This is a genomic window from Shewanella khirikhana (genome assembly GCF_003957745.1).
In the GTDB taxonomy this organism is placed as follows: domain Bacteria; phylum Pseudomonadota; class Gammaproteobacteria; order Enterobacterales; family Shewanellaceae; genus Shewanella; species Shewanella khirikhana.
Genome location: NZ_CP020373.1, coordinates 2651204 through 2832500, shown reverse-complemented (window position 1 = coordinate 2832500; position 181297 = coordinate 2651204). Strand labels below are relative to the sequence as shown.

General features: G+C 51.2%; 139 protein-coding genes, 9 tRNA genes, 2 rRNA genes and 24 pseudogenes (2 of these 174 cut by a window edge). 114 read left to right on the top strand and 60 right to left on the bottom strand.

The window, feature by feature from the left end:
• The 4 genes from STH12_RS12355 to STH12_RS12340 all read left to right on the top strand — a co-directional run.
• Positions 1-1082 (top strand): 23S ribosomal RNA (locus STH12_RS12355) (it extends 1812 nt beyond the left edge of the window).
• 85 nt (positions 1083-1167) lie between these two features.
• Positions 1168-1243: transfer RNA gene (locus STH12_RS12350), tRNA-Val, on the top strand.
• Between the two features lie 66 nt (positions 1244-1309).
• A 5S ribosomal RNA gene (gene rrf, locus STH12_RS12345) occupies positions 1310-1425 on the top strand.
• A gap of 23 nt (positions 1426-1448) precedes the next feature.
• Positions 1449-1525: transfer RNA gene (locus STH12_RS12340), tRNA-Asp, on the top strand.
• 200 nt (positions 1526-1725) lie between these two features.
• Here the strand turns inward: STH12_RS12340 and STH12_RS12335 are convergent.
• Both STH12_RS12335 and STH12_RS12330 read right to left on the bottom strand, forming a co-directional pair.
• Positions 1726-2937 carry an IS256 family transposase gene (locus tag STH12_RS12335; protein WP_126167808.1) on the bottom strand — a complete coding sequence of 404 codons (1212 nt, stop codon included), beginning with the start codon at positions 2935-2937 and terminating at the stop codon, positions 1726-1728.
• A 52-nt stretch (positions 2938-2989) separates the two neighbouring features.
• A pseudogene (locus STH12_RS12330) lies at positions 2990-3168 on the bottom strand (transposase); the annotation flags it as partial.
• 721 nt (positions 3169-3889) lie between these two features.
• On the opposite strand from STH12_RS12330, the gene STH12_RS12325 reads away from it, so the two are divergent.
• The 4 genes and pseudogenes from STH12_RS12325 to STH12_RS12310 form a co-directional block, all read left to right on the top strand.
• Positions 3890-5755, top strand: a complete 1866-nt coding sequence (locus STH12_RS12325) for a methyl-accepting chemotaxis protein (RefSeq protein ID WP_126167807.1) — start codon at positions 3890-3892, stop codon at positions 5753-5755.
• 283 nt (positions 5756-6038) lie between these two features.
• On the top strand, positions 6039-7886 hold the full coding sequence (locus STH12_RS12320) for a cation:proton antiporter (protein WP_126167806.1): 1848 nt from the start codon (positions 6039-6041) through the stop codon (positions 7884-7886).
• A 163-nt stretch (positions 7887-8049) separates the two neighbouring features.
• A pseudogene (locus tag STH12_RS12315) lies at positions 8050-8287 on the top strand (IS4 family transposase); the annotation flags it as partial.
• Between the two features lie 76 nt (positions 8288-8363).
• A pseudogene (locus tag STH12_RS12310) lies at positions 8364-8477 on the top strand (transposase); the annotation flags it as partial.
• Between the two features lie 226 nt (positions 8478-8703).
• Here STH12_RS12310 and STH12_RS12305 read toward each other — a convergent pair.
• Positions 8704-9725, bottom strand: a pseudogene (locus STH12_RS12305) (IS110 family RNA-guided transposase).
• Positions 9726-9785: 60 nt separating this feature from the next.
• Here STH12_RS12305 and STH12_RS12300 point away from each other — a divergent pair.
• The 6 genes and pseudogenes from STH12_RS12300 to STH12_RS12275 form a co-directional block, all read left to right on the top strand.
• Positions 9786-10697: pseudogene (locus tag STH12_RS12300) on the top strand (IS3 family transposase); the annotation flags it as partial.
• 47 nt (positions 10698-10744) lie between these two features.
• Positions 10745-11248: pseudogene (locus STH12_RS21645) on the top strand (transposase); the annotation flags it as partial.
• 676 nt (positions 11249-11924) lie between these two features.
• Entirely contained in the window at positions 11925-13079 is a 1155-nt protein-coding gene (locus STH12_RS12290; protein ID WP_126167805.1) for a hypothetical protein, read from the top strand.
• Between the two features lie 200 nt (positions 13080-13279).
• A complete protein-coding gene (locus STH12_RS12285; RefSeq protein WP_126167804.1) occupies positions 13280-13789 on the top strand; it encodes a CS1 type fimbrial major subunit in 510 nt (169 codons plus the stop codon).
• Positions 13790-13854: 65 nt separating this feature from the next.
• Positions 13855-16503: a fimbria/pilus outer membrane usher protein gene (locus tag STH12_RS12280; protein WP_126167803.1), complete on the top strand. Its 2649-nt coding sequence runs from the start codon at positions 13855-13857 to the stop codon at positions 16501-16503.
• Positions 16490-17152, top strand: coding sequence for a hypothetical protein (locus STH12_RS12275; RefSeq protein WP_126167802.1), 663 nt, complete (start codon positions 16490-16492; stop codon positions 17150-17152). Before STH12_RS12280 ends, STH12_RS12275 begins: the two co-directional genes overlap by 14 nt.
• A 75-nt stretch (positions 17153-17227) precedes the next feature.
• Here STH12_RS12275 and STH12_RS12270 read toward each other — a convergent pair whose 3' ends face one another.
• Positions 17228-17551: a hypothetical protein gene (locus STH12_RS12270; RefSeq protein ID WP_126167801.1), complete on the bottom strand. Its 324-nt coding sequence runs from the start codon at positions 17549-17551 to the stop codon at positions 17228-17230.
• A 460-nt stretch (positions 17552-18011) separates the two neighbouring features.
• Between STH12_RS12270 and STH12_RS12265 the strand changes: the two genes are divergently transcribed.
• The 3 genes and pseudogenes from STH12_RS12265 (at position 18012) to STH12_RS12255 (ending at position 21330) form a co-directional block, all read left to right on the top strand.
• Positions 18012-18929 carry an IS5 family transposase gene (locus STH12_RS12265; RefSeq protein WP_126167800.1) on the top strand — a complete coding sequence of 306 codons (918 nt, stop codon included), beginning with the start codon at positions 18012-18014 and terminating at the stop codon, positions 18927-18929.
• 137 nt (positions 18930-19066) lie between these two features.
• Positions 19067-19986, top strand: a pseudogene (locus STH12_RS12260) (IS5 family transposase).
• A 213-nt stretch (positions 19987-20199) separates the two neighbouring features.
• The gene (locus STH12_RS12255; protein ID WP_126167799.1) at positions 20200-21330 is read left to right on the top strand and encodes a hypothetical protein; all 1131 of its coding nucleotides are present in this window, start codon (positions 20200-20202) and stop codon (positions 21328-21330) included.
• A 104-nt stretch (positions 21331-21434) separates the two neighbouring features.
• Here STH12_RS12255 and STH12_RS12250 read toward each other — a convergent pair.
• Both STH12_RS12250 and STH12_RS12245 read right to left on the bottom strand, forming a co-directional pair.
• Positions 21435-21597, bottom strand: a pseudogene (locus STH12_RS12250) (IS256 family transposase); the annotation flags it as partial.
• A 70-nt stretch (positions 21598-21667) separates the two neighbouring features.
• A pseudogene (locus STH12_RS12245) lies at positions 21668-22595 on the bottom strand (IS5 family transposase).
• A gap of 241 nt (positions 22596-22836) precedes the next feature.
• On the opposite strand from STH12_RS12245, the gene STH12_RS12240 reads away from it, so the two are divergent.
• The 3 genes and pseudogenes from STH12_RS12240 to STH12_RS12230 form a co-directional block, all read left to right on the top strand.
• Positions 22837-23220, top strand: coding sequence for a hypothetical protein (locus STH12_RS12240; RefSeq protein WP_126167798.1), 384 nt, complete (start codon positions 22837-22839; stop codon positions 23218-23220).
• Positions 23221-24241: 1021 nt separating this feature from the next.
• Positions 24242-25447: pseudogene (locus STH12_RS12235) on the top strand (IS256 family transposase).
• A 34-nt stretch (positions 25448-25481) separates the two neighbouring features.
• Positions 25482-25610: pseudogene (locus tag STH12_RS12230) on the top strand (IS630 family transposase); the annotation flags it as partial.
• Positions 25611-25907: 297 nt separating this feature from the next.
• Here STH12_RS12230 and STH12_RS12225 read toward each other — a convergent pair.
• From STH12_RS12225 to STH12_RS12215, 3 genes are read right to left on the bottom strand one after another with little or no spacing between them, the layout of a single operon-like run.
• The gene (locus tag STH12_RS12225; protein ID WP_126167797.1) at positions 25908-26936 is read right to left on the bottom strand and encodes an IS110 family RNA-guided transposase; all 1029 of its coding nucleotides are present in this window, start codon (positions 26934-26936) and stop codon (positions 25908-25910) included.
• Between the two features lie 57 nt (positions 26937-26993).
• On the bottom strand, positions 26994-27731 hold the full coding sequence (locus tag STH12_RS12220; RefSeq protein ID WP_126167796.1) for an EAL domain-containing protein: 738 nt from the start codon (positions 27729-27731) through the stop codon (positions 26994-26996).
• A 2-nt stretch (positions 27732-27733) separates the two neighbouring features.
• Positions 27734-28114 carry a winged helix-turn-helix domain-containing protein gene (locus STH12_RS12215; protein WP_126167795.1) on the bottom strand — a complete coding sequence of 127 codons (381 nt, stop codon included), beginning with the start codon at positions 28112-28114 and terminating at the stop codon, positions 27734-27736.
• Between the two features lie 1142 nt (positions 28115-29256).
• Between STH12_RS12215 and STH12_RS12210 the strand changes: the two genes are divergently transcribed.
• The 3 genes and pseudogenes from STH12_RS12210 to STH12_RS12200 all read left to right on the top strand — a co-directional run.
• Entirely contained in the window at positions 29257-30165 is a 909-nt protein-coding gene (locus tag STH12_RS12210; RefSeq protein WP_126167794.1) for a LysR family transcriptional regulator, read from the top strand.
• 2 nt (positions 30166-30167) lie between these two features.
• On the top strand, positions 30168-31106 hold the full coding sequence (locus STH12_RS12205; RefSeq protein ID WP_126167793.1) for a LysR family transcriptional regulator: 939 nt from the start codon (positions 30168-30170) through the stop codon (positions 31104-31106).
• A gap of 628 nt (positions 31107-31734) precedes the next feature.
• Positions 31735-32411 (top strand): annotated as a pseudogene (locus STH12_RS12200) (IS5 family transposase); the annotation flags it as partial.
• 62 nt (positions 32412-32473) lie between these two features.
• On the opposite strand, the pseudogene STH12_RS12195 reads toward STH12_RS12200, so the two are convergent.
• Positions 32474-33506, bottom strand: a pseudogene (locus tag STH12_RS12195) (IS630 family transposase).
• Between the two features lie 103 nt (positions 33507-33609).
• Here STH12_RS12195 and STH12_RS12190 point away from each other — a divergent pair.
• The 3 genes and pseudogenes from STH12_RS12190 to STH12_RS21795 form a co-directional block, all read left to right on the top strand.
• A pseudogene (locus STH12_RS12190) lies at positions 33610-33762 on the top strand (IS5/IS1182 family transposase); the annotation flags it as partial.
• A gap of 577 nt (positions 33763-34339) precedes the next feature.
• A pseudogene (locus tag STH12_RS21820) lies at positions 34340-36358 on the top strand (InlB B-repeat-containing protein); the annotation flags it as partial.
• A 24-nt stretch (positions 36359-36382) separates the two neighbouring features.
• Complete coding sequence (locus STH12_RS21795; protein WP_126169513.1) at positions 36383-39748, top strand: ImpA family metalloprotease; 3366 nt, start codon at positions 36383-36385, stop codon at positions 39746-39748.
• Positions 39749-40150: 402 nt separating this feature from the next.
• Here the strand turns inward: STH12_RS21795 and STH12_RS12180 are convergent.
• Positions 40151-40474, bottom strand: a pseudogene (locus STH12_RS12180) (transposase); the annotation flags it as partial.
• 83 nt (positions 40475-40557) lie between these two features.
• Here STH12_RS12180 and STH12_RS12175 point away from each other — a divergent pair.
• The 28 genes and pseudogenes from STH12_RS12175 to STH12_RS12040 form a co-directional block, all read left to right on the top strand.
• Positions 40558-40940: pseudogene (locus STH12_RS12175) on the top strand (transposase); the annotation flags it as partial.
• Positions 40941-41460: 520 nt separating this feature from the next.
• Complete coding sequence (gene tssB, locus STH12_RS12170) at positions 41461-41955, top strand: type VI secretion system contractile sheath small subunit (RefSeq protein ID WP_126167792.1); 495 nt, start codon at positions 41461-41463, stop codon at positions 41953-41955.
• A 51-nt stretch (positions 41956-42006) separates the two neighbouring features.
• Positions 42007-43482: a type VI secretion system contractile sheath large subunit gene (gene tssC, locus STH12_RS12165; RefSeq protein ID WP_126167791.1), complete on the top strand. Its 1476-nt coding sequence runs from the start codon at positions 42007-42009 to the stop codon at positions 43480-43482.
• Positions 43483-43571: 89 nt separating this feature from the next.
• Entirely contained in the window at positions 43572-43916 is a 345-nt protein-coding gene (tssE, locus tag STH12_RS21790; RefSeq protein ID WP_418856617.1) for a type VI secretion system baseplate subunit TssE, read from the top strand.
• A 3-nt stretch (positions 43917-43919) separates the two neighbouring features.
• Positions 43920-45686, top strand: a complete 1767-nt coding sequence (gene tssF / locus STH12_RS12155) for a type VI secretion system baseplate subunit TssF (RefSeq protein WP_126167790.1) — start codon at positions 43920-43922, stop codon at positions 45684-45686.
• On the top strand, positions 45683-46651 hold the full coding sequence (gene tssG, locus STH12_RS12150; RefSeq protein ID WP_126167789.1) for a type VI secretion system baseplate subunit TssG: 969 nt from the start codon (positions 45683-45685) through the stop codon (positions 46649-46651). Before tssF ends, tssG begins: the two co-directional genes overlap by 4 nt.
• A 10-nt stretch (positions 46652-46661) precedes the next feature.
• Entirely contained in the window at positions 46662-48008 is a 1347-nt protein-coding gene (gene tagH / locus STH12_RS12145; protein WP_164551204.1) for a type VI secretion system-associated FHA domain protein TagH, read from the top strand.
• Positions 48008-48541 (top strand): type VI secretion system lipoprotein TssJ, encoded by a 534-nt coding sequence (tssJ, locus tag STH12_RS12140; RefSeq protein ID WP_174234583.1) that lies wholly within the window; start codon positions 48008-48010, stop codon positions 48539-48541. Before tagH ends, tssJ begins: the two co-directional genes overlap by 1 nt.
• Before the next feature lie 2 nt (positions 48542-48543).
• Positions 48544-49875 carry a type VI secretion system baseplate subunit TssK gene (tssK, locus tag STH12_RS12135; protein WP_126167786.1) on the top strand — a complete coding sequence of 444 codons (1332 nt, stop codon included), beginning with the start codon at positions 48544-48546 and terminating at the stop codon, positions 49873-49875.
• 3 nt (positions 49876-49878) lie between these two features.
• Positions 49879-50670 (top strand): type IVB secretion system protein IcmH/DotU, encoded by a 792-nt coding sequence (gene icmH / locus STH12_RS12130; protein ID WP_164551203.1) that lies wholly within the window; start codon positions 49879-49881, stop codon positions 50668-50670.
• Positions 50671-50679: 9 nt separating this feature from the next.
• The gene (gene tssH, locus STH12_RS12125; RefSeq protein ID WP_126167785.1) at positions 50680-53268 is read left to right on the top strand and encodes a type VI secretion system ATPase TssH; all 2589 of its coding nucleotides are present in this window, start codon (positions 50680-50682) and stop codon (positions 53266-53268) included.
• On the top strand, positions 53268-54815 hold the full coding sequence (locus STH12_RS12120; RefSeq protein WP_126167784.1) for a sigma 54-interacting transcriptional regulator: 1548 nt from the start codon (positions 53268-53270) through the stop codon (positions 54813-54815). The genes tssH and STH12_RS12120 overlap by 1 nt, the downstream gene beginning before the upstream one ends.
• On the top strand, positions 54812-55453 hold the full coding sequence (gene vasI / locus STH12_RS12115) for a type VI secretion system-associated protein VasI (RefSeq protein ID WP_126167783.1): 642 nt from the start codon (positions 54812-54814) through the stop codon (positions 55451-55453). Before STH12_RS12120 ends, vasI begins: the two co-directional genes overlap by 4 nt.
• Positions 55447-56841 carry a type VI secretion system protein TssA gene (tssA, locus tag STH12_RS12110; RefSeq protein WP_237158601.1) on the top strand — a complete coding sequence of 465 codons (1395 nt, stop codon included), beginning with the start codon at positions 55447-55449 and terminating at the stop codon, positions 56839-56841. The genes vasI and tssA overlap by 7 nt, the downstream gene beginning before the upstream one ends.
• 16 nt (positions 56842-56857) lie before the next feature.
• The gene (gene tssM / locus STH12_RS12105; protein ID WP_126167782.1) at positions 56858-60412 is read left to right on the top strand and encodes a type VI secretion system membrane subunit TssM; all 3555 of its coding nucleotides are present in this window, start codon (positions 56858-56860) and stop codon (positions 60410-60412) included.
• A gap of 167 nt (positions 60413-60579) precedes the next feature.
• Entirely contained in the window at positions 60580-61692 is a 1113-nt protein-coding gene (locus tag STH12_RS12100) for a type VI secretion system ImpA family N-terminal domain-containing protein (protein ID WP_164551202.1), read from the top strand.
• A 154-nt stretch (positions 61693-61846) separates the two neighbouring features.
• The gene (locus STH12_RS12095) at positions 61847-62365 is read left to right on the top strand and encodes an Hcp family type VI secretion system effector (protein WP_126167780.1); all 519 of its coding nucleotides are present in this window, start codon (positions 61847-61849) and stop codon (positions 62363-62365) included.
• 67 nt (positions 62366-62432) lie between these two features.
• On the top strand, positions 62433-62651 hold the full coding sequence (locus STH12_RS12090; RefSeq protein ID WP_126167779.1) for a hypothetical protein: 219 nt from the start codon (positions 62433-62435) through the stop codon (positions 62649-62651).
• 160 nt (positions 62652-62811) lie between these two features.
• Positions 62812-64872, top strand: a complete 2061-nt coding sequence (locus STH12_RS12085; RefSeq protein WP_126167778.1) for a type VI secretion system Vgr family protein — start codon at positions 62812-62814, stop codon at positions 64870-64872.
• A 9-nt stretch (positions 64873-64881) separates the two neighbouring features.
• Positions 64882-66255, top strand: coding sequence for a PAAR domain-containing protein (locus STH12_RS12080; protein WP_126167777.1), 1374 nt, complete (start codon positions 64882-64884; stop codon positions 66253-66255).
• Positions 66256-66271: 16 nt separating this feature from the next.
• Positions 66272-67081 carry an ankyrin repeat domain-containing protein gene (locus STH12_RS12075; RefSeq protein ID WP_174234569.1) on the top strand — a complete coding sequence of 270 codons (810 nt, stop codon included), beginning with the start codon at positions 66272-66274 and terminating at the stop codon, positions 67079-67081.
• Positions 67082-67214: 133 nt separating this feature from the next.
• The gene (locus STH12_RS12070; RefSeq protein ID WP_218567742.1) at positions 67215-68039 is read left to right on the top strand and encodes an ankyrin repeat domain-containing protein; all 825 of its coding nucleotides are present in this window, start codon (positions 67215-67217) and stop codon (positions 68037-68039) included.
• 36 nt (positions 68040-68075) lie between these two features.
• On the top strand, positions 68076-69020 hold the full coding sequence (locus STH12_RS12065; RefSeq protein ID WP_126167776.1) for a hypothetical protein: 945 nt from the start codon (positions 68076-68078) through the stop codon (positions 69018-69020).
• A 42-nt stretch (positions 69021-69062) separates the two neighbouring features.
• On the top strand, positions 69063-70019 hold the full coding sequence (locus tag STH12_RS12060; RefSeq protein WP_126167775.1) for a DUF4123 domain-containing protein: 957 nt from the start codon (positions 69063-69065) through the stop codon (positions 70017-70019).
• Complete coding sequence (locus tag STH12_RS12055) at positions 70012-74958, top strand: RHS repeat-associated core domain-containing protein (RefSeq protein ID WP_126167774.1); 4947 nt, start codon at positions 70012-70014, stop codon at positions 74956-74958. Before STH12_RS12060 ends, STH12_RS12055 begins: the two co-directional genes overlap by 8 nt.
• A 10-nt stretch (positions 74959-74968) precedes the next feature.
• Positions 74969-75400 (top strand): hypothetical protein, encoded by a 432-nt coding sequence (locus STH12_RS12050; protein WP_126169507.1) that lies wholly within the window; start codon positions 74969-74971, stop codon positions 75398-75400.
• Between the two features lie 583 nt (positions 75401-75983).
• Positions 75984-76319 (top strand): annotated as a pseudogene (locus STH12_RS12045) (transposase); the annotation flags it as partial.
• 106 nt (positions 76320-76425) lie between these two features.
• Positions 76426-77400 carry a transposase gene (locus tag STH12_RS12040; protein WP_126167772.1) on the top strand — a complete coding sequence of 325 codons (975 nt, stop codon included), beginning with the start codon at positions 76426-76428 and terminating at the stop codon, positions 77398-77400.
• Between the two features lie 231 nt (positions 77401-77631).
• Here the strand turns inward: STH12_RS12040 and STH12_RS12035 are convergent.
• Positions 77632-77736, bottom strand: a pseudogene (locus STH12_RS12035) (alpha-amylase family glycosyl hydrolase); the annotation flags it as partial.
• Between the two features lie 295 nt (positions 77737-78031).
• On the opposite strand from STH12_RS12035, the pseudogene STH12_RS12030 reads away from it, so the two are divergent.
• Both STH12_RS12030 and STH12_RS12025 read left to right on the top strand, forming a co-directional pair.
• Positions 78032-78301 (top strand): annotated as a pseudogene (locus STH12_RS12030) (transposase); the annotation flags it as partial.
• A gap of 19 nt (positions 78302-78320) precedes the next feature.
• Positions 78321-79388 carry a toxin-antitoxin system YwqK family antitoxin gene (locus tag STH12_RS12025; RefSeq protein WP_126167771.1) on the top strand — a complete coding sequence of 356 codons (1068 nt, stop codon included), beginning with the start codon at positions 78321-78323 and terminating at the stop codon, positions 79386-79388.
• Positions 79389-79464: 76 nt separating this feature from the next.
• On the opposite strand, the gene STH12_RS12020 is transcribed toward STH12_RS12025, so the two are convergent.
• A protein-coding gene (locus STH12_RS12020) for an IS3 family transposase (RefSeq protein WP_126167770.1) occupies positions 79465-80627 on the bottom strand; the annotation gives its coding sequence in 2 pieces (ribosomal slippage) (positions 79465-80357 and positions 80357-80627; 1164 coding nt in all).
• Between the two features lie 63 nt (positions 80628-80690).
• On the opposite strand from STH12_RS12020, the pseudogene STH12_RS21635 reads away from it, so the two are divergent.
• Positions 80691-80924, top strand: a pseudogene (locus tag STH12_RS21635) (transposase); the annotation flags it as partial.
• Positions 80925-81171: 247 nt separating this feature from the next.
• Positions 81172-82269 carry an ISAs1 family transposase gene (locus tag STH12_RS12015; RefSeq protein WP_126166131.1) on the top strand — a complete coding sequence of 366 codons (1098 nt, stop codon included), beginning with the start codon at positions 81172-81174 and terminating at the stop codon, positions 82267-82269.
• A 183-nt stretch (positions 82270-82452) separates the two neighbouring features.
• Here STH12_RS12015 and STH12_RS12010 read toward each other — a convergent pair whose 3' ends face one another.
• From STH12_RS12010 to STH12_RS12000, 3 genes and pseudogenes are all read right to left on the bottom strand, one after another.
• Entirely contained in the window at positions 82453-82914 is a 462-nt protein-coding gene (locus STH12_RS12010; RefSeq protein WP_237158599.1) for a hypothetical protein, read from the bottom strand.
• Between the two features lie 10 nt (positions 82915-82924).
• Complete coding sequence (locus tag STH12_RS12005) at positions 82925-85039, bottom strand: S8 family serine peptidase (protein WP_126167769.1); 2115 nt, start codon at positions 85037-85039, stop codon at positions 82925-82927.
• A gap of 325 nt (positions 85040-85364) precedes the next feature.
• A pseudogene (locus STH12_RS12000) lies at positions 85365-85496 on the bottom strand (IS630 family transposase); the annotation flags it as partial.
• Positions 85497-85542: 46 nt separating this feature from the next.
• Here STH12_RS12000 and STH12_RS11995 point away from each other — a divergent pair.
• Positions 85543-86115 (top strand): annotated as a pseudogene (locus STH12_RS11995) (IS630 family transposase); the annotation flags it as partial.
• A 580-nt stretch (positions 86116-86695) separates the two neighbouring features.
• Here the strand turns inward: STH12_RS11995 and STH12_RS21630 are convergent.
• From STH12_RS21630 to STH12_RS11985, 3 genes and pseudogenes are all read right to left on the bottom strand, one after another.
• A pseudogene (locus STH12_RS21630) lies at positions 86696-86961 on the bottom strand (IS3 family transposase); the annotation flags it as partial.
• Positions 86962-87078: 117 nt separating this feature from the next.
• The gene (locus tag STH12_RS11990) at positions 87079-88290 is read right to left on the bottom strand and encodes an IS256 family transposase (protein ID WP_126167768.1); all 1212 of its coding nucleotides are present in this window, start codon (positions 88288-88290) and stop codon (positions 87079-87081) included.
• A gap of 324 nt (positions 88291-88614) precedes the next feature.
• On the bottom strand, positions 88615-88854 hold the full coding sequence (locus STH12_RS11985; protein WP_126167767.1) for a helix-turn-helix domain-containing protein: 240 nt from the start codon (positions 88852-88854) through the stop codon (positions 88615-88617).
• A 145-nt stretch (positions 88855-88999) separates the two neighbouring features.
• On the opposite strand from STH12_RS11985, the gene STH12_RS11980 reads away from it, so the two are divergent.
• Genes STH12_RS11980 through STH12_RS11970 form a run of 3 tightly spaced genes read left to right on the top strand, consistent with a single transcriptional unit; the run spans position 89000 to position 91272 of the window.
• A complete protein-coding gene (locus STH12_RS11980; RefSeq protein WP_126167766.1) occupies positions 89000-89212 on the top strand; it encodes a hypothetical protein in 213 nt (70 codons plus the stop codon).
• Positions 89213-89221: 9 nt separating this feature from the next.
• A complete protein-coding gene (locus tag STH12_RS11975) occupies positions 89222-90406 on the top strand; it encodes a site-specific integrase (RefSeq protein WP_126167765.1) in 1185 nt (394 codons plus the stop codon).
• Entirely contained in the window at positions 90403-91272 is an 870-nt protein-coding gene (locus tag STH12_RS11970; RefSeq protein WP_126167764.1) for an HD domain-containing protein, read from the top strand. The genes STH12_RS11975 and STH12_RS11970 overlap by 4 nt, the downstream gene beginning before the upstream one ends.
• Before the next feature lie 12 nt (positions 91273-91284).
• Here the strand turns inward: STH12_RS11970 and STH12_RS11965 are convergent, their stop codons facing one another.
• The 3 genes from STH12_RS11965 to STH12_RS11955 are packed head-to-tail and all read right to left on the bottom strand — an operon-like array spanning position 91285 to position 97249.
• The gene (locus STH12_RS11965) at positions 91285-94377 is read right to left on the bottom strand and encodes a site-specific integrase (RefSeq protein ID WP_126167763.1); all 3093 of its coding nucleotides are present in this window, start codon (positions 94375-94377) and stop codon (positions 91285-91287) included.
• Positions 94362-96635: a hypothetical protein gene (locus tag STH12_RS11960; protein ID WP_126167762.1), complete on the bottom strand. Its 2274-nt coding sequence runs from the start codon at positions 96633-96635 to the stop codon at positions 94362-94364. Before STH12_RS11960 ends, STH12_RS11965 begins: the two co-directional genes overlap by 16 nt.
• On the bottom strand, positions 96632-97249 hold the full coding sequence (locus STH12_RS11955; RefSeq protein WP_126167761.1) for a hypothetical protein: 618 nt from the start codon (positions 97247-97249) through the stop codon (positions 96632-96634). Before STH12_RS11955 ends, STH12_RS11960 begins: the two co-directional genes overlap by 4 nt.
• Before the next feature lie 1056 nt (positions 97250-98305).
• Between STH12_RS11955 and STH12_RS11950 the strand changes: the two genes are divergently transcribed.
• A tRNA-Trp gene (locus STH12_RS11950) sits at positions 98306-98382 on the top strand.
• Between the two features lie 96 nt (positions 98383-98478).
• On the opposite strand, the gene STH12_RS11945 is transcribed toward STH12_RS11950, so the two are convergent.
• Complete coding sequence (locus STH12_RS11945; RefSeq protein ID WP_126167760.1) at positions 98479-98946, bottom strand: Dps family protein; 468 nt, start codon at positions 98944-98946, stop codon at positions 98479-98481.
• A gap of 105 nt (positions 98947-99051) precedes the next feature.
• Between STH12_RS11945 and STH12_RS11940 the strand changes: the two genes are divergently transcribed.
• Together STH12_RS11940 and rimI are read left to right on the top strand one after the other, a co-directional pair.
• The gene (locus tag STH12_RS11940) at positions 99052-99336 is read left to right on the top strand and encodes a hypothetical protein (protein ID WP_126167759.1); all 285 of its coding nucleotides are present in this window, start codon (positions 99052-99054) and stop codon (positions 99334-99336) included.
• A complete protein-coding gene (gene rimI / locus STH12_RS11935) occupies positions 99336-99782 on the top strand; it encodes a ribosomal protein S18-alanine N-acetyltransferase (RefSeq protein WP_126167758.1) in 447 nt (148 codons plus the stop codon). Before STH12_RS11940 ends, rimI begins: the two co-directional genes overlap by 1 nt.
• Positions 99783-99866: 84 nt before the next feature.
• Here the strand turns inward: rimI and lipA are convergent, their stop codons facing one another.
• The 14 genes from lipA to leuS all read right to left on the bottom strand — a co-directional run bounded on the left by lipA (position 99867) and on the right by leuS (position 113764).
• On the bottom strand, positions 99867-100832 hold the full coding sequence (lipA, locus tag STH12_RS11930; RefSeq protein ID WP_011760704.1) for a lipoyl synthase: 966 nt from the start codon (positions 100830-100832) through the stop codon (positions 99867-99869).
• Between the two features lies 1 nt (position 100833).
• The gene (gene lipB / locus STH12_RS11925; RefSeq protein WP_126167757.1) at positions 100834-101484 is read right to left on the bottom strand and encodes a lipoyl(octanoyl) transferase LipB; all 651 of its coding nucleotides are present in this window, start codon (positions 101482-101484) and stop codon (positions 100834-100836) included.
• A 96-nt stretch (positions 101485-101580) separates the two neighbouring features.
• Positions 101581-101847, bottom strand: a complete 267-nt coding sequence (ybeD, locus tag STH12_RS11920) for a DUF493 family protein YbeD (protein WP_126167756.1) — start codon at positions 101845-101847, stop codon at positions 101581-101583.
• A gap of 110 nt (positions 101848-101957) precedes the next feature.
• On the bottom strand, positions 101958-103133 hold the full coding sequence (locus STH12_RS11915) for a serine hydrolase (RefSeq protein ID WP_126169505.1): 1176 nt from the start codon (positions 103131-103133) through the stop codon (positions 101958-101960).
• A gap of 99 nt (positions 103134-103232) precedes the next feature.
• A complete protein-coding gene (locus STH12_RS11910) occupies positions 103233-104078 on the bottom strand; it encodes a septal ring lytic transglycosylase RlpA family protein (protein ID WP_126167755.1) in 846 nt (281 codons plus the stop codon).
• Positions 104059-105054, bottom strand: a complete 996-nt coding sequence (mltB, locus tag STH12_RS11905) for a lytic murein transglycosylase B (RefSeq protein ID WP_126167754.1) — start codon at positions 105052-105054, stop codon at positions 104059-104061. Before mltB ends, STH12_RS11910 begins: the two co-directional genes overlap by 20 nt.
• Positions 105055-105063: 9 nt before the next feature.
• Complete coding sequence (rodA, locus tag STH12_RS11900; RefSeq protein ID WP_126169504.1) at positions 105064-106170, bottom strand: rod shape-determining protein RodA; 1107 nt, start codon at positions 106168-106170, stop codon at positions 105064-105066.
• Positions 106171-106178: 8 nt separating this feature from the next.
• Positions 106179-108035, bottom strand: coding sequence for a penicillin-binding protein 2 (mrdA, locus tag STH12_RS11895; protein WP_126167753.1), 1857 nt, complete (start codon positions 108033-108035; stop codon positions 106179-106181).
• Between the two features lie 37 nt (positions 108036-108072).
• Positions 108073-108543: a 23S rRNA (pseudouridine(1915)-N(3))-methyltransferase RlmH gene (rlmH, locus tag STH12_RS11890; RefSeq protein WP_126167752.1), complete on the bottom strand. Its 471-nt coding sequence runs from the start codon at positions 108541-108543 to the stop codon at positions 108073-108075.
• Positions 108543-108869, bottom strand: a complete 327-nt coding sequence (rsfS, locus tag STH12_RS11885) for a ribosome silencing factor (RefSeq protein ID WP_126167751.1) — start codon at positions 108867-108869, stop codon at positions 108543-108545. The genes rlmH and rsfS overlap by 1 nt, the downstream gene beginning before the upstream one ends.
• Before the next feature lie 72 nt (positions 108870-108941).
• Positions 108942-109583, bottom strand: a complete 642-nt coding sequence (gene nadD, locus STH12_RS11880) for a nicotinate-nucleotide adenylyltransferase (RefSeq protein ID WP_126167750.1) — start codon at positions 109581-109583, stop codon at positions 108942-108944.
• Positions 109576-110604: a DNA polymerase III subunit delta gene (gene holA, locus STH12_RS11875; RefSeq protein WP_126167749.1), complete on the bottom strand. Its 1029-nt coding sequence runs from the start codon at positions 110602-110604 to the stop codon at positions 109576-109578. The genes nadD and holA overlap by 8 nt, the downstream gene beginning before the upstream one ends.
• Positions 110604-111098 (bottom strand): LPS-assembly lipoprotein LptE, encoded by a 495-nt coding sequence (locus STH12_RS11870; protein ID WP_126167748.1) that lies wholly within the window; start codon positions 111096-111098, stop codon positions 110604-110606. The genes holA and STH12_RS11870 overlap by 1 nt, the downstream gene beginning before the upstream one ends.
• Positions 111099-111184: 86 nt before the next feature.
• The gene (gene leuS / locus STH12_RS11865) at positions 111185-113764 is read right to left on the bottom strand and encodes a leucine--tRNA ligase (RefSeq protein ID WP_126167747.1); all 2580 of its coding nucleotides are present in this window, start codon (positions 113762-113764) and stop codon (positions 111185-111187) included.
• A gap of 119 nt (positions 113765-113883) precedes the next feature.
• Here leuS and STH12_RS11860 point away from each other — a divergent pair, with 119 nt between their 5' ends.
• Positions 113884-114384, top strand: a complete 501-nt coding sequence (locus tag STH12_RS11860) for a zinc ribbon-containing protein (protein ID WP_126167746.1) — start codon at positions 113884-113886, stop codon at positions 114382-114384.
• A 64-nt stretch (positions 114385-114448) separates the two neighbouring features.
• Here STH12_RS11860 and STH12_RS11855 read toward each other — a convergent pair whose 3' ends face one another.
• The 7 genes from STH12_RS11855 to STH12_RS11825 all read right to left on the bottom strand — a co-directional run bounded on the left by STH12_RS11855 (position 114449) and on the right by STH12_RS11825 (position 122053).
• A complete protein-coding gene (locus tag STH12_RS11855; protein ID WP_126167745.1) occupies positions 114449-115681 on the bottom strand; it encodes an EAL domain-containing response regulator in 1233 nt (410 codons plus the stop codon).
• A 137-nt stretch (positions 115682-115818) separates the two neighbouring features.
• A complete protein-coding gene (gene lnt, locus STH12_RS11850) occupies positions 115819-117366 on the bottom strand; it encodes an apolipoprotein N-acyltransferase (RefSeq protein WP_126167744.1) in 1548 nt (515 codons plus the stop codon).
• A 73-nt stretch (positions 117367-117439) separates the two neighbouring features.
• Positions 117440-118318 carry a CNNM family magnesium/cobalt transport protein CorC gene (gene corC / locus STH12_RS11845; RefSeq protein WP_126167743.1) on the bottom strand — a complete coding sequence of 293 codons (879 nt, stop codon included), beginning with the start codon at positions 118316-118318 and terminating at the stop codon, positions 117440-117442.
• A gap of 28 nt (positions 118319-118346) precedes the next feature.
• Complete coding sequence (gene ybeY, locus STH12_RS11840; RefSeq protein ID WP_126167742.1) at positions 118347-118808, bottom strand: rRNA maturation RNase YbeY; 462 nt, start codon at positions 118806-118808, stop codon at positions 118347-118349.
• On the bottom strand, positions 118798-119874 hold the full coding sequence (locus STH12_RS11835; protein WP_126167741.1) for a PhoH family protein: 1077 nt from the start codon (positions 119872-119874) through the stop codon (positions 118798-118800). Before STH12_RS11835 ends, ybeY begins: the two co-directional genes overlap by 11 nt.
• 147 nt (positions 119875-120021) lie before the next feature.
• Positions 120022-121446 carry a tRNA (N6-isopentenyl adenosine(37)-C2)-methylthiotransferase MiaB gene (miaB, locus tag STH12_RS11830; protein ID WP_126167740.1) on the bottom strand — a complete coding sequence of 475 codons (1425 nt, stop codon included), beginning with the start codon at positions 121444-121446 and terminating at the stop codon, positions 120022-120024.
• Between the two features lie 295 nt (positions 121447-121741).
• Complete coding sequence (locus STH12_RS11825) at positions 121742-122053, bottom strand: hypothetical protein (RefSeq protein ID WP_126167739.1); 312 nt, start codon at positions 122051-122053, stop codon at positions 121742-121744.
• 221 nt (positions 122054-122274) lie between these two features.
• On the opposite strand from STH12_RS11825, the gene STH12_RS11820 reads away from it, so the two are divergent.
• From STH12_RS11820 to STH12_RS11775, 10 genes are all read left to right on the top strand, one after another.
• On the top strand, positions 122275-123432 hold the full coding sequence (locus STH12_RS11820; RefSeq protein ID WP_126169503.1) for an FAD-dependent monooxygenase: 1158 nt from the start codon (positions 122275-122277) through the stop codon (positions 123430-123432).
• A gap of 194 nt (positions 123433-123626) precedes the next feature.
• Entirely contained in the window at positions 123627-124214 is a 588-nt protein-coding gene (gene pth / locus STH12_RS11815; RefSeq protein WP_126167738.1) for an aminoacyl-tRNA hydrolase, read from the top strand.
• 39 nt (positions 124215-124253) lie between these two features.
• Positions 124254-125345, top strand: a complete 1092-nt coding sequence (gene ychF / locus STH12_RS11810) for a redox-regulated ATPase YchF (protein WP_126167737.1) — start codon at positions 124254-124256, stop codon at positions 125343-125345.
• 174 nt (positions 125346-125519) lie between these two features.
• Positions 125520-125596, top strand: a tRNA-Met gene (locus STH12_RS11805).
• Positions 125597-125625: 29 nt separating this feature from the next.
• A tRNA-Leu gene (locus tag STH12_RS11800) sits at positions 125626-125710 on the top strand.
• A 39-nt stretch (positions 125711-125749) separates the two neighbouring features.
• A tRNA-Gln gene (locus STH12_RS11795) sits at positions 125750-125824 on the top strand.
• A 17-nt stretch (positions 125825-125841) separates the two neighbouring features.
• Positions 125842-125916: transfer RNA gene (locus STH12_RS11790), tRNA-Gln, on the top strand.
• Position 125917: 1 nt separating this feature from the next.
• Positions 125918-125994, top strand: a tRNA-Met gene (locus tag STH12_RS11785).
• A 44-nt stretch (positions 125995-126038) separates the two neighbouring features.
• Positions 126039-126113: transfer RNA gene (locus STH12_RS11780), tRNA-Gln, on the top strand.
• Positions 126114-126220: 107 nt separating this feature from the next.
• Complete coding sequence (locus tag STH12_RS11775; RefSeq protein WP_126167736.1) at positions 126221-128020, top strand: putative bifunctional diguanylate cyclase/phosphodiesterase; 1800 nt, start codon at positions 126221-126223, stop codon at positions 128018-128020.
• 85 nt (positions 128021-128105) lie between these two features.
• On the opposite strand, the gene STH12_RS11770 is transcribed toward STH12_RS11775, so the two are convergent.
• From STH12_RS11770 to lolB, 3 genes are all read right to left on the bottom strand, one after another.
• Positions 128106-129053, bottom strand: a complete 948-nt coding sequence (locus STH12_RS11770; RefSeq protein ID WP_011760679.1) for a ribose-phosphate pyrophosphokinase — start codon at positions 129051-129053, stop codon at positions 128106-128108.
• A 79-nt stretch (positions 129054-129132) separates the two neighbouring features.
• Positions 129133-129984, bottom strand: coding sequence for a 4-(cytidine 5'-diphospho)-2-C-methyl-D-erythritol kinase (gene ispE / locus STH12_RS11765; protein WP_126167735.1), 852 nt, complete (start codon positions 129982-129984; stop codon positions 129133-129135).
• Entirely contained in the window at positions 129981-130604 is a 624-nt protein-coding gene (gene lolB / locus STH12_RS11760) for a lipoprotein insertase outer membrane protein LolB (protein WP_126167734.1), read from the bottom strand. Before lolB ends, ispE begins: the two co-directional genes overlap by 4 nt.
• Positions 130605-130833: 229 nt before the next feature.
• Here lolB and hemA point away from each other — a divergent pair, with 229 nt between their 5' ends.
• From hemA to STH12_RS11715, 9 genes are all read left to right on the top strand, one after another.
• Positions 130834-132084, top strand: a complete 1251-nt coding sequence (gene hemA, locus STH12_RS11755) for a glutamyl-tRNA reductase (protein WP_126167733.1) — start codon at positions 130834-130836, stop codon at positions 132082-132084.
• A 17-nt stretch (positions 132085-132101) separates the two neighbouring features.
• A complete protein-coding gene (gene prfA / locus STH12_RS11750) occupies positions 132102-133193 on the top strand; it encodes a peptide chain release factor 1 (RefSeq protein ID WP_126167732.1) in 1092 nt (363 codons plus the stop codon).
• 3 nt (positions 133194-133196) lie between these two features.
• Positions 133197-134048, top strand: a complete 852-nt coding sequence (gene prmC, locus STH12_RS11745) for a peptide chain release factor N(5)-glutamine methyltransferase (protein WP_126167731.1) — start codon at positions 133197-133199, stop codon at positions 134046-134048.
• Between the two features lie 87 nt (positions 134049-134135).
• Positions 134136-134534: a SirB2 family protein gene (locus tag STH12_RS11740; protein WP_126167730.1), complete on the top strand. Its 399-nt coding sequence runs from the start codon at positions 134136-134138 to the stop codon at positions 134532-134534.
• Positions 134531-135319 carry a transglutaminase family protein gene (locus STH12_RS11735; protein ID WP_126167729.1) on the top strand — a complete coding sequence of 263 codons (789 nt, stop codon included), beginning with the start codon at positions 134531-134533 and terminating at the stop codon, positions 135317-135319. Before STH12_RS11740 ends, STH12_RS11735 begins: the two co-directional genes overlap by 4 nt.
• A gap of 45 nt (positions 135320-135364) precedes the next feature.
• Entirely contained in the window at positions 135365-136603 is a 1239-nt protein-coding gene (locus tag STH12_RS11730) for a DUF819 family protein (protein ID WP_126167728.1), read from the top strand.
• 125 nt (positions 136604-136728) lie between these two features.
• Entirely contained in the window at positions 136729-137802 is a 1074-nt protein-coding gene (locus STH12_RS11725; RefSeq protein ID WP_218567741.1) for a DUF1176 domain-containing protein, read from the top strand.
• 187 nt (positions 137803-137989) lie between these two features.
• Complete coding sequence (gene kdsA, locus STH12_RS11720) at positions 137990-138838, top strand: 3-deoxy-8-phosphooctulonate synthase (RefSeq protein WP_126167727.1); 849 nt, start codon at positions 137990-137992, stop codon at positions 138836-138838.
• Between the two features lie 83 nt (positions 138839-138921).
• Positions 138922-139797 carry a DMT family transporter gene (locus STH12_RS11715; protein ID WP_126167726.1) on the top strand — a complete coding sequence of 292 codons (876 nt, stop codon included), beginning with the start codon at positions 138922-138924 and terminating at the stop codon, positions 139795-139797.
• A 41-nt stretch (positions 139798-139838) separates the two neighbouring features.
• On the opposite strand, the gene STH12_RS11710 is transcribed toward STH12_RS11715, so the two are convergent.
• Together STH12_RS11710 and STH12_RS11705 are read right to left on the bottom strand one after the other, a co-directional pair.
• Positions 139839-140831 (bottom strand): ketopantoate reductase family protein, encoded by a 993-nt coding sequence (locus tag STH12_RS11710; protein WP_126167725.1) that lies wholly within the window; start codon positions 140829-140831, stop codon positions 139839-139841.
• A complete protein-coding gene (locus tag STH12_RS11705; RefSeq protein ID WP_126167724.1) occupies positions 140828-141190 on the bottom strand; it encodes a VanZ family protein in 363 nt (120 codons plus the stop codon). The genes STH12_RS11710 and STH12_RS11705 overlap by 4 nt, the downstream gene beginning before the upstream one ends.
• Before the next feature lie 177 nt (positions 141191-141367).
• On the opposite strand from STH12_RS11705, the gene STH12_RS11700 reads away from it, so the two are divergent.
• Positions 141368-141853, top strand: coding sequence for a YajQ family cyclic di-GMP-binding protein (locus STH12_RS11700; RefSeq protein WP_126167723.1), 486 nt, complete (start codon positions 141368-141370; stop codon positions 141851-141853).
• Between the two features lie 90 nt (positions 141854-141943).
• Here the strand turns inward: STH12_RS11700 and STH12_RS11695 are convergent, their stop codons facing one another.
• The 4 genes from STH12_RS11695 to STH12_RS11680 all read right to left on the bottom strand — a co-directional run bounded on the left by STH12_RS11695 (position 141944) and on the right by STH12_RS11680 (position 145085).
• Positions 141944-143353 (bottom strand): AmpG family muropeptide MFS transporter, encoded by a 1410-nt coding sequence (locus tag STH12_RS11695; RefSeq protein ID WP_126167722.1) that lies wholly within the window; start codon positions 143351-143353, stop codon positions 141944-141946.
• 174 nt (positions 143354-143527) lie between these two features.
• Positions 143528-143854, bottom strand: a complete 327-nt coding sequence (locus tag STH12_RS11690) for a hypothetical protein (protein ID WP_126167721.1) — start codon at positions 143852-143854, stop codon at positions 143528-143530.
• A gap of 66 nt (positions 143855-143920) precedes the next feature.
• Positions 143921-144508: a peptidylprolyl isomerase gene (locus STH12_RS11685; protein WP_126167720.1), complete on the bottom strand. Its 588-nt coding sequence runs from the start codon at positions 144506-144508 to the stop codon at positions 143921-143923.
• A 16-nt stretch (positions 144509-144524) separates the two neighbouring features.
• Positions 144525-145085 (bottom strand): YajG family lipoprotein, encoded by a 561-nt coding sequence (locus STH12_RS11680; RefSeq protein ID WP_164551201.1) that lies wholly within the window; start codon positions 145083-145085, stop codon positions 144525-144527.
• Positions 145086-145222: 137 nt separating this feature from the next.
• Here STH12_RS11680 and STH12_RS11675 point away from each other — a divergent pair, with 137 nt between their 5' ends.
• The 5 genes from STH12_RS11675 to STH12_RS11655 all read left to right on the top strand — a co-directional run bounded on the left by STH12_RS11675 (position 145223) and on the right by STH12_RS11655 (position 149259).
• Positions 145223-145771: a porin family protein gene (locus STH12_RS11675; RefSeq protein WP_126167718.1), complete on the top strand. Its 549-nt coding sequence runs from the start codon at positions 145223-145225 to the stop codon at positions 145769-145771.
• 328 nt (positions 145772-146099) lie between these two features.
• On the top strand, positions 146100-147083 hold the full coding sequence (locus STH12_RS11670) for a DUF2804 domain-containing protein (RefSeq protein ID WP_126169501.1): 984 nt from the start codon (positions 146100-146102) through the stop codon (positions 147081-147083).
• A 38-nt stretch (positions 147084-147121) separates the two neighbouring features.
• Entirely contained in the window at positions 147122-147985 is an 864-nt protein-coding gene (locus STH12_RS11665; RefSeq protein ID WP_126167717.1) for a sterol desaturase family protein, read from the top strand.
• A gap of 61 nt (positions 147986-148046) precedes the next feature.
• Positions 148047-148697 (top strand): glutaredoxin 2, encoded by a 651-nt coding sequence (gene grxB / locus STH12_RS11660; RefSeq protein ID WP_126167716.1) that lies wholly within the window; start codon positions 148047-148049, stop codon positions 148695-148697.
• 244 nt (positions 148698-148941) lie between these two features.
• Complete coding sequence (locus STH12_RS11655) at positions 148942-149259, top strand: hypothetical protein (RefSeq protein ID WP_126167715.1); 318 nt, start codon at positions 148942-148944, stop codon at positions 149257-149259.
• A gap of 24 nt (positions 149260-149283) precedes the next feature.
• Here STH12_RS11655 and STH12_RS11650 read toward each other — a convergent pair whose 3' ends face one another.
• Positions 149284-150432, bottom strand: coding sequence for a methyltransferase (locus STH12_RS11650; RefSeq protein WP_126167714.1), 1149 nt, complete (start codon positions 150430-150432; stop codon positions 149284-149286).
• 111 nt (positions 150433-150543) lie between these two features.
• Here STH12_RS11650 and STH12_RS11645 point away from each other — a divergent pair, with 111 nt between their 5' ends.
• From STH12_RS11645 to dinB, 21 genes are all read left to right on the top strand, one after another.
• A complete protein-coding gene (locus tag STH12_RS11645) occupies positions 150544-151167 on the top strand; it encodes an alpha-ketoglutarate-dependent dioxygenase AlkB family protein (RefSeq protein WP_126167713.1) in 624 nt (207 codons plus the stop codon).
• Between the two features lie 192 nt (positions 151168-151359).
• Positions 151360-151872 carry a glycine cleavage system transcriptional repressor gene (locus STH12_RS11640; protein ID WP_164551200.1) on the top strand — a complete coding sequence of 171 codons (513 nt, stop codon included), beginning with the start codon at positions 151360-151362 and terminating at the stop codon, positions 151870-151872.
• 55 nt (positions 151873-151927) lie between these two features.
• Complete coding sequence (locus STH12_RS11635) at positions 151928-152227, top strand: BolA family protein (protein WP_126167711.1); 300 nt, start codon at positions 151928-151930, stop codon at positions 152225-152227.
• Between the two features lie 167 nt (positions 152228-152394).
• Positions 152395-152901: a TRAP transporter small permease subunit gene (locus STH12_RS11630; protein WP_126167710.1), complete on the top strand. Its 507-nt coding sequence runs from the start codon at positions 152395-152397 to the stop codon at positions 152899-152901.
• Entirely contained in the window at positions 152901-154265 is a 1365-nt protein-coding gene (locus STH12_RS11625) for a TRAP transporter large permease (protein ID WP_126167709.1), read from the top strand. Before STH12_RS11630 ends, STH12_RS11625 begins: the two co-directional genes overlap by 1 nt.
• Before the next feature lie 34 nt (positions 154266-154299).
• Positions 154300-155388: a TRAP transporter substrate-binding protein gene (locus tag STH12_RS11620; protein WP_126169500.1), complete on the top strand. Its 1089-nt coding sequence runs from the start codon at positions 154300-154302 to the stop codon at positions 155386-155388.
• A gap of 85 nt (positions 155389-155473) precedes the next feature.
• Entirely contained in the window at positions 155474-155983 is a 510-nt protein-coding gene (gene luxS, locus STH12_RS11615) for an S-ribosylhomocysteine lyase (protein WP_126167708.1), read from the top strand.
• A 300-nt stretch (positions 155984-156283) separates the two neighbouring features.
• On the top strand, positions 156284-158131 hold the full coding sequence (locus STH12_RS11610) for a hypothetical protein (RefSeq protein WP_126167707.1): 1848 nt from the start codon (positions 156284-156286) through the stop codon (positions 158129-158131).
• Positions 158132-158516: 385 nt separating this feature from the next.
• Positions 158517-159851, top strand: coding sequence for a Na(+)-translocating NADH-quinone reductase subunit A (locus STH12_RS11605; RefSeq protein WP_126167706.1), 1335 nt, complete (start codon positions 158517-158519; stop codon positions 159849-159851).
• Positions 159851-161050, top strand: a complete 1200-nt coding sequence (locus STH12_RS11600) for an NADH:ubiquinone reductase (Na(+)-transporting) subunit B (protein ID WP_126167705.1) — start codon at positions 159851-159853, stop codon at positions 161048-161050. Before STH12_RS11605 ends, STH12_RS11600 begins: the two co-directional genes overlap by 1 nt.
• Positions 161043-161840 carry a Na(+)-translocating NADH-quinone reductase subunit C gene (locus tag STH12_RS11595; protein WP_126167704.1) on the top strand — a complete coding sequence of 266 codons (798 nt, stop codon included), beginning with the start codon at positions 161043-161045 and terminating at the stop codon, positions 161838-161840. Before STH12_RS11600 ends, STH12_RS11595 begins: the two co-directional genes overlap by 8 nt.
• Complete coding sequence (locus tag STH12_RS11590) at positions 161840-162466, top strand: NADH:ubiquinone reductase (Na(+)-transporting) subunit D (protein ID WP_126167703.1); 627 nt, start codon at positions 161840-161842, stop codon at positions 162464-162466. Before STH12_RS11595 ends, STH12_RS11590 begins: the two co-directional genes overlap by 1 nt.
• A 5-nt stretch (positions 162467-162471) precedes the next feature.
• A complete protein-coding gene (nqrE, locus tag STH12_RS11585) occupies positions 162472-163080 on the top strand; it encodes an NADH:ubiquinone reductase (Na(+)-transporting) subunit E (protein WP_126167702.1) in 609 nt (202 codons plus the stop codon).
• A 48-nt stretch (positions 163081-163128) separates the two neighbouring features.
• Positions 163129-164361 (top strand): NADH:ubiquinone reductase (Na(+)-transporting) subunit F, encoded by a 1233-nt coding sequence (gene nqrF, locus STH12_RS11580; protein WP_126167701.1) that lies wholly within the window; start codon positions 163129-163131, stop codon positions 164359-164361.
• 63 nt (positions 164362-164424) lie between these two features.
• Complete coding sequence (locus tag STH12_RS11575; protein ID WP_164551199.1) at positions 164425-165450, top strand: FAD:protein FMN transferase; 1026 nt, start codon at positions 164425-164427, stop codon at positions 165448-165450.
• 3 nt (positions 165451-165453) lie between these two features.
• On the top strand, positions 165454-165678 hold the full coding sequence (gene nqrM / locus STH12_RS11570; RefSeq protein WP_126167699.1) for a (Na+)-NQR maturation NqrM: 225 nt from the start codon (positions 165454-165456) through the stop codon (positions 165676-165678).
• A 153-nt stretch (positions 165679-165831) separates the two neighbouring features.
• Positions 165832-166791 (top strand): GGDEF domain-containing protein, encoded by a 960-nt coding sequence (locus STH12_RS11565; protein ID WP_126167698.1) that lies wholly within the window; start codon positions 165832-165834, stop codon positions 166789-166791.
• A 144-nt stretch (positions 166792-166935) separates the two neighbouring features.
• Positions 166936-167406, top strand: coding sequence for a bacterioferritin (gene bfr, locus STH12_RS11560; RefSeq protein WP_126167697.1), 471 nt, complete (start codon positions 166936-166938; stop codon positions 167404-167406).
• A gap of 11 nt (positions 167407-167417) precedes the next feature.
• A complete protein-coding gene (bfr, locus tag STH12_RS11555) occupies positions 167418-167885 on the top strand; it encodes a bacterioferritin (protein WP_126167696.1) in 468 nt (155 codons plus the stop codon).
• 348 nt (positions 167886-168233) lie between these two features.
• On the top strand, positions 168234-170231 hold the full coding sequence (locus tag STH12_RS11550; protein ID WP_126167695.1) for a methyl-accepting chemotaxis protein: 1998 nt from the start codon (positions 168234-168236) through the stop codon (positions 170229-170231).
• 97 nt (positions 170232-170328) lie between these two features.
• Entirely contained in the window at positions 170329-171393 is a 1065-nt protein-coding gene (dinB, locus tag STH12_RS11545; protein ID WP_126167694.1) for a DNA polymerase IV, read from the top strand.
• A gap of 2 nt (positions 171394-171395) precedes the next feature.
• Here dinB and STH12_RS11540 read toward each other — a convergent pair whose 3' ends face one another.
• The 5 genes from STH12_RS11540 to aguA form a co-directional block, all read right to left on the bottom strand.
• Positions 171396-171767, bottom strand: a complete 372-nt coding sequence (locus tag STH12_RS11540) for a hypothetical protein (protein WP_126167693.1) — start codon at positions 171765-171767, stop codon at positions 171396-171398.
• A 60-nt stretch (positions 171768-171827) separates the two neighbouring features.
• Positions 171828-173285: a helicase HerA-like domain-containing protein gene (locus tag STH12_RS11535; RefSeq protein WP_126167692.1), complete on the bottom strand. Its 1458-nt coding sequence runs from the start codon at positions 173283-173285 to the stop codon at positions 171828-171830.
• Positions 173286-173310: 25 nt separating this feature from the next.
• Positions 173311-173556 carry a hypothetical protein gene (locus STH12_RS11530; protein ID WP_126167691.1) on the bottom strand — a complete coding sequence of 82 codons (246 nt, stop codon included), beginning with the start codon at positions 173554-173556 and terminating at the stop codon, positions 173311-173313.
• A 464-nt stretch (positions 173557-174020) separates the two neighbouring features.
• On the bottom strand, positions 174021-175733 hold the full coding sequence (locus tag STH12_RS11520) for an amidase (RefSeq protein WP_126167690.1): 1713 nt from the start codon (positions 175731-175733) through the stop codon (positions 174021-174023).
• 35 nt (positions 175734-175768) lie between these two features.
• Positions 175769-176866: an agmatine deiminase gene (gene aguA, locus STH12_RS11515; protein WP_126167689.1), complete on the bottom strand. Its 1098-nt coding sequence runs from the start codon at positions 176864-176866 to the stop codon at positions 175769-175771.
• Between the two features lie 307 nt (positions 176867-177173).
• Here aguA and STH12_RS11510 point away from each other — a divergent pair, with 307 nt between their 5' ends.
• On the top strand, positions 177174-178082 hold the full coding sequence (locus STH12_RS11510) for a LysR family transcriptional regulator (RefSeq protein WP_126167688.1): 909 nt from the start codon (positions 177174-177176) through the stop codon (positions 178080-178082).
• A gap of 71 nt (positions 178083-178153) precedes the next feature.
• Here STH12_RS11510 and STH12_RS11505 read toward each other — a convergent pair whose 3' ends face one another.
• A complete protein-coding gene (locus tag STH12_RS11505) occupies positions 178154-179614 on the bottom strand; it encodes an aminoacyl-histidine dipeptidase (protein WP_126167687.1) in 1461 nt (486 codons plus the stop codon).
• 212 nt (positions 179615-179826) lie between these two features.
• Here STH12_RS11505 and STH12_RS11500 point away from each other — a divergent pair, with 212 nt between their 5' ends.
• On the top strand, positions 179827-181297 hold the 5' portion of the coding sequence (locus tag STH12_RS11500) for a M17 family metallopeptidase (protein WP_126167686.1). The gene runs 59 nt beyond the window's last position; 1471 of the gene's 1530 nt are visible here — the first part of the coding sequence; its start codon is at positions 179827-179829; its stop codon lies off the right edge, out of view.

The following is a 181297-nucleotide window of genomic DNA, read 5'->3' as shown; positions in this document are numbered from 1 at the left end:
GTGTGACGCCTGCCCGGTGCCGGAAGGTTAATTGATTGGGTTATCGCAAGAGAAGCTCATGATCGAAGCCCCGGTAAACGGCGGCCGTAACTATAACGGTCCTAAGGTAGCGAAATTCCTTGTCGGGTAAGTTCCGACCTGCACGAATGGCGTAATGATGGCCACGCTGTCTCCAGCCGAGACTCAGTGAAGTTGAAATTGCGGTGAAGATGCCGTATACCCGCGGCTAGACGGAAAGACCCCGTGAACCTTTACTATAGCTTGGCACTGAACATTGACCCTACATGTGTAGGATAGGTGGGAGACTTTGAAGCGGGAACGCCAGTTCTCGTGGAGTCAATCTTGAAATACCACCCTTGTAGTGTTGGTGTTCTAACCTCGGTCCATGAATCTGGACTAGGGACAGTGCCTGGTGGGTAGTTTGACTGGGGCGGTCTCCTCCCAAAGAGTAACGGAGGAGCACGAAGGTTGGCTAAACACGGTCGGACATCGTGTGGTTAGTGTAATGGCACAAGCCAGCTTAACTGCGAGACAGACACGTCGAGCAGGTACGAAAGTAGGTCATAGTGATCCGGTGGTTCTGTATGGAAGGGCCATCGCTCAACGGATAAAAGGTACTCCGGGGATAACAGGCTGATACCGCCCAAGAGTTCATATCGACGGCGGTGTTTGGCACCTCGATGTCGGCTCATCACATCCTGGGGCTGAAGTCGGTCCCAAGGGTATGGCTGTTCGCCATTTAAAGTGGTACGCGAGCTGGGTTCAGAACGTCGTGAGACAGTTCGGTCCCTATCTGCCGTGGGCGTTGGAAGATTGAGGGGGGTTGCTCCTAGTACGAGAGGACCGGAGTGAACGAACCGCTGGTGTTCGGGTTGTCATGCCAATGGCATTGCCCGGTAGCTACGTTCGGAATCGATAACCGCTGAAAGCATCTAAGCGGGAAGCGAGCCCCAAGATGAGTCTTCCCTTGGACCTTGAGTCCACTGAAGAGCCGTCCGAGACCAGGACGTTGATAGGCAGGGTGTGTAAGCGTTGTGAGGCGTTGAGCTAACCTGTACTAATGACTCGTGCGGCTTAACCATACAACCCAGATGGGTTTCAGATGGTGTAGATAGTCTTGAAGAAACCAGACTTGATTGAAGTGATAACTCAATAGCACAGAATACCGGTCGCTTAGCTCAGCCGGGAGAGCACCTCCCTTACAAGGAGGGGGTCACTGGTTCGATCCCAGTAGCGACCACCATATTTACTGCAAAGCAGCTTTCCGAATTGCATGTTCTTGCCAAAAAGCGAGGGCATAACGAATTTGCTTGGTGACAATAGCGCTCTGGTCCCACCTGATCCCATTCCGAACTCAGTAGTGAAACGGAGCAGCGCCGATGGTAGTGTGGGGTCTCCCCATGTGAGAGTAGGTCATTGCCAAGCGCCTAATTTGGGCCTAGCCCAAAGGAGCGGTAGTTCAGTTGGTTAGAATACCGGCCTGTCACGCCGGGGGTCGCGGGTTCGAGTCCCGTCCGCTCCGCCAACATATAAGAAGTCCAAGCTTTTAAATAGCTTGGACTTTTTAGTTTTTGTGCTTCCTATTTTTTCATATCGCGGTTTGTGACTGTGACCAATCCGTGACCATTCAGTGACCCCTCCCCCCGTTTTGTCCGAGAGTCATTCCTAAGCGCTTGCCACCTTCAATATCGAGACTGTAAATTTTTCTGTGTAAATGGCGGTTTATCACTGTGATATTCGGTCACCGAACAGGATCGTAAATTGGCTCATTGCCTGCTTCCAATCCCGTATCGGCATCGTCCACTTCTTCGCTATCTGATGCAAGGCCAAGTACAGCACTTTCATCACCGATTTGTCGTTCGGGAATGAACGCCGTGTTTTGGTTACCTTCCGCAGCGAAGCATTCAGTGACTCTATCGCATTGGTCGTGTAGATGACTTTGCGGATTTGCGGCGGATAGTCGAAGAACACACTCAGACGCTCCCAGTTAGCCCGCCACGAACGACTGGTGGTGCGGTGTTCATGGTCCCATTTCTGTGCAAAGGCATCCAGCGCCCGCTCGGCCTCAGCCAATGTCGAGGCGGCATAGATGGTGCGAAGATCGGCTGCGACTTCCTTGCGCTGTTTCCAACTGACATACCGCAGTGAGTAGCGCACCTGATGAACAATGCAAAGCTGGGTTTGAGTCTGCGGATAAATGGCTTCTATCGCTTCCGGGAATCCCTTCAGACCGTCAACACAGGCTATCTGAATATCCTGTAAGCCTCTGTTTTTAAGCTCTGTTACCACTGAGAGCCAGAATTTGGCGCCTTCTGTCTGAGCCATCCATAAGCCCAGCAGTTCTTTCTCTCTATCGAGGTTTATCCCGAGCGCAAGATAGACGTGTTTGTTCTCTAGCGGGCCGCTATCGCGGCTACGCACCACCAGGGCATCGAGATAGACAATCGGGTAAACACTATCCAGCGGGCGGCTTTGCCAGGCAGCCACCTCATCCATGACGGCATTGGTCACCTGTGATATGAAAGCTGGCGAAACTTCAACACCATAGGCTTCCTGGAAGTGCGCCTGGATGTCACGGGTCGTCATCCCTCGGGCGTAAAGCGAGATGATGCGCTCATCGAACCCATTGAGTTGCTTCTCGCCTTTACGAACCAGCATGGGCTCAAAGGTGCCGTTGCGGTCGCGGGGGACCTCAAGCTCCATTTCGCCATGGAGACTGCGAACAGACTTGCGGGTTTTCCCGTTACGCGAGTTGCCAGAATTTTTGCCTGATGGCTCATGTTTGGCATAGCCGAGATGCGCATCCATCTCGACTTCCAACGCACGCTCGGCCACCTTTTTGGTGAGCTGTTTCAGAAGACCATCCTCACCGAGGATGTCGTCAGGGCTTGAATAGCCCTCAAGGAGTTGAGCAATAAGCTCGTCTGATATTGGCATTCTGTTGTCCTTTCAATAAGGGGAAAGAATGCCACTTACACAGATTTTTTTACACTCTCTCTATTGCTTCCGGAAAGCCCTTCAGACCGTCAACACTGGCGGTCAGAATATCCTGTAAGCCTCTGTTTTTAAACTCTGTTACCTTTGAGAGCCGGAGTTTTGTGCCTTCTGTTTTAGCCATCCATAGCCCAGCAGTTCTTTCTCTCCATCGAGGTTTATCCTGAGCGCAAGATTCAGTCGTTATCAACATTGTTTTTAATGGTTACGATTTAATGCAATTTCTTTGCAATATTAACCAACATAATTAAATATAAATAAATAACTAATAATGGGCGTTATTTATTTATTTTGCTAATAATAGATTAAAGCGCTGGTGTAAAAATTGAAGTTTTATTTCAAACCGTTCTATTAGATAGAACCATGGTTATCTTGTTAAATTGACTTAGGTTGTAGGTACCCAATAAGTCTTTGATGGGTTATGACTTTATTAGCAGGGTGGCTGGAGCTTCATAACTTGGCTCAGTGTATCTGTTAAATTCTCAAGTAAATTCAGAGGCTGTGTTTATAGGATTTTGTAGCACCACTATGCAGTGGTACTTGCGATGTTTTATCATGTTCTTGTACCTTATGTATGGATTCGTTTATGATTTTTCAAAACTTGGCGATTTCGAGTTCGTCCTATCCCCTAGTAGTACTCATCACTACTTGAAGTAACTCTGAATTTTTCGCTCGCTTTATTTTATATGTTGTTAAGGCGAAATTGGTAAATTGGTCGCTCTAAGAGTGAGATGAGAGAGAAGAAACACCAAATGAAAATGATGGTTAAATATACTGTGCTTGCTGTGAGTTCGAAATAAGTCAGAGGTTCTTGTCTCGTTCTTGAGTGTGATTTTTTGAATTATATTAATTTTAATTTTCACTGTCTGGACTATTGTAATAACTGGGAGTGTGTATGAGCTTGTTTCTTACTTTGAAGTCTCAAATTGCTTTGGTAATGACATCTGTTTTGATTGCTATTATCTTATTGTCAATATTCGTGGTTGACATGATGAGAGATAAAGCAAAAGGGATTAAAATAGTAACTGAGATGGGGGATGTTCAAGAGTTGATCTATTCCGCTCGCTTAAATGCTCTTGATTATCAATTGGTTGGCGATGATGGTTTTGTGGATGACTTTGAGCGAAATTATGAATCAGCGGTTTCAAAGTTAGTATATTTGAACGATAAGTTTAAGGATAGGATTAGTGATTCTGAGCTAAGCAAAGTAGATGAGCATTTGGATCAGTTTTATAATTTTTTTTCTGAATATCAACAGGTATCATTAGCTCTAATAAACGTTGAGCGTGAATTGAACAGTCAAGCAGAACTCTTAATGCTTAAAGTTGAGCAGGTGTTGGAGAGTGAGTTTGTTTCTATGTCAGCGATTCATAGAAAAAATCTCATTAAATTTATGAATGAATTAGATAGGCTGGCGAAATATTCTAAAGATGGTAAAAGTGTTGATGAAAGACTTTCTTTGAATATTGATGTAGATTACATTAGTCATTTGGGTGAGGGATTATCTGTCGACGTCTTTGAAGAAATTAGTCTGATAGAAGATATTTTATCCAACTCACTTGAATTAAATGAAAATAAGTTAAAAATACAGAGGCTTGCGATTGATAAGGCGATCGATGCCTCTGGTTTACTTCAAGGTATATCAGAAGAAGAAGAAGATAGGTTAAGTCAAATTTTAACTCAGACTGAGATGGTGATATATGTAGGAATATCTGCATTGGTAATGTATGTAATAATTGTTGCTATTTTTTTAAGTAATCGAATTTACAAGCCAATAGGTGGTGAACCGTCAGAAATAGAAAAGGTTGTTGAAAGTGTAGCTCGGGGTAACCTAACTCTTGGTGATGAAGTTAACTTGGCACAGAATACAGGCATATATGGCTCCGTTTTGAAGATGTCAGTAAACTTAAAATCAGTAGTTAAAGGTATAATAAGTTCGTCGGATAAAAGTACGGAAATTGCAAAAGGTGTGCGTTCAAACTCTCTTAAAACAATGGATGCATCAAACAAGCAGAGCGAACAGTTAGAGAGTCTTGTTGCCGCAATGACAGAAATGTCAGTCACTGTAGCAGAAATTGCTCGAAATGCACAAGTAACAGCTAATTCTACAAATGAATCTGATAAGAATGTAAAGGATGTTGTGAGCTTGGCGGAAACTTCTAACGAGCTTATTGATGTACTTGTTTCATACGTTGCAACAGCTAAAGATAAGATGTCAGATTTAGTAGGTGAGTCTCAGGGAGTTTCAACTATTCTCGATGTAATAAAAGGCATAGCAGATCAAACTAATTTGCTGGCGTTGAATGCTGCGATTGAAGCAGCAAGGGCCGGTGATGCTGGCTTGGGTTTTGCTGTAGTTGCTGATGAGGTTAGGTTGTTAGCAATGAAGACACAAGAAAGCACAGAGCAGATTAATCAACTGATAGTTTGTCTACAAGATAAGGCGTTAGAAACTAGTGAGTTAATAACTTCTGCGGAGGAAAAGGCTGAACTATGTATTTTTAGAGCCGCAGATAGCTTGAAAGCTATTCAATATATAGCATCTTCGGTTAGTACAATAAATGATATGAACACTCAAATAGCAACTTCAGCCGAGCAGCAAAATGTAGTTATGGGAGAAGTTCATAGTAATATTCATAAAATACATGAACTTTCTAAAGAAACATTGTCGTATTCTGAGGTAACCCATGAGCTTTCAGAGTGTTTAGATGAAAGTTCTGCTAATCTACATTTATTGGTGCGCAATTTCAAAATAACTTGAAGGTTGTAGCATCCATTTAAATTTCTTTGTTGAGTTTTGGGATGAATCGGTTTATTTAATTTAGGCAATACTATGGGTTTATGATAAATATCCAAAATTCTGAGTTATCTTGAAATTATAAATTTGTCTTTACGCAGCGCAATGACTTTTGAGTTCGACTCAAGAGGTTTTACTAGGCAGGAATTAGGATTGATGATAGAGCTGCATATATCTTTAGACTGGTAAGTAACGCTTTACACTGACAATCTTTTCTCAATTTTCTTGGCTCTTTTAAGGACTAAAAATGGTTGAACATATCACCGGCATTTTGGCACTCATTGGGGTGCTTTCGTTGTTTTGCCAGTGGCTGGGTTGGAAGCTGAGACTTCCGGCTATTTTGCCTTTGTTGCTCTGTGGTCTGCTGCTCGGGCCAGGGCTTGGTTTTTTAAAACCGGACGCTATTTTTGGCGATCTGCTGTTTCCGATGATTTCACTCGGGGTGGCCATTATTCTGTTTGAAGGCTCGCTCACACTTAACTTTAAAGAAATCAAAGACTATGGCCGGATGGTTACCCATTTGGTGACCATAGGTATGGCCGTGACCTGGGTGGCGATTTCCCTGGCAACCCATTACTTTATGGGCTTTGATTGGGCGCTGGCGTGGCTTTTTGGGGCGCTTGTGGTGGTGACAGGCCCTACTGTGATTGTGCCTATGCTGCGCAGTGTGCGGCCCAAGTCGCAGCTTGCCAGCATTCTGCGCTGGGAAGGCATAGTGATTGACCCCATAGGCGCTGTGCTGGCGGTGTTGGTGTTTGAGTACATAGCCGCCTCAAAGGATGCCACCAGTCATATGCTGATGTCGTTTGGCTCTATTCTGGCGCTGGGTTTTGGTTTTGGCGCCGCCATGGGCTATCTGGTGGGCTGGGTGCTTCGCAGGGATCTCTTACCTCATTATCTGAAAAACACTGCGGTGCTCACCGTGATGCTCGGCACCTTTGTTGGCTCGAACCTGCTGCAGGAAGAGTCGGGGCTGCTGACAGTTACCGTGATGGGCATTTGGCTTGCCAATATGCGCGGAGTTGATATTGCCGATATCCTTGAATTTAAAGAAACCCTGACGGTGCTGATGATTTCGGCGCTGTTTATTCTGCTTGCGGCCAGGCTTGACTCATCCGCCATGATGGATCTTGGCTGGGGTGGCATTGGCGTGCTGGTGATAGCTATGTTGGTGGCTCGGCCGCTCAGTGTGTGGCTGTCGGGGATAGGTACCAATCTTACCAGCCCTGAAAAGTGGTTTTTAAGCTGGGTGGCGCCGCGGGGGATTGTGGCGGCGGCGGTATCGTCATTGTTTGCCATCAAGCTTGAAGAGCAGGGTGTAGCCGGCGCCGAGAAGATAGTGCCGCTGGTGTTTCTGATTATTATCGGCACTGTGGTGGTGCAAAGCCTGTCGGCTGGCACCTGGGCACGCATTCTGAAAGTAAAAGCCGATTCTGCCCAGGGCATTTTGTTTTTCGGGGCGTCTGCTTTTTCCCGCGAGCTTGCCAAGCTATTGAAAGGTAAAAACATCAAGGTGATGCTGGCCGACACTAACTGGGACAACATTCGCCTGGCGCGGATGGACAATATTCCGGTGTACTTTGGTAATCCCGCATCTGAACACGCAGAGACCTACCTCGATTTAACCGGCATCGGTCTGGTGCTGGTGTTGTCGCCATACCGCCAGCTCAACCCCTTGGTGAGCTTCCATTTCCAAGACTATTTTGGCGCCGAGAAGGTGTATGGTCTGAATAACATGGAAGGCTCCAGCGCCCGTAATTTGGCGTCTGAGGCCTACATGAAGCGTCTTTGCCTGTTCGGCGAGGGCGTCTCATACGCCAAAATAGCCAGCCAAATGGCAAAGGGTGGCATTTTAAAGAGCACAACGCTGCGGGAAAACTTTACCTTGGTTGAGTTCACCCGTCGCTATGGCGAAAGTGCTTTACCGCTGGTGTACCTGCAGGATGAAAAGCTGCGTATTGTCACCGCTGGCAGTGAAATTCCGGCCACCGGCATTGAGCTTATCAGCCTTATTCCGGTTGAGGCGCAGCAATACGCCAAAGAGCAGCAGGAAAAAGAAGCGCTTGAAAAGGCTCAGGCAGAGTATGAAGACTAACAACTTTAACAAACCTGAATGTCAAATTTAATTAAAATAAACGGAAACAATTTGGCCACTGGCTAGGCAATCCCCAGATAATTCGATTTTTATTCAATTCAGTAGACACGCATGGTGTTGGTTGATCTAATTGATGTGGCCAAAAAACTACCAGTCCAACACCATACGTTATATACGCATACTACACGATTTACTCAAAGAGCAATGTCCACAAATACATCAAAAATGACTAATTCTCTGATGGTTACAACAGAAGCACTGCTTGATGTCAATCAGCTGTTGCTGACTAAGCTTGCCGCAACATCTCTGGCGCTGTGGTGCCAAAGCACAACATCAAACGGGTCGATAGGTTACTAGGTAATCCACATCTCCACACAGATAAAATCACGATTTATCAGTGGTGTGACCTCTCCCCAAAATTTAAGACCATGACATTGATGAGATTTCCAATACACTGGAGCCAATGGAGACCTCAACATGAAGAAACGCTACACCGAAGAACAAATCATTAAGGCCATCAAACAGCATGAGGCAGGGGCAAAGGTCGATGACATTTGCCGAGAGATGGGCATATCCACGGGCACATTCTACATATATGGACTACCTCCGTTTTGCAAGTACTGGATCTGGTTCGGGGTTGTTGCTTACATCTATCCGGCATCAGGGGAAACCTGTGCCCAAATGGGTAATCCGCACACAATGGCCTCAACAACTGGACGGCCTCTGAGGCCAGTATAAAAATCAGGTTCCGATTGTGCAGGTGCAACCTGTCACCATTTCTCAGTACGCTGCAACTTTGGCTGGCGGGGTATTAATTTCACGCTATCTGATACTCGGTCTCATTTCTTAGCATCGACCAGATTATTCTCGCGTTTTTGTTAGCAATCGCCACAGTCGTTTTATTAAATCAGCGCCGTTCCTTTAACCGATTAACCCACGGATTCATATAGTCACCATTGTTATTCGTGGCAACCCTGACGACAGCACGGGCACCATGAATAAAAGTGTCCGTAGATGCTTGTTGCCTTTTTTCGTTATATTCATCAGCACCTGCCTGTCGCCACTCGAGTGCTGGCGAGGAACCAGACCAAGCCATACAGCAAAGTGACGGCCATTCTTAAATTCAGTTCCTTTGCCAATAGCAGCAACAACGGCCGAGGCCGCTTTAGGGCCAATACCTTTAACTTTGGCGATACGCTGACAGGCTTCTGATTGCCTGAATACTGTTTCAATTTCCTTATCAAAAAAATGGATCCGACGCTCGAGATCGTTAAAGAGATCATAGAGTTCCGCAATTGTTCTGCGCATGCGGGAACTTAGACCATTTTCTGCATCTTCAAGGATAAGAAGAATAGCCCGGCGAGCTCTGGAGACAGCGCAGCCAATTGGGACCCCACGGCCAAGTAAAAGCCCACTTATTTGACAAACTGTTGCAATGCGGTGATTAACAATACGCTGCCTTGCCCGGTTTAAAGCCTGGATATCCTGTTGTTCCGGGCTTTGGGGTGGCACGAACTGCATCGTCGGTTGCATCAGAGCCACTGCGATGGCCAGTGCATCATTACCGTCATTTTTTTGCCCGCGGACAAAGGGTTTTACATACTGAGGACTGATGACCTTTTCTTTGTGCCCCAGTTTCTCAAACTCACGCTGCCAGTAAAATGCCCCGGTGGACGCTTCGAGCCCAATCAGACAGGCTGGAATATTTGCCAGCGTCTGGAGTAATTTTTTTCGGCCAGTGCGTTTCGTATAAACCTGTTTGCCGGTCTGATTTAATCCGCATAGCTGAAAAACATTTTTAGCCAGATCAATACCCAGAAATACGGTATTTTGGGCGATTCTCCTGGTGAGCGCATTTCGTAAAGTTAACCGCAGCGGGAGGAGGTAGTCCATCCCATTAACTGGCGCAGTAAGTACGCAGGGTTGGAAGTGAATGAGGCTAAGCAGCTGAGAGAGCTGGAAGCCGAGAACAGCAAGCTCAAAAAGATGCTGGCCGACAAGATGTTAGAAGCCGAAGCCATGAAGGATGTGCTGTCAAAAAAGTGGTAGCGCCAGCGGCAAAAAAGCCTGTTGCTCAACACTTTATTGAAGGTTTCAGTCTTAGTGAGCGTGTGGCCTGCAAGCTGGCTGGGTTGAGCCGGACCGCATTTCGCTATCAGCCCAGGGCAAAGGCTGACAACGGGCTCAGACAGCGGCTGAAGGCGCTGGCGACGCAATATCCTCGCTATGGGTATTTGATGCTGCATGGTTTGCTCAAAGGCGAAGGTTGGGTCAAAAACCGCAAACGAACCTATCGGCTCTACACAGAGGAAGGCTTGCAGGTCAGAACGAAGAAGCGCAAGAAGCTAACTCGGCCAAGGCAGCCTGTAGAGGTGCCGACAGCACCGAATCAACGCTGGTCTATGGACTTTGTGTCAGACCAACTCAGCAATGGTCGACGCTTTCGGGTTCTGAATGTTATGGATGATTATTCGCGGGAAATGGTCGGTCAATTAGTCTCTGTAGCCATCAGTGGCAGGCAGGTCGCCAGATCCCTGAACCAGTTGATGGAAGAGCAAGGCAATGTTCTTCTGGAGTAAGGAAACGGGCGTCACACTGAGCTTTATTCAGCCAGGAAAGCCGACGCAAAATGCCTTTGTGGAGAGCCTGAATGGCAAATTCCGGAACGAATGTCTGAACCAGCACTGGTTCAGAACCTTGGACGAAGCCAGATACGAAATCGAGCTATGGCGCGAACACTACAACCAAGTTCGCCCACATAGCTCACTGGACTACATGCCGCCTGTTGAGTATGCCAAGCAGGCAGCATAAGCTGGAAAATCTCATCAAGCGATTGGTACTAATCTCGGGGAAAGGTCAAGGTCAGTTTTGAAAGTGTTGGTGACAACGAAGTGATGGGCACCTCACTCAATCCGCAGCATCGAGCAAGTCTCTGCCGATGGCGCCTATGACACCAAAGCCTGCCACAAGCTGCTTAACAATAAAGGGATAAAAGCAGTGATACCGCCTAGGTCGAATGCGGGTTACTGGTCCAAAGGGCATATTCGCAATGAGGCTGTGGATGCGCTCAAAGTAGGCAGTCTTTCAGACTGGAAGCAGCAACATGACTATGGAAAAAGGTCGCTAGCGGAAACCGCGATGTACCGATACAAACAACTGATTAGCCCGTCCCTGACGCTGCAAGACTACAATGCCAGGTTGGCGAAGCCTTAGCCGGAGTTAAGGCGATGAACAAAATGCTGAGCTTGGTCATGCCTTTACGGGGCGCTGGTAGTCAAACCAGGCAAGCCCTTGGGGTAGTTGCGATACGTACAACGATTTTATCAACAACGCCCATAACTCTTCTAAATGAATTCTATTAATCATGAAATGATTTATTGCAGTAATTGCAAACTTTTGACTGCGGATAGTACTTCTTGGCTTCAATAAGAGCCAAATCGCAATCATCGAAAACCCCTAGAAAAAGGTGATCTAGTTCGGGAGAGAAAAACTTGCAATGGTAGGTATGGATTTTGTGGTCATCATTTGCATTTATATAAAAGTAGTATGCCATTCTACACCTCCTATCTCGTATTTATTTTTCCTTTTAGCTCTAGTGTTCAACATCGTCTGTCATGCTGAAATTTTATCAATTACAATTAAGTAAGCGGAAACAGCTAACTCCTTTACACAAAATGATGTTTGTGTTTCTAGCTCGGTAACAATTTTTAGCTTTGCTATACGACCACTGCCACACACAAAGTAATACACCCAAATTTTCTATGCAAGTGACTAATTTTAAATAATATTGCAAATAACATTTTTATAATATGTTTAATGCTGTTTAAGTTGATTGTTGGTGAATTTGCTTTTTTATAAAGCAAGTTAAAATGTTTAAAGTAAGTAATACGGATATCGTAAATACATTTGTTATCCTATTCTCTACTGCTGGGTCAGTATCTATAATCAAGATTAATGACGCATAATGAAAAATAACTGGATATGCCTTGCTGTCTCGCTATGATGCCTGATTGAAATTTTGGTGGCGGGGATTGTTCAATGCTTAAAAAGTTTAATTCGCTTTGTAGATTTTCTATATTTACGCTTTTTATTTTGAGTTTTTTATTTCTTATTAACTCTTCAGTTGTTTATGCTCAAACGGTTTACCGGGCGAGTACAGTGAGTTTTGGTGGAACTTTTGACATAGAGCCTAGTGCAAGTGCGTTCACGTTTAATGTCGATGATGTGGACGTGATATGTAGTGTTGAAGATGAAGCTCATCCAGTTATTGGGCCAGAGTGTCAGAACACTGGAGGGCTATTGTCTTCTGTCATTAGCCCTCAATACTTGATTCATGGTTCAAACCCCCAAAGACCATTTTATGGAGGTCCAGACACCCTCAAACAAGAGTTGAAAATACCTATAGTAAATGTTAACAACCCATCTGAGATTTATATGGTAAGCATATTTTGCCAGCAAAGAGCGGGGAGTTTTTATAGGTGTAATAACGCAGGTCATGACAGTAATAGTCCCGAAGAATCTAGAAAGTACATCATAACAATCGATCCGAAGAATTTTGAAAGTGTACCGGATGGTGTCTATTCGGCTAGTTTCTCTACAACAACAATGTCATGGCGTACTGGTCTTGCAGTTGTAAATTTTTCGTTCAACTTTACATTTAGAGTAAACAACCCTGGCTCAATAGCTGATATAACTACACTTTACGCACTTCAGGGAAACACTTTGCCACTATTTTTCTCTAGATATGGTGAAGATACTGAATTTGGTAAGGGTGGGTTGGATTTTTGCCTTCAAACAACGGATTATGCAAATGTATCACTAACTATTGTCTCTCCAGATCCTGCATTGAACGTTCAATTAAAGCCCGATCAATTTGTACTAACTAACGTCTCGGCATTAGATGGAGACGCGGATCGCTTTAGTCTTATATATCGAGTGAAGTCCTTATCCCTAGGGAAGGTAGACCATGCATCCACAAACCTTCCTTCAAACTGTGGTGACCAGAGTTTTGCATTTTGTCGTGGATTTTTGGTTCAAATAGATTTGTCCCAGTTTCCCGACACCTTAGCTCCAGATGGAGGTTCGTGCAAAAGATTTGACATAACAGTGGAAACTATACCATTCAGGAGGTTAGATAAAGCTTCAGGACAATACTACGGATCTTTCTATATTGATGTTGCTCAAGAACCATAGAGTTTCGCTATATTTCATTTCAATTAATGCGATGCTTTATGTCATTTAATGAATTGTTATGGTTTATAATTGGATTAATTTTTAGTGTTTGCTATTCTGTTTGCGACTAAGGCGTTAAGTGCTGTTATTTGACATGAGTTGTTAGATTCAGCAAGCCTTTACTCAAAAAATTGAAATTATCCAAAAGGGGAAATTAGTATATGTTGATGAACAAAAAGTCATTATTGGGTCTTGGTGCTGCACTCGTAATCGGTGGTGGTATGATCAGTGCTCACGCAGCGACTCAGGTTGTTCAAGTGCGTGCGTCTGTGGATACGTCGTTGTCAGTTGTAGATCTTACTGGCGCATGGTCTTCTCCAATTGTCATGGCAGCTAACACTGCTGGAGATGCTCTGGAGAAAAAGGACTTGGTACTTCAGTTTCATGCGAACGATTATAAGGATGTGGTCGTAACTTTGCAGAGTACTCCAGTTCTTACTGACACAGTTAAAAATAAGTCTATTCCGCTTTCATTCAAAGTAGGTGGGACTGCACTGGCAAAAGATACCCCAGTGACGCTTGTAAAAACGTCTTTGTATGAAGTAGATGCTCAGCAGGCTATTACTGGCTTTAAAGATGTTAACTTCTCAATTGAGAGTGCAAATGTCGGTAACCTCGAAAGTGGTAACTATAGTGGTACCTTTACTTTTGACTTCTCTTTGGCGCCTTAAGTCTAAAGTGTATTAGAAATGATAGCGCGCTGAGGCGCGCTTTTTTTATTTTAAGGGGGTTAGTTTTGGATATTATGGACCTATCAATTTATGAGCAGTGTATTGGTAGTCATAGAACTTACTATTCTATAATGAGATGTTCTTTAACTTCTTCTCCTTCAAAGAATGAAGAGCAACATCGAAGGAATTTGCAAGCTCTATATCCAAACCTAATACTAAAGGATAATCAAATTCGAAAGGATAAATTAAAACAATATAGGGAATCTAAAAATAATGTAGAGAATGAAACTGTTTATTTAAATGGGAATGAAAAAAGTAAAGCGACTAAAGAAGTCTCGATAAATAGTAATGAAAAAGATATAAAACCTGAGTCTTATTCAGTTATTGCTCCTGATTGGTTTGAAGAAAGTGATGTTGACAAGTTCGAGCCTTATCATATGTATGTTAATGGTCGTAATGGGCTTGTTGTTTACGCTTTTTTGAGTCAGGATAACATTCTAACCTTTAAATCCGTGCCTGATTTGTCTGGTTACGTCGATTTAAATGAATCACAACTTAAAATGGTGGCGTCAGTTCTTTCTGAAGGTCTTAGCGTAAACAAAACTTTAAATTTTGATGGTGACCTTCTTACCGGTGTTACAATTTCAAATGGAATCATTTCCCTTATGGTTGAAGATAAGGCTAGGGAAATAAACTATTCCTACGGGTTAGAGACAGGAGTGACACATTGGCAACATCTAAGTTTTGATCTTGATAGCAATGATGAGTATCAGCTGTTTTTGAAAGGTAAGGACTCTTACAAGTCAAAGTTTGGGATGGTGAATGCTGAGTATAGACTAGAAGGGGCTAATGGTTTTGAACTAGATAATTTCTCATACTACTTCAAACCATTTGAGAACTCGATTCAAGCTGTTGTTAGTAGTTCCTCAAACATAGGACTAAATGATCCTTTGGGAACTATTCAAACCCCAAATTTTGTTAGGCAGTCTAAATTTAGCGGTTTACAGGTATATAACATGAGCTTGTTTGATCATGATTATATTGTAAATACATCTGGTGATGGTTTTCAGGTGTATTCTAAGGATTACGCATATGCCACGGTGTACTCTAATGGCGTGTTTGTGAATAAAACACAGCTGCTTCCAGGCTTTAACAAGCTTGATGATAGACTACTTAATAGCGGTAATAATAATTTGCGTATCGAGAAGGAGTTTGTAGATGGTACCATTGAGGTTGAGAATATTGATTACTTCAAAGCCACTAATACTAGCCCAGCACAATCTGGTGGATATTTTAAGCTGTTTGTCGGTGAATCAGATATTAATTTAGACTCAACAATTCTTGTCGGTATGAGAGGTACTTACATTTCAGAGGATATTGGCAATTTCACAGTAGGAGCGAACTACTATACTTATACCAATGACTTCTCCATAGAAGCAGAATATGGCATTTCTAACACAAACTCGAACTTATCAGTTTTCGGAGCGTATGCATCTAACGGAGAAAAAGCGTTTGGTTCAAGATTTATGTGGAAACCCTTCAGTAGGGTTACAACTTATGGTTCATACTATGATATAAGTAACGATGACTGTACTGTTGAATCTTTATACTTAAACAGGAATTGTAGTAAGGATGGAAATCTTGCCCTTTCCTTATCCTTGCCGTTTGGTGCGAATTTTAACTATTCCTTTAGAAAGCTAATGTCTGAATCTTGGCATAGTTTTGATAATCAAAGTAATCGGTTTACATTAAATAAGTCATGGTCTAAACGTGGCTTTGTATTAAACTCTTATGTATCATACGAAGATTCGCTTTTGAAATTTAAGGGTGCTGTTAATGAAGATAGTAGAACTAAAGATTTATCAGTTGGCATAAATGTTAGTTATTTTTTTGGTAAGCACTCCGTTAGTAGTGATAATAGTTTTACTAACTCAGTTATAGGAAACAGTTCCTCTCATTCTATCGGATATGGATTTAATGATGGGCGCAAAAATATAAACGCAAGGGCGGGTTTTTCCTCTTCTAGTTTTAACAATAAGGACTATAACGCTAGTGCCTCAGGAAGTGTTTATGGAGACTATGGTTCAATATATATGAATGGTTTCTATGCCGGTAATAATGTTAGAGCTAATGTGTCACATGAATTTATAGCTGCTGTTAATGATAAATCTTATTCGTTAAGATCTGTCAAATCTTTTTCGTCGGACACAGGCGCAATAATCGATGCCAGGCATATACCAGATGGAACGCAGTTAGAGGTTTCATTTGAGGGCGGGCGAGGGATATCTCGTTATGAGGTTACCTCAGGTAGGACGAAATTTGTTCCGCTAGATCCTGGTCGATACAATATAACTACGCAGAAAGGGCGTGGGGATGATTTGCAAGGGTTAAGTGCTATTTATGCTAATGAAAAGTCTATCAATATCTTTAAAGGGGATGTAAAAACTGTAGACTTCTCCTATATCAGGAAGATATTAGTCAGTTTTGAATATAATGGAATAGATTCGGAAGAATTTGAAATAGACGGCTGTAACATGAACTATAAGAGTAGTTCTGCATTCGAATTTACTTGTAGCAATGATAGATTTTTGGATGATAAGTATTTTAACTCTGTTGTAAATGGGCAAAGCTTAAGATGTAAATTTTCAGATGTTGAATCTTATAAAGGTATATATTACGTTTTGAAAGAGGTGGACTGCAATGAGATTGAGTAAGTGTTTTTTGAGTTATAAATATTTCATTGGTATTGTTTGTAGCACTTTAATGATTTTGACTCCCTTCAAAAGTAGTGCTATAAGCGTAACTCCAATGGAGCTTTATGGCCAAGCAGAGGAGGTCGTACTTAACAATATTACTGTAACTAATGACTCCAAGGTTGAAGAGTATGTTAGTGTTAAGTTCTATGAAATCCTAAATCCAGGTACTCCATTACAAAAAGAAACTCCTGTTTCAAACTCTCAACAACTTAATTTTTCAGTATTCCCAAGTAGGTTTAGACTTGAGCCTGGTGAGTCAGAGGCTATTCGGATAATAATGCCAGTAGATGATGTTAATGTGGAGAAACTATATAGAGTAAGGTTTATCCCCGGTGGTGGCTTTGATAGAGATGTTACAGTTAAGGTTTCTTACGGTGTGTTAGTGAGAGTTCTTCCGAAGAGCTATATCTATAAACTAGGTTTTGATAATAACACTTTCCGAAACGAAGGTAATGTTAGATTACATGTGGAGACCAGTTGTAGTAGCCATAAAAATCCAGAGTTTCGCATATATCCGAACATGGAAATTAACATACTTGAAGGCTGTGACAAAAAGGACTATAGCTTCAAAAATGATAGCGGAAAAGAAATCTTTCCTACAGAGTAGAGTATTTGTAATAGCCGGCCAGATTAATGGTCGGCTATTCCATTTCTAATCTTTGCCAAAATTTTTAGAGTGTACCTAAGGAATAACAGATATGTCCATATGTCTATTTTTCCTTAATATCGAATCAGAATCTCCTGAAATTATCGTTGCTTCATATTCATTATTACTTTTAAGTGGTATTCTTTTTTGCCATCCACTGTAAGTAACCAAAATATCATTATCACTATTAGAAGCGACTTTTAGTCTAATGTTGTTGCTAGCCTCCCTATTGTATTCAATTGTTGAAGTTTTTATAGTGCAGGGGATTTTCGCATAGATAGTGATTTTCTTGCTAAATGCTTCCGCACTGATGGTTACAAACATTAACACAGTTATTAATAAGCAATATTTGGTTTTCATAGTAAATCCTTTTTTAGCTAATTGGAACGTTCCAGTTTTTGATTGCAAAGTCACAAAAGGTAACAGTTTGGTCTAAGCTTTTTGGCCACACCTAGCTTCAGGTGAACCCAATTGGAACGTTCCAGTCTTTGATTGCAAAGTTACACAAGGTAACGCTTTAGTCTGAGCTTTTTGGCTACATCTGGCTTTAGATGAGTCAAGTTGGAACGTTCCAATAATTAGTCGAAACGAGGCTTTAACCAAGTAAAATTAAATAAAGAATTATAATGCTTGTAATAACAAGGTGATGGTGAGGGGGGACGTAGTCGCTCTTAGTTGTTGTGACCAACTTGTTGCCGCACTTAAGGGTACTTATTTTTGCCTAAAGTACGGCGTTGTTGGGCGTTGTTGACTAAATCCTTTTGAACCATTTCAGCCCGCGGTGATCAGATCTTTCAGCACAGACTGACAGAGCGACATCATGGGCAAAGCTAAGCACAAAATCATCAACTGGCCTGAGTACAACCAGAGTTTACGCAATCGCGGCTCATTGACCTTTTGGATGGATGACGCAGCCATTAAAGGCTGGTTATGTCATCAGCATCATGGTGGTCGGGGGCGCGGTTTTCAGTTTACTGACCAGGCGATTGAAGTCGCTCTGATGCTGAAAAGCGTTTTTGGCTTATCGTTGCGCGCCACTGAAGGATTCATTAATTCCTTGTTTAAGCTGATGGATGTTCCCTTAGCCTCACCGGACTATAGCTGTCTCAGCAAGCGGGCTAAAACCGTGGAAATTGCCTACCGAGCGTCGAGTCATGGCCCGATTGCCCATGTCGTTATCGATGCCACTGGCTTGAAAATCTTTGGCGAAGGCGAATGGAAAATCCGTAAGCATGGCAAAGAAAAGCGCCGCGTCTGGCGTAAGCTGCATTTGGCAGTCGATGCCCAAACTCATGCGATTATTGCGGCTGAGGTCAGTCTTGAAAGTGTCGGCGACAACGAAGTGATGGGCACCTTACTCAATCCGCTGCGTCGTCGCATCGAGCAAGTCTCTGCCGATGGCGCCTATGACACCAAAGCCTGCCATAAGCTGCTTAACAATAAAGGGATAAAAGCAGTGATACCGCCGAGGTCGAATGCGGGTTACTGGTCCCAAGGGCATATTCGCAATGAGGCTGTGGATGCGCTCAAAGCAGGCAGTCTATCAGACTGGAAGCAGCTACATGACTACGGAAAAAGGTCGCTAGCGGAAACCGCGATGTACCGATACAAACAACTGATAAGCCCGACCCTGACACTGCGAGGCTACAATGCCCAAGTTGGCGAAGCCTTAGCCGGAGTTAAGGCCATGAACAAAATGCTGAGCTTGGGCATGCCTTCAAGGGGCGCAGGTCGTTAAACCGAGCAAGACCTTGGGGCAGTTGCTATCCGCGCAATGATTTGATCAACAACGCCGCGTTGTTGAGTAAATCCTTTTTGAACCATTTCAGCCAGCGGTGATCAGATCTTTCAGCACAGACTGACAGAGTCTTAATCATGGACAAAGCCAAGCACAAAATCATCAACTGCCCTGAGTATACAACCAGAGTTTACGCAATCGCGGCTCATTGACTTTTTGGATGGATGACGCAGCCATTAAAGGCTGGTTATGTCATCAGCATCATGGTGGTCGGGGGCGCGGTTTTCAGTTTACTGACCAGGCGATTGAAGTCGCTCTGATGCTGAAAAGCGTTTTTGGCTTATCGTTGCGCGCCACTGAAGGATTCATTAATTCCTTGTTTAAGCTGATGGATGTTCCCTTAGCCTCACCGGACTATAGCTGTCTCAGCAAGCGGGCTAAAACCGTGGAAATTGCCTACCGAGCGTCGAGTCATGGCCCGATTGCCCATGTCGTTATCGATGCCACTGGCTTGAAAATCTTTGGCGAAGGCGAATGGAAAATCCGTAAGCATGGCAAAGAAAAGCGCCGCGTCTGGCGTAAGCTGCATTTGGCAGTCGATGCCCAAACTCATGCGATTATTGCGGCTGAGGTCAGTCTTGAAAGTGTCGGCGACAACGAAGTGATGGGCACCTTACTCAATCCGCTGCGTCGTCGCATCGAGCAAGTCTCTGCCGATGGCGCCTATGACACCAAAGCCTGCCACAAGCTGCTTAACAATAAAGGGATAAAAGCAGTGATACCGCCGAGGCCGAATGCGGGTTACTGGCCTGAAGGGCATATTCGCAATGAGGCTGTGGATGCGCTCAAAGCAGGGAGTCTATCAGACTGGAAGCAGCAACATCACTACGGTAAAAGGTCGCTAGCGGAAACCGCGATGTACCGATACAAACAACTGATAAGCCCGACCCTGACGCTGCGAGACTATAATGCCCAGGTTGGCGAAGCCTTAGCCGGAGTTAAGGCCATGAATAAAATGCTGAGCTTGGGCATGCCTTCAAGGGGCGCAGGTCGTTAAACCGAGCAAGACCTTGGGGCAGTTGCTATCCGCGCAATGATAACAACGCCTATAACTGGAGCCGTGTGTGCTCGCAAAAAAAACCTTTAATTTATTTAATGATGCGTGAGTTAATATAATGCCCAATTATCAGCATTGATTTGCTGGAGGTGCGGAGGCCGCTATACTGTATGATTACTGTTGAATCACGAGATTTTTACCAGAGGCAGGGATATGCACAGAATGGTTTTGTTATCTGCAGTGTTGATATTTTTCTTAGCTGCAGGAGGTGATGTATTTGCTCAAACGGTTTACCGCGCAAGCACTGTTAATCTTGGGGGAACTTATAATATAGAAGAAAACTCACCTTCATTCGAGTATATAGTAGATGTTAAAGTAATGTGCGGACCCGAGGATGAGCGGAACCCTTTAATTGCTACTCAATGTGAAAGAACCAATGGGTTATTATCTTCAGTTATCAATCCACAATATTTGATCCATGGGTCTAATCCCGAGAGACCGTTTTGGGGGGATTTCGATTGGTCTACAGAAAAACAAGTACTAAAAATACCGATTGTTGATGTTAATGATTCGTCAAAAGTATATGTAGTAAACTTATTTTGCCAACAGAGAGCGGGTAGGCGTTTTAGATGTAATAATGCAGGCTATGACATTCATGATGTCGCAGTATCAAGGCAATATATAATAACTATTGAACCAGATAGTTTTAAAGATGTTCCTAATGGCGTATATTCGGCTAGTTTTTCGACCACAACGATGTCGTGGCATTCACATCAAGTGATTGTTAACTTTTCATTTAATTTCACCTTTAGAATCAATAGGTCAGGTTCGAGTGTTAGCCCAACATCTCTCTATGCTTTACAGGGGAATACTCTTCCGTTATTTTTCAGTCGATACGGTGAAGATCTTGAGTTTGGAAAGGGCGGTTTAGACTTTTGTTTACAAACTACGGATTATTCCAATGTGTCCTTGACAATTGTATCACCAGATCCGGCTTTAATAAGAGGCGGAATGCCTGACCAGTTTGTATTGACCAACACCGCTGCACTTGAAGGTCAACCTGACAGGTTTAGTCTTATGTATCGAGTGAAGTCGTTAACTTTGGGAAGAGTAGATCATGCTACAACTGATCTTCCTCATAACTGCGGAGATCCTGGCTATGCATTCTGTCGTGGTTATTCTGTGCCAATTGATTTTTCTCGGTATCCCAATTCTCAAGCTCCTGACGGTGGTGTCTGTAAAAGGTTTGACATAACAGTCGAAGGTGTTCCATTCAGAAGGCTAGATAAAGCTTCTGGTCAATATTATGGGACCTTTTATGTGGATGTGGCTGAAGTTCCATAAATAAGTATGTATTTACATGAAGTGAATTTTCACTGATTTACTAGACACCTCTAGGTTAGATAAAACTACTAACAAGAGAGGTGCTTCTGAGCGGTAAACACAGCTCAGAATAGTTCACAATGGATGGCCAGCTGAGATAGCGTTAAATTATAGTTTTGGATAGGGTGTGACCACCGCTCCTGAGCTTTCAATATACCGGTGTAGAGCAGTTTGAGTAAACTGTTCTCGTTGGCAAAGCACCCTCTTGGTTTTCGTCATTTTACGAAACTAACGATGTACTGGGCGTTGTTGATCAAATCATTGCGCGGATAGCAACTGCCCCAAGGTCTTGCTCGGTTTAACGACCTGCGCCCCTTGAAGGCATGCCCAAGCTCAGCATTTTATTCATGGCCTTAACTCCGGCTAAGGCTTCGCCAACCTGGGCATTATAGTCTCGCAGCGTCAGGGTCGGGCTTATCAGTTGTTTGTATCGGTACATCGCGGTTTCCGCTAGCGACCTTTTACCGTAGTGATGTTGCTGCTTCCAGTCTGATAGACTCCCTGCTTTGAGCGCATCCACAGCCTCATTGCGAATATGCCCTTCAGGCCAGTAACCCGCATTCGGCCTCGGCGGTATCACTGCTTTTATCCCTTTATTTTTAAGCAGCTTGTGGCAGGCTTTGGTGTCATAGGCGCCATCGGCAGAGACTTGCTCGATGCGACGACGCAGCGGATTGAGTAAGGTGCCCATCACTTCGTTGTTGCCGACACTTTCAAGACTGACCTCAGCCGCAATAATCGCATGGGTTTGGGCATCGACTGCCAAATGCAGCTTACGCCAGACGCGGCGTTTTTCTTTACCATGCTTACGGATTTTCCATTCGCCTTCGCCAAAGCTTTTCAAGCCAGTGGTATCGATAACGACATGGGCAATCGGGCCATGACTCGGCGTTTGGTAGGCAATTTTGACGGTTTTAGCCCGCTTGCTGAGGCTGCTATAGTCCGGTGAGGTAAGGGAATATCCATCAGCTTAAACAAGGAATTAATGAACCCTTCTGTGGCGCGCAACGACAAGCCAAAAACGCTTTTCAGCATCAGAGCGACTTCAATCGCCTGGTCAGTAAACTGAAAACCGCGCCCCCGACCACCATGATGCTTGAATCGCCACTGATGGCATAACCAGCCTTTAATGGCTACGTCTCCATCTAAAAGGTCAATGAGCCGCGATTGCGTAAACTCTGGTTGTACTCAGGCCAGTTAATGATTTTGTGCTTGGCTTTGCCCATGATTTCGCCCTGTCCGTCATGATTTAAAGATCAAAACGTCATCCGCGAAAATGGTTCAAAAGGAATTAGTCGACAACTCGGTATGACGTCCAAAATTGCTTTTTGGACGTCAGTATATGTAGCAATGGTGAAACCAAATATACAGATCTGATGCTGCTACAAAATGATACTCAGAAGATAGATCTCTCTGCCCTACTTGATCATATTCTACATTTGATTTGTATGCAGTATGGGATAAAAAATGAATGACTGTGGCTGTAAACACTTTCACTGTCCTTCTTGTGTAAAGCAAGGTGGTGGTTTTAAAATGGAATACGTATCTTATAAATTCAAAATCGATAATTTGCAGCACGTGGAAAAGGCAGTTTTATATTTTGAAAGTCAAAACAAAATAGCTATATGCAGTGCGCACGTATTTAGAGCAGTCTGTCTTATGATGCATAATGTTGATGTGGTTATATCAAAGGAGTTTTTTATTGGATTTGTATGGAAAGAGCGATGCGTAGCAGAAGGAAGTATTCCAGTTCTGATGCACTTAGTTCGAGGTATTTTTTATGGGACTGATTATCAGATAGTTACAGTAAGATGTTGCGGATATATGCTCTCTACAAAAAGTAAACTATGAAAATAATTATTCAGCTATTAGTGTCTGTAAGGCGTCAATAGCTTATTCTTGATATTTTTATTATTAATGTTGATTAACAATAAATAACGGTGCAAAACTAAAAAAAAGGACTAGAATAAGAAGTGGATATAGCAAATTATTAAGGCTTAATTAAGTTCGAGGCCTTTTTCATTTGACACCCTTTGGCCAATGCCACGTATTTGTGTGCATTGGTCTTTTTTATGCGTGAAATTATTAAGCAAGAAATGGGTTGCAATCAAATCTGAATTACATACTTAATGGAAAGAGGTGCGACCTGCACCAGTAATTTTAGACACAGTGCTAAGCTAGTAAAATTACTTGGAGAAGTGTCAAAAATTACCAGGGCACTTGTGAGGAACACGCTAATGAATGACTGCTCTAGCAGCGGCTGCGGACTTGTTCTCTGTTTTGGCTTTCCGTCGGAAATAGAACGTTTTTAACACGCTCTACCACTAGATATTCAGGGTGAAGGAAAAAGGGTTTGTGATGGTGGACTTGAAAGGGATCTCAAACCCTAGTTCCTTCAAGATGGATAATGCCACATCGTAGAGACTCTGTCTGATTATTTGGTGTAAAACTTGATTATCCTGCAATATCAAGTGACTAAATGCAGCTAAAATTACATTTAGTGTTAATCAATATGTTGTTTAACTAATGTAAAATTTATGCTGATTGTTTCTCTGAATCGCAAGCAATAAACCAGACACTTTCCAGCCGTTCTTGGTATCGGATCTCGTAGTCTACGGTGAGGCGTTGTTGCCTAAATGGTTGAACCTTCAGTTCCCGCCGTGATCATATCCTGTAAACGGCGTTATTGACTAAATCCTTTTGAACCATTTTCGCGGATGACGATTTGATTGACCTCTCCCCAAAAATTCAGATTACTGTTTCAACCGGTATACTCGCCGTGAGTCAACAAGATAGAATGCTCGTGGGTCCACGGCGGTAGTGTTCATAAATCTGTGTCATTTGAATAATATACACCAAAAAGGATATTCAAATGACCAAACCTACATTCGACATGGAAGCCGCCATTGAAGCACTGCGTGCAGGTAAAGACCTGACCGGCAAAGATGGCATTCTCACCCCGCTCATTAAACAGCTCACTGAAGCGGCACTCAATGTTGAGCTCGACCAACATCTTGAAGATAAGCAGCCTGGTAATCGCAGAAACGGCAAGACCAGTAAGACACTGAAAACCGCTACCGGTAGCTTTGAGCTGCACACTCCCCGTGACCGAGATGGCACCTTCGAGCCTCAGATTGTCAAAAAGAATCAGACCTATCTTACCGATGAGATGGAGCGGAAAATCATTGCGCTATTTTCACTGGGAACCAGCTATCAGGACATCCGTGCCCATATCGCCGATTTATATGGCATTGAGGTCCCCAATGGCACCATCAGCGCCATTACCTACAAGTTACTCCCTGAGCTTCAGGCTTGGCGCAAACGTGATTTAGAAGCCCTGTATCCCATCCTCTGGCTAGATGCTATCCACTATAAAATCAAAGAGAATGGCCGCTTTGTCAGCAAAGCTGTGTACACGATACTGGCACTCAATGTGGAAGGCAAAAAGGAGCTGTTGGGCCTGTATATCTCTCACACTGAAGGCGCACATCAGTGGCTGAGCATACTGACCGATCTTCATAATCGCGGTATTAAAGACATCCTGATTGCCTGTGTCGATGGCCTTAAAGGCTTCCCAGAAGCCATTGAAACTATTTACCCGCATACAGAGGTGTAATCATGCATCATTCACCAAATTCGTAACTAAATGAAGTACATAGCGTCTAAAAACCAGAAGGCGTTTATGGCGGATTTAAAGTGTGTCTATAAAGCCACAACCCTCAATGCCGCTGAGATAGCGCTGGACGAGCTGGAAGCCAAATGGGGCGACAAATATCCAGTGGTCATCAAGTCCTAGCGCAACAAGTGGGCGCTGTTATCGACCTATTTTAAGTACCCGGAATACGTGCGTAAGGCTATCTACACCACAAACGCGGTTGAGGCAGTACATCGTCAGTTTCGTAAACTGACGAAAACCAAGGGGGGCTTTGCCAACGAGAACAGTTTACTCAAACTGCTCTACGCCGGTATATTGAAAGCTCAGGAGCGGTGGTCACACCCGATCCAAAACTGGAATTTAACGCTGTCTCAGTTGTCCATCCATTTTGAAGGACGACTGGATGCTCATATCGATCTGTGATTTTTAACGTGACACAGAATTTTGAACACCCTCCGCACGGCATAAAACGGTAACCCGCAATCACGCTTGCAGTAACATGCGGGAACTGTTTTGCATAGTATGGCATTTTATGGAAACCGTTTCGCCATTTTCTGGTTACGGACGCGGCACCGTGAAAATGTAGCAGTATTCGGATCAGCTATTTAGTAGGGGCATTTCAAAGCTTAGCATTTCTCGAAATCCTCCTAACATCTATGGACGCTCCCAATTGTGCAAGCAGATTGAGCCTAAAGAACTGTAGGTTTTGCAGCCATCTATTCGGATTTTGTGAGGAACAAGCCTCGATCCCTGATGAATTCCGCTGGCTTACGACTAATCATTTGGACGTACTTATTTGTACGATGTTAGGAACAGTCTCTGTAAGCCACGGTGCAACCTGTCTGTCTTCAGTTAACTTGCCTGCGCAAAACGTTGCATCTGATTAATTTACAATGTGAGCAAAATCCTCACGGTAATCCGTGCGGTTAGCCAATAACGACCAGGCTATCCGCGCAAGTTTGTTGGCTAAGGCCACTATCACCACATTTTTATGCGCTCTGCCGCTTAATGATCTCAACCATTCAGTGACCCGCCTGTCTGGATTCATATGTCGTAACACTGCACGTGCTCCATGGATAAATAGTCGTCTCAGATAACCATCTCCACGTTTGCTGATACCCAATAGCCGTGTTTTACCGCCACTTGAACATTGCTTTGGTACTAACCCTAACCAAGCTGAAAGTTGCCTTCCAGATTTAAACTCATGACCTGAGCCAACCGTGGCGACCAGGGCTGAAGCGGTAAGTCTGCCGATCCCAGGTACTTGCTCAAGCCTTCTACACTGCTCATTATCCCTACTCGCCATGTCAATCTCTCTGTCATAGAGAGCCAAATCTGTTTCGAGTTGGTTTAGCCGTGCCTTCATTCGATGGATATGCCTTAGCAGCGCTTCCGGCAGGGTCTCTTGTGTTTGAAGTTCCTGCGCAAACCATGCAGATAACTTTCTCGGGCCTACCGCCACAACAATACCAAACTCAGCCAGGGTTGCTCTAATACGGTTAATTAAGGCGGTACGCTCTTTAATAATCCCGTCCCGCTCTCGATGTACCAGCAATAGAGCCTGCTGTTCTTCTGATTTCAGTGCAACAAAACGCATGTTCGGGCGCGAAACAGCTTCACAAATCCCTTCAGCATCATTCACATCGTTCTTGTTGCTTTTTACATAGGGTTTAACGAACTGAGGAGCCATCAGTTTTACTGTATGACCTTGCTTGGTAAGCTCTCTTGCCCAAAAATGAGCGCTGGCACAAGCTTCCATTCCGATAAGACAAGGCGGTAAATTGGCAAAAAACTTCAAAACAGAGACCCGTTTAAGCGCCCTCTTAATCACCACCACACCGTAGCCATTAACGGCATGGATTTGAAAGATATTTTTCGCTAGGTCAATCCCAACAACAGTAATGTTTTCCATGACGGACTCCTACTCAAATTAGTACTGTGACTATTTAGGATAGGAGCGTCCATTTCATTATTTCCGGCTAAGCTTTACAAAAGCTGAACGAAAATAAAAGCCTTGAAAAAGCGCATTGCTTAACCTTAGTTCTAAAATCAAATCCAACTGCTCTTTCTTTTCAATTCTTTCAAAAACTACAAATTTAAAACAACTAGACATGAGCTTTGAGCTTTCAATAAAATCATCCAAAAAACCTGAACTTAAACTTGGAACTTCGAGTTTAACAAAGTCAAAGTGATAATTTAAAAACTTGTTTCTATAATCACTTTTAAACATGTTATAATCATCTGCAGCTAATGAAATACGATTTTCATATAGGTACTTCAGACCTAAGCCAAAGTTTTTACATGGAAAACAATGGTCTCTCTCTGTCAACTCTATGACCAATTTAATGCCACATGCATCTAGTACCAAATTGAGCTCAACTATTTTCTTTAATATATGAAAATTACAAAGCTCATAGTTTTCTATATTAACATACAAAGTCTTTCCAAGCATGAATTTCAACTCGGACGTGTGAACTGCCTTAATATAAATAAGCTCCAAAACGTCATCGCAACTGAAAAACCTAATGCCGGATGTCAATACACTATCGGTTAGGATCTCATAACCTACTATCTTACCTTTGCTATCATGCACCTCTTGAAGTTTATAGCATATTTCACCTTTATCTTTGATGTTTTTGTTTATGAAAATAATATCGCTAGATAACGGGGAGTTTAAATACTTGCAACTTTTAATTATAGTATCCATTTTTAGCCCTCCACACACATATACCCAACACCACGAATAGTCACGATCATAAATTTACTTCTAGTGACTTTAAGTATTTTGCGAATTTCATTTATTAAAACTGGCAAACTATTTTCCCCAACAATCCTACCTTGCCAAATAAAGTCACACATTATATCCTTTTCTAAAACAGTACCTTTATTGTTCAGCATAAGGCAAAGAGCTCTTGCCACAAAGTTACTACAAACAACTTTTTTATTCTCTTCTGGCATAGTTAACTCTGCGGTCTCTAGAGCCTCCCTTGACTTAGAAAACTCATATTTAACATTGTTATCACGAAGCCCGCAATTACTAGCGCCATCACAAACTCCACAATGAAAAGTCTGACAAAAGCTATTAGTCACATAAACCTCCAGAAATAGTTATTTTTAAGTCATAAAGTTGGCAGAAAACAATCAAGGTGAAATATCATGTGATGTTATTTAATGTAATATTAGCAAAAACAATTGCACTAAACTGTTATTTGTAATTATTTATCATTATTCATGGTAATTGGTTGTTATTAGAGTATTGGCTCCACCTTCGGGGCCAACCATTAGCTACCCAGCCCAACACGTTGAAAACATTTTATCTCTTTATAAAAACATGTGAATAACACACCTGTTATAATGATCATAATCAACGTAAATACCCTTGTGTAGGGCGTTGTTTTATAATGCTTTATTGGGTTTTGGTGTTGGCAGTGGAACTTCGCTAACTCATTCTGAAAACGACTTTGCTGCTTGCTATTAACAATATAAGATAGATTTTTGAATTGAATTATCGCCGATTTCCTAGACACGATTCGATTAGATAAAATAACGGAAAAAGTGAGGTGCTTATGAGCGGTTAACGCTCCACTGAAGAGTTAATACGGTTTAACAGCTAGTTGACCACGGCTATTCCATCCAGATGTTGCACACTGGCTAGATACCCAATACCTATAGCCTGTATGCCTAAATACCAGATCCGATTATTGCTACATTTTCGTGGTGCCGTGTCCGTTACCAGGACATGGCGGAATGGTTTCCACAAAATTCCCTACCATGCAAAGCAATTTGATCCGTACCAGTAATTTTGGACACTGTGCTAAGTGAGTAAAATTGCTTTATTCGGTGAACTATGGCATCAAAGAACAAATGCAAGTCCTATACCGCTCAATTTTGGGCTGAAGCACTGAAGTTAGCGCAAATAAAAGGTGTCGTTGAGGCAGCCAAGGGGAATTGTCGATCAAATCATTGCGCGGATAGCAACTGCCCCAAGGCCTTGCTCGGCTTAACGACCAGCGACCCTTGAAGGCATACCCAAGCTCAGTATTTTGTTCATTGCCTTAACTCCGGCTAAGGCTTCGCCAACCTGGGCATTGTATGTAGTGGTCTAATGAATCCGTCAGCCACCTAAGATATAACCCGTGTGAAAGGTTTCCAGAATAAATAGCAAGAATGATTCAAGGCGTCCGATTTTACGATAAACTAGTATTCGTTGGATCATACCGTTGAGAGACCCGATGAGCCTTTCTGAGAAAAACCTTGAGATACTTAGGAGCAGTAACCTTAACTTACTTCTTACGCTGTTTATGCTTTTAGAGTATGCCAATGTTTCTAGAGCTGCCCAGGTAATGGGGATGTCTCAGGCAGCAATGAGCCAAGCATTGAATCGCTTAAGAGTGCAGTTTGAGGACCCGTTGTTGATCAAAAGTTACAACGGTATGACTTTGTCCAGTAAGGCTGAAGCGATAATGTCAGAGCTTCAGAACTGCCTGACAATGGCTTCAGCGTTGTTGGGAGACCAGAACTTCGATCCTACAAAGGTTCAGGATGAGATACGCTTTGCCATGAATGATGTCGCAGCTCAGCTACTTATTCCTAATCTTATTAAACACTTTGCTAAGCTATCGCCTGGGTTGAAGCTAGAGTATCAATCCCAGCATAAAGAGTGTTTTCAGCTGTTGCTTCGAGATAGGTTAGATCTGGTCGCTGGGTTTTATGAAACCTTCCCCAAGGGGGTTCAGCATACCAGCATCGGAAAAGCTTGTTGGCAATATGTCACACTAGATAACAAATCTGGTCCAAAGCGACTAATCAGCTATCAGTTTCAGGAGTACGGCCAGCTGAAACAGTTGCAAACCTTGCAGGCTATGGGTAAAGCTAATCAAGGTTTTTTGTTAAAATCTGAATCGTTAAGTGTGCTTGTCAATGGTTTGCGTCAGGCCGGGACTGCCACCTTTTTGCCTCGTCATGCAGTTCTGGTATTACCGGAAGTGATTCGGCAGAGGTTGGTCTGGTTCGGTGAACCCCAATACCTCGATTTGCACTTATGCTGGGTAGACCGTCCAAGACAAAGAGAACTGCATCAGTATTTTAGAAATGAACTGACTTCACTGATAAAATCCAGTCTGTTATCTAGGGAGCTTTAAATATGTTAAGTCAGGCTGACATTGCTCGTATCCGTAGTTGTGATCTCAATCTGCTCGTGTGTCTCGTGGTCTTAATTGAAGAGCAGAGTGTCTCACGTAGTGCTGAGCGGCTCGGATTGTCGCAACCTACGATGAGCCAGAAAGTGAAAAAAATACAGACATTATTTGGAGAGCCATTATTCATTAAACAAGGGCTAGGAATTATTGCCACAGACAAGGCTCTTAAACTACATCAGCCACTAGAACAGTGGTTGCTGTTATCTAGCCAATTATTACAAAAGAAGCCATTTTTCCCTGAAGAAGCTAAAGGAAAAATAAGTCTAGGATTGTTGGATGATGTTGCAGAAACTTTAATCCCAAGACTGCTGGAACAGTTAATCGTTGATGCTCCTAATGTTGAGTTAGAATTTGTCAATAAAACATCGAATATATTTTCTATGTTAGAGTCTGGCAAATTAGACCTCGCTGTAGGAGGAGTGGATGTTCCGCCTCCTAATATCCATGGTCGACGTACTGTAAGCGAGAATTATCTAGTATTTTTCAGTCAGAACCATCCTTTAGCTAAACTAGCTAATCCCTCAATACAGGATGTGTTCCATTGGGAGCATGCTCGCTTCAGCGGGTCCAATTTGATTGAGCAGGAAATTGATTTATTGGCTCAGGAGTTAGGACTCACTCGAAAATGTAGCTTTAGTTGCTCATCAAATTTGGTTTTACTACAATCTCTTAAGGCCAACAGGCACTTGGCATTTTTACCTGAGCGTTTTTTGAAACATAGCGATAGTCTTTTACATTTGGCTTTACCAGAAATACCATCTATTGATAGCATGATATATTGGCATGCAAAAGTACACAAAGAGCCTCTAATACAATGGTTTAAAGATTTATGCATAGAGCTGACAAAAAATATGATCAAAGAGGGGCATTTTCCACAAGCTTAACTCTTCATCATCTACTACTGGGGCTTTTTTGTATCAAAGTGAATCACCACGCCGCTTTTAGAGTGCAATAAAAAAAAGCCCCAACGGAGAGAGTTTGGGGCAAAAAGTTAACACTAGGAGGTGAGTCCCTTTTTAGCAGGTAGCTGGAGGAACTCAGCTACAAAGTCTCATGAATTATCTAATCACGAAACTAAAATGCTGACAATTAAGCTAAAATAACATAAAGCCATGTCGGGTTTGGGATACCTTCCTACATGGGAAGGGGGAAAACCAAATAAATACTGGATTGATGACAGTTTGCTATGGCACGAAAAATAAAAGGCATTGTTAAGTCTAAGGAAGGTGCGAATAAGCCCCGTGCTTGCTCAGCGTGAGTTTACAAGGGATAGATGCAGGCGCAGTTAATTCTTGAAAATGGCCTTAGTACTTCGTAAGAAAGAACTATAACGCAGCAGATACCGCTGTAAGCCACACCTTACAGGGCTTTTTTATCAACACCATATCTGCGTTATTCTTCACAATGCCTTCAGTTGAATGCCTTGAACTGGGCGTTGTTGACTAAATCCTTTTGAAACATTTCAGCCAGCGATGATCAGATCTTTCAGCACAGACTGACAGAGTCATAATCATGGACAAAGCCAAGCACAAAATCATCAACTGCCCTGAGTATACAACCAGAGTTTACGCAATCGCGGCTCATTGACTTTTTGGATGGATGACGCAGCCATTAAAGGCTGGTTTTGCCATCAGCATCATGGTAGTCGGGAGGGCGGTTTTATATTTACAGACCAAGTGATTGAAGTCGCTTTGATGCTGAAAAGCGTTTTTGTTTTGTCGCTGCGCGCCACTGAAGGGTTCATTAATTCCTTGTTTAAGCTGATGGATATTCTCTTAATCTCACCGGACTATAGCTGCCTCAGCAAGCGGGCTAAAACCGTCAAAATTGCCTACCGAGCGCCGAGTCATAGCCCGATTGCCCATGTCGTTATCGATGCCACAGGCTTGAAAATCTTTGGCGAAGGCGAATGGGAAATCCGTAAGCATGTCAAAGAAAAACGCCGCGTCTGGCGTAAGCTGCATTTGGCAGTCGATGCCCTAACTCATGCGATTATTGCGGCAGAGGTCAGTCTTGAAAGTGTCATCGAGCAAGTCTCTGCCGATGGCGCTTATGACACCAGAGCCTGCCATAAGCTGCTTAACAATAAAGGGATAAAAGCAGTGATACCGCCTAGGTCGAATGCGGGTTACTGGTCCAAAGGACATATTCGCAATGAGGCTGTGGATGCGCTCAAAGCAGGCATTCTATCAGACTGAAAGCAGCAACATGACTACGGTAAAAGGTCGCTAAATAGCTGATCCGAATACTGCTACATTTTCGCGGTGCCGTGTCTGTTGCCAGGAAATGGCGAAACGGTTTCCATAAAATGCCATACCTTGCCAAGAAGTTCCCGCATGTTTCGGCAACTGTGATTGCGGGTTACAGTTTCATGTAGTGCCAGCCATAAGCGCTCTATCTTGTTGACCCACGGTGAGTATACCGGTTGAAACAACAACCTAAACTTGGGGTTGCTCTTGAGCCAGGCCAGAGTTTTACGGCTCTTGTGAATGATGTAATTATCCAGAATTAGCGTGATAGTTTTGGCTTTGCAGTAATGTCGTTTGAGCTTTTCCAGCACTGCAATAAACAGCTCCGACCGCCTTGCTGGCGCTGCTTACATAAAGCACTTTTCCTGTTTTGGCATGCAGCGCTCCAGCCAAGTAGTGCTTGCGATTGTTACCTGTGGTGACCACGCGTTTTTGTTGCCCTTTGGGCATCCAGTTCGCACCGATTTTGGGGTTAAGGTCGATGTCTACTTCATCTTCATAGAATACCGGGTGCTCAGCACTGCACTGTTCAAGTGCCTGATTTATGGCGGCCATTTTCTCTGCTTTGCATGGGTCCTTAATGCGCAATGTCGGGGCTGAGCGGCGCCAAACTATGCCTGCTTCGGGTAACAGACGGCGAATGGTTGATGCAGCGACGCATAGCTTAAGCTGTGCATTAATCACCTTGGCAAGCAGCTCACTGCTCCAGCGGCTACGCTGGTAACCAAAGTCTTCCGGACAAAGCTGGATCAGCAGTGACAGGCAGAGCAAGATCGGGTTAATAGGCAAGACAGCAGGCCGCCCCGGTTTCTCTGATTTCAGCCCTTCAATGCCGCACTGGGTGTACCAGCCCAACCATCGACCGATGCTGGAGCGGGCCGCGCCAGTGGTGTGCTGAACTTGGGTAAACGGCTGCCCTTGATGCAACATCAACATCGCAATAAGACGCCTGGCAAAGTGCTTATCGTTGGTTTTTTGAATCAATTTTTGCATGCGCTTGCGCTCAGCGCGGCATAGTGGTGCTAAGATGGCCATTCTCAGTCCTTGGGCGAGTGGTGGGTTTGTTTGGCGATAGATCTGATCGCTCAAACAGGACTGAGTTCCCTTCCTGTGATCTACTATTTGGAACAGCTATTTTGCGGAAACCGCGATGTACCGATACAAACAACTGATAAGCCCGACCCTGACGCTGCGAGACTACAATGCCCAGGTTGGCGAAGCCTTAGCCGGAGTTAAGGCCATGAACAAAATGCTGAGCTTGGGCATGTCTTCAAGGGGTGCTGGTCGTTAAACCGAGCAAGACCTTGGGGTAGTTGCTATCCGCGCAATGATAACAACGCCCTTGAACTGTCGTCGTTATCATTGCCGGATCTGTACATGGACTTGTTTGCACCTTTCCTAACTGTCGAGTGTCACCTTGTCATACGATAAAAGGAGTTGTCTATCTGGAGAAATTGATCGAGATTATTTTTTAAAATTAAAGGGCTGATGAAAAATAAGAAAGTAGCTTTGCTTTATTATGGGGTGTAAACTAGTTTCGTGTTATTGATATAATTGTCGCTGCTTTTCATTTATTATGGTTTAAACGGTTTTTTTAAAACGGAATCCCTATTAACGGAGCTTTTTTGTCGTGTTTTATAGTGCCCGTAGTTCCAGTTTGGTCTCTGACTAATTGTTGTTGCTTTTCTTGGGGGTTAAATTAGTTGCTAGCCTTACTTATGTTTAAATACTTAATATCAGTGTCTTATCATTAGTGCTGGCCAATGTTGCAAACCGGCAACGCTGTGATTTTATCATCTTTAATTCATTGTTCAGCCAAGTGGTGAGTTAATATCCAGTCATGCATTTAACGTGACAAAATAAGGTTAATGAAAAGTATTCTGTTTTTTATCGTGCTGATTTTAGCACTTGGAGGGTGTGGGGAGGAGAAAACTCACTATGGTGATAGCAACCTATTACCTTATTATACCGCCCTTGCTCAAAGCAGCTCAGGCGGTAGCATTACGCCGGCGAGTCTCAGCATTGAATCCGGGGAGCAGGGCCGTTTCTCTGTTGCGGCAGATAACGGTTACGTTCTCGACAGTATCGAAGGCTGTGGCGGTAGTTTACATGGAGCCACATTTACGACTGCAGCCATGAGCGCGGATTGTCGGGTTACGGCGAGTTTTGTTCCGTCAGTGACTCTTTATACTGCCCTTGCTCAAAGCAGCTCAGGCGGTAGCATTACGCCGGCGAGTCTCAGCATTGAATCCGGAGAGCAGGGCCGTTTCTCTGTTGCGGCAGATAACGGTTACATTCTCGGCAGTATCGAAGGCTGTGGCGGTAGTTTACATGGAGCCACATTTACGACTGCAGCCATGAGCGCGGATTGTCGGGTTACGGCGAGTTTTGTTCCGTCAGTGACTCTTTATACTGCCCTTGCTCAAAGCAGCTCAGGCGGTAGCATTACGCCGGCGAGTCTCAGCATTGAATCCGGGGAGCAGGGCCGTTTCTCTGTTGCGGCAGATAACGGTTACATTCTCGGCAGTATCGAAGGCTGTGGCGGTAGTTTACATGGAGCCACATTTACGACTGCAGCCATGAGCGCGGATTGTCGGGTTACGGCGAGTTTTGTTCCGTCAGTGACTCTTTATACTGCCCTTGCTCAAAGCAGCTCAGGCGGTAGCATTACGCCGGCGAGTCTCAGCATTGAATCCGGAGAGCAGGGCCGTTTCTCTGTTGCGGCAGATAACGGTTACGTTCTCGACAGTATCGAAGGCTGTGGCGGTAGTTTACATGGAGCCACATTTACGACTGCAGCCATGAGCGCGGATTGTCGGGTTACGGCGAGTTTTGTTCCGTCAGTGACTCTTTATACTGCCCTTGCTCAAAGCAGCTCAGGCGGTAGCATTACGCCGGCGAGTCTCAGCATTGAATCCGGAGAGCAGGGCCGTTTCTCTGTTGCGGCAGATAACGGTTACGTTCTCGACAGTATCGAAGGCTGTGGCGGTAGTTTACATGGAGCCACATTTACGACTGCAGCCATGAGCGCGGATTGTCGGGTTACGGCGAGTTTTGTTCCGTCAGTGACTCTTTATACTGCCCTTGCTCAAAGCAGCTCAGGCGGTAGCATTACGCCGGCGAGTCTCAGCATTGAATCCGGGGAGCAGGGCCGTTTCTCTGTTGCGGCAGATAACGGTTACGTTCTCGACAGTATCGAAGGCTGTGGCGGTAGTTTACATGGAGCCACATTTACGACTGCAGCCATGAGCGCGGATTGTCGGGTTACGGCGAGTTTTGTTCCGTCAGTGACTCTTTATACTGCCCTTGCTCAAAGCAGCTCAGGCGGTAGCATTACGCCGGCGAGTCTCAGCATTGAATCCGGGGAGCAGGGCCGTTTCTCTGTTGCGGCAGATAACGGTTACATTCTCGGCAGTATCGAAGGCTGTGGCGGTAGTTTACATGGAGCCACATTTACGACTGCAGCCATGAGCGCGGATTGTCGGGTTACGGCGAGTTTTGTTCCGTCAGTGACTCTTTATACTGCCCTTGCTCAAAGCAGCTCAGGCGGTAGCATTACGCCGGCGAGTCTCAGCATTGAATCCGGGGAGCAGGGCCGTTTCTCTGTTGCGGCAGATAACGGTTACATTCTCGGCAGTATCGAAGGCTGTGGCGGTAGTTTACATGGAGCCACATTTACGACTGCAGCCATGAGCGCGGATTGTCGGGTTACGGCGAGTTTTGTTCCGTCAGTGACTCTTTATACTGCCCTTGCTCAAAGCAGCTCAGGCGGTAGCATTACGCCGGCGAGTCTCAGCATTGAATCCGGGGAGCAGGGCCGTTTCTCTGTTGCGGCAGATAACGGTTACGTTCTCGACAGTATCGAAGGCTGTGGCGGTAGTTTACATGGAGCCACATTTACGACTGCAGCCATGAGCGCGGATTGTCGGGTTACGGCGAGTTTTGTTCCGTCAGTGACTCTTTATACTGCCCTTGCTCAAAGCAGCTCAGGCGGTAGCATTACGCCGGCGAGTCTCAGCATTGAATCCGGAGAGCAGGGCCGTTTCTCTGTTGCGGCAGATAACGGTTACGTTCTCGACAGTATCGAAGGCTGTGGCGGTAGTTTACATGGAGCCACATTTACGACTGCAGCCATGAGCGCGGATTGTCGGGTTACGGCGAGTTTTGTTCCGTCAGTGACTCTTTATACTGCCCTTGCTCAAAGCAGCTCAGGCGGTAGCATTACGCCGGCGAGTCTCAGCATTGAATCCGGGGAGCAGGGCCGTTTCTCTGTTGCGGCAGATAACGGTTACGTTCTCGACAGTATCGAAGGCTGTGGCGGTAGTTTACATGGAGCCACATTTACGACTGCAGCCATGAGCGCGGATTGTCGGGTTACGGCGAGTTTCATCACTAATGCTGCCAAAGCAATTCTTCATCATGACCACAGGTACGCTAGTGACGCTGAACTTATTCGTCACGCAAGAGACTCCATCGCTACGATCGAAGCTTCTCGAAAGGATTTAGTTGATACTCTTTATCACGGTATCAATCAAATCAGTTGGCGCCCTGGTCACGATTCTATTACTTTCACCAGTTTTTTACCGGAGCGATCCCAAATTTTATTGCCAGCGAATAAAGATGGTAAAGGCAACAACAGCAGTGCTAATCGTGGCCTAGTTATGGTTGCAGAAGAAGGCGAGTACCGTAGTGTCGCCATGGCAGCAAATTTGTTTTCGGTCAACACTTCATCTGAAACAAATATGCTGCTTAAACGCCTTATTGGTTGGCTTACAAAGGGTGGGGATCAAAAAATCGGATTCAGCATCGTGACAGCGCAGGTGCCGAGCCGAGCTGACAGCAGGTATTTTCCCCACAACGAGGATATTCGTGACTGGTTAAGCAATAACTACGCCAATCAATTTGTTATCAATGATGAAAATGTGTGTGACTACAATGAGTTGTTATCCTGCATCGATAGTTTGAAACCTGATTTGATTATCCTGTCGGACTTGGATCGCGCAGGTCTAGGCCATAACGGTATTGTGGCGGCGGTGGCCAAGGCTAGGGCCGCAGGTATTCCTTTGTTATTGTCTAATTACATGCGTAATGCGAGCGCCATGTTATCTCCGTTGTATCATAGAATGGGCTTAGTAACCTATGGTAACTATTGGTCAAAACTCAATGCTGATGCCGTTATGGTGACTGATATTCGTGCTAGCAATGATTATTTGGTTGCAGTTGATGGACTAATGGAAAATCTCAGTAATGGCAACTTCAGCACGGAGCATCTTGATGCTTGCAATAGCAACTTCCTTGCCTGTGACAGTAGCCCTTTCAGGGATAACTTTAAGGAAGGCGCCGATTGGCTGAGAAGTTCAGTGATTACCCTTGATAGAAACCTGACCGATGCGTTTAGTTTGAGTGATGCTAATGTAATCCAAGCTGGTTTGTTGCTTGCCGACAAATACCGAGACGCCATCGACTACCCTATCAGTTGGGATGAACATCAAAATTGGCAGCAGGCAATGTTTGCCGATTGGCTAATAAATTACGCTCGGCTAAGTAACCAGTCCCAGCCAGATCTCGGTGAATATATCACTGACCGTAGTATGCTTACCAAAGGCAGTGCTGCTACGTATCGCCACCCAGAGACTAGTGTTGATCGTAAAACCATTCGTGTTGGCTATCCCAATCAGTGGACCACCACTGGCTGGTATGTTCTTCCAGGGCAGATGGTTACTCTCACACGCCACGATAACTCTTCCGCCAAAGCTGAAATTAAGCTCAATTACCACAGGTTCAATACCAACAGAGCCTTCCAGCAGAAGGTGTATCGTGCCCCATTGGAGCTAGCAACTCAGCGTCTGCCACTGGCTCCTAATAGTAGCGTAAGCTTTTCAAGCCCCTACGGTGGCCCACTCTATCTGTACTTCTCTGGTGTGGAAGGAGACTTGCAGGTAGACATTAGTGCAGATGGAATCACACATCACCCCACTATCATGGACTTTGGCGATGACAATCAAATTCAGCAGTTTAATGAGCGTTTGAGCGAGACTGAGTTGCCACACGTTGATCTTAGAACCGATGGTGCTGAGCAGCATTTGCGTCGTGACCGTTTTACCAATGCGATTGGCGGAAGCGTACCAGATGTTAGTTCCTTGCTAAGGAGTATTGCAGAGGATCACATCAATGGGGTTTACACCCTTGCTGGTTATAAAGTACAGGGTAAAACTCTGGCTGAATCAATGCCTGCTGACGTAAAAGCGGCGTGCTTGAACATGATTGGCAACGAGTGTATTGATGAAACTCTGCATACTCGCAAAATCATCCAGCACGCTAACTATGATCAGAATGCTCACTGTTTTAGTGGATGCAGTGGCAATCCTTGGGATGCTTCTTGGAATATCAACCCAATTGGTTGGGGGGACAACCACGAACTGGGTCACAATCTTCAGGTCAACCGTCTCAATGTGCAGTATGTAGCGGCAAGTGATATAGACAACTGGACGAAGTACAGTAGTCGTGCTGGTGAGAATTCCAACAATATCTTTCCCTATGTTGTCAGGTGGCGGACACATTACCTGAGAGACGGTAATACAAGTCAGATCACTAGCGGTAATATGAATCATAAGGATCTATTTTTCGTATTTATGTCTGATGCTGCTGCGGTAAAAAATAGTAGCGGTAATCGCGTGGTGCTCGATGGCAATTGTCGTGTACTGGATGGCAGTAGTCGCTATGAATCCCCTTGGAAAAGCAATGCTTATGCAGTGCACAATGGATATCGCATGGCATTTTATATTCAGATGGCGCTTCGCGCACATAAGATGGAGTTGGTCGATGGAACCCGCTTAGCCAATGGTTTCAATATATTCACTCTGTTGTACCTGCATCAGCGTATCTTTGGCGCTCTGAGTGGTGATATAGCTAACTGGGATGCCAACAAAGACCGACTTGGTTTTGGCATGTTTCCATATGAGGGGCATAGTGTTTACGGTGGTAGAAAGGTGCGCGATATTCCCGGTAACGATTTTATGCTGGTTGCCTTGAGTAAGTTGACTGGCCGTAACTGGCAAAGCCACTTCGATATGATGGGTCTTCGATACTCAACTCTGGCAGCCACTCAAGCACAGGCCAATACCACTAAAGGTAGTCTTGAGATGGGGATGTATGTGCTGGAAACAGACTTGCCACCCGCTAATATGAGCGAAGGTCTTTCGTTCAAGTCATTGTCTGTTCAGGATGGAAGTACCACATGGCATGATGGTAGTTCGCCAGTGAGCTGCCCACAGTGATATTTGATCGCTGTACGTATGGCATTTCAGTTTTAATATTTGCGAAATTATTTATATATTTGAAATTTCGAATGTTTATAGGTTCAGCGATTGGCTGCACGTAGATAACATCTGAAATCTTGCGGTAAGCTATGTAAAGTTTTTCTGTAAGAAGGGGTTATCTAGCTGTCATTGGCCAATATGCAATCCTACCTGCACTGGGAGGGGAATTCCCCTTAAGGTAGGAAGCCAAAATGTTACAAATTACTTCTAATGTTAAGCTGTTCTAGCTCAGACCTGATCTGACAGTTACCCGATTTTAGGGGGGCGTTGACAGATTAGGTTTGGGCTAAATTTTTTCAGCCCAAACCTGTTTTCCATCAATTAGTGCTGCCACGGGTGTTCGGATTCATTAGACCACTACAGCGCCATCTCAGTGGCATTAAGGAGTGCGGCCTTATAGACACACTTTAAATCCTCCATGAACGCCTTCTGGCTTTTAGACGCTACGTACTTCATTGAGTTACGAATTTAATGAATGATGCATGACTGCACCTCTGTATGTGGGTAAATGGTTTCAATGGCTTCTGGGAAGCCTTTAAGGCCATCGACACAGGTAATAAGTATGTCTTTGATGCTGCGATCATGAAGATCGGTCAGTATGCTCAGCCACTGATGTGCGCCTTCACTCTCAGAGATATACAGCCCCAACAGCTCCTTTTTTCCTTCTACATTGAGCGCCAGAATGAGGCGTTGTTGCCTAAATCCTTTTGAACCATTTCAGCCAGCGGTGATCAGATCTTTCAGCACAGACTGACAGAGTCATCATCATGGGCAAAGCCAAGCACAAAATCATTAACTGCCTGAGTACAACCAGAGTTTACGCAATCGCGGTTTATTGACTTTTTGGATGGATGACGCAGCCATTAACGGCTGGTTATGCCATCAGCATCATGGTGGTCGGGGGCGCGGTTTTCAGTTTACTGACCAGGCGATTGAAGTCGCTCTGATGCTGAAAAGCGTTTTTGGCTTGTCGTTGCGCGCCACAGAAGGGTTCATTAATTCCTTGTTTAAGCTGATGGATATTCCCTTAGCCTCACCGGACTATAGCTGCCTCAGCAAGCGGGCTAAAACCGTGAAAATTGCCTACCGAGCGCCGAGTCATGGCCCGATTGCCCATGTCGTTATCGATGCCACTGGCTTTGACCTTTTCATTAGATTTGTTAAATTTTGAACAAAAATCCGTCGTTGCCATATCTAATTCAGCTAATTTTGGAGTCGAGCAACATCCACTCAGGGTAATGGCCGTGACAAGCGTTAAAGTATTGGTGATAGTGTATTTCATTTCGTCTCCTTGTCTTATTTAGTTAAAATGCTAAGTCGAAATAGTGCGTGTCTACATATTTCGCATGCTTGCAGTTTCATGTATTTCGTAATGTTTAGACCTTGTAGTGATTACGTGGCGGTTACTATCGACAGGTTACTTTTCAAGACCGTTACTAACTATACGATTTTATTATTCTTCGATTAGCAAACGCATCTTTATATAATAGATTTTGAAAGAAAGATTGATAAATTTCCAATGAAGCAAGTTGTAGAATGACTCGTTGACACGCTTAATTATTATTAATAATTAAAGGCAATCAAGGTTGTTGATGGTGTTTTCAAACTTGGTAACATAGGAAGTCAGACGAGGGAATAGTCAAAACACAAAAGAAGGAGAATCTTAAGTTATGTCAAAAAACAGTTCGGTTGCGCCTAAAGAACGCATCAATATTAAATATGTCCCCGCCACGGGTGATCAACAGCAAGAACTTGAACTCCCTCTTAAGCTGTTAGTGCTGGGCGACTATAAAGGTCATCCAGATGAAGCGGTTTTAGAGGACAGAAAAACGGTTCAGGTTGATAAGTCAAACTTTGAATCTGTTATGAAAGAGGCGCAATTGTCTATTACAACCACGGTTCACAATCGTTTGGTTGATGGTGAGGACGACGGCGCAGAGCTTTCTGTTGATTTAAATTTTGAATCCATGCGTGACTTCACTCCGGATGCCGTAGCGCAGCAAGTGCCTGAGTTGCAAAAGCTGATTGAACTGCGCGAGGCTCTTGTTGCCCTTAAAGGCCCCCTTGGCAATATTCCTGCTTTTAGAACCAAACTCCAGAATTTGATTGCATCAGAAGACTCCCGGGAGGCTCTGCTGAGCGAGCTGCAATCGCTCGAAAGCTGACCTGTTGTGGACCTAGGTCTATAGTAATCTGTTTATTCAAGGAAATTTGTCATGGATGCTCAACCCCAAACGGAAGCTTTGGCACCGTCAGCCAGTATTACACTGCTCGATCAGATTATGGAGCAGTCAAAAATTACGCCAGTGGATGAAGGTTATGATATCGCCCGCCGTGGCGTAGCGGCCTTCGTAGCTAACCTGCTGCTTACCGACAGCACTGAAGAGCCAGTCAATAAGGCGCAGATTGATAAGATGCTCGTTGAACTTGACCGCAAGATTAGCGGTCAGATGGATGCGATTTTACACAACGAGAAGTTTCAGAAGATGGAGTCTGCTTGGCGCAGTCTGAAACTGCTGATCGAACGCACCGATTTTCGTGAAAACATCAAAATTGAAATGCTGCACGTCACCAAAGACGAGTTGTTGGACGATTTTGAATTCTCTCCAGAAACAGCTCAGTCTGGTCTGTATAAACATGTCTATTCTGCAGGTTACGGCCAGTTCGGTGGTGAGCCAGTCGCGGCGATTGTGGGCAACTATGCCTTTACGCCATCCAGTCAGGACATGAAGCTGCTGCAGTACGTTGGTTCTGTCGGAGCCATGGCTCATGCGCCATTCTTGTCTTCCGTATCCCACGAGTTCTTTGGTGTTGAGTCTTTTGAGCAACTGCCAAATATCAAGGATATCAAGGCGGCATTCGAGTCACCAAAGTATACCAAGTGGCGAGGTCTGCGTGAGTCTGAAGATGCACGCTATATCGGACTTACGGCACCGCGCTTCCTGCTGCGTGTACCTTATGATCCAGTGGATAACCCGATCCGTAGTTTTAACTACCGTGAAGATGTCTCGGCCAACCACGAGCATTACCTCTGGGGTAACACTGCCTTTGCGTTGGCTACCCGTTTGACCGAAAGCTTCGCCAAGTATCGGTGGTGTCCAAATATTATTGGTCCTCAGAGTGGCGGTTCCGTCGATGATTTGCCGGTGCATGTGTTTGAGTCCATGGGGGCGCTGGAAAGCAAGATCCCCACAGAAGTGCTGATCACAGACCGCAAAGAGTTTGAGTTGTCCGATGAGGGCTTTATCTCTCTGACTATGCGTAAGGGCAGCGATAATGCCGCCTTCTTTTCTGCCAACTCGATTCAGAAGCCCAAGGTGTTCCCTAACACCAAAGAAGGTAAAGAAGCGGAAACCAATTACAAGTTGGGTACCCAGATCCCTTACATGATGATCATCAACCGTTTGGCGCACTACATAAAGGTGTTGCAGCGTGAACAGATTGGTGCTTGGAAAGAGCGTCAGGATTTGGAGCGAGAGCTGAACAATTGGATTAGGCAGTACGTTGCGGATCAGGAAAACCCACCAGCAGATGTACGTAGCCGCAGACCTCTGCGTGCTGCCCGCATCGAAGTGAAAGATGTACAGGGGGATCCGGGTTGGTACCAGGTTTCCATGGCTGTACGTCCGCACTTTAAGTACATGGGGGCCAACTTCGAGCTTTCCCTAGTTGGACGTCTGGATCAGGAGTAATCCACTTGTTCCATGACGAGGACAATACCCTCAGTGTCGGTTTCTTTGAACGTTTGGGAACCGACCTTCGTTCCCCGCGGGAGAGGGTAGTGGATATTGGTGACACCCTAGAGTCTATTAAGCGAAATATCTCCAGGGTACTTAACACCAGAGTGGGGGAAAGCCAGAGTACTCCTGAATTGGGGTTGTTCGATTTTAACGATGCCAGTGCCAGCAGTAAGGATCTGTGTTGCAGGATGCAGCAATCTATCCGCCAGTGCATTGGAAGATTCGAACCTCGGCTTACACAGTTGCAGGTCAGTGTGTTGTATGACGAATCCAGCCCGGTGATGTTGAAGTTCTTATTGCAGGGCAGGGTCAACGTTTCACACAGAAACGATCTGCTGAAGATAGATTTGCTGTTGGATACCAATCGCAGGTATAGAGTGGTTTAGTCATTGTCGCAGGATAAATATTTCAGGGATGAGCTCGCATTTCTTCGGGAGCAGGGGCGGGAATTTTCGCAGTTGCATCCAGAACTGGCTCGTTATCTTCACGGGACGCACACAGATCCCGACATTGAACGTCTGTTGGAGGGCTTTGCCTTTCTAACCGGTCGCCTCAGAGAAAAAATCGATGACGAGTTTCCTGAATTGACCCATTCAATGATTAGTATGCTCTGGCCAAACTATTTAAGGCCAGTGCCCAGCTACACCATAGTGAAATTCACGCCTCTCCAGAGCGGTATTACCCAAAGGCAAACGGTGGCAGCCAGAACTATGCTGGATACCCATCCGGTGGATGGGCAGGTATGTCATTTCCGAACCTGCCGCCCGCTGGATATTTATCCTATGAGTTTGATTGATATTCATGCCATCCACTCAAGGGAGGCTTCCAGTATTACCTTGGATTTCTCGGTGGAGACCGGTCAGAGTTTGCAGCAGATACAGTTAGAGTCACTGGAGTTTTATCTCGGCGGTGAAATCTATAGCGCCCAGATGCTGTACCTGTGGCTGAACCATTATCTTGGGGGTGTCGAAATCCGCTGCAATGGCAGCAGCGTTACCTTGCCGTGCAGTGCATGCCGACCAATTGGATTTGAACCCAGTGACAGCGTTTTGCCTTATCCAAAAAATGTTTACGACGGTTATCGGGTTATTCAGGAATATCTGACTTTCCCCGATGCGTTTCGCTTTTTTAAAGTGGTTGGCTTGTCCCAGGTGGTGCCGGGGCAGTTTCAGGGCAATTTTTCTCTCAAGTTTAACTTTTCCAAGACCCTGCCAGCAGATGTCCGTATCAATCAGGATACCTTCGAGCTTTACTGTGTGCCAGCCATCAATCTGTTTGATCATGACGCCGACCCGATAGATTTTACTGGCAAGCGGGTGGAATACCCGGTCATGCCATCAAGTCGTCATCCGGCCCACTTTGAAATATTCAGTATCGACAGGGTTGAAGGCTGGCTGGAGCACGGCGACGGCCGTAGTCGTGGTCAACCCCGGGTTTATCACTCATTTGAGAGTTTTCAGCATGAAGTTGAGCGCAGTCGCCACAGAACTGCGCTTTATTATCGCAGCCGAATAAAGAACAGCTTACGCCATGATGGTGCCGATCACTTTCTTTCCTTTGTCAGGGGGGATGAAACTGCCTGCATGGGAATTAATGAGTGTATTTCTCTCAAGCTGACTTGCTCCAATCGGCTACTGCCCTCGCGTCTGGGCAAGGGGGACATTTGTATTGCCACTGATTCATCCCCGAGCTTTGCCCATTTTCGCAATATCACCGAGCCCAGCTTTCCTGTCAGGCCGGTACTCGATGGCAGCTTGCTGTGGACTCTGATTTCTAATCTGTCGCTGAACTATCTTTCGCTGCTCTCCCGGGATGCTATTTGCAGCATTATCCGCAGCTATGACTTTCGCGCATTGGTGGACAGACAGGCTGAGCAGGTTACTAACAGGCGTCTGGCGGGGATAGTGGCTATTGAATCCAAACCCTCAGAGCGAATTATTCGTGGCTTACCCGTGAGGGGACTTAAAACCATTCTCAAGTTGGATCAACAGAGCTTTGCATCCGAGGGGGATCTCTATTTATTTGGCGCGGTACTCAACCGCTTTTTTGCTCTGTACTCCAGCATTAACTCGTTTCACGAACTGGTGGTGGTCAATGTGCACAACAAGGAAACTTATACATGGGATCTCGAGCAGGGTCAGCAGCCCTTGATATGAGTGCTCAGGCCCCCCTGCCGGTCCCTGAACGATACCGCCAATACAATTTTTTTCAGTTGGTGGAACTGCTGCACAAGGTGCAGAACCAGGATCCACAAAAAGATGACTGGGAACGGGAAGGTAGGTTGACTTTTCGGGCCAATCCAAGCCTGGGTTTTGCCGCCGCGGATATTTCCGATTTAACCCAGCTGCATGGCCGGGTACAGCTCGAAACTTGCTTTATGGGGTTGGGAGGAGCTCAGTCACCGCTACCCAATTACATGTTGGACATGCTGCTGGAAGACGAAGAGGGCATACGAACCAGCTTTCTCGACTTTTTCAGTAATCGCCTGACATCACTGCTGTACAGAAGTTGGCGTAAGTACCGTTACTACGTTCAGTTTCAACATGATGCAAGGGATCAGTTTTCGGCGCAGGTCTTCTCATTGGTGGGTTTGTCCAGTGAACACCTCAGGGCAGACAGTGTCATCAATTGGAGCAAAATGTTGGCCTATGCAGGTACCCTGGCCGGTCGTAGCCGTTCGGCTCAGGTACTGTCAGGCATAGTCGCACACAGCTTCGATTTGACCGATGTCAGTGTCCGTGAGTGGCAGTTCCGTTGGGTCGCCATTCCGGCAGATCAGCGCAGCATCCTCGGTATCAGCAACATGCAGTTGGGGCAAACCACTTTACTTGGGGAAAAAACACCGGATGTCAGCGGCAAGTTTGTGCTCTGTATTGGCCAATTGGCGCAGGAGAGATTTCGTGAGCTTTTGCCATCGGGGCGCGAGTTTGAGCCCTTGTGCCGATTGGTTGAACTAGTGCTCCGTGAGCAGATGGCATTCGATCTTGAATTGACTATCAGGGACGACGAAGAGCCTGTTCTTAGGCTTGATTGCGATGGCGTTGGTCAATTGGGATGGTCATCCTTTTTGGGTACGCCCAAGGTGACGCAAAAACGGGTTCTTATTCAGATAAGAGAGTAGGAGTGAAATCGTGGAACAGCTAATCGCACTGAATGTGGTGAATTGTCAGGCCCTGGAGTCAGGGTTGCAGCCACATATTCAGATGGATGCCGAAGGGGGCAGCATAGGTGCTGGTGCGGGTAATAGTTGGGTACTGCGTGACAGAGCCGGTGATATTCCAGCAGTTTTTTGTCGCATCCAATTGATAGATGGAGCTTACTGCGTTGAGGATTTGTGTGGTGCGCTTTGTATTAATGGTGCCAGTCAAACCTTGGGCATTGGAAAAAAAGCCCGCCTGAACGACAACGATTCACTGTCTATAGGCCCCTATTTGGTGCGGACATCTATTTTTGACGTCAACGAGGCCCAGCCCGCTGCCAAGCGGGAGTTATCGGCATGGCTTGGGGTTCCTGATGATGCGCTCCTGTGCGAACCTCGGGAGGAAGCTGTGGACGACGGGGTGGCGAAGGATACAGATGAATCACTGTATGATCCGCTGCTGGCTATCGAGCGGCAACTGTCTGTCCTGCAAGGTAAAAGTGTTCTGGCCGACATGGCGCTAAGGCCTGCCAAGGAGCAGCAAAGTTTGGTGCCTGAAGACAACTTGGCGGCAGGGAAAATGCACGTAGGGCAGGCAGACACCAATTTTGATCCCTGCTCAGCAATTAGCCTGTCGGGAACACAAAGACAAGGAAAGGAAATAATCATGGACCAGAGTGAACAGGCACAGGTGCCAAATGAGTTTGAACAAATGTTTGCCGATTGGGAGCAGCAGGGGGGGCAGCATCTGGCGGCAGTACCCATGATGGCGGGGCTGGGAGTCAGTTTAGCTCAGACGGGTAATGTCGAACAGCAGCAAGCCCTGTCCATGGAAATGGGCGCCGCGCTGCAAGCCGCTATCAAAGGCTTGCTTTCACTGCATTTGGACGCAGGTAATGGGCGGTATGATCTGATTAACAAGAATCTGCAGCCGATTGAAGACAATCCTTTGCGGCTGGGGCTGGGTTATGAGGAAACCGTGCGTACCCTCTTTGATGATGATTGTCGCAGTGAGGTGCATTTGTCTCCGGCTGCGGCTATCAGCGAAAGCCTGCAAACCCTGGCTAACCATAATCAGGCGGTAAACTTTGCCATCGGTGAAGCACTGGAAAATATCCTGGCGTCTTTTTCGCCGGAAGTGCTTCAGCGCCGCTTTTCCCAATATCGCAAGGCCAGCGATATTGGCAGGCAGCAACCGGAAAGTTGGTCTTGGACCATGTACCAGCATTATTACCGTGAACTGACCTCATCACGCCAACAGGGCTTCTCAAAACTCTTCTGGGAAGTATTTGAACAGGCCTACGACAAAAAAATCAGGGAACTGCAGAGGGCTGTGTGATGGAGAGTCTGGCCCGTTGGTCGGTCGCTGCACTGATGGTGTTCCTGCTAGGTGGTTGCAGTTCAGCCTGGAATGCTACCAAAAAAACCGCTCAGGTCATATGGGATCCTTCGATTCCCGTCGGGGACATGACCGACCGTGAAACGCTGCTTACATTCAGCATGTATGCACAAACCACAGTAAACCCCAACGCGGAAGGCGAACCGACTCCGATTGAGATGGTGGTCTTTGAACTGGAGGACGACTCCAAGTTTCTGGCTGCGGATTTTGACTCTTTGATAGCAGATTTCAAAAAGTCCCTGGGATCCAACTATGTGGACCACAGCGATTTCACCTTGCTGCCCGGGCAGTTCAAATTCGTGGATCCCATGAAGGTTGATGGTGACGTCAGATACATAGGTGTGATAGCCAAGTTTAGCCAGCCAGAACAGGCTCAGTGGAAAAAGGTCATCAAAATCAAATCTGTAGGTCATGAGTATCACTTGCTGATGTTCTTTGATGACCACAGCATTATTTTGGACAAAGTGGAATAAGCATGTCAGCAAGAAACCGAGTGATCTGGAATGAAGGGCTGTTTATCCGTCCTCAGCATTTTCAGCAGCAACAGCGATATCAGGAGTATCTGCTTGACTCCCGGCTAGACGCCGTTGGCGGCTATCTCTATGGCGTCGAATGGTTGGAGCTAAATCCAGAATATCTGAGTTTTGGGCGCATCGCGTTGCAAACCGCAAAGGGCGTTATGCCTGATGGTACGGCGTTTAATATCCCCCAGGAAGATGTGTTGCCCGATGCACTGGAGATCCCAGATAGTTCTTACGCGAACCAGATTGTCTACCTGGCGTTGCCATTACGTACCGACAGTATTAAAGAGGTGGCGCAATTGGAAAGCGATGCCGGACGTTATTTGCAAAGACGCTTCGATGTCCGGGATATTCACACTGAACAGGGTGATTTTTCCGCCATTGATGTCAGTCCCGTGCGTATGCGACTGATGTTGGAGCGTGATGACCGCAGTGCATTCAGCTACCTCGCCATTACCCGCATTCTGGAAAAACGTCCAGATGGCAGCCTGGTGATGGATCCTGCGTTTATTCCCTGCCATTTCAATGTTCGAGCCGTAACCTCGTTGTACCGATTCCTCGCAGAAATGGCAGGTTTGGTGCGTGAGCGTGCCAGAAACATTGCCCATCGGTTGGGTTCGCCAAGCCAGGGCGGCGTGGCAGATGTTGCCGATTTTATGCTGCTTCAAACCCTGAATCGGGTTCAGCCGCGTTTGCATCATCTGTCCTTGCTCAGAACACTGCACCCAGAAGCACTCTATCGCGAGCTAATAGGGATCTGCGGTGAGCTGTTTACCTTTACCGATGACAGTCGAATGGCACCCGAATTTGCCGCTTATGACCACGACATGCCGGTCAGAAGCTTTTTACGCCTGATGTCTATGATGCGCCAGGCACTCAGTACCGTACTGGAGCCGAAGGCCGTTTCACTGCAGCTACAGAAGCGAAACTATGGACTCATGGTTGCGCCTATCCAGGATCAGGAGCTGGTTAAGCAGGCTGACTTCATCCTGGCTGTACGTGCCCGTATGCCGCTTGAAGAGCTTAAGCGGTTGTTTGTGCAGCAGACCAAAATTGCCTCGGTGGAGAAAATTCGCGAGCTGATTTCCCTGCAACTGCCGGGCGTCCTACTCATACCGCTACCAGTTGCGCCGCGCCAGTTGCCCTATCACGCGGGCTATAGCTATTTCCAACTTGAACGCAGCAGTAAAAGCTGGGAAATGCTGACTAACTCCAGTGGCTTTGCGTTCCATGTCGCAGGAGACATTCCGGATCTTGAACTGCAATTCTGGGCGATCAGGAGTTAATTCATGGAAAAGAAAATGCATGCGCAGCCAATGTCGGCAGAGCAATTGGATAGCTTATTGTTTGATGAGGTTCAGAAAGTCAACGCAGACAAGGAGTACTGGTTCCAACTGCGTGGTCATGGCATTAACCCCTTGATTGATGCGGCCACGCCCTTATTTGGCATGGTACTGAGGGTTCGACGATTGACCCAGCTGGATGACGTGCCGTCCCTGTATCACAGTACGGTTGATGACATTATGGCCATTGAGTCTGAATTGACCAATCAGGGGTTCGAGCGGGCTGAAATTCTTGCCTACCGTTATGTCCTCTGCTCGTTCATCGACGAAGCCGTGATGATGACACCATGGGGAACCGACAGTGTCTGGGCTGAGCACTCACTGCTGACTCGCTTTCACAACGAAACCTGGGGCGGGGAGAAAGTATTCGGGATTTTGCAACGATTGGAGACTGAGCCTGCCCGTTACCAGCAACTGCTTGAGTTTATTTACCTGTGCTTTTGCCTTGGGTTCGAGGGGCGTTACAAAGTCATCAGCAACGGCCGGGAAGAATTCGACAAGATTATCTCACGCCTTTACGAAACCCTGAGGTTATTGAGGGAAGAAGAACCCAACCTGTTACCCAGAGCGACTGAGCACGTGGTTCAGGCCCGTTACCGTTTGGGACGCCAATTACCTATCTGGAGTGTGTTTGCGGGCTTCGCGTTGATGCTGTCGGTGATCTTCATCTTTTACTCGGTGTCGCTTTCTCAGATATCCAGCGATGTCCTCAATCAACTTCATCAGATCCTGAACTAAGGAAAGTACATGATCAGAATCGAATTGCCGACCCTGATTGGCAAACTTAACAGCCAGAGCAAAACGGCCCTCGAAGAGGCCGCATCCCTGTGTATCAGCAGACAAAATGCAGAAGTGACCTTTTTACATCTACTGTGCTGCCTGCTAGATAATCCCCTGGGCGATGCGCGGTTGTTGTTAAAGTCATTTGAACTGGATGCAGACCAGATCCGCCTGCAGGCACTTGAGTCCATGGCCAAAGACACCAGCCTGGATCCCTATCCTGTATTTTCTCCGTTATTGATTGAGTTGATGCAGGATGCTTGGCTGCTGTCATCCACAGAGTTGGGGCAAACTCAGCTGCGCTCAGGCGCGCTGCTTGTATGCAGTTTGATCCATGCCGAGCGGTATCTGCCTGCGGCATTGATTGACAGCTTCAGTGCGGTTAACCGTGAGTCTTTGCGGCGTAATTTCACCGCGCTGCTGCGCGATTCATCTGAATCACACAAAGTTGAGCAAACTGCTGCGCAAACTACACCTCAGCCAGCAACAGCCCTGGGCAAATACACCACTGATTTTACGGCTCTGGCGCGGCAGCAACAGTTGGATCCTGTGTTGTGCCGTGATGATGAAATCAGCCTGATGATAGACATTCTCTGTCGTCGCCGTAAGAACAACCCCATCGTGGTTGGCGATGCCGGGGTTGGCAAAAGTGCTGTTGTTGAGGGACTGGCGCAGAGAATTGCCCAAGGCATGGTGCCCGATAAATTAAAGGACGTAACCCTGCTGTCGCTCGATCTGGGGCTTCTGCAAGCTGGCGCTTCGGTCAAAGGGGAGTTCGAAAAACGGCTGAAGAGCATCATTGGTGAAGTGAAACAGTCGCCTTTGCCTGTGGTGCTGTTTATCGATGAAGCCCACACCTTGATTGGTGCAGGCAATCAGGAAGGCGGTGGCGATGCCGCCAACCTGCTCAAGCCCGCCTTGGCGAGAGGCGAGTTAATGACAGTCGCCGCCACCACCTGGAAAGAATATAAAAAGTATGTTGAGAAGGACCCGGCGCTTAGCCGCCGTTTCCAGTTGGTCAAACTGGATGAGCCCAGTGCAGCACAAACGGTCAATATCCTGCGCGGCTTGCACAGTATTTATGAGCAGCAGCATCAGGTGTTTATTCAGGACGCTGCTCTGAAAGCGGCGGCATTTCTTTCCGACCGATATCTCTCTGGACGTCAGTTGCCAGATAAAGCCATCGATGTTTTGGATACCGCGTGTGCCCGGGTTGCCATCAATATGAGTACGCCGCCAAGGCGATTGAGCCTGATTGATAACTTGCGTCATCAATATCGAATGGAGCTTGGGTTGATTGAGCGTCAGCAGGGTATTGGCTATGACATAGACTCAGAGCGCCAGCAGCTGCAACAATTGCTCAGTGGTGTGGAAGAGGAATATCAGGAGCTGTCCGCCAGCTGGGAATTACAGCGCAATCTTAGCCAACAAATCATCGAAATACGACGCTCTTTGCTTGAAAACATCCATGACGACGGCGCGAATACCGGTGAGCTCAGAGCAGAGCTTCGCAGGCTGGAGTCAGAGCTCACAGAATTGTCAGGACCTGAACGACTGGTATTTCCACAGGTGGACGAGGCCCAAATAGCTGCGGTAATTGGTGATTGGACCGGTGTGCCAGTGTCGCAAATGACCGCCAATGAATTGGATATCCTGACACATCTGCCCCAGCTGCTTGAGCAAAGTCTTAAAGGTCAGTCGCCGGCACTGGCGCGATTGCATCGTCATCTGTTAACCGCGAGGGCCGACTTGCGCATAGCGGGCCGTCCCAAAGGTGCTTTCTTACTGGTGGGGCCCAGCGGCGTGGGAAAAACAGAGACAGTCGTGCAGATTGCCGAGCAGCTCTATGGTGGTAAGCAGTTTATGACCACCATCAATATGTCCGAATATCAGGAAAAACATACGGTTTCCCGGCTTATCGGTTCGCCACCGGGTTATGTGGGTTATGGGGAAGGGGGGCTGTTAACCGAAGCCATACGTAAGAAGCCCTATTCAGTGGTGCTATTGGATGAGGTTGAAAAGGCGCATCCGGATGTGCTGAACCTGTTCTATCAAGCTTTTGATAAAGGGGAGTTGGCTGATGGCGAAGGCAGGCTGATTGATTGCCAGAACGTACTGTTTTTCCTGACCTCGAACCTAGGTTTCCAAACCATAGTCGACCATGCGCATCAGGTTGAATTACTTGAAGAGGCCCTCTATCCAGAGCTTGCAGCCTTCTTTAAGCCTGCGTTGCTGGCTCGCATGGAAATCGTACCTTATCTGCCTCTTGGTGAGGATGTGCTGAAGGACATCATCGTATACAAGTTGGATGCACTGAAAAACCGCCTGGTCGACAAGTACAAGGCTGAAGTTTCCATTGCTGATGCCTTGGTTGAGGCCATTCAAAGCCGTGCCACCCGCAGTGAAAATGGTGCCCGTATGCTGGAAGCCATTATTGATGGACAGGTGTTGCCACCGGTCTCGCTGGCATTGCTGAACCGACTTGCGCTGAAAGAACCTGTATCGAAAATTTGCCTGGATTATCGCGATGGTGAGTTTGTAGGAGATGTGTGTTAGTGGCGTCTGAACCTTGGTTAAACCGTGCTGCTGCATTGCTGGGTATGCAGCAGGAGGCGGCATTGGTAGCGGCTTTTTGTGCCACCTTGCAAACCTTACTGCCCGCTCAACGCGCCATGCTGTTTCTGCCCAGCGTAGACGGTCGCTCGTTATGTGCCGAAACCCAAAGCGGTGAGCCTTGCGGTGAGGCTCGTAGGTGGGAGTTTGAGGTGGACGATTTTCGTCAGCCCCTGTCTCATGTTCTGCAGAATGGTAAACCGATGCTGCTGGACTCGCAGACCTTGGTTTATTGGCAGGAGCAGCCTGAGTTTAGTGAATTAAGCCAGCTTAACGGCCAACAAGCGTTGCTCATTTACCCCATGGCCGATGTTGAGCATGTGCTTGCCGTGCTCTGTCTTTGGGTAGACGGACAGCAGGCGGCTGCCATCCTCTGTGATAACGATTGGCAGGATTACAGCAAAGTATTTTTGGGGCAGTGGCAGATGATGACTCAGATGCACATCAGCACTGTTCGCCAGTCAGAGTTATCGGACTCTTTGCTGCAGATGTGTCACCAGCAACGTGAAGCGCAAAATTGTGAAGGGCTGAGCCGAACGCTTGTTGGTGAGACAGACGCCATGCTCAAACTTCGTCGGGAGTTAAGTCGCGGTGCACCTTTGCAGCTTGCGGTAATGATCCAGGGTGAAACTGGTACCGGTAAAGAGGTTGTAGCCCGTGCCATTCATGATTTGTCCCCTCGCGCGGGGAAGCCGTTTGTTGCCATTAACTGTGCGGCAATTCCGGAAAATCTACTGGAATCAGAGCTGTTTGGTTATGTAAAAGGTGCTTTTTCGGGGGCTGATAAAGATAAAAAAGGACTGATAGCCCAGGCCCACGAAGGAACCCTGTTTTTGGATGAGATTGGCGACATGCCGCTCAATCTGCAATCAAAGCTGCTGCGGGTGCTGGAGAGCTACCAGTACCGTCCAGTGGGCGGGCAGGAGGAAGTCACAGCAGATTTCAGGCTGGTTACCGCAACCCATGTGGATCTTAAGGCCCAAATCCAGCAAGGCGGCTTTCGACGGGACTTATTTTATCGGCTTTGTCAGTACCCTTTGAGTCTGCCGCCATTGCGCGAGCGGCGCGATGATCTGCCTCAGCTGGTGCAGCATTTTATTCAGCTGTTCAATCGTGAGCAGCAACGTCAGGTGCCAGGGATCCGTCACGGTGCATTTAAGGTATTGTATGGGCACGATTTTCCCGGCAATGTCCGTGAGCTTAAAAACCTGATCGAATATGCCTGTGCTCTGACTCCCGATCATGAGGAAATCAGTCAGGACAATCTGCCGCCGCTGGATGGCGTATCCCTCGATTCCGGAGAACTGGATACCCAACATGAATTTGACCGCATTTTTGATTTAAAGGCGGCAGTTTCTCAATTCGAACGGGCGGTGATCCGTTCCCGGTTAAAGGCGTTTAATGGCGATCGTAACAAAGCAGCAATGAGCCTGGGGCTGCCCAAGCGCACCTTGTCTCATAAGTGCCAGAAACTGGAGATCACCGAATGAATGCCATGGTCAAACACTTGTTTCTGTGGGGGAGTCTGTGGCTGGTGGCTAATGCGCACGCTGACACCTTATCGGAGGCGAAATCCTGCACCCTCATTCAGGCGAGACTTGAGCGTCTGGCGTGTTTTGATGCTGTTTTTCAAACCCAGGTTTCACCGGACAGCCTGGCCGTCAATGCCAGACGTGAGCCTGACAGTGTGGTCTTTGCCAACGCTTCGGAGGCGGTGCGGGCCGAACGCAGTGGCTTTATTGCCGCTCCGAATAACACAGAGAGTGACTATAGATTCACGGCATCGGCACTCGGCGCGCTGCCACCACGCCCCATACTCATGCTCAGCTGTGTAGATGACATCAGCCGGGTCGAATTAATCCTTCCCAAAGCAGCGGCGGCATCAAAGGTGTCTGTGACATTGGCCAGCAGCAGTGGCGAGGCCATGACGCAAAATTGGCTAAGCGACGATACAGGTCTTATTTATCGCTCAGGCAGGGGGCTGGTCGCCATAGGTGTGATGAAGCATGTGTTAAGAGGGGATGAGCTGACACTGTCTTCGAATGTCGATGCTATTGAGGGATTGCGATTTGATACCACCCATTTGGCTGAAGTGATTGCGCCCATGCGAGGTGCCTGCAAATGGTAACCATGGTCATTTCCGATTATGTCGACAGCATTGTCCGCCCTGTGTCAGCACATAAGCCCGAGGGCGACAGGCTGAATGACGACCCGGTATTCGATTTCATTGAAAATCAGATGATGAAGGTGGGTTCCCTTGCCCACGGTGACGTGGCCTGGCAGGAGGTAGAGCGAGCTGCGGTGGGTTTGCTCGAATCAAAATCCAAAGATCTGAAATTGGTCAGTTATTTACTTCAATGTTTGCAATATCAGAGCAGCATTCAACGGTTCAGTTGCGGCGTGGCGGTGTTAGCGGCCTTTATGGCCGAGTATTGGGAGGTTTGCCACCCGGCCCCCGGTCCCCGGGGAGCGTTGCCAAGGCGACGTTTTTACCTGCAGATCATGCAGCGATTTCTGAAGTCCATTGACACAGTGCGGTTGGTTGACGATCCGTCTCAGTGGGACGAGTTGCACAGGTACATGGATTTGCTGCGACAGCAAGTGGTTGCGCATGATTTACCTCTGGAGGAGCTCAATCAACTTCAGAGCCTGGTATCCCAGAGGCATAAGGAGCAGCAGAGTCAGTCTCAGGTCAATACGACTGTGCCCGAAGGCCATCAAACTTCTTCGTCAAACGCCACTTCCACACTGGAACTTGACAGTAGCAGCGACAAAAGCAGCAAACAAACCTTGCTGAAAGTGGCCGAGTTCATCTGCGAAACCCCCAGTGGCATGGCCTTGGGATTAAGGCTCAGACGTTTCGCGGTTTGGTTTTCGATTGCCACTGCGCCGGAGAATGCCAATGCCAAAGGCGTGACCAGTTTGATGCCAGTGTCAGCTGACAGGATTGCCGATTATGAATCGGCCGTGGAGCGCAGCCCGGATTTGGCGCTGCTTCGCAAGATAGAACAAAGCCTTTGCCTCGCGCCTTTTTGGTTGGATGGTCACTATCTTTCGGCACGATTGGCGCTGAAGTTGGAGCAGCCCGTCTGGAGTCAGGCCATTCGTGAGGAAACCCAAGCCTTTCTTGGGCGCTTACCCACGCTGGCACAAATGAGCTTCAAAGATGGTTCGCCTTTTGCGTCCAAGGAGACGCTTGTCTGGCTCAATGAAGAACCCCGAGGTGGTGGCGGGAAAGCGCAATATGGCGGCGAAGCTGAAATCAAGGATTTAGCTGAGCAAGGCGGATTGGTTTTGGCGTTGTCGGCGCTGAACGAGCAATTGCTCAAGGCCAAGGAGCCCAGAGACCAGTTCTACCTTCGCTTGTTGGGCGCGGATTTGAAACACCAGCACAAATTGGGTGCGTTGGCACAGAGCGAATATCAGGTGCTGCTGGAGCAGGCAAATAAAACCGCCCTGGCCGACTGGGAACCTGGTTTGATGTCGCGGTTAACACAAAAAGCAAACATAAATTGAGTACAGGGAAAGTGATATGTGGTCAATGGTGAAATCGGTATTTAAACGTCTGCAACCCGAGCTGAAAGCTGCGTTGCCGGTGTTGATTGTGGCCATCATCGTCTTGGTGAATGTTGCGATTTGGTGGATGGGTCCCTGGTGGGAATATCAGGAGGGCAGGCCGCTGGAAAGTGTGAGTGCGAGGCTGATAGCCAGCATCATCTTCACCCTGATGTGTTTCTGTTTTTGGGGATGGCGTCAGTGGCGTCGACTCAAAGGCATGGAAGCCCAACAACAGAAATCCAGGCAATTGCAGGAAGATCCTATTCTGGCGCTGGAGGAGCGTCAGGAGCGGGAACTTGATCAGGTAATGAAGGGCTTAAAAGACAGCCTGGCGCGTTCTGATTATCTATATGCGCTGCCTTGGTATCTGGTTCTGGGCATCGAAAATGCCGGGAAAACCAGTCTGATTAATCGCTCTGGGCAGAAGTTTGTTTTCTCGTCTGTGATGCGCGCCTCGGGCAAGAAAAGCGACAACCCTCACTCGTTTGACTGGTGGATTGGTGATGATGCTGTTGTGATTGACCCCGATGGTGAGCTGCTGACACAAAAGAACAGCGGCCAGGAAGGTCAGCAGGATATGGAGCGCCGGTTATGGCTGCATTTCGTGCAGTGGCTGGAGAAAACCCGTAGCCGACGTCCGTTGAACGGTGTGGTGTTGGTACTTGACCTCTCGGCGTTGCTGGTTGAGTCGGTTGCTGAGCGGACGGCTTACGCACATCTGCTTCGTGCCCGTCTGCGGGAGTTGATGGAAACTCTCAGCACCCGCTTACCTGTGTATATTTCCCTGACCAAGTTGGATTTACTCCAGGGGTTTGAGCCGTTTTTCCGTCATATGACCAAGGCTCAACGCGAGGAAATTCTGGGCTTTACCTTCTCTTTGGATTCGGTCAATAACCTCGACAGTTGGCTGAATGAATTCGATCAGGACTGGCGGGCATTTATCGAGCGGATCAACGCTTGCTTACCCAAAGCCATGTTGAATTGCCGTGATAAAGACGAAAGGGCACAGCTATACGGCTTTTCGAGGCAGTTGGCCGGTGCTCATGGGTTATTGCGCGAGTTTTTTCATGATGCGCTTGCCAGCGATTCGTTTTCCACTTCCGCTTTGGTGCGCGGCGTTTACCTCACGTCTGTATATCAACAGGGTGTCCCCACCAATGCCTATGTTGATGGCGCCGCCCGCAGGTACGGCCTTGCCGATGCAATCAACAGTGCACAGCGCAGTGAAAACTCAACGACTTACTTCACGCAGTCACTATTTAGCCGGATCATTTATCCCGAAGCAGGATTGGCCTCTGACAACTTCAGGGTGGCCAAGCGTAAACGGCGGGTCATGATGTTGTCTGTGGTCGCCTGTTCCATCGCATCGGCGATGTTGATTGGCAGTTGGCATCGATATTATCTGAAAAACAGTGCTCAGGCTGATGCGGTTTTGGATAAGGTCAACAGCTTTAATGCTCAGATTGAGAAAAACAGTCTGGACCCGGCGGCAAGCAATATCATTCCGCCGCTGAATACCATTCGTGCCGCGACACTTGAGTTTGGTTTTTTCCGTGACAAGCCGTGGCTGATTTCAGATCTGGGGCTGTATCAAGGCCATGCCATTGGCCCAAAGGTTGAAGAAGCCTATCTGAATCTGCTGGCGTATCGGTATTTGCCCATTTTACAGCGCCAACTGGCCGCAGAACTCGCCAAAGCGCCCAAAGCCAGTGAGCAAAAACTCGCGCTGCTTCGTGTCTATCGGATGCTGATAGACAAGAGCGGACGTCGGGATGAGTTTGTCACCGATTATTTCGCCGACTCCTGGCAAAAGGCGTTTCCCGGTAACCGTGAGCTTCAGGAGCAGCTGATGCAACATCTGCAATATACGCTGCAACACACTGATTTGGCAAAGGCACAGGCTCAGGGTAACAAAGAGGCTATTGCTGTGGTACAGCCCTTTGCCTGGCTGGTGAAGCAAGCGCAGCAGGAGTTGACCCAACTGCCTATAGAAGAGCGGGTATACCGTTATCTGAAGCGTTCATCGGTTTCTCAACTGGGGGAACCGTTGGATTTGCGCTTGACCATTGGCCCGGTAAATGAGTTGGTATTTGAGAACCGAAGCGGTGCTGAAGATACGCTGAAAATCCCGCAAATGCTGACCAGTAACGGGTTTAAGACGTTTCTTATCCCAGTGTCTGACTCTGTCACCGAATTGGCGCTGATTGACAGCTGGGTACTTGGACAGTCGCTAAATATCAACTTCAGTGAGGCGGATAAGCTGGCGCTGCAGAATAAAATCGTTTCCCTGTATCTGGCCGATTACAACGCCACCTGGCGCAATGCGATCAATAGCTTCAATATCAAGAGCTTTGAAGGCATTGGCGATGCGGTGACTGTGCTGGACAATGTAGCATTAAGCCATCAGCCCCTTAAACGCATCTTGGAAATCCTGGATGCCAATACCGAGCTCTTCCCGGCGTTACCTGAGGATGAACAAGCTAAAGATACGCTGCTCAAGAGTCAGGACTACCGCTGGGCGCAGGTTATTGACAGTAATTTTCACGACCTGAATCAGCTATACGGCGTCAACGCCGAAAAAGGCGCCTACTTCGAAGAAGTTATGATGGCTATCGTGCAGCTGCACGATTATATGCGGGATATTCAAAACTCACCGAACCGGGGCAAGGCAGCGCTGGAGGCGGCTAAAAAGCGGGTTAACCTCAGCGGCGCCGATCCCGTGTATGCGCTGCAGCGTATTGCCAGCGGCTTGCCAAAGCCCATGGATTCCATGGTGGCTAAGTTGGCTGATGAGAGCTGGAAAGTCCTGCTTAAAGAAGCGGTGCGGCATTTGGAAATCAAATGGTATGACGAGGTTTACAGCGAATATCAGCAAACCCTCGCCAGTCGCTATCCCTTTGACCCCAAGGCCAATAAGCAGGCTTCAATCACTGATTTTGAACGCTTTTTTGGCCCTGCGGGGGTTTTGGAATCTTTCTATAATCAACAGCTTAGGTGGTTTATCGAAGATAGTGCCGCTCCGCTGTCGGCCCTGACCAACAGCGAGCAAGGGCTAATCCGTGCCGAAGTGCTGTCTGCCTTTGAGGATGCCCGTAAAATTCGTGCAGCCTATTTTAACCTCAAAGGCAATCTAGACGTTCAATTTGGTCTGGAACCTTTGCAGATGAGTCCGAACAAGCGTCGCAGTGTGTTCAATATTGATGGTCAGTACGTGGAATATACCCACGGCCCGAGTCGCAATATTGAGCTGATCTGGCCCAATACATTGCGCCAGGGGGCTGAGAGCCGACTGACACTGGTTCCGAGTGAGCAAAATCAGTCACCACGCTCCTTAGGCTCTCAGGGACCATGGGCTTTCTTCAAGTTGCTGGAAGGTGCCAGGATCACAGGCTCAAGCTCTACCAGCGTGGACTATCGCTTTACTGTCGACAATGGAGAGGTGACGTACCGCATCCACTCTCGGGACAGTATCAATCCCTTCACAACCAATTTGCTCAGCAACTATCAACTGCCAAAAACACTTTACTGAGCATGTCAGGCAGGCAGCTAGGCTGCCTGCCCCTGAACATGAAGTCGCTTTTCCCGCTAAGTGAGTTGCCATTGACCTCTATCCCATTACCCAAGCTGGCGCAATTTTTCATATCACAATCCCCTGACGCACTGCGGGAGGATAAACGCTACCAAAGGATCCGCCACATGATAAACAGTCGCTATTCGCCACTGAGTGGCGGTGTTGATTGGGAGCGTATCTATCAGGACGGACGCGAACTGTTGTTGTCTGACGGCGTAGATATGGTACTTGCCAGCTATCTGAGTGTGTCGGCAGCCAAAACCCGTGGCGTTGAGGGGCTTGCGTTCGGGCTTGAGCTGTTGTTGGTTGCATTGCTGGGGAGTGCTAAAGACCATGGCCTGAGCGGAGATAAGGTTGCCGATAACATCCATTGGGCTATGGGCAAACTATTGCCGGAGATTAAGCTGATGGTGTGTACCGGTTCAAATATGAAGGAGTGGTTTCGCAGCGAATATGCCTGCGAGCAACTCTATGAGGCACTCAGAATCCGTGGTGTGAGACAGATGGATTCGTTGGATGCTGTTGGGTTTCAGGTATTTGAAAAAATTGATGAGTTCAGGCCGTCCTCTGCTGAGTTGACACAAGGACTGCCCGAGCGACAGCACGATAGTCGCAGGCCGTTATGGTTGCCTCTGATGCTGGCTTGTGTATTGGGTGTTGTGGTGGGGCTGCTGTCGATGCCATTGACACAAGCACCACTTACCAAAGTATTCCCCTCGTTATTTGCTTCAAAGCAAAAGCCAGAGACGGTTGAAGTTGCACCCGTTTCAGGGTGGCAGCGCATAGAAGAAGTGTTTGCACCCCAGACAGTACTCGATGCCAATGAGGCCGATTACGCCCTGCAGCTCGGTTATCTCACCGAACTTGACCGCTACCATCAAAGATTCACGGTTGCCCGTACCCAGGCTGCCAACATAGAACGGATGCTGCTCAAAGCTGATGCTAAGGATATGAAGGTTATCCGCAGCCAGGCTCAGGGACTTGCAGAGTATGCCAGTGGGTTGTCTCCGCTGCTTGGACGGATTTATTACGTCGATAAGTTGCTGGAACAGCAGGCGATAGAACGCGCAGGCCAAGAATTGGCACAGGCTGACAGATTGCTAAAAGGCATGCTTATCAAACGTACTTTGCAATTTGGTCGGCAGCAGGAGCTGCAAAAAGCACTGACCCGTAAGGTGCCGATTGAACTGGCGCCATTCTCGACAACCACGAGCGAAAACTTGCCCGCCGAGCAATAAATTGCCCGGGCTTGAGCAATTTGTTGCTCACATCCGCGGATTAACCAATAAAGTCATGTAAATACAGCGAGTTAAATGTTGGCGTGGGATTGGCAGTATTTCCCGTACCCCGGCGTAAGCCCGGTCATTCAATGTGTAAAAAAGGAATTTAACTATGCCAACTCCATGTTATATCGCCATCGAAGGTCAAACTCAGGGTAATCTCACTGCCGGTGCTTTCACCCCAGATTCAGTGGGTGACATCTTCGTTGAAGGTCATGAAGACCAGATGCTGGTTCAGGAATTCAACCACGTAGTCACAGTACCAACTGACCCTCAGTCTGGCATGCCTTCAGGTCAGCGCGTACACAAGCCATTCAAGTTCACCGTGGCCCTGAACAAGGCTGTGCCTCTGATGTATAACGCGCTGTCTTCCGGTGAGAAGCTGACCAAGGTGGAAATGAAGTGGTATCGCACCTCTATCGAAGGTAAGCAGGAGCACTACTTCACTACCGCGCTGGAAGGCGCCACCATCGTGAATATTGACTGCCATATGCCGCACTGTCAGGACCCAACCAAGTCCGACTTCACTCAACTGATTGAAGTGTCTCTGGCCTATCGCAAAATTACCTGGGATCACGTCAGTGCCGGTACTTCCGGTGCCGATGACTGGCGCAAGCCTATCGAAGGTTAAGACCCATAAATGGCAAGTCCGGTGAGGGGGCGTTTGCTTCTTCACCGGTTCGCAAGGAGTGAGTCTTATGCCGAAGGAATACTTTTACCCTGATGTGAAAGAGCCCCATGTACACCACCACAAGGGTGGCGTCACTTTCACTGATATCGGGCACAGCCACCGTACCCTGGTGAGTGGTTCCAAAGATTACCACGGCGTTATCCGCGAAGTGGTCGCCGATTTACAGAGCCGCGGCGACAGTCGCAGTCTGGATATCGTTCAACACATCCGCAACCAGGTTGCCTGATTAATCAAGCCAGTCCCGTAAGGGATTGGCTTTCTTTGGGTAAGCAGCAGTGTTTACCCAAAGGAAGCCAAATGCATGGCGTTTCAACCTGCATCCCTGTGATGTCGGGGTGCGGTAGCCATGGCCATTGTGAGTGGCAGTCAGCAATAAGGATAGGCATATGTACCATCTTGGGTCAGGTCTGAGATTTCATTTCAAGGCAGAAGGATTGGCTGAAGAAGTCTTCAGTCCCTTATATTTTACAGTAGATGAAGGGTTATCATCGGATATGCACGGCGAGCTTGAGTTGCTTAGCCGTGACCCCTCCCTGACCCCGGAGGCCATTGTTGACAGAAGCGGCGTGCTCAGCGTTTGGCGCGATGGCAAAGCTATCCGGCGCTTCCACGGCGTTGTGACCGCGTTTGAGCGGCGCGATAGCGGACATCATCACAGCCAATATCGTCTGGTGATGAACAGCAATATGGCCAGATTGAAACTGCGTCATAACAGTCGAATTTTCCAGCAACAAAGCCTGAAACAAATTCTGGAAACACTGCTAGCAGAGATGGGGATTGCCGATTATGCCTTCAATTGGGATACCCGCCACGAAACAGAGCAAAGAGAGTATTGTGTTCAATATCGAGAGTCAGACTTTGAGTTTATCCAGCGTCTGACTGCTGAGTCCGGCGTATTTTGGCTGATAACTCAGGGGGACGACAACCACAGCATAGTCTTTTGTGATGCGACTTCTCGCTTAACTGCTTCGGGGCTGGTATTGCCTTATAACGCACTGGCCGGAGGCAAAAGTGAGCAGCCTTTCGTGCGCCGCTTTGCCTACAAGAAGCAGTTGGCATCGGGCAGTGTCGCGCTGAAGGATTACAGTTTTAAAAAACCCGCCTACAGTTTTTTGCAGCAACAGGTTGGTAAGCGTTTAGAGCACCAGCAAACGGGCTCTGATACCTTGTACGAGCATTATGATTACCCTGGTCGCTACAAAGACGATACTCAGGGCAAACTCATTAGCCAAAGTCGCTTACACGCCAGGCGTGCTGAGGCTGAGGTGGCGCGGGGTGAAAGTGATATTCCCCAGCTGGCAGCCGGGTTCAAGTATGGGCTGCAAGATCACCCTGAGCGCAGCTTCAATCGCGACTGGCTGCTGTTGTCTGTTCGTCACAGTGGCGAGCAGGGCGCGGCAGCTGAAGAAGCAAATACCGAAGCTCCAACCAACTTTCACAATCAATTCAGTGCCTTGGAGGCTAATTTGCCTTGGCAGGCTAATATACCGGCGAGGCCAATGGTCGGCGGGCCGCAAATTGCTACGGTCGTTGGGCCAAACGGGGAAGAGATTTTTTGTGATGAGCACGGCCGGGTAAAGGTGCAATTTCCCTGGGACAGATACGGGCTGGCAAATGAAAACAGCAGCTGCTGGGTACGTGTCAGCCAGGGGTGGGCGGGTGCCGAGTACGGTTTTCTCGCCATACCGCGTATCGGCCATGAGGTGATAGTGTCCTTTTTAGAAGGGGACCCGGACCAGCCCATCATTACCGGTCGCACTTATCATGTGGTGAATACACCACCTTATATTTTGCCCAACCATAAGACGCGTACGACCCTGAAAACTCAAACCCATAAAGGGGAGGGATTCAATGAACTGCGCTTTGAAGATGAGGCCAGTCGGGAGCAGATCTATCTCCATGCCCAAAAAGACATGGACAGAGTGGTAAATCACGTTCGTCGTACGGAAATTGGTGTCGATGAACATTTAAGTGTCGGTAATGACAGTGTGGCAAAGATAAAAGCGAGCCGTCACTGTGAAATTGGCAAAGATGAATTGACACGCATAGGGCAAGACAGGCACGAAACTCTGGGACGTAACCTGTTGCAAAAAATTGGTGGTGCTGTGCAGAGGTATATCGCAGGCGGCATGATCTCCCGCATTGACGGTGGCCGTCAGACCAAAATCGCAGCGTCAGATCACACCAGCATTGGTGCTGATTGGTTGATTAAAGTCGGGAATGAGACGGGGCTCAAAGCGAAAACCATAGTCCTTGACGCTGGCGATCAATTGACGATTAAAGGGCCCGGAGGCTTTATTAAGCTCGACAGCGGTGGTGTGACCATCAGCGGCAGTAAGGTCAAAATTAATGAAGGCGGCTCGCCGGGTAAGGCGACAGAACCGAAACCGGTGGATCCCGAAGCGCCAGCCAGCCCGACGGCGCCAACCGCAGCGGACAGGCGTTAAGGAGACACTATGCCCAAGGCTGCAAGATTGGGTGATAGCTGTGCTGGACACGGCTGCTTTCCTGCAACGCCCATTATCGCCGGCAGCGGCGATGTCAGTATCAATGGTAAGCCCGCTGCACGAAAAGGTGACGCAGTGCTGTTGCATGCTTGCCCTTGTCCCAACATGCCTCACGGTGTGCATGGTCGTAGCATCTCAGCCGGATCGTCGACGGTTTCCATCAATGGCAAGCCCGCCGCCAGAGTCGGCGATGCCATTGGCTGCGGTGGCTCGGTATCGGCGGGCTCGGGTGATGTGCTGATTGGCGATACGCCTTTCCAGTCCCCAGCTACACCTTGTGGTGAAGCGTGCGCCAAGGAAGGAGAAGCGCTGATAAGGTTATTGCCAGCGGCCGTTATGTCCGATGCATACTGGGGAACACCAGGGGCCTGGGTTGCCAGGTTGAAAAATCCTGTCAACAGTGTTGCCGAACGTAAGGCTCGTTATGAGGCAAGAAAAAACCTCGCAGCTGCAAACGTTGAACCGGAATCCGGGCCTAAAGCGGCGGCGGCAAAACGTCTGGCGTTTAATAATGACAGCATACTGCGCGCCGAGGCGGCGCAATATGTGTACTCGTTGGATGAATATCGACGTGGGCATAGTCAGGCGTTTCCAGAGTTGCCTATAGGCCTGGAGGTACCGGATACCAGCAGCATTCCGGGATTAGAAGATGCGGTGTTTTGGGATGAAGAAAGTGGCTTTGGTGCTGGCCTATTTAAGTCAAATATCAATGGCGAAACCATGCTGACTTTTCGGGGTACCAACAACGGTGTCACTGGAAGTAAGGATTGGGCGACCAATGGGCAGCAAGGCATTGGGCAGGAAAGTGCCCAGTACAATCAGGCGATGGATTTAGCGCGACAGATTAAATTGGCTGGCGCAGCAGATGTGATGGTTGGTCACTCACTCGGTGGTGGGTTAGCAGCGAGTGCCGTTGGGGTCACAGGATTGCCGGGGTATACCTACAATGCTGCTGGCTTGCACCCTAACACGGTCGCACGCCGTGGTGGGTTACCCATGGCCGAGATAGATAATCTTATCCAGACCCAATCCGTCGACGGTGAGGTGCTGACGGGAATTCAAAAAGGCCGAGGGCTATTGCTGCCAGGCCTGCTGGGCGGACTGGGTGGACTGTTTTTTGGGCCCGTGGGAGCCACTGTTGGTACCCTTGGAGCCGCGGTTTTATTCAAAAAGGATGCATTGCCTGAAGCCGCAGGCGAGATGCATTCTTTACCTGGAACCGGGCTAAATCCGGTCAGTCGTCATGGCATGGCGCAGGTAATCGCCGGAATAGAGAAGCAAAAGGTTGAAGATATCGATATCCTGACCGGAACTGCTGGCTAGTAAATGGAATATCTACATGAAAAGGAACGGACTGCATTGGTTGGGTTGCCTGTTGGTTGGACTTTTGGGCGCTTGTGGCTTTGGGGGAAAGAATATGGATGCGAAGCAGTTTTTTGAGCCACAAATGGTTGCGGTACTGACAGCCATTTCCAAAGGTGATGAAACAAAAGCCAAAGCGCTTTTGGCATCAGGCGTTGATCTAAATGTGATTGGCGAGCATGAGATCACACCACTCTTTTGGTTTATAGCGCGGCATGACAAAGAAGGCATGCAGTTGGCACTGAAGTTGGGGGCTGATCCCAATTTTAAAAGTGGTAAAGGCAATACCCCGGTGGCCTACGTCGCCGGTTGGAAGGATATCGAGTGGCTCAGGCTCCTGCTGCAAGCGGGTGGTGACCCAAACAGCATGAATCATTTAAAGCAGCCAGCCCTCTTTGGCGCCATAGGAGAGGCTAATTTCGACGCAATAGACACACTTTTGGAATTTGGCGCAGATCCTAACGTGACAGATGGACCCAAGCGAAACGCTGCACTCTACGCTGCATTCATTAATGATTGGGAGTTGGTGTATCTGATGTTAGAGCGGGGAAGTGATTACCGTCAGTACTCCTCAGTCGGTGCTGACATTGCGGCAATCGTGAACGATGTGGAAGTCGACAAGCTGTATGACCCAAACCGCGATAATTACCAGTGGATGTTAAAAGTTAAGCAATATCTGCTGGATAAAGGGGTTGTCTTTCCACCGCCGAGCCCTGCGGAGGTGCGGACCCGCTGGGCCAAGGAAGGTAAGCCCGGTTACAAGATAGAAGTTGAGCTGGATAAGTAGAGATTTTCCATTCAGGCGAACTCACCGCCAGCTAAAAGTCACTTAGACGGTTGTAACGCCTTGCCGTGTTTTACCCCTAGGGATTGATGGCAGCGGGCAGCCTGCAAATTGCAATTCAGTGCGGGGATCATGGATGAAGCTAAGCGTGCAGCGATGGATTGGAACTCTGTTGGCCGGACTGCTGGGTGCCTGTGGCTATGCTGGAATGGCCGAGTCTGGAAAGAATATGGATGCGAAGCAGTTTTTTGAGCCACAAATGGTTGCGGTGCTGACAGCCATTTCCAAAGGTGATGAAACAAAAGCCAAAGCGCTTTTGGCATCAGGCGTCAATCTAAATGTGATTGGCGAGCATAAGATCACACCACTCTTTTGGTTTATCGCCCGGCATGACAAAGAAGGCATGCAATTGGCGCTGAAGTTGGGGGCTGCTCCCAATTTTAAAAGTGGTAAAGGCAATACCCCGGTGGCCTACGTGGCGGGTTGGAAGAATATCGAGTGGCTCAGACTCCTGCTGCAAGCGGGTGGTGACCCAAACAGCATGAATCATTTAAAGCAGCCAGCCCTGTTTGGCGCCATAGGTGAGGCTAATTTCGACGCAATAGACACGCTTTTGGAATTTGGCGCCGATCCTAATCTTTGCGATGGCAGCGGAAGTCATGCCGCATTATATGCCAGCGATCTAAATGACTGGGAACTGGTTTACGTCATGCTTCAACAGGGTAGTGACCCTTATGCTTATGACAAAGCTGGGGCCGATATAGCCTGGAGCGTTGATGACATCTTGAATCGGAAAATTTACACAGAGGGTTCTGATAACTACCAGTGGTTGCTAAAAGTTAAGCAATATCTGCTGGAGAAAGGGGTGGCATTTCCACCGCCGAGTCCTGCGGAGGTGCGGACCCGCTGGGCTAAAGAAGGTAAGCCCGGCTACAAGATAGAAGTTGAGCTGGATGATTGATAGCTGTTCATCCTGTGAGAAATGTGAGTGCGACAAATGAATCACACCCCACAAGTGGCTACGGAGCCCCAGGATGTCGTAGCGCTTCATGAGCTGCTAAGACGAGACCAAAAGCGCTTTATCTACGCGCTTTTGTCTTTGATCCCCCATCCAGATTGGCAAGAGGCGTGGCAGATTTGCCAGAAGAGCGATTGTTGGCGCTATCTGCCATGGTCGCCACTGCTGCAAACCTCGGATACTCCTGTGTTGCTGCTTCGACTGGAAGAAGGCAACCCTGCCGAAACCCATGTTCTGTGGCTGGCGGCCTTTTCACAAGGCGCTTTTGCCCCATTACTGCACGAAACCGATATGGACTGGGAACAGGTCATCGACTTTTGGCAACAGCGATTGGTGGCCCATTATCCCTCGGGTGAGCTGGCTCAGTTTGGCTGTCATGCCAATGATGTATTTCCAAGGCTTTGGCACAGCTTGTCTGGATCTTCGCGCCAACTCTGGCTTGCCAATCACGGCGATATTTACCTGCCTATCCAGGATCAGAACAAGGGTCTTAGCTGGAGTCTGCATGCCCAATCTGGCAACGACAGTCATCAGGAAGAACACAAGTTTTTGCCACTACGGCTCGATGAGCCGCAGTACGAATATATCGCCAGACCAGCGAGGCGATATGAACAAACCAAGGCGCTGTTTGCCCGCTTGTCGCTCTATCACAGCAGTGAGCTTAGCCTTGAGCGGCTGACGCAAACCTATCTCTCCTTTTTGGAAGACGTAGAGCAGGCTTTTCCATCCCAAAGTGCAGTCGAACACGAGTATTTGGCCCAGCGCTGTTTTGTCTGGGGGCGGCATTACCATTCGATGCCAGAATTTAAGTCGCTTTTGGCTGCCCATTCTGTTGTCGAAGCGCTGACGTTATTCCAGTTACAGTGTGAAGAGCTGCCCACGCTCGCCGCTCAAACGGATTTTTACCAGTGGCTCACGCCCTGACGCAGTCGCTAATTTTGTTGATTCAAGTTCAAGGATCTGAACATGCAGTTAACCCCTCATATCTCCCCCGAGAAGATAAGTGCTGATAGTTGGGCCGATTTTCTCAGCCACAATGCGGTGTTTTTGTTGGCCGATGCCACCTTCAACCGTGATGTGCTTGCTATTGCAGAGTATCAGTCACCGGAAAACCTTGAGATAAACCGCCTCTATTGGGGCGAAATGGGGCGGCTGCATGCCTCGGTTTCTCCCTATCTTATCAAGGCCCATAGTCAAAACTGGCCCCAGCTTGCCACGGATATTTGCAGTCAGCCCAAATGGGGTATCGCCTGGGTTCTGGAAGGGCAGATGATGGCCTATACACCTGAGCAGCAACTGCACAAGCTGATGCAGCATATTCGCAGTTGGACCCTGATTGCAGAGCATGACAGCGGCTCAGAAGAATCTGCGTTGCTGCGGCTTTGGGATCCTGAGGTGCTGACAAGCCTGCTCAGCGCCAGCAGTGACGATGAGATCACCGCCTTCTTCGGGCCGGCGTCATCTTTGGTGCTTATCGATGAGTCAGGCTGTTATCGCCACAACTGGCCTAAGGCGGGCTTTAGCAGCAATCAGCGTCTGGATGCGCCGCGCAGGCTGAGCAGTACTCAGTATCTGGCGCTGGATAATCATAACCGTGTGCGCCGACAGCGAGAGTTTGTCAGTCATCTGCACCGCCATCACCCCGATACAAAGCACTGGTCAGAGCCACAGCTCCATGACTTTATTGAGGCGGGCACCAATCGGGCGCAGGAGTATGGCTTTTTGGGGAAACAGCAGCAGATCAAATGGCTTACCCTGGCGGTGCTCTTTGGCGCCGATTTTGATCAGCAGCCCTGGGCAAAGGACTTGCTGTTGGCAAAGGCCGAAGGAGAGCAGTCCAGAATGCAGCAGCTATACCGTGCTGCCGAGGCAGAACTGGACAAGTTGGACAAGTTGGACAAGGAAGAACTGACCCATGAGTAAAGATAAAAAGGCCCAGCTGCTGTCCAGTGAGCAGGCGGCGGAGCAGAATTTCACCACCGACAATGTGCTCAAGGGAAGCTGCGTTGAGTGCGGTTGCAGCGCATTGATCTTTTATCACTACGACGATGGCAGTCCGGTGCCTGAAGCGCCATTCGTCCTGACCGACAGCAAAAACGCCCAGATAGAAGGCAAAACCGACAAAAAGGGCCTGTGTCTTGTCGAGGACATGCCCTGTGGCCCGTTTGAGATCCTGCTTGATGAAGGTTCCGATGAATTTAAGCCTGCCGAAACCAAGCCGAATAACCCTTCTTTACAGGTAAATCCTGAACATGCGGCCTTGGCCGGTGAATATTTCACCTTGTTTACGCTGTTAAGAAACAAAGGTTTTATCGAATACGATGCCGATGACAGCAGTGATAGCCATATCGACATTGATGACACCAGTTTGTTTTTGAATGTGCCTGACGAGTATGAACCTGCGTACGATCGTTTTTGGGAGCTGAACGAGCAGATCAATAAAGGGCCTGCATCGCTGCGTAAAGCCATCAATAAGATCCATGTCAGTTTACCGGCCGAAGTGGTCGCCAAGGCCGGTGATAACAGTGCCATTTTGCTGTTTTGTGAGATAGCCCTGGGTTTCATTCCCGTGGTTGGTCAGGCAATGGATATATACGATCTGGGGGAATGGGGCTGGACAACTTATACCGATGCCAGCGCACGCCAGAGCAAACTTCACTGGGCCATGGGGGCGCTGGTGGTGGTGGGTTTTGTCCCAGGTTTGGGTGATGCGCTGAAGAAAACCGGCTCTGCAGTCATAGAGTCACTGGCCAAAAACTCGCCGGAAGCAATCCAGGCGGCTATTCGGGTATTGAGGGGGTTGTCTAACGGAAACCTGGTGAAGTTTCTTAAGAATTTTACAAATAAAATCAAATCTGTCGCCAAAGATGCATTGGCTCTTATCAATAAGATCATCGATGGCCTCACCAGGGCTGTCAAAAACGGCGCTCACTGGATTTTCCGACTGATGCCCGAAAGCTTCCAGGCCTTGATCACAGCCATGCGGGATATGGCGAAAAAGCTCGAAGCGCAAATTGATTGGGTTTGCAAACAGGTGGATGAATTTTTGGGGAAGGTAGTTACCCGGCTCACGGGAACACCCAGACCCAAGAATACCCCTAAACCCCAGGTTGGACTCAATGCTGGTAAAGATGTCAAACCAGCACGCTCAGAAGCGACAGCCGCTAAGGTGGATGAATCCAACAAGGCCCGACCGGGGGAAAATGGCGTGTGTACCAACGGCTGTCCCATCGATATGGCGACGGGCTTTGTGGTGGACTGGCGCACCGACTTTGTTTTGCCCGCAGCCTTTGGTTTGTCGCTGAAGCGCTTTTATTATTCATCTCCCGATGTAGAGCCGGGTCTGCTGGGCCGCCGCTGGCGTGCCGAGTGGGATATGTACCTTGAACTCGATGGGGATATCGCTCATTTCACCGATGGCGAATACAACAAAGCCGCTTTTGTTATCCCGGCGGAGGGCGAAAGCTTCGGTGCCGCCCATATGCCCCAATGGCGATTTATTCGCCGCCAGGGGCAACTGTTGCTTAAGCATCTCAATGGGCTCGAATACCAGTTCAACCACAGTTTGGGTGAGCGATTGCTGCTTAGCAGCATTGCCGATGGCAAGGGCCGCAGCCATGAGTTCATCTATGACAGAGGCCACCTCAAGGGCGTACAGCTGTTTGATGGCAGAGTCATCAAGGTTGTAGGCAGTCGCAGGCGGATAGATAGCCTGGCGCTCTATAGCGCCAGCGGCGAGTTGTTAAAGCCCCTGGTGAGCTACCAGTATGACGAACATGGCTTCTTGCAGAGTTGCCGTGGTGAGCCTGGTCGTAACTTCGACTACCAATACTCAAAAGAAGGCTGGCTGCTGCGCTGGCAGGATTTAAGCCACACCTGGGTTGAACATGACTACGATGAGAAAGGCCGCGCGATTCGCTCCCGTGGCGCCGATAAGCGCTTTTGCGATGCCCTGCACTATGACGATGACAACCGTATCGTCTATTACCGCAGTCCACTCGATGGCATCAAGATGTACCACCGCGATGAGCGCAACAACATCATCCGTGAGGTGATGCCAAATGGCGAAACCCTCTACCGCGAATGGCAAGACAACCAATTGGTGCGCCTAAGTAACGCCCTCGGAGAAACCACCCAGATTGAACGCAACCCCTATGGCGAGCCAAGCCGGATAACGGCAGCCGATGGACAGGTGCGTCAATGGCTGCACAATGAGCAGGGCAAGGTGCTGGCCTATACCAACGAGGCGGGCGAATGCTGGCAATATCAGTGGGATAAGCAGGGCAATCTTGTCAGTGTGACCGACCCCCTCGGCAAGCCAAGTTACTTTGAATATAGCGGCATGGGGCAATTGGCCTGGTCCATCGATGCCGATGGCGAACAAACCGGCTTTGAATACGATAACGCCTTCGGCTTGCCAAGCAAGGTCATGCCCCCCGGACAGCCACCCTTACAGCTGAGCTACGATGAGCTTGGGCGGCTGGCTCAGGTTCAAAGCGGTGAGCAGCGACGCCGCTTTAGCTATCAGGGCGTCACCGCGTTGGTCAGTCAGCTTGAAGATGCTCAGCAAGGCAGCAGCCACTTTGAATACGATTTGGAAGGTAACCTCGTTCAGGCCACCGACAATACCGGTGCCAGCCAGCGCTATCGCTATGGTGCCTTTGACCTGCTGCTGGAAAGCATTGATGCCCTCGGTCACTCCCTGAAGCTTTACTACAACGGCGAGTGCCAGTTTGCCGGTATCACTAACAGCAAGGGGGAAGCCTGGCGTCTGGAGTTCAATACCAGTGGTCAGGTCGTGGCAGAGACGCACCTTGATGGACGTCAGACCTGTTTTGAATACGATGAGGCAGGTCGTTTGAAGAGCCGTACTGCAACAGATGGTAGCAGTATCCATTTCTATCATGATCTGTGCGGCAGATTGCTACAAAAGCAAACCCGTGGCCCCAGCGGTGTGGTGATGGTCAACAGCCATTTCGATTACGATGCGGCTGGCAGGCTTATACGTGGCCGTAACCCAGTGTCGGAAGTTGAATTTGAATACGATGGTGCCGGCAGACTGATAGCAGAAACCCTCAACGGTGCCAGCAGCCGCTACCATTACAGTCCGGCGGGTCGCCGAGTGGGCAGTGACGGCCTGTTGCTGCCTGAGCAGCTTAACTGGCAACAGGGCAGGCTGGCTCAGCTCAGTATTGGAGATTTTGCGCCGCTTTGCTTCGACTACAACACACAGGGGCATGAAAGTCGCCGCGGTAATGGCCTTGGCTTCTTGCTGCAGCAATCCTTTACCGCCGATGGCCTGCTTGCTTCCCAGGCGCTGATGCCCCAGGGTGATAAGGGCAGCAGCGATGGCCTGCGTGGGCGGGTGAGCGGGATTGACCGCCGTTATCAGTACAACCATCAGCGCCACTTAAGTGCGGTGGAAGACAGCCACTGGGGCCGCAGTGAATACGCCCACAATGCCCTCGGGCAAATCATCAGTGAGCAGCGCACTGCGCCCTGGCACGAGCAAAAGGAACTGCGCTTTTTCAGTTATGACTCCGAGCTGCAACTGACCCATATCGAGCGTCAACTCAGCCACAATGGCGATAATAAGTTGGTGTCGCTGGCCGAAAAGCGGCTGGAAAAATCCCTGCAGTATGGCGAGGCAGGCCGAGTGGTGCGCCAGGGGCCAATCACTCTGCGTTATGACGCCAATGGCCGCTTGCTGGAAAAAACCGTGCTTAAACCGGGTTTCAGGCCGCAGACCCGCTTCTTTCACTGGGATGAAGAAGACCGCCTGGTGCAGCTCAGCCTGGAAAATGGTGATGTCTGGCATTACGAATACGATGTCTTTGGCAGGCGGGTTCGCAAATATCGCAGTCAGCAGGGCAGAGCACGGGGCGAAGTTAAATACCGCTGGCAAGGTGACCAGCTGTGTCAGCAGCAACAATATTTTGCCGACGGCAGTATCGCCACGACCCAGTGGCTCTATGAGCCCGGCAGTTTCAGGCCATTGGCCCAAGCCCGCCAGCACAGTCAACTGCAGCTGACACAAGCAGTTGACAGCCTGACGGCGGGTAAAAGTGATAACAGTGCGCCTATGCCGTCATCCGAGGTTGAGCTGCATTTGGTTGTCGTCGACCAGGCGGGTACAGTGCGGGAGCTTTGCAGCGAAGAAGGCGAAGTGGCCTGGCGCGGTGAGGCCGGGCTGTGGCGTGAATTTGAGCAGTGGCGCTTAACGGGCAAGCCAAAACACTATCTTGAACAAGCGGCTAACGAGCCGTTACACTGTGACCTGCGCTTTCAGGGGCAAATTTACGACCGTGAGAGTGGGCTCTATTACAATCGGCACAGATATTACGACCCGGACATCAGCCAATACCTGAGCCCCGACCCCATCGGCATGGCCGGAGGCACCCGGCCACAGGCCTATGTGCACAACCCGCTCGAATGGGTGGATCCGCTGGGGTTGGCGGGATTTTATACTCCATATAGTTTTGCTGCTCCTTCGGGTAGTACTCATAAGGTTTACCAACAAAACATTGACTGGGATCTCCCGGTGAATACTAGGAGTGGTGTAAAAACGAATTTGGATATAGCAATGGAGGGTGGAAGTCCCTTCGTTGTAAAGAATGGGAAATACTCGCAGTTAAACTTGCACCATTCAAAACAAAATGGGTTGGGATCTATGTTTGAGCTCTCTGCAGATACTCATCAGAGATATCATGGTTCCAATGCACTACACCCATATTTGCCAGATGCTCACCCATTTAATCCAGTAGACAGGACGTCTTTTTCTGATGATCGACAAGCTTATTGGCGTGAAAGAGCCAATATTGAGTTGGAAAAGAGAAAAGCTAAAGTCACAAAGAAATGTTAGAAGGTTTAGTATGTTATCAGATAAAGTTATTGATTTTTTGAAAGGTAATGGATGGTGGTTTGATGAGGTGTCCGTCCCGTATAAAGTAGCTCTGGAAAGTATAGGGATTTCTGCTGAAACACAGATAGGTTTTTTCTATCTCCACGCAGAAGCTGGACCAGAGTTTTTCGGTGAAAAGGGCGCTATGCATCAACTCTGCTGGTTTATTATTAATACCGATTATGTTCTTGGTGCTGACTCATTAAGGAAAAGCTTGGGGATCCCACCGGAACTAATTCCGCTTGATAGTTTTGAGGGCGGTGGAGGTTCTTTCTACAACAGTAAAAATGGACAAGTTGTTGAGCTTTGTCTGGGACAGAGCTTAATAGACTATCTAAATGATGGTCCCACAAAAAGTTGGGACAACTTTAATTCATATCTAGAGTATTTTTTCGGGTTGTGATTGGAATTTATTCAGCTGCCCGAGTAACTAAGAATACAGGACATATATGGACGCTCCCATAGACTGGACCTTAAGCATTAAGATGATGAAGTATTCCATACAAGCTGTTGTCTTTATTAGACTTTGACTGTGAGTCTCGTCGACACGTTTGGGCAATGAAATTTGTTGCCCAAGCCACATCCGCCCGAAATTGTGTCTGAGATTGGGTTGCTAACGATTTCATTATTGGCTAAAACCAACCTGCTGGAGACGTGTAAGACGTTTTTACGAGCAGCAGAGTATTGGCTTGGATAGTAATGGTATACCACTAACGAATAAGTCATCCGGATTTAGAGCCGTTTCTCCAGAAAAATGGAAGAAATATACCGACAGCAATGGTCTTTCGGACTTTAATAATCCGTATTTTAACTAAGTGAAAGAATGAACTTATCAACTTTTGAATAACAAAGACATATATGGACTCTCCCACAGAAGCAAGCCGTTTTTAGTCCTGAATAACTGAGACACCCATAATTGTTGGCGACTTCCTCATAGCTTGACTAGGCTTTCATTAAACCGTTTGACGGGGTGTGAGGAGGGGCGGATGCCAAGGCCAAGGTATACACAGGTCAGTCTGGAAGATACGGCATTTTACCACTGCATCAGTCGCTGTGTGCGGCGGGCGTTTCTGTGTGGTGTCGATGATTACTCCGGCAAAAGCTATGAGCACCGCCGAGACTGGGTGGAGTCACGCTTGTTTGAGCTGGGGGCGGTATTTGCCATTGACCTTTGTGCGTATGCGGTAATGTCGAATCATCTGCATCTGGTGCTGAGGGTGGATACTTCCAGCGCCAATGGCTTGTCAGTGGCGGAGGTGCTGAGTCGGTGGCAACAACTCTATGGCGGAACACTACTGATGAAGCGGTTTTTGGCAGGTCAGCCCTTATCTGAAATGGAATAACAAAGACACCCACAATTGTTGGTAGCTTCCCCGAGGCTTGACTAGGCTTTAAACAAGCCATTGTCAGGAAGCGTTGAGGTGGGTGATGCCACGGCCAAGGTATACGCAGGTGAGTCTGGAAGACACGCCTTTCTATCACTGCATTAGTCGCTGCGTGCGGCGGGCATTTTTGTGCGGCGTGGACGATTACAGCGGCAAAAGCTATGAACATCGGCGGGATTGGGTCGAGTCCCGTTTGCTGGAGCTTGGTGCTGTGTTTGCGATTGACCTGTGCGCTTATGCGGTAATGTCCAACCATTTGCATCTGGTGCTTCGGGTCGATGCTGTCACGGCAAATCGCTGGTCTTTAGAAGAAGTGCTGACCCGTTGGCAGCAACTCTTTGGCGGTACTTTATTGGTAAAGCGGTTTCTGGCCGGTCAGCCGTTATCCGAGATTGAGCGGCTGAGTCTGCAGCAAACGGCGGAAGTATACCGCGAGCGATTGATGGATATCAGTTGGTTTATGCGGTCATTGAACGAGCCCATAGCCCGACAAGCCAATCGCGAAGATGGCTGTAAAGGCCGATTTTGGGAAGGGCGGTTTAAGTCTCAGGCGTTACTGGATGAAACAGCGGTGCTGGCGTGCATGGCTTACGTGGATTTGAATCCCATCAGAGCAGGCATTGCACCAACTCCGGAGCAATCCGACTTCACAAGCGTGCAGCGGCGTATCAAGGCGGCCATTCAGGGTGAGCAAGCACCAGAGCTGATGCCCTTTGTCGGCAATGAGCGGCGTAATATGCCGGAAGGCTTGCACTTCAGTGCCCAGGACTACATGCAATTGGTTGAAGATACCGGCAGGCTTTTGCGCGATGACAAGCGTGGCAGTATCAGCGCATCCACCCAAGCGATGCTGAGCCGCCTTAACATTTGCCCTGACAATTGGCTTAAGCTGTCCAAAGATTTCACCCGTCTGTTTAAAGGGCCGGTGGGCACATTGGAAGAGCTTAGCCTGTACTGTGAACACTTAAGCCGACGCCGACGACAAGGTGCAGCCAACTGCCAAAAGTGGCTTTGCTGACCGAAATCATCCAATAAAGCAAAAAACAACTTATCAGAGGTTTTCTGAGGCTTGGCATGGTTGAAACCGGCCACCTAGAGTCATCAAGCTGATTGCTCGCTGCCAAATCAACCATTTCGCACTCCCAAAAGCGCGCCAATGACCTCCCAGCCCCACCGAGAGAGGTCTCGATTAAATCTTCGCGGTAGGCGAAACAATTATGGGTGTCTACATAGCGCCGTACATAGCGCCGATAGCATCTTCACCACATAAAAACGCCCTTCTCACGCAACGGTTAATCACGTGGTAGAAGGGCGTACTTCCAGCATCTATTAACTGGCGACGGGCAGTAGTCATGACGAGCCTCGACTGGCGAAAAGGGGATACCTCAAAGGCTAGTCGAGAGCGTGCGAAACCTCAAAAAGATGTGGCTGTCCTCAAAGACATCTCAAGCAGTGCTTCTGTGGCAACCATCAGAGAATTAAGTCGTTTTTGATGTATTTGCGGGCATTGCTTTTTGAGTGAATCGTGTAAGATGTGGACATCACGCATGGTGTTGGAACTGGTAGTTTTTTGGCGAAACCAATTAGAACAATCAACACCATACGTGTCTACTAAATTGAATAAAAAGGGAAATATCTGGGGATTCCCTAGCTGGGAGCGTCTGAGCGTGTTCTTCGACTATCCGCCTCAAACCCGCAAAGTCATCTACTTGACCAATGCGATTAAGTCACTGAATGCCACGTTACGGAAGGTAACCAAAACACGACGTTCATTCCCTAACGATAGATCAGTGATGAAAGTGCTGTATTTGGCCCTGCATCAGATAGCGAAGAAGTGGATGATGCCAATACGAGATTGGAAGCAGGCAATAAGCCAATTTACGGTCCTGTTTTGTGATCGAGTATCACCTGGAAATTAATTGATTTTGAGGGCTGCGTATGAATTTAGCCACAACACTTGTTTCCCAAATCAATGGGACTCTATTAAGTCGAGCCGCTGCGTCTTTTTTTGGTATTTTCCTGATATCCGGTTGCTGTGAGTCGCCACAGCTGCCCGTGGATGAGCAGGCGCTGACGCCCATCGATTGCAGCAGACTGCAAGTCTATGGGATTTGGGTCGAGAAGGATTGTCTGGAAGGCTATCGCGGCGAGCCCTTTAGTGGCATCAAGACCACGGGCCAGCCGGAGGGCTTCTTCAGTGCCACTCAGTATTATCAGGGCAAGCGTCACGGCTTTAGCTTCTCGGCAGATGGTAGTCGTATCTTGTCCCATGCCTGGTATCGCCAGGGGGTAAGAGAGGGAGTGCAGCTGGATTATCATGTAGAAAGCCAGCGGCTTAAACGTCAGGCAATCTATCGAGGCGGTGAGACTCAGGCGGTAACCTTGTTTAATGAGCAAGGCATTATTGAGAGATACTGGCGCTTGGAGGGAGATGAGATAATCGAGTCCATCACCTATGAGCAGGGGCTTCCCTGGACACACCTCTTCTATCAAGATGGCGAACAGCGAGAGCGCCTGCGTCGCTATTTCCCCGACGGCAGCCTGGCTACCGACGCCCTGTTTCGTAAAAAGGATATTAAGCGCCTGAGCGAAATTACTTTCTATGCCAGCGGCAAGATGAAGACCCGCTATACCTATGACAGGGTAGCAAACCTGGCCGCGCAGCAGACCTATTGGCCAAACGGTCGCCTACAGTCTGAGCAGCAATACGGCTTCGACCCACTCATAGTGCTCCATGGTGAGCAGCGCAGTTACTGTCTGTCCACTGGTGCGCTTGAGGAACTAGCTCACTACGAGATGGGGCGCGAACAGGGGTGGTTTGAGTGGTATCACTGTAATGGTCAGCTGATGAAGGCCAAGCATTATCGTCAGGGGGTCATGGTGGATACTCAAGTTGATACCCTTAATGAGTCGGGGCAGTTGGTTAAACGTGAGTTGTTTGATGACAAGGGAAAACGGCTTGAGGTCTTTTATGTTAATCACGCAGGGGAGCTAATACCGTTTTAAGGCGGCGATGTTGACTAAATTGTTTTGAACTATTTCAGCTAACAATGATCAGATCTTTCAGTACTGACTGTAGTGGTCAACTAATTCCGGACAGTAAGTTAAGCCGATTCTCGGCATCAACAGGTGCAACGCCACCATTGTGTTGATGTGGGCGTTGCCGATTGTAGTATTGCATCAAGTATTCGCTGATGTCTTTCCTGGCCTCAATCATTGATGAGTACCCTGTCGCTGGGATCCATTCTGATTTCAGACTGCGAAAGAGCCTTTCCATCGGAGCGTTATCCCAGCAGTTTCCCCGACGACTCATACTTTGAGTGATACGGTAGCGCCATAGTCGTTGCCGGAATACACGGCTACTGTACTGGCATCCCTGGTCTGAGTGAAACATCAGCCGTTGAGGCTTGCCTCTTTGCTCATACGCCATATCCAGTGCCCTAACGGCTAATTCTGCGTCAGGTTTATCTGATAGCGCCCAGCCAACAACACGGCGACTGTATAGGTTCATGACCGTTGCCAGATAGCACCAGCGGCTACCTGCCCAGACGTAGGTAATATCACCGCACCACGACACATTCGGGGTCGTTGGCGTAAAGTCCCTATTTAGCCGATTAGGGATATCAGGCCGCTCAACCGAGGCAGTTTTGTAAGCGTGAGAACCGGGTTGTTTGCATGTCAGCCCCAACTCTCTCATAACGCGCCGCACTCGATAACGGCCAACCTGATGCCCCAGCTCTCGCAGCATTGACATTAAAGTCCGACTTCCTGCGGAAGAACGACTCTCAGTGAATAAACGCTTGATTTCACTACGTTGATGAAGTTGCTGCACATTAAGCAAGTGTTTGCGATGCAGGTAATCATAAAAGCTGGATGGCGGGATATCGAACGCCCCACAGACCAATTCCACCGCCTCTTGCTCTCCCAATTGGTCTATCAGCGCGTACGTTCGAGTTCGTCCTGCATTAAGAGAGCGGTTGCCTTTTTTAGAATGGCTTTCTCTCGTTCAAGGCGATTGCTCCTGGCCTCTAGTTCCTGGATCTTTTGCTGCTCAGGCGTCAAGGCTTTACTCATAGGTGTTGCGCCGCCACGCTCGGCTTCCAACTGACTAACCCAGCGTCTGAGTGCTGACTCCCCGATATCGAGTGAACGGCAGGCCTCGGGGATAGAATAACCTTGGTCGAGCACTAAACTGGCAGCCTCAAGTTTGAACTCTGGAGTAAAGGAACGTCTTTTTCTGGTCATGAAACACCTCGTCGATGGCAACTTTACCACCTAAAATGGTGTCCGGATTCATTAGACCACTACACTGGCAGGCTTTTGCGCGATGACAAGCGTGGCAGTATCAGCGCATCCACCCAAGCGATGCTGAGCCGCCTTAACATTTGCCCTGACAATTGGCTTAAGCTGTCCAAAGATTTCACCCGTCTGTTTAAAGGGCCAGTGGGCACATTGGAAGAGCTTAGCCTGTACTGTGAACACTTAAGCCGACGCCGCCGACGACGACAAGGCGCAGCCAACTGCCAGAAGTGGCTTTGCTGAGCGAAATCATCCAATAAGGCAAAAACCAACTTATCAGAGGTATTCTGAGGCTTGGCTTGGTTGAAACTGGCCACCTAGAGTCATCAAGCTGACTACTCGCTACCAAATCAACCATTGTTGTTGAAGCAAGGCCAGAGCTGATAGAGGCTGACCTTTCCCCAGGGCGGGATCGTACTTTTCTAGCCAGTGTTGAGTGAGCAGATCAGCTGTGATCTAATAGCGGTTCATTTAATCAGTCGCTGCTCCAATGAACTTGCTCGAACACCTGACCGTTGTAGAAGAAACCCGCTCTGAAGTTAATCAAAGGCATGACCTTGTGGATGTCATGTTCCTCGTACTAAGCGCCATCATGTCAGGTGCCGAGGGCTGGCAGGATATTCAAACTTACGGTGACCATAAACTGCCATGGCTGCGAAAATTTCGCCCGTTTGAGCATGGTATTCCCCGAAGACACACTATTGCGCGGATCCTTCGTACCGTGGTCGCGGAGTCATTGCTCGAAGCGCTGCTGAATTGGGTGAATGAACAGCGAGCCAGCATCGGTAAACCCGTAATAGCTTTTGACGGCAAGGTGCTCAGAGGCTCTTACCGCAATGACTCCAAAACGGCGTTGCAGTTGGTTACAGCCTACGACACCGAAAACGGATTGGTCCTTAGCCAAAAGCCAACCCAAACCAAGAACGGTGAAATCAGCGTGGTTCGGCAGATGCTTGATGTTCTTAACCTGAAAGGCGCGGTGATCACACTTGATGCCTTGCACTGCCAGCGCGAAACGCTGGAGAAAATCAGCGAAAAGAAGGCTCACGTTGTTGTTCAGGTCAAAAATAACCAGCCTGCTCTTTGGGAGGCTGTTCAGTCGCAGTTTCAGACTGTTTTCGATGCGAAGAAAGAGAAAGTTGTCACCGAAATCAAACAAGAAGCCCATGGCCGAAAAGAAGAGCGCTACGTTTTCCAACTGAAGGCAAAGCTGCCTGAAAAGCTTGCAGAAAGATGGCCAACAATCCGAAGCATCGTCGCTGTGGAACGACATCGCTCGCAGAATGGTAAGACAACGACAGATACCAGCTACTACGTGAGCTCGCTATCACCACGGCATAAATTGCTTGGTCATTACATCCGTCAGCACTGGCGGATTGAAAACAGTCAGCATTACGTGCTGGATGTAGTTTTCAAAGAAGACGACTCACGGATAGCACTTGAAGGGGCTGTCGAAAACGTAGCCCTGTTCCGCCGCTTCGTCATGAATATGCTACGGCAATGTGACTGTGGCGCCCCGAGCCAGAGAAACAAGCTAAAACAGGCTGGCTGGTGCGACGATTATCGGGAAAGAGTGTTCTTTGGTTAGAAACTGCTCAAAGTATGCTCCGGCCCTGGACCTTTCCCCGGGATTAGTTGTACTAGCTCAGACCTGATCTGACCGCTACCCCATTTTTGGGTGCCGTTGTCAGATTAGATTTGGGCTAGTACAAATTACATTTCGCGCTTCAATTCTAGAGTCCGGAATACCGAGTAGTGAGAATTGTTCATTTTACATAGGTAGATGCTTCAATACTGCTCTGTCCAATTTCACTCGCTCAACGTTAGTATTTTGCTTAAGCGTGTTCAGTAGCAGCAGAAGATCACTTCCTTCACTGGCCGCCAGAATAAGCAGCTGAGAGTCATTTTGCCAGTCAAGTCGCATACCTGTATCAGCAGCAAAAGCGGAGACATCGACACCTGGAATGAGTTTAACCACAAACTTACCTGTAAGGGTCGCTAATGGTTCACCAGCTTCAGTGACAATCTGTTGACCTTGGCTCAAACGCATTGCCTTTTGAACGCCTTTGTCTGTTTTTACGAAAAAGGTGCTATTTAGGCCCAAAAAGTCTGCCCTGCTGACATACTGATGATACTCTTGGGCTCCATTTTCAAAAGGATTTTTGTCATGGGCCATTGCGGGTACCGCCATCAGAGTCAGACTAAGGGCGGCCATAATTGTTGAATACTTCATCTGTTGCTCCTTAAGAGGCTACCTTGGCCTTGTGGCCATGAAAACGAATAGACCACCCTTTCAGCATTCCGTTGCTTTCGTTGGGAATACTGATATAGCCCTTGTCGTATTTAAGGAACCGGTATTCACCGCTGTTCACATCAACTAGCTTGATGGTCCACTCGCCCTTCGCTGACTCACCATAGAAGGCATTCGACAACATAGGAGTTGCATCATAACCGGCCACCAGATCGTCCGGATCACTTACATCCATTGCCCCTTGATACACCATGCCATTGTATGGTGTCATCAACACACTGCGGGTACCTGCTGGAGAAATCAACTCCACAGCCAGATCCGGCAAACGTAAATGGGTAGCTGTCAGCTCAATCTGAACGGCTTCAACAACCAGATCTTCTTCAAATGCCAGTGAATCAGACACTCCAGTGAGACTTGCATCAGGAATAGCCTTGTCGAGATCTTTTTCGCTTGTAACCCACTCAGTGAGCAGGTAATCGCCCAGTTCGGCTTTATATTCCTTAGCCATTGCCACTGCAGCACTCACATCAACTCGGCCAAAGCCGTATTCATTATGGAAGTGATAACCAGCGGCATTTTCCTGCCAACCCGAAATGGCTTCGTACAGTGGCGCATCGCGCTCTTCACCGATAGCAACAGTTCTAGCGGCCACATCGGCATCAACCTTGGTGGAGGTCGCGGCGAGGATATGACGAACATCCCGCCAACTCAAAGTCGGATTAGCGCTCATGATCATGGCAACTGCACCACTGGTGTTTGGCGCAGCAGAGGAGGTTCCATTCATGGTTGAGCGGTAGTCACACTCAAGGTTAAGCGGATGCAAACCACCATCAAAAGGCGTAGATGGACGCTCCTTAGCAGTTGAACTTCCCTTATCACAACCGACACGATCAGTAGTCACAATAGCTGGACTGTTAACACCGTACTCGCCACCTGGTGCAGTAACAAACAAATTGGAGCCCACAGAGGAATAACTCGATCGTTTACCTTCAGCGTTAATAGCTGAAACGACAAGGTTGTAAACGTTGGCATTGTCGGTCGACATGTTTGAATTATGGAAAGGAAGGCCATGGTTTGGTGCTTTACCTTCTTTCGGGGCACTGAAAAAGTCCCCTGGTAGCCAGAAGGTACCGAGTGAACGATAGTAGTTGTAGCCATTACCGGCCGACTTCACAAAAATACTTCCTTTTCCATCAAAGCTGTCTGTGGTGATTTCGGCATAGACCTCATTTTCGTCCTCATCAAAGCTATGAGGGAAGGGTACCGAGTAACCGTAGCTTTGGTTGAATACCCGCGCACGGTCACTGTAAGCACTTGCCCCATGCGATTTGGCGAAATTTTCAAATGTCTGCACGCTTTTAACCTTGCCTGTGGGATCCCGGTCAAGAAAGTTAAACCCAATCAAACCTGCTTGAGGTGCAACACCACGACCACCGACGTCATTCCAACCTTCTGCTGCAATAATGCCAGCCACCGAAGTACCATGTGCGGCACTATCGGCAAAAGGCGTAGGGTCTATAGTGCCGGTTATTAGATTGTATGAGCCGCCAGGGATTACATTGTTTTTCAGATCTGGATGACTTACCTCTAAACCGTCATCGACTACGGCAACGATAATGCCCTTACCGGTTATGCCGCTTGCAACGGCTTCACTCACGTTCATATCCTCACCAGCCTTCCCTCTGTTTTTGGCAAATGCATTTTGACCGTTATTTCTTAAATGCCACTGGTGTTCGAACAGCGGATCTCCCTCACTGATATGTATTGTTAACGTTGAGATTGACTCGCTTTTGCCATCGCTGACTTTAAATTGCACAATCTCAGAGCCCTCCATCGCATTGGCGAGATAGCTGAAACTACCTATACTGGTATCTTCAATTTTTAACGCTCCCAGCTTGATCTCGTTCGGTTCAACAAGAGAAAAACTGATCCCGCCTTCGGCATCTTTTCCGTCCAGCATTCCTTTTAAGCGAATTGACTGACGAGCGTCAAAGGTAACGTCCTTGCTTATGGGAGCTGTATTTACTGGCTCTGGTGTGGTGTTATTGTCCCCACAGCCAGCCAATATAACGGTTGTGACGCTAAGCGCAATTATAGACTTTCGCATTATATTTACTTAACTCCTTTTAGTAACTTAATCCCGAACAGACAATAACAATAACAACATATACTTGGTTGCTAGCACCCGTTTAAAAAAGGGCGGGTAATGGTATCGTATTGACCTTGCTTCTATAGAACTGAAGTTTGCTGTTAACATATATCATGCGTAACGACGCTTTAAGGTTTAAATGATATTAATATTTGTTATGTAGGCAAATTTTCGCTTATTTTGGAATACTCTGAGATTCAGGGCTTCATAAGACTTAGAACTTGTCAAAATCTTAAGTGAATTTAACCCTCAGAGCGTTTCTAAATAGCTGATCCGAATACAGCTACATTTTCGTGGTGCCGTGTCCGTTGCTAGGAAATGGCGAAACGGTTTCCAGAAAATGCCATACCATACAAAGCAGTTCCTGTATGTTCCTGCAAGCGTGATTGCGGGTTACCGTTTCATGCAGCATAAGCTGGAATATCTCATCAAGCGATTGTTACTAATCTCGGGGAAAGGTCAACCCATGCAAAGCAGAGAAAATGGCCGCCATAAATCAGGCACTTGAACAGTGCAGTGCTGAGCACCCGGTATTCTATGAAGATGAAGTAGACATCGACCTTAACCCCAAAATCGGTGCGGACTGGATGCCCAAAGGGCAACAAAAACGCGTGGTCACCCTAGGTAACAATCGCAAGCACTACTTGGCTGGAGCGCTGCATGCCAAGACAGGAAAAGTGCTTTATGTAAGCAGCGCCAGCAAGGCGTCGGAGCTGTTTATTGCGGTGCTGGAAAAGCTCAAACGACATTACCGCAAAGCCAAAACTATCACGCTAATTCTGGATAATTACATCATTCACAAGAGCCGTAAAACCCTGGCCTGGCTCAAGAGTAACCCCAAGTTCAGGTTGTTGTTTCAACCGGTATACTCACCGTGTGTCAACAAGATAGAGCGTTTATGGCTGGCACTACATGAAACGGTAACCCGCAATCACAGTTGCCGAAACATTCGGGAACTTCTTGGCAAGGTATGGCATTTTATGGAAACCGTTTCGCCATTTCCTGGCAACGGACACGGCACCGCGAAAATGTAGCAGTATTCGGATCGGCTATTTAGATGGATGCTTTACGGTATAGGCTGTTGTTATTTGGCTGCACATCTAAAGTAGCGATTTTTATACGGCTTTAAACTTCTGTGAATTCGAATGCGGTAATGGTTTTTAAGGTGGGTAAATATAAATAATAAATAATAATTGAGGGGGTTCAAGATAATAGCATATGCTTATCAATCTATTAGCGTGACGTTAGATATTTTAGATATTAAAAATTAAATTTGTTTTGTAGTAATTGATGAAAGCGCTACTTTTTCTTTCTTAGGAGGATTCGTGCCTGAATACATAATTGATGATACCAGAAACGATGAAGGGTACCATGAAATTCACAACTTAACGTTGGGGTGTAAGTATATGCCCTTGCCCGAGAGACAGGTTTATTTAGGAATGCAACCTACTTGCAAAGAGGCTTCGCTTAGCGCCCTGAGGCGCTGGAGAAAGATCAAGATAAATGGTTGTGAACATTGCTGCAGATCTTGCTACCACAAAGCTGCAGATCCTGCTACCACAAAGGTTTTGTGTCACCTCTCTTAGCTGGATCTAATGTGGCGTCAGTATCCTAGCTCCAGAAGAACATTGCCTTGCTGGTAAATTCTGTCTCGTTGTCGCAGAAAACCTTGTTTGGTTTACCTAGCCCTTTCATCAACTAGTCGAGAAATCTCGCGACCTGCCACTTATGGGCACAGAGACTAACTGACTTGACATTTCCCGAGAGTATTCATCCACCACATTCAGTACCCGAAAGCGCTGGCCACTGCTGAACTGGTCGTAAAGCAAGTCCCGCTCATCTTTCATGCTTCTACTTCGAGTATCTCGTTGGCCAGTATCTTTTTGAGCTTTCTGTTTTCAGAGCCCAATTCTGGTTGTCACTTCATTTACTTCCAGCCCGTGTATTTGCTGCGCCAGTTGTGAGACAGCAAATTTTTCTGTGTAAATGGCGGTTTATCACTGTGATATTCGGTCACCGAACAGGATCGTAAACTGGCTCATTGCCTGCTGCCAATCCCGTATCGGCATCGTCCACTTCTTCGCTATCTGATGCAAGGCCAAATACAGCACTTTCATCACCGATTTATCGTTCGGGAATGAACGCCGTGTTTTGGTTACCTTCCGCAGCGAAGCATTCAGTGACTCTATCGCATTGGTCGTGTAGATGACTTTGCGGATGTGCGGCGGATAGTCGAAGAACACACTCAGACGCTCCCAGTTAGCCCGCCACGAACGGCTGATGGTGGGCTGTTCATGGTCCCATTTCTGTGCAAAGGCATCCAGCGCCCGCTCGGCCTCATCCAGTGTCGAGGCGGCGTAAATAGTGCGAAGATCGGCTGCGACTTCCTTGCGCTGTTTCCAACTGACATAGCGCAGTGAGTAGCGCACCTGATGAACAATACAAAGCTGGTTCTGAGTCTGCGGATAAATGGCTTCTATCGCTTCCGGGAAGCCCTTCAGACCGTCAACACCGGCTATCAGAATATCCTGAAAGCCTCTGTTTTTAAGCTCCGTTACCACTGAGAGCCAGAATTTGGCACCTTCTGTCTGAGCCATCCATAAGCCCAGCAGTTCTTTCTCTCCATCGAGGTTTATCCCGAGCGCAAGATAGACGTGTTTGTTCTCTAGCGCGCCGCTATCGCGGCTACGCACCACCAGGGCATAGAGATAGACAATCGGGTAAACACTATCCAGCGGGCGGCTTTGCCAGGCAGCCACCTCATCCATGACGGCATTGGTCACCTGTGATATGAAAGTTGGCGAAACTTCAACACCATAGGCTTCCTGGAAGTGCGCCTGGATGTCACGGGTCGTCATCCCTCGGGCGTAAAGCGAGATGATGCGCTCATCGAACCCATTGAGTTGCTTCTCGCTTTTACGAACCAGCTTTGGCTCAAAGGTGCCGTTGCGGTCGCGTGGGACCTCAAGCTCCATTTCGCCATGGAGACTGCGAACAGACTTGTGGGTTTTCCCGTTACGCGAGTTGCCTGAAATTTTGCCTGATGGCCCATGTTTGGCATAGCCGAGATGCGCATCCATCTCGACTTCCAACGCACGCTCGGCCACCTTTTTGGTGAGTTGTTTCAGAAGACCATCCTCACCGAGGATGTCGTCAGGGCTTGAACAGCCCTCAAGGAGTTGAGCAATAAGCTCGTCTGATATTGGCATTCTGTTGTCCTTTCAATAAGGGGAAAGAATGCCACTTACACAGATTTTTTTACATTCTCGATGAACTCAATAAACTACTTTCTGGTCAGGTGGTTGGAAAAACCTGTTTGCTCGACTCGCTGACACCAAGCTCCTGAAAGACGCTCTTTGCTAGGTCAATGGATACTGTGCTAACCATCATGACGGACGCTCCTTTGCAACTGATTGTTTCAAAAATAGTTTGGCGTATTGACGTCGAATTAAGGAGCGTCCATCTCATCACCCATTCCCTTGCAGGTCTTAATGAATTGCTGCAAAGGGACTCTGAAAGCCCTCTTTTTGACTTTATCTATAACTATCGTTTTCATCCCCAACATAAACCAATAGCTCTCCAGGCTGACATTCGAAATACTTACACAGTGCGTTGATGGTATCAGTGTTGGTGACATTGCCTGGCACGTTGGCTATGCGTGTCAAAGTGGCACGGCTGATACCTGTCTTTTCACTTACTTCAGACAGGGTTATCCGGCGCTTTTCCTTGAACGCTTTTTCATCAAGTAACTTGATGAGAAGGATTCTTATCATGTTCTATCCATAAGTCATATCTCTCACACATCATATCAAATGAATCATACATGACGCAAAAAACGCTTGACTTTGTGCTTTTGTGATTTATTGTGTGCTCATGAGCTTCAAATGAATCACATATGAGTCAATTGCGGAGGCGGTTATGAGTACCTATCTCACCACTGAAGAACTATCTGCACGGATTAAGTACGACGTTCGCACTATCCGTCAGTGCCTGAAAGACGCTGTTCTGTTTGAGGGGGTGCACTACATCCGCCCCTTTGGCGGGCGCAAAATTCTTTACATCTGGGAGCGGGTCGAGGAGTCCATGCTCCTTGGCGCCTCAGCACACGTTCTGATCAATCAGATGGACTAGGAGGAAGTCATGGGAACAGTGAATAGCCGTGATGGCAAACTATACCTGGATTTTCGCTACATGGGCGTGCGCTGCAGAGAGCAAACCAGCCTTGTCGATAATCCTACTAACAGGCAGAAACTCAGCAAATTGATGGCTCTGCTTGAACAACAAATGAAAAGCGGCTGTTTTGATTATGGGCACCATTTTCCTAGTAGCCCCAAGGCAGAGCATTTCCAGCTGCTCGCTAAACTCAGCCAGCTTAAGGCTGTCGGTGGGCGAATGCAGCTTGCCGCATTTGCCAACCTTTGGTTAGCGGAAAAGAAAGTGGAGTGGAGGCCCAGTCAGGTTGAGACGGTTGAAGGGATTCTCAGGTGCCATCTGATCCCTGCGTTAGGTAATAGCATGATTGTCGCGATCACTAAGACAGATATTCTTGGATTTCGCACACGGTTATGCGAAGTCGATGCTGCTACTTCGAAATCATTATCGGCCTCGCGCATTAATCACATCATGACATATCTACGCCTAATTCTGAGTGATGCCGCTGAGCGTTTTGGTTTTGAAAACCCTTGGCGGAATATCAAGGCTTTGCCAATGCCTCGAAGTGACATTCAACCATTTTCGCTTGATGAGGTCTGCCGCATTATAGAGGCGGTAAGAAGCGATTTTCGCTCCTACTATATCGTTCGATTTTTTACTGGCATGCGAACCGGTGAAATCGATGGCTTGACGTGGGAAAACGTTGATTTCGCTAACCAGTTAATTCACATCCGTCAGTCATTGGTTCGGGGGACTCTTGGTCCCACAAAAACACAGGGTTCATGCAGGGCAATTGCAATGAGTCAGCCAGTATATGAAGCGCTGCTGGTTCAGCGGCAGCAAACTGGGACCATGAGCAAATTTGTCTTTTGCAATAAGCGTGCTGAAGCATTGAATCATCAAAATGTCACCAAACGCATCTGGTACCCACTATTGGCAGACCTGAAGCTCGAAAAGCGTAATCCTTACCAGACACGGCATACCGCGGCGACCCTCTGGCTGGCTGCCGGCGAGAGTCCAGAATGGATTGCCAGACAATTAGGACACGCAAATACCAGCATGCTTTTCAGAGTCTACTCACGGTATGTGCCCAATTTACTTGGACAAGATGGTGCAGCGTTTGAAAGTTTAATCCGCAAGGGACAGGGGCCGAAAGGGGGGGATTCAAAATGAATATCAAATCCAGACGTAGTTCGGATGATTTGGCCTGGGTACACCGTGTAGTACAGAACGAATTGTCAGACCTATGGCAATTCCGCAGCCTACGAGAGTCCTTCACCCTCGAACTTTCTCGCGATGTTATGACGGGGGTAAAGCCTGATGGCCAATTGGTGTTGGTGCAGTGGACTTTGGAAGAAATGCGACAAGTTAAGAAAGTTCTGACAGTCCCAGAGGTGATGGATGAGGTTGCTGTTTATCGTCACTTTTCAATAGTGCCAGCAGGGTGTGAGTCTATTATCGTCGATATCTGGGGGATCTTAGGTCTTATTCATGATGTTGCACTGCGAGATTTCTATTTGGCGGTATTACTCAATCATGAGTTGATGAGTCAGTTCTTTATTGCCCGGGCAAGTCGTAGTCATCATCACAATCATGAAACGGGCTTACTGGAACATAGCCATGAGGTGGCAGTGACGGCCGCGATGCTTTGTTGGCGTTATAATGTAGGTCCTTTGAGCGTTGGAGTAGCGTTTATTGGTGGGCTGCTGCATGACATTGGTAAAATTCACCTCTTTTATAATGCCGACTCACGGGATGGCATTACGGGCGCTCATGAGTCTTACAATTTCATGGTATTGGCTGAGCCGTTAGAAGCGTTGCACCGCAGTTCCCCTAAAATTTTTGAGGCACTAAGCAGCTGTTTATCGTTAAAAGTGGGGCGTCGGCCTGAGTCCTACCTTCCAGCCTCCATGGTTCGACTGTGCGACAACCTGTCTATGGAGGTTTGTCATTGGCGCACGGCTTTTACAGACGTGCCCCCCCATCATTGGTACGCACATTCCGCCATGAACGACCAATGGTATAAGCGGCTCGGATGAGGTTTGGCGGCACTAAGTCCGTTCCCATTTACTAATTTTTTCCGCATTGAAGAGGATGATCGCCAGTCGGTGGAATAGGGTTTGTAACGCGGGTGAACAATATTGGCTTATTTTCGCACCGCCTCTGCTTTTTATGTACTGCTGTTCATTTGCATGACGTAAAAACAACAATCCAACTCCATCAGGATACTCACCGGCTTTTTTCAATGTGTAATGGGTAATCTCAAGATGGTGGTGAGGCCGCCAGCGTGTTGTTGGTTGGCCATATTGGGAGCGAAGCCTTAGATGCCAGCGTTGCCATGGAAAAAGTTGGCTTACCAATCTCATGAACCGCTGAAATTCGTCCGCGTTGTCAAAGTAGAGCCACGTATGGCTGCTGGTGGAGTGTGTCAGGCAGTATTGAATGGCCCATCGAAGTTCAATTTTTCCTTCTCTACTGCCCTTGATCTTGCTGCAAGTGTTCAGCGCAGATTGAATATCTTTACGGTCATAGATACTTGTTGGCTCGGCTGGTAGCAGAGCACTTGCGCGTCTAGTGGAAAAGAGTCGGCGAATTCCCCGCGGTGTTTTCAACGACCTTAGCGCAAGCGCCGTGTTGCGCCAGCGTTCAATCAGTTCTGTCGGAAGCCGATAATGTGCCGCTACTTCCTGATAGTCATGATCTCGCTCAATTCGGTTAAGTACTGCCAGTGCCTGAATGTAGTGACTGCTTTTTTCAACCACATTGTTTTGGGAGGCTGTAATCTGACGAATGCTGTTCACTGGGCTTATAAAAGGTAAGAGCCGTTTTCTAAAGAATGGCAGTAGACGCTCTGGGGTAATGGTTCCTGATTTTCGCATCTTTTTATAACGGTGTGGGCGAACTCCAAGTACCATTCTCGCGGTACTGGCAGAAATTTCTTGTGCATTTACAGCCAAATGGCTGCCCAGCAGCAAGTCGGTAAAATGCAGATAGCTTCTCAATGTTGTATCTGGGGTGCTATGACCAGCAAACACCGCCAGGGCAAAATATCTATCGCGAAGTCTTCCTTCACCAAATATCAGTTTATTTATGATTTTTCGTTGGGTTGGAGTATACGGCAGCATAGCCTGGGCAACTTCAGGCAACTCGATTAGGTCATCATGGGCAAGCAGCTGCATTCTGGATAATGCAGTATGGCGTAGATGATACAATCGGTAATAAATACCGCCGGATAATTGAGACAACATCTCTTTTACCATCCCTGATATTTGACGGGTATTTACCACTTCAAATGGATTTCCCTCTGAGTGAATAAGGAGCTCTGCATAGTTGTTATGGCAGGTTAATAGACGTTCTCGAAGGTGGTCTCCCACCAAAGTCTTTTCGTGGTCCGTCAGTAGTGGGAATAGAGGTACTTTTCGAAGGGCTGACTCTGTCTTGTTATGCCCATGGCGGCTTTCGCGAACAAACAGCCAGCCAACAGAGGATGGTTCGATGTCTTTCAGACGGAGTTTAGCTACTTCTCCGGGTCTGAGTCCGGTGCGATAAGCAATGATGAGGAAGCATTTCAACATACGTTTGGCAGCGAAGTTTAAGTCTTCCAAACAATCGATTTGGCGCAGCAAGGCCAGAAACAGAGTCTCATCAACTATGGCAGCACTCACATGGGGAATGATATCACTGCCTTCGCTTAGCGGTTGGCACAATGGTGGGAGATCAAAATTCTGTTGTGCAAATGTGTGTAGGTTTTCAAAACGACATGCTTTATAGTGCTGTTCCCGCTGACTGTTGGTGCGATTTAAAACTTCTTGATAAAGTTCAATAAAATCGTCACTACTCAAACTGTAAAGGTCGATGTCTGCGGTTGCGGCCAACCAAGCGCCACCAATTGCCCCAAAATACCTACCAGCTGTTGATACTTTATTTTTCACGTAAGTCAAATGGTGAAGTAACCACTGAAGCAAGATTTCTTCGTTTGGGCGAAGACTGGCATTTGCTAGCTCCTTCAACTTTCTGACGACATGGCTCTTCCCCTGGTTTTTAGCAGTATCTTTCTTAAGTATCTCTTTTATTTGATTCAGCAGGTATCGGTTGCCTTGCCTCGGGCTGCGTGGTGAAAATTTTGTAGATATACCGGTTAGCTTAAGACCATACCACTGTTCGAATTTGGCAAAGTTATTTATATGGCAGGAACCAGTTGTACTTTTGAATAACCTCAACCAGTATTCGTTTGGGAGTGATGCGCTTTTTTGCCGCCCCAGAGCAAACTCAACCAAGACTTGTGGTAGTTCGATATTGTGTTGCATCTCTGCGAAACAAATACCTCCTTGCCGAAGTTGTGAGAGAGGAATTTCGATTTTGAGTTCAGACTTAATTATCTCAACACATGTCTTGATAGATTTGGGGTAACGCCAACTCGTTGAGCGGCAGTTTAGGAATTGTTTAATTATGCCAAAACTTATGGGGTCCGGGAAAAACTGAACTTCTACCTGCGCTTTATTGGGCCCCAGACCACCATGATCAGTGTAGAGATTACTGGGAAAGTCCTTCCCTGGCTTTGGCCTCAACGTAAGCCAGCATAGATCCTTATTACCACGTAACGGCTTCTCTTCGGTTAATGCTTTTGCCAGCGCAGGCCAAAGAGCAGGTTTATTCAGACCGCCATAGCAGATACAGCTCATCAGTAATCTGGCAAAGCATTGTTGGGGATCCGACGTTTGATCGAGAGTATCCAGCCAGCCAAAAGCTTTTGACGCAAAACGGAATGTTCTGAGTTGCCAGGCTAAACTTCTGAGTGGTCGAGCTCTGCGCAAAGTGAGGTAGTCTGCCGGTGGATTAATCTGCCAAAGCCCCTGTCGGTTACCCGTTTCTAATTGTTGGCAGATAAAAGAATATCCTCGTCGGTATGACGTTTCCGATTTGAGAACCTGTCGCAGAGCCGAGTCCACCTGTGGCCAAATTTCCGCAAATCGATCACATTTCGGTTCCGCTTCAAACAGTTCCGGCAGGTAATTTTCGAGTACAGCCAGAGCTTTTTTTATCGTTTGGGTATAGTTTTTTTGGCGAATAGCGGTTCTGGACTGATGCCCCAACAGACGTACTAATGATTTTTGCTCCATCGGCAGAATTAGCGGGTTTTCCATGCGTCAACCACCGTAATTTGATGAGTGTTTAACACTACTTCGATTTGCTGAGCGATGCGCTTGAGGTATTGGATTGACAGAGCGCTATGGCGGCCCATTGACTCTTCACCTACTTCTTCATGCCCCATCCAACCATCAATTTCTGCAGGAGCAACACCGATACGCTTTAATTCGCTACGCAGGTGGTGTCGCCCCCAGTTGGCCGGCCAAGGCAATTTATCACCAAGAAATGCCTTTACTCTGGCTGGAGTGAGCTCTTGAGTAATGGTTGGAACTGTGTTCTGTTCGTGATGTTTTATAAAAAACAGGAGATTGTCTTTTCCTGTAATCGCGGCGTGGGTTCGGGAGAAAATGTCTTCAGCAATGAGCTGACTGTGCTTTTTCAACTCTTGAAGATGGTTTAGATATTGTTCAAGTTGCTTTATTGCGGTTGCCGGGAGGATCAAAGTTCTGGCGGCCAGACCATGGCGGTTTTCCTTATCGCTTATCCACCAGGAATTGTTGTAGCTGTTGAAATCAGTGCGCTGTCCCATAGGTGCGTTAACATCTCGGTGACCTGTTGAGAATGTCAGTAGTGCCCATACGTAACAAACATAGTGATTGTGGAGTGACGCGAGATCTTCAAGGGAATGCTTGAGTGGGCGAGGGATTTGACATCTTAAAATGCGGAAAAAATTGTGCAGAGTGTTTGAGGGAAGATGTAATGCACTGCCGAGTTTCTTATTGGTGGGCTTTGCAGTGGGGAGTTGTGGATCACTCTGAGCCATGCTGAATATGGCCAACACGTACGCGCGGTAGTTTTCAATCAGTTTATCAGCATCGAAATTGGTGTAGCTTAGTGCTGGTTGGTTTCGGGGGGAGCGCCCTTTGATTAGTCCGACTTCTGCACGATCCAACCCGTTGTTGATATACCAGTGCTCCATAAAACGGGCAATTCTTCCTAGGCTTAAACGGCACCGATGGTGCTCATTAATGCTTTGGAGCATCGAATCTAAGGATTCCTTGTCATTATCAGGAGTAAGCCGCCCCTGTAGTATTTTAGGCAATGGCAGTATCAAATGATCGTTTGTTTTTCTAAAGCATTTCTCCAGTCGGTCATCCTGTGTGCTTGCAGGGACTGAGTGGCCCAAGTATAGGCAAGGGTGGTTTTTATAGTGTTCTAAGCGAAATGTTGTTGTAGGATTTTTCAGTGATATGGGATCTCGTCCGCAGAGCAGGCTTAAGAGTAGTGTTGAGCAGGTGTCGGGTTGCGACCCATTCTTAATTCCATCACTTGTGTAACGAATAAGCTGGCGCACGTCCCAGTCTGTAAGTTGGTTGTAACTGCAGCCCAATGATAGTTGCATAATGCTCAGTTTTTCTGTCAGACATTGATGCTGTATCGCGCGAACAGCCCTTGATGATGGAGAGCGATTAGCCTTTGAATTTGGTGTTTCTGCACATTCCTGTATTCGGATGGTTCTTCCTGATTTTACCGACAGACATTCATCCCGCTCTTGGGACGTTGTCGGTTTATGGGGGAAAATGCATAGTTCTTCGACCTTGATTTTTGCATCGTCAAAAATATCGATTGGATCAACTTCGACTATCGTGTCTGTGTCAGACGGGGGCGGGATCCGGATCTTTCGTCGGCGTCTTTTTGTCCATGACAGTGCATCTCTGATAACGAGTTCGAAATAGCCCAGGCCGTAATCGACGAGGGCAGGGTGCTTTTCCTTTCTCAGTTCTTTTAGTTTTGAAACCAGCAGGTGAATGGATGGCGTTTCACCTAAATCTGGCAAGACATCCAATAGCTTTCGATGCATTGGGTTCATGGCAACCAGACGAAGTTCTCTGAGTGCATTTTCATTTCCTGAAACCGAGTCTCGAGGGTCGCAGGTACGACGCATGAAACAGACGACGAGGACAATCGCTTGGTATCCATTAAACTTGGATAACCACTGTGGAGTAGCATTTTGGGGCGCTACGGCTCCAATCGCAGCGGCAAATGGGTAGGACGTGAGCCACTTATTTTTCTTCAGGTACCTGATTATTTCAGTATCTATTTCACAAGATGGAATAGTGTTCGACTGAATAACCGCCACTAATCGATGCAGCTGTTCAAACTGTGTCCAGTATGCTGTAGGAAAAGCTTGAATGATGTATGAAAGTCGCATTAACAGAGCTTGCTTCTGCTCAGAGCCGAACTCCTCAGGCACAAGCAACGTCCCCAAGAATTCCTTTAATTTTTTGCTGATGTTGCGTTCGTGCATGGTCATTTTTTAGGCTCCCAATGCGTCGCCAATTCTGCAATCCAATCGATAGCTTCAGGTGTTGTACCCGATGAAGAAAGACGCTGCCGCTGCTGAACCAAAGCCCCCCTGGACATCGAAAGCAGGTCACAAAAATACTGGTCAGGAAGAGAATCTTTACCGAAATATTCCCGCGTAAAATGCTCAGGCACACTTTTTCGCCAGGCATCAATGAATGCCACTGCATTCTTGGAGTGGAGCGATAAACTGAGTAGTCGAAATAGTGACAACCAAGCCTGGGCTTCAACCTCTTCAGAGGATAGTTGCTCCTCAAAATCTGCTTCGTAAACGATTAAAGTGTCTTTGGGAGGGTGGCCATCAACCCAGTACTTTGGCGCCCAAACAGGACTGTAGAATAAGAATTTTCTGGGCCTATGTTTTGCCTGAGTGCCCTTGGGCTTGCAATGCATTTCTGGTACACAGTGTATTGTTTGAAACGCCCATGCCATCCTGATTTTTTCAGGTATAACGTCATCGTTACACAGCCCTGAAATCGTCCGCATTATCTCGAACGGTCGCCGCGCTGCCGGGTGCAGGGTGAACTCGTGTTTGAGTTGATATTTGAGTATCTCGTGTGCCATCAGAAGTCCATTTCGTTTGAATACCTACAGCATCCAATCTAGAGAAATACTTCTGGTTTCCCAAGTGGTGATCAATAATTGATCAGTGAAAAGGTGGTTTTTGTGACCGTGACCACCAATTTGTGTCTAATTGTCGTTAATGGTTCGTCCGAGTGACTTAGTCTTTATACAAATAAAATTAGTTATTTACAGTTGGGGCAAAATAAGTAACGTGCTATTATCAATATCATCACGGCCTGTCACGCCGGGGGTCGCGGGTTCGAGTCCCGTCCGCTCCGCCAACTTAAAGACGAAAGCCTCTGCAGCAATGCAGAGGCTTTTTTCGTTTTACAACATTTGCACTTGGTAACATGTGCACTTGGTGTTGTGGCGTCGCGGATAAATCTGCCCCAGCTACGCTAAAGCTTCGCGCTAACCGCCATGGACGTTTGGAATGTAGAAAACGTCTGGAACAGTCTTCTACCGTAAACTTGTGGCTGCGCTACACACTCTGCCAACTTAAAGACGAAATGCCTCGCAGTCTCTTTGAACCATGAGTCTGGGTATCGTCGCATTTGATGGCGTTGAAACCTCGAGAGCGCCTTTCAGAGTGACCGTTTCAACGCACATTGGGTGAAGTGGATACTGAAAGGTGTGGTATCTAATCTGAGCATGCAGTTTGTCCCTTTGCTCGTTTAACTAAGAAAATATCATTGCGATGTTCTAACCGGTCGCTGGATGTTTAACTAGTGGCGCACTGCTTAACCAGGACTACCTACACAAAGATAAGTATTATGCATCTTCAGCACTGCCCCAGGGGGCAGTACGTCAGTTACGTGCGGCGTTAGTGCTTGATAAACTAATCGGCCATTAAACAGTGTTCTGAGCCGCTCTGCTCGGGGCTAATCGGCAGATGTCAGAGACAACTTATACGGTCAATCGGGCATCCGCAGGGCGCACTAAGCTGCATGTATTGATAAACAGACCTTTGTGGCTGAAAAAGCCGCAAACAAGCGGTTTTCATTAAAAAAGTGCTTTACCTTTAGGGGGGCTTTTTGCATAATGCCCTCCGTCAACAGGGGTGTAGTTCCAATTGGTAGAACAGCGGTCTCCAAAACCGATGGTTGCGGGTTCGAGTCCTGCCACCCCTGCCACATACCAGAAAGGCCGTTCAGAAATGAACGGCCTTTCGTCTTTTCAGCGTTTGGTAACCCTTTGCTTGCCATGCTCAACTGCACTTTGTGAGTGCGTTATTCCTCCAGCAGGCTTCTTAGCATCCAGGCATTTTTTTCATGGATACTGACTCTTTGGGTGAGCAAATCCACTGAAGCTTCATCACCACTTTCTGCTGCCAGTGGAATGAGGGCTCTGGCGCTACGGATAAGAATCTCCTGACCTTCTATCAGGCTGGCAATCATCTCTCTGGCATTCAGGCCGCCAGTGTCTTCCTGGATGTCGGTTACTGCCGCAAAGGCGCTGTACGAACCAATAGCTTTTACCCCCAAGGCCCGAACCCGTTCGGCAATACTGTCCACAGCAAGGGCAATTTCGGTATACTGCTGCTCGAATAACAGATGCAGGCTGGTGAACATAGGGCCGGTCACATTCCAGTGAAAGCTGTGGGTCTTGAGATAGAGGCCATAGCTGTCCGCCAGCAGTTTATACAGACCTTTGGCGATGGCGAGGCGATTTTGTTGGTTGATACCGTTGTTGATCATAATAGTCTCCTCCAGTTTTTGATTTAATCAGAATAGTGAATCAATCTTGTGGTTTGAAATTGAAATAATAGATTGGAACGTTCGATTCGATAAATAGGAAGGGCAATGGAAAAAGCGGCATATCTGGATGCCATGGGCATAGCCCGTTGGCGTGAGGCTGGCAAGTCTGCGCCATTATCGCCTGAGTTGGTGCAGGCTCTGAAAAAGATGCTCGAGCATCCCTTATTTGCTGAACTTACGTTGACCGAGCTTAACTGCCAGGAGACGGAAGCATCCATTCTACTTACGCCAGCAACAGGGGATGCTGTTTCCGTACCGATTGAGGCGCTCGACACAGCACAAGGCAAGCGTGCGTTCTGGCGTGCGCTGGGCAGCTGTGGAGTTCTGTAATGAAGATTGAGTCACTGCAACAGCAAGATGCGCCCAAAATGGCGCTCATCGAGTCTGAGGCACATTCCCATCCGATGTCTGAAGGCTCGCTGGCTGATTGCTTTGGTCCGCTATACCGCTGCAACGGACTCTTTCACGATGACATCCTGCAGGGCTTTACCATAGTGCAGCAGATTGTGGACGAAGCAACTTTGTTTGATATCTGTGTACTGCCCTCGGCGCAGGGCAAGGGTCTGGGCAAGTTACTGCTACAGCAGGTGATAGCCGATGCGAAACGCCATGGCGCTCAGGTATTGATGCTTGAGGTTCGAGCCTCCAACATGGCGGCGATTGGTCTGTATCAGCGGTTGGGATTTACCGAGATTGGTCGGCGTAAGGGCTATTACCCCACGGCTGACGGCCGCGAAGATGCGGTATTGATGGACTTAAGGTTGGAGCAAGGCTGAGCCTGTTCTACAGGGGTTACCCAATAAAAAACGGCGCTAATGCGCCGTTTTTCAGTTTTACAGCAGGCTTAATGGCAAACCTGCTTATTTGACTTCCTTGCCCTGGGCCTGCAGATCGGCATGGTAGCTTGAGCGTACCAGCGGACCACAGGCGGCATGGCTGAAGCCCAGGTCTTCGGCTATCACTTTCAGCTCATCGAATTCCTGCGGGCTTACGTAGCGCTCTACCGGCAGGTGGAACTTGGAAGGCTGCAGGTACTGGCCCAGCGTCAGCATGTTTACGTCGTGGGCACGCAGATCTTTAAGTACCTGAATAATTTCTTCGTTGGTTTCACCCAGGCCCATCATCAAACCTGATTTGGTTGGAATATTGGGGTGACGCTCTTTAAAGCGCTTGAGCAAATCCAGCGACCATTGGTAGTTGGCGCCCGGGCGAGCCTTGCGGTAGTGTGCCGGCGCGGTCTCCAGGTTATGGTTGAACACATCCGGTGGATTGGTGCTCAGGATATCCAGCGCTACATCGATGCGACCACGGAAATCGGGTACTAGGGTTTCAATCTGAATGTGTGGATTCAGGGCACGGATTTCACGGATACAGTCGGCAAAGTGCTGGGCGCCGCCGTCACGCAGGTCATCGCGGTCAACCGAGGTGATCACCACGTACTTAAGCTTCATATCGCGGATGGTTTTGGCCAGTTTGACCGGCTCATCGGCGTCAGGTTTGAGAGGACGGCCGTGGGCTACGTCGCAGAATGGGCAGCGGCGGGTACAAATCGCGCCCAAAATCATAAAGGTCGCGGTACCGTGGTTAAAGCACTCAGCCAGGTTGGGGCAGGAGGCTTCTTCACACACAGAGTGCAGGCCGTTGCTGCGCAGTGCCTGTTTGATTTCGGTGATGCGCTGGTTGGAGGCAGGCAGTTTAACCCGCAGCCAATCTGGCTTTCTGAGCATGGTTTCACGCTCGGAAGGCATGATTTTTACCGGAATTCGGGCGACTTTGTCTGCGTCACGCAGTTTGACGCCCGGCTGCAATCTTTCGGGTCTGTTCATTTTATTCTGCTAATCCTTGGTGATGTACCAGGTGCTCGTAGCCAAGAAGCTGACTGAAGCTTGCCGTCAGTTTTTCTCCGGCTTCGGTTACCGTCTGTGGACCGCCCAGCGACTTGCACTGAACCATTTCCAGTCCGGCATAACCGCAGGGGTTAATGCGTTGAAAGGGGGTGATGTCCATATCGACGTTGAGCGCAAGACCGTGGAAGGAGCAGCCACGGCGGATCCTAAGGCCCAGTGAGGCCACTTTGCGCTCATCAACATACACGCCGGGGGCATCGGCCTTGGCATAGGCATCCACGTTATAGCCTTTTAGCATCTCAACAATGCTCTGCTCTATGGTGGTGACCAGATCGCGCACACCGATTTTCAGGCGTTTGATGTCCAGCAGGGGGTAAGCAACCAGTTGACCCGGACCGTGGTATGTCACCTGGCCGCCGCGGTCTACCTGGATAACGGGAATATCGCCCGGATTCAGGATATGTTCGGCCTTGCCGGCCTGACCCTGGGTAAATACAGGCGGGTGCTCTACCAGCCAGAGTTCGTCGTGGCTGTTCTGATCCCGGTTGTCGGTATAGTGCTGCATGGCGTGCCAGACAGTTTCATAGTCCTGATTTCCCAGGTGTCTGATATGCAGAGTCTTGGCTTGCAAGGGCAACCTCTCCCCCTCAGATTCGGCTTGGCGGCATTATACGCCGCGACAGTCGAAATGTAACACAGATCACGCTTTGCCGATGCGTGAGAAACGTTAAAGTACCCGCTTTACGCCGTCGATGGCGGCAAGCGCGGTGTACAGGGTCTCGATGTGCTCTTTGCTGGTCACAGTCACGCGAATGGTGACCGACACATAGGTGCCCTTGCTGGAGGCTTTGGAAGTGGGGCTGTAGTCGCCGGGGGCATGTTGCTGCACCACGGCTACCACGCGATCGGCCAGAGTATCGCTGGCGTCGCCTACCACCTTAAAGGGGAAGGAACAGGGAAACTCCAGGTACTGGTCAAAAGTGGTATTCAACATCGTCATCTATCTCAATCATGGGCTCGAGGCTCAAATATGGCGGCGATTATAGCCCAATCAAGGCCGGGGGGCGAAAAAAATGCCACCCGAAGGTGGCATCTTTTCAATCCTTAGCTGAACCAGCTGGCGAAGAGCTGCTTGAAGTAGTCCATCAGTTTGGAGAACCAGCTGCCTTCGTTCACTTCCTGCAGGGTGACCAGTGGGAATTGGGCAATGTCTTTACCATCCAGCTGGAAGTAGACACGGCCAACCACTTCACCCTTGGCGACAGGGGCTTCCAGTGGTTTGGTCAGCTCAAAGTTGGCTTGCAAATCTTTGCCTTTGCCGCGGCGAATGGTCAGTGGCGTATCTGTGGCCACACCCAAATCAACGCTTTCACGATCGCCGTACCAGATTTTCTGGTTAACGAAGCTGTCGCCGGCTTTGTATGGGGTCACGGTTTCGAAAAAGCGGAATCCGTAAGACAGCAGCTTTTTGCTTTCGGCCTTACGGGCAGCTTCACTCTTGGCGCCCATAACCACCGAGATCAGACGCATATTGTCCTGGGTCGCGGAGGCCACCAGGTTATAACCTGCGCCTGAGGTGTGGCCGGTCTTGATGCCGTCCACGTTCATGCTCTTGTCCCACAACAGGCCGTTGCGGTTGTACTGCTTAATGCCGTTGAAGGTAAATTCCTTCTCGGCGTAGATCCGGTACTCGTCGGGAACATCGCGGATCAGTGCCGCGCCGAGAATCGCCATATCGTAAGCGGTGGTCTTGTGATTGTCAGAGTCCAGACCATGGCTGTTTTCAAAATAGCTGTCGGTCATGCCCAGTTGCTTGGCCCAGGAGTTCATCATATCGACGAAGGCATCCTCGGTGCCGGCAATGTGCTCGGCCATGGCCACACAGGCATCGTTACCCGACTGAATGATGATACCGCGGTTGAGATCTTCGGCTTTGACCGTTTTACCTACCTCGATAAACATCTTGGAAGAGTCAGGGAAGTTCTTTGACCAGGCATTCTTGCTGATCTGCACATCGTCCTCGGGGGAGATATTGCCCACTTTCATTTCATGACCAATCACATAACTGGTCATCATCTTGGTCAGACTGGCAGGGTTAAGCTGCTCGTAGGCATGCTCTTCTGCAATGATCTGCCCGGTGTGATAGTCCATCAGCACATAGGCCTTGGCGGCCACCGAAGGCGCCTCGGGTACAACGGTCGGTGGTGCTGCAAAGGCGCTGGCGGAGACGATTGCCAGGAGCAACATCGATTTTGGCGTGGTACGTTTGAATGCTTTCATCATTAACTACACGTTTTCTCTGAAGGTTTTTGAAGCGGTCGGAAACTTGCCGAGTGTAACATTAATAGACACAGGTTTGCAGTGAAGGTTCCTTCATGTTCAGGATTTGGGTTCACTGACCAGATACCCTGTGGGGTAGCCCTGCTGGCGAATTTGCTGCAGCAGCTTACTGGCAATGCCTTCGTGGCCCAGCGGCCCAAGCTGTAACCGGTACAAATCGCCGCTTTGCTGCAAGCGATAGCCCAGCTGGTAGCGGCTTGAGAGTTCTTTACCCAGGTTGTTGAGCTTGTTTTTATCGCCGGAGGCCACCAACTGGATGAAGTAGTTGTTGGGATCCGTCGCCGACGCCTGAATTTCAGACGCGGGTGAGGGGAAGTAAATGGTTTCAATCACTACCCGCGCAGTGCCGGTTTTAAGCATATCCAGCTTGTGGGCCGCGGCGTAAGACAAGTCGATAACCCGGCCTTCATGGAAGGGGCCGCGATCGTTCACCCTTACTATCACTTCTTTGTTGTTATCTATGTTTCGCACTTTCACAAAGCTTGGCAGCGGCAGAGTCTTGTGGGCTGCTGTCATGGCATACATGTCGTACACCTCGCCATTGGAGGTGTGATAGCCATGAAATTTGGTGCCATACCAGGAGGCGATACCCGATTCACGAAAGTTGGCCGCGCTGGCGAGCACCTGGTAGGACTTGCCCCTGACGGTGTAAGCCTTATTGCCTTTGCGGCTGTATGGCTCGTAGCGGGGCACGGCATCCGCCACCTTACTGACGTCCGGCGCCGAATCGGGGTAGGCATCGTCTTTCAGGTGATAACGATCGCCGTTGGATTTTTTGCCACTGGGCGCTGCTTTTTCATCGGGGGATGACGAACAGCCACCCAGCAGTGCCAGTGCTATCCCACCGGCCAGCCACAGGGAGGTTTTACGGTTTTGCATGGGCATGTTTGAGCTGCTCACTGAATTCATAGGCCGCCATGGCATAAAGAGGGCTTCGATTATAACGTGTTATCACGTAAAAATTCTTAAGACCGAGCCAATATTCGTTACTGTTTTCCTGCTCTAACTTCACCAGCATGGCGGGCTGAGCCGCATTCAGGTCGCGGCTGTCGGACAGCCCCAGGTCTTTTCCGAGCACCTCTGCCACCGACATCGACAGTGGCTTGCCATCCCAGAGTCTGGCATCGGGGCTGATGTCTGTGCGTGGCATCACCCGGATGGCAACCGGGGCTCCTGGCTGCCAGCCGTGTTGATGGAAGTAGTTGGCCACGCTGCCAATGGCATCATCGACACTGCCGAGCAAATCCCGTCTGCCGTCGCCATCAAAATCCACAGCGTAATAGCGGTAGCTCGATGGCATAAACTGCCCAAGACCCATGGCGCCTGCGTAGGAGCCCTTGAGTGAGCTGACATCCAGCTGCTCGTCTTTTTCGAGTTGCTGTAACTCTGCCAGCTCTTTGAGGAAAAAGTCGGCCCGCGGCGGATAGTAAAAACCCAGGGTGTAGAGCGCGTCACGCACCGGGAAGTTGCCCATGGTTTTACCGTAATGGGTTTCGATACCTATGATGGCCACTATCATTTGCGGCTCAACGCCAAAGGTTTCGGCAGCGCGGCTAAGGCTTGCTTCGTTGGCTTGCCAGAATGCCAACCCGGCCTTGAGGCGGGTTTCGGTTAAAAAGCGGGGCCGGTATTGATGCCATGGCTTGGCCTCCCAGGGGCGGCTGATGGCATCTATCACTTTCTGGTTGTACTGAGCCTTGGCCAGAAAGTCGTTGATTTGTGTTTCGCTGAAGCCGAGCGCAGTCTGGCGGGCGACAAAACTCGCCTTGGCGCTGTCGATGGCGGCCGGTTGTCCGGCCAGGGCGGGAAATACACAAGCGAGCAGGCCGGGCAGCGCAACCCGGCGCAAAAAGCGTTGCATCGGCAGTCCTTATCGGTCGATGAAGCGTCTGTGAGTCTGAATGCTCATTAGGATGCCAAAACCTGTCATCAATGTCAGCATGGAGGTGCCGCCATAGCTGACCAGTGGCAGAGGTACGCCCACCACAGGCAAAATGCCGCTGACCATGCCGATGTTCACGAAGATGTAAACGAAGAAGGTCAGGGTGATGGAGCCGGCCAGCAGGCGGGCAAAGTTGGTTTGCGCGCGGGACGCAATTACCAGGCCGCGGCCAATAATGTAGACATACATGGCAAGCAGGATGATGGCACCAATCAGGCCAAACTCTTCACCAATCACGGCGAAGATGAAGTCGGTATGGCGCTCTGGCAGAAATTCCAGCTGCGACTGAGTGCCCTGCAGCCAGCCTTTGCCATCCAGGCCGCCGGAGCCGATGGCAATTTTTGATTGGATAATGTGGTAGCCCTTACCGAGGGGATCCGATTCGGGATCCAGCAGCATCATAACCCGCGAGCGCTGGTAATCGTGCATCAGGAAGTACCACAGGATGGGCAAAAACATCAGCACGGCGGCCACAAATCCCAGCACTATGTACCAGCTCATGCCGGAGAGGAACAGCACGAAAATGCCTGAGGCAGCCACCAGAATTGAGGTGCCGAGGTCAGGCTGCTTGGCAATCAGCAGCGTGGGGATCAGCATGATAACCGCCGCTGCCGCCAAATAACGCTTCTTTGGCGGCAAGGTATATTTGCTGATAAACCAGGCCATGGTGATGGGGAAGGCAAGCTTAATCAGCTCCGATGGCTGGAACTCCATAAAGCCAAGGTTGAGCCAGCGCTGCGCCCCTTTATTGATTTCGCCAAAGAAGTGCACCCCGAGCAGCAAAATGATCCCGGTGACATAAATCGGCAGTGCCCAGCGGCGCAGGATCTCAGGGTTAATCTGAGCCATAAACAGCATGATGCCGAGGGACAGACTCATCCGCACCAGTTGGCGTTCCATCATGCCAGGGTCTTCACCCGAGGCCGACCAAATCACAAACAGGCCAAAGCCCATCACTGCCAGGATCCCCAGTAGCAACGGCAGGTCGATATGCATCCGTTGCCAGATGTTTTTGCGGGCGTGATCTGTGCTCATGGCCGTACTCATGGCTGTACCTTCCACTGCTCGTGCAGCATAAATTCATCCAACATGGCGCGGGCCACCGGGCCTGCGTTGGCGCCGCCCCAGCCAGCGTTTTCCAGCACCACCGACAGGACAATTTTTGGATTTTCAAACGGCGCATAGGCCACAATCAGGGCGTTATCGCGCAGGTGCTCGGCCACCGAGTCATGGTCGTACTTGGCGTCCTGAGCCACCGAGAACACCTGAGCCGTACCTGTTTTCATGGCCGCGGTGTAGCTGGCATCGGTAAAGCGCGACTTATGGGCGGTTTGACGCATGGCTTCGTTGATGATTTCCCAGTTGCGCGGGTTTTTCAGGCTCACCGGTGGCATTTCTTCGGGTGGTCGCTCGATTTTGGCGCTCTGGTCTTTCATCGCTTTGAGCAAATGCGGCACATAGCGTTTACCGCGGTTGGCCAAAATGGCGGTGGCATTTGCGAGCTGGATTGGCGTTGCAGTCCAGTAGCCCTGACCGATACCCACGGAGATGGTGTCGCCGGGATACCAGGGCTGATTGTGGCGAATACGTTTCCAGTCAGAGGACGGCATTATGCCGGCGGACTCTTCAAAAATATCCACGCCGGTGCTTTCACCAAAACCAAACTGATTCATAAAGTTGGCTATCTTATCGATACCCATTTTATGCACCATGTCGTAGAAGAAGATATCGCAGGAATCGACGATGGCATGGTACACGTCCACATAGCCGTGGCCCCATTTTTTCCAGTCACGCCACTTGCGCTCAACGCCGGGCATTTGCCAGTAACCTGGATCCCAAATTCGGGTGCGCTCGGTAATCACCTGCTCTTCCAGCCCCAGCAGCGCCATATGCGGCTTGATGGTGGATGCGGGGGCGTACAGGCCCTGAGTCGCGCGGTTAATCAGCGGCCGTGACTTGTCGTTCAGCAGTGCACTGTAATTTTTCGAGCTGATCCCCTGCACAAACAGGTTGGGGTCGTATGACGGGCTCGAGACCAGCGCCAAAATGCCACCGTCCTGGGGATCGATGGCCACTATGGTGCCACGGCGACCGGACAGCAGCTCCATCGCCTTTTTCTGCAGATTGATATCCAGGGTCAGATACAGATCCTGGCCAGGCTCAGGCGGCTCTGTTTTCAGGGTGCGTATGGTACGGCCACGGTTGTTCACCTCTTCTTCGAGGTGGCCAGGTTTGCCGTGAAGCAGATTTTCGTAATACTTTTCAACACCTTGCTTGCCAATATCTTTGCTGGCGGTGTAGTCGCCCCAGCGGTCGGCCCGCTCAAGCGCGGCTCTGTCCTTGGCGTTGATTTTGCCTACAAAGCCCAGCACATGGGTTAGGAGTTCACCATGGGGGTAAAAGCGCTTCAGACCGGCTTCCACCCGCACGCCGGGAAAGTGGTGCTGATCCACACTGAAAGCGGCTACTTCGGCCTCAGTGAGGTTGTTTTTCAGTGTCAGGGGCTTAAAGCGGCGGTGGTATTTCAGCGCCTCGAGAAAGTCCTGCTGCTCCTCATCGCTTAAAGGGATAACCTGCGACAGGCGCTCCAGAGTTTCGGCAACGTTTTTCACCTTCTCGGGCACCAGCTCAAGGGAATACACCGGCTGGTTTTCTGCCAGCAGCACCCCGTTGCGGTCGTAAATCAGGCCGCGGCTTGGCGCCACCGGCGTGACCCGGATACGGTTATCGTTGGAGCGGGTGGTGTAGTCGGCGTAAGAGGTCACCTGCAGGTGATACAGGTTGGTCAGCAATAGCCCAAACAGTGCCAGCACACACAGAAAGGTAAAGATGGCCCGTCGCCGAAACAGAGCTGCCTCGGCGGCGTGATCGTGCATGGCTACCCGTTTTCTTGGCGTCACTCAGCGTCTCCGGTGCAAATGCGGCCCCACAGGTCGGTTATTCCCTGTGGTACGGATGATTGTTGTTGATACTCCAGGCGCGATAGAGGCTCTCGGCCACCACCACCCGCACCAGCGGATGGGGCAGGGTCAGGGCTGAGAGGCACCAGCTTTGGGCTGCGGCTTGTTTGCAAGCCGGGGCCAGGCCTTCGGGGCCGCCTATCAGCAGGCTGACATCGCGGCCATCAAGTTGCCATTTTGACAGGGCCGATGCAAGCTCGGGCGTGGTCCAGTTTTTGCCGGGAAGATCAAGGGTAACAATATGATTACCCTTGGGAATGGCTGCCAGCATCTGCTCGCCTTCCTTTTGCAGGATACGGGCGATATCGGCATTTTTACCGCGCTTGCCGGCGGGGATCTCTACCAGTTCCAGCGCCATATCCCGCGGGAAGCGGCGCTGATATTCTTCAAATCCCCGGGTGACCCAGTCGGGCATCTTGGTGCCCACGGCAACGAGTTGTAATTTCATCAGGCGTGTTCTTGCCAGAGCTTTTCAAGCTGATAGAAGTCGCGGGTCTGGTCCTGCATTACGTGCACAATCACATCGCCCAAATCCACCAGTACCCATTCGCTGGCGTCTTTACCTTCACTGCCGAGGATCTCGATACCGGCTTCACGGGCCTTAGACATCAGGTTTTCGGCAATCGCGCGTACGTGGGTCTTACTGGTGCCTGAGCAGATCACCATGTAATCGGTGATATCGGATTGCTTGCTGACATCCAGAACCACCAGATCCCGGGCTTTGAGATCGTCAACTTTATCTACCACAAATTGCTTGAGCTGCTCGCTTTGCACGCCAGATTACCTCATGTGTTCCACAAAAAAGAGCGGGGCAGTATAGCAGCCCGCAACCGAGGAATACACCGCCTAGCGGTAAAGTCCCCGGGTGTTGATGATATCCATCACCCCTTCTGGCAGCCATTGGCTCACATCTTCGCCGCTTGCGATGGCGCGGCGGATTTGGGTGGAGGAAATATCCCGCTCCAACACCTCGGTGAGCAAAATACGGCCGCAGGGCTCGGAGGGTAATTTGCTGCCCTCATACAGCCTTTGCGCCAGACAGCTGGCCATGGGATGGGCGCTATCCAGCCGGTAACCAGGCCGTTTGCATACCAGTAAATGGCACAGTGCAAACAGCTCCTGCCAGCGGTGCCAGCTGGGCAGATTCAAAAATGAATCCATGCCCATCACAAAGTAGAACCTGCGGCTGGGATAAAGTTCCTTAAGCCGTTTCAGGGTTTCGACCGTGTAGCTTGGGGTGTCGCGCTTAAGCTCGATATCACACAGGGCAAACATCGGCTGCGCGGCAATGACGGCATCCAACATGGCAAGGCGAGCGTCAACGTCAGCATGGGTGCCTTGTTTGTGAGGCGGAATGTGATTGGGCAGCAGCCAGCAGTCATCAAACTGCCACTGGTTACAGGCCGCAATCACTGGGTCGATATGGCCAAGGTGTGGCGGGTCGAAGGTGCCGCCAAGGATAGCCGTATGGCGAATGGCGTCAGTCATGGACGGCAATCAGGCGTTGATGGGCGTTGGGGTCAAACAGCAGACACAGGTGCATCAGCAAAGTCCAGTCTTCTTCGCCTGCTTGCTTGAGCTTAAGTTCAAGCTGGGACGAGAGCGCCAGCATGGCCTCGATTTGATTGAGGCTCAGGCGTCTGAGTGCCCCCTCATACAAGGGTTTGCGTTTGTCCCAAATCCGCAGCTTCGACCACAGCGGCGCCAGCGACTCGCGCCCGTCCATGGCCGATTTCAGTGTCAGTAGGGTTGTCAGCTCCCTGAATACCGCCCACAGCACTATCGGCATGGCAGTGCCTTCAGCGCGCAGCTGAGCAAGCATATGGGCGGCTCTGTCTTGCTGGTTGGCGAGCAGGGCATCGGCAAGCTGAAACACGTTAAAGCGCGACTGATCTTCAAAATATTGCCCAAGCTCGGCTGCCCCCACCATACGGCCCTGGGTGAGCAGTGCCAGCAGTTGCAGCGCCTGTTCGGCCGCCAGCAGGTTGCCTTCGTACAGGCTTGCGAGCAGCGCCTTGGCGTCGGGTTGCAATTGCAGCCTATGTGCCTGGATACGGCCATCGAGCCAGCGGCTGAATTGTGGCCCTTCGGGGGTATTGCAGGGCAGGTAGATACCCGCTTTATCGAGGGCTTTGAACCACTTGCTGTTGGTTTGCTCGCTGGCAAGTTTAGGGCCGCGGACTATCAGCAGCAGATCAGGATTGGGCTGGGCCATCAGGCTTGCCAGCATGGCGCTGCCGTCAGTGCCTGGCTTGGCCTGGGGCAGGGTGAGTTCGATAATGCGGCGGCTGGCAAACAGGCTCATGGCAAGCCACTCATTTTCGAGTTCCTGCCAGTTAAAGCTGTTTTCCTGCTCCAGGCTTATCCGTTCCTCAAATCCCTGCGCCCGGCCTGCGTCCAGCAACTGGCTGCGGGCGCTTTCTATCAGCCAGGCTTCATCTCCAAACAGGCAATAGCACTGGGCCAGGGGCGACAGGTGGCGGCCAAGCTGCTCAGGATACACCCGCATCAGTTTTCTCCGATGGCGGCCAGGGTTTGGATCAGGTTATCGGCGGCCTGCTGGCGCATTTCTTTGACCAGCAATTCCATCTCGCGGCTTTTGGCGAGTGCGGTGCGGGGGTCGTCCAGATAGTCGCGGCGGATTTCTACGTTGAAAGGCTTGGCTTCTTCGCCGGGCACCGCCACGGCAAATTGCACGTGATAGATAAGCTCGTATTCGGCCACGTTACCCGTGGGGTAGAGCGACAGTGTGGTGCGCTCCAGGGTGTCTTTTATCAGCCGCACCGAAGGGATTGTGGCGTCAGATGCCACTACTTGCACGCCGGACAGACGCAGGCGGTCTTTCACCAGCCGGGTCAGTTCGCTGTATTCATCGGCGCTGTTGACGCTCAGGGTCTTGAGGCTGGTTGGGATCTTATAGCTGCCCTGTAAGCGAAATCCGCAGCCGGTGACTACTGTGAGCAGCGCCAGACTCAAGATGGCGGTGAGCAATATTCTAACCATGGCGTAATGCTTATTCCTTGTATGTTAAGCGGAAAAACCCGCCGAGGCGGGTTTTCCTGGTGCCTTACAGTGTCGCAGGCGTGCCCTTAGTTGGCAACGATGTTGAGCAGTTTGCCCGGCACGTAGATGACCTTACGAATAGTCAGGCCATCGGTGTGCTTGGTGACTGCATCCTCAGCCAGGCCCAGAGCTTCAACCTGCTCCTTGGTGGCATCGGCGGCAACGGTGAGCTTGGCGCGCACCTTACCGTTAACCTGCACCACGATAAGCTTGCTGTCTTCAACCAGTGCAGACTCGTCGGTGGCTGGCCAACCGGCATCTTCAATGGCAGTGCTGTTACCCAGCTCGCGCCACAGGTTGAAACACACGTGCGGTGCGATGGGGTAGAGCAGACGTACCACGGCAGACAGGGCTTCGTTCATCAGCGCCTTGTCCTGGGCAGACTCCAGCGACGCCTTTTGCAGATGGTTCATCAGCTCCATCACGGCGGCGACGGCGGTGTTGAACATCTGACGGCGACCCAGATCGTCGGTCACCTTGGCGATGGTCTTGTGCAGCTCGCGGCGCAGGGCTTTTTGATCGGCATTGAGTGCAGCGACATCCAGCGCTTCGGTGGCAGGTGCCGCGCTGTACTCGGAGGCCAGCTTCCACAGACGCTTGATAAAGCGGTGTGCGCCTTCCACGCCTGATTCCTGCCATTCCAGGGTGAGCTCTGGTGGTGAGGCGAACATCATAAACAGACGCACAGTGTCGGCGCCGTATTTTTCCACCATGACCTGAGGGTCGATACCGTTGTTCTTGGACTTGGACATCTTGCTCATGCCGGTATACACCAGCTCATGGCCTTCGTTGTCCACGGCCTTGATGATGCGGCCCTTGTCGTCTTTCTCAACCACAGTGACATCGAGGGGCGATACCCATACGCGGGCGCCTTTCTCGTTGTTGTAGTAGAAGGCATCGGCCAGCACCATGCCCTGGGTCAGCAGACGCTTGGCAGGCTCGCTTGAGTTCACCAGACCGGCATCACGCAGCAGCTTGTGGAAGAAGCGGAAATAGAGCAGGTGCATACAGGCGTGCTCAATACCACCTATGTACTGATCCACCGGCAGCCAGTAGTTGGCCTTGGCGGGGTCCAGCATGGCATCGGCTTTGGGCGAACAGTAGCGCGCGTAGTACCAGGATGACTCCATAAAGGTGTCGAAAGTATCGGTTTCACGCAGGGCGTCCTGACCGTTCACCTGGGTCTTGGCCCACTCTTTGTCGGCCTTGATGGGGCTTTGTACGCCGTCCATTACCACGTCTTCCGGCAGAATAACCGGCAGCTGATCTTCAGGCGTTGGCATTACGGTGCCATCTTCCAGCGTGACCATAGGGATAGGGGCACCCCAGTAACGCTGACGGCTCACACCCCAGTCACGCAGACGGAAGTTCACCTGACGCTTGCCTTTGCCTTCGGCGGCTAGCTTGTCGGCAATCGCCTTGAAGGCACCGTCGAAGTCCAGATTGTCGAACTCGCCTGAGTTAAACAGAACGCCTTTTTCGGTGTAGGCGGCTTCAGAGATATCCACCTCGCCATCGACAGGCTTGATAACCGCCTTGAGGGCCAGACCGTATTTCTTGGCAAACTCGTAGTCACGCTGGTCGTGGGCAGGAACCGACATCACGGCGCCGGTGCCATAGTTCATCAGCACGAAGTTGGCAGCCCAAACAGGCACTTCTTCACCGGTCAGCGGGTGAATGGCGTACAGGCCAGTGGCCACGCCTTTTTTCTCCATGGTGGCAAGCTCGGCCTCAGAGGTGCCGCTTTGCTTGCACTCTTCCACGAAGGCGGCCAGCTCTGGATTATTCAGCGCAGCTTTCTCTGCCAATGGGTGACCGGCAGCAATCGCCACGTAGGTCACGCCCATCACGGTATCGGGGCGGGTGGTGTAGATGTCGAAGCTGTCGTCAGAATCTTTGACCTTGAAGGTCATTTCTACGCCTTCAGAGCGACCAATCCAGTTGCGCTGCATGGTCTTAACCTGCTCAGGCCAACCTTCGAGGGTGTCGATGTCGTTCAAAAGCTCTTCGGCATAGGCAGTGATTTTGATAAACCACTGCGGAATTTCTTTTTGCTCAACCGGAGTGTCACAGCGCCAGCAGCAACCGTCCTGCACCTGCTCGTTGGCCAGTACAGTTTGGTCGTTCGGACACCAGTTCACCGCTGAGGTCTTTTTGTAAACCAGACCTTTTTCGTACAGCTTGGTGAAGAACCACTGCTCCCAACGGTAGTATTCCGGGGTACAGGTGGCGATTTCACGGCTCCAGTCGTAGCCAAAACCCAGCATTTTCAGCTGGTTTTTCATGTAATCGATGTTTTCGTAGGTCCAGGGTGCCGGCGCGGTGGCATTTTTGATGGCCGCGTTTTCGGCAGGCAGGCCGAAGGCATCCCAACCAATGGGCTGAAGCACGTTCTTGCCCTGCAGACGCTGGAAACGGGCAACTACATCACCTATGGTGTAATTACGCACGTGACCCATGTGCAGCCTGCCGGAAGGATAGGGGAACATGGAGAGACAGTAGAACTTCTCTTTGGCAGGATCTTCAGTAACTTCAAAGGTTTTGTTTTCGGCCCAGTATTTCTGTACCTCGGCCTCGATTTCCGAATGGATGTATTGCTCTTGCATCAATTTTTCCGGCATTGCCGCCTGTTTGTTTGATCACGCGCTTGGTCTGCGCTGCGGGATCTGCATAGAATAAACCAGAAGCGGTTCATTAAAAAGGTTCCCTTGAAGGAGTATTGACGATGACGAGCAGAAGCACGGTTCTATTGGCCCTGTATCAGGATCTTACAAAGGATTTGGCCACTCACTTTGAGGCAAACCCCGACCTTAATGCCAAAAACCTCTATCGGTTGATGACCACAGGGGAAGCCTTTGGCAGGCTCAAGGCTCAGGCCGATGAGGAAGAGCTGGCCTTGGCGCTGGAGTTTTTAAAGCGGGATATCGCCACTTTTTTGCAGGAAAAGAATCAGGACGCCCTGTCCCACAGTCCATCGTTTATCGCCATGGAAAATACCCTTTGGCATTGGCTGGCGGAAATTACTGATCGCAGCCAGGTGGAATGGCATGAGCTGGCGCAGGACTTTAAGCACCATGGGTATTACCAGAGCGGTGAGATTGTCAGTCAGGGACGGATGGTGTGCACCAGCTGCGGTCATGGTATGGATATCGAGTTCCCATCGGTTGTGCCCGACTGCCCCGAGTGCGACAACGAAGAGTTTATTCGCGAGGCGCTGACCCCCTGAGTCACGGCGTTAGCCTGCCTTGCTTGCAGGCCCTACATACCGTTTTTCACATCTGCCTTGCCCATCAGCCTTTGAAGTGGCGGATGGGCACAACTTTATTGCCGCCAAACTGACGTTGCCAGCTCTTGTACCAGGCGCCCAGGGTCTCAAGCGGCCTTGGCATACTGATAAGATACCCCTGCAGCACCAGCCGCGGGTAGGTTTCCATCAAGAATTTAAGCTCACTTATCTGCTCAATGCCTTCGGCTATCAGGGTGATGTTGAGCTGCTCGGCGATGTCTGCAAGGCCGGTTACGATCGCTTGGCAAAAGCTGTCGCGGTGGATGTTGATGATGAGTGAACGGTCGATTTTTACTTCGGTGTAGGGCAGGTTTCTCAGCTGATTAATATTGGTAAAGCCGGTACCAAAGTCATCCAGCGACAGCCCAAAGCCCCGTAGACGCAGGCGGTTCAAACACTCCAGCTGTTCGTTGTTTTGAATGGTTTCCTCTTCTGTAAGCTCCAGAATAAGTTCGCTGTTGTCATGTCCCGTTTGCTGCCAGATGGCTTCGATGGTGTCGGCAAGTTGGGTGTTTTTAAGCTCTTCCGGGCTTAAATTCAGCCCAAGTTTTACCTGTTTGCCGAGTAATCCCTGGATGTGGTCAAAGTCTTCGGCGGCCAGGGTGAGCATGCGCGCCGAGAGTTCCGGCATTAAGCCTGCGGCGCTGACCGTGGGCAAAAAGCGGAACGGGCGCATTGCATTGATTTCTCCCGGCAGCTTAAGCCTGACCAGTGCTTCAACGCTTTCCACTTCCATGTTGGCGAAGTTCACCTTGGGTTGGTAGTAAGGCACTATCCAGCCATGCTCAAAGGCCTCATGAACTTGCTCAAGGCTTAAGGCACTGTGATCCGGCAGGTTGCCTGCAAGCAGTTCGTCGGCCTTTTGCACCAGTGCGGTAATGTCGTCCAGTTGAATGGGTTTACTGATACAGCCAATCAGGCGCAGGCGATGGTTGCGGGCGATGTCGGCGGCGAGACTGATAATGCGTTTATCCATTTCTGAGATAATGGCCACTGCACCTGTGTACCCCAGTTCGCCCAGGCGGCGCAGTACCCCAAGACCATCGATATTGGGCATTCGCAGGTCAGTCAGCACCATGTAGATGTCGTCCGGGCCGCGGGCAATGAGGTCCAGCGCTTTATAGGCCGAGGTCATGGCGGTGATATGCTCAAACCCCAAGCGGCTCAGCATAGTTTTCATGACCATCAGGATGGCTTCAGAATCATCGATTACGACGATGTGTTTATCGGCAAACATGTCCGTGTTTCTCCGGCTGCGGGCACACCTCTTTTAAGACTAGAAAAGGATGCCTAAAACGCAAAATAAACCAGATAGAAGACGGTAAAGAAAAAGCGGCCTCGGGGGCCGCTTCTATATTCATTCTTGCCAGGATGTTACTCGGGGGAGGCGCCTGAGCGGCGGCGCAGCAGCGCGGGTATCAGCGCAAGCAACAGCAGCAACCCACAAAGCAGTTGCAGTGGCAGGTGGCCGAATTTGGCAAACAGGGTGATCCCTTTTACCAATGGCACTTCGGCGCTCAGCACAGCAGTTTCAAACTGGGGCAGCTGATGGGTTACTTGACCCTTTTCATCCACCACCGCCGTGACGCCATTGTTGGTAGCGCGAATAAGCGGCCTGCCAAGCTCTGCCGAGCGCATACGGGCGATTTCCATATGCTGCAGGGGGCCGTTGGATGCACCGAACCAGGCGTCGTTGGAGACGGTCAGCAGCATGTCGGTATTTGCGCTGAAGTTGGCTCTGAGCTGCTCCGGAAAGGCGATTTCATAGCAGATGGCCGGCGCGAATGAGAAACCCGCCGCCTTCAGGTTGGGCTGCTGGTAGTCGCCGCGGTTAAAGGATGACATCGGCAGATTAAAGAAGGGCGCCAGTGGCCGCAGCAGTGACTCCAGCGGCACAAATTCACCGATGGGCAGCAGGTGGTGTTTACGGAATTCATTGCCACTGCCACTGAGGTAGTCCGGGCTGTCCTGCTGTTTGGCATTGTGATTACCGAGTACAATCAGCGAGTTGTACCAGCGCTCGTTTTGACGGCTGATGATACCCGTGATGATGGCGCTGTCGTTTAAGTTGGCCACCCGGTTGGCGTTATCCAGAAACTCCTGCACCATATACTCGGGTGCCGGAATGGCCGCCTCTGGCCACAGAATGATATCGGCATCCAGATGTGGTCGGCTTAAATCCAGGTATTTAACCATGGTGGGCCACAGCTGCTCTCGCTCCCACTTCATGCTTTGGGGCACATTGCCCTGCACCAATGCAACCTTAACCGACTCGCCGCTGCGCTCGATAGGCGAGGAGAGCATGGCTCCCCATACAGACAATGCCAGCACAGGCAGCAGTACCAGCAGCGGGACAATTCTACGTTGGGCAAGCAGCACCAGCGCGCCGGCAACAATCAGCACCCCAAAGCCAATCCCCTGCACGCCAATGACCTGAGCAAGCGGCAACAAGGGGCCGTCGGTTTGGCTGTAACCGGCCCACAGCCAGGGGAAGCCGGTGAGCATCCAGCCGCGCAAAAATTCCGTTAAGATCCACAGCGCCGGAAACAGGCCGAGCAGGTTAAAGACAGGGCTTGCGCCTTTCAATCTGGCATAGAGGGCGCCGGCGAGGGCGGGATAGAGGGCCAGATACAGGGCCAGCAGCCCCATCAATGACAGCGACACAGGCAGCGGCAAACCGCCGAATTGGTCGATGCTGACATGCACCCAACTGATCCCAAATACAAAGGCGCCAAAACCAAAACTGAGCCAATGCCAGAAGGCGGCTTTGGGGCCATGTTCACGGCCAAGCAGTAAGGTAAAGGCGATGGCCAGGGGGTAAATCGGCCACAGAGCGTAAGGGGCAAAGGCCAAAGAAGTCGAAGCCCCTGCCAAAAAGGCAAGGGCTGCACTGAGCCGACGTGAGCCGGCAATACGGGTCATCCAATCCACTTGTTGCTATCTTTCCTAAGCGGGGCCATCAGACAAAAACGCTTTACCGATGGCCCGATGAGAATCAGCCTTCCTGGGCTTCGAGCTGCTCGGGATCCGGAAACTTCACCCTGAGTTGGATAAGTCTGCGGGTATCGGCGCTGATAACCTTGAATTCGATGCCGTCGATGCTGATCTGCTCGTTGCGCTCTGGCAGGTGGCCAAAGGCGTGAGCGACCATGCCGCCAACGGTATCAAACTCTTCATCAGAAAAGTTGGTGTTGAATTCTTCGTTGAAATCCTCGATGGGGGTTAACGCCTTCACCATATATACAGTGTTGTTAACCTTACGGATTTCGGTTTCTTCCACGCTGTCGTGATCGAATTCATCTTCGATTTCGCCAACGATTTCTTCGAGAATATCCTCGATGGTTACCAAGCCGGATACGCCGCCGTACTCATCGACGACAATGGCCATGTGGTAACGCTGGGAGCGAAACTCTTTAAGGAGTACATCCACCCGTTTGCTCTCTGGCACCACTACAGCGGGGCGAATAACCTTTTCCAGAGAGAAGGGCTCGTCGCTGTTGTTAAAGCCGTATTGGAGCAGATCCTTGGCCAGCAGAATGCCTTCGATATGGTCTTTATCGTCGTTGACCACAGGGAAGCGGGAGTGAGCCGAACTGATAACGGTTGCCAGCAGTTCTTCGACAGTGCTGTCGATTTTAATGGCCACAATCTGGGCGCGGGGGATCATGATGTCACGTACCCGCAGGTCCGAGACTTCCAGTACACCCTGGATCATTTCCCGGGTGTCTTCGGTGATGAGGTCGCGTTGCTCGGCATCGTGGATCACTTCCACCAGATCGTCACGATTTTGAGGCTCGCCCTGGAATAACTGACTAACGCGTTCAAACCAGCCTTTCTTTTGGGCGTTGCTACTCGGGGGTATGTCGTCACTCATAGTGATTTCACGGCTATCAATCAGCCGATTATTGCTCCTTATAGGGATCGGGAAAACCGAGGCCGGTAATGAGTGTCGTTTCCAACGACTCCATTTCTTCGGCTTCGGCGTCTTCAATATGGTCATAACCTAGCAGATGCAGGCAACCATGTACAACCATGTGAGCCCAGTGGGCCTCCAGGGCCTTTTGTTGCTCAAGGGCTTCATTTTCAACGACAGACGCGCAAATGACAAGATCCCCAAGCAGAGGCAGCTCGATTCCGGGAGGCGCCTCAAAGGGAAACGACAGCACATTGGTCGGCTTGTCCTTGCCGCGGTAATCGTGATTCAGCTGCTGGCTTTCACTGGCATCCACAATGCGAATGGTCAGCTCGGCTTCATCCATAGTATTGCCAAGGGCAACCCGCACCCAGGTTTCAAACTGAGCCTGGGTCGGCAAATTGTCTGGTTTTACTGCGTATTGCAGGTCGAGGGCCAAATCAAGCGCCATGCTCTTGCCCCTCTTTTACCTCTGCAGCCGGGGCGGCATCATCGCCCAGACGGTACTGGCTGTCGTGGCGGCCTTTGCCTGCCTGCTGTTTGGCTTCGAACTCTTCGTAGGCCTCAACGATACGGGCAACCACGGGGTGGCGCACCACGTCTTTGGACTGGAAGAAGTTAAAGCTGATTTCATCCACATCGCCCAGCACTTCAATGGCGTGACGCAGCCCGGACTTTTGATGCTTGGGCAAGTCAATCTGGGTGATGTCCCCTGTGATCACCGCCTTGGAGTTAAAGCCGATACGGGTGAGGAACATCTTCATCTGCTCCACCGTGGTGTTTTGGCTCTCATCCAGAATAATAAAGGCATCGTTGAGGGTACGGCCACGCATGTAGGCCAGCGGCGCAATTTCAATCACGCTGCGCTCAATCAGGCGCTCTACCTTCTCAAAGCCGAGCATCTCAAATAGCGCATCGTAGAGCGGGCGCAGGTAAGGGTCGACCTTCTGGCTCAAATCTCCTGGCAAAAAGCCCAGTTTTTCACCGGCTTCCACCGCAGGGCGGGTCAGCAGAATGCGGCGGATTTCCTGACGCTCCAGCGCATCCACGGCGGCGGCAACTGCAAGGTAAGTTTTACCTGTACCGGCCGGACCAATACCAAAGGTGATGTCGTGGCGCACTATGTTGACCACGTACTGGCTCTGGTTGGGGTTACGGGGCTTAATCACACCGCGGCGGGTCTTGATGTAGTGCTCTTTCTGATCTTCGTGCTCATCTTCGGCTTCAAGGGCGATAGCTTCCTGAATGGCGATATGCACTTGATCGGGCTCCAAATCCGGCGTACTGCCTTTTACCGGTGCAGTTTCCACATAGAGAGACTTGAGCAGGTTATTGGCGGTCAGGCAGTTGCGCGGCTGACCCACAATCTGGAAATGGTTGTTGCGATAGCTGATTTCAACGCCAATGCGGCGCTCCAGCTGCTTGATATTGTCATCGAAGGGGCCACAGAGGGATGCCAGACGGCGGCTGTCTGCCGGCTCCAAATACAGGTTCATGGTGGTGAGTTTACTGGCCAATCAATACTCCGGCGTAAATATCCATACAGTTGGGCAAACACCCAACGCCATAAGCTGAAATATACTGCGTTTCGCGGCTGTGATGCAAAGCGGTATGGGCTAAAAAAGATAAGGGCGACCCGAGTCGCCCTTATGTATTCTTTGCCATCAAGGCTGGAACTTGGTCACGCCCAGGTCATCGGCTTTCTGGTGTTTGGCGAGAATGTCCTCAGGGCGCAGGCTCTTGCGCAGGTCCATTTCGTCTTCGCCGCGGATAAACTTGCCGCGCAGCGAGTTGGGGAATACGTCCACAATCTCCACATCCACGAAGGTGCCTATGTGCTTGTGCAGGCCTTCGAAGTTCACCACCCGGTTGGTTTCGGTGCGGCCGCGCAGCTCCATCGGGTTTTTAACCGAGGGGCCTTCCACCAGAATGCGCTGCACTGTGCCCATCATCTGACGGCTGTAGCGCATGGCCTGCTGGTTGATAAGCTCCTGCAAATCAGCCAGACGCTGCTTTTTCTCTTCCATATCCACATCGTCCGGCAGATCGGCCGCCGGCGTACCCGGGCGGGCACTGTAGATAAAGCTGAAGCTCATATCGAAGTTCACGTCTTCAATCAGCTTCATGGTGTCCTGGAAGTCCTGGGCGGTTTCGCCGGGGAAGCCCACGATAAAGTCAGAGCTGATTTGAATGTCCGGACGGGCCTTGCGCAGGCGGCGGATAATCGACTTGTATTCAATCGCCATATGGCCGCGCTTCATGGCGGTCAGAATGCGGTCAGAACCCGACTGTACCGGCAGGTGCAGGAAGCTCACCAGCTCAGGGGTATCTTCGTAAACGTCGATGATATCCTGAGTAAATTCAATTGGGTGGCTGGTGGTAAAGCGCAGGCGGTCGATACCGTCGATGGCGGCAACATAACGCAGCAGCTCGGCGAAGGTACAGATTTCACCATCGTGCTTGGCGCCGCGGTAGGCGTTTACGTTCTGACCCAGCAGGTTCACTTCGCGCACGCCTTGCTCGGCGAGCTGGGCGATTTCAAGGATGATGTCATCCATCGGACGGCTCACTTCTTCACCGCGGGTGTAAGGCACCACGCAGAAAGAGCAGTACTTGCTGCAACCTTCCATGATGGACACAAAGGCGGTTGGGCCTTCGGCGCGGGGTTCCGGCAGACGGTCAAACTTCTCGATTTCCGGGAAGGACACGTCAATCACGGCTTTTTCGCCGCTGCGAACCTGGTCAATCATTTCCGGCAGACGGTGCAGGGTCTGGGGGCCAAAGATGATGTCCACGCACTGGGCGCGGTCTTTGATGGCCTTGCCTTCCTGAGAAGCTACGCAGCCGCCCACGCCGATGATCAGATCGGGATTCTTGTCTTTCAGGGTTTTCCAGCGACCCAGCTGATGAAACACCTTCTCCTGCGCCTTCTCACGAATTGAGCAGGTGTTCAGCAGCAGAATGTCTGCTTCCTCGGCCTCTTCGGTCAAGGTGTAGCCCTGATATTCGCCCAGCAAGTCAGCCATCTTGGATGAGTCGTACTCATTCATCTGACAGCCCCAGGTCTTAATATGGAGTTTTTTACTCATCAGTTTGCGTCGCTCTTGGAACCACATAAAAAATAGCGCGACATTTTACCCATTGATACCCCCGGTGGCTAGGGTGTGAGGGCATTTATTCGGGTGTTTTTTATCCGCGGCAAGTCAGGCGGGGCAAAGCCCACAAGGTAATTAAGGACATAGCGTCTGCCGGCAATATGTCCATATCTAACCCTGCTGGGGCTTTGACGGCAACCTGGCGGCGCTGGATGGATACGCCGGGCCGCTGAGTCTGGCCGCAGCGGCGGGTGCAGGTTGGCTGGTGAGCTTTTGGAATAAGCCTGCTTTATTGAGGCGCCGTCATCAGCCGGCTGGCACTGCTCAGATTTGATTCTTCTGCCGGGAAGCTGGTTCGCGTCAGCGGTGCCATGGTGCTGAAGGCAGTGGCCATCTCATTGAGCTGATCGTGGGCATCGATGCGGATGCTTTCGCCATGTTCGGCATGAAACACGCCCAACATTTCCGCCTTTTGTTGATATAAGGCATAATCCAGCGGGCTTCGGTAGATTACAGTCAGGGTTTCCATTGGCGCGGCGACCACAGGTGCGGCGAGGATGGCTGAGCCGATTAATGCGGCGGTCAGGGCGAAGACTTTCATGGTGTACCTCCGTTACTGCCAAAAGTTGGCGTCTTTACTGACTGAGACAATCTCAGTGTATGCAGAGGTTGAGTGTCACACTGTTTGCCTTTGTAACCAGGTGTGGCTAAACCGGGATCCAGAAACAATTGCATACGCTTGTGAGCAGGAATTTACATAACGCAGAGGAGCGGGTTTTGACAGCCTTGATTGAGCAGGATGTTGTTGTCATCGGTGGTGGCATGGTTGGGGCGGCGGTGGCTGCAGGTCTCGCCGGGGCCGGGTTGTCTGTCACCCTGGTGGAAACGCGCTTGCCCGAGCCCTTTGAGGCGGCGCAGCCGCTGGATGTGCGGGTGTCGGCGCTCAGTGTTGCCAGCGAAAAGCTGCTCGAACAGCTGGGTGCCTGGGCGGGGATCCCGGCGCGTCGGTGCGTGCCTTATCTGGGACTGGAAACCTGGGAACTTGAAGGTTTTATTACCCAATTTCATGCCAGCCAGATTGGCGCTTCCCATCTTGGTCATATCGTTGAAAACCGGGTGGTGCAGCTCGCTATCTGGGATGTATTCGAAGGGCTGGATACCTTAACCGTGAAAGCCCCTGCCAGGGTCGCGAGCTACCAGCGAGTCAGCGAAGCTGAGCTTGTGGGCGGTGCCATCGATGTGCATCTGGACTCGGGTGACTGTATTCGGGCGCGATTGCTGGTGGGCGCAGATGGCGCCAACTCCCAGGTGCGCAGCTTCGCCAATATCGGACTGACCGGTTGGGACTATGCCCAGTCGGCGATGCTGATTAACATTGCCACCGAGTCTGAACAGCAGGATGTGACCTGGCAGCAGTTTACCACCCAGGGGCCGCGCTCACTGCTGCCGCTGCCCGGTAAACATGCGTCTTTGGTGTGGTACGACGATGCCGGAAAGATTGCCGCGCTTGCCAAACTGTCCAATAAAGAGCTCGCCGAGGCAATTCGTCAGCAGTTCCCCTCTAGGCTCGCCCCTGGGTTTGAGGTGCTGGATAAAGGGCATTTCAAGCTGACCCGCCGCCATGCCCAGCGCTATTTTGACCCTAATCTGGTGCTGCTCGGTGATGCGGCCCACACCATCAATCCGCTGGCAGGGCAGGGGGTGAACCTCGGTTTTAAAGATGTGGCTGTGCTTGTTGAGGAAATTCGTGCGGCCATGCAGAAGGGCGAGCCCTGGTTTGGTGAGTCCGTGCTGTCTCGATACCAGCAAAAGCGCTGGCGTGACAATCAGTTGATGATGTCCACCATGGATGCCTTTTACGCATCGTTCAGCAATGATTTGCTGCCGCTGAAGCTTATTCGTAACGCGGCGCTGAAACTTGCCAATATCAATAGCCCCATTAAGCGTGAGGTACTCAAGTACGCCATGGGCCTTAAATAACCCATGGCGATTTCCGAATTGGCGCCTGCGGGCGCCTTTTGCTTTTAAGGCCTGTCTGTCCGCCAGCTTCGCTATTTGTTGCGCCTTTTATTTGTTGGGGCGCGCAATTGGGTGTTAAAATGCGCCGTTTTCAACACCAGTGCCCGATTTCTGGCCTAGCCTGAAACGGGTGCAGGACAAGAGTTCTGTTATCCATGTGCGATATTAAACTGATTGTGGGCCTGGCCAATCCTGGGGCTGAATATGCCCAAACCCGCCATAATGCGGGTGCCTGGTATGTGGAGGAGCTTGCCCGCATCGCCAATGTCAGTCTGGCGCCGGACCCCAAGTATTTCGGTTTAACGGCAAGGGCGATTTTGTGTGGCAAGGATGTGCGACTGCTTATTCCGTCTACCTTCATGAATTTGAGTGGAAAGTCGGTGGCGGCGCTGGCCAATTTCTTTCGCATTGAGCCGGAGCAAATTCTGGTGGCTCACGATGAGCTGGACATGGAGCCCGGTGTGGCCAAGTTTAAGCTCGGAGGTGGTCATGGCGGTCACAATGGCCTGAAAGACATCATCGCCAAGATGGCTAACAACAAGAATTTCTATCGCTTGCGGATTGGTATTGGCCATCCCGGCGACAAGAACAAGGTCAGTGGCTATGTGCTCGGCAAGGCGCCGGCAACCGAACAGGGGCGGATGAATGCCGCCATCGATGAAGCGGTTCGTGCCACTGAAATCCTGTTCAAAGAAGATATGACCAAGGCCATGCACAGGCTGCACAGCTTTAAGGCCGAATAATTCAGTTACGCTGCAACAGTTAAGAAAAGGGTTAATTTTATGGGTTTTAAATGCGGGATCGTTGGTCTGCCCAACGTCGGTAAATCAACGCTCTTCAACGCGCTGACCAAGGCTGGTATCGAAGCGGCAAACTTTCCATTTTGTACCATCGAGCCAAACACCGGCGTAGTGCCTATGCCAGACCCGCGTCTGGACGAGCTGGCTGCCATCGTTAACCCTGAGCGTGTTATCCCAACGTCCATGGAGTTTGTGGACATCGCCGGTCTGGTAGCCGGTGCCTCCAAGGGCGAAGGCCTTGGCAACAAGTTCCTGGCCAACATCCGTGAAACCGAAGCTATCGGTCACGTGGTGCGCTGCTTTGAAAACGAGAACATTGTGCACGTGGCCAACCGCGTTGATCCTGCCGGTGATATCGAAGTGATCAACACCGAGCTGGCACTGGCCGACCTCGACAGCGTTGAGCGCGCCATTGTGCGTCAGCAAAAGCGTGCCAAAGGCGGCGACAAAGAAGCCAAGTTCGAAGTGGAAGTGCTGGAAAAGCTGCGTCCAACGCTGGATGAAGGCAAAATGCTGCGCTCGCTGGAGCTGTCAAAAGAAGAACTGGCTGCCGTGGCTTACCTCAACCTGCTGACCCTGAAGCCGACTATGTACATCGCCAACGTGGCGGAAGACGGCTTTGAAAACAACCCGCATCTGGATGCAGTTCGCGCTATCGCCGCGAAAGAAAACGCTGTGGTTGTGCCTGTGTGTGCCGCCATTGAATCTGAGCTGGCCGAAATGGATGCAGAAGAGCGCGACGAGTTTATGGCGGATCTCGGTCTGACCGAGCCAGGTCTTGATCGCGTTATCCGCGCCGGTTATGAGCTTTTGAACCTGCAAACCTATTTCACCGCCGGTGTGAAAGAAGTGCGTGCCTGGACCGTGTCTGTGGGAGCGACTGCACCTCAGGCGGCCGGTAAAATCCACACCGACTTCGAGCGCGGCTTCATCCGTGCCCAGGTGATTTCCTTCGACGACTTTATCGCCTACAAGGGCGAGCAGGGCGCCAAGGAAGCGGGCAAGATGCGTGTGGAAGGTAAAACCTACATCGTGAAAGACGGCGATGTGATGCACTTCCTGTTCAACGTCTAAGTCTTTGGACTTGCGGGCAACGGCAAATTTTGCTTATCTGTTGCCCGCTTTGATGAAGGATTAGGCGAACGGTGTTGCAGGGCGGAATTGTGCTAAAAAAGCTGTTGACCTGTCTTCGGTGAATCAGCATAATACGCCCCGTTCCTCGCCGAGAGGGACGTGAGGAAACGTAGTGGCTATGTAGCTCAGCTGGTTAGAGCACAGCACTCATAATGCTGGGGTCGCAGGTTCAAGTCCCGCCATAGCTACCATCTTCTCAAGATGTAAAATTGAGATCAAAGCGGGAGTGGTGAAATTGGTAGACACGCCAGATTTAGGTTCTGGTGCCGCAAGGTGTGAGAGTTCAAGTCTCTCCTCCCGTACCATGAACTAAGCTTTCGCTTAGTTGGAGAAGTAAGTGCTGTTGGGGTGTCGCCAAGCGGTAAGGCACCGGGTTTTGATCCCGGCATACCTAGGTTCGAATCCTAGCACCCCAGCCATCTCCTCCCTCAAAAATTGGGGTGTCGCCAAGCGGTAAGGCACCGGGTTTTGATCCCGGCATACCTAGGTTCGAATCCTAGCACCCCAGCCATGGCTACGTAGCTCAGTTGGTTAGAGCACAGCACTCATAATGCTGGGGTCGCAGGTTCAAGTCCCGCCGTAGCTACCATATTATCGGGAAGTCCGCTTAATCCGGATTTTTCGAACCCAGATTGGGGTGTCGCCAAGCGGTAAGGCACCGGGTTTTGATCCCGGCATACCTAGGTTCGAATCCTAGCACCCCAGCCATAACATGAAGCCCGTCCATTGGACGGGCTTTTTGTTTTGGTGATTCGTGCTTGTCAAAGCTAAATCAACAGTTAATATAAGGGTATTATTATAATACGGCAGATTGTATGACTATCCTGAGTAAACTCAAGGATATGGCTACAAGTAGCTGGCTGTTTACCCTATTGTTTGCAGCCATGGTTCTGCTGGTTACCCTGACATTGTTAAGCGAGTATTCCACCACCGGCCTCAGGGTGCTAACCCTGTTGTTTGCGGTAGAAATGCTGGTGGCCTGGTTCAGTACCGGCATGCACCGATTCGCCAACGCCATGGGTGCCCTGACGGTTCTTCTGTTGCTCTGTGCCCTGTCCCCGCTCGATATCGAACTGATTGAAGAGGCGTATGTTCTGGTGCCTTTGCTGTTTGTGATGTTGTTTCCTGCCAGCCTCTGGCCGCTGGCAGTTGCCCCTGTGCTGATTTTTACCTATCTGCCTTCGGTGGAATCCCACGATTTTGCCGATTGGCTTGAAGATGCCGTTGAGCTGCTTGTCATCGGCAGCTTCGCCTGCGTGATGAGTTACTTCTACTCCAAGAGCCAGGCCCAGGTGCTGCACTTCGCCAATTTAAGCCGAACTGACGATTTAACTGGCTTGGGTAATCGCAAGGCGTTTCGTGAACACATGGCCCGGCTGTTTGCGGCGGTATCGCAGAATAAACTCGCAGGCTTTGCGCTTGTTATGTTGGATGTGGATGCCTTCAAGCGGGTAAACGATCAGTACGGTCATAGTGGCGGCGATCAGCTGCTCAGTGAGCTGGCGGCGCGATTACAACAGGCAGCCGGGCGCAATATCCACAGCTACCGGATTGGCGGCGATGAGTTTGCGGTGCTGTTTGAGCTAAGTGAAGGCGCCATGGCGGGCACGGCGAAGGCAGAGGCCGAGATCCTGATGGAACGCCTCGAGGCCCCCTACCGGGTGTTCAGTCACCTGATCCAGGTGCAGCCTTCCATGGGAATTGCCATAGCCCCCTGGGACAGTAACGATGCTGAGTCCTTGTGCCGCAACGCCGATTTGGCGCTCTACTCAGCCAAACGCCAGTTGAGCGCCATCAGCTTTTTTGACGCCAGCCTGCATCAGGAGTCCCTTGCCAATTATGAGATTGAGCGGCAGCTGCGGCTTGCCATTGAAGAGCAGGAGCTGCATCTCGAATACCAGCCCAAGGTGTGTATGCAGACCGGCGCGATTAAGGGCGTTGAGGCGCTGCTGCGCTGGCACAGTAAAGAGTTGGGAGTGGTTTCACCGGCCAGGTTTATTCCCATCGCCGAGGCCAATGGCACCATAGTGCCCATCGGCCGCTGGGTGCTGCGGGAGGCCTGCATGCAGCTCAAGGGCTGGCAGCAGCGTTATCAGCCATTCTTTTTATCGGTCAACATTTCCATGGTACAGGTGCAGCGCGATGACCTGCTGACGCTGGTGGATGATGTGATTGCCGAAACCGGCATCGATGCCAGTTGGCTTGAGCTTGAACTGACCGAAACCGCGGTAATGACGGCGCCGGGGGAATACATAGATATGTTGCAGTCCCTCAAAAGCCGTGGGATCCGTATTGCCATCGATGACTTTGGTGTTGCCTATTCATCACTTGCTTACCTGGCGCGATTGCCGGTGGATACCCTGAAGGTGGATAAATCCTTTGTGGATCACTGTGACAGCAGTAAGCCCGATCTGCTGATTGTGCGCACCATAGTGCAGCTGGCCCACAGTCTGGGGCTGGTGACTGTGGCTGAAGGGGTGGAAACCGATGCCCAGCGCCAGGCGCTGGCGCTGGAGGGGGTCGATCGCTATCAGGGTTATCTGTTTGCCAGACCTCAGCCCAGTGATCAGATTGAAGCGCTGTTGTCGGCCAGTTTGCGGCTGGTTCCGGTTTGACCTTAAGTTGGGCTTGAATTGCAGGCATAAAAAAACGCACCTCAGGGTGCGTTTTTTTGAAGCTTAAGCTGTGGGCTCAGACGTATCAGTGCTGAAACATCGCAGAGATAGACTCTTCGTTGCTCACACGGCGGATAGCTTCGGCCAGCAGGGCAGACATGGTCAGCTGGCTGACTTTGCCTACTTTCATCATCTCTTCGCTCAGAGGCACTGTGTCGGTCACAATCACTTCATCAATTACAGAGTTCTTGATGTTTTCTGCTGCCTTGCCAGAGAACACTGGGTGAGTGGCGTAAGCAAATACGCGGTTGGCACCATGTTCTTTCAGGGCTTCGGCGGCTTTACACAGGGTGCCACCGGTATCAATCATGTCGTCAACGATGATGCAGTCACGGCCTTCAACGTCACCGATGATGTGCATTACCTGAGCCACGTTGGCCTGTGGGCGACGCTTGTCGATGATAGCCAGGTCAGAATCGTTCAGCAGCTTGGCAACTGCGCGGGCGCGTACAACGCCACCGATGTCCGGAGACACAACCACAGGGTTGTCCAGCTTCTTGGCAACCATGTCTTCCAGCAGCACTGGGCTACCGAACACGTTGTCTACCGGTACGTCGAAGAAGCCCTGGATCTGCTCGGCGTGCAGGTCACAGGTCAGTACGCGGTCAACACCTACGCTGGACAGGAAGTCGGCAACTACTTTGGCGGTGATAGGCACACGGGCAGAGCGCACGCGGCGGTCCTGACGGGCATAACCGAAGTAAGGAATTACGGCGGTGATACGACCTGCTGAGGCGCGGCGCAGGGCGTCTACCATCACAATGAGTTCCATCAGGTTGTCATTGGTAGGGGCGCAGGTGGATTGAATGATGAAAACATCAGCACCACGTACATTTTCGTTGATCTGGACACTGATTTCACCGTCACTGAAACGGCCTACCTCAGCCTCTCCAAGTTTGCAAAATAAACGGTCGGCAATCTTTTTCGCGAGACTGGGGGTAGCATTCCCAGCAAAAAGCTTGATGTCGGGCACTGTATGAACCTCAGGCGTTTGCTTGATATTTTAGTGTAGCTGCTGCATTACATTCCCTGGCGTGCAGCGCAGAAGTCGGTTAAAGCTGAGCGAGCCTCAACTCCAACGGCGAACGATTCAGTCCTTTCGCAACAAAGCCCTGCATATCAGATGGCTTTTGAGCCAACGCCTCCAGCGCGGCCTGCTGCGAGTCGAACTCCCCGAACACGCATGCACCGGTTCCGGTCATTCTGGACGGCGCATATTCTACCAGCCAGCTTAACGCATTGGCAACTTGGGGGTATTTGGATGCAACTAAGGCCTGACAGTCATTTGACCAGTTTTCCGGCCCCAGTGAAGCCATGTCCAGTTTACGGGTATTTCTTGGTAAATCAGGATGCTGGAACACTTCGGCGGTGGAAACGTGGGCGTCAGGGACCAAGACCAGATACCAGGGCTCGGCGACTTCGACCGGCTGTAATTTTTCGCCTACGCCTTCTGCGAAGGCGGCTATGCCATTAATAAAAACCGGTACATCGGCGCCCAGTTTCAAGCCTATGTCCATCAGGGCTTTTTTATCCAAACCCAGCTGCCACAGGGCATTGAGGGCCACAAGCGTGGTGGCTGCATCCGATGAACCGCCGCCAAGGCCACCACCCATGGGCAGACGTTTGTCGAGCCAGATCTCAGCGCCCTGGCTGCAACCTGTGACGCTCTGCAAAGATTTTGCGGCTTTCAGAATTAAGTTATCGCTGTCAGGGACAACCTGGCCCAAATTGGAGTGCAGTGTCAGTTCTGGCGTTGCAGTCACTTTAAAATCCAGCCAGTCGCCATGGTCGATAAATTGAAACAGGGTTTGCAGTTCATGGTAGCCATTGGGCAAACGGCCATTGATGTGCAAAAACAGGTTCAGTTTTGCCGGGGCCGGCCAGGCAAGGGATACAGGCATCATCGGGCTCCTTTGGTACCTTGGGCACTGGCCAGTGCCTGCCACTCGTTGGTTTGTAACTTGATGCTGGCGCTGGCGTGCTTAAGCTCCATCATCCGTGGCACCGAGGCGCCGCTCTGGGTTTGCCAGCTGGCAATCTTGATGCTCCACTGGCCATCGGCGCTGATGATGGTTTTTGGACGGTTGAGTTCGTCATATTCGACGCTATCGCCGTCCATCGCCTGACCGGTAATCCAAAAGGGCAGGGCATCGATGGGCAGGGTAAAACCACTTAGGCCATCGAGCAGCCGCTGTGGGCTGGGGTCCGAGTAAGTTTTGCCATCCACTTCCAGGGTGGCGCCTTCAGCGGTTTGGGTCAGCAGCAGCACTGTGGTGCCCAGCATGCTGGTGAGCCGTAATTCGGTATTGTCCGGTCCATTAAGCCAATAGAGGTTGGTTGATACCTTGTCTTCAGGGGTGCGAATGAGCAGTTTTCCCTTAAGCTCCCAAGCCTTAGCATCGCTGCTGCTGGCGACGATGACGGGAACCAGCGGCAACTGTGGCGTGAGGCTACAACCACCGAGCAAGGAAAGGGCAGTCAGGCCAGCAAGAGTGAATTTTGTGAATCGGCGCAAGTTAATCATCTATGACTGAATTAAATAAGTCCTTATGATACGAGGGCTTTAAAAATTATACCAATGGCCTTACCCGCTTTTTGCCCGCCTTCGCCTATTTGGCCAACATTGATGGAAAAAGCGGATAACAACAGAGATCTTTATTCGGTTTTGTTAAGCCTATTCTGTTTTTAACGGCCCCAATTCAGTAGAATGGCGTAATTCACTCAAGCGCCGCACAGGATCCAGAAACAGTCAGATGAGCCTTGTAGCAATCGGGATAAATCACAAAACGGCCACGGTCGACCTGCGAGAAAAAGTCGCCTTCTCCCCGGACAAGATCCATGATGCGATGCGAAGCCTTGCCTGCACCACCTCGTCCAATGAGGCGGTGATTGTCTCTACCTGTAACCGTACCGAGCTGTACTGCAATAACGCCCAGGCCAGCGACATCATTCATTGGCTTGAGTCTTACCATGGCCTGAGCCACGAAGAGCTGATGCCCTGTGTGTATCATCATCAGGGCCAGGAAGCGGTGCGGCATTTGATGCGGGTGGCCTCAGGGCTCGACTCACTGGTACTCGGTGAGCCGCAGATTTTAGGTCAGGTCAAACAGGCCTTTGCCAAGGCCAAAGAGGCCGGCACTGTGGCCGTGACTCTGGACCGCCTGTTCCAGAGCACCTTCTCCGTTGCCAAAAAAGTGCGCACCGAGACCGAAATCGGCAGCGCCGCTGTTTCCGTGGCCTTTGCTGCGGTCAGCATGGCCAAACATATCTTCTCGTCACTGGCGTCAACCAAGGTGCTGCTTATCGGCGCCGGCGAAACCATTGAGCTGGTGGCCCGGCACCTGAAAGAAAATGGTGTCACTTCCATGGTGGTGGCAAACCGCACCGTGGAGCGCGCCGAAGCCATGTGCGAAGAGTTTGGCGCCACTGCGATTACGCTTTCGCAAATTCCAGAGTATCTCCCCAAGGCCGATATCGTGATATCCTCTACCGCCAGCCCGCTGCCTATCCTTGGCAAGGGCATGGTAGAAAAGGCACTCAAGCAGCGTCGTCATCAGCCTATGTTATTGGTTGATATCGCTGTTCCCCGTGATATCGAAGCTGAAGTCGGTGAACTCGACGATGCATTTTTGTACACGGTGGACGACCTGCAAAGCATTGTCGAACAGAACATGGCCTCCCGAAAGGAGGCGGCCGAGCAAGCCGAGGTGATAGCTCAGGAGCAATCTTTCCTGTTTATGGATTGGATCCGCTCCCTGGAGTCGGTGGACAGTATTCGCGAATACCGGACCGCCAGCATGGCAATCAAAGATGAAATGGTAGAGCGTGCCCTCAATAAACTGGCGCAGGGGGCCGATGGCGAGCAGGTAATTCTGGAACTGGCCAACAAGCTCACCAACCGTTTGATCCATGCACCTACTCAGGCCCTCACGGCGGCGAGCCGTCAGGGTGACCTCAATACACTGGGGCAACTTCGGACCGCGCTCGGCCTGGATAAACACTGAGATTTTTTGAGAGCTAAATGAAGGAATCCGTCATCCGCAAGCTGGAAGGCTTGCTCGAGCGCAACGAAGAAGTACTGGCGCTGCTCAGCGATGCCAGCATCATTGCCGATCAGGACCGTTTTCGTGCACTGTCCAAGGAATACGCCCAACTCGAAGACGTGGTAAAGGGCTTTAAGGCCTACCAACAAGCCGTCGCCGATCTGGATACCGCCAAAGAAATGCTCGAGGAGGACGATCCTGAGCTGCGCGAGATGGCCCAGGAAGAGATGAAATCCGCCAAGGCGGCACTCGAGCATCTGGAAGCCGAGCTGCAAATCCTGCTGCTGCCCAAAGATCCCAACGATGAAGCCAATGCTTTCGTGGAAATCCGCGCCGGTGCCGGTGGTGATGAAGCGGCGATTTTCGCCGGTGATCTGTTCCGCATGTACAGCCGTTATGCCGAGGCACAGCGCTGGCAGGTGGAAATCGTCAGTGCCAACGAAGGTGAGCACGGCGGTTTCAAAGAAGTGATTGCCAAGTTCAGCGGCGATGGCGTGTACGGCAAACTCAAGTTCGAGTCCGGTGGTCACCGGGTGCAGCGGGTGCCGGAAACCGAATCCCAGGGCAGGGTACATACCTCTGCCTGTACCGTGGCGGTGCTGCACGAAGTGCCTGAAGCCGAAGCGGTGGAAATCAATCCGTCCGAGCTGCGTATCGATACCTTCCGTGCCTCAGGCGCCGGTGGTCAGCACGTCAACAAAACCGACTCTGCTATCCGTATTACCCACCTGCCCACGGGCCTGGTGGTGGAATGTCAGGACGAGCGCTCGCAGCACAAGAACAAGGCTAAGGCCATGTCTGTGCTGGTGGCCCGTTTGCAGGCGGCCGAAGATGAGAAGCGTCGCAGCGCAGAAGCCACGACCCGTCGCAATCTGGTGGGCAGCGGCGATCGCTCCGAGCGCATCCGTACCTATAACTTCCCTCAGGGACGGGTGAGCGACCATCGCATCAACCTGACCCTGTATCGCCTCAACGAGGTGATTGAAGGGGACCTTAACGCCCTGATTGACCCTATTGTGCAGGAATATCAGGCCGATCTGCTGGCCGCGTTGGCCGACGAGCAGGGGTAAGATTTGGCTTCCCAATCCAGCATAGGTGAGGCCCTGCAATGGGCCTTTCGCACATTGGCCAGCTCATCGGAGTCGGCCAATATCGATGCCGAAGTGCTGCTGCAGCACTGCCTCGGTAAAAACCGCACCTTCCTCTACACCTGGCCTGAGCGACAGCTGTCTGCCGAGCAGTGGAAACGCTTTGAGCAAATGATTGCCAGGCGCGCCAAGGGGATCCCCGTGGCCCACATCGTCGGTGAGCGCGAGTTCTGGTCGCTGCGCTTTATGGTGAATGCCACCACACTTATTCCACGGCCCGACACCGAGATCTTGGTGGAAACCGCACTGAATCTGGCGCTGCCGGACAATGCCAGGGTGCTGGATCTCGGCACAGGCACAGGCGCCATTGCGCTGGCGCTGGCCAGTGAGCGCCCAAATTGGCGCATCACCGCGCTCGATAAGGTGGATGATGCTGTAGCGCTGGCCACGGCAAACCGTGACAACCTTGGTTTCAGTCAGGTAGAGGTGCTGCAAAGCGACTGGTTCAGCGCGGTCAAGGATGCCGACTTCGATTTGATTGTTTCCAACCCGCCGTACATAGATGAGCAGGACGAGCATCTGGCCATGGGTGATGTACGCTTTGAGCCCTTAAGCGCCCTGACCGCCGCCGATGAAGGTTATGCTGACCTCAACCATATCGCCATGCACGCCCGTGAGCACTTAAAAGTGGGGGGGTATCTGCTGCTTGAGCACGGCTACGCCCAGGCACTGCGCCTGCGGGAAACCCTGTCTGGCCTTGGTTATCACAAGGTTGCCACAGTGCGGGACTTTGGCTCCAACGATCGCTGTACTCTTGGCCTCTGGCAGGGCGAATAATGGCTTTGCGCGCACCGCCACCAATAGCAAGGGCGGTGCGATTCGGGTACACTAACGCCTTTCGTTTACGGGGAACCTACTTGAGCCATGGAAACCATTAACAGCCTGTATCCCTTTGTGAAGCACCTGCATCTGACCCTGATAGCCGTCAGCGTGTTGTTCTTTGTGGTGCGTTTTGTGCTTAAGCTGAAAGAATCAGCCCTGCTTGAGAAAAAGCTGCTGAAGATAGCACCGCATATCATCGACACCTTCTTGCTGCTGTCCGGCCTGTCGCTGTGCTTCTTAATCAAACAGTATCCATTTGTTGACCCCTGGCTGACCGAGAAAATCCTCGCCGTGGTCGCATACATACTGCTGGCCTTTATGGCGATGAAGTCCAACCGTAACAAGTTCTTCCGTTTCTTTGCCTTCCTGGGTGCCATTGCCTGGGTGGTGTATGCGGCCAAGATGGCCGTGATCAAACAGGCCATTATGCTGGCATCATGAGTGATTTTTCGTTAGAAGGCGGCATCTCCTTGCCGGAGACGCCGCTGGCACTTATTGAACATTTGGGGCTGGCTTCCCGCGAAAAAGCCGAATGGGCCTGGTATGAAATTGCCGGCGGTGTGCTGAGTCATTATCTGGTTGACCAGGAGGCTCGCTTAAAGGCGATGCTGAACTGGTTTTATCGTGATTTGGGCTTTTGCGCCCGCGACGACTATTTCAGCCTGGAGGCTGCAAGCCTCGCCCATGGCTTTTTATCCCGCAGCGGTAACAGCACAGTGCTGGCCACCATCATTATGCTACTGGCCAAGCAACTGGACGTAAAACTTGAGCCTATTTTGCTGCCGGGCAACACCTTGCTGTGTTGGCAACGGGGTAAGTCGCGGCTGATTTTGGACCCTTTGAGCGGCGAGTTTATCGACCGTACCCGGGTTCATGCGCTGGTGCGCGGCGAGCTGGGTAACTGGGCGCGGATGAAACCTGCCTATGTAAAGCCTTCCAGCGTTAAAGAGCTGATTGCCCGTATGCTGCATGAGCTTAAGGCCGGAGCCATAGTTCAGCAGCGTTTTGATGTGGCATTGGAGTGCTGTAACCTGCTGATGGACTGGTATCCGGACGAAACAATGCTCATCCGTGAGCGGGCCTTTATCGCCCAGCAGCTCGGTGCCCATAGGGTGGCCGAGGCGGATCTTAAGCAGTTTATCGATTTAAGCCCCCACGATCCCGTGGTGGAGCTGGTGCGGATGCAGCTGAGGGAATTGGGCGAGCACCAAGATATACTTCATTAAAAAATAATACCTTACAACATAATAACGACTTCGGGGGAAGGGAAGATGACAACGGCGCCTTTGGTCACCAACGACGCAACCGTGCTCGGCTTTTTGGCCATCATTCTGGGATTTGTGTTTTACACTAACAACCATCCCAGCTGGCAAAAATTCTATAAGTTTGTTCCGGCACTGCTGCTGTGTTACTTCCTGCCCTCGCTGCTTAATACCTTTGGCATTGTCGATGGCCATGCCTCCAAGCTCTATTTCGTCGCCACCCGCTATCTGTTGCCCGCCTGTTTGGTGCTGCTGATTTTGTCGGTGGACCTCAAGGCCATCATGGGTCTGGGGCCCAAAGCAGTGGTGATGTTCCTCTGCGGTACCTTGGGGATTGTGATTGGTGGCCCGGTAGCCTTGCTGCTGGTCTCTGCCATCGACCCATCCCTCACTGCTGACATGGGACCGGACTCGGTTTGGCGCGGCATGACCACCCTGGCCGGCAGCTGGATTGGCGGCGGCGCCAACCAGGCGGCCATGAAGGAAATCTACGAAGTGGGCGGCAATGTGTTCTCGGTGATGATCACCGTGGATGTGATTGTGGCTAACGTCTGGATGGCGGTGCTGCTGTTTATGGCCTCCCGCGCCAAAGAAATCGACGCCAAAACCGGTGCTGATACCACTGCCATCGAAGTGCTGAAAGCCAAGGTTGAGAAGTACAAGGCCGAAAACGAGCGTAACCCCAGCCTGACCGACTTGATGCTGATGTTGGCGGTGGGTTTTGGTATCACGGGTTTTGCCCATATCGCCGCCGATTTCCTGGCGCCTTTCTTCCTGGAAAACTTCCCCTGGACCAAGCAATACAGCCTTACCTCCGGTTTCTTCTGGCTGGTTGTGATTGTGACCACAGCGGGTCTGGCCTTGTCCTTCACTCCGGTGCGCCATCTCGAAGCGGCAGGTGCCTCCAAGGTGGCATCGGCGTTCCTGTATGTGCTGGTGGCCACCATCGGCCTGCACATGGACGTGAGTGAGATTTTCAATACTCCGATTTACTTCCTGCTGGGGATTACCTGGATGCTGGTGCACGCAGGCTTTATGTTGCTGGTGGCCAAGCTCATTAAGGCGCCGCTGTTTTATATGGCGGTTGGCAGCCAGGCCAACGTGGGCGGCGCTGCGTCCGCACCTGTGGTGGCTGCGGCTTTCCATCCGTCATTGGCGCCGGTAGGGGTGTTGCTGGCGGTATTTGGTTATGCCCTCGGCACCTACATGGCCTGGCTGTGCGGCCAGTTCCTGCAGGTGGTGGGGTAAGCGGGTAAACAGGATTTATCGGCAAAAGACCTGAGGCTTTCCTCGGGTCTTCGTTTTTTAAGCGTTGCTTTCAGTAACCGTTTCCAGTTCACGCTTTTCAGTAACTGTGTAGAAGGAATTACCAGATGAAGACATCTCGGCCAGCAGGCTTTCACGGTATCAGGGCGGCACTCGCTGTCGCGTTTGGCCTTATCCCCGGGCTTGCATCCATGGTTGCAAGCCCTCTGGCCAGTGCGTTTGAAGGCGAGCGGTTTTACCACAAAGACTGGCTACTTGCCTGCGACAACACCGGCACCTGCCGGGCGGCAGGCTACTCGGCTGAGGGTAACCGCAACGCCGTGGCGCTGATGTTTACCCGTCAGGCAGGACCTGCAACCGATATCAGTGCCAAGGTATTTTTGGGCGATTTCAGTGAGTTTGAACCCTGGCCGACTGAGATTAACCTCTATATTGATGGCCAGGAGCTTGGCCCGGTAGAGGGCGAGCTGCTGAGCTCGGTGCAGGTACAGGCCTTGCTTGCGGTGATGACCCGGGATGCTCGCATAGAAATTGGTGACGGCAAGGCAAACTGGCTGCTTTCCGGCAGCGGCGCCAGCGCTGTGTTTCGCAAGATGGATGAATATCAGGGGCGTCAGGGCACCCCTTTTGCTGTGGTGGCCAAAGGCAGCAAGCCGGAGTCATCGGTGAAGGCGCCGCAGCCGCTGCCAAAAATCATCAATAAGGCCAACAAAGGTGAGCTCAGGCCAGTGCCAAAAGACTCGGCGCAGTACAATGAGTTGGTCAGTGCGCTCAGAAACAGCATCAAAGATGGTGAAGACATTGCCGATGTTGAGTGTCAGCAACTGTTTGAAGAAGGCCCGGATATCGCCACCGTCAACATAGGCCAGGGCTACACCCTGATTGAAGCCAGCTGCTGGCTTGCTGCCTACAACTATGGCTCCGGCTATTGGCTGCTCGCCGATGGCGATAAGCAGCCCAGACCCTTGCCCGTCAGCGGAAATGACTATGCAGATGGCATTATTTCTGCGGCCCACAAGGGGCGTGGGATTGGCGACTGCTGGAGCTTTGAAAGCTGGGTATTCGATGGCACTCAGATGGTAAAGACAGGTGTCAGCGATACCGGCATGTGCCGTGGCATCGCCGCTGGCGGTATCGACCCCATGCCGACCTATGTGTCTGAGGTGATTTCAAACCCCTGATTGTGCTTTGTAAAGGCCCGCGGTCAAAACCTGGCGCCGGGCCGCAACTCCGCCAAAATCAGGGACTGCATAGGCCAAAGCTGCGCTTTGCCCGATAGCAGGGCGGCAGGGATTCAGGGTATACTCTCCCTCCAATCAGATTCTGTATCGATGCCCCGGGGCGTCGGCCCACTAGAGAGACAGTGTGATGACCAACAAAACCATCCATCTGAACGCCATCGAAATCGCCAACGATAAGCCATTTGTGCTGTTTGGCGGTATGAACGTGCTTGAATCACGCGATCTGGCCATGAGCATTGCCGAGCGCTATGTAGAAGTGACCCAGAAGCTTGGGATCCCCTATGTATTCAAGGCCTCTTTTGACAAGGCCAACCGCTCGTCCATCAACTCCTATCGCGGTCCGGGGATGGAAGAAGGCCTGAAGATTTTCCAGGAAATCAAAGACACCTTCAATGTGCCGCTCATTACCGACGTACACGAGCCTTATCAGTGCGCCCCTGTGGCCGAAGTGGTCGACATCATCCAGCTGCCGGCGTTTCTGGCTCGTCAGACCGACTTGGTGATTGCCATGGCCAAGACAGGCGCCATCATCAACGTGAAGAAGCCACAGTTTCTGGCACCCCACGAGATGCGCCACATAGTGAAGAAATTCAACGAAGCTGGTAACGACGAAATCATCCTGTGCGAGCGTGGCAGCTGCTTTGGTTACAACAACCTGGTGGTAGACATGCTGGGCATGGATGAGATGAAGCAGAGCGGTTATCCAGTGATTTTCGATGCCACCCACGCGCTGCAGCGCCCTGGTGGCCGTGAAGATTCTGCCGGTGGTCGCCGCGCCCAGGCAACCGAGCTGGCCCGCAGCGGTATGGCGCTGGGTCTGGCCGGTCTCTTTATCGAAGCGCACCCGGATCCGGACAACGCCAAGTGCGATGGCCCCTGTGCCCTGCCACTGCATCAACTGGAAGGCTACCTCAGTCAGATGAAAGCGGTAGATGACCTGGTGAAATCTTTTCCTGCTCTGGACACCAGCAAGTAAACCACAGCACCAATTGGCTGTGTTATGCTCAAACGCCCGGCTTTGCCGGGCGTTTTTGTCTGAGTTTTCGGGAGCATACAACGATGTGGGTCTTGTTCACCCTGATGGCGGCCTTTATGCAGGCTTGGCGCAACGCCTTTCAAAGTGAGCTCAGTCGCGATGTTGGCGTGCTTGGTGTGACCCTGGCGCGTTTTCTCTATGCGGGCCCGCTGGCTGCGCTGTATCTGGCCGGGTTATACCTGTGGCAGGATGCGGCCATTCCCACCTTCGGCGTGGATGCGCTGGGGTTTATTCTCGGGGCGGCGCTGATGCAAATTCTGGCTACCGCCTTAATGGTAAAGCTGTTTCAGCTTAAAAACTTCGCCATTGGCGCCGGGCTTGCCAAGAGCGAGGCACTGGTTGCGGCAATTCTCGGGGTGGCCTTTTTTGGTACCAGCCTGTCACTCTTTGGCTGGCTTGGGGTGATTGTGGGCACTGTGGCGGTGTTTATGCTCTCAAGCAAGGGCGGGCTCAGTACCCTGTCGCCCAAAACCTTGCTGCTGGGCCTTGCCAGCGGCAGTGCCTTTGCGCTCACGTCGCTATGGGTTCGTGAAGCCAGCCTTTGTCTCGATGTGCCTTTTCCCCACCGCGCCGCCTGGGTGCTGTTGCTGGTTATTGTTATTCAAACGGTGATTTTGCTGTTGTGGCTGCTGATAAGAAAGCCTGACGAGCTTAAGGCCATGATGGCAAGAAACCGGCTGACGCTGGCTATCAGTGTCAGCAGTTGCCTGGGCTCCATTGGCTGGTTTTCGGCCATGTCGCTTACCGCTGTCCCCTATGTGAAAACCCTGGGGCAGGTGGAAATCTTCTTTATGATGCTGGTGTCGAGCTGGTATCTGAAACAAAAGGTGCAGGTAAAGGATATGGCCGCGCTGGTGCTGATTGCGATGGCTGCCATCATGGTGATGTGGCCTCAGTGATGTGGCCTCAGTGATGTGGCCACAATAAGAAGCGGCACAGCTTAAACGCGTTGCTCCAGTGCGTGAATGGCGTCGACGAGCACCTTGTTGGCGGGCGTCGCTATATTATGGCGATTGCCAAGGCTCACCAGATAGCCATTGATGGCATCAATCTCGGTTTTGCGCCTGTGGTCCACATCCTGGCGCATTGAGGAGCGATTGGCGGCTGTAAGGCGAATGACCTCATACACACGCGCAGATAGGCGCTCTTCCTGTAACTCAATGCCCTGAGTCTTGGCTACCTTAACCAATTCACTCAATACCGCCGCTATGGTGCTTTGGAATTCATCGGCTGCCAGTTCGCCATTGCAGACGCCATGAATTGCTGTGAGCGGGTTAATGCAGGCATTGACCGCCAGCTTTTGCCACAGGGCAGGCAGTATCGCCTCCACCCACTCGCTGCCGGGAATGGCGCTGAGCAGCGTCGCTTTAAGCTCAGGCGCCATGGCTGGACCTGCACAGTGGCCAAATTGCGTCAGGCCACTGCCGGTTTGCTTGAGTTGGTGTTTACTCAGGCGCAGCGCGCCCTGACTGGTGGTGCCCAGGGTCAGGCCGCGGCCATCGAGATGGGGAATAAGGGCTTCATGGGGACCAAGGCCGTTATGAAGCAGCAGCAAATGGCAATCACGACTGAGCCTTGGCAGCAATGGCAGCAAAGCGTCCATCACCTGGTAGGCTTTTACGGTGACAATCAGTAAACGGATACTTGCCACACCAGCAGCTTCAGGGCCAGAACCCTGGAAACCAGAGCTCTGAACACCAGAGCTCTGAACACCAGAGCTCTGAAAACCTGAGCCCTGAAATCCAGAGCCGTCAAAGCATTGCTGAGTTTCTTCGCCTGCAAGTGAGATAAAGCCAAATGGCTCGGTAAGCGGCTGATAATCGCGCCCAAGCAAGCTGGGCCGGATCCCGGCATGGGCCAATTGATGCGCTATCAGCTGGCCGACTGCACCGGCGCCGAGAATCGCAATTCCCTTTGGCGCCTCAGTGTTCATGACTGCTCGAACCTGGCCGCCAAAAAGTAACGGCGATAAAGCCAGTGGGTAAAAAAGAAGGCGGCAACACCAGCCAGGTCGGCAGCAATGTCGCCCCAGGAGGCGCTGCGATAAGGCAGACGCGACTGCACAATTTCAATTAGTCCGGCATAGGCGGCGAGGGCGCCGAGCATCAGGTACCATCGGGGACGAAACGCCAACTGGGTCAGCCAGGCCAGGCCAAAGAAGGTGGTGAAATGGCCTACTTTATCCAAATGCGGAATGGACTGGGGATAGCTGGGCTTGGAGAAAACCAGATAACTGGTGATACACAGCGCGATCACCAGCACGATTTTAAACAGGAACTGCCGATTCTTCACACGAGACTTTTGTTGCCGGGTTAAGGCGCCCATCATAGGGAAATGTCGTCCCAAAGTCATCTATCCGGCTGTAAATCTCTGTGTCAATTCTGATACAGCTGCTAAGGCTTCACCTCGGTGAGGCGGGCAGTTAAACTAGGGGCAGTTTTGCTTTTTCTGTTTAGGGGTTATTCGAACATGCCTTCATTCGATATTGTTTCAGAAGTGGATGCGGTAGAGCTTAAAAATGCCGTGGACAATACCCGCCGCGAGATGGACGGTCGTTTTGATTTTCGTGGCGTTGAGTACAGCGTTGATTTTAAAGATTTTGTAGTAACCCTGCGCTCTGAGTCTGACTTTCAGTGCCGCCAGATGGTGGATATTCTGCGCGGTCAGCTGGCCAAACGGGACGTGGACGCCAAGGCCATGGACGTGGACGACAAGATAGTGCACACCGGCAAGAGCTTTGCGCAAACGGTGAAGTTCAAGCAGGGCATAGACCAGGATGTGGCCAAAAAGCTGGTGAAACTCATCAAAGACAGCAAGGTAAAGGTGCAGGCGCAAATTCAGGGTGACTCAGTGCGGGTAACCGGCAAGAAGCGTGACGACCTGCAGGCCATTATGCAGCTGGCCCGTACGTCTGAACTGGGGCAGCCTTTCCAGTTCAATAACTTCCGCGATTAAGCGGTAGCTGATTCAATGAAAAAGGCAGTCACCTGATGACTGCCTTTTTGCTTTAAGTGCTTGGTACTGAACTCATGTGGTTTTTATCATTCAGCGCACTTGCTCGTCGGTTGACGCTTCAGTCGGTTGCGCCTGTTTGTGGGGCACAGTTTTATCGACCAGCCATACCAGCAGCAGTACCGGCAGGCCAATCAGGCTGGCGCTGATGAAAAAGTTCACATACCCAAAGGCATCAACCCAGGCGCCGGAGAAACCGGCAATAAACTTGGGAAACAGCAGCATGATGGACGACAGCAGCGCGTATTGGGTTGCGCTGTAGCCTGAGCTGGTGAGGCTGGAGAGATAGGCAATAAAGGCGGCCGTTGCTATGCCGCCGCTGAAATTATCGATGGAGATGGCGATGGTCAGCAGCTGCATGTCGTAGCCCACCACTGCCTGCCAGGCAAACAGCAAATTGGTGGTCGCCACCAAAAGACCGCCCAGAAACAGGATTTTCATGGTGCCGTAGCGGGCAAGCAGAATGCCGCCAAAGGCCGCACCAATGAGGGTCATGATTAGGCCATATACCTTGCTTAGAAACGCGATTTCCTCTTTGGAAAAGCCCATGTCCACGTAGAACACGTTGGCCATAATGCCCATCACAATATCGGAAATCCGATAGCAGGAGATCAGCGCCAAAATCAGGATGGCGCTTTTGCCATAGCGCTTGAAAAAGTCGATAAAGGGCGCCACCACGGCGCTGTATACCCAGGAGAGCGCCGCCGCCATTTTGGGCGAATAACGGCTGCTGAGTTTTTGCCGCATCTCGGCTTCATCGGCATTGGCTTGCCCTGCATCCACTTCGGGCTCTTTGGCAAACAGGGTGGTGATGATACCAATCAGCATCAGTCCGGCCATGGCCATGTAAGCGGTTTGCCAGGATGCCAGGCGATAACCGGTTTCCTCCGGCGCAACCCAGGCGGCAATGGTCAGCGCTCCGGCGGTGGCGACAATCATGGCGCTGCGATAACCGATTTGATACGCCGCTGCCATGGCAGCCTGCATCTCTTCCGGCGCTGAATCGATACGAAAGGCGTCGATGACAATATCCTGGGTGGCAGAGGCGAAGGCCACCATCAGCGCGCACACCGCCATGTAGGTAAGGCTCTCTTTGGGGTCGCTCATGGCCATCCCCATGATGGCAGCAACCAGGGTGAGCTGGGCAAACAACATCCAGCCACGGCGCCGGCCAAACAGCCGCGAGAACAGCGGCAGCGGCATTCGATCAACCAGTGGTGACCAGAGCCACTTAAAGGCGTACAAAATGGCAATCCAGCTGAAATAGCCGATGGCAGTACGATCGACGCCCGCTTCACGCAGCCAGAATGACAGAGTGGAGAACACCAGCATCAACGGCAAACCGGCGGAGAAGCCGAGAAACAGCATCACCATCACCCGGCGGTGGCGGTAAACTGCGAACAGATCCCAGAGTTTGGTAAAGGTATCGACGATAATCGGCATGGCGGCCAGGGTCTGGAGAAGATGCCCTAGGATAACTTACATGGGCAAGCCAAGGTCAAGGTAAAGGTCGAGCTAATTGCTTGTTGTGCTTAAAAGTCGTGCTTTGGATGACGCAGGTTTGGCAAGGTGCGGGCAAAAAAAGACCCGCCTTGGCGGGGTCTTTGTGGGACTGGCTCAGGATGCCGGGCGGATCCCGATACAGCCGCCGGGAAGCTCGCCGCCAATGCTCAGAAACTCACAGCAATCGTGCAGCTGCTTTCGCAGAAACTGATTGCCGCGCAGTGTCCAAACGGGCCAACGATCAAAGCAGTGTATCAGGTGCCAGAACACCTTTTCCGTGTCGGTTTGCGCTTCACCCTGTGGGTTGAGTTGTTGCCACTCTTCCAGGGTATCCCATAAATACAGCTGGATCTCGCGATAATCGAGCTGGTCACTCAAGAACGCTCTTCCATACTGAGCTAATTGGGGCGCCTTGGTGTCGATGAAGTCCATTGGGGTCATCGGATCGCCTCCATGTTGTTGCTCAGTGAGTATAGCCAAGTCCTGAGCATTAGCTCAAAACACAGTTTATTTTCTTGGCAACAATTTTGCCGACTTAAGGATGATTGGCGTTACCGGCACATCGGGCCAATTGAGTTTGGCGTTGTGCTCGGTGGGTACGACGGCCATGGCTTCCAGCACTTCGCGACCTTCAACCACTTCACCAAACACCGCATAACCCCAGCGCCGCTTGGACGGATCGAGCTTCTTGTTGTCGGCCACATTAAAGTAAAACTGGCGGGTGGCGGTGTGGGGATCGTTTTCCCGCGCCATGGCGATGGTGCCAAAGCTGTTGGACAGGCCATTACCGGACTCATTGAAGATAGGCTTGTCTTCGGCTTTTTCTTCGAGCTTGGGGTCGAGACCGCCGCCCTGCACCACAAATTCGGCAATAATGCGGTGGAAAATGGTGTTGTCGTACTCGCCCTTTACTACATAGGTGAGGAAGTTATCGACCGTAATGGGCGCGCGGGTGCGATCAAGCTCCACCACGATTTTGCCCATGGTGGTTTGCATTTCAACCTGTGGGTAGAGGTTATCGGGCTGAATATCTACCTTGGCGGCACTGGCCAGGCTCGAAAGGGTCAGCATCAGTGTGGCGACTATCCATTTCATCTTGTTTTCCTTATTGTTATTGCATTAAAAACTGGTTGAGTTCGGGGTCGTTGACTATGTCAGCCGCCAGGCGGGTGATGAGCTTATTCATCTCCAGCTCCAGGGTGGCCAAATCCAGGCTGAAGGGGCCTTTCATCGAACCTTTGGCACTGTAGCGCTTGGAGAAAATCTGCTGGCTGTTGCGGGCATAGGCGCTGATCACGATTTCATTGGCCGCTTCGTAGCCAATCAGGGTTTCGTTGATGTCAGAGTGCAGCCGCTCGAGTTTGAATTCGAGCAGATTGGTGGCCGCCGGATCCAATGTAAAGCCTGCCTGGCGGTAGGCGCTGCGAAACAGCTCACCAAGCTGCTGTGCCGGAGGCTCGCCTGTGCCCATCAATGTGGGCGCTTCGTCGCCCTTGGTAATACGTACCGCATCCATGCTGGTGCGCGCATCTTCGGTGGTCAGAGCAATACGACCCTGGGCCGTGGATACCACGGCAGGCACGTCCGGGCTCAATGCCAGGTAATTGGAAGGACTGCCTGCACAGCCGCCAAAAAGCAGTACGGCGGCCAGTAAACTTACGGATTTTTTCATCATCTTTCCTGCCAGAGACAAAAGTCGCATCAGAATACCAGATTTGGCCTGTATCGCCAGCCGCAGGCCGATTCAGTCGGCGTACAGCTCGCTGCTGGCAAGCTTAGCTGCGAACACACTGACCTTACGGGGAAAAAATGAAAACAGCGGTAGCAGTGGGGCTGATAAGCAGCCTGATGTTGGGCAGTGCAGTGGCTGGCGAAAGCCCGCATCTGCTCGGCGGCAGCTTAGGGTATGGAGCCAAGGAGTTTGAGAGCAAGGACGGCCAGCTTTACGACGGTGGCGATGGCGTGACCTGGGATATCTGGTATCGCTATATGCTGAACGATTACTGGGGGCTGGAGCTGGGATACGCCGGTGTCGATGGCGGTATCATGAGCGCCCTGATTGATACCATCAGCGAGGTACGCGATCTGAGTTACAGCGGCGGCCGGGTGTCTGTGCTGGGGCAGTATCCGATTTATCGCGGTGGCAGCCTCTATGCCAAGGCAGGTTATGGGGTGCATCAGGTTGATTACGAGTACCAAAAGCTGCGTCAGGATGAAAACGATCAGGGGTTTGTCGGTGCGCTGGGTTATCAGCACAGATTCCGAAGCGGTTTTGGTCTGCACGCAGAATATCAGTACACCCCGATGGAAAAACTGTCGGTAACCAGCTTCAACCTTGGCTTGTCGTGGCAGTTTTGATTTCCCTCAGGCTGGTTTACACCCAATAAGTTAGGCCCTCGACCAGAGGGCTTTTTTGTGGCCGTTTGCCAGCAACTTTTACTGGGTAAACCGATGAACGTTCAATTCAAACGGCTGTTAAAAAAATGTATCTGAAAGGCTTTAATCGCTGCCCGAATGGCGCTAGAGTAAAAAACCAAAAACAATAACAACACCCAGCAACAAGACCGCGATGAACAAGCAAAGTAACTCAGTGCAAAGCCGCTCTGCGCAGGTTAATGCTGAGCAAAGCCGCAGCGCTCAGGCCGGGCAGCCGGCCATGAATACCCTAGGGCTGCAGGACTGCCTGATGGCGGCCGGTCGCCCCTGTTTTGGCCACTTTGATGGCCCGGTTGCCGATTTGGGGCTGGATAGGTTTTTACTCACCAACGACATGGACGCCCCCGCCAGTGGCTTTCAGCGCTACTTTGGCTACAAACAATTTGAATTTATTGCCATTCATACCCCCAACTACCTGATAGGCCTGGCCCTGGCGGACATCCGTTATCTCGGTAGTGGCTTTTGCTATGTATTTGATATTAAAAAGGGTAGCTTGCATGAGCGCCATTGGCTGCGGCCGCCAAAAGCCTATGCGCTGGCGCCATCGCCTGTGTCTGGCAGCAGTGAAATGGCAGGCGTGCGCATCCACCGTGAGGATGGACTGTGGCAGTTTGGGCTCAGTTTGGAATTGGAGGGGCTTACGCTCGATGCCGATGTAAGCCTTAAACCCTTGCCGCTGTCATTGCCGATGGCCATGTGCTCCCCAACCGGTTACAGCGGCTGGACCTACACCCAAAAACACAATGCCCTGTCGATAACCGGTGAGCTTAAGATTAATCACGAGCCGCAGCCGCTCTCAAGGGCGCTGGCAGGCTACGACTTTTCCGCAGGCTATATGCGCCGGGAAACCAGCTGGCGCTGGGCGTCCATCAATGCCATGGCCGGGGATGTGCGTTTGGGGCTGAATCTTGCCGCAGGCGTGAACGAAACCGGCAGCAGCGAAAATGTGTTGTGGCTCGATGGGGTGCGCCGCCATCTTGGCCCTGTGCATTTTGAGTTCGACCGCAAGGCGCCTGCAGGTGGCTCCTGGCGGATCTGGTCAGAGCGAGGCGAGCTGGAGCTGCTGTTTACCCCCATGGGATGCCGCTTAGAGAAACTGAACCTGTGGCTGCTCAAAAGTAATTTTCGCCAGTATCTGGGGCAGTTCAGCGGCTGGGTAACGGATGGCGACGGCAACAAGCTGCGCCTCGATGGGGTAAACGGACTGACCGAAGATCACTTTGCCAAGTGGTAGTCACAGGAATAAGACAATAAAAATAACAGGGACTTAAAATGAATATCGATGAGCTGACCCAGCACCCTGAGCTGCTGTTGATTGCGCTGGCACCGATTTTTTTACTCTGCATGGGGCTGGAATGGCTGGTAGCCAATGTGCGTGGCAAATTGCCGGACACCGCCCGATATCGGCTGCCGGAACTTTTGTGTAACTTAAGCCTTGCCGGCATGCACCAGCTGGCGGATTTGTTGACCGGTTTCGCTGTCGCCAAGCTGTACCTGTGGCTGTTTGGTTGGCGGCTTTTTGATATCGAGATGAACTGGCAGAGCTTTTTGCTGCTGTTGCTGGCCCAGGACTTTTGCTACTACTGGTTCCACCGCGCCAGCCACCGTTGCCGGTGGATGTGGGCGGCCCATGTGGCACACCACAGCTCGGAAAACATGAATTTCTCTACCGCGTTTCGTCAAAGTTTGATGTACCCGGTGGCAGGCATGTGGCTGTTTTGGATCCCGCTGGTGATTATCGGCTTCGATCCGGCCTGGGTGGTGTTTTCGGTGCTGGCGAGTCTGGGGTTTCAGTTTTTTGTCCATACCCAGCTGGTGGACAAGCTGGGGCCGCTGGAGTGGCTGTTCAATACTCCCAGCCACCACAGGGTGCATCATGGCTCCAACCCCCAATACATAGACAAGAATTACGCCGGCGTGCTGATTATCTGGGACCGGCTGTTTGGCACCTTTGTTAAAGAAGAAGAAACGGTGCGTTACGGCATTACCAAGCCGGTAAACAGCTTCAATCCGTTGGTGGTGACCTTCAGTGAGTGGCGCGATATGTTGCGTGATGCGATGGCACCCGGGCTGTCTCCCATGGCGCGGCTGCGGCAACTTTTTGCGCCGCCCGCCAGTACAAAATCCACCGAATGAGCCTTCTGGCCTTTGCACCTCTGGGGTATGCTTGGGCCACTCATTGAATTCAGGAATGGTTATGAAACTCTTTGTTTTTGAACATTGTCCTTATTGTGTACGCGCCATGATGCTGGTGGGCTATAAGCAGCTGGATATTGAGATTGAGGTGCTGGCCAATGACGATGTAGAGAGTCGCATTCGCATGGTAGGGGCCAATATGGTGCCTATTCTGCAAAAGGCCGATGGCAGTATTATGGGCGAGAGCCTGGATATTGTTGCTTATCTCGATGCGCTGAAAGGGCAGCCGGTACTTGCGCCTGCTCGCCATGAGGCCGCTATTCAGTCCTGGCTCAAAGAGGCCGGTGCGTACAGCGCGCCCTTGCTGCATCCACGCAATGTGCGTCTTGGGCTGAAGGAATATAATTCAGCGGCTGCCATCGCGTGGTACACCCAAAACAAGAGTGCCGCCATTGGCATGAGCTTTGACGAGGCCTTTGCCAAGTCATCTGAGCTGATTGCTGCCCTGAACCCGCTGTTTACTGGTCTTGGATTTATCCAACTGCCGTCAGAGCGTGATAATCGTCTCGGTTACGATGACATTCTGCTGTATCCCACCCTGCGGAATCTCACTGCTGTGAAGGGTTTGGAGTTTGGCGACCATGTGCGCCGTTACATTGATGAAGTGACCGCGCTGACCTCGGTCAGGCTGTTTGACGACATTGCCATTTAAGGCCATTTAAGTGCCCGCCACTGATATGAATGGGCGCCACACCTCTGATATTCGTGAGCGCCCCGGCCCCTTAAGACTGTGACGGCTCGCCGAATTTCGCTGCAAGTTAAACTTCTGCCTGATGGTTTGACTGTATGCCATGTTTTATCCTGTTAAACGTTGGATCCCTGGCATCCTGTGTGGTGCCGCTGGCTGGAACCATTAGGGAAAAATGGCGGCAATGGGATTGGCAAGGAGAGCAGTTATGGCAATCGTCAGTGCGAAAGAATTTGCGGACTGGCTGTACCGGCATTTTGAATCTGTCGGCCCAGGCGTTAGCCTGAGTCGTGAAGATATCAATAGTCTGACCGGCAGACAGCGGTTTTCACTGGGTTTTGTCCACGATATTCACTATGAGCTGATGCGACATGGCATCGCGTTTGTGACCGACACTTCCCGGGAAAACTTTTACATGGTTAAAGTGTGCGACCGACCCTGGCGAGAACTGCTGAATCAGGATTACGAGAAGGAAATCTTCTCAAATGTGGTGTCGCTTAACCTGTCGTTTAAGAAAAGTTGTTGAAGAAAAGGGCGCCAGGCGCCCTTTTTACTTTATGGATTGCAGAATAACAAACTTGCCATTGCTGGCGATGGTTTTGCAGTTACCAAACAAACGTTTGAGTTTAATGTGATATCCCAGATGGCGGTTGCCGACTATGTGCAGCACGCCACCTTGCTTGAGGCGGCGCTTGGCGTCGTTGAACATTTGCCAGGCGATATGGTCGGTGATGGCCTCACCTTGGTGGAATGGCGGGTTGCAAAGCACCAAATCGGCGCTGATCTCGGCATCCAGATGACTGAGGCAATCGTCCCAGTGGAACTCAGCCAATTCGGGGGGCAGCTCGTTCAATGCCCAGTTGGCGCGGGCGCTTGCCACGGCCATGGCGGACTCATCAACGAAATGGATGCGGGCATCGGGATAGGATTTGGCTGCCTGCAGACCCAGTACGCCATTACCACAACCCAAATCAATCACTTGCCTGAAATCTCCCGCCGGCAGGTTATTCAGCATTAACCGCGCGCCTATATCGAGTTTGTTGGCGGCAAACACATTGCTGTGGTTTTCGAGCATCAGTCCAAGCTCAGGTACCGGCCAGCGGCTCGGCTTGGCGAGCGGCCTTGGTATGCCGTCGGCGATGACGGTAATAACCCGGGTCTTCTTCCAGGCCAGGCTGGCGCTGGCGTCGCCCAGATGCTTCCCGATAAGTGCGAGCAGTGACTGGTTGATGTGTTTGGCTTTGGCACCAATCAACAGCTGCTGACCGGCTTTAAGTGTTTGACTTAACTGACTTAAGATGTCGGCGAAAAAATTCAGGTTTTTCGGCAGTTTCATCAGTATTGCGGCATCGCTGGTCAGTGTGTGCAATTGACTGCAGTCGTGAAATCCAATGCCATTTTGGCTCAGTGCGTTCCCTTGCAGGTTTTCAATGGCACCTAAATGGCAGGTGCGGCCATCGGCGGCAAAGTCGATTGCCGCATCAGCGAAACGGGCACGCAGTGCACAGGTGAGGACACCGAAGCTGTCGTTAATCAACAGCCAGCGTTGGGGTGACATACCTGAATCATCCAGGTGTTTCAGCAAATGTTCGTCGGCGGCATCCCAGGCTTGCAGGTTGGCATCGCTGCTGTCGGGGTAGCGCTTGAGGATAAGTTCGTTATCCAGGCCGGGAAGCTGGGCTGAAAATCGGGTCGTCATATGTCACAGTATCCTTGATTGGGGGCGGAATTATCGCAAATTGCGGCGCCGATTGGTATTGAGATTGATATTGAGATTGGTATCAGTGATCGGAAATAAAGGACGGCAGGTTTGGCAGAGCAGTTTAACCTTGGTTTTTCAGATGGCATTCCAGGTGATGATGCGCCGCCCATCACCCATATCACCGGCTATCTGTCGCCTGAGCAGCGCCAGGCGCTGCTTACCGAAGCCCGGGACTACGCCTTTAGCTCGCCCGAGGTACAGGTATATGGAAAGTGGCATAAAATTCCCCGCGAGCAGCTGTGGCTGGGTGATGAAGGTTGCCAATATCAATACTCATCCTTGTTGATTGAGCCAGCACCCTGGCCCAGGTATGCACTGAAATTGAAAGAGAAACTCAACCGCGAGTTTGGCGCAGGTTTTAATGGCTGTCTGGTGAATCATTATCGCGATGGCCGCGATGCCATGGGGTTTCATGCCGATAATGAGCCCGAGCTGGTGGCCTCGGCGCCGGTTGCCATTGTCAGTCTGGGGCAGGCCAGACCCTTTGTGATGCGACGCCGAGCCGATGGGCACAAGGTGAGGCTGATGCTGCAAAGCGGCGATTTACTGCTGATGCACGCACCGATGCAGGCACTGTGGGAGCATGCCATCCCGCGCTCAGAGCGGCCGATGGATGCGCGGCTGAGCTTTACCTTCAGACGTTTGTCTGCTTTTTATCACCGTGCCTGCTGATAGTTTTTTATTGCTGAAGGCTCTTTAGTGCAGAAGGTTTAGGTTGGCTGAAAGCGCTCACTGGCTGAAGGCTCTGGATTCTGTGCACTTGGCCACAGAAGTACCCGCACGGCAGGGTTACAGTGAACAGGGTATGGGTGAGATATGGCGATGGTTAAGCCGTGTGCCCTGGGGTATTGCAGGAGGCTTTCAATGAAAATTCAATTCATTTCCACCGTGGTAGGTCCCATGGGGCCTGATGTGCTTAAGTCTCTCGCGACACTGAGCCGTGAATGTGGTGCCGAGTGGCTGTCGAGTAAGCTCATTATGCTTGATGGTCAGTTTGCCGCCATGATGCGGGTCAGCATTGATGATGCTAAAGATGCGCAGCTTAGAACCCGTCTTGAACAGGCATTTCCCAATTTGAGTTTTGTGTATGCGCCTGTGGTGGCCGCGGCCGATGAAGCCGAGGCTCTGACCATCGAGCTTGATTGCAGTGACAGACCCGGCCTGACCCGGGATATCAACGATATCCTTGCCAATCTCGGCATTGGCGTAACCCAGATGGAAAGCCACAGGTTGCAGGTGACCAGTTTGGGGCGCACCGTGTTCAACGCCAATATGCAGCTTAAAGTACCGGCCGGTGTTGATACGGCCACCCTGGTGGCGGCCCTGGAAGCGGTTGAACCCAACGCCCGGGTTTATCCAAAATCAGCGGCTGTTTGACCTTTTGCGGCGGCAGCGCTAACCTGCCGCCATCTATTTATTGTGTGAACTTCCTATGTCTGTCGCCGATATTATCCATGCCAAATTGACCGAAGCGCTTGCCCCTGTGCACCTTGAGGTTATCAACGAAAGCCATATGCACAATGTGCCCAAGAACTCTGAGACGCATTTTAAAGTGGTGATTGCCAGCGCGGCCTTTACGGGGCAGCGACTGATTGGCCGCCACCGTGCGGTCAACGCAGCCTTGGCTGATGAACTGGCCGCAGGCGTGCATGCCTTGTCGATGCACACTTACACGCCGGAAGAGTGGCAGGCGCTGGAGGCGGTGCCATCCTCGCCCAAGTGCAGAGGATAAACCTGTCTCTCGTTGAAGGTGCCCGCAGATGCGGGCATTTTTGTTTCTCCCCCGTCTATCCGCGCGTCAGCGTATCCTCAGACCATTTGCTGGTTTCTTCTGTGTGTATTTTCTGTTATCAATAGGTTGCATTGATAACGATAAAAAGCATCAACAAAAACAGTATTATGGGAAAAATAATTCAATTTCTTGAAGGGCTTGGTGAGTCCCTTGGTCGGCTGGTGGGCTGGTTTACCCTTGCTATGGTGATCCTGACCCTGGCGGTGGTGCTGTTACGCTATGTATTCTCCACCGGCGCCACCGCGATGCAGGAAACTGCCCTTTATCTTCACGGCGCTGTGTTTACCCTTGCGGCTGGTTTCACTTTAAAACGCGAAGCCCATGTGCGGGTGGATGTGTTTTATCGCCAGTTTTCCGAGCGCACCCGCCATTGGGTCGACTTCGTCGGCACCCTGGTATTCCTGCTGCCACTTTGTGGTGCCATCTTCTATTTCTGCCTCGACTATGTGCTGCGCTCTTGGCGCATCCACGAAGCTTCTATCGAAGCCGGTGGTTTGCCATTTGTTTATCTGCAAAAAACGCTGCTGCTGGGGCTGTGTATCAGTTTGATTATCCAAGGGCTGTGTGAGCTGTACCGCCATGGAAAGGCGCTGTTTGGCAAGGAGGCTTGCTGATGGCGCTTTTGCTGTTTGCGATTATTTGTCTGGTGTTGATGCTGGGTTACCCGGTTGCCCTGACGCTGGGGGGCGTGGCCTTTTTGTTTGCGGTGGTGGCAAGCTTTTTCGGCGCCTTCGACATGGGGCTGTTTGGCCTGCTACCGAACCGGATTTACGGCATTATCAACAATGAAATCTTGATGGCGGTGCCGCTGTTTGTGTTCATGGGCGTGGTGCTGGAGAAGTCCCGCATCGCCGAGCAGCTGCTGACCACCATGAGTGACTTGTTCGGCCGCTTGCGTGGCGGGCTGATTTTCAGTGTGTTTTTGGTGGGCATGCTGCTTGCGGCCAGCACGGGGATTGTCGGCGCGACTGTGGTCACCATGGGCCTGATGAGTCTGCCGACGCTGCTTAAGCGCGGCTACAGTCCTGAATTCAGTGCCGGTGCCATTTGTGCCACCGGCACCCTGGGGCAGATTATTCCGCCCTCCATTGCGCTGGTGTTGCTTGGGGATGTGCTCTCCAACGCCTATCAGCAAGCGCAGCTGAAAATGGGGATTTTTAACCCCAAGTCGGTGTCGGTGGGCGATTTGTTTGCCGGTGCCCTTATCCCCGGACTTATGCTGGTGGCGCTGTATGTGCTCTACACCCTGGTACGGCTGTGGCGCCACCCGCAAGATTTCGGCAGCGAAGTTGCCGATGTCCGCGAACCGATTTCCATCTCCCGGGTTGTATCGGCGCTGCTGCCACCTTTGGTGCTGATTTTATTGGTGCTTGGCTCCATTCTCACCGGCATTGCTACTCCCACGGAAGCGGCTTCGGTGGGCGCTGCCGGGGCGCTCCTTATTGCTATTGGCAAACGTCAGCTCAGCATGCTGGCACTGAAAGAAGTGATGCAGAGCACGGTGAAAATCACCTCCATGGTGTTTCTCATCCTGATTGGCGCATCGGTGTTTTCACTGGTATTTCGTGGTCTTGGCGGCGAAGAGCTGATCCATGAGCTGTTTATGGCCATGCCCGGCGGTGTGGTCGGTGCCATGTTGCTGGTGATGGCGGTGATCTTCCTGCTTGGCTTTATTCTGGACTTTATCGAAATCACCTTTGTGGTGGTGCCGCTGGTGGCGCCTATTCTGCTGGCGATGGGGCTCGACCCCGTCTGGCTTGGGATCATGATTGCCATGAACCTGCAGACCTCGTTCTTAACGCCCCCTTTTGGTTTTGCCCTTTTCTATCTGCGTGGTGTGACCGGCGATACCGTGTCCAGCGGGCAGATCTACCGGGGAGTCATTCCCTTTGTGGTACTGCAGCTGGTGATGTTGCTGCTGCTGAGCCTTTGGCCGGGATTGGCCACCTGGTTGCCGTCGGTGCTGTATGGCAACTGACGGCCAATACTAATGACAGGAGTTATTCAACATGATGCGTAAAATAGGGTTTTCGGTGCTGGCGACGGCACTTTTATTGATGGGCTGCAACGACGACAAGGCCCCGGCCGCTCAGGCTCCGGTGGCCGAGGTTAAGCCCATCGAGTGGAAACTGGCGACCTCCTGGCCAAAGAACTTCCCGGGGCTGGGGACTGCACCCGAACACTTCGCCACCATGGTGGATGAAATGTCTGCCGGGCGCCTGAAAATCAAAGTCTATGGTGCGGGCGAACTGCTGCCGGCACTGGAGGTGTTTGAAGCCGTGAGCGAAGGCTCGGTGCAGATGGGCCACAGCGCTGCGTATTATTGGAAAGGTAAGGCACCGGCTGCGCAGTTTTTCACCTCCATTCCCTTTGGTCTTAATGCCCAGGAGATGAATGGCTGGCTCACCTACGGCGGCGGCCAGCAGCTGTGGGAAGAGGTGTATGCGCCTTTTGGTATTCTGCCGATGCCAGGCGGCAATAGTGGCGTGCAGATGGGCGGCTGGTTTAATAAAGAAATCAACAGCCTTGATGATTTGAAAGGTCTGAAGATGCGTCTGCCCGGACTTGGGGGCGAAGTGCTTAAGCGCCTGGGTGGCGTGCCTGTGGTGCTGCCGGGGCGTGAGCTTTATACCGCCATGCAGACAGGCGCCATTGATGCCACCGAGTGGGTGGGCCCTTACAATGATTTGGCTTTCGGCCTGCACAAGGTGGCCAAGTACTACTATTACCCGGGTTGGCATGAGCCTGGCACAACGCTTGAGTTTCTGATTAATAAAGAGGCCTTTAACAAGCTGCCCAAGGATTTGCAGGCCATAGTGCGGGTGGCGGCCAAGGCCACCAATCAGGATATGCTGGATGAGTACACCACCCGCCATGTGGGGGCGCTGGAAAGCCTTATCAATGAGCATGGTGTGCAGCTGCGTCAGTTCCCTGAGGATGTTATGGACGGGCTTCGCAAAACCTCGGCCGAGGTGATTGCCGAGCAGTCGGCGCAGGATCCCATGATGCAGAAGGTGTTTGATGCCTATCGTGAGTACGAGCGAGGCGTGCGTCAGTATCACCTGATCTCGGAAGATGCCTACAGTCGCTTAAGACAATGAGGTTTTTGAGCGCAGGCTTTAATGCTATGCTTGGCTCACTTTGCAAAACCACTTTGTGCCCCGGCTGACGGGGCTGGAGAGCACCATGCCTTTATTGGACAGTTTCACCGTTGACCATACCCGTATGAACGCCCCTGCGGTGCGGGTGGCCAAGACCATGAGCACCCCCAAGGGTGACACCATTACTGTGTTCGATCTGCGTTTTTGTGCCCCCAACAAGGACATCCTCAGCGAGCGTGGCATTCACACCCTGGAGCACCTGTTTGCTGGCTTTATGCGCGATCATCTGAACGGCAATGGTGTTGAAATCATCGACATTTCGCCCATGGGTTGCCGCACCGGCTTTTATATGAGCCTGATTGGTGAGCCGAGTGAAAAGCGGGTTGCCGACGCCTGGCTTGCCGCCATGGAAGATGTGCTCAAGGTTGCCGATCAGAAGGCCATTCCAGAGCTCAACGAATACCAGTGCGGTACCTACGAGATGCATTCTCTGGAGCAGGCGCAGGATATCGCCCGCACCATTATTGCCGCTGGTGTCAGCGTAAACCGTAACGATGAACTCAAGTTGGCTGACGAAATTCTGAACCAGCTCTGATTTATTGAACGTCATATTGAAAAAGCGGCGCGAGCCGCTTTTTTTTCGTCTAAAATCATCCATGTCACAAATAAATAACAATAAAGCTGCCGACATTGGTGGCCTTTTCGGGATATTTGGATGAAACACACCCCTGCGCTTGTTTCCTGCTTATTGGCCGGGTGCGCATGCTTCGCTGCGTGGGCCGAAGAGCTGCCCGCGCAGACTGTCACTCCCTTCTTTACCGAGCTGCTTGGTGTCAATTCCCCAACTGTGTTACCCCTTCAGCCCCTTGGCAGCCTTGCTGGCAAGGCATCAATCATGGGCGAAAGTCGCTTTTTTCAATCTGACAGCAGAGAAAATACCCCCGGCCTGAACGGGATTGACCTTGCGCTGGCCCCTTTTGCTGCGCCGGGCGTGTGGCTCGATGCCGGGCGCTTTGGTGTCGATGCCCTCGATTTGTGTGCGTCTTCGACTGAGCCGTGCGCCAATGAGCTCAAAAGTGATTATTGGCTCAGTCCGGCGGGGCAGGGCAGTGATGGAGTGGGGCTTGAGGCGCGGGATGATAAAACCGCAGCACTGAGGGCTGCGCTGCAATCCAGTAACGAGGCGCTGGATATGGGATTTCGCGGCAGCCATCTGCAGCAGAAAGCCGATGACAGCAGGCTGGATGATGCCAAAGACACCGAACTCTTTATTGCCCTGGGTGCCTCCAGTTTGCCGGGAGCCAGGAATAAGCAGCGCACCGAGCTTGGCTGGCTGTATCAGGACAGCAGTGTGCCGCTTTCAGCCGAGGCGGTAACAGTAAACCGCGAGCGGCAACGGCTGCATCTTACCCATTATGCGGGGGTAGCTGGCGGCACTGGTAGTAGCAGTCAAAGGGCAAATATCAGAAGCAACAGCATTCAAAGCAGCACCCGTACCGACCTTTTTTGGCAGGAAAGCCGGATAGATTTTACCGCGCTCGCGCCGGGGCCTTCCAATGCCGCGGCTGATAATAGCCTGCTTGGTGCTGCGGGGCCGGGCTCAGCGCTTATGGATGGCCCGAGGGATACGGCAGCGGCTGCGGTCCAGGGTATTGATGCTGATAACGTTATTGGCGGCTTTCTTGGGGATGTGCGCTATCAAACCATGGGCATTCAAAGCGAAAGCATCGATAGCTATGGTAAGCACTCACTCAGCTATCGGCTGAGTTATCAGCACGACAGCGCTGACTATAAAGGCAACATGCCGGTTGAGAGCGCAGCGGGCACTAACCCGGAAGTTGCCAATGTGGAGATAAGCGACAGCGCCAGCGTGCTGACACTGGGGCTTAAAGCGCGGCTCGATTTCGCCTGGCTGGATGTAGCCGCACAGGCCAGTTGGCTGCGGGCGGACACTGAACGGGTAAGTACTGAGCGGGCAAGTACTGAGCGGATAAGTAATGAGCCAGCTGGCGGCGAAGCGGGCACTGACTTTTCCATGGATAGCAGCAGTGAAGGCTGGCGCTATGGGTTGGGGTTGCTGTTTGCCGACGACAGCATTGGCTTGTGGGGCCAGCATGGCTTTACTCCCCCCGCGCCTGGGAATGCCGAGGCGCTGGCGCAAACCTGGGATGGCATCAGCCTGGATGGACATTGGGCCATGGGCTCATTCAGTCTGAAAGGACAGCTGTGGGCGCGGGACTACGACAACTTGCATCTGGACTGCACCGAACTTGAGGACTGCCCTGGTCTGAAAGGCATGCAGCAGCTCAATGTCGCGGATGTATCGGCCAGAGGGTTTGGGCTGTCCGCCAGCTGGTTTGGGGAGTTTGGCGCGCTGAGCGTGCCCCTGGTGGTAGGGGTTGAGGAGAATCGCAGCGAATTTGATTCGGCCCAGTGCCTTGTGGCAGCAAGCCGCTGCTATAACAGTGGCGACCGATTGCCCTGGCAGCCTTCCCGGCAGCTGTCGATGGCGCTCGGACTTAGTGCAGGTGAGTGGTCACTGTCGCTCACAGGTCGTGAAATTACCTACCCTGAAGGGGATATGACCCGGCTTGATGCGGCCCTGTCGTGGCAGCACGGTGCCCATGGGGTTTACCTCAGGGCAGACAATCTTGCCGCTGATGAGCTGCCCTCGAATGTGGCAGATTTTGGTCTACAGGGCGGCGAAGTTTTATTCAGTCTCGGCTATCGCTGGCATGGCTGAATCCGGCGGGGTTTTGTATCTCATTCGGGTTAGTGCCCCGGCTGGCGTGTCTTAGTGTTCTTTTCAATATTTGCTTATATAAGTTCATATATATTAGTTAGATACAAAACTTGTTGCAGCAAAAAACCTTTTCTGCAAGGGCGATGTTTTGTCCTGGTGGAAAAGCGTGAATTTCACGGCGAAAAACGGCCTGCGAAGTTTGAAAACACGCATAATTTTCGTGGCGATGGCAGGGCGTTTGGGGTAAAATGCGCGCGACCAGCGTGATTGCGATCGCATTTCTGTGATAAATCTGCGCCAGCTCAACGCTAACGGTTTGTTTAAAACCGGGTGTCTAGCAGGAACGCGGCGCGTTGTCTTTCCTTCAAACGTAGTGCATGTGGATATGATTACAATTAAGAAAGGATTGGATCTGCCCTTAACGGGTGGTCCAGAGCAAGTTATCCATGATGGCCCAGCCATTAAACACGTAGCTACATTGGGTGAAGAGTATATTGGCATGCGTCCTACCATGAAAGTTAAGGTAGGAGACAAGGTAGCCAAGGGTCAGGTGCTTTTTGAAGATAAAAAGAATCCTGGCGTGAAATATACGGCTTTGGCCAGTGGTACTGTTACTGAAATCAACCGGGGTGCGAAGCGAGTTCTCCAGTCTGTGGTGATTGAACTTGAGGGCAACGATGCCGTTGCTTTTGCCAAGTACGATGCTGCTGAGCTGGATTCCCTGAGTGGTGAGCAAGTCAGAAACAACCTGATCGAATCAGGTCTGTGGACTGCACTGCGTACCCGTCCTTTCAGCAAAGTTCCTGCAGTTGATGCGTCACCTGCCGGCATCTTTGTTACCGCAACCGATACCAACCCCCATGCTGCCGATCCCGCTTTGGTGATTGCCGAGCATAAAGAAGACTTTGCCAACGGCCTGAAGGTGCTGGCAAGACTGACCGAGGGTAAGGTTTACCTGTGTAAAGCGCCTGGCGCTGACATTCCTGCTGCCAATGCCGAAGTCCATGAGTTTGGTGGCAAGCATCCTGCCGGTCTGGCGGGTACCCATATCCACTTTATTCTGCCTGCGTCTGCCCATCGCTCGGTGTGGCATATCGGTTACCAGGACGTGATAGCCTTTGGTCAGCTGTTCACTACTGGCGAACTGAACACCAACCGTGTGATCTCTATTGCCGGCCCTAAAGCCGTTAAGCCTCGCCTGGTGCGTACCCTGTTGGGTGCCAGCATCGAGACCCTGACTGCCGGTGAAACTGCCGAAGGTGTAGTACGTAAGGTGTCTGGCTCTGTACTGAACGGTCGCACTGCGACTGGTGTACACGCCTACTTGGGTCGTTACCACCTGCAGGTGAGCTTGCTGGAAGAGGGTACTGAGAAGGAATTCATCGGCTGGATTTTGCCCGGCAGCAACAAGTTCTCCATTACCCGTGCCTTCCTGGCTCACCTGTCGCCAAGCCGTCTGTTCGATATGACGACCAGCACCGGTGGTTCAGACCGCGCCATGGTGCCTATCGGCAACTACGAGCGCGTGATGCCATTGGACATTCTGCCAACCATGCTGCTGCGTGATCTGGTATCCGGTGATATTGACGGCGCTATCTCTTTGGGTGCGCTGGAGCTGGATGAAGAAGATTTGGCACTGTGTACCTTTGTGTGCCCAGGCAAGTATGACTACGGTTCCTATCTGCGCAACTGCCTGGATACGGTAGAGAGGGAAGGCTGATGAGCTTGAAAGATTTTCTTGAGCGTATTGAACCGCAATTCGAAAAAGGCGGTAAATACGAGAAGTGGTATGCCCTGTATGAAGCGGCCGCCACTATTTTCTATACGCCAGGTCTGGTGAACAAGGGCAAGACCCACGTTCGCGATAACCTCGACCTCAAGCGTATGATGATCACCGTGTGGGCCTGTGCCTTCCCGGCGATGTTCGTTGGTATGTACAACGTAGGTCTGCAGGCTCAGCTGGCCCTGGCTGCTGGTTTTGCGACCCCTGACGTATGGCAGGTTAGCCTGTTCGGTATCCTGGGTACTGAGCTGACTGCCGATTCCGGTTGGGCCACTCTGATGTGGTACGGCGCCTGTTTCTTCCTGCCTATTTATGCCGTGACCTTCGCGGTCGGCGGTATCTGGGAAGTGCTGTTCGCCATGGTGCGCGGTCATGAAGTAAACGAAGGCTTCTTCGTTACCTCTATTCTGTTCGCCCTGACTCTGCCTGCCACTATCCCGCTGTGGATGGTGGCACTGGGTATCACCTTCGGTGTGGTGGTAGCAAAAGAAGTGTTCGGTGGTACCGGACGTAACTTCCTGAACCCTGCGCTGGCCGGTCGTGCCTTCCTGTTCTTTGCCTATCCGCTGAACATGTCCGGTGACACCAGCTGGGTTGTGGCCGATGGCTTCTCTGGTGCGACTCACCTGAGCCAGGCTGCTACCGGTACGCTGGAGTACGGTCTGAATCAGGATTGGTGGAATGCCTTCTTCGGCTTTATCCCAGGTTCTGTGGGTGAAGTATCGACTCTGGCCATTCTGCTGGGCGGCTTGGTTATCATCTATACCCGTATCGCGTCCTGGCGCATCGTGGGTGGTGTACTGGTGGGTATGATTGCTGTATCGACCCTGCTGAACGTTATCGGTTCTGACACCAACCCAATGTTCGCTATGCCTTGGTACTGGCACCTGGTGCTGGGTGGTTTCGCCTTCGGTATGATGTTCATGGCTACCGACCCTGTGTCTGCCTCTTTCACCAACCAGGCCAAGTGGGCCTACGGTCTCCTGATCGGTGCCATGGCGGTGTTCATTCGTGTGATCAACCCTGCGTTCCCTGAAGGTATGATGTTGGCCATTCTGTTTGCCAACCTGTTTGCGCCACTGTTCGACCATTTCGTGGTACAGGCAAATATCAAGCGGAGGATTGCCCGTGGCTAATAATAAAGATTCGTTCGGAAGAACGCTGTTTATCGTTGTTGGCCTGTGCCTGGTGTGCTCGATCTTCGTATCGACTGCTGCCGTAGTACTGCGTCCAACTCAGCAGGAAAACAAGCTGCTGGATAAGCAAAAGTACATTCTGGAAGCTGCCAACCTGATGGACACCAAGGCTGGCAACATCACCAAAGCAGAAGTACTGGCAACCTACAACAAGTATGTTGAAGCCCGCGTAGTTAACCTGAAATCAGGTGAGTTTGTGGACGGTGTGGATGGCAATACCTTTGATCAGGAAAAAGCTGCCCGCGATCCAAAGACTTCTTCCAAGCCTGTGAATGACGTTGCTTCTATCAAGCGCGTACCTAACGAGGCTGTGGTGTACCTGGTGCGTGACGATGCCGGCGCGCTCAAGACTGTGATCCTGCCTGTTAAAGGCTACGGTCTGTGGTCAACCATGTTTGCCTTCCTGGCACTGGATCCTGACCTGAACACCATTCAGGGCCTGGTTTACTACGACTTTACCGGTTCTGGTGAAACTCCAGGTCTGGGTGGCGAAGTACAGAATCCTAAGTGGAAAGCACTGTGGCACGGCAAGAAACTGTTCGACGAACAGGGCAAGCTGGCTATCAGCGTGACCAAGAACCCAGCAGTGGCTGCCTCTGTACACGGCGTTGACGCCCTGTCTGGCGCAACCCTGACCAGTAACGGTGTTCAGCACTCGCTGACGTTCTGGCTGGGTAAAGAAGGTTTTGCGAGTTTCATTGAAAAAGCACGCAACGGAGGGCTGAGCTAATGGCCAACGAACTGAAAAAGGTTCTGACCGGACCTATTATCTCCAACAACCCGATTGCGCTGCAGATCCTGGGTGTTTGTAGTGCGCTGGCAGTAACCAGTAAGTTGGAAACTGCCCTGGTGATGACCCTGGCTCTGACCGCGGTAACCGCGTTCTCGAACCTGTTCATCTCCATGATCCGTAATCATATCCCCAACAGCGTACGTATTATCGTGCAGATGGCGATTATCGCCTCGCTGGTAATCGTGGTTGACCAGGTACTGCAGGCTTATGCCTACGACGTGGCCAAGCAGCTGTCGGTATTCGTGGGCCTTATCATCACCAACTGTATCGTGATGGGCCGCGCCGAAGCCTACGCCATGAAGACTCCTCCAATGATGAGCTTCATGGACGGTATCGGTAACGGTCTGGGTTATGGTGCCATCCTGCTGTCTGTTGGCTTTGTGCGTGAACTGTTCGGTAACGGTTCTCTGTTCGGCGTTGAGATCCTGTCCAAGATCTCTGACGGCGGCTGGTATCAGCCCAACGGTCTGCTCCTGCTGCCACCGAGTGCGTTCTTCCTGATCGGTATCCTGATTTGGATCATCCGCACCTACAAGCCTGAGCAAGTTGAAGCAAAAGGATAAGGTCAATGGAACATTATATCAGTCTGTTAATCCGCTCTGTTTTCATTGAAAACATGGCCCTGTCCTTCTTCCTCGGTATGTGTACTTTCCTGGCGGTGTCCAAGAAGGTGAAAACAGCCATGGGTCTGGGCGTTGCCGTTATCGTGGTACTGGCGATTTCAGTACCTGCTAACCAAATCATTTATCAGGGCATTCTGGCGCCTGGTGCACTGGCCTGGGCCGGTGTTCCTGAGGCTGACCTGAGCTTCCTGAAGTTCATCACCTTTATCGGTGTTATTGCTGCACTGGTACAGATCCTTGAGATGACGCTGGATAAGTACTTCCCACCGTTGTACAACGCGCTGGGTATCTTCCTGCCGTTGATTACTGTGAACTGTGCAATCTTCGGTGCCGTAGCCTTCATGGTTGAGCGTGACTATAACCTGCCTGAATCGCTGGTTTATGGTATCGGCTCTGGTATCGGTTGGGCACTGGCCATCGTACTGCTGGCGGGTATCCGTGAGAAGATGAAGTACGCCGATGTACCTGATGGTCTGCGTGGTCTGGGGATTACCTTTATCACTGCCGGTCTGATGGCTCTTGGTTTCATGTCGTTCTCTGGTGTGTCCCTGTAAGGGGCACCTCAAGAAGGCTCATCGGTTAAGCCTTCTAAGGATTAGTTAATGGAAAATTTAGATATTTTTCTGGGCGTTGGGATGTTTACCGCCATCGTACTGGTGTTGGTACTGGTGATTTTGTTCGCCAAGTCCAAGCTGGTATCAAGCGGTGATATCACCATCGGTATCAATGATGATCCCGCAAAAGCCATCACCACCGAAGCCGGCGGCAAGCTGCTCGGTGCCCTGGCCAACAGCGGTATCTTCGTATCTTCTGCCTGTGGTGGCGGTGGCTCTTGTGGTCAGTGCCGTGTGCACGTGAAGTCTGGTGGTGGCGATATTCTGCCGACCGAACTGGATCACATCTCCAAGGGTGAAGCCAAGAAAGGTTGTCGTCTGGCATGTCAGGTTAACGTGAAGACCGACATGGAGATTGAACTGGAAGAAGAAATCTTCGGTATCAAGAAGTGGGAATGTACTGTTATCTCTAACGATAACAAGGCGACCTTCATCAAGGAACTGAAGCTGGCCATCCCTGATGGCGAGTCTGTACCTTTCCGTGCCGGTGGTTACATTCAGATTGAAGCCCCTGCGCACCATGTTAAGTATGCTGACTACGATATTCCTGCAGAGTACCGTGGCGATTGGGAACACTTTGGCTTCTTCAAGCTGGAGTCCAAGGTTGACGAACCAACCATCCGTGCATACTCCATGGCCAACTATCCGGAAGAGTTCGGCATCATCATGCTGAACGTGCGTATCGCTACGCCTCCACCACGTAACCTGAGCCTGCCATGCGGCAAGATGTCTTCGTACATCTGGAGCCTGAAGGCCGGTGACAAGGTTACTATCTCTGGTCCATTCGGTGAATTCTTCGCGAAAGACACCAATGCCGAGATGGTATTCGTGGGCGGTGGTGCCGGTATGGCGCCAATGCGTTCACACATCTTCGACCAGCTCAAGCGTCTTAAGAGCAAGCGTAAGATGAGCTTCTGGTACGGTGCCCGCTCCAAGCGTGAAATGTTCTACGTAGAAGATTTCGACGGTCTGGCAGCTGAAAACGATAACTTCGTGTGGCACGTGGCCCTGTCCGATCCTCAGCCAGAGGACAACTGGGATGGCTACACCGGCTTCATTCACAACGTTCTGTACGAGAACTACCTGAAAGACCACGAAGCACCGGAAGATTGTGAGTTCTACATGTGTGGACCTCCAATGATGAACGCGGCAGTGATCGCCATGCTCAAAGATCTCGGCGTTGAAGACGAAAACATCCTGTTGGACGACTTCGGCGGTTAATGGAATTGGCCCCCGCTGATGGTGGGGGCCAACTATCAAGAACTCACGAGAATGCAGGTCCCAATGAAAAAGACCTTATCAAACTGGCTGGTCCTTGTCGGGCTGGCCTTTTTTATTTCAGCTTGTGCTAAAGCGCCCGAAGTGGTTTCCCTGTCGGGCAGCACCATGGGCACCACCTACAACATCAAGGTTGTCCCCAACGACAAGCTGCCACAAAGCCAGCTGCTGCAGGCCGAAATCGATTTGGCACTGGAGCGGGTGAACGACCAGATGTCGACCTATCGCCCCAACTCAGAGCTGAGCCGTTTCAATCAACTGCCACTGGAGCAGGGCGTACAAGTCTCTGACGACACAATTACCGTGATCCGCGAAGGTATGCGTCTGTACGACCTTACCGGCGGCGCGCTGGATATCACCCTCGGCCCTCTGGTCAATATCTGGGGTTTTGGCCCGGACAAGCGACCAACCCACTCGCCAACCGAGGCAGAAATTGCCGAGGCCAAGAGTCGCACAGGTATCCACAACATCAGTATCGAAGGCAACCGTCTTTATAAGCACAACGCCCATCTTTATGTGGATCTCTCATCCATCGCCAAGGGCTATGGCGTTGATGTAATTGCCGCGTTGCTGGATAAGTATCAGCCCCAGGGCTATCTGGTCGAAATTGGCGGCGAGCTGCGCATCAAGGGCACCAAGGCCGATGGCAGCGCCTGGCGTATCGCAGTAGAGAAGCCCCAGGCAGAAGGCCGCGCCGTGTCTCAGGTGATTGAACCCGGTAATATGGGCATGGCCACCTCAGGTGACTATCGCAATTACTTTGAAGAAGACGGCAAGCGCTTCTCCCACTTGATTGACCCGCGCACCGCGTTTCCAATTCAGCACACTCTGGCGTCGGTTACCGTGCTGCACCCAAGCTGCATGACCGCCGATGGTCTCGCCACCGCCATGATGGTGCTGGGCACAGAAGCGTCGTTGGATCTTGCCAAACAGCACGGGCTGGCGATAATGCTGATTGAGAAGCAGGGCGAAGAGTTTGTGGTACACTACAGCGACGCGTTTTTGCCCTTCGTTAAGTCCACTCAGGAGTGAAGTATGAGTACCTTTATCGCGGCCTTTGCGGTATTGATGGTGTTTTTTCTTTTGATGTCCATTGGTTACATCATCAAGAAGAAAGCCGTTGCCGGTAGTTGCGGTGGCCTGGGTGCCATTGGCATCGAAAAGGCCTGTGACTGCGATGACCCTTGCGACCGACGCAAGGCCAAAATGGCAGAGGAAGAGGCTCGCAAGGAAAAGCTGGCAAAAGACAGGATCATCTGACGACTCACGCTCGTTTGCCAATACAGACTCTTATCAGCAGGGCGCCTTCGGGCGCTCTGTTTGTTTATTGGCTGGCGGGCGGGGTTGCTGTCTATACTCAGGCTTTAGGATCTGGTTTCAGGATCCGGTTGCCATCAGCGCCAAGGAGAAGCCATGAGTTCGGCACCCGAGCATCTTCTCAACTCAGTTGCCTCCATTACTGAGCAGCGGCAACTGCTGTCGCTGGCCACCAGTCTGATAGACACCATAGAGCAAACCATGGGGGTCAGTCAGGTGGCGGTCATTAATGTGGGCGAGTTGCCCCACTTTCCGCAGCTATTGTCCTCCTCTGGCTTTACCCAGGGGATGGACCCTTTACCGCCGTGTGTGCAGGCCTGTGTGGAGCGCGGCGAACTGGTGCTGTGCGACCTTCAAACGCCCTGCAAGGTGGCTTTGCCCATCAAGATGAACGACACAGTGGTCAAGGTGCTGCTGATTAACGATATCGACCCCGATGATACCCAGCTCACCATGCTCAGAGCCTTTTCGCGGATTTACGAGAACTTCGCCCGCGTGGTGCAGGAAAGTCAGACCGACAGCCTCACCGGGCTTTTGAATCGCAAGGCCTACGATGCCAGGTTGTTTCACCTGTTTACCTGTATCCGCAGCGAAACCCGCCGGGCACCTTATTTCTGGATGCTGACCTTCGACATAGATTTTTTTAAGAAAATCAACGATACCCTGGGTCACCTCTATGGCGACGAAGTGTTGCTGCAAATCAGCCAGGTAATGCATCGATGCTTCAGCGCCGACGATGCGCTGTTCCGTTTCGGCGGCGATGAGTTTGTGGTGCTGCTGGATAACAAGTCCCAGCGGGAAGTCGAAGACATTTGCCGACAGCTGCTGGCAGGGGCCGCCAACATCCGCCATGAGAAGACCGGCCCTGTCACCCTTTCGATTGGAATTACTGCCCTCAATCTTGAGGACAATCCGGTCTCTGTGATGATGAAAGCCGACAAGGCGCTGTATTTTGCCAAAGAGAACGGCCGCAACCAATGGGCGTTTTATCATCAACTTATCAGCCACGGCGACCTGTTGCCGCCCCAAATTGATGACGATATTGAGCTGTTCTGACAAGGGGCTAAAGCATAAACGCAATGAGAATGATTGCCTTTAGTATGTGATTGATATTAAAGAAAAAGTTGATTCAATCTCCCAGTTGTACTAGGTTTGAATATTGATATAGATCAAACTTTCATCAACCTGGGACGACTGCTTATGAAAGGCCATGCCAACGTGGTAAGCCATCTCAACAAGGTGTTGACCGCCGAGCTTACCGCCATCAACCAGTATTTTCTCCATGCCCGCATGTTCAAAAACTGGGGGCTGGAAAAGCTCAACAGCAAAGACTACAAAAAATCCATCGAAGACATGAAGCATGCCGACAAGCTTATCGAGCGGATTTTGTTCCTCGAAGGTTTGCCCAATTTGCAGGCGCTCGGCAAGCTGCGTATCGGTGAGCACTCAGAAGAGATGCTCGGCTGCGACAAAACCATGCTGGAAGAACAGTTGCCGCTGCTGCGCGCTGCCATTGCCGACTGTGAAGCCTCACAGGACTATGTCAGCCGTGACATTCTGGAAGAGATCCTCGAAGACGAAGAAGAGCATCTGGACTGGCTTGAGTCTCAGTTTGAGCTTATCCGTCTGACCGGCATACAGAATTATCTCCAGGCGCAAATGGACGATTGAAGGAGGGCAATATGAAAGGTAATCAGGAAGTCATAGACGTACTCAACAGCTTGCTCACCGGTGAGTTATCCGCAATGGATCAATACTTTGTCCATGCGCGCATGTACGAAGACTGGGGGCTGAACGAGCTTTATGAGCGTATCGCCCATGAATCCGACGATGAGCGCGAGCACGCGGCCAAGTTGGTGTCACGTATTCTGTTTCTGGAAGGCACCCCCGATGTTGCCAGTCGTGAAAAGCTTAATATCGGCAGCAACGTCGAAGAGATGCTGAAAAACGATTTGGCGTATGAGTACAAGGTGGCGGGCAATCTTAAAAGCGCCATCGCCCTGTGCGAGGCCAAAGGTGACTACGTCAGCCGAGAGCTGCTGGAGCAGCTACTGGAAGAAACCGAAGATGACCATCTCTACTGGCTTGAAAAACAGTTGGGGCTGATAGGCAAGATAGGGCTGCAGAACTACCTGCAATCCAAGATGTAGTTGTCACTCATTATTTAAGGTTATTCTGCGCCCACGCAGTTTACTCCTCGCTTTTTCCGGGTAATTCACTGGCTATGGAGAAAGCTGCTGGCATTTGTAATTGAATGCAGCATATCAAACCAACAGCGGCCAAAGCGGCCGCTGTTGTCGCTTATTTAGCTAATTTCATTGATTATTTGCTGTTATGCGCTGGCGATTGTTGCTAGATTTGACTGCTATTTTGCCCACTTAGAATAAGGGAAGGCCACCAGGGCCCGTGGGAGTGCCGTGACTGTCGAGCGCCGTGCTCGTTGTCAGTGCTTACCCACCCAACTTGCGATTGCCTTCCTCAGTGCAAAGGGTCATTTCATGGGACATATTAAACGCTCTTTGAGTCTGCAATTGGTGCTGACTCTGGTCGGTGCCTTGGCGGTGTTGCTGGCACTGGTAGCCACCTTTCTGGTGCGGGATGCCAGCCAATCAACCCGCGCGACCATCGACGGTGATATCAACGCGCTGATGGAACTCAAAAGCCGCGAGATCCGAGGCTATTTTGAGGCCAAAGGTCAGGTTATCCATTCGGTATTTGCCGAGCCTGGGCTGACTGACTGGTTCAGTCAATATCGGGCCCGCGGCAGTGAGATCAGCGCCGACAAAAATTATCAGGATATCGTTGCCTACTTTCGATTCTTCTCGGACCGGGATGCTGACATCAAGTCGGTATTTTTCGGCTCGGCCAATACCTTCGAATATTTCGACCTGAACGGCCGTTACGATGGCGACCCCAACTACTACACCAATAAGCGTCCATGGTGGCAGGAAGCGCTGGATAAGGGCGGCCTGTTTGTGGGCGATCCGGCGGTAGATGCCAATGACGGCTCCATTTCCGCCACGGTAAAAACCCCGGTATTTGGTGCCGACGGTCAGCTGATTGGCATTGGCGGCATGGATATTCTTATCGATACCATCGGCAAAACCCTGCTGGCACCCATCAAATACCGTGGTGCCGGACAGGCATTTTTGATGACGGACGATGGCAAGCTGGTGTATTTCCCCGGCTTTAATCAGGCGTTCCCGCCAGGCTCGTTGATCCAGGACGTGGACAAAATTGGCAGTGACGGCTTTGCCGCTTTAGGCCAGCAGATGCGCCGTCAGGCCAGTGGTTTTGCCGAGGTGGAATATCGCGGTGAAGCCCAGCGGGTAGCCTTTGTGGAAGTGGGCGGAGATTACCCCAGGCAGAAATGGCATCTGGCCTTTATGCTGCCCCATGATGTGATTGAAGCGCCGGTGCGGGATGCGTTCTGGAACGCCTGTTGGATGGCGCTGGGCATTATTCTGCTGGTCGGTGCCACTGTGTGGCTGCTGCTGTTGCCGCTTAGAAGACAGCTGGGCTCGCTGCTTGGCGCTATGGAAGACATGGCCAAAGGGGAGGGGGATTTGTCGCGCCGGATTGAGCTTGAGCGTGAGGATGAGCTTGGTCAGATGGCCGATGCCTTCAATCGCTTTGCCGCCAAGGTGCAGCAAATGCTGCTGGAAACCCGTGAGCTGACCCGGGATGTGGATGATGGCATTGTGGAGGCCCGTAAGATTTGCGATCTGGCGGTGGGTGCGGTTTCGCGTCAAAAGCAGCAAATCGACTCAGTGGCTGCTGCAGCCACTGAAATGGCTCACACCAGTCAGGAAATGGCGGCCAACTGTCAGCGCAGCGCCGATTTTGCCGAGCGAGCCCAGAGCCAGGCCAACGACGGCAAGCTGATTGTCAGTGAGGCCACGCAGGGGATAGAAACACTGTCCAATCGGGTGGTGGAAGCGGCCGGGGTAATTAAAGAGCTCAGAAGCAGCTCTGAAAAAATCGGTGAAGTGCTCAGCGTTATTCGCAGCATTGCCGAGCAAACCAACCTGCTGGCACTCAATGCAGCCATTGAAGCTGCCAGGGCCGGTGAGCAGGGCCGCGGCTTTGCGGTGGTGGCCGATGAAGTGCGTACGTTGGCATCGCGCACCCAGGATTCCACAGCCAATATTCAGGGCATTATTCAAACCCTGCAGCAAAGCGCCATGAGTGCCGAGGCGGTGATGGAGGCCGGAGTGACCGATGCCAGACGCGGTCAGGAACTCACCGAGCAGGTACAAACCTCGCTGGTGCAGATCACCGAGGCTATTGAAGCGATTATGCAGCAAACCACTGAAATCACTGTGGCTGTCGGTCAGCAGGCCGTGGTGGCTGACGAGGTGGCCCACAATGTGGAAACGGTGCGCGGGCTTTCTGATGAGTCTAACGCTGCCAGTCAGGAGCTTTCAGGCAGCCTCAGAGCTTTCGAGGGCATGACCCGCTCCTTGTCCCGCAACATTGGCCAGTTCAGGATCTGAGTTGCTGCCAACCTTAAAAAAGCGCCTGCGGGCGCTTTTTTGTTGGGCGGATTTTTGGTACTGTTTTTATATACAGTGTTTTTTTTGTGGCCCGCTAATGGGAAAAATCATACATATCGATATGGACTGCTACTTCGCTGCGGTGGAGATGCGGGACTTTCCCGAACTCAAGGGGAAGCCGATGGCTGTGGGAGGCAGTCGCGATCGCCGCGGGGTGATCAGCACCTGCAATTACGAAGCCCGCGCCTTTGGTGTGCGCTCGGCCATGGCCACCGCCTACGCCCTTAAACTGTGTCCGGATCTCATTTTGCGACCGGGTCGTATGGAGGTGTACAAGGAAGTCTCGGGGCAGATCCGGGAGATCTTTGGCCGCTACACCGATTTGATTGAGCCGCTGTCGCTGGATGAAGCCTATCTGGATGTCAGCGATTGCAGCCTCTATCAGGGCTCGGCGACCCGCATTGCCGAAGCTATCCGTGGCGATATTCTGCGGGAAACCGGTCTGACTGCCTCGGCCGGGGTGGCGCCGGTGAAGTTTGTCGCCAAGGTGGCCTCTGATCTTAACAAGCCCAACGGCCAGTATGTAGTCACTCCGGATACCCTGATGGACTTTGTTCGCCAGCTACCCCTTGGCAAAATTCCCGGCGTAGGCAAGGTGACAGAAGAGCGGCTCGCGGCCATGGGGCTTAAAAACTGCAATGATGTGCAACAGTTGCCAGCGTCAATGTTGGCGCAGCATTTTGGCAAGTTTGGTGCTGTGCTGTATGAGCGGGCCCACGGCCGGGATGAGCGCGCTGTAGTGTCTCACCGTGAGCGTAAATCCGTCGGGGTGGAGACCACGCTGCCCAAAGACCTGCATACCGAAGCTCAATGCCGCGAGGTGATGGCATCGCTGATCCCCGAGCTCAATCGCCGTTTGGGCAGAAGTGGCGCCGGGCGCAGGCTAAACAAGCTGGTGGTGAAGCTTAAGTTTGATGATTTCCGCCAGACCACCATTGAAAGCCGTGCCGATGAACCTTCAGTACGGCTGTTTGAGTCGCTGTTATCGCAGGCATTTTTACGTGCCGAAGGCCGGGGTATTCGTCTGGTGGGGATTTCGGTAGGCCTGGCGAGTCAGGAAGCTGAGACCGATACCAGCGCCCAGTTGGCGCTGGCGTTATGAGATCACAGGGGCTGTGCTTTTTTGTGTTCGCGGTAATGCAGATACACCCCCACGGTAAACAGGGTCAGCACCCCGGCGATGATGGCGCAGATAATATGATGCAGCAGCAGGTGGCTTAATAAAAAGGCCGGGATATCTTCAAAACCTTCAATAAAGAACAGCTTGGCAACCAGCGCCATATACACGGCCGTATGCAGCAGGGCGCCCAGAGCAAATAAGCGGCCAAAGCGCTGCTTCAGCGCCGGTGTCAGCCCTGTTACTCCGGATTTCACCAGCACCCAGGCGAGCAGGGACAGCATCAGTGCCAGCCCACCCAGACCCATCAGTGAACTCTTGATAACCGCAATGGCAGCAATAAAACAGGCAAGCAGCATCAGATACCCTCAAATTGTTGATGTGCCAAGCTTATTGATGCTTGCTGAAGCCTGACTTAATCAGCGCTTGAGCGATCCTAAAATCCCCCGCACCAGGCTCTGACCAAGCTTGGTGCCAAAGGTGCGTGCCAGACTCTTGAAAAACGTCTCAGTGGCCGAGTCGCTGCGTTTGGCAGGCTTTTTGGCACTCTTCGTGTGCTGCTGTGTTTCTGCTTGTTGCTGCTCTTCTTGCTCGGCCTGCTCACGGCGCTTGGAGAGCAGCTCGAAGGCCGATTCTCTGTCGACCAGCTCCTTATATTTGCTCGCAAGTGGCGAGCGCTGCAGCAATTGGGTACGTTCTTCCTGAGTCAGGGGCCCAATGCGGCTTGCCGGTGGACACATCAAGATGCGCTCCACCTGAGTCGGGCTGCCTTTGGCGTCCAGTACCGACACCAGCGCTTCGCCTGTACCCAGCTCGGTTATCACCTCGGCGGTGGCGAAGGCCGGATTAGGGCGGAAGTTATCGGCCACCGCCTTTACGCTTTTTTTATCTTTGGGGGTAAAGGCGCGCAAGGCGTGTTGAATGCGGCAACCCAATTGGCCAAGAATTGCTTCGGGAATGTCCATCGGGCTTTGGCTGATAAAAAACACCCCCACGCCCTTGGAGCGGATAAGCCGTACCACCTGCTCAATTTTATCGACCAGCACCTTGGGGGCATTATCGAATAAAAGATGCGCCTCATCGAAAAACAGCACCAGCTTGGGCTTGTCGGCGTCCCCCTGTTCCGGCAGGGTTTCGAACAGCTCCGACAGCAGCCAGAACAGGAAGGTGGCGTAGAGTTTGGGTGACTGATGGATAAGAGTGGTGACATCGAGAATGCTGACCACGCCTTTGCCGGAAAAATCGGTCTGCATCAAATCGGCAAGCTCCAGCGCCGGTTCGGCAAAGAAGTTTTCGGCCCCTTGTTCTTCCAATACCAACAGTCGGCGCTGAATGGCGCCTACTGACGCGGCACTGATATTGCCGTACTGACCCGAGAGACTCTTGGCGTTATCGGCCATAAACGACAGCAGGGCGCGCAGGTCTTTTAAATCGAGCAGCAACAGTCCCTGCTCGTCGGCATAGTCGAAACAGCCGTACAGCACGCCGGTTTGGGTGTCGTTAAGTTCCAGCAGACTCGAGAGCAGCAGTGGTCCCATCTCGCTGATGGTGGTGCGGGCACCCAGGCCAAGCTTGCCGAAGATGTCCCAAAAGAGCGCCGGGCAAGCGGCAAAGGCGGGCATGTCCATGCCAATCTGCTGGCAGCGACTTTGCAGTTTGTCGTTGGCTTTACCGCTTGCTGCAAGGCCGCTCAAATCCCCTTTTACATCGGCCAGAAAGCAGGGTACCCCCAGATTGGCAAAGGATTCGGCCAATACCTGCAGGCTGATGGTTTTACCTGTGCCGGTGGCGCCCGCTATCAGCCCGTGGCGGTTGGCCATGGCCGCATCGAGAAATACCTGATTGTTGCCGTTACCACCCAGAAGAATTTGGCTCATTTACTACTCTCCCTGTAATGCGAATTCAGAGGCAGTCCTGGTCGGGATCCTCTTGTGAAAAAACATCGGCCACGCCGTTGATAATGGCGGTTAAGAGGCCCGCGGCGACATCCTGACCTCTATCGGAATTATCGTTGCTGCTATCGCGATTGGTTTTATTGTTTTCGTAGGTGCCGGTAACGAAGTCGCAGCCAAACTGGCTGGCCTGATTGGCGCTGCATGCGGACAACAGCAGTACCGCAAGTAGCAGTGGCAGGGTTTTTAACGCCATGGGTCTTCCTTGAGTGCAGGGTGTCCTTTTAAGACCCTGATGGTCATTAGGGTCTGTTGACCTTTAATGGTTGAATTTTGCTCGTTCTAGATGCGCTTTAATCGCGACGCAAGGTGTGTAGCTTAGCGGCCTAAGCAAATACCTTGCAACAAAGAGTAAAGCGCTTCTAGCCGAGCCCTTCGGGCAGCGTTTGTCGTCGCTTTCTACTGCATTAACGCTCATTTATGTAGAACAACTACACCACAATCGCGTTGCTTTGTATAACACAACGATAAAGTGCTGCAAAAACCATCTTCAAAGGCCAACAGACCCTAGTTATTCCATGGTTATACCAAAGAACTGACGGCAGGTCTTGTGGCCCTACTCAAAAATTAAGGATCAAAAATCAAGAATCAAAATGTAGAAAGACAAAAGCCACCGCAAGGTGGCTTTTGATTGACTATCAGTCAGTTGCCCAGAGGCTATCAGGCCTTCTGTGTCAGCGGCGGGGTGCGTGGAGGCACTTTACGCTTATTGCCGGTGGCTTCGAATGCCGAGGCGACACTGAGGAGCGCATTGTCATCGTAGGCGCGGCCAGCAAAGGTCAGACCCACAGGCATACCGATATCGGCCATCACGCCCATGGGGACAGTCACTGTGGGTACGCCGAGGTGTCGGATGGCGAGGTTGCCATTGGCGACCCAAACGCCGTTGCTCCAGGCGATATCGGCAGAAGCCGGGTTCACATCGGCATCGGCAGGGCCCACATCGGCCACGGTGGGGAAGAGCACGGCATCGAGCTTAAGCGCATCCATCCAGTCTTCGAGGTCAAGCTTGCGGGTCTTTTCAAGCCCGCGCAGGCCGTCGGGCACAGTGGCAATTTCATTCCACGGCTTGATGCCGCGCTTGGCCATGTTGACGTACTCATCCATACCCGCGGCAAGGTCGCCCTCGCGGTTTGGCAAGGTGCCCGGGTCATGGGGGAAAATCTTTGGTCCATCCACGTCCTCAAGCTTATTGAGCTTGGGGTCACCATTGGCACGCAGGAAGTCATCGAAGGCCCAGCCGGAGAGTTCCCACAGCTCGTCATGCAAAAACTCAGGGGTGACTATGCCGCGATTAAATACGGTTGGCGCGCCGGGACGATCGCCTTCACAGTTGGACACCAGAGGGAAGTCCACTTCAATCACTTCGGCGCCGGCGGCTTCCAGCGCCACTCGGGCCTGCTCCCACAGGGCAATCACAGAGTCTCGGGTATGAATGCGCTGACCGGTCGGGCCGCCAATACCCGGGTTTTCGCTGGTGCCGGCGAGTTCATCTTTGTTGATAAACATCTTGGGTACACCAAAGCGCTTGCCTTTGAGGCTGTCGACGCCAGCGGCGAGGGCGAGATACGACTCGGGGCGCACTTCCGAGGCCTTGGGGATGCTTACCCAGGGCTGCATGCGCCACAGATCGCCGCGGGTATCAGCATCGTCGGCAACCACCACATCCAGCACTTCCAGCAAATCGGCCATGGTGCGGGCGTAGGGCACTACCACGTCCATGGTGGGGGTCAGTGGCCAGTTGCCGCGCACCGAAATTACGCCGCGGGACGGGGTGTAGGCGCACAGGCCGTTGTTGGAAGCAGGGCCGCGGCCGCTGGACCAGGTTTCTTCGGCAAGGCCAAAGGCGCAAAAGCTGGCTGCGGTGGCGGTGCCGGCGCCATTGGATGAGCCGGAGGCGAAGGGTGCGGTCAGGTAGTCGCCGTTATAGGGGCTTTCGGCGCGGCCATACACACCGCGCTGCATGCCGCCATTGGCCATGGGTGGCATATTGGTTTTGCCAAGGCAGATGGCACCCGCGGCGCGCAGGCGCTCTACGGTGAAGGCATCGCGCTGGGCAACCAAATCTTTAAAGGCCGGGCTGCCGGAGGCGGCGGTGAGGCCCTTCACCAGATAGCTGTCTTTGGCGGTGTAGGGTATGCCATCGAGGGGACCCAAGGTCTCGCCGCGGGCACGGCGCGCGTCGGAGGCTTCGGCTTCTTTAAGCGCATCTGGGTTGTGCACCACGACGGCGTTTAATTTGGTGGCAGTGTCCGGGCCATCAAAGGCCTCGATACGGGCGAGATACGCCTTAACCAGTTCGACCGCTGTGGTGCGGCCAGACTCGAGCGCGGCGCGAAGCGTTGCAATGGAAACTTCGGTTACTTCGAACATACGGGTAACTCCGAAAAGATGAATGAACAGGCCGATTATTTGCCGGATGGGATCTGCTGGGTAATGCAGTGAATGTTACCACCGCCAAGCAGGATCTCACGGGCCGGGACGCCGATAACCTTATGCTCAGGGAAGATATCTTCCAGAATGCGCTGAGCTTCACCGTCTGTTGCTTCGTCCAAAAGCGGGTAGACGATACGGTCGTTGGTGATAAGGAAGTTCACGTAGGAACCGGCCAGACGACCTTCGGCTTCGCGTGGCACGCCGGTGCCGCTCTCGACGCCGGCGGACTCTTCTTCGGTGCAGTAGAGCGGGCCAGGCTGAGGCAGCTTCCACACCTTGAGTTTACGGCCCTTGGCATCCACGGCGGCTTCCAGCACTTTCAGTGCGGCAACAGAGCGTTCGTACTGTGGGTCGCTTTCATCATCGGTCCAGTGCAGTGCTACTTCACCCGGGCGGACAAAACAGCAGATGTTGTCGATGTGGCCGTCGGTCTCGTCCATGTAAACGCCGTCACCCAGCCAGATAAAGCTGGTTACACCCAGATAGTCGCGCAGGTGCGCTTCGATTTGCTCTTTGGTGAGGTGTGGGTTGCGGTTTTCATTAAGCAGGCACTCGGCGGTGGTGAGGCAGGTGCCTTCACCGTCCACGTGGATGGAGCCGCCTTCGAGGATAAGCGGCGCCTGGTATCTGTCCATGGCATGCTTGGCGAGCATCTGGGCTGCCACTTTCTCATCCTGATCCCACGGGTAATAGAGGCCGCCCTTGTGGCCGCCCCAGGCGTTGAAGCCCCAATCGATACCGCGGCACTCGCCGGCGGCATTGGTAACCACGGTTGGGCCTGTGTCGCGGGCCCAGCAGTCATCACTGTTCATCTCAACCAGGGTTACGTGGGCCGGCATAATGGCGCGGGCCTTGTCCATAAACTCGGCTGGCACCCCCATAAACACAGGTGTGGCACCGCCAATGGCATCGGCCACCTTGGCGAAGGTCTCCTGTGCAAAGCGACCGGCTTCGCGCCAGTTGTCAGGACGAAATGGCCAAATCATCCACACGGCCTGCTGGTGTGCCCACTCGGCGGGCATGGTGAAGCCATCGGCGGCCGGAGTTGAGTTGAGAGTGTTGATGCTCATTGCTATGTCCTTGCTGTCGGGTGCTGGCTTCGCACCACAGGATTAGGGAACGGGTCTTGGCCGTTGTCGCTTACGCTGCCCTGACGAGATGGCAGCGCCGTGAAACTAATCTTAGCGTTATCTTGGTCTGCTTTGTGTTAAACCCCGAAAGGCAGCGCGTTCGGGATACCGTAATTGCCGCTTTGGTCACCTTCTGCACGAGAAGCACCGCAAAGCCGATGACGAAGTAGTGACAGTGTAAGAAGTTGCACCATCATACAACAAATGAATAAGATGTATGTGCCCATAATTAATATGAATAGTGGCTATGAAACTGCATCAACTCGACCTCAATCTGCTGCTTGCCTTTGATGCCCTGATGACTCAGGGCAGCGTGACCCGCGCGGCCGAGTCGCTGTTTATCAGTCAGCCAGCCATGAGTCATGCCCTGGGCAGGCTGCGCACCGCCTTTGGCGATCAGTTGCTGGTGCGTACTCCGCAGGGGATGGTGCCCACGCCCCGCGCCCAGCATCTGCACAGTGGCGTACGTCAGGCGCTAAGGCTTTTGGAGCAGCAGCTCAGCGAGGAAGAAGCCTTCGACCCCCAAACCTCACGGCGCCGTTTTGTGCTGTGCACCACTGACTATGTGGAGTGCGTGCTGATGCCGCCTTTGATGCAGCGGCTGAATGAACTGGCCCCCGGGGTAAGCGTCGAAATTCGTATTCTGCGGGATAGGCTGCCGGAGGCTGAGCTTGCGTCCGGCGAAATAGATTTGGTGCTGGGCTTTGATGAATATATGCAGGTACCGGCCTATCTTGGCAAAGAAACCTGGCTTACCGAGCCGCTGGCAGGTTTGGTTCGAAAAGACTTACCCGGGGTTGGCGAGCAGATGGCGCTTAGCGAGCTTATTGGCATGGCCCATGTGTTTCACTCGCCACTTGGCACCTCAGAAGCCAGGCTTGATAGTTGGCTCGGGAGCCAGGGCTTGTCGCGGCGTATTTCGGTGAACAGCCAAAGCTACATGTCGGCGGCGGCCATTGTGTGTCGAAGCGACTATGTATTGGTGCTTCCCCAAAAGGTGGCAGATTTGCTGGCCGAACACTGGCCGCTGAAGCGGCTTCAGCTGCCTGAGGATGTGCCCGGGTATCATCTTAACTGCGTCTGGCACCCTGCGCTTGGCGGGCATCCGGCGCTGATTTGGCTTCGCAGCCTGATGAAGTCGTTGGTGAGCAATTAGGTTTTCTATTTTCAACAGAATAAGAAAAGGGCGACTGAAGAGTCGCCCTTTTTGCTGGATTAATTTAAGGCTCAGGCCTTTTCAGGAATACGTTCAAGCACTGCCAGCAGCAGCTGCCAGTATTGGCCCACGGTTTCGATGTTCACCATCTCATCCGGGCTGTGTGGGAAGCGGATGGTGGGGCCAATGGAAACCATGTCCATCTCGGGGTAGGGCTTCTTGAACAGACCACACTCGAGACCGGCGTGGATAACCATGATCACCGGCTCTTTGTTGTAGATGTCCTGATAGGTTTCACGCACGATGGCCATCACAGGCGAGCTGTTGTCCGGCTTCCAGCCTGGGTAAGCGCCAGAGAGCTCGATTTCAGCGCCGGCGAGGTTAGAGAGCGCAATCAACATGCCTTCAACCTGGGTCCGGCCAGAGTCAATCAGGGAGCGGATCAGGCAGAGGATTTTCACATCCTGCTCGCTGGTGGTGATAACGCCCACGTTCAGCGAAGTCTCGGTGACACCGGCTACTTCATCGCTCATGCGCATTACGCCGTTGGGGCAGGCGTTCAGCAGGTCGATAAAGGTGTTCTGGCTGTGCTCGCTCATCACCCGCTTGGGCTCGGCCACTTCAGTCAGGGTCAGAACGGCGCCGGGATCGGCAATGGCCAGCTCTTCACGCACCAGAGCTTCGAAGGCGCTGACGGCATCTTTCAAGCCTTGCTCGTGCTCGGCCGGTACCATCAGGGTCAGACCAGCTTCGCGGGGAATGGCGTTACGCAGCGAGCCGCCGTTGAAATCGGCCAGTTCCAGTTGCAGGGCTTCAACGTTTTCAAACAGGAAACGGGCCAGCAGCTTGTTGGCATTGCCACGGCCAAGGTGAATGTTCACCCCGGAGTGACCACCCTTGAGACCAGACAGGTTCAGCGCGAAGCTCTTGTAACCTTCGGCCGGGGCTTCCCATACCATGGGCAGGGTGATTTCGGCGTCTACGCCACCGGCGCAGCCCATGTAAATCTCGCCTTCCTGCTCAGAATCTGTGTTGATCAGGATTTCGGCATCCAGATAACCGGCTTCCAGACCGAAGGCGCCTGTCATACCGGCTTCTTCGTCGATGGTCAGCAGCACTTCCAGTGGGCCGTGGGGAATGTCATCGCTGCCAAGAATGGCCAGTGCTGATGCCATACCTATGCCGTTGTCGGCGCCAAGGGTAGTGCCACGGGCCTTAACCCACTCGCCATCCACATAGGCTTCAATCGGGTCCTTGGTAAAGTCGTGTACCTTGTCGTTGTTCTTCTGCGGCACCATATCGATGTGTGCCTGAATCACCACAGTCTTACGGTTTTCCATGCCGGGAGTGGCGGCTTTACGGATAATCAGGTTGCCGACTTTATCTTCCACCACAGGCAGGCCTTTATCGCGGGCCCATGCCTGAATGTGCTGGCTCAGGGCCGCTTCGTGTTTGGAAGGATGGGGAATGGCACAGATTTGTTCGAACCACTGCCACAGAGGCTGAGGGTAGAGCTGATTAATAGCAGTCACGGAATACTCCCGGCTTTTTTGTCATGACTGGGCGGTGCGCCCTTGATTGCGCCGAGTTTACCACAGTGTGAGCCTGGGGTGGATGGGCAAACATCCCTCTTGTGGAAGCCAAAGTTTCCAGCGAAAGGCCGTGCAGCGGGTGGCAAATGATGCTGTTTGCAGGAATAATCAGCCGAGCCTTGCAATACACAATCAAAACAATAGGACGGGTCATGTTTCAGGCACAATTTGTTGTTGAACAGGATGAAAATGGCATCTTCGCCGGTGAGGGCTTCGATGCCCTCATGGTGCTGAGCCCCTCATTGGATGCAGTTTCCCTCGATGAAGTACGTCTGCTGGCAGGCCACGCCGCCAGTATCGACAAGCGGGTGGGAAAGACCACCACCTTACTGCTGGCACCGGGCCTCGCCGGTGGCCGCTTGATTTACGCCCCCATAGGCAGCAGCTATGGCGATTATGACGACGTGCGCTCAGTGACCCAGGCTGCCCGCAGCGCCATTGCCATGGCAAGAGACGCAGGCGCCACTCGGCCGCTGCTGGCGGTGTTTGGCCGTGACGATAAAGTTGAAGCCATGCTGGCCGCCGCCCTTGGCTGTGGTCAGGAATTATGGACCAGCCTTGAAGCCAGGGAGCAGGGCGCTGCCCCTTGCAGTATTGAAACCATTGGCCTTTATGGCGCCGATGAATCGCTCGCCACCCTGGCCAGCGCCCTCGAGACAGGTCGCAATCTCGCCCGAGATCTGTGCGGCACCGAGCCTGAGCGTATGTCGGCACCCGCCTTTGCCGATTACTGCGTTAAAGCCTTTGCTGGCACTGATATCCACACCCGGGTGATTGAAGGCCGTGATGAGCTGGAGCGCGACTATCCGCTTTTGAGCGCTGTGGGCCGCGCCTCTTTTGCGGTGGGGCGTCATCAGCCTAGAGTCGTGAAACTCGAATATGTGGGTGAGGGCGAGGTTGAGCGCACTTTCCTCTTTGCCGGTAAAGGCGTGGTGTACGACACCGGCGGCGCCGATCTGAAAATTGGCGGGGCCATGGCAGGCATGAGCCGTGACAAGGGCGGCGCTGCTGCCGTTGCAGGCCTGATGAAAACCCTGTCGCTACTCAAACCCAAAGGTATTCGGGTGATTGCCGAACTTGGACTGGTGCGTAACAGCATTGGCTCAGAGGCTTTTGTCACCGATGAAATCATTCCAAGCCACGCCGGTGTGCGGGTGCGGATTGGCAACACGGATGCCGAAGGGCGTCTGGTGCTGGCCGATATCTTAAGCCACCTGCGGCAAAAGGCGCTCGGCGCCGTTAACCCAGAGATCTTCTCGGTAGCAACACTGACCGGCCATGTGGTGCGCGCCTACGGCGGTTATCCGGCGGCGGTGGCCAACTCTGTGGCTCACAGCGGCGGTGTGGCAGGGCAGATTGCCATGTTGGGTGACAACATAGGGGAGCCATTCGAAGTCTCCAGGCTGCGCCGGGAAGACTTTGACAAGATTAAAGATGTGTCTGGCGCGTCGGACATTTTGTCATCCAATAATGCGCCTTCTTCTGTGACCGCCCGAGGCCATCAGTTCCCGGCAGCATTTCTTATCCGCGCCTCGGGCCTTGAGGCCCATGGGCTTGGCAGCGATAAACCCCTGCCTTACGTGCATCTGGACATTGCCGGCAGTGCCACAGAAGGGGATCCTG

What these genes read in the sequence shown, in the direction of transcription:
- STH12_RS12335 (WP_126167808.1), bottom strand. Translation starts at nt 2,937, where the DNA reads ATGCCAATATCAGACGAGCTTATTGCTCAACTCCTTGAGGGCTATTCA.
- STH12_RS12325 (WP_126167807.1), top strand. Translation starts at nt 3,890, where the DNA reads ATGAGCTTGTTTCTTACTTTGAAGTCTCAAATTGCTTTGGTAATGACA.
- STH12_RS12320 (WP_126167806.1), top strand. Translation starts at nt 6,039, where the DNA reads ATGGTTGAACATATCACCGGCATTTTGGCACTCATTGGGGTGCTTTCG.
- STH12_RS12290 (WP_126167805.1), top strand. Translation starts at nt 11,925, where the DNA reads ATGCTTAAAAAGTTTAATTCGCTTTGTAGATTTTCTATATTTACGCTT.
- STH12_RS12285 (WP_126167804.1), top strand. Translation starts at nt 13,280, where the DNA reads ATGTTGATGAACAAAAAGTCATTATTGGGTCTTGGTGCTGCACTCGTA.
- STH12_RS12275 (WP_126167802.1), top strand. Translation starts at nt 16,490, where the DNA reads ATGAGATTGAGTAAGTGTTTTTTGAGTTATAAATATTTCATTGGTATT.
- STH12_RS12270 (WP_126167801.1), bottom strand. Translation starts at nt 17,551, where the DNA reads ATGAAAACCAAATATTGCTTATTAATAACTGTGTTAATGTTTGTAACC.
- STH12_RS12265 (WP_126167800.1), top strand. Translation starts at nt 18,012, where the DNA reads ATGGGCAAAGCTAAGCACAAAATCATCAACTGGCCTGAGTACAACCAG.
- STH12_RS12255 (WP_126167799.1), top strand. Translation starts at nt 20,200, where the DNA reads ATGCACAGAATGGTTTTGTTATCTGCAGTGTTGATATTTTTCTTAGCT.
- STH12_RS12240 (WP_126167798.1), top strand. Translation starts at nt 22,837, where the DNA reads ATGAATGACTGTGGCTGTAAACACTTTCACTGTCCTTCTTGTGTAAAG.
- STH12_RS12225 (WP_126167797.1), bottom strand. Translation starts at nt 26,936, where the DNA reads ATGGAAAACATTACTGTTGTTGGGATTGACCTAGCGAAAAATATCTTT.
- STH12_RS12220 (WP_126167796.1), bottom strand. Translation starts at nt 27,731, where the DNA reads ATGGATACTATAATTAAAAGTTGCAAGTATTTAAACTCCCCGTTATCT.
- STH12_RS12210 (WP_126167794.1), top strand. Translation starts at nt 29,257, where the DNA reads ATGAGCCTTTCTGAGAAAAACCTTGAGATACTTAGGAGCAGTAACCTT.
- STH12_RS12205 (WP_126167793.1), top strand. Translation starts at nt 30,168, where the DNA reads ATGTTAAGTCAGGCTGACATTGCTCGTATCCGTAGTTGTGATCTCAAT.
- STH12_RS21795 (WP_126169513.1), top strand. Translation starts at nt 36,383, where the DNA reads ATGAGCGCGGATTGTCGGGTTACGGCGAGTTTTGTTCCGTCAGTGACT.
- tssB (WP_126167792.1), top strand. Translation starts at nt 41,461, where the DNA reads ATGTCAAAAAACAGTTCGGTTGCGCCTAAAGAACGCATCAATATTAAA.
- tssC (WP_126167791.1), top strand. Translation starts at nt 42,007, where the DNA reads ATGGATGCTCAACCCCAAACGGAAGCTTTGGCACCGTCAGCCAGTATT.
- tssG (WP_126167789.1), top strand. Translation starts at nt 45,683, where the DNA reads ATGAGTGCTCAGGCCCCCCTGCCGGTCCCTGAACGATACCGCCAATAC.
- tssJ (WP_174234583.1), top strand. Translation starts at nt 48,008, where the DNA reads ATGGAGAGTCTGGCCCGTTGGTCGGTCGCTGCACTGATGGTGTTCCTG.
- tssK (WP_126167786.1), top strand. Translation starts at nt 48,544, where the DNA reads ATGTCAGCAAGAAACCGAGTGATCTGGAATGAAGGGCTGTTTATCCGT.
- icmH (WP_164551203.1), top strand. Translation starts at nt 49,879, where the DNA reads ATGGAAAAGAAAATGCATGCGCAGCCAATGTCGGCAGAGCAATTGGAT.
- tssH (WP_126167785.1), top strand. Translation starts at nt 50,680, where the DNA reads ATGATCAGAATCGAATTGCCGACCCTGATTGGCAAACTTAACAGCCAG.
- vasI (WP_126167783.1), top strand. Translation starts at nt 54,812, where the DNA reads ATGAATGCCATGGTCAAACACTTGTTTCTGTGGGGGAGTCTGTGGCTG.
- tssA (WP_237158601.1), top strand. Translation starts at nt 55,447, where the DNA reads ATGGTAACCATGGTCATTTCCGATTATGTCGACAGCATTGTCCGCCCT.
- tssM (WP_126167782.1), top strand. Translation starts at nt 56,858, where the DNA reads ATGTGGTCAATGGTGAAATCGGTATTTAAACGTCTGCAACCCGAGCTG.
- STH12_RS12100 (WP_164551202.1), top strand. Translation starts at nt 60,580, where the DNA reads ATGATAAACAGTCGCTATTCGCCACTGAGTGGCGGTGTTGATTGGGAG.
- STH12_RS12095 (WP_126167780.1), top strand. Translation starts at nt 61,847, where the DNA reads ATGCCAACTCCATGTTATATCGCCATCGAAGGTCAAACTCAGGGTAAT.
- STH12_RS12090 (WP_126167779.1), top strand. Translation starts at nt 62,433, where the DNA reads ATGCCGAAGGAATACTTTTACCCTGATGTGAAAGAGCCCCATGTACAC.
- STH12_RS12085 (WP_126167778.1), top strand. Translation starts at nt 62,812, where the DNA reads ATGTACCATCTTGGGTCAGGTCTGAGATTTCATTTCAAGGCAGAAGGA.
- STH12_RS12080 (WP_126167777.1), top strand. Translation starts at nt 64,882, where the DNA reads ATGCCCAAGGCTGCAAGATTGGGTGATAGCTGTGCTGGACACGGCTGC.
- STH12_RS12075 (WP_174234569.1), top strand. Translation starts at nt 66,272, where the DNA reads ATGAAAAGGAACGGACTGCATTGGTTGGGTTGCCTGTTGGTTGGACTT.
- STH12_RS12070 (WP_218567742.1), top strand. Translation starts at nt 67,215, where the DNA reads ATGAAGCTAAGCGTGCAGCGATGGATTGGAACTCTGTTGGCCGGACTG.
- STH12_RS12065 (WP_126167776.1), top strand. Translation starts at nt 68,076, where the DNA reads ATGAATCACACCCCACAAGTGGCTACGGAGCCCCAGGATGTCGTAGCG.
- STH12_RS12060 (WP_126167775.1), top strand. Translation starts at nt 69,063, where the DNA reads ATGCAGTTAACCCCTCATATCTCCCCCGAGAAGATAAGTGCTGATAGT.
- STH12_RS12055 (WP_126167774.1), top strand. Translation starts at nt 70,012, where the DNA reads ATGAGTAAAGATAAAAAGGCCCAGCTGCTGTCCAGTGAGCAGGCGGCG.
- STH12_RS12050 (WP_126169507.1), top strand. Translation starts at nt 74,969, where the DNA reads ATGTTATCAGATAAAGTTATTGATTTTTTGAAAGGTAATGGATGGTGG.
- STH12_RS12040 (WP_126167772.1), top strand. Translation starts at nt 76,426, where the DNA reads ATGCCACGGCCAAGGTATACGCAGGTGAGTCTGGAAGACACGCCTTTC.
- STH12_RS12025 (WP_126167771.1), top strand. Translation starts at nt 78,321, where the DNA reads ATGAATTTAGCCACAACACTTGTTTCCCAAATCAATGGGACTCTATTA.
- STH12_RS12015 (WP_126166131.1), top strand. Translation starts at nt 81,172, where the DNA reads ATGAACTTGCTCGAACACCTGACCGTTGTAGAAGAAACCCGCTCTGAA.
- STH12_RS12010 (WP_237158599.1), bottom strand. Translation starts at nt 82,914, where the DNA reads ATGAAGTATTCAACAATTATGGCCGCCCTTAGTCTGACTCTGATGGCG.
- STH12_RS12005 (WP_126167769.1), bottom strand. Translation starts at nt 85,039, where the DNA reads ATGCGAAAGTCTATAATTGCGCTTAGCGTCACAACCGTTATATTGGCT.
- STH12_RS11990 (WP_126167768.1), bottom strand. Translation starts at nt 88,290, where the DNA reads ATGCCAATATCAGACGAGCTTATTGCTCAACTCCTTGAGGGCTGTTCA.
- STH12_RS11985 (WP_126167767.1), bottom strand. Translation starts at nt 88,854, where the DNA reads ATGATAAGAATCCTTCTCATCAAGTTACTTGATGAAAAAGCGTTCAAG.
- STH12_RS11980 (WP_126167766.1), top strand. Translation starts at nt 89,000, where the DNA reads ATGAGTACCTATCTCACCACTGAAGAACTATCTGCACGGATTAAGTAC.
- STH12_RS11975 (WP_126167765.1), top strand. Translation starts at nt 89,222, where the DNA reads ATGGGAACAGTGAATAGCCGTGATGGCAAACTATACCTGGATTTTCGC.
- STH12_RS11970 (WP_126167764.1), top strand. Translation starts at nt 90,403, where the DNA reads ATGAATATCAAATCCAGACGTAGTTCGGATGATTTGGCCTGGGTACAC.
- STH12_RS11965 (WP_126167763.1), bottom strand. Translation starts at nt 94,377, where the DNA reads ATGGAAAACCCGCTAATTCTGCCGATGGAGCAAAAATCATTAGTACGT.
- STH12_RS11960 (WP_126167762.1), bottom strand. Translation starts at nt 96,635, where the DNA reads ATGACCATGCACGAACGCAACATCAGCAAAAAATTAAAGGAATTCTTG.
- STH12_RS11955 (WP_126167761.1), bottom strand. Translation starts at nt 97,249, where the DNA reads ATGGCACACGAGATACTCAAATATCAACTCAAACACGAGTTCACCCTG.
- STH12_RS11945 (WP_126167760.1), bottom strand. Translation starts at nt 98,946, where the DNA reads ATGATCAACAACGGTATCAACCAACAAAATCGCCTCGCCATCGCCAAA.
- STH12_RS11940 (WP_126167759.1), top strand. Translation starts at nt 99,052, where the DNA reads ATGGAAAAAGCGGCATATCTGGATGCCATGGGCATAGCCCGTTGGCGT.
- rimI (WP_126167758.1), top strand. Translation starts at nt 99,336, where the DNA reads ATGAAGATTGAGTCACTGCAACAGCAAGATGCGCCCAAAATGGCGCTC.
- lipA (WP_011760704.1), bottom strand. Translation starts at nt 100,832, where the DNA reads ATGAACAGACCCGAAAGATTGCAGCCGGGCGTCAAACTGCGTGACGCA.
- ybeD (WP_126167756.1), bottom strand. Translation starts at nt 101,847, where the DNA reads ATGTTGAATACCACTTTTGACCAGTACCTGGAGTTTCCCTGTTCCTTC.
- STH12_RS11915 (WP_126169505.1), bottom strand. Translation starts at nt 103,133, where the DNA reads ATGAAAGCATTCAAACGTACCACGCCAAAATCGATGTTGCTCCTGGCA.
- STH12_RS11910 (WP_126167755.1), bottom strand. Translation starts at nt 104,078, where the DNA reads ATGCCCATGCAAAACCGTAAAACCTCCCTGTGGCTGGCCGGTGGGATA.
- mltB (WP_126167754.1), bottom strand. Translation starts at nt 105,054, where the DNA reads ATGCAACGCTTTTTGCGCCGGGTTGCGCTGCCCGGCCTGCTCGCTTGT.
- rodA (WP_126169504.1), bottom strand. Translation starts at nt 106,170, where the DNA reads ATGAGCACAGATCACGCCCGCAAAAACATCTGGCAACGGATGCATATC.
- rlmH (WP_126167752.1), bottom strand. Translation starts at nt 108,543, where the DNA reads ATGAAATTACAACTCGTTGCCGTGGGCACCAAGATGCCCGACTGGGTC.
- nadD (WP_126167750.1), bottom strand. Translation starts at nt 109,583, where the DNA reads ATGACTGACGCCATTCGCCATACGGCTATCCTTGGCGGCACCTTCGAC.
- holA (WP_126167749.1), bottom strand. Translation starts at nt 110,604, where the DNA reads ATGCGGGTGTATCCTGAGCAGCTTGGCCGCCACCTGTCGCCCCTGGCC.
- STH12_RS11870 (WP_126167748.1), bottom strand. Translation starts at nt 111,098, where the DNA reads ATGGTTAGAATATTGCTCACCGCCATCTTGAGTCTGGCGCTGCTCACA.
- leuS (WP_126167747.1), bottom strand. Translation starts at nt 113,764, where the DNA reads ATGCAAGAGCAATACATCCATTCGGAAATCGAGGCCGAGGTACAGAAA.
- STH12_RS11860 (WP_126167746.1), top strand. Translation starts at nt 113,884, where the DNA reads ATGACGAGCAGAAGCACGGTTCTATTGGCCCTGTATCAGGATCTTACA.
- STH12_RS11855 (WP_126167745.1), bottom strand. Translation starts at nt 115,681, where the DNA reads ATGTTTGCCGATAAACACATCGTCGTAATCGATGATTCTGAAGCCATC.
- lnt (WP_126167744.1), bottom strand. Translation starts at nt 117,366, where the DNA reads ATGACCCGTATTGCCGGCTCACGTCGGCTCAGTGCAGCCCTTGCCTTT.
- corC (WP_126167743.1), bottom strand. Translation starts at nt 118,318, where the DNA reads ATGAGTGACGACATACCCCCGAGTAGCAACGCCCAAAAGAAAGGCTGG.
- ybeY (WP_126167742.1), bottom strand. Translation starts at nt 118,808, where the DNA reads ATGGCGCTTGATTTGGCCCTCGACCTGCAATACGCAGTAAAACCAGAC.
- miaB (WP_126167740.1), bottom strand. Translation starts at nt 121,446, where the DNA reads ATGAGTAAAAAACTCCATATTAAGACCTGGGGCTGTCAGATGAATGAG.
- STH12_RS11825 (WP_126167739.1), bottom strand. Translation starts at nt 122,053, where the DNA reads ATGAAAGTCTTCGCCCTGACCGCCGCATTAATCGGCTCAGCCATCCTC.
- STH12_RS11820 (WP_126169503.1), top strand. Translation starts at nt 122,275, where the DNA reads ATGGTTGGGGCGGCGGTGGCTGCAGGTCTCGCCGGGGCCGGGTTGTCT.
- pth (WP_126167738.1), top strand. Translation starts at nt 123,627, where the DNA reads ATGTGCGATATTAAACTGATTGTGGGCCTGGCCAATCCTGGGGCTGAA.
- ychF (WP_126167737.1), top strand. Translation starts at nt 124,254, where the DNA reads ATGGGTTTTAAATGCGGGATCGTTGGTCTGCCCAACGTCGGTAAATCA.
- STH12_RS11775 (WP_126167736.1), top strand. Translation starts at nt 126,221, where the DNA reads ATGACTATCCTGAGTAAACTCAAGGATATGGCTACAAGTAGCTGGCTG.
- ispE (WP_126167735.1), bottom strand. Translation starts at nt 129,984, where the DNA reads ATGATGCCTGTATCCCTTGCCTGGCCGGCCCCGGCAAAACTGAACCTG.
- lolB (WP_126167734.1), bottom strand. Translation starts at nt 130,604, where the DNA reads ATGATTAACTTGCGCCGATTCACAAAATTCACTCTTGCTGGCCTGACT.
- hemA (WP_126167733.1), top strand. Translation starts at nt 130,834, where the DNA reads ATGAGCCTTGTAGCAATCGGGATAAATCACAAAACGGCCACGGTCGAC.
- prfA (WP_126167732.1), top strand. Translation starts at nt 132,102, where the DNA reads ATGAAGGAATCCGTCATCCGCAAGCTGGAAGGCTTGCTCGAGCGCAAC.
- STH12_RS11740 (WP_126167730.1), top strand. Translation starts at nt 134,136, where the DNA reads ATGGAAACCATTAACAGCCTGTATCCCTTTGTGAAGCACCTGCATCTG.
- STH12_RS11735 (WP_126167729.1), top strand. Translation starts at nt 134,531, where the DNA reads ATGAGTGATTTTTCGTTAGAAGGCGGCATCTCCTTGCCGGAGACGCCG.
- STH12_RS11730 (WP_126167728.1), top strand. Translation starts at nt 135,365, where the DNA reads ATGACAACGGCGCCTTTGGTCACCAACGACGCAACCGTGCTCGGCTTT.
- STH12_RS11725 (WP_218567741.1), top strand. Translation starts at nt 136,729, where the DNA reads ATGAAGACATCTCGGCCAGCAGGCTTTCACGGTATCAGGGCGGCACTC.
- kdsA (WP_126167727.1), top strand. Translation starts at nt 137,990, where the DNA reads ATGACCAACAAAACCATCCATCTGAACGCCATCGAAATCGCCAACGAT.
- STH12_RS11715 (WP_126167726.1), top strand. Translation starts at nt 138,922, where the DNA reads ATGTGGGTCTTGTTCACCCTGATGGCGGCCTTTATGCAGGCTTGGCGC.
- STH12_RS11710 (WP_126167725.1), bottom strand. Translation starts at nt 140,831, where the DNA reads ATGAACACTGAGGCGCCAAAGGGAATTGCGATTCTCGGCGCCGGTGCA.
- STH12_RS11700 (WP_126167723.1), top strand. Translation starts at nt 141,368, where the DNA reads ATGCCTTCATTCGATATTGTTTCAGAAGTGGATGCGGTAGAGCTTAAA.
- STH12_RS11695 (WP_126167722.1), bottom strand. Translation starts at nt 143,353, where the DNA reads ATGCCGATTATCGTCGATACCTTTACCAAACTCTGGGATCTGTTCGCA.
- STH12_RS11690 (WP_126167721.1), bottom strand. Translation starts at nt 143,854, where the DNA reads ATGACCCCAATGGACTTCATCGACACCAAGGCGCCCCAATTAGCTCAG.
- STH12_RS11685 (WP_126167720.1), bottom strand. Translation starts at nt 144,508, where the DNA reads ATGAAATGGATAGTCGCCACACTGATGCTGACCCTTTCGAGCCTGGCC.
- STH12_RS11680 (WP_164551201.1), bottom strand. Translation starts at nt 145,085, where the DNA reads ATGAAAAAATCCGTAAGTTTACTGGCCGCCGTACTGCTTTTTGGCGGC.
- STH12_RS11675 (WP_126167718.1), top strand. Translation starts at nt 145,223, where the DNA reads ATGAAAACAGCGGTAGCAGTGGGGCTGATAAGCAGCCTGATGTTGGGC.
- STH12_RS11670 (WP_126169501.1), top strand. Translation starts at nt 146,100, where the DNA reads ATGGCGGCCGGTCGCCCCTGTTTTGGCCACTTTGATGGCCCGGTTGCC.
- STH12_RS11665 (WP_126167717.1), top strand. Translation starts at nt 147,122, where the DNA reads ATGAATATCGATGAGCTGACCCAGCACCCTGAGCTGCTGTTGATTGCG.
- grxB (WP_126167716.1), top strand. Translation starts at nt 148,047, where the DNA reads ATGAAACTCTTTGTTTTTGAACATTGTCCTTATTGTGTACGCGCCATG.
- STH12_RS11655 (WP_126167715.1), top strand. Translation starts at nt 148,942, where the DNA reads ATGGCAATCGTCAGTGCGAAAGAATTTGCGGACTGGCTGTACCGGCAT.
- STH12_RS11650 (WP_126167714.1), bottom strand. Translation starts at nt 150,432, where the DNA reads ATGACGACCCGATTTTCAGCCCAGCTTCCCGGCCTGGATAACGAACTT.
- STH12_RS11640 (WP_164551200.1), top strand. Translation starts at nt 151,360, where the DNA reads ATGAAAATTCAATTCATTTCCACCGTGGTAGGTCCCATGGGGCCTGAT.
- STH12_RS11635 (WP_126167711.1), top strand. Translation starts at nt 151,928, where the DNA reads ATGTCTGTCGCCGATATTATCCATGCCAAATTGACCGAAGCGCTTGCC.
- STH12_RS11630 (WP_126167710.1), top strand. Translation starts at nt 152,395, where the DNA reads ATGGGAAAAATAATTCAATTTCTTGAAGGGCTTGGTGAGTCCCTTGGT.
- STH12_RS11625 (WP_126167709.1), top strand. Translation starts at nt 152,901, where the DNA reads ATGGCGCTTTTGCTGTTTGCGATTATTTGTCTGGTGTTGATGCTGGGT.
- STH12_RS11620 (WP_126169500.1), top strand. Translation starts at nt 154,300, where the DNA reads ATGCGTAAAATAGGGTTTTCGGTGCTGGCGACGGCACTTTTATTGATG.
- luxS (WP_126167708.1), top strand. Translation starts at nt 155,474, where the DNA reads ATGCCTTTATTGGACAGTTTCACCGTTGACCATACCCGTATGAACGCC.
- STH12_RS11610 (WP_126167707.1), top strand. Translation starts at nt 156,284, where the DNA reads ATGGGCGAAAGTCGCTTTTTTCAATCTGACAGCAGAGAAAATACCCCC.
- STH12_RS11605 (WP_126167706.1), top strand. Translation starts at nt 158,517, where the DNA reads ATGATTACAATTAAGAAAGGATTGGATCTGCCCTTAACGGGTGGTCCA.
- STH12_RS11600 (WP_126167705.1), top strand. Translation starts at nt 159,851, where the DNA reads ATGAGCTTGAAAGATTTTCTTGAGCGTATTGAACCGCAATTCGAAAAA.
- STH12_RS11590 (WP_126167703.1), top strand. Translation starts at nt 161,840, where the DNA reads ATGGCCAACGAACTGAAAAAGGTTCTGACCGGACCTATTATCTCCAAC.
- nqrE (WP_126167702.1), top strand. Translation starts at nt 162,472, where the DNA reads ATGGAACATTATATCAGTCTGTTAATCCGCTCTGTTTTCATTGAAAAC.
- nqrF (WP_126167701.1), top strand. Translation starts at nt 163,129, where the DNA reads ATGGAAAATTTAGATATTTTTCTGGGCGTTGGGATGTTTACCGCCATC.
- STH12_RS11575 (WP_164551199.1), top strand. Translation starts at nt 164,425, where the DNA reads ATGAAAAAGACCTTATCAAACTGGCTGGTCCTTGTCGGGCTGGCCTTT.
- nqrM (WP_126167699.1), top strand. Translation starts at nt 165,454, where the DNA reads ATGAGTACCTTTATCGCGGCCTTTGCGGTATTGATGGTGTTTTTTCTT.
- STH12_RS11565 (WP_126167698.1), top strand. Translation starts at nt 165,832, where the DNA reads ATGAGTTCGGCACCCGAGCATCTTCTCAACTCAGTTGCCTCCATTACT.
- bfr (WP_126167697.1), top strand. Translation starts at nt 166,936, where the DNA reads ATGAAAGGCCATGCCAACGTGGTAAGCCATCTCAACAAGGTGTTGACC.
- bfr (WP_126167696.1), top strand. Translation starts at nt 167,418, where the DNA reads ATGAAAGGTAATCAGGAAGTCATAGACGTACTCAACAGCTTGCTCACC.
- STH12_RS11550 (WP_126167695.1), top strand. Translation starts at nt 168,234, where the DNA reads ATGGGACATATTAAACGCTCTTTGAGTCTGCAATTGGTGCTGACTCTG.
- dinB (WP_126167694.1), top strand. Translation starts at nt 170,329, where the DNA reads ATGGGAAAAATCATACATATCGATATGGACTGCTACTTCGCTGCGGTG.
- STH12_RS11540 (WP_126167693.1), bottom strand. Translation starts at nt 171,767, where the DNA reads ATGCTGCTTGCCTGTTTTATTGCTGCCATTGCGGTTATCAAGAGTTCA.
- STH12_RS11535 (WP_126167692.1), bottom strand. Translation starts at nt 173,285, where the DNA reads ATGAGCCAAATTCTTCTGGGTGGTAACGGCAACAATCAGGTATTTCTC.
- STH12_RS11530 (WP_126167691.1), bottom strand. Translation starts at nt 173,556, where the DNA reads ATGGCGTTAAAAACCCTGCCACTGCTACTTGCGGTACTGCTGTTGTCC.
- STH12_RS11520 (WP_126167690.1), bottom strand. Translation starts at nt 175,733, where the DNA reads ATGTTCGAAGTAACCGAAGTTTCCATTGCAACGCTTCGCGCCGCGCTC.
- aguA (WP_126167689.1), bottom strand. Translation starts at nt 176,866, where the DNA reads ATGAGCATCAACACTCTCAACTCAACTCCGGCCGCCGATGGCTTCACC.
- STH12_RS11510 (WP_126167688.1), top strand. Translation starts at nt 177,174, where the DNA reads ATGAAACTGCATCAACTCGACCTCAATCTGCTGCTTGCCTTTGATGCC.